The organism is Jejudonia soesokkakensis (assembly GCF_042664795.1).
In the GTDB taxonomy this organism is placed as follows: domain Bacteria; phylum Bacteroidota; class Bacteroidia; order Flavobacteriales; family Flavobacteriaceae; genus Jejudonia; species Jejudonia soesokkakensis.
Genome location: NZ_JBHTBN010000001.1, coordinates 614,636 through 807,657 on the forward strand (window position 1 = coordinate 614,636; position 193,022 = coordinate 807,657).

A 193,022-nucleotide genomic window follows, 5' to 3' on the forward strand; every position below is an offset into this window, starting at 1 on the left:
GATGGTGTAGCAACACAAACGGTTGATCTGAGTTCTTTTTTAGATAATACAGATGATCAAAATATTAGTGGATCGGGTCTTTCGGGCACTACGTTAACTATTGGTATTGAGGGAGGAACTAGTCAGACGGTCGATTTATCGTCGTTAGACGACAGTGGAACCGATGATCAAGCGCTTAGCTTGTCGGGCAATACATTGACTCTTGAAGATGGGGGTTCTGTAAGTCTTTCTTCTTATCTAGACAATACCGACGATCAAAACATTTCTGGATCGGGTCTTTCTGGCACTACGCTAACTATTGGTATTGAGGGTGGAACAAGTGAGACAGTAGATTTATCGTCATTAGTCGACAGTGGAACCGATGATCAAGCGCTTAGCTTGTCGGGCAATACATTGACTCTTGAAGATGGGGGTTCTGTAAACCTTTCTTCTTATCTAGACAATACCGACGATCAGAATATTTCTGGATCGGGTCTTTCGGGTACTACACTAACAATTGGTATTGAAGGGGGTGCCAGCCAGACGGTAGATTTATCATCCTTAAACAATAGCGGAACAGACGACCAGGTGCTGAGCTTATCAGGAAACACGCTAACACTTGAAGATGGCGGAACTGTTGATTTATCAATGTATTTAGATAATACCGATAACCAAATGTTAGCTAACTTTATTTTAACGGGAGATATTTTAGGAATAACTCTTCAAAATGGGGGAACAGCTCAGGTAGATATAGGACCTCTTGTCGATCCTTTGAGAGATGAACTTGAAACTGCTCAAAGTCAACTAGCGGCACTTTCTGCTCAAATGAACGATGTATTAGCGCGACTTGAAGCTATAGAGGACTGTGCATGTGATGGTACGTTGGGGGTTACAGATTTTAATGTGCAGCCAGATCAGCCAGTTTTATTACAAAACATTCCGAATCCTTTTGACAACTCTACAACTATTGGATACTTTATTCCATTTAGATACGAAAGCGCAAATATTATTGTGAGTGCTACCTCGGGAAGGCTTCTTGAGAATTATAAAATTGACAGAATGGGAGAAGGTGAGATTATTGTAGATAAAGAAAGAATGCAAGCTGCTGTTTATTTTTATACACTATATGTTGACGGAAAACGAATCGATACAAAAAGAATGGTGGTAGAATAAAAAAGCTACACCCTGTTATAAACAATACTAGGCCTTCTTATAATCTAAGAAGGCCTTTGTTATAATAAGTCTAAAATTCGTTCCAATGCCATTCCTCTCGAAGCTTTAATTAATAGAGTATTTTCTGAAAGTGTTTCATTTTTGAAAACGTGTTTAAAATCTTCAAATGTTTTGAATTTTTGAATGAAAGGAGCTTGAGTTTTTGTATTAAAAAAATGATCACCTATGAGATAAGCTTTTCTGAAGTTATTTTCAGAAAGAAACCTAACAATAGCTTCATGCTCTTGAGCCACTGTAGTTCCAACCTCAAACATATCGCCAAGAAATAAAACCTTGTTCTGACCAGAGGCTTGCTTAAAATTTTCTAAAGCTGCCATCATGCTTGTTGGATTGGCATTGTAAGCATCCAGAATAATGGTATGTTTTCCTTTTTTAATCAGTTGAGATCGATTGTTAGTAGGAACATAATTTTCTATTGCCTTTTTAATTTTTTCTGAAGGGACTTTAAAGTAGGATCCCATAGCAATTGCAGCAGCAATGTTATGGAAGTTGTAAAGACCTATAAGATTACTTTGAATGGTTTGTCCATCATATTCGACTTTTACCATTTCTGAAGCATCTTTTAATTGAATGTAACAATCGTGCAAATCTGTACCAAAAGTATAACGCTTCAACTTTGCTGAAACTTCTATTTGCTTGGGGTCATTGCCATTTACAAAAGCTAACTTATGATGATCGTTTAAATGCTTGTACAACTCTGATTTGCCTTTAATCACTCCTTCAAGGCTTCCGAACCCTTCCAGATGTGCTTTTCCAAAATTGGTAATGTATCCGTAGTCTGGCATAGCTATTTCACACAAGGTTTCGATTTCTTTTAAATGATTGGCACCCATTTCTACAATACCTATTTCAGTTTCCGAAGTCATTGACAACAAGGTAAGTGGCACTCCAATATGATTGTTAAGGTTTCCAAGGGTGGCTGTAGTTTTAAAATGTTGAGATAAAACTGCGTTGATCAGTTCTTTTGTGGTCGTTTTTCCATTGCTGCCCGTAAGTGCGATGATGGGAATTCCTAACACGGTGCGATGGTATTTTGCTAATTTTTGCAAAAGCGAAAGACTATCGTCACATAGAATAGTCTCTCCTGTGTTGCGATGAAATTTGATATTGTCAATTACTACTTTAGAAGCTCCTTTTTCAAGGGCTTGTTCGGTAAAGCTGTTACCATCAAACGAATCACCTTTTAAGGCAAAAAAAAGGCAATTAGAGGTTATTTTTCTAGTGTCGGTGCAGATTCCTGAGCTATTTATAAAATGCTCGTATAAGGTTTCTATTTTCACAAGTAGGAATGGTTTTTTTGTACATTAAAGATACAAAAAAACCTTCCGAAGCATACACTAAGGAAGGTTTTTAAATAGTTTAATAAATTTAGTTTCTAGGTCTTTTACCTTTTTTAGATTTTGACCCTACACGTGACATTGCGCATCTAAATCCTATATAATCTGTTGCCATATCTTGAGGGAAGAAACGTCTTTGGGCTGGATCTAACCAGTAGTCTCTGTCTCTCCATGAACCTCCTTTGTACACACGAACTTCATTGTCAATTAAGGTTGTTCTCTTATTAGATGTATCAAAATTTCTGTCTAGACCTCCAGTACTATCTGCAGATACTCTATGCCTAGGTGAATTGTACATTCTTTTACCATCTGCTGGATCTCTTTCGTCTCCTTCACCTAAGTCATCGCCACTTCCAAACGATTGGTAATAGCGAGTAGAACGCTTGTCTCCATCTCTATAATCACGGTTATCACTTTCTGAAAACTGTGTTCTTAAATACGTTTCTTTTTCGTCTACAGGAACCTGTAATATCTCACCAGGAAGATTTCTCGCAACAATTTTTCCGTTGCTAAGCGTATCGTAAACAATAGAGTCTGAGGTAACTATTTTAACTTGTCCGTCTTTACCAATTGCATTTTTAGTATATACATTTCCTCTATAGTAGTTAAAATCATTAAACTCGTCATCTACAATAGGTCTGTATACATCGGCAACCCATTCGGCTACATTACCAGCCATATCATATAAACCATAGTCATTCGGTTCATACGACTTTATTTCGGCTGTGATGTCTGCTCCATCATCACTCCATCCAGCAATACCACCATAATCACCATCCCCTTGCTTAAAGTTGGCTAATTGGTCACCACGGCTTCTTCTATCTCCAGAACGAGTATATTGACCGTCCCATGGGTATTTCTTTCTACCGCGTATTACATTATAACTACGAAGACCTACAAGTCCAAGTGCAGCATATTCCCACTCAGCTTCGGTAGGTAGTCTGTATGATGGTAATAATAAACCGTCTTTTCTTTGAACATATAAATTGGTACTATCTTCGTTTCGTTTAAGTAATGATTGTGATGTTTTTCCACCTCTAGTAATAGAGTCTTTTCCTCCATACGTTAAAGTTGGAGCGTTAAGATAGGTATCTGTGCTAAACGTTTCGCCAGCTTCTACTTCATAACGTGCTCCTCTAGTAGTAAACCCTTCTTCTTCAAGAATAAATTCATTAACACGGTCTGATCTCCAGTTGCTGAATTCAACTGCTTGGATCCAGCTAACCCCTACAACAGGATAATTTGCATAGGCGGGATGACGAAGGTAGTTTTCTGTCATTGTTTCATTAAAACCAAGACGGTTTCTCCAAACAAGCGTGTCTGGTAAGGCACCTTCATAAATATTTCTATAATTGTCATTACTAGGAGGGAAAACCTCCTTTATCCAGTCTAGATATTCCATGTACATAAGGTTTGTCACCTCAGTTTCATCCATATAAAATGATTGTACGTGCTGTTGGTTTGGTGTGTTATTCCAATCGTGCATTGGGTCATCCTGTACTCTACCCATGGTAAAGGTTCCTCCTTCAATAAATACCAAGCCAGGACCTGTTTCTTGTTCTTTAGCCTTTGGATTGTATTGAAAACCACCTTCTTTGGCATTCATTTTCCAACCTGTCGCTCTAGAGCTGTCTTTATAGTCTCGCGTATTGTTACAACTAATTAAAAACGTGGAAGCAACTACAAAAGTTAGCAGTCGCATTGTTAGGGTTTTTGTTAAGTTCATAGATTCAATTATGAAAAAATTGGGTTCGCAATATAGTAATTAACGACAAAAATTCAATAATATTTTACTTTTTAATAGTATGTTAGGATTTATACCCTTTTACTACCAAACGTTTGACTAACGTTGTATTTTTGCGTTTAGTACAAATTAACAATGATTATTTAAAGTTTAATTACTCAGGATACTAAGTATATATTTGCTGCGTTTATGCTAATAATGAAAAAAACAATACTATATTTTCTCTTTCTAGTAGTGCCGTGTCTTTTAATGGCGCAATCTAAGAATATTTCTATAGACTGGAGTTCATTTTCTGAAAGCTCTTCCTTTCAGAAGCAAAAAACTACCTTAACAAAACAACAACAGAAAGAAAGGGCTATCAACTCTATAAACTTAATGATTGATGACGAGCGGATTAAGTTTGCAACGCAATGGAAAGACAATATCTTTGCAGAACCTAATTCTCTTGAAGTTTCCAATATTAGATATAGTACATTATCTTCTTCTGAAATATCTAAAATTAACACAAGCTTAGTTCCAGAAACTTTTACCGCAACAATAAAGAGTACGAAAGCACGAGATATTATTTATACGATGATAGAGGCGACTCCTATCATAAAAGCAAACGGTGTGTACAAAAGGGTGCTTTCTTTTAATGTTGTCTATAATCAGTTGCAAAATCGCCCTGTATTTAAGCAGCCTATTACAAATTCTGTTTTAGCGACTCATAATTTTTTTAAATTCAGAATTGATAAAACGGGAGTGCATCGTATTACAAAAGATTTTTTGGAAGATCTTGGAATGAACACAAACAATATCAATCCAGAAAATTTAAAAGTATATGGGCATGGAGGGAAACCCTTACCGCTCTTAAACTCATTAAATACCCAATTTGATTTGCCCGAAACACCTATAAAAATTGTTGGTGGAGAAGATGGTTCTTTTGATAGTGGAGATTTTATAGTGTTCTTTGGTACCAGTACCGAAGGTTATGATGCTGAAAATGATTCTTTTTTAAATCCTTACAGTGATGAGTCCTATTATTATGTGACAGCAGATGGAGGGCCAGGACTTCGTGTTCAACCAATGATAGAACCTTCAGGCAATGCTAATAGAACTTTTACAAGTTTCCATGACACTCAATTTCATGAGGTGGATGAAGAAAGTCCGTCACGACTGGGTAGAAGGTGGTTTGGGAATCGATTTGATATAGAGAATGAACAAAGCTATACATTTGAGTTTCCAAATATTGTAGCTGGTGAGAATATAACGTATCGAATTAAGGTTATTGGTGTTTCAGAAACATCAACGTCGATGGCGTTAGCAATTAATGGGACATCGTTAAACCCAGTAACTTTTACTCCAGTAAGTTCGTCAACGCTTATTAGAGGAAATCAATTTTTTGGACAAATTCCAGCGGCTGGTGAAACAATAAATATTGATTTGAATTACAGTAATGCTGGGAACCCGCAAAGTAATGCCTACATAGATTATATCAGAGTAACTGCACAGCGTGCATTGCAAGGTACTAAAGGACAGTTATTATTCTTGAATGAGGATGCAGCTATTTTTAGTGGAATTGTTGAGTATCAGATTTCTAATGCTGCTCAGTTTACGGAAGTTTGGGATGTAACAGACCCATTTGCAATTACATCAAAACTAAATGAAAATCAAACTGGAATATTTACATTCAAAGCAACCCTAGGAACAGAGCGTACTTATGTAGCAGTCAATCCTGAAGATTACTTTGCTCCAATTGAGATTGCAGCGTCACGGGTGGTAAATCAAAATTTAAAAGGCACTATATTTAATGATAGTTCAGGTAATTTTCAGGATATTGATTACCTAATTATTGCGCCCCCTTTTCTCCTTCAACCTGCATTACGTTTGGCGAATCATCATAGAAACCTAAGCGGACTAAGAGTGAAAGTAGTAACCACCGATAAGATATATGAAGAATTTAGTTCTGGGAAATTAGATATTTCAGGAATTAGAAACTTTGTAAAATATGTTTATGATAATGCATCTTCTTCAGAAAACAGAATAAAATATCTATGTCTCTTTGGAGATACGACTGTAGATTACAGAGATCGACTCTCGAACAATAATAATGCCGTCCCAATTTTTCATACCCTATCAAGTCAAAGTACGGTAAGTTCATTTATGAGCGATGATTTCTTCGGAAACATGGACGATTCAGAAGGAACAATGGATGGAGCCGATAAGCTTGATATCGCTGTAGGAAGAATATTGGCAGATAATGTACAGTTAGGAAATGACCTTGTCAATAAAATTATAAATTATGGAGCAGAAGAAGCCTACGGGAATTGGCGAAATAACTTTGTGTTAATTTCAGATGATGTAGATGAAGAATATGAATATTTGGATTTAGAGGTTACTCTTGATGCCATAGGTGACCAGATAGAAGCAGAAAAGCCTTTTATCAATGTTAAAAAAATACATACCGATGCTTTTCAGCAGGAAACTTCGGCTGGTGGAGATAGATATCCTACGGTTAATGAGCGTATTAAAGATGTAATTGATGTGGGGGCTCTCATCATTACCTATTTTGGCCACGGAGGAGAAGATGGCGTTGCAAAAGAGTTTATTTTTACGAAAGATGATGGGCAAAACCTGCAAAATTCAAAAAGACTTCCATTACTTGTCACCGTTACATGTGAATATACCAAATTTGATAATCCGAGTCGAATTACTGCTGGGGAATTAATATATTGGAACAGAGAAGGTGGGGTTATTTCATTAATTACTACCACAAGGTCAATTACTGTGACACTAGGAGTTCAATTCAATCAAGTATTAGCGCCAGAACTTTTTGGATATGGAACCACAAACTACAATACAGCAGCAGAAGCATTACGTGTTTCAAAAAATAACATTACTGATGTCTTGCGACGTGTCGTGTTTTATGTGGGAGATCCTGCCATGCAGCTAGCATTTCCACAGCCGCAGGTTAGACTCACAACGCTAAATGGACAACCTATAGCAGGCGCTACAGATGTTTTGCAGGCACTTAGTAGAGTAACGTTGGGAGGAGAAGTGCTTGATGCTAATGGTAATTTACAATCGAACTACAATGGTGTTTTGGAAGCAAAAATCTTTGATAAAAAAGTAGATCGTCAAACTTTGGGAAATGATGGAGTAAGAGGTGATGATGGACAGCTTTTAATACTAAACTTTCAAACACTTGGGGAAGGAATATTTAACGGTCAAGCGTCTGTTACAAATGGGTTGTTTGAGTTTGAATTTGTAGTGCCTCGTGATATTCAAATCCCATTGGGAAATGGTAGAGCAAGTTTATATACCAAAAAAGAAGGTGCGTTAGAAGATCAAACAGGGGTCAATTTCGATTTGCGTATCGGTGGGCTTAATGAAAACGCTCCAGAAGACAATCAAGGCCCAGAAATTCAGTTGTTCATGAATGATGAAAGTTTTACTTCTGGAGGTATCACAGATGATTCTCCCATACTTATCGCGAAACTTCAAGATGAAAATGGCTTAAATACAGCTAGTGGTATTGGGCATGATATGATCGCTATTCTTGATGGCGATGAGGCAAATCCTTTTGTAGTGAATGAATATTATCAAGGAGACGTAGATGATTTTACGAAAGGAACCATGAACTTCAAATTTCGAGACCTTGAAGAAGGTCTTCATACACTCACCTTTAAAGCTTGGGATGTATATAACAATTCTTCTACGGCAGAACTACAATTTGTTGTAGCTGGAGATGACGAATTAAAAATTACTAGAGTGCTCAATTATCCAAATCCATTTGTCGATTATACTGAGTTCTGGTTTAACCATAACAGGCCTTTAGAGCCCTTGGAAGTGCAAGTACAAGTCTTTACTGTAACCGGAAAAGTGGTCTGGACTAAAAATCAAATTATTACCAATGAAGGGTTTTTGTCACGCGACATTGTGTGGGATGGAAGAGACGATTTTGGTGATAAAATAGGAAAAGGTGTCTATGTGTATAAGATTACGGTTAAATCTTCGTTAACCAATAAGCGGGTTGAAAAATTTGAAAAACTCGTCATCCTTTAAAAATATAAAATTATATTTGTCAAAATTTTAACCTCATGAAGAAGATTTTTATCTTAATTATTAGTAGTGTTTTTTCTTATAATGCTGTTGCACAAGAAGGTAATGCAGATAATAGAGTAATTACAACGGGTGTTCCTTTTGTATTTATCGCTGCAGATGCACGTTCTGCGGGTATGGGAGATATAGGTGTTGCAAGTTCTGCCGATGCATTTTCACAGCAATGGAATCCTGCAAAATATGCTTTCGCAATATCAAAACAAGGTATTGGGGTGACGTATACTCCATACTTAAGTCAGTTGGTAAACGATATTTTCTTAGGTAACCTAACCTATTATAACCGTATTGACGAGCGTAGTGCTTTTGGGGCGAGTTTACGATATTTTAGCTTAGGTGATATTGAATTAAGAGATACTGCAGAGCAGGAGCCTTTACTTCAAAGCCCAAATGAATTAACTTTTGATGCATCTTACGCACTTCGTTTAGGAGATCGTTTTTCTATGGCGATCACAGGACGTTATTTGCGTTCAGATCTTAAAATACAGGCATCTAATGAAGACGCTTCGGCAGCAAGCACCTTTGCGGTAGACATTTCTGGATATTACCAGAGTGAGGAAATTCCTTTTGATGATTTCGACGGAAGATGGAGAGGTGGCTTTAACATCTCTAACATTGGACCCAAATTTAAATATGACGAATCTGGACAGGAAAATAACCTACCTACCAATTTAGGTCTTGGAGGTGGTTTTGATTTTATACTTGATCAGTATAATAAAGTAGGTGTTACAGCAGAATTTAATAAGCTATTAGTGCCAACACCAAGAGATTTTGACGGGGATGGCGATATTGACCAAGAAGATAACGAAGAATATCAGGATATTAGTTTCTTTTCGGGAATTTTCCAATCTTTTGGAGATGCGCCAGATGGTTTCAGTGAAGAAATAAAAGAGGTAACCTGGGCGCTTGGTTTAGAATATTGGTATCAAGATGTGTTTGCCTTAAGAACTGGATACTTTAATGAAAGTGAAGAAAAAGGATCAAGAAAATTTCTTTCCTTAGGAGCTGGATTTAAATATACAGCCATTAATATTGATATTTCATACCTGTTCTCAACTTCTAGAGTGCGTAGCCCATTAGAAGGTACGCTTCGTTTCGGACTTACATTTAACTTTGGAGACGAGTACAGCGAATACTAAACTTTTGAAAAAACTTACCATTGAAACCGTTTTAGAAGTTTTTGACTCTGTTTCAGAACTTCCTCAAAACATTCAGACATTAATGCATAAGGCGCAGCAAGCTCGTGAAAAGGCTTATGCGCCTTATTCACGCTTTAAAGTAGGAGCCGCACTTCAACTTGAAAATGGAGAAATAGTATTGGGAAATAATCAGGAAAACGCTGCATTTCCTTCTGGTCTATGTGCAGAGCGTACGGCAGTTTTTTATGCTGGTGCAACCTATCCTGGTGTCACTATTTCAAATATAGCATTAACCGTGCGATCTCTTACGCATATCGTCGATACTCCAACACCACCATGTGGCGCTTGCAGGCAAGCATTAGCAGAATATGAAGTAAACCAAAAATCTCCTATGACTATTTACTTTATGGGAGAAACAGGGAAGATCGTAAAGGCAGCTTCAGTAAAGGATTTATTGCCGCTTATTTTTGACAGTACGTTTCTTCATGAATAAAATTTTTAGCCTTCACAAAAAGCTGAAAAATTCTTCTTTCTAAATAAAAGTTCTATTCTTTCATAGAATTTTTTAATATGTTATTTTTGTTATTCGCGAATATTGTAAACTGAAGCTTTCTTCGGTTCAATAATACCTTTAGTTGATGAAGAAAATCACCAAAAAAACATACCTCGACTGGTATGAAAATATGCTCTTTTGGCGCAAATTTGAAGATAAATTAGCACAAGTGTATATCAATCAGAAAGTGCGTGGGTTTTTGCATTTGTACAATGGACAAGAAGCTGTTCTTGCAGGAGCATTACATGCCATGGACTTGACAAAAGATAGAATGATCACCGCGTATCGCAATCACGTACAGCCCATAGGGATGGGCGTAGATCCTAAACGTGTGATGGCAGAGCTCTACGGAAAAGCCACTGGAACCTCTCAAGGTTTAGGTGGATCGATGCATATTTTTTCCAAAGAACATCGCTTTTACGGGGGTCATGGTATCGTTGGAGGTCAAATTCCTTTAGGAGCAGGGATGGCTTTTGGAGATCAGTATCATGGAAATGATGCAGTAACACTTACTTATATGGGTGATGGTGCTGTACGCCAAGGTTCACTTCATGAAACATTTAACCTGGCGATGTTATGGAAACTTCCAGTGGTTTTTTGTTGTGAGAATAATGGATATGCTATGGGTACTTCGGTAGCGAGAACAGCAAACCATACCGATATCTGGAAACTGGGACTTGGCTATGAAATGCCTTGTAAGCCTGTTGACGGTATGAAACCGGAAGTGGTTGCTAAAGAAATGGACGAGGCGATTGCGCGCGCGAGACGTGGTGACGGTCCAACTTTTCTTGAAATCAGAACCTATCGCTACAGAGGACACTCTATGAGTGATGCACAGCATTACAGAACCAAAGAAGAAGTTGCCAAAAAACAAGAAGAAGATCCGATTTCATATGTGTTACACAAAATCTATGAAAAGAAATGGGCCACTGAAGATGAGATCAAAAAAATAGACAAACGCGTTAAAGATCAAGTGAAGGAATGCGAAAAATTCGCTGATGAGTCTCCCTACCCTGACAAGAGTGTGATGTACGACGCAGTTTACGAACAAGAAGATTATCCGTTTTTACCACATAAATTATAAACCATGGCAGAAGTGATTAACATGCCGCGATTGAGCGACACAATGGAAGAAGGAACGGTTGCAACCTGGCTTAAAAAGGTTGGTGATAAAGTGGAAGAAGGAGATATACTTGCCGAAATTGAAACCGATAAGGCAACGATGGAGTTTGAATCATTCCATGACGGAGTTTTATTGCATATTGGAATTGCTGAAGGAGAAACCGCCAAAGTTGATACGTTGCTTGCCATTATTGGTGAGGAAGGAGAAGATATTGCAGCGCTTGTGGAGGGTGGCAGTGCTTCGGAAAGTAAAGCAGACAAAGACAAAGAGCAGAAAACTAAAGAAGACTCTTCAAATGATCAAGATGAAAATGAAGAAGATGAAAATGAAGAAGATGATAAAGCTGAAAGTGAAGATGCTTCCGAAGATACATCTGAAGAAAAAGAAGAGAAAGATTCTTCCTCTAAAGGATCTGAATTGCCAAAAGGTGTAGAGGTCATTACAATGCCTCGCTTAAGCGACACCATGGAAGAAGGAACGGTGGCAAGCTGGCTAAAGAAAGAAGGGGATCCTATTGAAGAAGGAGATATTTTAGCCGAAATTGAAACCGATAAGGCTACCATGGAATTTGAATCGTTCTATAGCGGTACATTATTAAAAATTGGAATTGCTGAAGGGGAAACGGCAAAAGTAGACGCCATGCTCGCTATCGTGGGTCCAAAAGGAACAGATGTTTCTGGAATATCGGGAAAAGCTTCCGAAAAGAAAACGGCAAAAAAAGCTGAAAAACCTTCCGAAGCAAAAGAGGAAAAAAAGGCTTCAGAAAAGAAAGAAACTACTTCCGAAGCTAAAAAGGAAACTAAAAAAGAACCAAAAGCATCTACATCAACTTCTGAAGGTAGAATATTTGCGTCTCCTCTAGCCAAAAAACTAGCCGAAGAAAAAGGGATCAACCTACAACATGTAACTGGGAGTGGTGATCACGGTCGGATTGTAAAAAGCGATATTGAAAATTATCAGCCAGGAGCTGGTGGGCAAGCATACACGCCTGTTGGAACTGAAAGTTTTGAAGAAGTGAAAAATTCGCAAATGCGTAAGACGATTGCAAAACGTCTGGGCGAATCAAAATTCACGGCACCTCATTATTACTTAACCGTAGAGCTGGATATGGATAATGCGATTGCTTCACGTACGGCTATTAATAGCGATCCTGAGGTGAAAATATCCTATAACGATATGATTATTAAAGCCTGCGCTATGGCGTTGCGTAAGCATCCTCAGGTAAATAGCCAATGGACCGCAGAGGCAACTAAAATTGCAAAACATATTCATATTGGAGTAGCCGTAGCAGTAGATGAAGGGTTATTGGTGCCAGTCCTCAAGTTTGCAGACCAGATGAGCTTCTCTCAGATTGGTGCAAATGTAAAAGAGTTGGCTGGAAAAGCGCGTAATAAGAAAATTAGTCCAGACGAAATGCAGGGCAGTACCTTTACAGTCTCTAATTTAGGAATGTTCGGGATCAAAGAATTTACTTCTATCATCAATGCGCCTAATTCTGCAATTTTATCGGTTGGAGCAATTATAGAAAAACCAGTGGTGAAAAACGGTGCCATTGCAGTTGGAAATACGATGACCGTTACTTTGGCATGCGATCATAGAACAGTCGATGGTGCTACAGGAGCAAAATTTTTACAGACAGTACGAACGTATATCGAAAACCCAGTCACGATGTTTGTATGAGTTTAATTATGCTGAACTTGTTTCAGTATCTCACAAATAACTCGCTAAATCCCACAAGTTTCATTTGTTGAAGCTTGTGGGATTTCTGTATCTTTAAATCATGAAAAAGAAAAATATTATTATTACTGGAACCAGCCGTGGAATTGGCTATGAACTTGTTTCACTTTGTACCGATGCAGGTCATAATGTCTTAGCGCTTTCAAGAGATGCAGCGCCTGTTTCGGGTCTTGACATTGATAACTGTGCTTGCTTTTCATGTGATATTACAGACAAGCGTGATGTTGCTAAAGTTTCAGAATTTATTAAAGAAAAATGGAATCATGTAGATGTACTTATTAATAATTCGGGATATCTGGTCAACAAACCTTTCTCAAAATTAAAAATGTCAGATTTTCAGGATTCTTACGAAGTTAATGTATTCGGAGCCGTGGCGATGACACAAGTGGTGTTGCCTTTTATGAAAAAAAGCAGTCATGTAGTAAATATTAGTAGCATGGGTGGCGTTCAAGGAAGTGCAAAATTTCCAGGTCTGGCAGCGTATAGTAGTAGCAAAGGGGCGATTATTACCCTTACTGAAGTACTGGCAGAAGAATACAAAGAAACGGGTCCGTCATTTAATGCGCTCGCATTAGGAGCAGTTCAAACAGAAATGCTTGAAGAAGCTTTTCCTGGATATAAAGCTCCACTGTCTGCAAAAGAAATGGCCAGTTATATAATGGATTTTTCATTGACGGGTCAGAACTATTACAACGGAAAGATCTTGGAAGTATCGGCATCTACGCCTTAATGTATGACAGAAACTCTTTCAAAATACATTCCTACAGCTGCAGTTGAATTAGTTTTTGAGCTTATCAAAACTAATAATGTGCACCTTAAGATCGTGAATGAGCGTGTTACCAGACACGGAGATTATAGAAAACTTACGAATGGACAACATCAAATTACTGTCAATGCAAGTTTAAATCAGTACCGATTTTTAATGACCTTAGTACATGAAATTGCACATTTGGTCGCATTTACAAAATATGGTAGAAACATAAAACCGCATGGCATTGAATGGAAACAGACTTTCACATTATTAATGCTTCCTTTTTTACGCCCTGAAGTTTTCCCTAGTCAGTTACTGCCATTACTGGCGCGTCATTTTAAGAATCCCAAAGCGACCAGTGATACAGACGCTCGCCTGTCGCTCGCTTTAAAACAATTTGATCTGCCCAACGATAAAAACTATATCTTTGAAATACCGCAGGGAGGTACCTTCCGTTTATACAATGGAAAGATCTTTAAGCGTGGAAATAAGCGTGTAAAACGATATGAATGTCTCGAAATAGCAACCGGAAGAATCTATTTGTTTAATCCGAATGCTGAAGTAGAATTTCTGAAATAAAATATGAAAAATAAAAATTACTACGCAGTAATCATGGCTGGTGGAATCGGTTCTCGTTTCTGGCCAGTAAGCACAACAAACCTGCCTAAGCAGTTTCATGATATGCTAGGGACTGGACAAACTTTGTTGCAAAAAACATTTAGTAGAATAGCTAAAGCAATTCCTGCTGAAAATATTTATATCTTAACCAATGAACGGTATCTAGACCTAACACTGGAGCAACTTCCAGACATTACTAAAGACCGTGTTGTTTTAGAACCCGCCATGCGTAATACAGCACCGTGCATTCTAGTAGCTGCACTAAAAATTAAAAAAGAGAACCCTAATGCGTTAATGCTTGTCGCTCCCAGCGACCATTGGATCGAAGAGGAAGAAGCTTTTGCAACAGACTTACAACAGTGCTTTGATGCCTGCCAGCGAGAAGATATGTTAATGACTTTAGGAATAGAACCTACCTTTCCCAATACTGGATATGGTTATATCGAAGCCGAACCAACTTCGGGCTCACCTATAAAGAAAGTAGCACAGTTTCGTGAAAAACCAGACTATGAAACGGCAAAACAATTTATAGCGGAAGGTAATTTTCTCTGGAATGCAGGAATATTTATCTGGAGTGTACAAAGTATCACAACTTCTTTTGAAAAGAACATGCCAGTAATGCACGCGTTGTTTTCTGAAGGTAATCCTGTTTATAATACAGATAGGGAAGCTATGTTTATTTCTGAAAATTATGAAAAAGCCTCAAATATATCCATTGACTACGGAATCATGGAAAAAGCGAGTAATGTATTTGTAAAGAAGGCTTCTTTTGATTGGAATGATTTGGGAACTTGGGGTGCTTTACATGATAAAATGACGAATGATTCGGCTGAAAATGCTTCCGTTAGAGCGATTCCGTATCTTACGGATGCAACAGGGAATATGATTTATTCCGACACAAAAAAATTGATTGTAATTGACGGAATTAACGATTATATCATTGTCGATAAAGAAAATGTGTTACTTTTATTTCCGAAGAAAAAAGAACAGGATATCAAGCAATTGCTAAATGAAGTAGGTTCAAAATTCGGAAAAAAATATACGTAAATGGAAGGTTCAGAAGAACATAAAAAAACAAAAAAAGATATTTCTTTCGAAGAAGCAAAATTTGAGCATACCAAACTCAATGCTTTTGAGAGTATTAAAAAATTTCTATCCGATCTTTTTAATATTCATAACGATACAGATCGTGATGCCACTATTGAAGCAGTAAAAAAGGATATATCTTTTAAAGGTCATAATGCCTGGATTCTTATATTTTCCATTTTTGTGGCCTCTATTGGGTTAAATGTAAGTAGTACTGCTGTGGTGATTGGTGCCATGTTAATCTCACCTTTAATGGGTCCTATTGTAGGTATTGGACTTTCGGTAGCCATTAATGATGTGGACACCATGCGTCGTTCTTTTGTGAACTTGGGCGTGATGGTTTTTTTAAGTGTACTTACTGCGTTTTTGTATTTTACTATTTCACCACTTACTGAAGAAACACCAGAACTCGTTGCAAGAACCTATCCTACCATCCTGGATGTGTTAATCGCTATTTTTGGTGGCCTTGCACTTATTGTCGCAAAAACCAAAAGCGGTACCATTGCCAGCGTTATTTTTGGGGTTGCTATTGCTACAGCTCTTATGCCACCTCTCTGTACAGTAGGTTATGGTTTGGCCGTTGGAAACTTAAATTACGCAACTGGAGCATTGTATTTATTTTCTATCAACGCTGTATTTATAGCATTATCCACATTTATAGTTTCAAAGATATTGCGTTTTCCGTTGGTTCGTTATGCCGATTCAAAACGAAGAAAAAGAATTGCTCAAATAGCTTCTGTAGTGGCAATTATTGTCATGATACCTAGTGTTATTTTATTTCTGAATCTTTTAAAAGAGCAGATATTCACGAATAGAACTAAAGATTTTGTAAAGAATATAGTGCAGTATGAAGGAACCGAAGTTGTAAAATTTTCACAGGATTATAAAGAAAAGAATATACAGATCTATTTAATTGGTCGTATTGTGCCGGAAGCAGAGATAACCGATTGGAAAAATAAATTAAAAGAGGCAGAGGATCTAGAAGATGCTAATCTTATTGTATATCAAGGAGCTGACCAGAGTGGAGAACTTCAACAACGAATTTCTACTAGCTTAAAAACCGAAATATTGGAAGATCTGTATGTAAACAGCGAAGAGCGTTTGCGAGATAAAAATGATCGTATTGCCTTTTTAGAAGATGAAATTGCAAAGCTAAAAATTAGAGATATTCCGTTTTCAGAATTAAGTAAAGAGGTAAAACTGCTTAACAAAGAGCTGGAACAATTTTCGTATTCTAAAAGGGTTTCGACTAACTTTGAAAAAATTGATACAATTCCAGTATTCAATGTAACCTGGTCAAAATCGCTTCGGAACAGAGAAAAAGAGGAGAAAAACAAACAGTTAGCAGAATGGCTTCAATTTAAATTAAAGCTGGACACATTGGTCCTTTCAGAATAAAAACTATCCTTCTTTATTTTGAACCTCACGTATCTTTTTGAACAAGTCTGAAGAATACACAAAGTCGGTTACATCTTCATTGTCTGTTTTAAAAATTTCGGTGCTATCTCCCTGCCATACGAGTTTCCCTTGTTTTAGAAAAACAATATTCTCACCTATCTCCATCACAGAATTCATATCGTGTGTTACTACAATCGTCGTAATATTGTTTTCGTGTGTAATTTCCTGAATTAGGTTGTCAATTACTGTAGCTGTTTTTGGATCCAACCCTGAATTGGGTTCATCACAAAATAAATATTTAGGTTTATTTACAATGGCTCGTGCAATTGACACCCTTTTTTGCATCCCTCCAGAAATTTCGGAAGGATATTTTTTATGCGCACCTTCTAATTGTACTCTTGAAAGTACTTCGTCCACTCGCGCCTGCATTTCTTTTTTTCTCTGTTTGGTAAACATTCGAAGTGGGAACATGACATTTTCTTCAACCGTCATAGAGTCAAATAATGCACCTCCTTGAAACAACATTCCTATTTCTTCACGCAGATCTCTTTGTTGATCTTCATCCATATTTTGGATGGCTTTATCTTCATAGTAAATATATCCTTCTTCGGCTTTAAAAAGACCTAATAAGCATTTCAGAAAAACAGATTTACCACTTCCACTTTGTCCAATGATAAGATTGGTTTTTCCTTTCTCAAAAACTACGTTAAGACCTTTTAAAATGTCTTCACTGCCAAAGCTTTTATGTAAATTTTCTACCTTGATCATTAGCTTAATAAAAGTTGAGTGATGATATAGTTCGCGAGTATAATTAATACACTGGTCCAGACAAATGAATTGGTACTCGCTTTACCCACTTCAAGAGCCCCACCCTTCATAAAATACCCTTGCCAGGAAGGAACCGTCGCTAAGATAAAGGCGAAAACGCAGGTTTTAATAAAAGCATAGACCAAGTGAAATACTTGAAAATCATCCTGTAAACCTGCAATAAAATCAGTAGAAGAGCTAAAACCACCGTACACTCCTGCAACCCAACCTCCCAGTATTCCTAAGAACATAGAAATTCCAATGACCAAAGGGTATAAAGAAAGGGCTACAATTTTAGGAAAAACTAGGTAATTTAAAGAGTTGATTCCCATTACTTCCAAGGCATCAATTTGTTCGGTAACTCTCATGGAGCCTATGCTAGAGGTGATTAATGATCCCACCTTTCCTGCCATAATTATCGACATAAAAGTTGGTGCGAATTCTAATACAATGGATTGTCTGGTGGCAAACCCTATTAACGATTTTGGAATGATAGGATTATTTACATTTAATGCAGTCTGAATCGCGATTACCCCTCCAACGAAAAAGGAGATAAATACAACAATACCTAGGGAACCAATAATTAAATCTTCAATTTCCTTAAAGATGAGTTCCTTGAGTACAGAACCTTTTGTAAAACTGCCAAAAATGCGTTTTATCATTAAAAAATAGGAACCTATATCTCGTATGTATCTCATAGCTTGTAACCTGATGCTAAAGTAACAAAATTTAGGCAGCAATAATGACCCATTGAAGTTTCAATTTTGTTAATTAATGCTAATAAAAAGACATCATTTTAAAGAAAAGCGCTGTATTGTCAAATATTCCATTGAATAAAGTGTCTCCAGGACCTTTTGCGAATACTGGGATTAAGGTGGTAGAGTGATTTCCTGTTGAAAAGGATGGAACGATTTCATTATAATTTCCGTCCTTGGCTGCCAACGTAAAACCACCAGTTTCATGATCTGCAGTAACTATGACGAGTGTATTCCCATTTTTTTCAGCATAATCTAACGCCACACCTATGGTCTTATCAAAGTCAAGTTGTTCTGTTATTAAGTAATCTGCATCATTGCTATGGCCACCCCAATCAATCTGGGAGCCTTCAACCAGTAAGAAGAACCCATCTTCATTTTTTGATAAGTGTTCTATAGCAAGTTTTGTAGCATTAGGTAGAAAGTCTCCGCGTCCTTCTAAAATTTTTGGCATGCCATTTTCGGCCAGTAAAATTGCTTGTTTTTTTTCTGAAAGTAAGGTGGGGAGTTCTTCTGTGTGGAGATCAAACCCATTTGAGATTAGAGATGAAAGTAAATCCTTTTCATCAGTTCGTTTGTTGAAAAATTGTAGTCCGCCCCCAGCAAAAAAGTCAATATCTGAAGCAGGTAACGCTTCGGCAATTTCTTCATACATACTTCTGTAGCGTACATGAGCAAAAAAACTTGCTGGTGTTGCATGAACGATGGATGAGGTAGCTACGAGGCCTGTAGCGATATTTTTTTCTGAAAGTATTTCAACAATAGTTCTAGCTGCCGTGGTATCATTTTTTACACCAATAGCTCCATTGTAGGTTTTTTCACCTGTCGCATAAGCTGTGGCGCTTGCGGCAGAATCTGTAATCGTATCACTGGAAGCCGAAGTTTTAATCAAACCAATTTCTCTAAAACGCTCAAAATTAGTTTTTTCTTTGTTGTAATAAAAGCTCGCTGAAACTTGGCTTAAACCCATGCCATCTCCAATAAGTAGGATTATATTTTTTGGTTTTTCTGAAACAGTTTCAGGTGTAGTACCCCTATTTTCAGTAACGTTGACAGAAATGCATGAAGTGAGGGCAAATGCCGAAATAATAGTAAGAATTTTTAATTTCATAAGTGTGTGCAAAATGTAAAAGTAGTCATAAACTAAGAGTTATAGATTATGAGAATGTTACTAGCTATCCTATTTTTTGTTTAATATTCTTCCAGCGTAGTTTTCTTATAAATGCGCCTTCTTCTTCAGAAACCATAAAAGGAGTTTTAGTATTTTTTGCTCTAAAATACCCTTTCATACTGTCTATAAAATACCTACAACTAGATTTTCTAACCGAAAGTTTTAAAGTGGCTATTAACGTAAGTAGGAACCCATATCGCAATCGGTAAAATGCTTCTCCTTGCTTGTATTTTGAAGCTTTTGTGTAAATTTTCCCAGTAGGTTTTAAATGCCTTACGTGAAGGGAAGGGTCTGTGCAAATTTGCCAACCGTTGTATTGCGCACTAAGTTCATCCACCGTATCCCATCCCATTTCGTTTTTGAGCCCTCTAATGGCTGTAAAGCATTCTTTTCTATATGCTTTTAAAGCTCCCCGAATATGATCTTTATTCGTTAAATTTTCTAGCACCCAATCTCCGTTTTTTTCAATATAACAGAATCCGCCAGCCATCCCACAGGCAGGATTATTTCTAAATATCTTACAAATGGATTCTAAGTAATTTTCTGGAAATATGAGATCGGCATCAAATTTACAGATCACATCGTACTTGTCGTCTAATTTTTCAAGTCCTTTATTAAAAGCTTGAATCACTTTGCTGCCTGGTTCATGTACGGCTTTGGACTGAATCTCAATACTATCAATAAAACTATATTGGGAAGAGAATGAATTTATTAGTTGCTGAGTTGCATCTGTAGAATGGTCATTAACCACCATAATTTTTTTTGGAACTAAAGTTTGATCTGCCAGTGACTGAAGCGTTTTCGAAATATTTTCTTCTTCGTTATGCGCTGGTATGACGATGTAAACATCCATTATATACGTTCTGCGTAGATCAAGTAATATCTAGGAGTAATTCTTCTTAAAATTGGACGGATTCCAATTTTTTTTACGGGATTAGTAAATTTTTCACGTGCTTTTATTTTCCAACCCGCTTTTTCCAGCAACCAATCAAATTGCCAAACTTCAAATTCATGGTAATGACGGTCACGCTCATCGGTCTTACTTTGGTAGGCCGATGCGAACCAAAGTTTTAATGGGACAGATGCAACAAGTTTTTTTGCTTTAATGTCTTTCAGAACATTGAATGGAGAGACTAGATGCTCAAAAATTTCGAAAGCTGTTACCACATCGTAGTCTTCAGAAATAACTGCAGACGTATCAATATCAAGATCTTCCCCTTTGGTATTTGTTACGTTGTAATTGTTTTTTTTAAGAATTTCAGAAAAAGGATTTTCAATACCAAGGTCCAGAATTTTATCTGAAGTAGTGACATGATTTTTTAAAAAATCAAGCGTATGTCTATATCTCTTCTTCGGAATAGTGTGATACATGACTTACACTCTATAAACAATTGCATTAATATTCATACCAGCACCCACACTCGCGAACATGACGATGTCTCCTTCCGAAACACTGTGATTTTCCATTTCTCCAGAATTTACTAGATCATACAGAGTAGGTATAGTGGCAACACTTGAATTACCAAGCTTATTAATGCTCATTGGCATTATATATTCTGGCATTTCCAAATCATATAATTTGTAGAAACGTTTTACAATGGCTTCGTCCATCTTTTCATTTGCTTGATGAATAAAGATTTTCTTTAAGTCTTTGATCGAAGCTCCAGATTCATCCAACGCTAATTTCATAGCATCTGGCACGTTAATAAGTGCAAAATTATAAATCTTACGACCATACATTTTAATGTACCGCCGTCGGTCTGTCATTTCTTGATTATTACTTTCTCCAAAGAAAATAAAATGTGCCTCATAATACGTATGACTTGCTGTTTTATGAGAAAGGATTCCTGATGTTCCTTCTAATTTTTCAACAATAGTTGCGCCAGCTCCATCACTGTAAATCATGGAGTCCCTATCATGTGGATCTACCACTCTCGAAAGTGCTTCAGCACCAATGACAAGACATCGTTTTGCCATTCCGGCATTGATAAATGCATTCGCTTGGATCATTCCTTCCACCCAGCCAGGGCATCCAAAAAGGACATCATAACCCACGCAAAACGGATTTTTGATTTTAAGTAAGTGTTTCACTCTGGCTGCAATACTTGGAACAGTATCGCTTTGTAAATTGCCATGCTTTACATCCCCGTAATTGTGAGCTACAATGATATAATCTAGTGTTTCTTTATCAATCCCCGCATCGTTAATAGCTTTTTGGGCTGCCTGAAATGCAATATCTGAAGTTGTCTGATTTTCTTTAATATAACGCCTTTCAGCAATACCAGTAATTGCTTTAAATTTTTCAATAATCACATCATTTTCATGAGGAAAGGGTGAGCCATCTTCACTAAAAAAATCATGATCTTCAAAATTGGAATTGGCTGCTACTCCGCTGGGGATATAACTTCCTATGCCTGTGATGGTAACTCCCATAATAATAAAATTTTGACTAAAGTAAGTAATTATGTTTTTTTATCGGCACTAAAACTGCCTTAATCCGTATAGAATATGTAATTCCATCAAAATCCTTACTTCATTTAATTAATCAACAATAGAACGCTGTTAAGCTGAAAATTATTCAATTTAATTTAAGCTTCTTCCATATACGATTCGATAGGCTCACACGTACAGATCAAATTTCGGTCGCCATAAGCATCATCCACACGACGAACAGATGGCCAGAATTTATTATCCTTTATGTAATCTAATGGGAATGCTGCTTCTTCTCTTGTATACGGAAAATCCCATGTGTCCTTAGTGAGCATTGCCAAAGTATGCGGAGCATTTTTCAATACATTGTTTTCTGCATTTTTGTCTGTAGCGTCAATTTCTTTTCGAATAGAAATCATAGCATCACAAAAACGATCCAGTTCTTCTTTACTTTCACTTTCGGTAGGCTCAATCATCATGGTCCCTGCTACTGGAAATGATACAGTTGGTGCATGGAAACCGTAGTCCATAAGTCGTTTAGCAATATCGGTCACTTCAATATTTTTTTCTTTGAAAGGACGACAATCAATAATCATTTCATGGGCAGCACGTCCTTTTTCTCCAGTGTAAAGTACCTCGTAATGTCCATGAAGTCTCTCTTTAATGTAATTTGCATTCAGAATTGCATATTCTGTAGATTTTTTTAGTCCGTTTTCTCCTAACATACAGATATATGCGTAACTAATTAAACATGCTAGCGCACTTCCCCAAGGGGCTGCAGAAATTGCTGTAATCGCATTGTCTCCTCCAGTTTCAATTACAGGATTAGAAGGTAAAAATGGCACCAATTGTTCTGCTACACAAATAGGTCCTACACCAGGACCACCTCCACCATGTGGTATGGCAAACGTTTTATGAAGGTTTAAATGACATACATCTGCTCCAATCGCACCTGGATTAGTGAGGGCAACTTGTGCATTCATGTTAGCTCCATCCATATATACTTGTCCGCCGTTTTCATGAATAAGACTTGTTATTTCTTTTATCGCAGACTCGTACACTCCATGTGTAGAGGGATAGGTAACCATTAGTGCTGAAAGATTGTCTTTGTGTTCTTCTGCTTTAGCTCTTAGATCGTCCACATCAATGTTTCCATCTTCGGTTGCCTTAGTCACAACTACTTTCATTCCAGCCATAACCGCGCTAGCAGGATTTGTACCATGTGCTGAAGAAGGGATCAAACAAATATTTCGGTGGTGATCTCCCCGTGATTCATGGTATGCTTTAATCACCATAAGTCCTGCATATTCTCCTTGAGCTCCACTGTTAGGCTGAAGCGATGTTCCTGCAAACCCGGTAATTTCGGTAAGTTGTTCTTCTAATTTTTTAAGCATAAACTGATAGCCACCCGCCTGATCGATAGGAACGAAAGGGTGCATATTACCCCACATGGGATCACTAAGAGGCAGCATTTCTGCAGCAGCATTCAGTTTCATGGTACAAGAACCTAAAGAAATCATAGAATGGTTAAGAGCAAGATCTTTGCGCTCCAGTCGTTTGATGTAACGCATTAATTCGGTTTCACTATGATAGCTGTTAAAGACAGCATTTTGTAAAAACTCAGTTTTTCTAGCTACAGACTTTGGGATGGCATTTCCTTCAATCAATTCTGAAATATAAAAACGATCGGTACTGGCAGCTTCAGCAAAAACTCCAATAATATTATTTAAATCTTTGATAGTAGTGGTTTCATTAATAGAAATAAAAACCGTTTCATCATCTGGATAGTAGAAATTTATTCCTTCAGCTTCTGCTCTAAATTGAATTTTTGAAATGTCTGTTTTGATGGCAATAGTATCAAAATACGTTTCATTGGCTTGATAATATCCTAATTTTTCCAAAGAGTCTGCTAAGGTTGTAGCACTATCATGAACTTTTGAAGCTATATATTCAAGTCCTTCTGGACCATGATAAACAGCATACATACCCGCCATAACGGCTAATAATACTTGTGCTGTACATATGTTTGAGGTCGCTTTGTCCCTTTTAATATGTTGTTCACGAGTCTGGAGTGCCATACGTAACGCTCGATCACCATCGGTATCTTTAGTTACACCAATGATACGACCAGGAATACTTCTCTTATAATCATCTTTGGTTGCAAAATAAGCGGCATGCGGACCTCCATATCCCAGTGGAATTCCAAATCGTTGCGTTGTTCCAACGACAACATCCACTCCGTAATTTCCTGGAGATTCTAATTTTACTAGGCTTAGAATGTCAGCAGCGACGGCCACTTTTATTTGTTGTTCTTTAGCTTTTGCAACAAATTCTCTATAGTCATAAACCCTTCCGCTTTTTCCAGGATATTGTAGGAGGACGCCAAAATAGTCTGAAGAAAACTTAAAATTCTCATGGTTTCCAATTTCTAACTCAATACCAATTGGGATGGCTCGGGTTTGTAATAACGAGAGTGTTTGAGGAAGTACTTCTTCAGAAACAAAAAATTTATTGACCTCATTTTTTTTCTGATCACGCTCCCGAACCGAAAATAGTAACGCCATGGCTTCAGCTGCTGCGGTACTTTCGTCGAGTAAAGATGCATTTGCCAATTCCATCCCAGTAAGGTCTGTCACCATTGTTTGATAATTTAATAAGGCTTCCAAACGGCCCTGAGCTATTTCTGCTTGGTAGGGAGTGTAGGCAGTATACCAACCCGGGTTTTCGAGAATGTTTCGTTGAATTACCGGAGGAGTGATGGCTTGGTGATAGCCTAATCCAATATAAGTTTTAAACACCTGATTTCTTACTGAAAGTTCAGTGATGTGCTCCAAATATTCCTGTTCACTCATCGCAGTGTCAAGATCTAGGTCTTTTTTGAGACGGATGTCATTTGGGATGGTTTCAAAAATAAGTTGTTCCATGGATTCAACCCCTACAGTTTCTAGCATGGCTGCCAAATCTTTTTTCCGAGGACCAATATGTCTGTATGCGAATGAGTCTGTTTTCATAAATACGAACGTTTCTTTTTTTAGCTACTTTATTTTCTTCGGAAAAACTTTCCGTAGAAAGGACTACAAAATTACGGATTACACTGTTAATAAAATAACGTTTAACACTTCTATGAATAGAACTTTTCAACCAAATAAAAAGGTTACTAACAGTTTGCCTATTTTTACATAATGAAGGTGTTTTTAAGGCTTTTAGATTTTTATATTAATAGCAGTATCCATGTTGCTTTAGCAGTGTGTTCACTTTTATTACTCACGTATATTGAGTTTAAAATTCCACTTTCAAAATCTTTGCTGTTTTTTGTTTTCTTCGGAACGATATCCGGATATAATTTTATTAAATATGCAAAGGTTGCAGGGCTGCATCATAGCAGCTTAACAAACTCTCTTAAATCGATTCAAGTATTTTCTGTTATGGCAGGAGTACTGATGTTTTATTTCGCTTTTCAATTATCAATTAGTTCTTTAGCAACAATAGGTATATTAGGAATTTTGACCGTACTATACGCGGTGCCTTTTCTATATAGAAAATCGTTGCGAAATGTACAAGGACTAAAGATTTTTATAGTTGCTTTTGTATGGGCTGGTTTAACGGGTATAGTACCATTTATTGAAGCGAGGGAAACAATTATAATCGATGTTTTAATTATATTTTTACAACGCTTCATCGTTGTTTTGGTGCTTATATTCCCATTTGAAATTAGAGATTTACCTTACGATGCTCTAATCTTAAAAACAGTTGCGCAAAAACTGGGTGTAATTAATGTAAAAAGAATAGGCTATTTTCTTCTAGCGGTACTTATAGGATTGGAGTTCTTAAAAGAAATGGTACATATATCTTTTTTACTCTCTTTGCTCATCATCAGTTTAAGTATAGCTTTTGTGTTGTTTAAATCTAAAACGACTCAATCAAAATACTTTACTATATTTTGGGTAGAAGGCTTGCCAATTCTCTGGTTGGGACTAGTGTTGTTGCTTGATGATTTCTTGATGTAGACGTCTTTTTAAAACCTCTTTGTCGTTTTTAGGCATGGTGGTCACATTCGAATTTTTAAATACACTAGTAAGTTTATTATTGCGTACCGTATATTTTCTACATATTGCACAATAAATGAGGTGAATGTTTAATTTCACTTTTTGCCAAAATGAAGCTTCCCTGTATTGGTTTTTATCACATACTTGCTGAGCTTCATTACAATTTAAAAATACTTTCATTACTTACTTTAACCAGTTTTTTTCGAGACAATCTGCCATTGCTGTTCTAGCTCTATGGATAATGACCCACAGGTTAGACGCAGTGATATTATATTCATTACAAATGGCTTCGGTATCGTAATCTTCTATTGTTTTTAGTTTAAAAATAGCAGCATGGCGCTTGTTTAATGTATCCAAACAATTGTGAATTGCCATCCCTAATTCTTCATTTTCCATAGTATCCTCTGCCGTTTTATCATGCGGATCACTTGCCCGTTCTTCCAGCCAATCCCCTTCAGAGTCTTCACTCTTATAGGTTATTCTTACTTCGGCTTTTCCTTTTTTGGAATTTATTTTTCGGTAGTAGTCAATGATTTTTCTCTTTAAGATAGCGATAAGCCACGTGCGTTCGGTTGCTTCTCCCTTAAAATTGTCCTTAGATTTTAAAGCAGCGAGAAATGTTTCAGAAATTAAATCCTGTGCTATTTCATGATTATTGACGCGAACAATCGTGTAGTTATACAGATAGTCTGAATAACGATCTACCCAATTTTCAGCATCAATTATATGTTTTGACATAGCATTTCAAAAATAGGAAAGTTTTTCATAAGAAAATAGTGTGTATGTCTTAATTGGTGGTAGTAAGCAATCCTGCTCTTTCTAATAAGGCATCAGGGTTAGGTTTTTGACCTCTAAATTTCACATACAACTCCATTGGATCTTGTGTTCCACCTTGAGAAAGTATGAAATCTTTAAATTTTGTTGCTACTTTTTTATTGAATATCCCTTCTTCTTTAAAGTAAGCAAAGGCATCTGCATCAAGAACCTCTGCCCATTTATAGCTGTAATACCCAGCCGAATACCCTCCCTGAAAAATATGAGAAAAAGAAGTACTCATACAGTTTTCTTCTACATTAGGGTACAGTTTTGTATGCGCAAAAACACCTTTTTCAAATGCTTTTACATTGTTGATTTTTGAAGGGTCGCTCCCGTGCCAACTCATATCCAATTGTCCAAAGCTTATTTGACGAACGGTCTGCATACCTTCCAAAAATGTAGCAGACTCTTTAATTTTTTTCACATACTCCATAGGAATGGTCTCGCCAGTTTCATAGTGGGTTGCAAAAAGATCTAAGGTTTCTTTCTCATAACACCAGTTTTCAAGTATCTGGCTGGGCAATTCGACAAAATCCCAATGCACATTTGTGCCGCTTAATCCTTTGTAGGTTGTATTTGCGAGCATGCCATGTAATGCATGTCCAAATTCATGAAACAGTGTAGTAACCTCGGTAAACGTTAATAATGAAGGTTTACTTTGTGTAGGTTTTGTAAAATTACACACGATAGAAATATGAGGTCTGTCATCGATGCCATGAAATTTTTGTTGTGGTTTATAACTGGTCATCCATGCACCTCCTCGTTTTCCGGGTCTGGGATGAAAATCGGCATAAAATATGGCGATAAGTTCGCCATTATTTCCTTTGACTCTATACGCCATTACATCTTTATGGTAAGTGTCAATACTACTATCAAGTTCAAACGTTAAATCGTACAATTTATTTGCAACTGTAAAGACACAAGCAATCACATTTTCAAGTTTAAAGTAGGGTTTTAGTTTCTCGTCATCAAGATCAAAAAGTTTCTGCTTTAATTTTTCTGAATAGTAAGCACTGTCCCATTTTTCGAGCCTTTCAATATTGTCGAGCTGCTTTGCAAATGTTTCTAAATCGTTAAATTCTTTATTTGCGGCTGGTTTTGCTTTTTTTAGTAATTCGTCTAAAAAAGAGAGTACTTTTTTAGGTGTTTCTGCCATACGCTCTTCCAGCACAAAGTGGGCATGACTTTTATACCCTAAAAGCTGCGCTCTTTCATGGCGAAGGTTAGCTATTGCTAACACATTTTGTTCGTTATTGTATTTATTTTGCTGAAAGGCACGTGCTCCAAAAGCGATAGATAATTTTTTACGAAGCGCTCTGTTTTCTGCATAGGTCATAAAGGGAATATAACTTGGATGGTCTAAAGTAATCACCCAGCCATTCTTTCCCTTTTCCTTTGCTTCCATTGCAGCAGCTTCCTTCACTCCCTCGGGTAGTCCGGCCAAATCTGATTCGTTTTGGATATGAAGATGATAGGCATTGGTTTCGGCCAAAACATTTTCACCAAATGTAAGTTTAAGTTTAGAAAGGTCTGAATCAATTTTACGTAGTGTTTTTTTATCAGCTTCTGAAAGATTGGCTCCGTTTCTTGAAAATCCTTTATATTGTTTCTCAAGAAGTGTAGCTTCTTCGGGATTGAGATCTAATGAATCTTTAGAATCATATACCGCCTTAACTTTTTTAAATAACGCTTCATTGAGTAAAAGGTCGTTTCCAAACTCAGTAAGCATTGGAGAGATTTGTTGGGCTAATTTCTGAATGTCTTCATTGGTTTCGGCACTATTCAGATTAAAAAAAATACTGGTAACACGATCTAATTGCAACCCAGTATTTTCTAAAGCTTCAATTGTATTGTGAAAACTAGGAGTTTCCTCGTTATCAATGATAGCTGAAATTTCTTTTTTGGTGTCTGCTATAAGTTTTTTTATCGCTGGAAGATAATGTGTCGTTTTTATTTCTGAAAATGGAGCAGTATCAAATTTTTGTAAAAGGGGATTCATAAATACGTTTATGAGTTTATATCGTTATTTAATTTATTGTGTAAGATTTTGGCCTACTGAGATTGTCCACTGCGAACTGTTTTCGCACCTTCTTCAACTTTAATTTTAAGGCCTTCTTTGTAGGCAAGAATCTTGTCGAGCACACATTTGTCATGCGCTCCTATAATCTGAGCAGCTAGAATTCCTGCATTTTTAGCACCATTAAGCGCGACTGTGGCTACAGGAACCCCTCCAGGCATTTGTAAAATTGAAAGCATACTATCCCAACCATCGATCGAGTTGCTTGATTTTACAGGAACTCCAATAATAGGTAGCGGTGATAACGAGGCAACCATTCCGGGTAGATGAGCTGCACCTCCGGCACCTGCAATAATCACAGTGATGCCTCTGGTATGTGCCTTTTTACTGAAATCAAAAAGCTTATCTGGAGTTCGGTGAGCCGAAACAATATCAACTTCGACCTCAATATCAAATCCTTTTAAAATATCAATGGCATCCTGCATTACAGGCATGTCGCTTGTGCTACCCATTATTATTGCTACTTTTGACATACAGTTGGTTTTAAGCTTTTGTATAAGGCAACGAAGATATGGATTTGCCTTCTACGTTCAAAAAAAATACTGCCAAGCTTACCATAAAATTATAGGCTTATTTAACAAAATATCATGAAGTTACAGACTCAGATTTCAATTTCAAAAGAACGAGCAACAATAGACTATTCTTCTAAGGTGCTTTTAATGGGTTCTTGTTTTACTGAAAATATTGGAGAAAAACTTTCGTATTATAAATTTGATGTACTAGTAAATCCTTTCGGAATTCTATTTCATCCAGTTGCTATAGAAAAAATTATAACAAGGGCTATTAATAGGGATTTCTTTACGGAAGCAGATATTTTCTATCATAACGAGCAATGGCATTGTTTTGAGGTACATTCGGTTTTGGATGCTTCAGACAAGGACGAGTTTTTAAGTGATTTGAACACACGGCTGAAGCAGCTTTCAAATTATATACAGATCGCTTCGCATATTGTTTTTACCTACGGAACAGCCTGGGTGTATCGGGAAATTGCTTCAGATACGATTGTTGCTAATTGTCATAAAATTCCGCAGAAAAAATTCTTAAAAGAATTACTAACAGTTGAAGAAGTTTCAGCAAGTATAGAAAATACAATTGCTTTGTTGAAGTCCGAAAATCCTTCAGTTCAAAGTATACATACTATTTCTCCAGTACGACATTTAAAAGATGGCTTCATAGAAAACACACAAAGCAAAGCACATTTAATTGTAGGCGTTCATGGTGTGATAGAACCACGAAATACTACGTATTACTTTCCGTCGTATGAAATTATGATGGACGAATTACGAGACTACCGCTTTTATAAAGAGGATATGTTACATCCTAATACTACTGCCATCAACTATATCTGGAAAAAATTTAAAGAAGGTTGGGTGGCTTCAGAAACCGAATCGATTCAGAAAGAAATAGAAGCAATACAAACGGGATTGCAACATCGTCCATTTAATCCCGAGAGCCAAGCGCATTTAGAGTTTTTAGAAAGTCTTCAGCGTAAAATAATCACACTTCAAGCAAAATTTCCACATCTAAAATTCTGAAAATAGGGCAACTGCCGTATTGATTGCCGTTGAGTTGTGATGCATCTTTGTGTCATTAATTAACGTATTCTCTTTTGTTGGAGGATTAAAAACTCAACTAATATGAAAAATTTAAAAAGAATAGCACTTACCTTTTTTGTGAGTGTAGCAATGATTGCCTGCAAAAGTGATGATGATGCAGGTAGTGGCGGAAATGCTGGTAACGGAAAAGTTCAGGCAAAAGTAAACGGCTCCGACTTTGAGTCAAATAGAGATTTTACAGTGGCTAATCAGTCAAGTTCAGGAAGCTCTACTACAGTAACTATTCAAGGAAGTGATAACGATGGAAAAGGAATTGTCTTAGTTATAAACGGCTTTGAAGGAGAAGGAAGTTATGATATAGGAGGTAGTAATACAGTATTTGTTGTTGCTACTTATGTGGAGGCAAATGCTAGTAATCCAATGAATTCACAAACTTGGTCGGCTCCTTTTGATAGTACTGTTGCAGGTGAAGTAAACGTAACCAGTGTTACGAGTTCAAAAATTGAAGGAACCTTCAATTTTAATGCGAAAAATAATAATGACAATTCAATGCGAAATATCACAGAAGGTTCATTTAATGTTAACTTTAACTAACAAATCCCAATTAAAAAAATCTCAAGTGTTGAGGTTTTTACGTGGAGCCGGGAGTAGGACGAAAGTCTTGCTTCCGGTTTTTTAGTAAAATTACACAAATCTTTGATTTGTGTAATTTTACTAATCCCAACCGTAGCGTTGGGATCTCATAAAGGGGGCTCTTGTCGCAATAACAACTCTTTGATTTTTCTAATTGTATTAACCCCAACCGTAGAAATGGGATGTCTTCACTATCATTTGACTACTGACTACTGACTACTGACTACTGACTATTAACTACTGACTATTAACTACTGACTACTGACTATTAATATACGTCAATTGCCCTATTGATTTGTCTTTTATGTTATTACATCTTTGAACTAATAATTTAAAACCACGATTATGAAACTTTTAAACACAATTAGACTAGTAGCTTGCTTAGGTATCTTAGCAAGTTTTACTATGACTGCTCAAAAAGCGGAGACACCTGACTTTAGGTATGACACAGGTGCAAAAATCAATGAGATGACACTAACTCAGGGAGGAACCCTTGTGGTAGCAACTAATGATGGATTGGTAGGTATTAAGCCAGGTTCCAACGAATTGCTATTCAATTTTACAGAGTACGGACGAGTGAAGCCAGAGGAATTATCATTTGCGCCTTTTGCACCCTATGTTACAGTATCTCAGGGTGGCATTCTCTCCACAAAAAAATCTGTAATTGATTATATCTCAGGAAAAACATTATTCAGTACAGAAAACAATGGCTGGAAAATGGTCTATAGCTGTGATATCATGATGCCACAAAACAAATTAGTGGTTTCAGGACAACGACGTTCTGAAGAGAAATTTGCATACGACCTTGCTGTTTATGATTTAAATACAGGAAAAGAAGATTACAGATTTCATATTGTAGACCCAGGCAAAGTAACGGTAGGAGGCAGTGGAATGACGCTTACTGGAACACCGCTTATGTTAAAAGAGTATCTTATTCTACCTACCAATAAAGGACTTGTGGCCAAAAAAGCACAAACAGGGGAAACATTATGGGAAAACGACATGAAGGACATCAATTGGATGGTTGCCAGCGAGGATGAAAAAGAGATCTACGGTTTTGAAGGCGTGAATCAAGGTAAAAATACCCGAATTCATAAAGTGGGTGCTAGCGGAGCAGAGCTTTGGAAAGAGGATCATAAGGTGAAAGGAAAAATCGCTAATTTTCAGATATTACCTAACGGTATTGCCGTGGTGAGTAACACCGACGATGGAGGAACCAATAGTATCTTAGCCGCAAAAAATGAATCGAACATTGCTTTTTTAAGCGCAACCAACGGAGAGGATCTTTGGGACAAAGCGCCAAAAACTAAAGGATATGTACAACATTTTTATGTGATGGAAGATGGTATTCTTTTCGGAATATATCAAGGAGGGATTAATAAGATTTCATTCGATGGAAAGACCTTATTTAAAAAGCCACTTAAGACAGGAGAGAACATCTTAACCATGGCCGAAACGGATCAAGGATTAATTTATATTACTTCTGAAGATGCCAATATCGTGAATTTAGATACAGGAGAACAGGTTTGGAGCAAACCTCTCAAATATAAAAGAGCAAATGCAGTTAGTTCTACGTTTGATAAAAAGAATAACCGCTACTTAATTAGTGCCGATGATGAATTATTCGCGATTGATGCTACTTCTGGAGATGTTTCAACACTTGCCGAGTCTAAGTTCGACGGAAAAGAGGATCCAACCCATGTAGAAATTAGAGATGGGGGAATCCTTCTTACAAGTGACCAAAACATGATGCTATTGGATTGGGAAGGTAAACAAGGTTGGCATGAATATTATCAGGCACCTGGTAAAAGTGCATTAGGAGCAATTATTGCGGGAGTTACTGCTGTTGCTGCTGCTACAACTGCGATGGCTGCAGCCAACTCATCGATGCAAAATAGAATTGCAAAATATGATAGCCAGGCAGATAGAGATGCAGAGTTAGCAGGAGGTATGGCTGTTGCGGCTGGAGCTTCTGTAGCTGAAATGCTCAAACGATTTAAAGCCACCGCAGCGACTGCAAATGATCAATTTATTCTTACCAAATTAGATGATGGCGTAGGTCTGGTAAAGCTGAGTAAAGATACAGGGAAAATGAGTAAAGAAATTGTATTGAAGGACAAAAAGCCAGAATACCAAATCGATGAGCGCGGCGGAATTTTATATTACAAAGCCGATAACAATTCAATTTTTGCGTACGATTTAAAAAAATAACTCTAGCCAAGTTAAATTTGTTATAGAAATGAGGAGTGTCTATAACTAAAAAAAACCCCGCAGCAATGTGGGGTTTTTATTTGATCATTTTTTTATACGGAAGAATCGTAGGGTATCCTTTTTTTCTGAAATATTCCATATCCATTTTATCTCCAGTAGCAAGAATGAAATCTCCGCCCCAAGCTCCTAAACTTTTAATCGTATGTGGGTAGTCTGAAAATAATCTAGATTTTACAGTGGGAAGTTGTATGATTTCTGAAACTATAGTCTCGTGATTATTCATAATTTTTTCAAATGAATCCAACGAATAACAAAGTAACAATTTGGAAGTGAGATCTGTTATTTTCTGAATATTTTCTGGGCTAGTTGAAACATTTCGATACCTTTTGATGCCTTCTTTACTATCTTGTTTTTGGTTGAGGTGAATAAACCACAATTGATCGGTAAACCCCCACGGTAGATGCACTGGTGTAACCCTCGGCGGATTTGTTTTCTTAAAAAAAACAGGAATATCGTTTTGAGCCGCTGCGATATCATAACCGCTACCACCAAAACTATTCTCTAATAAGATAAACGCATCAACATTTGCCCATTGCGCAATATTATTGATAAGCGTAGAGGAGGAACCTAACCCCCAGTCTTTCGGAAAATTTAATTTTGTGATAACCTCAAAACCTTCAGAAGCAGTTGCAAAATCAGAGTTTAGTTTTCTAGCTTCAGAAAGAATTGTAGTGAGTGTTGTTGCGATGTTAGAAGGAATAGTGCTTTCAAAATTTTCCAGAGTAAATTCGCCTTTAAACCAAACCCCGTCTTGTTCATCAATACTCTCCCAGCGAATTACCTTTTCAGAAATTGATTTAACTGTTAATGATTGTCCGTAAGAAGTGGGCAATGCCAACGCAGTCGCACCATCCAGCACCAAATATTCACCTGTGATAAGTAGCTTGCCGTTGCTGTAAAAGGTTTGTTCCAAATTTAAGCTCTTAAACTTTCAACAAAATTGACCACTGCACTATGTGAGACGGTATTGTCTTTAAAGTGTGAAACTGCATATTCTTTCTCCTGTTGTGTAGCTTCCAACTGATTTAAAATATTCATTAAATGCATTTTCATATGCCCTTTTTGAATGCCCACAGTGACTAACGATCGAATGGCTGCAAAATTCTGTGCCAAGCCAGCAACAGCAACAATTTTCATTAATTGTTGTGCATTAGGTTTTTGTAAAATTTCGAATGCTAGTTTTGTTAAGGGATGCAAGGATGTCAATCCGCCAACAGTTCCCAACGCTAACGGAAGTTCAATCCAGAACGTAAATGTGTCGTCTTCAATCTTTGCATGAGTTAGGCTGTTGTAAAATCCGTTTTTTGCGGCATAGGCATGAACGCCCGCTTCAACGGCTCTAAAATCATTTCCAGTAGCCAGTACCACTGCATCAATACCATTCATAATTCCTTTGTTGTGAGTAACAGCACGACGTGTTTCGGCTTTAGCGATTTCAATGGCACGCACAAATTTTCTAGCGAAGGTCTTTCCGTCAATATCTTTGTCGTTTAGGTTAGCTATCTTACAGGAAACTTCTGCTCGTACACGACATTCGGGTACATAGTTAGATAGAATGCTCATGACCACTTCCGGAAATGTTTCAGCAATTAAAAATGGGCGATAGTGTTGTGCTTCTGTTTCAAACGTTTTTGCGATGGTTTCCAGACAGCTATTGATAAAGTTGGCGCCCATGGCGTCTAGAGTTTCAAAAGTGCAATGGAGCTGGTAGTACCCATCTAGTGTTTCCGAAGCGATTAAAAGTTCAATGTCTTTGAGTCCGCCACCACGGTTTTGCATATTTTTCTGAATGTCTTCAATACTTGCGAGAAGTTTCGGCTGTACTGAGTCAAAAAAATCTTGTAATATTTCTACCTCGCCGTAAAAATTAAAATGAACTTGTCCGTTCTTCTCTGTGGAAATAACTTCGGCTTTAAATCCGCCACGTGACAACCAAAATTTTGCTGCATTACTTGCTGCGGCTACGACCGAACTTTCCTCGATAACCATAGGAATAGCGTACAAAGTATCATTGATTAGAAAGTTGGGCGCAATCCCAAAAGGAAGGTAGTAATTAGAAAGCGTATTTTCTATAAAGTCGTCGTGTAATTTCTGAAGCCCTGCATCTTCATTCCAATATTTTTGAAGGGTTTTTAATGCCTTCGGATCATTATCCAGATAGGTTTCCAGAAGCCAGTTTATTTTTTCTTCTTTGTTTTTTTTTGAAAATCCTACGACAGCTTGAGTCATTTTTACGCAATTAATACGCAAAGATAGGATTAAAATGGCTGAAAATCTTTCCGAAGAAATTTTTAGAAAACAGAATTGTGAACAATTTCGGGAGCGTATTTAACAGAAAACCTGTTAAAAATTCATTAAAATTTAGTAAACTTGAAGCTTCAAAAACAACAAACATTGAATACTAGAATCCTCACAGCCTTTATTGCGCTCTTTCTTACGGCACTAACGGCAACACAAGCACAGCAAAAAGACATAACCATTGATGATATATACGGCGGCACTTTTCGAACAGAAGGTCTGGATGTATTACGATCTCTAAAGAATGGCAAAGAATATTCGGTTTTAAATTACGATCGTGATGTAAAAGCCTCCATGGTTGATGTATATGAATACAAAACTGGGAATAAGGTAAGAACTCTTCTCAATACAAATGATCTCGATGGGATAGACTATATTATCTCTTATGAATTTAGTGACGATGAGAGTAAATTGTTACTTTCTACACAGCTTCAGCAAGTGTACCGTCGTTCGTCGCTTGGTACTTATTATGTATATGATCTAAAGTCTAAGAAATTGATAAAAGTTTCAGAAAATAAAATTCAGGAACCTACATTCTCACCAGACGGTACTAAAGTAGCTTATGGATTTGATAATAATCTGTATGTTAAAAATCTTTCAGATTTAAGTACAAAACAGATTACTTCAGACGGAAAAAAGAATGCTATTATTAATGGTATCACAGACTGGGTGTACGAAGAAGAATTTGCTTTTGTAAGAGCGTTCGACTGGAATAAAACGGGAGATAAACTGGCGTATGTTCGTTTTGATGAAACCAATGTGCCAGAATTTTCTATGGATATCTACGGAAAAGACCTCTATCAAACACAACAGGTCTTTAAATATCCGAAGGCAGGTGAAGCCAATGCAAATGTATCATTGTTTATTTATGACATGAAAACAGCTTCTACTAGCAAAGTGAATTTAAGTGCATTTGATTCTTATTACATTCCGAGAATTAAATGGACCAATGACCCAAATATATTGAGCGCTCAATTGATGAACAGAAAGCAAAACGAATTAAATTTAGTTTTTGTCAATGCCGATAATAAGATGGTAAGCAGTATTTTAAAAGAAACCGATGCTGCCTATGTTGATGTAACCGACAATCTTACGTTTTTAGCTGATAACAGTTTTATTTGGACAAGTGAAAAAGATGGCTGGAATCATATTTATCATTATGATAAAACCGGAAAGTTAATCAACCAAATTACCAAAGGCGATTGGGAAGTAACCAATTATTATGGCTTTGATCCAAAAACAAACAAGGTGTTTTATCAAAGTTCAGAAAACGGAAGCATCAACAGAGATGTCTATTCTATTAATGCCAACGGAAAAAACAAAACACGCCTAAGTTCAAAAACGGGTTCTAATAGTGCCTCTTTTAGTGCAGACTATTCAAATTACATTGGGACGTTTTCAGACACTGAAACGCCTTACGTATACACATTAAATGACCCTAAAACAGGAAAGCAATTAAGAGAAATCAAAAATAATGAGGCTGTTAAGTCAACTGTAAGCGAATATAAAACATCACCCAAAGAATTTTCAACCATTATGGTTAATGGGAATGAGTTAAATATGTACATGATTAAACCAAAAGACTTTGATCCAAATAAGAAGTATCCATTGTTTATGTATCAATATTCTGGACCAGGCTCTCAACAAGTGGCAAATCGATGGGGTGGTGCTAACGACTACTGGCACCAAATGTTAGCTCAAGAAGGATTTATCATTGCTTGTGTGGATGGACGTGGAACTGGTTTAAAAGGCCGCGACTTTAAAAAGGTGACCCAAAATGAACTTGGAAAATATGAGGTAGAAGACCAGATTGCTGCTGCAAAAAAATTAGGACAACTTCCATATATCGATGCAGACCGAATTGGTATCTGGGGTTGGAGTTATGGCGGATTTATGTCTTCGAATGCTTTATTTCAAGGTGCAGATACTTTCGCTATGGCAATCGCAGTTGCACCAGTATCTAGCTGGAGGTTTTACGACACTATTTACACAGAGCGATATATGGGAACACCTCAAGACAATGCAAATGGCTATGACAGTAATTCTCCTATATCTCATGTGGATAAACTGGAAGGTGATTTTTTATTAGTGCATGGAAGTGCAGACGATAATGTACATGCACAAAATACGATGCGTTTAGTAGAAGCATTAGTTCAAGCTGATAAAGATTTTGATTGGGCATATTATCCAGATAAAAATCACGGAATTTACGGCGGAAAAACCCGTAACCACTTATACAGAAAGATGACAAAATTTATTTATGAGACTTTAGGGGAGCCCGAAGAAACTATGGTGAAAATTAAAAACTAACATTAAAACAACTAGTAACTAAATACACGATTATGGAATTTAAATTTGGAGGTTCAGAAACGAATCAAAGAACAGTACTCGGTCACCCATCGGGATTGTTTGTATTGTTTTTTACAGAAATGTGGGAACGCTTTTCGTATTACGGAATGCGCGCACTCTTGGTACTTTTTTTAGTAGCTTCTATACTCGACGAAGGGTGGGGCTGGGAACGAGCAGATGCATTAGTATTATATGCATGGTACACAGGGTTGGTTTACATTACTCCAATTTTAGGTGGTTTGATAGCCGATAAAATTACAGGGTATCGAAAAGCAGTTGTTATTGGAGCTTTACTTATGACCTTAGGTCATGCATCTATGGCACTTGAGGTGGCTGCAGATGCTTTCTTTTTCCTAGGTCTTGGTTTGTTAATAATTGGTAACGGTATGTTTAAGCCCAACATTTCTTCTATGGTGGGACAGTTATACAAAGGACAAGGAAAAGAAAAGGATGCGGGATATACTATTTTCTATATGGGAATCAATGCAGGAGCATTCTTAGGGATTCTATTATGTGGATATATAGGAGAAAAAGTTGGATGGCACTGGGGCTTTGGTCTTGCTGGTATTTTTATGTTCTTTGGAATGTTACAATTCTATTTTGCTCAAAAAATCTTTGGACGTATAGGTCTTTCTCCACAAGGGACTAAAGATTTTGATGCTATCGAAGAATCGGTAGAAGACACTAAAGAGGATATCGAAGAGGTGATGGATGATGCTAAAAAATCTAAGATAACTCGAGATCGATTGATCGTGATTGGGGTACTAGCATTTTTTACTATTTTCTTCTGGTGGGCATTCGAACAAGCGGGTGGTTCTATGACCATATTCGCAGCAGATTATACCGATAGAGTATTGGTAGATGATGGCGCCATGATATTTAAGATCTTTAATACTTTATTGACCGTCGTCCCTATGTTAATTATTACTTGGGTACTTGCAATGCTTTTTAAACAGACCTTTGCCAAATATTCATTGTCAAACATACTCTTAGGAACCAGTTTCGTGATCATTTGGGGAATTGTAATTTGGATGTTATATAGAGAATTCGTAGCAGATGCTGCAGAAGTTCCAGCATCTTGGTTTGGAATTTTAAACTCCTTCTTTATCATTGCTTTTGCTCCTTTGTTCTCTAAAGTATGGCAAAGTAGGTACAATCCTACTGGACCTGTAAAATTTGCTATTGGCCTCATTTTATTAGGGCTTGGTTTTGGTATCTTGGCTTACGGCTCAATGGCAATTCCTTTAGGAGCTAAAACAGCTTCAGTAAGTATGATATTCTTAATACTAGCCTACTTATTTCACACGTTGGGTGAGCTTTGTGTGTCACCAGTAGGTTTATCGTATGTTAGTAAATTAGCGCCCTTGAAATTGGTAGGCTTAATGTTTGGTGTTTGGTTTGTAGCGAACTTTATTGCAAATTTTGCAGCAGGTATTACAGGAAGTTTTATGGATCCTATCTTAGAAGAAAAAGGATTGACATTCTTCTTTTTAATCTTTACTTTAATACCAATAGGAGCAGGTATTATTATGCTAATTTTAAATAAAACGTTGGTAAGAATGATGCACGGTGTGCGTTAATTTATAATAGAAAACTATAAAAAACGTTTCACTTTGTGGAACGTTTTTTGTTTACTTTAGTATCATGAAGAAACTACTTTTACTATTTACCTTATTGATTTCTGTTGCTGTTTCGGCACAGAAAATTAATTGGATGACCATGAATGAAGCAATTGCTGCTCAACAAAAGGCTCCCAAAAAGATATTTGTTGATGTGTATACCAATTGGTGTGGTCCTTGTAAAATGCTGGATAAAAATACCTTTTCAAACCCAGATGTTGCGGCATATATCAATAAGCATTTTTACGCTGTGAAGTTTAATGGAGAAGGAAACGAGTCAATCACCCTTGGAGATAGAGAGTTTACGAATCCAAATTTTGATCCTGCACGAACACGTACACGAAACAGTCCGCACCAATTTGCTCGTTTTATGGGTGTACGTGCCTATCCAACAATGCTTTTTATAGAAAGTGACGGAAAGCTTATTAATAAAGTAGCAAGTTATCTAACACCTAATCAGCTGGAAGTTTACTTAAAGATGTATGCTTCGGGAGATTACAAAACCATTGACTCTCAGGAAAAATTCAATGAATATTACAAAAATTTTAAACCTACTTTTCAAACTAAATAAATGATGAAAAATCTTATGTTGCTCTTTTTTGTAGCACTTACAGCTTCGATGACTGCCCAGAAAATAAACTGGATGTCGATGGAAGATGCACTCTCAGCACAGAAAAAAGAACCCAAAAAAATCTTTATGGATGCTTATACTACTTGGTGTGGTCCCTGTAAATTACTAGATAAAAATACTTTTAGTAATAAGAATGTTATCAAATATATAAACGATCATTTTTATGCTGTGAAATTTAATGCCGAAGGCACCGAAGAAATCACCTATCAGGATTTTACTTATACGAATCCTAATTATGTTCCTGATAAAAAAGGGAGAAATTCTCAGCATTTGTTTGCCCACGCCCTAAAAGTGAGAGGCTATCCTAGTCTGGTATTTTTTGAAGACAACGGAGATCTTATTCAGGCAATTGCGGGTTATAGAACACCTCAGGAGCTTGAAATCTATCTTAAGATGATCGCTAGTGATGATTACAAGAAAATAACTACTGCTGAAGCTTGGAACGACTATCAGAAAAAATTTAAAGGTACTTTTTAAACAATTTTAATCAATACTATAGGCTCCCTTTGAACCAGTATGGTGAAAAGGGAGTTTTCTTTTTTCACAAGTTTCCCGCCAGCGTTTTATATAGGAGGTGTAATTGTTCCCGTCTGCGATAATATAACTGGGTTGAAGACTATCCAGAACTCGTTCAAGATGGATTTTCGGACTTTGAGTTAAAACCAACCACTCTATAGATTCGGCCTTTGGATACACTGAAAGACTATCGATAATAAGCATTTTTTTATTTCTGAACATGAGCACATTGGGAAACTGTTGCGTAGTAATTCTTTTTATTGCTTCTGAAGTTGCATAGGATGATATAGGATAGGTATCGCTTCGGAAAGTATTCGTATCTGAAATAAATAGCGTAAGCAAATGATTATTCTTATGTCCAATGAGGGTTTGCCTGCTTTTCTGAAAAATCACCAATTCTTCGGAAGCACTTTCAGAAATATCATATAGAATAACACCTAATAATAAAATAAATGAAGCAAAAATAAATGTCCCTCGCCTGAAGCTAGCGTGTTTCCAAAATACTACGATCGTAACCAATACTACATAACTTGCCAGTACTTTATATCCCGAGAAGGGAATGTCTGTAAATAAATAGGAATCTTGATGTGCAACCCATCTAATAAATGTGTTGAGCTGACTAATACACCAATTGAAAGAACGTGCCAGCCAATCAGGTAATACCGCGAAAGCCGCTAAAATAACTACTAATAATCCGCCTCCTAATAGGATTCCCAACACAGGTAGGACGACAAGATTCGTAATAAAAAACAAGCCTGGAAATTGATGAAAATAATACAAGCTAAGCGGTAGGATCCCTAATTGAGCCGCAAGGGTAACGGTAAAAATGCCCCAAAAGAGGCGCAAGAAATAGTTCTTAGGGCTCCAATAACTATTCAGTTTGGGTTGTATCCAAAGAATTGAGAACACAGCCAAATAACTAAGTTGAAACCCTACATGAAACAACCAATTTGGGTTGTAGAGTAACAAAATAAAGAACGAAATAAAGAGCGTGTTAATAGAAGAGGTTTCTCTTTGTAAAGTATTTGCCAAAGCAAACAAAGAAAACATAGTTACAGCTCGGGTCACACTAGGAGACAACCCAGTTACAAACGCGAAGATCCAAAGCAATAGTACGATAAGTACACTTTGAATAATTTTTCCATTCTTAACATAGTGAAATGGTTTTAAAAGAAATAGCAGTATAAAATACAAGATCCCTACGTGAAGTCCAGAGACGGCCAATATATGGATAGCTCCTGCTGCGGCATAATCGGCATAGAGATCTGAATTAATATCCCGACGCTGCCCCAGAACTAAGGCTTGTAAAATGGCGCGTTCATCAAGGGTTAACGGTGTTTTTTTTAGTTTCTGAAGAATGTATTCTCTTGCACGTTCTGCACGACCTCTCAAGGAGGGCGAGCCTTTCGTTTTATGGATGATATAAGCCGATTTTGTTCTAATTTGGTGGTATACCTCCAAAGTTTTCATGTATCTGGAATAATCAAATTGGTTCGGATTTAATGGCTTCGGAATGATTTGAGGTGCTTCAGCAATGAGTAACACATTGTCAATCGATATTTTTTCTGAAAGACTATCTTTTTGAATGTTGAGTAGGAGATTGCCCGAAGAACTTTCAGAATGTACGGCCTCAACCTCAGTGATATATTTATTAGTAAAGCGATCTGGTTTTAGAATTTCAGTGATCTTTAGCTGAAGGATTTGTGGGGAATTTTCAGAAAGGATTGTAGTAAAATGATTGGGTTGCGATGCCGGCAACCGAATGATATAATTACCATATCCTAAAAGAATCATACTACAATAAGTAAGAATTCCGAAGAAAACAGAAGGAAACAACTGATTGCGATTAAGCCTCCAAAAAAAGAACAGTAGGCAGAACAAGCTAAGAAAAATATAGAGAACCAGAGAAAGGGAGCTAGGGAAAACATGAGCTGTTACTATGCCCAATGCAAAACAGATGGCAAAAGATACCATCGTAAAATTGATAAACTTCATGTCAATTCAATTAATTGACTGGGGAGTTTCTATAAAGATACAGTTTTTAAATGACGCGGCGAATCCCTACAAAAGCTTTCTTCCAATAATTTTCGAGCATGGATGAAGTAATCACTCCGCGCGAGGTGGTAGAATGAATAAAGTAGATAATGTCATCTTTAATTTTTGTGACAATGCCTACATGGTTAATTCTGTTTCTGCTGCTAGTCTTAAAGAATACCAGATCTCCTTCTTCGGCTTCAGATAGTTGTATTTCGACGCCTCGTGTAGCCATTTCTCTAGAGATTCTTGGTAAAATTACATTTTCCTGTTGAAAGGCAGTAAATACAAGTCCGCTGCAATCCATCCCTTGATCTGTGGTACCGCCAAATTTGTAAGGAGTACCTTCAAAGGTTTCGGCATTTTTGATGATCTTTTTAAGTAGTTTGGTATTGGTTTCTGCAGTAATGACCTCGTCTGCTTCGGTAGTGGTGACAATGATTATATCATCTTTCTTTTTTTGTTCTACTTTTTTAGTCCTATTGGGAGTTCCTTCTTTAGTAACTACAATGGTTTTAGTTGTTTTTTTTGAACTTCCGCAGGAGGCGATTGCGAAAGCTAAAAGGATAAGTAGGAATGTTTTTTTCATACAATAGTTATTTGTTTTTTTGGGTGCTATCAAAAATGAGCGCTGCTGTCTTTTCACTCGCTCCTTTACCACCTAATTTCTGTTCCAAATCGTAATAGTCTAAAAACAAAGTTGCTCGTTTGTATTCATCAAGAATATTAGTGAGCTCTTCTTTTAAACGTTGAGAATTGAAATCAGATTGTATCAACTCAGTCACAGCAGGTTTATCCAGTATTAAATTTACCAGTGAAATATAATCAAGATTGATAACTCTTTTTGCAATTTGGTACGAAATAGAGCTTCCTTTATAGCAGACTACCTGTGGTACTTTAAAGAGTGCGGTTTCCAGTGTTGCGGTCCCCGAAGTAACCAGAGCAGCATTCGAAATACTTAACAGATCGTAGGTTTTGTTTAATAATAAATGAACATTTTGTTTTTTAATATATGGTGCATAAAATGAAGCCTCCTGGCTTGGAGCCCCAGCAATAACAAACTGATACTCGGGATAGGTGTCAACTACCGAAAGCATCACCGTAAGCATTTTAGAGATTTCCTGTTTCCTACTTCCCGGAAGCAAGGCAATCACAGGTCTGTCGTCCAAATGGTTTTCTTGTTTAAAAATTTCAGGGAGTACTTGTTCGCGTTCGTAAATTGCATCGATTAATGGGTGTCCTACAAAATGAACAGGGAAATTGTGCTTCTTTTCATAAAAATCTTTTTCAAACGGAAGGATTACATACATGTCATCTACATCTCTTTTTATATCCTTAATCCGATTTTCCTTCCATGCCCAGATCTGTGGAGAAATATAATATTGTGTAAGTATTCCTTTCTTCTTTGCCCATTTGGCAATACGAAGATTAAAGCCAGGGTAATCAATAAAAATGATGGCGTCTGGTGTAAAGGCTTCAATGTCTTTTTTACAGAATGAAATATTCTTTAGAATGGTACGCAGATTAAAGAGCACTTCGACAAATCCCATAAAAGCTAGCTCCTTATAATGCTTAACGGGGTTTCCTCCAATTTCCTGCATAAGATCCCCTCCCCAAAACCTGAAAGTGGCTTCAGGATCTTTACGGCGAAGTGCTTTCATCAAATTGGCGCCATGTAAATCGCCAGAAGCTTCTCCTGCTATGATATAATATTTCACCCTATAAATTTATATGATAAAGATACACGAATCCTTGAGGAGTGCACACTCCTTTTTTGCTGAAATATTTTCTGAAAGAATTAATAAAATTTTGAGACCAGAATAAGAATTGCAGCTACGATGGTCGCCAGTATCACCCCACGTGCACGATAGAAGCGCTTCTTCTTCAGCAGTATAAAAAATGCAGCAAGATTTAAAACAGCTCCTAATGCGATAATATTTCCAAAAACGTCCTCTTGTAGCGCTATTGTAATACTTTCTTCTAACGGATGTTTTGAAAATAGCTGAAGGTAGAGAAAACTACCCGTAAAGTTTGCAATGATCCCAACACAGAATCCTATAAAAATATTAAGTGCAATTTTTTTATTCATAGGTTATAACTTCCAAGAGTTAATATCTTTAATAGCATGATGTGCTGTAAGGTCAAACTGAACAGGAACTACCGAAACATAGCCATTTTCCAGCGCCCATTCGTCTGTATCTTCTCCTTTATCTTTATTGATAAATTCACCGGTCAACCAATAGTAGTCTTTCCCTAACGGACTCTTACGTTTGTCGAATGTTTCTTCCCAATGGGCATCTGCCTGCCGACACACTTTAATACCTTTTATGTTACTTTCAGGGAGTTTAGGTATGTTGACGTTAAGCACAACGCCTTTTGGTAATCCCTGTTCCAGACATTGTTCTACCATTAATTTGACGTATTTTTTTGCAGGTTCAAAATCGGCTTCCAAGGAGTAGTCCAATAAAGAAAATCCGATAGAAGGAATTCCAATCGTTCCAGCTTCTACGGCAGCGCTCATGGTGCCACTATAAATTACGTTAATCGAAGAATTGCTACCGTGGTTTATGCCGCTAACGCACAGGTCTGGTTTTCGTTTTAAAATTTCATTGACAGCAAGTTTTACGCAATCTACAGGGGTTCCGCTACAACTATATTCAGTTTGAGGTTCCTCTTCATTTACAGTAACCTTATTGCAATACAATGTGTCATTGATGGTAATAGCATGTCCCATAGCGCTCTGGGGAGCGTCTGGAGCGACGACTACGACATCGCCAATAGTATTCATGACTTCAATCAGCGTACGAATTCCCGGAGCGGTAATTCCATCATCATTCGTTACTAAAATAAGTGGCTTTTTTTTTGACATACTGGTAAATTTTAATGCAAAAATACAGTTTATTACCAGTATTGAAGCATCGTTTTTTTATTTCTGAGAACCAGTAAGTAGTTGTAATAAATTTTTAGTAAGCTCGTCTTATAGGTGTCTAAAGAAAGTGGTGGAATAACTGATACTCAAGCTTCTTTTGTTTAACAAAGATTTAGTATCATTGTTACTGCTTGGCACGGTTTTTTATATAATTTAGACATCTTAAAAATATTTAGAGAGTATGAATGTGATGAAAAAGAATTTAAAAGTATTACTTCTTGCCGTTTTTGTTGCGGCAGCTTCTTGCAGTTTTACCACCAAAAAATTTGATGACCCCGACAAAGACAAACTTTTAATAGACCTGATAACCTATGTTTTAAATCGCGGTCATTACGAACTTGCTACAGTTGATGATACCTTTTCTGCGAGTGTTTATGACAGATTTATCGAGAGTCTAGATCCTCTTAAACGATATTTCTTAGCTTCAGACATTGCTGAATTTGAAAAATACCGACTTGAAATTGACGACCAAATAAAAGCGAAAGACTTAACTTTTTTCGATTTAGTAAACGAACGGCTTGCCGAACGAATGGAGCAGGCAAAGGCAAGGTACCAAGTAGTGCTTGCAGATCCATTTGATTTTACCGTGAAAGAAAAAATCAATGTTGATTATGATAATCTGGCGTATGCCACTTCAGAAAAAGAACTACAAGAACGCTGGAGACAACAATTAAAGTTTTCTACCATATCAAATTATTATGATCTTGTAGAAGAAAAGAAAACCTCAGAAAAAGCAAAAGCCGAAGCTTTAGAAAATGGGGAAACTTATGAGGAAACTGAAAATGCAAAACTCTCTATGACAGAAATGGAGGAGAAGGCCAGAGATCAGGTACGAACCTCTTTAAAAGAATTTTTTGATTTTAATAAAGACCTAAACCGGGAAGATTATTTTGCTATTTTCCTAACCACTTTTGTAGAAGGCTTTGATCCGCATACTAATTATTTCGCACCGCCAGACAGAGATCGTTTCGATTTACGAATGTCTGGAAAGCTCGAGGGAATTGGAGCGCGACTTCAGAAAAAAAACGACTATGTCACTATCGTAGAAGTTATTAGTGGTGGTCCGGCTTGGAGAGGCGAACATTTAAATGTGGGAGATGCGATTTTAAAAGTAAAACAAGAAGATGAAAAAGATCCTGTGAGTATTGTTGGAATGCGTGTAGATGACGCCGTTCAACTTATTAAAGGGCCTAAGGGTACTAAAGTTACTTTGACTATAAAAAGAGTAGATGGATCTATTGAGGATGAGGTGATTACAAGAGATGTTGTAGAATTGGAAGAAACTTTTGCTAAAGCAGTGGTTATAGATAAAGATGAAAGAAAATTCGGATTGATTCATTTGCCTCAGTTTTACTTCGATATGCAGGATTTTGAGAAGAAAAATGCAACAAACGATGTACGAAATGAAATACTTCGCTTAAAAGAAGAAGGCATGGAAGGCTTAGTGCTGGATCTTCGTGATAATGGAGGTGGCTCTTTAAAGACCGCTGTAGATATTGGTGGGCTCTTTATAAAAGAAGGACCTATGGTACAAGTTGCCGGTGCTGGAAATAATAAAGAGGTCTTAAAAGATGTAGATCCTGAAATTGTTTGGGACGGTCCTTTAGTTATTCTAGTAAACGGTCTATCTGCCTCAGCGTCCGAAATTCTGGCAGCTGCGATGCAAGACTATAAGCGTGCCATTATTATTGGTAGTGAACAATCCTATGGAAAGGGTACGGTTCAACGATTATTGGATTTAAACCAGTATGTTCGTCAAAACGATATGGGAGATATGGGAGCTCTAAAGCTTACGACTCAAAAGTTTTATCGAATTAATGGTGGTTCTACACAATTAGAAGGAGTAAAAAGTGATGTAGTGATGCCAGATAGGTATGCGTATATTGACGTTGGAGAAAGAGATTATGATAATCCTTTACCTTATGATAAAATTGCTCCAGCTAACTATAAAATCTGGGACGGATATGTGGATTTTGACAAAGCCATTCAAAATAGCCAGGAGCGTATGGCAAAAAGCGAACAATTAGCGTTGATCGACGAAAATGCAAAGTGGATCAAGGAGCGAAGAGAAGAGCTTGAAGTTACATTGAATCTGGATGAATATATTGATGAAATTGAAGAGCGTAAATCCCAAACCCAGAAGTATAAGGCGATTGATAATTATGACAATAAGCTAAGTCTAAAATCCTTATCAAGTGAAATTGAATTGATGCGTCAGGATACTGTGTTGCGTGAAAAACGCAAAAGATGGCATGAAAATCTAGCGAAGGATATTTATGTGGAAGAAGCAGTCAATGTGCTTGAGGATTTAAAGATCAATAATATTAAAACCGAAAAAGTTGCTAATATTAAGAACTAAGTCTTTTTTCTGAAAGGCTTTCGGTTCAATTAGGCTGTAATTACATATTTTTACAGTGTGAAAAAGGCAACCTCTTTAACAGCTATAGCGCTCCAAAAGTTTAAAAAGAACTTTTGGGGCGTTTTTAGTTTTTGCTTTTTGGTGCTTTGTGTATTCGTCGCGATATTCGCCTATGCCATTGCCCCAGACAATAGCGAAAATGCCAATCAGATGCACTTGTCTGTTCATTCCAAATCTCCGGGATTTACGGTGCCTATGTTAACGATACCTTCAAATGTTGAGGCACAGAATCCTGTTTCGGTTTTTTTCTTCGGAAAGAAAACAACTGCGAGTGAAATTCCAATAGCTTCATTTACAACTTCAGAAAACGGAATTGTAATTACAGAATATTCCGAAGATAGGACTGAAGGGTTAGAAAAAGAATATGAACTATCGCTATTTCCTGAAGCAGCTTCCGTAGCGGAAATCCAAGAAAAATATATTTCAGATAAAAAATTCCTGCTGGGAACAGACAAATATGGTCGTGACCTGTTAAGTAGAATGCTTATAGGAATTCGTATTTCACTTGCTATTGGATTTATAGCGGTGTTTATTTCATTGCTCATTGGAATCACGATGGGAGCCATAGGAGGGTATTATGGTGGAAAAGTAGATGCTGTTATTATGTGGATTATTAATGTAACTTGGTCCATTCCAACCTTACTCCTCGTTATTGCCATCACACTGGCTTTAGGAAAAGGCTTCTGGCAGGTATTTATAGCTGTAGGATTAACAATGTGGGTGGAAGTTGCGCGTGTGGTTCGTGGACAGGTATTGGGTGTTAAAGAGATGCAGTATGTGACCGCAGCAAGAGCTTTGGGATTTAAAGACGCACGAATCATCATACGACATATTTTGCCAAATATTATGGCTCCGGTGATTATTATAAGTGCTGCAAATTTTGCAGGAGCTATTTTAATAGAAAGCGGGTTGAGTTTTTTGGGGATAGGAGCGCAACCGCCTATGCCAAGTTGGGGAGGAATTATTAAAGATCATTACGCATATATTATTTTAGGGAAACCCTATCTCGCAATTATCCCTGGATTGGCAATAATGAGCTTGGTAACTGCTTTTATGTTGATAGGAAATGCATTGCGTGATGCCATGGATGTGAGAAATTAGAAAATAAAATGAGAAAATATCTTTATCCTATTTTAACGATTGCACTCATTGTGGGACTGTATTACGCAGAGCAATATGCAAGTAAACAGACTGAATCCTATCCAGACACTTCCAATCCAACTGTAAAGAGTTCTTCGGAAGAATTCTCTGAAAATTTACTGCCAACCTCTACAACTGGAGTTGTGATTGAGCATGGATATTATACATTGTCATACGTTGAACAACACGAACAAGCAGAGTGGGTTGCTTATCCGTTGCTGAAAGAACATTTATCCCGACAGGAATTTGAACGCCCAGATTTTGTAGAAGACCGAAAAATTGAAAGTAAATCTGCACACTGGCGAAGCTATAAAGGATCTGGATATGATCGTGGGCACTTATGTCCGGCAGGTGATAGGCGGTTTAGTTTTGAAGCGTATCACGAAACATTTCTAACCAGTAATATAAGTCCGCAGAACAATGATTTCAATGGCGGAATCTGGAACAAGTTGGAACAGCAGACCAGAAGATGGGCAAGAAAATATAACGGTGTGTATGTGGTGACTGGAGGAATTTTGAAGGATGGATTGCCAACCATAGGTTTGGAGAGAGTTTCAGTACCTGAGCAGTTTTATAAAATCATCATAGATCATACAAAAGGAAGGTATAAAGCGATTGCTTTTTTAATCCCAAATAGTGAAACGAACGATTCATTTTATGAATATATAACAACGATTGATGCTATTGAAGAAGTTTCTGGTATTGATTTTTTCTCTTCACTCCCAGATTCGGTTGAAGATCAACTAGAAGCGATGCGTGATACAAAAGCCTGGGGAAAATAGAAATTTAATAATGGAGCTTAAGTTACCTATTAATCGTCATCACTTAGACTAAAAAAATCATTTACAGCTTTATTAAAAATCGCTGAAAGTTTTAAAGCTAATACAGTAGAAGGAACATATCTATTGGCTTCAATTGAATTTATAGTCTGTCTGGAAACGCCTATTTTTTTGGCCAATTCTTCTTGTGTTAAGTTAAGAATTGCGCGCTCTACTTTTATTGAATTTTTCATGCACCTCTTTTTTTCATCACTTCAAAGAAGGCGATTTGTATCATAAACATATACAAGAAAATCTGAAAATAGCTCGCTTCAATCTTGGGATTTTCGATATTTAAAAGTAAATCAACCAAATAATCGAGGTACGGATGGATAATAGCATATAAAACTCCCAAAAGAAAAGCTAGTCTGTACGATACCCCTCTAAGGTGGCGTACCATTTCGTCCTCAATTTTTTCTCTAGAAAATGAAACTACTAAAAATCCAATAAGAATTAAATTTCTAAATAGCGTCCTAAACCAATTAGGTTCTTCAAAAAATTTACCAGATAGCACAAGTAGAACAGATACAATAACAATTGCCCAACCTACCTTTTTAAATGAATTATTCATTTGAAAATTTCTTAATTTTTCAAAAGCTTTTTTGTCTGTTTCGCATATTTGTTTTAGTGTCATAAGAAGATTTTTAATGGAAAGTAATTTTTCCTATATGACAAATATACTTTACATTTTGGAAATGACAAAATTTTTATTTTAAATACGAATAGTAAGTTAGCTTATGTAAGAAATGTAGATTGCTTGTCGATGTTTTCAAGTAGTAAGTTGAAACTTTACCCTTACTACTATGAATTTAAAAATTAGGATAACGGCTTCGCACTATTTTTTTGTTTAAAAAGGTACAAAAAAAATAGATTGCTCGCCACCCCCGCTATGTGTAGTAATAATTTGAGGCATCCAACCTTACAAAAATAAATGGGGATTTAGGATAACGGCTTCGCACTATTTTTTTGTTTAAAAAGGTACAAAAAAAGTAGATTGCTCGCCACCCCCGCTATGTGTAGTAATAATTTGAGGCATCCAACCTTACAAATATAAACAGAAGAATGGTAAAGCCCCAGAGGCCTGAGCCTCCATAACTAAAAAAGGGTAATGGAATACCAACAGTAGGAAACAAACCAGTAACCATCCCAACATTCACAAAAAAGTGTAAGAAAATAATTGCAGCTACACTATATCCATATACTCGTGCAAATTGTGTTTTTTGACGTTCGGCCAATACCAATAATCGAATAATTAAAAAAACGAATAAGAGGACAACCACAAGCGCTCCTATAAAACCCCATTCTTCTCCAACGGTACTAAATATGTAATCAGTATGCTGTTCGGGGACAAAGTTACCTTTGGTTTGAGTGCCCTGTGTCCAACCCTTTCCAGTCCAGCCACCACTTCCAATAGCAATTTCACTTTGATTGGTATTGTAACCAATTCCTTTGGAGTCGGTTTCTTTTCCTAATACAATATTAAAACGATCTCTGTGGCGCTGCTCAAAAACATTATTAAAAATATAATTTACTGAAAATGCAAAACCAATACATGCTAGAGAAATGATAATGTATCGAGAGAGTTTAGGCTTCTTTTTTCGGTTATTTAAATAGATTAGCCCTGCTACAAAGAGTACAGCTAGAGCTACCCATAAAAATCCAAAGGCTAGCGTAGACATAAATAAGGCGGCAGCAAAAAAGCCTAACAACAAATACACAAAATGTAAGCCTTCTCTATACAAAGGAAAAATAAATGCAGCATAGATCAATGCACTTCCTGGGTCTGGCTGCGGAATAATAAATAATGCGGGCAAAACTATAATTAAAAAGGCTCTAAGCTGATAATTAAATTCCCTTACATTGGTCTGTATGTCGCTTAAATACTTTGCTAGTGCCAACGCTGTGGCAGCTTTTGCAAATTCACTAGGCTGTAGACCAAAGCTTCCGAAGCTATACCAAGAGGTCGCGCCATTAATGTTTTTTCCTAATACAAACAAACCCAATAGCGATACCAAGGATATGATATAAATCAAACTGGCAAACCGTTCATAGAACTTGGATTCGATGGCAAGTATAAAAATGATAAGAAGTACACTTAATAGTATAAAAAGAAATTGTCGCGTATAAATCTGATTCATATCCCAGAAGTATTCTGAGGTTTCATCAAGAGAGGCTGAGTAAATATTCATCCAACCTATAGCTACCAATGCAACATATAGCAAGATGGTAAGCCAGTCAAATTTTAAGAGTCCTCTACTTTCTGCCATGCTATACGCTAGTCTTTAAATGCTTCTTTCTTTTCATTTAAGAATTTTGCACTAATTTTCTTCCCATCATTAATAGGAAATGGTTTCTGAAGAAGCGGTTTTTCATATTCATCCATTAAACTTCCTTTTAGCACATAGTCTTCCAAATCTTTTCGGGTTACTTCTCCATTAATATATTTGTCAATCATAAGGCTAGCAATTCGTCCTGCCCAACGACCTCCCCAGTATCCGTTTTCTACAAAAACCGCAATAGCGATTTTAGGATTTTCTTTAGGTGCAAAAGCGATAAAAGTTGAATGGTCTGTAAGCTGGACTCGCTTTCCGTCAATCTTCGTATAATTTTCGGCGGTTCCTGTTTTTCCACAGATCTCAATCCCCGGAATTTTTAAATGAGCTGCCGTTCCGTAATTAAATACATCATTCATCCCGTCGACAATAACATCAAAATGTTCTCTATCTATGGTGGTAATGTGTTTTTCTTCATAAATACTCGGAATGGTATCCGAATCCTCAATTTTCTTGATAACGTGTGGTCTGTACCACCAACCACGGTTTGCTATGGTAGCAGTAAAATTTGCCATCTGCATAGGAGTGAGGTTTACTTCACCTTGCCCAATAGCATTTGAGATAGTTGCAGTGGCGTACCATTTGTATTTCGGATAATTGTAATACCTGTTGTAGTAATCTGAGTCTGGAATCAATCCCGGTCGACCACTAGGAAGATCATAACCCATAAACTCTCCTAGTCCAAAACTACTTAAATGTTTGTTCCAATTATCGATCCCTAATTGAGGTGTATCAAATTTTTCAATAGATCGACGATATACCGTACAGAAATATGCATTACAGGAATTCGCAATCCCTCCTTCCATTGCCAAAGGTGTCGCGTGGCTATGACAGCCTAATTTTACACCTCTTCCATACACATAACCATGATTACAGTATATTCTTTCTTTAGTATCAATAACACCTTCCTGAAGACCAATGAGACCTGTTAGTGTCTTAAATGGGGATCCAGGAGGATACTCACCTTGCAGACCACGATCAAAAAGTGGCTTTGCGATGGTGTCGTAAAATAATCTAGTGAAATTACTGGAGCGCTCTCGGCCTACCAGTAGTTCTGGATCATAGTAGGGAGCTGTAACCAATGCTAAAATTTCTCCGGTTTCAGGTTCTATAGCAACGATGCCGCCTCTCTTATTTACAAATAATTCTTCTCCGTATTTTTGAAGTGCTGCATCAATTGTTAACGTAATATCTTTTCCACGTTCAGGCAGGGTGTCAAAAATACCCTCCTTGTACGAACCTATATCACGGTTAAAACGATCTTTTTGAATATACTTTACGCCCTTCACACCCCGAAGCACCTCTTCGTATTGTGCCTCCACTCCCTGCATCCCAATAATTTCACCCATTTGGTAGTAAGGGTTTTTGTCTAAAATGCGTTCATCCACTTCTCGTATGTATCCTAATACATTTGCTGAATGAGCTACCTGATAGTCACGTAGCGATCTTTTCTGAATGTAGAAACCATCATATTTAAACATTTTTTCAGAAAGGTAAGCATACTCTTCTTTTGTTAACTGCGGAATGATAGGCGAAGGAAGCCTAGGAGAATAGACACGGGCTTTTTTAAGTCGGATAGTTAATTCTTCTTTTGAAAGCTTCAGAAGTTTACTGAATTCTAAAGTATCTAGTTCTTTTACTTCTCTCGGAATTACCATTACATCGTAAGAAGGCTGGTTACTAACCAAAAGGTCTCCATTCCGGTCAAAAATATAGCCTCTTTGCGGATAATCATAGATGGTTTTTACGGCATTATTTTCAGAAAGTTGCTGAAATGATGTATCATACACCTGTAAATAGAATAGTCTGCCAGCGAATACAACGCCAGTAACTAAAACCAATCCAAGGAGTAAAAATTTTCTCATAACGATCTAAACCTATCTAATTTTTTCTGCTGAAAAGCATTAATGTACATAAGATCAATACTATGCTAAAGATACCTGAAAATAACGTAGATTTCAGCAAAATTAATATATGCGAGAAGCTAAATATTTCTAAAGAAAACAAAACAATATGATGGAGAAAAACCATCATACTAATATATACTAGGCGTTCACTTAATGGAGTTTTATTTAACTTCACCATATTATACTCATAACTTACGCCAAAAGCAAATTTTAAAAATAATGGTCGTACATAGGCAATTAAAACAGATGCAGCTGCATGTACCCCACCAGAGTCACTAAAGATGTCCACAAAAAGTCCTAAAAGAAAACTTAGAAATATAAGTAAAGCTTTATTTCCACTTAAAGGAAAAATGAGGATAAACACAATGTAGAGGTAGGGATTGATATATCCTAAAAAATTGATCTTATTAAGTAATAAGACCTGCAGAAATAACAATGCAAAGAATCGTACTAGGTTTATAAAAATTTCTTTATTCTGCATCGTCTTCGGCTACGGTTTCTTCAAGTTGCTGTATCTCTACCTTATCGGTGTTTTCAATGATGTAGACATTTTTAAGATTCGTCATGTCATTGAACAGCGCTACATTAATCAAGTAGCTATCGTCTTCTTTTAAGGTGTAATCTTTAACGGTGCCAATTAACACACCCTTTGGGAAAATAGTAGATTTTCCTCCGGTAGTAATGGTATCTCCAATTTGAACAGGAGCCAATCTGGGTATCTGTATAAGTTGCGCTACATTTGGATTTTTAGTGTCCCATTCTAGAAATCCAAAATGTTCTGTTTTTTTTAGTTTGGCGTTTATAGAGCTATTAGTATTTAGTATCGATTGGATGGTCGCATAGTTTTTGGAAACACTGTTTACTACGCCAATAATTCCTTTGGAAGTAATCACGCCCATGTCTAATTTGACACTGTCCTTACTCCCTTTCTTTACTGTAATATTATTTTTTGTTTTTGAATAGTTATTGTTGATTACTTTGGCAGCGACATATCGATATTGTGAGGTAACCTCAGATTCTTCCAGTGAGTCAATCTCTTTTTGGTTGAGGGTAATCTGAAGCAATTTCCGAAGACGAAGATTCTCTTCCAAAAGTTTTTCATTTTCAGTTTTAAGTCCAAAATAACCTGAAATATTATCTGTAAATGAATAAACACCACCCGTAACGTAATTGGACGAACTTACAAATTTGCTTTTATGAAAGGAGTGTGAACGTACTGTTAATACTAAGGCAATACAAAAAAGGAGTAAAAAAAACAGGAAATTCTTATTCCGAATAAAGAAAAATATAATCTGTCGCACGCCTTCTTTCTTTTAAGCCTTATTTGATCAATACGCTTTTGTATTTATTGATGTTTTTTAAACAAATTCCTGTACCTCTAACAACTGCTCTTAAAGGGTCTTCGGCAATATAAACTGGAAGATCTGTTTTTAAAGATAATCGTTTGTCTAGTCCGCGTAACATAGAGCCACCACCAGCTAGATAAATTCCGGTATTGTAGATATCTGCGGCTAATTCTGGCGGAGTTTGAGAAAGCGTTTCCATTACGGCATCTTCAATACGAAGGATAGACTTGTCCAACGCTTTTGCAATTTCCCGATAGGAAGTTTCTACTTGTTTAGGTTTTCCTGTAAGTAGGTCACGTCCTTGTACTGCCATTTCATCTGGTGGAAGTTCAAGGTCTTCGGTCGCAGCACCTATCTGAATTTTAATTTTTTCAGCAGTACGCTCACCTACATACAAGTTGTGCTGGGTACGCATGTAATACACAATATCATTTGTAAAAACGTCTCCTGCGATCTTAACAGACTTATCACATACAATTCCACCTAATGCGATTACAGCAATTTCAGTAGTACCACCACCAATATCCACTACCATATTTCCTTTAGGTTGCATGATATCTACGCCAATACCAATCGCTGCTGCCATGGGCTCATGAATAAGATATACCTCTTTCCCGTTGACACGTTCGGCACTTTCTTTTACAGCGCGCATTTCTACTTCTGTAATCCCACTAGGAATACAAATAACCATACGTAGCGAAGGAGCGATCCATTTGTTTTTTAATGCGGGAATATCTTTGATAAACATGTTTATCATTTTTTCACTGGCATCAAAATCTGCAATAACCCCATCTTTTAATGGGCGAATTGTCTTAATATTTTCATGGGTTTTACCTTGCATCATGGCAGCTTCGCGACCTACAGCAATGATTTTGCCAGTAGTACGATCTCTTGCCACAATAGAAGGAGCGTCTACAACAACTTTGTCATTATGGATGATCAAAGTGTTTGCAGTCCCTAAATCGATGGCTATTTCTTCTGTGAGGAAATCAAAAAATCCCATAATTTATTTTGGTGGTATTATAATTAAACGTAGAGCACAGTGGCTTCCTACAAATGTACTATTTTTTAGTGTTTAAAATGCCTAGTACCTGTAAATACCATGGCTAAATTATTTTCATTGCAATAATCGATACTTAACTGATCTTTAATCGATCCGCCAGGTTGAATAACAGCTTTAATTCCAGCATTATCTGCAATCTCTACACAGTCTGGAAACGGAAAAAATGCATCACTTGCCATCACGGCTCCGTCTAAATCAAATTTAAAGCTGGTAGCTTTCTCAATTGCTTGTCGTAATGCATCCACTCTGGAGGTTTGTCCGGTGCCACTAGCACACAATTGTCTGCCTTTTGCCAAAACGATAGTATTTGATTTGGTATGCTTACAAATTTTTGATGCAAACAACAGGTCTTCTAACTCTGAAGCTGTAGGTTTATTGTTGGTTGCGTAGCTTAATTCTGAAAGGGAATCAGTTTTATGATCTTTTTCTTGAACAAGTACTCCATTTAAGCAAGTTCTTACTGTGCTGTCTGGAAGCTTTGCTTCTTTCTGAACAAGTAAAATCCTGTTCTTTTTTCCTTTTAAAACTTGGAGGGCTGTTTCAGAAAAGGAGGGAGCAATAACCACCTCACAGAACAATTTGTGTATTTCTTCTGCGGTAGCTTGGTCTATTTCAGTATTACAAATTAGAATACCACCAAAAGCCGAAACTGGATCGCCAGCCAACGCTGCATGGTAAGCTTCAAGTACAGAATCTCTTTGGGCAATTCCGCAGGCATTGTTATGTTTAAGGATGGCGAATGTAGGTGCTTCACCTGTAAATTCTCCCATTAAATTCACAGCGGCGTCGACATCTAAAAGATTGTTATAGCTTACTTCTTTGCCATGTAATTTATCAAACATTGCGTCAAAGTTTCCGAAGAAAAACCCTTTTTGGTGCGGATTTTCACCATATCGTAAGACCTTACAATTAGTTTCACTAACTTTTAAAGCTGCAATGCTATGATCGTGATTAAAATAGTTAAAAATCGCTGTATCGTAATGTGAAGAAACATTGAATGATCTAGCTGCAAATTTTTTGCGATCTTCAATCGTAGTTTCGCCATTTTTTTCTGAAAGTAAATCCAATACTTCTCCATAATCTTCCATCGAAGAAACACACAATGTGTCTTTAAAATTTTTAGCAGCAGCTCGTATCAATGAAATTCCTCCAATGTCAATTTTCTCAATAATATCCTGTTCTTCAGCGCCTGAAGCTACTGTTTTTTCAAACGGATACAAATCAACAATAACCAAATCCAACTGCGGAATGTTAAACTGTCCCATTTCGTGTACATCACTCTCATTATCTTGGCGGTTTAATATGCCGCCAAAAACCTTAGGATGTAATGTCTTTACACGACCTCCCAAAATAGATGGATAATCGGTTACATCTTCTACAGGAATTACCCTAATGCCAAGGTCGTTAATGAATTTTTCAGTCCCGCCAGTGGAATAAATAGTGACGCCTAATGCATCTAATTTTTGTACAATAGGAGCCAATCCATCCTTATGGAATACGGATATTAATGCTGCCTGAATCTTTTTTGAGTTGCTCATGGTTGAAAATTAAAGTGCAAAAATACATATTTGACCCTTAAATTTGTAACATAATAAAGCACGATGCGTCATACTTGTCATATGTTTATGAACATTGTAAACCAAAGTTGTCAAAACAAAAATTGATTCAACTAAAACCAATCTATGCTAATCTATTTACGCGTACTAAAGGAAAGTTTTAATTTTGCTGTAAATGCATTAAAAAACAACAAGCTCCGTACATTTCTATCCTTAGTAGGAGTGACTATTGGTATTTTTTCCATCATTGCAGTACTTGCTGCTGTAGATAGTTTAAAAAAAGAAATTGAAGGGAGTATTAGCGGACTCGACAACAGCACGATTATTATCATGCGTTTTAGTTTTGGGCCTACCGAAATTCCACGTTGGAAGTGGCAGCAATTTCCAGATGTAAGTTATGAAGAATACCAGTACATAAAGAAAACAATGCCCAATTTAGAGGCCGCTTCTTTTTCGTTAAATGTTCCACAAGACAATATTAAATACGAAGATAAGTCGGTTTCAAATGTAGAGGTTGCTTCTATTACCCACGAGTATTACGATATCGAAGCATTAAAAATTCAGGAAGGGCGCTTTTTTAATGAATCTGAATCTAATAGCGGAACTCCCGTTATAGTTTTGGGAGACGAAATTGCAAAAAATTTATTTGGACAACCTGCACAAGCAATGGGGAAAAGAGTGCGTCTCTACGGAAGAAAATTTACCGTGGTGGGTGTTCTTGAAAAAGAAGGGCAGGGGCTTTTTGGAGGCTCAAAGGATACTGCAGTATTGATTCCTGTTAATATGGCTCGAAGAATATTTGGAGATAACAACAAAGGGACTTTTCCGCAGATTATTATTAAACCTGAAAAAGGGGTTGATAATGCCGAGTTTATTGCGACTTTAAAACAAAAAATGCGCTTGTCACGAGGTCTCAAGCCAGATGAAACGGATACATTTTTTGTCAATCAGTTAAAAGGACTAACCGATTTTATTGACGACATCACAGGTCAGATGAATGTTATTGGGTTGGTTATTAGCGGATTTTCGTTGTTGGTTGGAGGTTTTGGGATTGCCAATATTATGTTTGTGAGTGTAAAAGAGCGAACTAATTTGATTGGTATTCAAAAATCACTAGGGGCTAAAAATAGATTTATATTGCTTCAGTTTTTATTTGAAGCTGTTATTCTCGCTGTGATTGGAGGATTAATAGGATTGGTACTTGTATTTTTTGTGTCGTTGCTCGCATCACAATTTACAGGCGATTTTGAGTTTGTACTCTCGCCAAAAAATATGTTTATAGGGACAGCTATTAGTGCCGCTATCGGTTTAATATCTGGTATCTTACCAGCAATTTCGGCTTCAAAACTAGACCCGGTTGAAGCGATTCGAACAGGAATGTAAGAGTTGTTAACCGTAACATGAAAAGCTGAAGCTGTTTCAGATGTTATATCAAAAGGGAATTAGTTTAGAGGTGCTAAAATTATTTCAGCATGACTTTTACTCTATTTAGAGTATTGCTGCGACCTGCTCGTTGACCCACTCCAGAAAACGTTCGTCTTCTTCAGAAAAAGGATCAGCCGTATGAGAATCGATATCTATCTGACCAATATTTTTTCCGTCTTTAAATAACGGGATGACAATCTCTGCCTTTACATAGATGCTGCAGGCAATATAATTTGTTTGCGCTTTTACATCGGCAACAACAAAGTTTTTATTGCTTTCGGCTACTTGTCCGCAAATCCCTTTACCAAATGGAATCACGGTATGGTCTGTAGGTTCTCCAGCAAATGCTTTAAGATGCAATGTTCTTTCAGCTTCATTCGCAAAATAAAATCCAACCCAGTCGTAATATCCAATAGAAGTTTGTAACAACTCACATACTTCAGTCATTCGTTGTTCTGCTGTCTCTCTATCGTTAGCTAGTATGGTCGTAACTCTGGGTTTTAATTTATCAAATGGCATAGGGTATATTTTTAAACAAAAGTATTTTAAAACCTTGTAATCGTTACAAAATCAAATCCTGTATTTTTGTTAAAAGTCTTAATTCTCTTTTTTGAAAGAACTCTTTAATAAATACAAGTCTGTACTTCGCTTTGTCGCTATTTTTATTGGAGGCTATTTTCTGTTGTCTATTGCATACGGGTTCTATTTAGATCTTTCAAAAGAAGGTGTTTACTCCCCCGATTTAATTACGCATCTGGTTGCAAAACAAAGTGGAGCATTACTTCAGGGGTTGGGTTATGACGGTGGGGTTAAAGCAATTGCTACAGAACCCGCTATGGTATTATATCTTAATGATACGATTGTGGCTAGGGTAGTTGAAGGTTGTAATGCCGTTAGTATTATTATCTTATTTATTGCTTTTGTTGTATCCTTTTATCAGAAATTTAAAAAGACTTTTTTGTTCATTTTGGCAGGGACTGTATTGATATATAGTGTCAACATAATTCGAATTGCTCTTTTAACAATTGCTCTGTATTCCTATCCAGAATACGAACATATATTGCATGGTGTCTTGTTTCCAGCTATTATCTACGGAATGGTTTTCCTGCTTTGGATTATCTGGGTTCGAATTTTAAAGCCAACTCAAGATGTTTAATGTGAAAAAATTACTTCCAGTAGCTGGCTTATTCTTACTTCTTATAGTTATAAGAATGTATGAAGAAGTGTTGTTTTATGATCCGTTGATTGATTTTTTTAAATCTGAATATGCAACAAAAGCATTACCCGCGTTTGATTTACTGAAACTACTTGGTTTTACAGTACTTCGGTTTTTATTAAATACGTTAATTTCGCTATTAATTATTTGGGTATTATTTCAGAAAAAAGAAATTATAAAACTTTCGGGAGTTCTCTATTTGGTTTTATTTGTTGTTTTGATGCTAGCATTCTATGTGAGTTTGCAAATTTCAGAAGCAGGAAATTATATGCTATTATTCTACATCCGAAGGTTTCTAATTCAACCCTTATTTCTTCTAATATTAGTGCCAGCTTTTTATTTTCAGCTTAAAAAATAGGAGCAAAATCTGTATCTTTACACTTTTAGAAATTCAAATTTTCAACACATGAAAACCTATAAAATTCTTTGTCTTTGTACTTTGTTTGTTGCACTAGTGGCCTGTAAAGAAGATAAAAAAACAACGCCAGAAGTAAAAACGGTAGAGACGAAGCAGGTTGCTGCAACGCATACTTCCGAAGCCATTACGGCAGATTTTAACGATGAAAAACTCAAAGATGTTTTTACTCAGTATGTAGCTTTAAAAACAGCTTTTGTAAATACAGATGCCGCTCAGGCAAGTAAAGAGGCTTCCAATTTGATGACCGCATTTGCCAATATTGGAGTCGAAGATGTTGCCCTTCAAGCAGCTCAAAATATCGTAGAAAGTAATGATGTAGAAGTACAACGCAGTGCTTTTGTCATTGTAACCACCGAAGTTGAAAAAATGTTAGAAGGTGCTATCGCAGAGGGAGTCATTTATAAACAATATTGCCCAATGGCGTTTGATAATACGGGTGCGTTCTGGTTAAGTGAGAGTAAAGAAATTCGGAATCCGTATTTTGGTGATAAAATGCTCAAATGCGGTCGTGTTGCCTCTGAGATCAAATAATTAACATTTTTTTTACGCACTTGGCGTACTTTTTGAATAATTTTGTGACGTGAAACAATTCATTTCCATACTACTATCAATTTTTCTCTTAGCGAGTAGCAGTGGCGTTGCCTATGCGCAACACTATTGTGGTGAGTATAAGATGATAGAAAAATTGACTTTAGGGGAAGAGCATCTTTCTTGTGGTATGGTTCTAGCAGATACAAGCTGCGGAGATGAACATGCCGAAGATCACGATTGTTGTGATAATGAATATACGCAAGTTTCTACCGACGATAACTTTGCAAAAGCCCATTTTGATATCAATTTTGATAGTCCTTTTGTAGCTGCATTTGTTTCGGTTTTTGTACTAAACGTTTCGTTGACAGAAGATGCTTCAGTAACTAGTTACACAGACTATAATCCCCCTCCACTCATAAAGGATATTCCCGTACTTTATGAAACTTTTTTAATTTGATTCATACCTGCGAAAGCAGCTATCTCTGAATAGTAGCTTGATGCGTCAAGCAACATTTTCAATTTTCAAATTAAAATTAATTCAATGAAATTATATCAATTATTAGTTGTGGTTTTCATGCTTTTTATTGCTAAAACTACAATCGCCCAAGGACCTCCTATTACAAGTGATAAGCCCATTATGTTGGGAGGCAATACCTTTATTTTTAAAACCCTTACCGAAATAAGAAATACCAACGAAGGAACGTTTGTTAATGCTCCCTTAATGACTCACTATCTTCCCAGTGCCAATACATTGGTTGCTGTACACCTGCCATATGTAAATTATAATTTTACAGACGAATCGGGTAGAGGAAGTGGAAGTACATTAGGCGATGTCAATATTCTCGGAAAGTATCAATTCTATCGTAAAGATGGTACTGGTAAGACCTTTAGAATGGTAGCAAAAACATTACAAACGCTACCTACAGGTGAGGATCTTGATATTGAAGGAATGAGTACTGGTAATTATTCTGGGTATTACGGAGTTGTCGCCGGTTACGAATCTTTAAAATTAGGAGTTTCCAACGAGATTGGATATCAGTGGGTTCCTGATGGGACTTTAGATATGTTCGTTTACAAACTCGGTTTTGGACTCCCATTATTAAAACCTACCTATCCGGTAAATCAACTAAATTTATATTTTGAATACACCAGTGAATGGGTACATGAGCGAGATGAATATGTATTAAAATATGCTCAAGGGATACAATATGCAAAGGGGAAATGGACTTGGGAAGCAGCCTTGCAATTGCCTTTGGTTCAGGATGCTTCAAACGTAGATAAATTTAATTATGCAGTGTTTTTAGGAACACGATTTATATTATAAACTTTAAAACAAATAAAAATGAAAAATTCAATAATAATAACAATGTTAATAGCGCTTTTCAGTATTACTGGAATGAACGCTCAAATGGATACGTATGAAATTCAAGTAGATGGTCTTGGTTGCCCTTTTTGTGCGTATGGTTTAGAAAAACGATTCAAAGAATTTAAAGGAATCAAAAAAGTAAAGATCGAGATCGAAGGAGGTGACTTCTCATTCGAATATCCAAGTGATAAAGCCTTGAGTATAGAAGATGTGGAAGCAAAAGTAGAAAAGGCAGGATATACACCTATAACCACTAAAATTACCAGAGCAGATGGTTCGGTTGAAACTTCGGGAACTTCGAATGCCATAGCAATGGATCCCTCCAAAATGAAGAATGATGAACTATACATTTTTGGAAACTGTGGTATGTGTGAAGCACGTATCGTGAAAACAGCAAAAGGAGTTACTGGCGTAGGAGCTGCTTCTTGGGATAAAGACACTAAGATGCTAAAAATATCCTACGATCCTGCGACAACTTCTGTAAAGGAAGTGGAAAAAGCAGTTGTAGCCGTAGGTCATGATTCTAAAAACATGAAAACTGCTGCAAGCACTTACGATGGATTGCCAGGCTGCTGCCAGTACGAACGAGTAAATCAATAAATTTTAAAATAAGAATAGCTTCGGCGATACAGTCGAAGCTATTCTTTAACAAATATAAAGATGAAATATACCATACTTTTTATAGCAACTACGCTCATGCTTTTTTCTTGTAAAGAGGAACCTAAAAGCTGGCAACATTCAAAAACAATTTTAGTAGAAGGTGTAAATCCCATTGGGATTGCTCATACCCCAAATGGGATTTGGTTAAGTGATGGAGATCATAATCGTGTCGTTAGGATTGACGAAAATGGAAATGTAGAGGAGAGCATTGATTCGCTAGATCGTCCCATGCATATATCTTCAGATGGCTATGAAATTTCAATTCCGCAGTATGGAAATGATGTGATTTTACGATGGAAAGAAAATATCGTAAAAGAAATGGCTATTGAAGACAGTCTGGACGCCCCAGCTGGCATATGGAGAACTGGAGAGGAAACGGCTATTGCCGATTTTTATAACAACCGGATCCTATATTCAAAAGATAATCTGGAGTGGATTTCCTTCGGAAAGGAAGGAAAGGCAGAAGGGGACTTTTATTATCCAACCGATGTACAAATTACAAAGGATGCTATCTGGGTAGCCGATGCCTACAATAACAGAGTTCAGGTATTTGATAAATCTGGAAACTTTCAGAAAGTAATAGGAGTAGACCAGAAAATGAATGCCGCTACTGGTATTTTTGTTTCTGAAACAGCACTCTTTGTAACCGACTTTGAAAATGATAGAGTTTTGGTATTTGATCATGAAGGAACTCTTTTGCAGGAAATCAAAGAGCATATCGCTAAGCCTACCGATCTAATTTTGATCGACAGCAAATTATATGTGGCCAACTATCGTACCAGTGAACTAAATGTTTTTGAATGGAAAACAGGAGCAGCTATGAATGAAGAAGCTCATTCGCATGAGGATCATGAGCATTAATATGTAGAATATTAATAAAACACCTATGAATTCTTTCTTACGACAATGGGGAGAAGCTGCTTATACATCCATCGGATTCTTCTGGATGGCACTTTGGGCATTTATACTTGGCTATATTATAAGTAGCATGATACAAGTTTTTATAACCGAAAAAACCATGCAGGAAACCATGGGTAAAAATGAAGGGAAAGGTGTTTTGTTGGGTGCCTTTTTTGGGTTTATAAGTAGTTCGTGCAGTTTTGCAGCACTTGCTTCCACAAAATCATTATTTAAAAAAGGAGCTAATTTTGTTTCTTCCATGGCATTTTTATTAGCTTCTACAAACCTTGTTGTTGAGCTGGGAATTATTATTTCTATTTTTCTGGGATGGCAGTTTGTTGTGGGAGAATATGTGGGCGGAGTTCTATTAATTTTAATCACATGGCTACTAATTCGAATCATAAACCCTAAAAAATTAATAGAAAAGGCGCGCAAAAATCTGAAAGATGAGGACAAGGAAACAATGGATTCAGATCGTTCTTGGAAAAAGAAAATTACTTCAGAAAAAGGATGGGCTAAGGTTGCCAAGCAATACAAAATGGAATGGGGTATGGTCTGGAAAGACGTAACCGTTGGATTTACCATCGCAGGGATTGTTGCAGCTTTTGTTCCCGATAGTTTTTTTAGGACCCTGTTTATTAATAGTGGTCAGGGAAGTACCCAATTTTCTTTTCTTGAAGTTTTAGAGCATGTGTTGGTAGGGCCTGTTGCCGCATTTATGACCTTTATAGGTTCTATGGGTAACATTCCTCTGGCTGCCATTTTATTTGGTAAAGGAGTTAGTTTTGCTGGAGTGATGGCATTTATTTTTAGCGATCTAGTCGTGTTTCCGGTTTTACGCATCAATGCGCGTTACTATGGATGGAAAATGTCATTGTTTATACTTTTTCTTTTGTTCACTTCCCTAGTAGGAGCTTCGCTTTTATTACATTATGGTCTTGATTTTTTTAGTATGCTGCCAGAAGCTTCTCAGGTAAATATTATGGATACTGAATTTTTTACCATTAACTATGGATTTTATCTAAATGTATTATTCTTACTATTGTCAGGGTATTTAGTATATCTTGGATTCGTAAAAAAGAAGGAAGTAAAGCACCATATGGGTGCTATGGCTCCCAAAAGTCCCTGGCTTGAGAAACTAATGAAATATGCTGCTTTCGTCTGCTATATATGGCTTGCAGGTGGCATTACGATTAAATATCTTTTATGAAACATACATATAATGTTACAGGAATGACCTGTACTAATTGCATAGCGTCAGTAGAGAGTGCTTTAAATGCAGTTGATGCTGTCCAAAACGCTATTGTAGATCTGGATAAAGGGGAGGTAACTATTACGATGACTTCTCATATCTCTGCGGAAACATTGAAGAAAGCATTACCCGAAAAATACACACTTTCAGAAAAGAAAGAGCAGAACGTGTTTAAAAGTTCAAAAGCTTCAGAAGGGAAGTCAAAGATCAAGCAATTATTTCCGTTATTTTTAATTTTTGCATATTTGGTCGCTGCGACTATTTTGTTACATAATGAAGACAGAAATGTTGCTGAAGCCATGCTCGATTTTATGGGGCTTTTTTATTTTGTTTTCAGCTTTTTTAAATTTCTCGATCTAAAAGGCTTTGCTGCTAGTTTTCAAATGTACGACCCATTGGCAAGTCAATTTTCGCTCTACGGAATCATCTATCCTTTTATCGAATTAGGATTGGGGATTATGTTATTGGCTCGATTTGAAGTAGAAATAGCACTGGCATTAACTATTATTTTTCTTGGATTAACCACCGTCGGAGTTGTGAAGACCTTGTTGAGCAAAAAGAAGATTCAATGTGCTTGTTTAGGAACGACATTAAACCTTCCAATGACTGAAGCTACCTTTATCGAAAACGCCATTATGATTGGAATGGCATTGTTAATGATACTTGGAATTTTTTAGAAGATTTTTTAGTTAAATTATAGCTAAAGGAGTATCACGTATTTATTTTCGTCATACATTTATACTGTTTTAAATAAACAATATATAGTTATGGCAATAAAGTCAAACAGCAAGCCTCAACCAAAAAAAGCACCAGCGAAAGCTCCTGCTAAGAAGGCTCCACAGACTACTCCTAAGAAGAAGTAATTTGTGTTTTGGGACAGGTTTATTATCGAAATAAACCTTCTGAAGTAGCATCTTTAAAAATGCTACTTACGTAAATTGGAAGAATCCAAATGAGAAAACCACCAAAGAACAGGTGGTTTTCTTATTTTTACACTATGATACGTAAGCCTAGAATTTTATTATACATTATCACAGTAGTTGTTTTAATTGCAGCCATTATCTGGGAATACTATATGCAACAATGGTTGTCATATCAGCCACAAGGAGGAGAGGCAGTAGTTAGAACCGATTTATTTGTGATTTGGCCTGTAGTTTTAACTCTTGTTGCTGTTTCTGGCTTCAAATTATTTGTTGAGAATCGTAAATAATTGTTTAGCTGGGGGTTGATAGCTGGGAGTAAAAAAAGCAAAAGCCTTCGTTTCTAACGAAGGCTTTATAATTTATAACTGAATTACTTTAATAGGTGTCAATGGTGATTTGCCATTACATCATGCCTGGCATTCCGCCGCCGCCCATAGGAGGCATTGCAGGCGTATCTTCTTTGATGTCTACCAATGCACATTCGGTCGTTAAGATCATTCCAGCCACAGAAGCTGCATTCTCTAATGCAATTCTAGTTACTTTTTTAGGATCGATAATTCCGGTTTTTAGCATATCAACATAGGTTTCAGATTTTGCGTCGTACCCAAAGTTTTTCTTTCCTTCCTGTACTTTATTGATCACCACAGATCCTTCACCCCCTGCATTTTCTACGATGGTTCTTAATGGAGCTTCAATTGCTTTGGACACAATCTGTATTCCGGTGGTTTCATCCATAGTGTCTGATGTTAGCTTTTCAAGTACTTTTTGAGCTCTTACAAAGGCCACGCCACCACCAGCAACAATACCTTCTTCTACCGCAGCACGGGTTGCATGTAATGCATCATCTACACGATCTTTCTTTTCTTTCATTTCAACTTCACTAGCAGCTCCCACATACAAAACTGCAACACCTCCAGCTAATTTCGCCAGACGTTCCTGTAGTTTTTCCTTGTCATAATCACTTGTCGTAGATTCAATCTGTGCTTTGATCTGTCCCACTCGAGTTTTAATGTTGTTTTTATCACCAGCACCATTTACAATAGTAGTGTTGTCCTTATCGATGGTTACTGTTTCTGCAGTACCTAACATATCAACTGTTGCATTTTCAAGAGTAAATCCTCTCTCTTCAGAAATAACAGTACCACCCGTTAAGATCGCAATATCTTCTAACATTGCTTTTCTTCGGTCACCAAATCCTGGTGCTTTTACCGCAGCAATTTTTAAAGATCCACGAAGTTTATTAACCACCAAAGTAGCTAGTGCTTCTCCGTCAACATCTTCTGCAATAATTAAAAGCGACTTTCCTTGTTGCGCTACAGGCTCCAGGATAGGCATTAAATCTTTCATAGAAGAAATCTTTTTGTCATATAGCATGATCATTGGATTCTCCAGTTCAGTTTGCATTTTTTCACTGTCTGTAACGAAGTATGGAGATAAATATCCTCTGTCAAACTGCATTCCTTCTACCACATCTACATACGTATCTGTTCCTTTGGCTTCTTCAACAGTAATCACACCCTCTTTTCCTACTTTTCCAAAAGCTTTAGCAATTAGATCACCAATTTGCTCATCATTATTTGCAGAAATAGACGCAACTTGTTTTATCTTATCTGAAGAATTTCCAACCTTAGTAGATTGTTTCTCTAGATCTTTGACAATCGCCTCCACGGCTTTATCAATGCCTCTTTTTAAATCCATAGGATTTGCACCTGCAGCAACATTCTTTAAGCCTTCTTTTACGATTGCCTGTGCTAATACAGTCGCTGTTGTGGTTCCATCACCAGCAAGGTCATTGGTTTTGCTAGCAACCTCTTTTACCATTTGAGCACCCATGTTTTCCAGCGCATCTTCCAGTTCGATCTCTTTTGCTACCGAAACTCCATCTTTAGTTACTTGTGGTGCTCCAAAACTTTTACTAATAATTACATTTCGTCCCTTAGGCCCTAAGGTTACTTTTACTGCGTTTGCCAATGCGTCTACACCACGCTTGATCGCGTCACGTGCTTCTACATCAAATTTTATATCTTTTGCCATAATTTTTTCTTTGTGCAAAAAGCTATAGGTTCTATGCCTTATGCTTTAAGCGGTTATTTTAATTTTCTAAAATTATTTATATGATTGCGAGTATATCATCTTCCCGCATGATGAGGTAATCTTTACCTTCATACTTTAATTCGCTTCCAGAATACTTTCCGTAGAGAACAGTGTCACCTACTTTCACAGTCATTTTGTGGTCTTTTTTGCCATTTCCAACCGAGGCTACTTTGCCTTGTTGGGGTTTCTCTTTTGCAGAGTCGGGAACATATAGTCCAGAAGCAGTTTTGGTCTCTGCTGGCTGAGGTTCTACTAGTACTCTGTCTGACAATAATTGAATCTTTAAAGCCATACTATTATTAATTTTTAAGTTCCGTAAAAACGGAATATCGGTTAAACGTTTGTTTTTAATTTCTGAAGTATAGTAGGCAGAAAGTATGCCAGTGCTATATAACTGACAAATTGAAACAAAAAATGCCAGCTTGTGACAAGCTGGCATTTTAAATTTTTTTTCTTAGAGTGATTACTCTCCGCCTTCTACCGAATTATCTGTAGAAACATTATTGTCTGCTGGAGGGATTGCATTTTCAATACTATCACCTTCAAAAAGATCATCGCCTGTAGCAGTATTTCCCATAATTGGAATATTACTCGCTAAAATCAATACCAAAAGCACAGTTGCTAACGTCCAAGTACTTTTGTCAAGGAAATCGGTTGTCTTTTTAACACCTCCTAATTGCTGGGTTCCTCCACCACCGAACGAAGATGACAATCCGCCACCTTTTGGATTTTGTACCATGATTACTACTACCAGCAAAAATGCTACGAAAATGATTAAAACTATAAAGATTGTAAACGTGCTCATTATTCTTCTGTATTTGTCAATTTTTTTATTGCCCGAATTTGGTCTGCAAAGAAACCACTTTTTTCGGGATTTTTCAAAATTAAAATTTTATAGGCAGTAATTGCCTTTTCAAACTTCTTTTGTTGGACATACACCTTCGCTAAAGTCTCTGTCATCAAGGAGTCTGAAGTTTGTGTGTAAGGCTCCGACAGGTCAATTTTTTTTGTTTCTGAAGATTTTTTCTGAAAAGAATCTCGTGGCGGACTAATTTTTGACCCGCTTTCAATAAACTTTTCAATGATATGAAACTTCTCTTCTCTTGCCGAAGGGGTATTTTCTTCTTCGGAAAATGCTTCGGTTTTTTCTGCTCTTTCAATAGGTGTTGCTTTGCTTAACTGAAGCCACTCACTAAACGAATGCGTATCTGTTTTTTTAAATTCTAAAGGTTTGTGTAGAGCCAACGTTTCTTCGGGAGAAGTTTCAGTAGGTGTTACCATTTCATGAACCGATGCTACTTTTCTTTCAAATAGTTTCGGATTTAAAATCGATTCTGCTTTTTTCAATTCGGCTTTTATCTGGTTGTCTACCTCCAAGCTTACCTGCTCCGAAATATTTTCAGAAATAACAGTTAACTCATTTACAGAAGCATCATGTTGCAAAATTGCCTGCGAAATTTGGTGCTGTGCAAAGTTTTCCGAAGTGATATATTCAAAAAGAATATTACGATCGGTAGTGTGTGCTGCCGTTACTTTTAAAGCATCATTGTATAAAAAACTTTGTTGCTTTTTCAAAGCTTTTAATTGTAGGGCGCGTGCACTTTGAAAGTAGGGATATTTTACTACAATTTCAGACAATGCTTGTAGCTCTTCCTGTAATAAAGGTTGTGATTTTGAAAGCAGATATGTATATTTTTCTGTATTCACAGTAGCTACCAGTTTGCGAGAGATTTGTTGAAAATATCCTGAGTAATTCGTTCAAAAATAACAGCGATGGCGCTGTCAAGACTGGAGCCTGTTAGTTGCTGAGCTGCCGGATAATCAAAATAGAAGGAGAAGCTTTGTTCAAAATCCTTTTCCGAATCTGTATTATTAAAAAATCGAACTGCAATAGCAATGGTGAGTCTGTTTTGGGCAGCCGTATTGTTGGAAGTTGCAGTGATTGGTGAAATATAATACTGCGTAATTTCACCTTCATAAACAAGGTCACCAGAGTTGGTTACTAGGTCTAAACTCGTCTGATTTACAATAAGGTCCTGTAAATTCTGCGTGAAGTCCCGTGCAATCCCCGGTTCTACGATGGGCGCATTATTCTCAAATAAATTGACCTGAAACGTCTTTGCTGTTCCTATATCGGCTCCTGTAAAGGAATAAAATTTACATCCCTGTAATGTTACCATAAGTAATAAAAGGATAGCAATAAGTTTTAGATTTTTCAAGACTTTTTTCAGGAATTTATATAGTGGTAAAACTACAAATTATATTGTTTTATCTTTCGGTACAAGGTGCGCTCACTTATGCCTAACTCATCTGCGGCATCTTTGCGTTTCCCATTGTATTTTTCGAGCGATTTTTTAATGAGCTCGAGTTCTTTTTGCTGTAAAGATAAGTTTTCTTCCTCTTCAATTTCTTCGGCAAAATCGTAGCGACTATTTGCTTCGGAAGTTTTCTCAGGAATATTTAGTACTTCTACATCTTCCTGTTTAGGAGTAAGTTCATCTTCTACATATTGCGCTAGTTCTTCTTCATGATCGTGAGATTCTGAATATATTTTTTTGATAAGCGTAGAGTTTTCTTCTCTCACTTTACTTCCGGTACCGTTGTTCATCAACTCTAGAGTCAACTTTTTAAGGTCATTTACATCGCGCTGCATATCAAACAATACTTTGTATAAAATTTCACGTTCACTGCTAAAATCACTTTCACTTTTCTTATTACCAATGACAGCAGGTAGCGTGCTTCCTACATCTTGAAGGTAGTGCCGTAGGGTCTGATAGCTAATTTCTCTATTGGTTTCCAATACTGAAATCTGTTCGGCAATATTTCGTAACTGACGAATGTTTCCGCCCCAGCGATACTGAAGCAAAAGGCTCACCGCATCATCATCCAGTCTAACGGTGGGCATCTTATATTTTTGTGCAAAATCTGAAGCAAACTTTCTAAAAAGCAAATGTATGTCCTCACTTCGCTCACGCAATGGCGGCAATCCGATTTCTACGGTGCTTAAACGATAGTATAAATCCTCTCTAAATTTATCCTTCTGAATGGCCTCGGCCATTTTTACATTGGTGGCTGCTACAATACGAACATCTGTTTTTTGAAGCTTTGAAGATCCTACCTTTAAAAATTCACCGCTTTCCAATACACGTAATAAACGCACCTGAGTAGCGAGCGGTAATTCACCTACTTCATCTAAGAAAATGGTTCCGCCGTCGGCTACCTCAAAGTAACCGCTCCGTGTAGCTGTCGCACCAGTAAAAGCTCCTTTTTCATGTCCAAAAAGTTCACTGTCGATAGTTCCTTCTGGGATGGCTCCACAGTTTACAGCGATATATTTGCCATGTTTTCTGTGTGATAACGCATGAATAATTTTTGGGATACTTTCCTTTCCCACACCACTTTCACCCGTCACCAATACAGAAATATCTGTAGGTGCAACCTGAATCGCTTTTTCTACGGCACGATTGAGTTTAGGATCGTTTCCTATGATGCCAAATCGTTGTTTTGTTGCTTGTACACTTTCCATAATATTTCCCGCGAAGGCGGGAATCTCATTTTAATTATTTTAATGCTCATTTTCTTTTATGCATTTCTCTCGCTACAGTCGTTGGATGCAAGAGAAAACGAACAAAAGAATATCCTATCATTTATGAATCTTTTTCACTTCTAACTACTAATAATATTCGTATGTAAGTTCTCTATATAAAACTCCATCAACCCGAACCTCACCAGAAACTGGTAGGTTATTTTCGTTGTATTCGAACGTTCTTGTTTCCGAAAAGATTACCTCACCAGAATCTGAAATTCTTGAATAGGAGACATAATTTTTTTGTGAGAAAAAATCTTTGAAGACCAAAAGGTTGTTATGTGATCTTGGAAGAGAGAAAAAATGTTCTTTATAGATAGGATATAACGGATTTATCTCCTCATTGTATGTAAATACATCTTCAAAATATGAATTCTGGTCATTGCTAAAATTAATATTTGTGATATTGTTGTTAATATTTGAGAAGAAAATTATTGAAGTATGACCCTCGGCAATACTTTCTTTTTCAATTAGTTTATTTTGTTGGTTATATTTTAGAACTGTATTTATAAGAGGTTCATTTATAACAACTTCACTATTTTGATATTCGAAATTTAGAAAATGCAGCATTTCTCCATCATTATTTATATAATTAATCGTTTCAATAGTGTTGTCATCTGAATACTCATAAACCATTTCATAAAAAAAGTTATCATTAGAATTTCTTTCAATAGTTAATAATTTTCCAGAGTTGTTATAGGTGTAAGCTAAAAGTTCTTCGTAATCTCTATCAAACTCAATCTTTTTTATGCTAGTAATTTTTCCAAAGGTGTCAAATAGGTATGTAGTTTCCGCATCATAATTGGCTCCATTATTATCGATTAAATACGTAGTGGTAAACTTCTTGATGTTTAGTGATTCTCCTTGAGAAGTATCATCGCCATCACTTGAACAACCTAATACAAAGCAAATTGCAAATAAAAATAGTAGTGTTTTTTTCATGATATTTTTATTTAAGATACAAAAAATATTATAGCGCCTCTCCAATTAACGTAGCACTCGTGGAATCCTTAATTTTTACATTTACAAAGTCGCCTATTTTGTGATTTCCTTTTGGAAAAACCGCCACAATATTTTGCTCGGTTCGTCCGCTCCATTCGTTTTCGTTTTTCTTGCTTTCCCGTTCCACCAACACTTCAACTGTTTTGCCTACAAAGGCTTTGGTTCTTTCGGCTCCGTGTGCGCGTTGTGCAGCCACTATTTCAGCAAGACGTCTGCTTTTGGTTGCTTCAGGCACATCATCTTCTAGCTTACGAGCCGCCATCGTTCCAGGTCTTTCAGAATATTTATACATATACCCAAAATTGTACTTTACGTACTCCATTAAGCTTAAAGTATCCTGGTGATCTTCTTCTGTTTCCGTAGGGAATCCAACAATCATATCCTGCGAAATAGAACACTCTGGGATAATGGTTCTTATTTTATCAATAAGGGTAATGTATTCTTCCCGTGTGTGTAAACGGTTCATTTCCTTGAGAATTCGGCTACTTCCACTCTGTACAGGTAAATGTATGTGGTTACAAATATTATCGTACTTCGCCACCATGTGTAAAACTTCTTCGTGCATGTCCTGCGGATTGCTGGTAGAAAACCGAATACGCATCTTGGGTTGTGCTTTTGCTACCAGTTCTAATAACTGCGCGAAATCTGTAGCGGTTGCCTTTTCCATTTCAGTAGCAGATTTAAAATCTTTTTTAAGTCCGCCGCCATACCATAGATAACTATCTACGTTTTGACCCAAAAGGGTAATTTCTTTGTACCCTTTTTCAGCCAGATCTTGAATTTCTTTTAAAATACTCTGCGGATCTCGGCTACGTTCCCGACCTCTGGTAAAAGGAACGACACAAAACGTACACATATTATCGCAACCACGGGTGATACTTACAAGTGCAGTCACGCCATTACTGTCTAAGCGAACGGGTGAAATATCACCATAAGTTTCATCTTTAGATAAGACGACATTGACAGCATCTCGTCCGGCCTCTACTTCTTTTAAAAGATTGGGCAAATCTTTATAAGCATCGGGTCCTACGACCATGTCTACTATTTTTTCTTCTTCCAGAAACTTACTTTTAAGACGCTCTGCCATACAACCTAAAACCCCGACTTTCATATTCGGATTGAGATCGCGTTTTACTGCATTGTATTTTTCAAGACGTTTGCGAACGGTTTGTTCTGCTTTATCGCGTATAGAGCAAGTATTCACAAGAACAAGATCGGCATCTTCCAGCTTGTTGGTCGTGTTATAGCCTTGCTTGGTTAAAATAGAAGCAACGATCTCGCTATCACTAAAATTCATAGCGCAGCCATAACTCTCCATATAGAGCTTTTTAGTGTTTTGCTTTTTTGAATCCAGTTCTAGCGTTGTGCCCTGTATGTTCTCGTCAATTGTTTTCTCCATCCTGAGTACCTTCGTCAATTAATATGCCTTCAATTTTAAAGGAGGACAAAGATACAAACAAATTGAAAATTATGACAAAGTGTCAGAAATGTTTTTCTTAAATTTGTTGAACATAAAAACAACCAAATCATGGAACATGATATCTTTCAGAAAATAGAAAATGCTCCCAAACCCAATTTTGAGAATATATTATCAAAAAGTTTTGACCTTTTTAAGTTGACGTGGAAAGAATGTTTATTCCATGGTCTTATTTCGCTGGCTATTGCGATTCCGTTCATACTCCTTATCTATGCCCCTTTAATGCCTATGTATATTGAAATGATACAGGCGTCTGTAAACGGAGGCTATTATGAACCTTCTTTAGATTTTTCTGTAGGTATGATGGTAGGGTATGCTTTTTTAATCTTGCTCTTTTCAATCTTTATGCAAGTTATTGGGATTGGAGTCGCTTCTCATTTTTATCAGGTATTAAAGAAATACGATACAGGAGCTCCACAAAATCCGGGAGGTTATTTTGTCTACCTAAAGGGTAACTTCGGAAAGATCTTCCTCTTAAGTTTAGCCATGATGGGAATTTCACTTCTTGCATTATTACTTTGCTATCTGCCAATTTTTTATGTGATGGTTCCCTTACAATTAATCACCCCAATTTTTGCGTTTAATAAAAAACGTTCAGTAAGTGACATTATAAAAGCTTCATTCAAGTTAGGAAACAGATTTTGGCTCATTATTTTTGGGTTGGCAATTATCTCTTCGCTAATCGCACAGGTTGGAATTATTGCCTGTTTCGTCGGAATTTTTGTGACTGCCTATTTTGTGCATATCCCCATGTATTATGTCTATAAGGATACGATAGGATTTGATGATGCACTTCAACTAGAAGAAATATAGAAGATCGCTACGTTGAAAGAAATTAATTTTTAATCTGAAAGGCTTTCTGGCAGATTTTAATTTCTTGTATCGCTTCGGAAGCATCTACATAGCCTTTTACTGCAATGCTTTCCTCAGCATCATTAAATTCAAACCATAGCCGAATAATTTCCAGTGCTTTTGGATATTTCGTATTCATTTCGGCAAGACTACTGGCATCTACCGTTCTCAGTTTTTTATTAGCAGGAATGCAAATTACTTTATCGTCGGTTTCACCTTCATCCACCAACCGAAGCATCGCCACAGGAATCGCTTCTATTATAGTTCCTGAAGGTAGTGTTTCAGCAATAAGCATCACATCTATAGGGTCGCCGTCACCGCCAATAGCGGGATCGCTTAAGGTGCTAGGTACAAATCCGTAGTTGGCAGGATAGGGTAAATACGGTTTAATTCTGTCCACTCCTTCCATTTTATCAACCAAAAATTGTTTGGACGTTTTGTGATATTCTATTTTTTTGTTGGTGCCTGCAGGAATTTCAATCACTACATTTATAGTTTCCGAAGTGACAAAAGTAGGTTCATATAAATAGTTTTTTTGCAATTTATGGCACGAAGTCATACTAAAGACTAAGGATAATAAAATAAAAATTCTGAAATACATGAGTTTAAATTGACGTGACAAGGTCGTGATTATACCTGTATTATATGTTAATTCAAGGCTAAATTTAGGGCGGACTATTTTCGGTTTAAAAATTTCGCATACTTTTGTAGCCCAATATTTGGTTCCCCTCTTCTCGGGAATTAAAAAATAAACTGGTAGATATGGCAAAGAATTTAGTGATCGTAGAGTCCCCGGCAAAGGCAAAAACTATAGAGAAATTTCTTGGAAAAGATTTTAAGGTAGCTTCAAGTTTTGGTCATATTGCAGACCTTCCTTCCAAAGAGTTGGGTGTTGATGTAGAGGGTGACTTTACTCCTAAATATATTGTATCAAGTGATAAAAAGGCTCTTGTAAATGATCTCAAGAAGCAAGCAAAAAAAGCAGAGATGGTTTGGTTAGCAAGTGATGAGGATCGCGAGGGAGAAGCTATTGCATGGCACTTAGCCGAAGAATTAGACCTAAAAGATGAAAACACAAAACGAATTGTCTTTCATGAAATTACAAAGTCGGCTATCTTAAAAGCTATTGAGAACCCTAGAAAAATAAATTACGATCTAGTAAATGCTCAGCAAGCAAGGCGCGTGCTGGATAGATTAGTTGGATACGAATTGTCTCCAGTATTATGGAGGAAAGTGAAAGGCGGACTCTCTGCTGGACGTGTACAAAGTGTTGCAGTGCGTTTAATTGTAGAACGTGAACGTGAGATCGAAGGATTTACACCTGTTGCTTCCTACAGAGTGGATGCAGAATTTACAACGACCGATGGCAGTAAGTTTAAGGCAAAATTGCCTAAGAACTTTGAAACTGAAGCAGAGGCGCGGGCATTTCTTCAAAAAAATATAAAAGCAACCTATGATGTAGCAGATCTTACCAAAAAACCTGCAAAGAAATCACCTGCAGCTCCGTTTACAACCTCTACTTTACAACAGGAAGCAGCAAGGAAGTTGTATTTTTCAGTAGGAAAAACCATGACCATTGCGCAACGTTTGTACGAAGCTGGTTTGATTACCTATATGAGAACCGATAGCGTCAATCTCTCGAACGATGCCAAAGCAGCTGCACAAAAGGAAATTGAAACTTCGTACGGAAGCAACTACAGTAAGCCAAGAAACTATAAAGGAAAATCTAAAGGAGCTCAAGAAGCACACGAGGCCATTCGCCCTACCGATATGTCCAAACACGGAATTTCTGGAGACAGAGATCAGGAACGATTATACGATTTAATCTGGAAACGTACGCTGGCATCTCAAATGAGTGATGCACAACTGGAGCGCACCAATGTAAAAATTGGGATACATGCTTCGGAAAAAGTAGCAGAAACATTTACTGCAAACGGTGAAATGATCAAGTTTGACGGTTTTTTAAAAGTATATCTTGAAGGCACAGATTTTGAAGAGGAAGAACAGGACGGAATGTTGCCCAACTTATCAAAAGGAGACAAACTTGACAACGAATACATCACGGCAACCGAACGCTTTACAAGACCGCCCTATCGATTTACGGAAGCTTCTTTGGTGAAACAATTGGAAGAACTTGGCATTGGACGTCCGTCCACCTATGCACCCACCATTTCTACTATTATAAGTCGCAATTATGTTGAAAAGGGAACTATAGAAGGCGTGGAGCGAAACTATCTTCAGTTAACCCTGGAAAACGATTCCTTGAAAGATAAAAAACTTACCGAAACTGTTGGATCCGACAAAGGAAAATTAGTCCCTACAGATATAGGTCTTATTGTAAACGACTTTTTGGTAGAACATTTTTCGTCGATTCTTGATTTTAACTTTACTGCAAAAGTAGAAGAGGATTTTGACGATATCGCCGAAGGAAAAGAGGAATGGAAAAAGATGATGAAGGATTTTTATGCAAAATTCCATCCTAATGTAGAAGATGTACAAGAAAATGCAGATCGGGAAAGCGGCGAGCGTATTCTGGGAGATGATCCTGAAACAGGAAGACCTGTATTGGTTCGGTTAGGAAAATTTGGTCCCATGGCTCAGATAGGAGCTCCAGATGATGAGGAAAAGAAATTTGCGAGCTTACGTCCAGACCAGCAATTACACTTAGTGACCTTCGAAGAAGTGATGGACCTGTTTAAGCTTCCGAAGACATTAGGCGTCTATGACGGCGAAGAAGTAGAGGTGAACAATGGCCGATATGGTCCGTATGTTCGATTAGGAAAAACATTTATCTCAATTCCGAAGGGAATGGATCCCTTGGATGTGGATATGGCATTTGCGAAGGAGTTGATCGAAGAGAAGAAAAAAGCAGACGCACCTATCTATCACTATGAAGATTTACCTGTTCAAAAAGGGAAAGGGAGATTTGGTCCTTTTATCAAGTGGAACGATATGTTCATCAATGTAAACAAGAAGTACGATTTTGATAATTTGAGTGACGAAGATATTGAAGAACTGATTGAAGCTAAAAAGCAAAAAGAAATCGATAAGCTTATTCAAGAATGGCCAGAGGAAGGCATCCGATTAGAAAAAGCACGATGGGGACGCTTTAATTTAATAAAGGGGAAAACCAAAGTAGAGCTTCCAAAAACGACCAAAGCAGATAAAATAACTTTAGAAGAAGCGCAGGATATATTGGCTAAAAAGGCCCCTAAGAAAAAGAAGGCTTCAGCTAAAAAGAAAACCACAAAGAAAAAAGCAACTGCAAAGAAAAAATAGCAATTAGTTTGCAGTCGTAGCTTTTAGTAATAATAACACAACTAATTAACAAAGTACCTTGAACGAATTTCTTTCTCCGGTATCAAAATCAGTACTAGCTCATAAAGAGGTGCTTCCTGCGGGAACGTTGGGAAAGCAGATAGCTTGTCATAAGGAAGCTGGGAATCTTCCCGACTTAAAAGATGTCACGTTTGCCCTCTTTGGAATAAAAGAAAACCGAAACGATATCAATTACATGGGAGCTGAGGTAGGCTTTGATAGTTTCAGAAAAGCTTTTTATTCGTTATATCCTGGAAACTGGTCTCATGCTATTGTGGACCTTGGGGATATAGAAAAAGGAGAGTCTGTTGAAGACACTTATTTCGCAACAAGAACTGTGACCGAAGCATTGCTTCAGAAAAAAATTATCCCTTTGCTATTAGGTGGAAGTCAGGACTTATTGTATTCGCAATATCGTGCCTACGACTCAGTAAAGAAAATGATCAATTTGGCCAATGTAGATACGCGTTTTGATATAGGAGATGCAGACAAACCGGTTCATAGTAAATCCTATGTTGGTAAAATCATTGTAGATACACCTTATAATTTATTTAACTACAGTGTGCTTGGATACCAATCTTTTTTTAATGCCCCTCAAGAAATCGCATTGATGGATAAATTATTTTTTGATGCGTATAGGCTGGGAGAAGTTACAGCAGATATAACGTCGATAGAACCGATATTGCGTGATGCAGATGCGGTGGCTTTAGATAGTACGGCAATAAAAAGTTCAGAAATAAGTTATAAAAATAACGAAAGTCCAAATGGCTTTGATGGAAGAGAAATATGTGCGGTAGCAAGATATGCAGGTATAAGTACTAAAGTAAGCTCTTTTGGCGTTTATGAATTAAATGAAGCCGATACTACCAAAAGTGGTGCAATGTTAATAGCGCAAGTACTTTGGTATTTTATAGAAGGTGTTAATTTTAGAGTGTCTGATGCAGATTTTGATAATGATCATAAGTTTACAACGTATAAGGTACCAGTAGATGATGAGGTCCTTATATTTAAGAAAAGTAATAGCACCGGAAGATGGTGGATAGAATTACCATTTATTTCAAGTGTTAATAATAAATTAAAAAGTAGAACGTTATTACCTTGCACTTATGGCGAATATTTGAGTGCAACACATCAGGAAATTCCTGAAAGGTGGTATAAAGCCCGCCGAAAGAACGAAGTATAAATCTAATAGTAAGAAAAATAGAATTAAGGGTTTTTAAAGAAAATAGTTGTTTTTTAAAGAAAATATAAATAGGTTTACGCCCTTAAATCTCTAGAATTTAACCTAAATCCCTATGAAGAAGCTTATTGCATTAACTGCGATCGTTACCTTTTTGTTCAGTTGTAACTCTGGAGACAGAGGAGAGCTCGTTGGCGCTAAAGGTAAAAAATGGTATCCTGAGAAACCTTATGGAATGACCTTAGTACCTGGCGGATCCTTTATTATGGGTAAAGCCGATGACGATTTTGTGGCTGTTAATGATGCCCCAACTAAAACGGTGACCGTACGTTCATTCTACATGGACGAAACCGAAATTACCAATGCAGAGTACCGCCAGTTCGTTGAATGGGTACGTGACTCTACTGTCCGATTAAAATTAGCAATTCTTGCAGACGAAGTTGGTGCCACTCCCGGAGATGGAGGGATTGGTGATTTTGCCTTTGTAGATCAAGAAGGCGAAGAGATGACTCCATGGGAGCAATACAATTATGATAACTACTACGGAATGGGAGAAGACTTCTATGCCGGCAGAAAAATTAACAGGGATATCGATCTTATTTGGGACACCTCAGAATATCCAGATGAATATTACTCTGAAGTAATGGATACCATGTATATCCCTGCTGAAGAAGCCTATAATGGACAACGTACCATCGATGTTGAAAAACTGAAATTTCAGTATACCTATATGGACATTCAGGCAGCTGCTAGAGACAAATCAAAGCGTAGAAAAGATTTCATTAAAAAAGAAGAGGTAAAAATATATCCAGATACAACCGTTTGGATTAAGGACTTTAACTATTCGTATAATGAGCCAATGCACAACGATTATTTCTGGCACGAAGCGTATGGAGAGTATCCTGTAGTGGGTGTAACCTGGGAGCAGGCAAAAGCATTTTGCGCATGGAGAACCTTATACAAAAATGCGTATCAGAAATCAAGAAGACGTCAGCATGTAAATTCATTCAGGCTTCCAGGGGAGGCAGAGTGGGAATATGCCGCAAGAGGTGGTCTTGAAGGAGCAACGTATCCTTGGGGTGATTACTACGCTAAAAACGACCGTGGTTGTTTCTTAGCAAACTTTAAGCCTTTGCGTGGAGATTATGCAGCAGATCAGGCATTATATACCGTAGAAGCAGATGCTTATGAGCCCAATGATTATAACCTTTATAACATGTCTGGTAATGTAAGTGAGTGGGTGGCTTCCTCATACGATCCAAACTCTTATGAATATTCTTCAACAATGAATCCTAATGTAAACGACAATGATAACTTCCGTAAAGTTGTTCGTGGAGGGTCATGGAAAGATGTAGCATACTTTCTTCAGGTAAGTACTCGTGACTATGAGTATGCAGATTCTGCAAGAAGCTATATTGGTTTTAGAACAGTACAAGACTATATGGGAACAGACGTAGTGCTAAACGATAAGTTTGGTGACGCACGTTAATCGATTCCTTCAACATATTTAAAATAACCTAAATTAAAATTGAACTAAACTAAATTTAAACTATTGTATTATGGCACAATCAAAATCAACCAAGAAATTATTTAACATGGCCTACGGGCTTGGAGCATCCATCGTAATTATTGGAGCTTTATTTAAAATTCTTCACTGGGACTTCGGTTTTCCATTTGATGGAAACACCCTATTAACAGTTGGTCTTGTTACTGAAGCAATTATTTTTGCGATTTCTGCATTCGAACCTGTAGAAGAAGATTTAGACTGGGCATTGGTATATCCTGAATTAGCTGGAGGCGTAACAAAAGGTAAAAAAGAAGCCCCTCAAGACGCAGAAGGTCTTTTATCTAAGAAATTAGATGCAATGCTAAAAGATGCACGTATTGATAGTGAGTTAATGAATAGCCTTAGTACTAGCATCCGTTCTTTTGAAGGTGCTGCGAAAGGAATGGCTCCTACTGCCGACGCTATGAACTCAACTAAGAAATACAGTGAAGAAATGGCATTAGCTGCCGCGCAAATGGAATCATTAAATAGCTTGTATAAAGTACAGGTAGAAAACACAAGCCGTCAAACTGAAGTAAACGAAAGAGTAGCAGAAAATGCTGAGCAATTAAAAGCACAGATGGAACACTTAACTACGAACCTTTCATCACTTAATGGGGTGTACGGCGGAATGTTATCTGCAATGAATAGAAATTAAGATTGTTTTTCAACCAAATTTTAACCACTAAAAAAACTTAAAAATGGCAGGAGGAAAACTATCGGCTAGACAGAAAATGATTAACCTAATGTACTTGGTTTTCATTGCAATGCTAGCATTAAATATGTCCAAAGAAGTCCTATCGGCTTTTGGATTATTAAATAGTAAAATAAGTTCGGCAAATACAGCTACCGAGCAAAGAAACGTAGCGTTTATGGATGGGTTAGCAACAAAAGCTGCTGAACAACCAGAACAGTACGCGGCAGTTGCTGAAAAGGCGCAGAGTGTTTCTGTAGTTTCTGAAGAATTAGATAATTATATTGCTGAAGTAAAAGCAGGTATTCTTGCAGAATATGAAGACAAAACAGAATACGAAGTCATGGACAAAGCAGACTACTTAAATCAAAAGTGGTTTAAAGGAGGGAAAATTTCTCCAGAAGGGCAAGCGTTCATCGATAAAGTAGATGCCTATCGTACAGAAATGTTAAACATATTACCAGCAGATACCTATCCGGACATTCGATCGTCTATTGAATCAAATTTTGCAACTGGCGAAGTGGAAGATAGCGAAGGTGTTAAGAAAACATGGTTATCGTATAACTATGAAGGGTTTCCGGCAATTGCATCGGTTACTAAGTTGACGCAAATGCAAGCTGATATTAAAACGACCAAAAATGAATTATTACAAAAAATGTTAGCGGGGCAACAGGCTTCAGCACTTTCATTTACTCAGTATAATACATTATTGGAGCAGTCTAAATCGGCATACTATTCTGGAGAGCAATTTGATGGCGCTATTGTATTGGGACGTAAAGATCCTAATACCAAACCAAATGAAGTTGAATTAACACTTGACGGTCGTAAACTGACTGAAAGTCAATACACTATTGAAAGTGGTAAAGTAAAATTAAATATTGGAGCGGGAGCACCTGGAGATCATAAAATTGAGGGGAACTTAATTTTCCTTGAGAACGGTGAGCGAACAGAAATTCCTGTCAACTTAGCCTTTGCTACTATTTCTAAACCCAATGCAGCAGTCATTGCAGCAGATAAGATGAATGTAGTATACCGTGGGGTAGACAATCCTATGACGGTTTCTATTCCTGGAATACCAGATAACAAAGTATCTGCTTCAGGTGCTGGATTAAGTAAAGTATCAGGTAGTAAATATGTAATGCGTCCACAAACTGGAAACACGGTTAATATCACAGCAAGTGGTACTTTGCCAGATGGCCAACGTGTGAGTTCTAGTTCTGAGTTCCGTATCAAAGGTATTCCGGCACCTGCTGGAACCATTAGAGGGGAATCTGGAAGAGTCCCAATGCAACGTAACGGTCTTGAAATTTCAAGTGTTGGAGCCGTTTTAGAAGATTTTGATTTTGACCTGGGATTACGTGTTACAGGATTTAGTTTTAAAGTGCCTAACCAACCCACAGTAGTCGTTTCTGGTACCACACTTAATGCACAAGCAAAAAATGCGTTACGTAGTGCCAAGCGTGGTGATGTTGTGTCAATTTTTGACATTAACACTAGCATTACGGGTAGTAATGTGAAACTACGTAAAACAGCTCCTGTATTTATTGAGTTGTCAAACTAGAAAATTAATTTATAAAATATGAATTTTAAAAATGTTGTTTTAACGGTTGTATTTGTAGTTGTTGGAGCATTAAGCGCCCAAGCGCAATTAAATGTTTTAAACGCAAAAACACCAGACGAGATTGGTAAAAAGACGGAAGCACAGATCGCTGCCGACAATGACGAGCCTTTGCCATATGGATATACAGATGAGCGTGATGTCCTTTGGTCTAAGACCGTTTGGGAAATCATCGATCTTGATGAGCGTGTAAACTTTCCATTGTACTATCCTATTGACACCTTTAATATTGGTGAAGAAAGAAGATCTTTATATGATGTATTAATAAAGAACATCAAAAATGGAAATATAGACCAGATCTATGCAGATTCATATTTTGCAAATAAAAGAGAATTAAGTGATATTAGAGCTTCATTAACCTATAGAGATACAACAGATATAGGGATTGATCAATTTAATGCTCAGGGTTATGTAGATCCACAATACATTAGAGAGTTTAATCTGGATGCTGGTGATATCGAAGAGTGGAGAATTCGTGGAATCTGGTATATCGACAAGCGTCAAGGAGAATTAAAGTATCGGTTGTTAGGGATCTGTCCTGTTGCAAGTGAAGCTCGTTCTAAAGCGTTTCCAGATGAAAACATGGATAGTAAGGTTGAATTATTTTGGATTTGGTTTCCAGCCACCCGAAAGGTATTGCACAATGCAAAAGCATTTAACAGAGAGAATACCTCTCAGCCTATTTCTTACGATCATTTGTTAAACTCAAGACGCTTTGATGCTATTGTTTATAAAGAAGACAATGTACAGGGTGACAGAGAAGTGGGGGAGTATATTAACGATAATGCCCTCATGATGCTCTTAGAATCTCAACGTATTAGAGAGCAAGTTCGTAATATTGAAATCGATCTTTGGAACTATTAATGTTCATACCATAATATAATTGCTAAACCCTGAAACTTTTGTTTCGGGGTTTTTTACTTTTGAACCATGCAACAAGTAGAGTATATCGTTGTCGGATTAGGAATCGCAGGAATTAGTTTCTGTGAGCGCTTGTTCGCTGCAAATAAAGCATTTGTAGTCTACGATCCAGGAGTTAACCACTCAACCCTAATTTCTGGTGGCGTCCTTAACCCTGTGGTCTTAAAACGCTTTACAGCGACCTGGAGGGCACAAGAACAGCTGGACGCAGCTATCGCATTTTATAAGTCCCTTTCGGAAACTCTTACCATTCCATTGCTGGAAGCTACAGCTATCCATCGCATTTTTAAAAGCATAGAAGAACAGAACGATTGGATGGTCGCAAGTGATAAAAAGGAGTTGTCTTCCTTCCTTGCTTCTGAAATTTCTAAAAACACAAATACCGCGATCAACGCTCCTTTTGGCTTCGGAAAGGTTCACAATGCCTTTAAAATCAATACATCATTGCTAATCAATGCCTACCGAAAGTATCTGGCAAAAGAGGGGCTGTTGCAAGCTGAAACTTTTGAGTACGAAGCTTTGAAAAGTACCACTGAAGGCTTTCAGTATAAAAATATTCTAGCAAAAAAAATAGTCTTTTCCGAAGGCGCTTCAGTGATTCACAATCCCTATTTCAGAAACGATTTTGTCATTCCAAATAAAGGAGAATACGTACTCATTTACGCGCCTCAGTTACAATCTGATGCTATCCTAAAAGGCGGTATGCATCTTATTCCGCTAGGAAATGATACTTACAAAGTAGGAGCTACCTATGCAAGAGATGAATTTGACACCCATCCTTCCGAAGTAAAAAAACAGCAAATCATCATACAATTGGAAAAAATGATCTCTTGTGAGTATGAGATCGTAGGTCATATAGCGGGTGTACGTCCTACCACCAAGGATCGCAGACCGTTGTTGGGAAGTCTTGCAGCTCATAAAAACATCTATTTCTTTAGCGGACTGGGAACTCGCGGAATTATGGGAGCACCGTGGCTTTCAAAAAAATTGCTAGATTTTTCAGAGCATACTATACCGTTGCCAGAAGAAGTAGCTATTAGCCGATTTTGCTAGACTTTTGATTTATCAAACTTGAAAAACAAGTTGATCCAAATATTTCTGGAAAGTCTTAAGATAATAGGTAGCGCTAAGATTAGGGTTCCTACAATGGCAAGAAAAATTCCCATTTTATCCAGTTTTAAAATAAAATAGGTGATTACGAAAGCAGCTACGGCAAAGGCGATGCCTACTCCATAACTTACATACATAGCACCGTAAAAGAATGACGGTTCAATTTTGAATTTGGTATTGCAATTCGAGCAGCGTTCTGGCATTTGTAAGGTTTCAGAAATTACATACGGATTGGAATTTTTATACATTTTACCTGTCTGGCAAACAGGGCAAGTACTGGTAAAAATACTGTATAATTTTGTTCCTTTCATTTTGAATACCTTTTGGCAAGAAGCTTTTATAACACCTCAAAAATACTCATATTTGCACCAAATTTATACAAGACCCTATAGAATTATCGTATGCTTAATATCCATAATTTATCGGTCTCTTTCCAAGGAGATTATTTGTTTGAAAAGATCACCTTTCAGCTAGGCGCTGGGACTCGTGTAGGGTTAGTAGGTAAAAATGGAGCAGGGAAGTCTACGCTGCTTAAGATCATTGCTGGTGAGCAGGAATATGACGAAGGGCAAATTGCTACCGATAAAGAAATATCCATAGGTTTTTTAAAACAGGATATCGATTTTGTAAAGGGAAGAACGGTACTAGAAGAATCCTATGAGGCTTTTACTTTGATTAAAAAGCTCGAAAAGCAACTGGCAGATATTAACACGGCACTTGCAGAGCGCACCGATTATGAAAGTGAGGGGTATAACCAGCTCATGATAGACCTCAATGATGTGCAACATCAATACGAAATTCATGGGGGGTATAACTACCAAGGAGAGACCGAACGGATTTTACAAGGGTTAGGGTTTGAACGTAAAGATTTTGATATGCCTACCGACACGTTTTCGGGAGGGTGGCGTATGCGAATCGAGTTGGCAAAGTTATTACTTCAAAATAATGATATTCTTTTACTGGATGAGCCTACCAATCACTTAGATATTGAATCGATATTGTGGTTAGAAGAGTTTTTACAGAATTACCCTGGAGCCGTCGTAGTGGTATCACACGATAAAATGTTTTTAGATCATGTAACTAATCGTACCATTGAGATTTCCCTCGGAAAGATTTATGACTACAACAAACCCTACAGTAAATATCTAGTGCAACGACAAGAACTGAGAGAGCAGCAATTGGCTTCGCAAAAGAATCAGCAAAAGCAGATCGATCAGACCGAAAAATTAATCGAAAAATTTAGAGCCAAAGCCAGTAAGGCGACCATGGCGCAATCCCTTATTAAAAAACTGGACAAGATCGATCGTATTGAGGTGGATGAAGATGATAACAGCGTGATGACGCTTCGGTTTCCTGTTTCTATCACGCCAGGAAAGGTCGTCATTGAAGCCGAAGGTGTTTCGAAAAGCTATGATGATAAAAAAGTGCTAAGCAAGGTTGATCTTAGGGTAGATCGTGATAGCAAAATTGCATTTGTAGGTCAGAATGGTCAGGGAAAATCAACCTTGGCTAAGATCATCGTGGGGGATATTGACTATGAAGGTAAAATGGAACTGGGCCATAATGTTCAAATAGGATATTTTGCTCAGAATCAAGCCGATTATCTCGATGGTTCTAAAACTGTGGAGGAAACCATGATCGATGCGGCAGACCATAAATCTCGGCCGAGAGTACGAGATATCTTGGGGTCGTTTTTGTTTAGAGGCGAGGAGGTAGATAAATATGTGCGGGTACTTTCTGGAGGAGAGCGCAATAGATTAGCACTAGCAAAACTTTTGTTACAACCCTTCAATGTATTGGTGATGGATGAGCCAACTAATCACCTTGACATTAAGTCTAAAAACGTATTAAAAGACGCTTTAAAGAATTTTGATGGTACGCTTTTGCTGGTTTCACACGACAGGGATTTTCTACAAGGGCTGAGTAATAAGGTGTATGAATTTAAAGACCGAAAAATCAAGGAGTATTTGGGCGATATCGATTATTTTTTAGAACAGCGGAATCTTCAGAATTTAAGAGAGGCCGAAAAAAGAACCGTAGTGGCTTCCGAAGCAAAAGAAAAGACAAGCGGCGGCAAACAATCGTACGAAAATCAGAAAAAACAAAAATCCCTCACCAACAAGTTGAGTAAAATTGAAGCGAATATTAATAAGTTGGAACGCGAACTAAAAGAGATTGATGTAGAGCTCGCGATCAATTATGATGAGACCATCGCAACTCCTAACTTTTTTGATACCTATCAGGCAAAAAAAGACAAGCTCGCCAAATTGATGGAAGATTGGGAAACGGTAACACTTCGGCTAGAAAAATTATAAGGATCCCCTCGATTTTAGGATAGTTTTAACGCAACCTCATTAGACCATCGCTATTTTTGAAAGTCTAATCTGGAAACCAATCGACTGTGCGTAAAATTATACTCTTTGCTATAGGTGTGCTTATCATCGTAGGTGCTATAGTAGCTGCCCATTTTATTATAAAAGCCAACACCAAGGAAAAACCAAAAGCAGAAAAAGTTGTAAAAACTGTATTTGTAGAGGAAGTGGCTAATAGGACCATTCCAATTGTAATTCCTGCCAATGGGAATCTTGTGGCAAAAAACAGACTAGAATTGTACAGTGAAGTACAAGGAGTATTTCGAAGCAGTGCTCACGATTTTAAGCCTGGTCAAGCATATCGAAAAGGTGAAACCTTACTTAGACTGGATTCTTCGGAATATTATGCCTCTGTGCAGGCTGCGAAAAGTGAGTTTTATAATTTGGTTACTTCTTTAATGCCCGATCTTCGTTTGGATTACCCCGAAGCATTTCCAAAATGGAATAATTATCTCAATAATTTTGATATGAATGGGGCTGTGCCAAGCCTGCCTGAAACAACTTCAGAAAAGGTTGGGTATTTTATTACTGGAAGGGGAGTCAATGCCGCCTATTACAATGTAAAAAATCTGGAACAACGATTAGGAAAATATTCTATTAGAGCTCCTTTTTCTGGAATAGTTACTGAAGCATTGGTAACCAAAGGAACTTTAATTCGGTCGGGTCAAAAATTAGGGGAGTTTATAGATACCTCGGTTTTTGAATTGGAACTTTCTATTGGTAAAAAATTTAGTGACCTACTAGCGATTGGCGAGTCTGTTTTGCTGAAAACCGTCGATACCAATAAAGAATATATGGGGAAGGTGGTACGTGTCAATGGAAGAATTGATCAGGCAACTCAAACCATAAAAGTTTTTGTACAGGTTGAAGGAGAAGATTTGAAAGAGGGGATGTTTTTGGAGGCGCAACTTGAGGCCAGTGAAGAAACGAATGCCATCAATATTCCTAGAAAATTACTGGTAGACCAAGATCAATTATTTATTTTAAAAGATAGTGTCTTGGATGTTATGAAGGTGAATCCTGTTTATTTTTCTACAGATAGTGTTGTTGTAAAGGGGGTGCCAGACGGGACTTTAATCTTATCCAGGCCCATCACGGGTGGATACACTGGCATGCTAGTAAAAGTGGGTAATGAGGAGGAGAAGGTTGACGGAAATTCATCAGCTAAAGGCAGTCAGGAATGAAAAAACTCATCAGTTATTTTATAAAATACCATGTCGCTACCAATGTGCTTATACTGGCGTTTATCATTTTTGGTGTTATTGGTATTTTTCAGTTAAAATCTTCCTTCTTTCCGTTACAAGAGGCAGAAATTATAACAATTTCGGTAGCCTATCCAGGAGCAGCTCCTCAAGAAATTGAAGAAGGAGTCATTTTAAAAATAGAAGATAATTTAAAAGGGCTTATTGGAGTTGAACGGGTTACCTCGGTTTCTAGAGAAAGCGGGGGAAGCATTACGGTTGAAATTGAAAGTGATGAGGACATCAATGATATGCTGGCTGAAGTCAAAAATGCAGTAGATCGCGTGCCTAATTTTCCTACGGGGATGGAGCCATTGGTAGTTGCTAAGCAAGAACAGATACGGCAAACCATCGATTTTGCCATTAGTGGCGATAACATTGAGTTAACGGCGTTAAAACAGATTGGTCGTCAAGTAGAAAATGATCTTCGGGCGATGGAAGGCATCTCTCAAATTACTGTTTCAGGCTATCCCGAAGAAGAAATAGAAATTGCTATACGTGAAAATGACCTCTTAGCCTATAATCTGACATTTACCGAAGTTGCCAATGCAGTAGCTCAGGCCAATATTCTTACAACTGGAGGAAATATTAAAACAGATGCAGAAGATTACTTAATTAGAGCCAGTAACCGATCCTATTATGGAGACGAACTCAATAATTTAGTGGTGCGCTCTCAACAGGATGGAACATTAGTGCTTTTAAAGGATGTTGCCACCGTGAGAGATCGCTTTTCTGAGACTCCCAATGCTTCTTATTTTAATGGCAATGTCGCCGTGAATATTGAAATTACGAATACCAATAGTGAAGACCTTATTTCTGCTGCAGATCAAGTGAATGCCTATATTGAAGAATTCAATGAAAAGTATACGGGTGTTACAATCGATGTGGTTAGTGATTCCTCCATCCGACTTGAACAGCGAACTGCTTTACTGTTAGAAAATGGTGCTGTAGGAATTCTTTTGGTGCTTTTGTTTTTATCCTTCTTTCTGAATACGAGGCTTGCGTTCTGGGTGGCTTTTGGGCTTCCAATCTCCTTTTTAGGGATGTTTATTTTTGCTGATCTTTTTGGGGTGACCATCAATGTATTGTCTTTGTTCGGGATGATTATTGTGATTGGAATACTGGTGGATGACGGTATCGTTATTTCTGAAAATATCTATCAGCATTACGAAAAGGGAAAGCCAAGAATACAGGCTGCAATTGATGGTACTATGGAAGTGTTGCCTCCCATTGTGGCTGCGATCACGACTACCGTTTTGGCTTTTGCTACCTTTCTTTTTCTCGACGGAAGGATAGGTAACTTCTTTGGGGAAGTTTCGGTCATAGTAATTTTAACGTTAGTGGTTTCACTGGTGGAAGCGCTCATCATTCTTCCTGCGCACATAGCTCATTCTAAAGCATTAGTTTCAGAAACTGAAGAAGAGCGTAAAAATAAAAAGGGAATTGCTAAAATCTTTTCAAAATTGCGTGTCTTTAACGAATATGGAGATCGGTTTATGGGCTATTGTCGGGACAATTTATACAGTCCGGTACTCAAATTTGCATTGAAACAACGATTTATCACCTTTTCAATTCTCGCTGCTTTAATGATTTTGACCATAGGGAGTTTAAATGGCGGTATTATAGGCACTGCATTTTTTCCTAGTATTGCCAGTGATAGGGTAAGTATCAACTTGCTAATGCCAGAAGGAACCAATCCCAAGCTAACCGATTCGATTATTACATTGGTAGAAGATGCCGCATGGCGTGTTAACGAGGACTATACTTCAAGGCAAACGGGAAACAAACAAGTAGTAGAAAATATCATCAAACGGGTAGGGCCTGGAAACAATAAAGCTTCTTTGCAAGTCAATTTATTACCTGGGGAGGAACGGGATTTTTCTTCTCCAGACATTACCGCGTCGATACGAAAAGAAGTGGGGCCCATCTTTGGAACCGAGCGTCTTACCTTTGGTTCTGGCGGAAACTTTGGAGGAAGTCCGGTGTCTATTTCGTTATTAGGAAATACTACCGACGAATTGAAAGCGGCAAAAAATGAATTAAGACAAGCATTAGAAGACAATCCGTTGCTGGCAGATGTCACCGATACAGATCCTGAAGGAATTAAAGAGATCAATGTAGTACTCAATGAAACTGCGTATGCGTTGGGGCTCAATCTTCGGGAAGTGATGAGCCAGATACGAGCAGGATTTTTTGGATTACAGGCACAACGTTTTCAAAGAGGACAGGATGAAATACGCGTATGGGTTCGATACGATAAAGAAAATCGCGAATCGATCAACGATCTGGATGATATGCGCATTATCACCCCTAGTGGTGTGCGGGTTCCGTTTAGTGAGATTGCGAGTTATGAAATTAGAAGAGGGGACGAGTCCATTAGCCATTTAAATGGACAACGAGAAATACAGGTAAGTGCAGATATGGAAGACCCAAAAGGCAGCCCGACAGAAATACTGGACGACATTCGTGAAAATGTGATGCCCGATATATTATCCAAATATCCTTCGGTAAGTGCTTTGTATGAAGGGCAAAACAGAGAGGCAAAAAAATTGACAGATTCTGCAAAGACAGTGGTGCCTATTATTATTTTTCTAATATATATTGTAATCGCTTTTACTTTCCGAAGTTATAGTCAGCCGTTATTATTATTAATCATGATCCCTTTTAGCTTTATCGCCGTAGGATGGGGACACTGGTTTCATGACTTTCCTATCAACATCCTGTCTGCCTTAGGAATTATTGCATTGATTGGAATTATGGTCAACGACGGATTGGTACTTATTGGGAAATTCAATTCTTTCTTGAGAGAAGGGATGAAATTTGATGAAGCATTATACGAAGCAGGAAGAGCGCGATTTAGAGCTATTTTTCTAACCTCTATAACGACCATTGCGGGAATTGCACCTTTGTTATTAGAAAAGAGCAGACAAGCCCAGTTTTTAAAGCCTATGGCGATCTCTATTGCCTACGGAATAGGTATTGCGACGGTATTGACTCTTGTGATTTTGCCACTGTTATTGTCCTTTACAAATACGGTAAAAACGAATTCAAAATGGCTAGTTACTGGAAATAAAGTAAGTAGGGAAGAAGTAGAACGCGCTATAAAAGAAGAAAAAGTAGAAAATGAAGAGCATTAAACTAATAATCATCAGCCTGATTTCGATGAGTACGTTATGGTCTCAGGACGCTAATTTTTTATCGAAAGAAGAAGCGATCAAAGAAACCCTTGAAAATAACTTCGGAATTAAAATAGCGAAGAATAGTGTCCTAGTTTCAGATAATAATCAGAATATATTAAACTCTGGGTATTTACCCTCTCTTACTGGAAACGCGGGGGCGAATTATAATATCGAAAATCAAGAGGTAACATTTAATGATGGGACTTCACGATCGATCGATGGTGCCGAAACAACTCGGTACAATGCTTCAATAAACCTTAATTATACATTATTTGATGGTCTGGGGAGATTCTATGACTTTAAGAGATTAAAAGAAGAATACAATCTTACCGAGCTGCAGGCTAGAGAGACTATAGAAACAACGTTATTGCAGTTATTCTCTGTGTACTACGAAGTAGCCAGACTAACCGAAAACGAGGTGGTTTTACAGCAAACCTTTCAGAATACAAAACAGCGATTAACGAGAGCTGAATACAGTTTTGATTATGGACAAGTAAACAAATTGGAGGTATTGAATGCCGAGGTAGACATAGTAACCGACAGTATCAATCTTTTAAATACCCGGCAGGAACTTGCCAATGCCAAACGGGATCTCAATGTTATTACAAACAAAGGGTTAGAACGGATCTTTACAGTAGATACCACCGTTGCATTTACCAATGAATTGCGAATTGAACAATTTATAAGAGAAGCCGATACCACGAATGTACGTTTGCTTCAGGCAGAAAGGAATATAGTCATTGGCGATTATAATTATAAAGCGAGCAAATCTATATTTCTACCAACGATAGGGCTTACAGGATCCTATGGTTGGAATGAAGGGAATTTTCCCAGTACTAGTTTTGCCAGTTCAAATACCTCTACGGGTTTTGCTGCAGGTTTATCATTGACCTGGAGCTTTTTTGATGGGGGCAGCGGCATTACTACGATTAAAAATGCTAAGATCAATTATGCCAATCAAGAGTTGTTTAAAAGTCAGATTGCAAACGAAGTGGAACGGGATATAGCAAATGCCAAAGGAAATTATTTAAATCGGTTAAATGTATATAGACTGCAAGAACAAAATGTAATTACTGCCACTAATAATTACGAGCGTTCTAATGAACGCTATAAACTAGGGCAAATCACTTCTGTAGAGTTACGGCAGGCACAATTAAATTTGTTAAATGCAAAAACGAATAAGAACTTGGCAAAATATGAGGCTAAATTGGCGGAGTTAGAGTTGCTTCAGTTAACGGGTCAATTACTAAATATCGAATTTTAATGGAAGAACATTTTTTTCAGTGTCCGTATTGCTGGGAAGAGATTTCTATGTTATTAGATGTATCGGTTTCGTTTCAGAAATACATTGAAGACTGTGAAGTTTGTTGCAATCCTATTGAAGTTTCAGTAGGGTATGAAGATGGTGTATTGAATTCATTTTCAGCAAATAGCATTGAGCAGTAGATTTTTTTTAGTATCTTTAAGATAACTAATTAATTGGGGCATGCATTCAAGTTTTACTTTTTCTAAAGATACCGTTGGTTTTTTAATTGATGGAAATGTCAATGAAAAGGCCATCAACAAGCTGCAAATTGAAATTCTAGAAAAATTAAAATCCTTTGACAAAATTAATCTCTACCTGGAAGACTCCAATATTGAAAGTTTTACGTTACCAGCCATCGTGAACCAATTAATGTTTAAATTGGAACATGGTGATCGGTTTAGAAAAATTGCCATCGTTACAGATCGTAAATGGATCCATATGTGTGGGAGTATTGAAAATATATTCCTTTCGGGAACCTTAAAGAATTTTGATATTTCGGAACGCTTAAAAGCGATGAACTGGATTAGCTCCTAGCTCTGGTTGCACGTCTAGCTTTTCTTTTTTCAGATCGGGACGCGCTAGTTTCTTTTGTGCTATTTGAACCTCCCGTAAGTGTCGCTTTGAGACCCGATTCGGTGTTAAGCCATAAATAGTTAAAAAACGACTTTGTTTTATTTCTGGTTGCATTTCCACTACCTTCTCTAAAACTGTTTTCTTCATTGTCGCTATCTTTTTTAATAAAAAGATTGGCAATAGCAGAAACAAATCCTTTTTTATCACGACCATTATCTCCCAGTATTGAAACTTTAAAATCATCGTAATTCATCCGCATATCAATCATTGAAGTATTGTTATCGCCACTGATGGTGAAATAGGTTTTGTTGGTCATACCTTCGAGTTTCACTTTTAAGTTTGGTTGTGTAAACTTATTGAGTTCTGCTGCCGCAAGCGACCCAATTTCGGCTTTAAACAGAAACTGATCTGCAGTATTCGTTACATCAAACTCCCAGTTCACATTAAACGGTGTATTTTCCATAAACTCAGCTTTGATATCAATTTGAGTTTTCGTTCCTGAAGGATATGTATTACTAGCATTATAAATAGAAGCAAAAAGATTTGAAAAATTGATCGTACCCCCGCTATTATCTGCCTTTACTCTTTCGGTATAGGTAATAGCGCCATTTTTTATTTCAATTTCATCCACGGTTAAGTCGAAATTAAGATCTCTAAGCATTTTGCTGTACAGCGGTTTTATTTTAGGATCGTCTGCTAGTAGTTTATTTCTATAAATCACTGCCTTTGGATCTTCAAAGAGTATTTGAGGGACGTTTACAAAAAGTCTGTTGTTTTTAAATCCGAAATCTATCTCTGAAGCTGTTAGACTGTTAAAGTCGATATCGAAGTGATCCCTTTCTACGGAAAGTATATTGGACAGTTGTTGTCTGGAATATTTGGTACGAAGATTTATTTTTTGAATCGCTAGTTTTTTGTCTTTTAGCTTCAGATCTCCAACCGAAACATTTTCGTAGGGACTCACTTTCAGAAAAACTGAATCTGTTTCTGCTTCATATTCTGAAAATTCAAGCGGTAACCTTCGTTTTAAGGTTTCAGAAGTAACTAAAATATCGTCAATCTCTATGGTGAGATTTTCAGCATACATAAAAATAGAATCCTTAGTCGCATCGATAATTTTTAATGTGGTGTTGTCAATGCTTAGTTCATCCACAATAACAGGTTTGTATAAACGGATGGGTGCTTTGCGAACCGTATCTGTACTTGTAATAAGCCGGTCTTTATAATAGGTGATGACGGGGCTTTTAAGCTTAATATCTTCTATATGTATTTCTTCATTAAAAAGGTAATCCCAGTAGCTTACTTCTTCGATAATGATCTTATCCAGGGTAATAAAGGTATGTTGCTGATTGTCTTTTTTATTCTGAAAGACTACAGAAGGCTCAAAAATGGTAATCGTACCCCTAAGAACATCGAGATTCATTCGTTTGTAGGATTGAGAAATGTTTGAAGGTAACTGAGTTGCTAAAAAATTTTCTACTTTATTTTTTACAGTATAATTTATATACATGGTGGCAAGAAGGCCTATGATGATGATAGCCCCAATACTACTAATTATCCAGCGAAGTGTTTTTGACATATTCAAATGTACTAAACAAGCAGTTGAGGTAGAAATGTTTGTGATTTTTTGTTAAATATTTTCTACTGCCTTGTGGTAAGAATTAAAAATCATTGTATATTTGCAGTCCACATCGCGGGCTTAGCGCAGATAGCTAACTCGTCGGGATTGAGCCCGAAGCCCTTTAAGATGAAAAAGACATATCGCGGGATAGAGCAGTATCCCGTAACCAGTACGGGACAGGGTACCTACCAGTTTAGTACTAGTTAAGAAAGAAATTGCAAAGTTGAGTATAATCAGCTTTTTAAGATACATCGCGGGATAGAGCAGTAGGTAGCTCGTCGGGCTCATAACCCGAAGGTCACTGGTTCGAGTCCAGTTCCCGCTACAAAGGCTTAAGTGCCATTAACAAACGGTTAGTTCACTACTAACCGTTTTTTTTATGCTTACTCTTAACGAATTTATTATCTTAGAACACAGAAATGAACACGATTTAGAACACAATATCAATTACTCCATCCCAAAAATCTACGATGCTAATGGCGACTTATCAAAGCGTTGGTATGTTTATTTTTCCTATCGAAACCCTATAACAGGAAAATTAACACGTCAAAAAAATGTTTATGGTACTGTCAATAAATTAAAAAATAGAGAGGATAGGCTTACTCTTTTAACAGCTTATCGAAAATGTTTACTTCGACTACTTAAAAAAGGGTATAGTCCTTATGAGGATAACAAAGAACTCCATAAAAACTTAACCAAAGAAAAAACAACTGCCGCAATTGTGACACCAAGCATCGCACATCAAAAAACGATGCAAAGCACTACAAACGCTGAAAATAATACTATATATACGCATGCAACTAGCCAAATTGCAATACCCAAAGTTGCAGATGCTTTTAAAATAGCTCTTGGGCTTAAAAGTCATTCGGTTAGTAAACGAACCTTAGATGATTATACTTCTACGACAAATAATTTTATAAAATGGTTAAAGAAAAACCATAAAGAGGTTGTTTATATAGATCAAATCTCAAAAAAAATTCTTTTAGACTATTTAAACAGCGTTTTGAGCCGAAGTAGCGCGAGAAATAGAAACAACTATCGGATTAATTTAAGTAGTGTTTTTCAGGTTTTAAAGGATAATGATTATGTCAAAGAAAACTATCTAAAAGATATAAGCACTTTGCGATCTATACCTAAAAGAAATAGAGGGTATTTGGAGCAAGAACAAGAAAAGATATTTAGGTATCTTGAAAATCGAGATCCTTTACTTCTCTTGTATATAAAATTTATCTCCTTTGCCTTTTTAAGGCCTGTAGAGGTATGTAGACTTAAAGTTGGGGATATTGATTTAGAAAATAATATAATAAGATTTAAAGCGAAGAATAAACCTTATAAAACGAAGATCCTTCCACAACTTTTAATAGATGCACTTCCTGATCTTTCGATTTATGATAAAGATAGCATATTATTTACACCAGAAGGTTTAGGAATATCATGGGATGCTACAGTTGAAAGTAGACGTGATCATTTTTCAAAGAGATATAAGCAAGTTGTAAAAAATCATTTTGGCTTTGATGAAAATTATGGATTATACAGTTTTAGACATACCTATATCACTAAGGTTTATAAAAACCTAAGACAGAATATGACCCCCTTTGCCGCTAAAAGTAGCCTAATGTTAATTACAGGTCATACCACCATGACTGCCTTAGAAAAATATTTAAGGACAATTGATGCTGAAATGCCAGCGGATTATTCAGATATGCTATAGATATGAGTACTCACGAAAAATTTATCGGATTAATAAGAACACTGGCAACCCCAGCAGTTTTTTACCTGCCGCCTTCACATATTGACGATCAGGTACGAGGTATGTTTGACTTTCCATTAGATACCTATTTAAACAAGTTATTATATGTTACCGGTAAAGGCAAAACTAAATCAATGAAGTTGCCTGCGCATTTACATAAGATTATATCAAAGCGTACCGTTTTGGAAGAAAGCGTTTTTAAAATAGCAGATTTTAAAGATCTTTCGGGCAAAAGAAAATTTAAGTATTTAATTGATCGCTACATGCTTTTTCTAAATGCTATGTGTTTTTATTCTGAAATATTATACCGCGAGTTAAAAGAGCATTTTCCAGATGCGAGTGATAATATCTACTTAACATTTAAAATACAATATCACAATTTTTTAGATCATCGGAAGTCAATTATCGAAGTTTGCAACATCAAAAAACTTAAACCCTTTTCATTAGAAGATTTTGCAATTTTAGGATCTATTGAAAGCCCAATATTTAATAAAAATATATTGCAATATAGCATCAAAGAAATAGATCCTATTTCAAAATCTCAAAATGATAGCCTTATAGATAGTCAAAAAGATTCAATCAATGAAATTGAAGTTGAGAAATACTTATTAGAGACTGTTTTTAATATTAATTAATTTAGAACTCCCTAATAATCATTAGAATATATATGGGCAATTGATGTAGTTACATTTTTTTGATTTATTTGCAACACTTCCAATTGCTATAGATTGATACGATAATAAACGTTATATGAATATTTGTTTGACGTACAATTAGTCTTATTGTTTAGAAAGTTTTTTATTAAGTAAAAGAATTTTAAGCCTTATGGTGAGATACCGAATAGATACCATAAAATATTACTATATATTAATTAAAGGCGACTAACAGTTCTTTATTAAATTAGTTTTGAATTTATATTGACCTTGGTAAATCGAGGATCTGGTAAAATAGTTAGTCGTTCTAAATAATCTACTATTATTGATAGACACCCTAAATCATCAACAACTTTTCCTCTAAGATGATAAATTCCATTTGAACGAATATCATATTTTTCAGCTATAAGAGGAAAATGTACTGTATCAAAAAAAGTTCCTTCTGAATCTATAAAAGTACCAAAGTGCATTAGGCGTTTGTCTTTTGTTGGAGTTCCTTTTGCAGTTACAAGTTTGCCGCATATACTAATTTGTTTATTAATACAATGCTTTAAATTATTTGCAATAAATTTACTTGGCAAAGGCTCTGCCAAAAGATCGAAAGTGGAACATAATGTAAATCCTAACAATTCAAGTTGATCATAAGCATCTATTATTGTTTCAGTATAAAAATTGGGAATTTTAAATGATCTCTTTTTTTCTTTAAATAAAACTAAGTGTTGTTTATCTGAATTAGATTTATCTAGTTTCAAATATGCTTCCCAAAGTAATTTGTGTTTATCAATCCCTGTAAATCTAAACGCATCTATTCTAATTAAAATAAGTAGCTGTTCAATTCCAATTCTAACTCTATCTAGAAAATTATCAAAACATTCAAACTTGCCATAAAGACCTCGCTCATTTAAAATGGCTTGTGAAATTTTAAAATCCAATGCCTTTAGCATTCCTAGCCCTAAGTAAACTGTTTTTTCTTTAATAGAATTTCCATGGTCACTATAATTTATGCAAGGTGGTTCAACGAAACCTCCCTTTGCTTTTATTTCATGAACGTAAGTTTCAATATTGTAAAAACCACCTCCATTATTTAAAACAGCGGTCATAAACTCTAGTGGAAAATATCTTTTTAGATATAAAGATTGATAACTTTCAACTGCATAAGAAGCTGAATGTCCTTTTGCAAACGCATATCCAGCAAAAGCCTTTATTTGCTCCCAAACTTCTATAGTAAGTTCTTTACTATAACCTTTGCTTAAACAATTTGATATAAATTTCTTTTCAACCTGTTCAAATTGCCCTTTTGATTTCACTTTCCCCCTCATACCTCTCCTTAAAATATCAGCTTCAGCCAGTGAAAGTCCAGCAAATTTATGTGCCACTTTTAAAACATCTTCTTGATATACCATTACTCCGTAGGTGTCCTCCATAATATCTAGCAATACAGGATGTGCCTCTTTACGTTTTTCAGGGATTCGATGACGTAGGATAAATTCGTTTTTCATCCCTCCATTTGAAACACCCGGTCGGATGATACTACTAGCAGCTACGAGGTTTAAGTAATTATTTGTTTTTAGCTTAGTCATTAAAGTTCTCATAGCTGGTGATTCTACATAGAAAACTCCCATGCAATCTCCTGTATTCAACAGCTTATTGATTTTAGGATCCTTTTTAAATACTTCAGTATCATCAATATTTATAACCTTCGCATCTGGTTGATTATAGGATATAATCTCTAAAGTGTCTTTTATTTTTGATAGACCACGTTGTGCAAGAATATCGAATTTAAAAATGCCTACCTCTTCAGCAATATTCATATTAAATTGAACGGTCTGAAACCCCTTAGGTGGCATAAAAGTACTTGTGTAATATGAAATTGGCTTTTGAGTTATTATAATTCCTCCTGAATGTACGCTTAGATAATTAGGAAATCCATGTATATAATGCGCATACTTTTCTACTAATTTCAAGTAATCACTACTTGCACTTTTTTTAACTTTGAAGCCCTTAAGATGATGGTCAATTTCATATTTTGGAATGCCGAACACTTTACCTAATTCTCGAATAACAGCACGATATTGAAAGGTTACATAGGTACCCATCAATGCAGTATTTTTAAATCTTCGGAAGATATAATCGGTAATATCATCTCTATCCTTCCAAGAAAAATCAATATCAAAATCTGGAGGACTGCTTCTGTATTCATTGATAAACCTTTCAAAGTAAAGATCTAATTCAATTGGATCAACATTTGTAATTCCAATGATATAAGCTACTACGCTATTTGCACCACTTCCTCGCCCTATGTAGGGATAATTTTTTGATCGGGCATATTCTAAAATGTCATGATTAATGAGGAAATAAGAAACAAAATTCATTTCCTTAATTGCTGCCAATTCTTTCTCTACGCGCTCATAAACCTCAATAGATGGATTTCTATATCGTTCTTTTATTTTGGCATAACACAACTCCTCTAGTTGTTTAGCATCTTCTTGTTTATTCTTACCGTATATAATTTGATTTTGATTGACACGATGTTCTTCAAAGTAAAAATCAACTTGACAACTTTTTAGTATAGTATCAGTATTAAATAACAGTTCAGGATAATCTTGATACATTACTCGTAAAATTTCAGGAGGCAAAAGTATATCATTAGGATCAGCTTGCTCACTTTTAGGTAATTTGCTTAAAAGTGTATTTAAGTCAATTGTTCGAAGTAGTCGATGTGCATTAAAATCTGATTTATTTCTAAACGTGACCGCTTTCTGGATTACAAGATGCTTTTTTAAATCTGCAAATGGAGAAAAAGGTAATCTATTTAGATCCTTTGGAGATATTCCAACAAATTCATTTTCAGAAAAACGATATAAACGTTCCTCCATTGCTTTTTCAAATGGATAAATGATATAACAATTTGGGAGTGATGGTGCAATGGATGAAAACTCACTATGATTATGCAAATGAAAAGTTACATGTTGATTAAGTTCTTGAAAACCTTCATTATTTTTTGCTAATACTATGTATTTCTGATCAATACCGTTTCTAATATCCACACCTACAACAGCATGCATTTTTTTCTCTTGTGCCTCTTTTATAAAATTTAAGCATGCGCTTGTACTATTAATATCTGTTAAAGCCAGCTTAGTTATTCCATTTTGCATTGCTATTTCTAATAAAGTAACTTCAGAAAAAGTACCATAGCGTAGAGAATAATATGAATGACAATTGATATACATATGTTGATAACTTGGATGTCAAAATTAGAATAAAATTAGGAATAATTCCATAATTTTGGAATATATCCTATGAGTAATAAAACAATAATACACTTTGATTTAGATGCCTTTTTTGTGTCCTGTGAAAGAAGGCTTGATAGTTCCTTGAATAATAGACCTGTAATTATTGGCGGTACAGGATCTAGAGGAGTTGTTGCAGCAGCGAGTTACGAAGCAAGAAGATATGGTGTTCATAGTGCTATGAATATGAGTCTTGCCAAACAACTTTGTCCTAAAGCTTTTGTAATTAGAGGAAATGGTGGATTGTATAGTAAAATGTCTAAAGAAGTAACTGATATTCTTTTAGAGGAATTGCCAATTGTTGAAAAAGCGAGTGTAGATGAATTTTATGGGGATCTGACAGGAATGGATAAATTTTTTGGTTGTTATAAATTTTCCAAAGAATTAAGAGCAAAAATTATTCATGAAACTGGATTACCCATTTCATTTGGACTTTCAATAAATAAAACAGTTTCTAAGGTTGCAACAGGTGAGGCTAAACCTAACAATCAAATGAACGTAGCACAAGGTTATGAAAAACGATTTTTAGCGCCTCTATCTATTAAAAAAATACCGATGGTAGGTGACAAAACATTCAAGCAATTTTCCTTATTGGGTATTAGAGAAGTAGGCTTGGTACAGCAAATGCCTATAGAACGAATGATTTCTGTTTTTGGTAAAAATGGTAGAATTATCTGGGAGCGTTGTAATGGAATAGATGATAGTCCAATTAGACCCTTTTATGAGAGAAAATCTATATCAAGTGAGCGTACTTATGGAAAAGATACTTTTGATCAGGATATAATTTATACAACACTTTCAGCCATGGCTGAAAATCTTTCATTTCAATTACGAAGGGGAAACAAATTAACTTCTGTAGTTACAGTTAAAATACGATACTCTGATTTTCAGACTTATTCTAAACAACTTAAAATTAAGCATACTTCAGCAGATCATATTTTAATACCTACAGTTATAGAATTATTCAAAAAATTATATGATCGCAGAGTACTTGTAAGATTAATTGGTGTTCGTTTTTCTGGACTTACTGAAGGTCACTATCAAATTGACATGTTTGAAAACACAAATAAAACAGTTAATTTATATAAAGCAATGGACCTTATTCGAAATAAATATGGAGATCATCTAGTAAGAAGAGCTAATACACTTGGAGAAGGATCTCGCACCATTGGGAATCAAGGAAATCCCTTTGATGGTCGACCTCCCATTTTATTGGCCCACAGACATCGATAAAAATTAATTTAATGAATAGCTTTAGTAAAAATTTATACTTTTTCTGCTTTTAAATTTACATCATATGGATAAGCGAAATGTTTTAAATCTAAACCATTTAACCAATCATTTCTATCCTTTTCTTTAATAATGATAGGCATTCGTTTTTTATTATTATGAATCTCTGCCATTAATTCATTAGCATCAGTTGTTGCGATTGTATAGGAAGTTACTTTCTCATTTGTTTCTGGGTTGGTCCAATCACTGTAAAACCCAGCAAATCCAAATATTTGTTGATCCTCGGGCATTATTAAATATTTCTGTTTCTCTTTCCCTTTTGGATCAATCCATTGCCATTCATAATATCCATCTGCCAGTATTAGGCATCTATTTTTCACAACACTTCTGTAAGCTGGTTTTTCATTGGCAGTTTCTATTCTGGCATTGAGAGTCATTTTTTTTATCTGATCATTCTTTGCCCAAAATGGTATTAACCCCCAATTAGCAAAGTTAATATGACCTCTGTCCTCGTCTAATATGACTGGATTAGGGCTAAATGAAAATCCATTAATTTCTAATTGAGGATTGTAATTTTTTGGCTTTACAAAAGTGGCATTAAAGGAATTTTCAATTTTTGAAAGTTCAGAATTTAGTTTTGTACGATAGCACATATCCAGTGTTTTTAAAGGTTAAAATTCTAAAGTCAATATCTATTATTTTTAAAATAATTGTAAATTTCACTATATAAATTTATATAAAGAAGAGCAGATAAAGATTGAGATAATCGTAGGAACTTTAGATTCCGTCAACATTGGAAATCACTGCTCTTTTAATTTTTACTCAATTATTTTTTTGAATTGATATTAAAAGTTTTCAACTAAAATTGCAATGAATAAAATTAAAGTTATTGTTGGTATTGATATCTCCAAAAATGTTTTTGACACTTATAGCCTAAATAAAGGTCATTATCAATATACAAATAATATCTCAGGGTTTAGATTATTTAAAAAATCATTAAGCAAAGCACATTGGTGTATTATGGAAGCTACTTCTTGTTACCATTATCAGCTAGCTTGTTTTCTTTCAAAAAAAGGTGTAAATGTTTCAGTTGTAAATCCTTTAATTATTAAGCGTTTTATTCAGATGAAATTGAATAGAATTAAAACTGATAAAAGTGATGCTGAAATGATTTTTCAGTACGGTATTCAACAGCCTTTAGAATTGTGGCATCCAAATCCAGCATATATTGAACAATGTAAAATGATTCAAACAGTCATTCAGCTTTATTTTAAACAAACAACATCTATCAAAAATAAAATTCACGCTTTACAAAGTAGAGGTCATATACATGGAAAAATGGTACGTTCACTGAAGCGTCAATTAAAAATGGTTCTTAAAGAGATCGAATTTTTAGAAATCGAATCAGAAAAACTCATAGAAATCCATCAAAAAAATCTATATACCTCAATTCAAACTATACCTGGAATTGGAAGAAAAACAGCGTTACTACTAATTATTTCAACTAACGGTTTTAAAGACTTTACTAATGCAAAACAGGTATCATCGTATTTTGGATTTGCGCCGAACGAAAGAACCTCAGGAAGCAGTGTTAGAGGAAGATCAAGAATAAGTAAGGCGGGTAACCCCATTGTTCGGAATCATTTATTCCTATGTAGTTTTACTGCAAGTGAAAATAACCCTCAGTGTAAAGCCTTATATGACAGAATTGTTAAAAAAGGAAAAAGCAAAAAATTAGCTCTAGTTGCTGTATGTAATAAATTAATTAAGCAATCTTTTGCTATTGCTAAGTCAGGTATTCCGTATGACATGAATTATAGTACTAAGTTGCAAAAACAATAAATCTATAACCGTTGTTATGTCACGTTTATCAATTACGTTTCCTTTTTTGCAACTAAGCTATTTGCTTTATTCAGAATACAAGAAAACTTGCCGTGATTCTCAAATGCTATTTGTTTAGCAGCAAACTTCTTGGCTCCAAAAAGTATGAATTTATTTTTTCAGGAGTAGCGCAGAGAGAAAATTCAGAAATGTGTCGTAACGGTCTAGTGTATGATTTCGTTGCGTGTTTAAGCACTAAATTTAGCAAATAAATCACAGATAGAAAGTCCGCGAGGACTTTCGTAAGTAGGCTCTAACTAGCAATGAATTATACACATTGTTGCCAGTAGTATTTTATTCTTTCATAAGTTTATTCAAGTTTTGAATCAGCTTGTCATCGTGTCTTGCATAAATCAAAATTTGGTTCTTTGGTTGTATTCCTGGCTCATTAGAATAATAATAAAAGCTAATTGAATATTTATCTCCGCCAATATGATTTATTTCATATGGACGATAATTCTTTTCGGCATTTTCAATTTTCCATTTTTTTGATACAATTTCTTTTTTATAAGTATCGTAAACTAAAAAGTCAGAAGTTGTTTCAAAAATGAAAACAGTATTCCACTTTCTTTGTATATCATAAATACTGTTAAGTGATGTAACTAATTCCTCTTTATTATTTTTCTTGAAAACGATGTTGTATTTATTATTCTGCCAATAGTATGTAATTCCAGATTTAAAATCTTTTTCAGGTCTATATATTTTTGTCTTTTTTATCTCTCTAATTACTTCAGTTTCTTTGCTAGCTAGAATGTCAATTGATTTATTTGTGTCAATCGAGTTAATTATCCAATCGCAGTAATTTTCGTTATACTCAATTTTTGTTTGTTCCTTTTTTATTGTTTTCCAATTGTTTATCGAATACTCAAGCATTTTTAGAGTATTGACAATATCAAATTCACTACTTACTTGACGGACAACAATTCCTTTTTTACTTAAAAGAGGTTTACCTTTTCTCGCTCCATCGTAGTTATATTTAATAGTTCCATTGTCAAAACTTAAAAAATAAATTGGTTCAGCGGTTCCAACATAGTAATGATTGAAGTCTAAAAGTATTGGTTCGTTGTAATTTAGTTTTTTAGCTAATAATTCCGCCAATTCTCCAATTATTTGAACCTTTTTAATTTCTTCATATTGGTAACCTGTTTTTATTCGAGTTTTAACATTACCAGATTCAGTCACAACCCAAAAATCTTGATGAGCAGAAACTGTCATTGAAGTAAGCAACAATATTAGTAAAAATGCTATGCTCTTGGTTTTTTTCATATTACTGGCAACGGTCTAGTATAAGAATAGTAGCGGATTTTTACGCACTAACTTTTCGGTTAAAAGCAGACCTTTATTATATTAACTTACTATATTTTAGCGATTAAAACGCTATTATTTTTATACATTGTTGGCAATAGTATTTTAGCGAACTCTTTCTATTCTAACCATTTGTTCAAATTTTTCCATATCAGAATTTGGATCAAATTGTGTTTTTATTTCGTGCAGATAAGAAACTTCATTTCCTTTTAATTTCATTTCTTGTTGCGCAAAGTCAATTCTATTCCTTCTTATATCAAATAAAGATTTTGCTATGTCTTTCCATTTAAATTTAACAGTATTTTCTAAAATCTCTAATGGTGCTTTTATAAATAATTCTAATGGTGTAGTTGAATATTTGAGTTTATGATATTTCAAATGTTGCTCATATTCATTTAGTGCATATTCAATTTGTTCTAATGCTTCTTTAGGATTAATATTTGGTTTAATTAAATCCTTAACAAATTTCCTGAATTTAATAAACTTATAAGTTGTATCTGGGTCTCTTCTAAAGTCAAGTATTTGCTCGAAGCTTGTTAAGTTAGAAGGTACAGGAATCTTTTTTAAAATTACATTCATAACTGATTCAGATGATGAAGTAAATGTAAATCTTCGTTTATTGTTGTTATTTCTAACAGAAGTACTTATGGATTCTTTATCGTATATATTATCGCTATATGCGACTCTCAACTGATGGATAATTTCAAAAAAATTATTTAAGTTTTTATCAATTGGCTCCATACCTTCTATTTCTGCACTATCTCCATAGGTTTTGACAGGTATTTTATTTTCTCCAATTACAAAAAGTTTTCCGTCATCTGATACAAAATCCTCTGTTCTAGATTTAAAGTCTTCAATAATATTGTCAACGTCCTTAATTCTATTGTCTAATTCATCTTTTTCTTTATTAAATAAAATTAGACCTTCATTATATTTTTTTATTAATGCAATTTTTTTTGGGTTTTTATCTTTTTTCAAAGCTTCCATCAAATCTTTTGATGAAGTAAATGTGATAAAACCTTCTTTTATCAAGTAATCATAATTTGCTTTGTAATATGCGAAAACTTGCTCTCCTTTCTTTCCGTCTAGAAATCTCTTTTGGTAATATAATTGTTTCAAAAATATATTAAACAAGACAGGGTCAACAGAGATTTCATCAAATAGAAGCAAATCCCTTTTTATATGATAGAGATTTAATCCATCATCGAAACTTAAAGGTTTAATTGCAATGTGTTTCATATATTATTGCCAACGTCTCTGGTTATGATTTCGGTGGGGATTGGCAGCTTTGCATTGGCGCGTGATTATCTCGCCAAAGGCGAGGGGAAGCGCAGCCCATTTTTTGGCTGTGCGTGCGTTTCGGAAGCGCAATGGCAAGCTGTGTGTCGAAATCCAGTCAGATTAGTTTTAAAGTTTAAATATAATATTAATTATCAAGCTATGAATTCAGCCCCACTGAATTATAACCGTTGTTGGCAACAGTATAGTATTAGTTAGAATCATGATTTTTCCAAATTTCTTTTCTTCGCTTGTACAGATGTTCTTCGATATCTAAAATATAATTCGCATGATTTGAAGCTCCGATAAAATCGGGAAATAATGTGAGATTATTGATGTTCATATTATTTAGTGAGGCAAGAGAATCATTTTTTATTGAATCATCAAAGACAATTTTAAAAACCTGAACACCTTTTGAAGAGGATTTAACCTCCTTAATAACTTCTTCAAAAGCTTTTTCAACAGGTATTCTAATGAAAAGCCCTTGTTGACTAACTAGTCTAGGGTTATCATGAGAAATTGGTTTTACAAGTTCGAATTGGTTCTTATTTTCTCCTAATGCTATTTTAATATCATTAATGAAATTTTCAGAAAATGCCCAAAGGCATCTATTTCCTGAATTAGAATGTCCTTGAAGGGCAAAAAATAAAGCCACATATGGAGATTCTGATAAATCAAGAAGTGGTGTATATAGACCAAAATGTTGTCCAATTGCCAAAACTTCATTTTCAGAAATCTTATTTAATTTTAATTTGCTTCTACCTCTTAGATTCTGCTTAAAATTTATAATATGTTCCTTAACTAATTTATTCACGTCTTTTTCTAACATTTTTTTATTGACTGCACGAGTTAAAGTGCTTTCTAAATTCCAATTAGCATCTGCATGCCCTCTAAAGCAAAACCTATTAAAGAAAGTAAACGTGTCATCAATAAATTTTGATAACTCATCCCAGGAATTAAAATGCTTCTTATGAATTTTAGTCATAGTTAATATTGTTGCCAACGGTCTCGGCTATGAGTAGTTGCGTGGGTTAGCACTTAACTTTGCAAGTACACACCAAACTGAAAATCCGCGAGGATTTTCAGAAGTAGGCGAGAACAAGCAATTACTTATAGCCAATGTTGTAAGCCGTTTTTATTTTATTTTTATTTTGTCTAATAAGTTCTTAAGTCTTTCAAGAAGTTCATCATATAATACAAATTCAATGTCCTTTAAACTTTCTCGAAGATTCTTAAAATGATTCCGTTTAATTTTTGTGTTAAGTTCTTTTGTTGAGCCTGCTACAATTATTACTCTTGGATTAATAATATTAACATCAATTCCTTCCTCACTTTCTGTTTCAGTTTGTTCCTTAATTGCTGTAGTATAACTCGAAGCATTTTCTTTTGATTTTTGCAAATAGTCAGTTGCTTGTGCAATTACCATAGAAACATCTTTTGTCCAATACCAAGTTTTATGACTTTTGTCGTATTGAATTAAAGGTGTGTTATTTTTTTTAAGTTCATAGAAATCAATATATCCGTAAATGTCAACCAATACTAAATCAGGATACTTTGTTATTCCTGTAGCTATGTTTTTATAGTTGATTTTGTGTGCATATCTTGTGTCAAATAGTGTAATGTATTCATCAAAGAATTTTTGCCAAGTACTTTCAGGTGGATTTTCTTTTAGTAATGTTTCGTATTTTAAAATAATCTCTTGTAATGTTAGAATTTGAGCATTCTTTTGAAGTCCAAATGACATTCTTTTTACTAAATCTGCTCTTTTGTATTTTTTTGCAGCATCTACATAAAATTCGCCAATTTTTTCAATATCATCTGCTGTTAATTGGTCAATCAACTTTTGATTTAGATTTCTTAAAATCAGCTTTTTATTATTGTTAGTTTCTTTGTGGTCAAATGCAAGTTCTGGAAATGCACCAACCAAAAAATTTTTAATTAATATTCTTTTTGTGTCATTGCAAGCTCTTTGTTCTTGATTTGTGCTTGATAAAAGGTCTTCAAGTTCTTGAACATTTAAAACAAGTGCTTTTCCTTTTCGTTTTGAAGCAGAAGTATCATTTATTATTAATGAATTAATTCGAGAATCCTCAAACTGATATTTAAAAAAGTTATTTAAGGTATTGTCACTAAATCCATAGCCAAAACCACTAAAGAAGGCAGGAATTTCGTCAAAGCCTTCAAATTTTATTTTTTTTATTGTCGCTCCATCAAATTCAAAAATGTATTCGTTTCCTTTCTTTTCATAAATCTTGACAAAATCTTTCTTTTCGTCCTCTTTATGTTGTCTGTAAATAATTTTTTTATCTCCTTGAATTTCCTCAAAAAGCAATAGTTTTTTAGTTTCTTGAATTTGATTTTTCATCTATTGTTCTTGGTTTGGTCAAATGGCTTACAACGTCTCTGGTTATGATTTCGGTGGGGATTGACAGCTTTGCGTTGGCGCGTGATTATCTCGCCAAAGGCGAGGGGAAGCGCAGCCCGTTTCACGGCTGTGCGTGTGTTTCGGAGCGATGGCAAGCTGTTTATCGAAATCCAGTCAGATTAGTTTTAATGTTTAAATATAAGATTAATTATCAAGCTATGAATTCAGCCCCACTGAATTATAACCAATGTTGTAGGTAGTTTTACATGTTCTCATTTATTAGTTTTAATTCTTCATTTAGATCAAAGCTTTCATTTTTTTTAATTTTCAGTTTATGAGTTAGATTAAAATCGAAATCGAAACTTTCTCTAATTTCTTCAAATTCACTAAAAATGTTTTGTGATATTTTCAAACATATATTATAAAAAAGAGTTTTTTCTTCAATTGTATCTGGAATATTGTATTCTATTATTTGTTTAGAACTTAAAATTGATTTTTTTTTGACATCAAAGTTGTGTGCTGCAACTTGATTTCTATAATCATATAAGTCTTTCCATTTTTGAATTCTTTGCAGCCCGTATTTGTTTTTCAATCTCACATTTTTTATTCTTTCGGAATATTCAGTTCCTATATAACTAGGATTGAATTTTTTGTATTCATCCAAAAACGAACAAAATTGAATTATTGAATATTCAGATATAGATGCAATAATGAGATTTGGATATTCAAACTTCTCTAAAAAATTATCTGAAAATTTAATCTTTCTCAATTCACTTTGGTTCTCAATTGTTTCCTGTAAAGTATAAACTGAAACTTTTATTCGAGTTATTAAAAATGCAAGTGAGTATAAATTAGCTTTTAAGTTTGTCATTAATATTTTTGAGTATTCTGCGAAAATTACCTACAACGTCTCTGGTTATGATTTCGGTGGGGATTGACAGCTTTGCGTTGGCGCGCGATTAACTCGCCTTTGGCGAGGGGAAGCGCAGCCTGTTTTACGGCTGTGCGTGCGTTTCGGAGCAATGGCAAGCTGTTTTTCGAAATCCAGTCAGATTAGTTTTAAAGTTTAAATATAAGATTAATTATCAAGCTATGAATTCAGCCCCGCTGAATTATAACCGTTGTTGTAAGTAGTTTTTCTTCTCGTTACTATTTCGGTTAATTTATTAAGTTTTGTTTGATCAATTTTTTTCCAATCTGTTTTATTAAATTCCAACGTATTGAACTTTTTCAAACTCCGATAAAGTGGTAAAATAATTGACTCAAAATCTCCAATCAATTCATAAATTACCTTTCGATTTTTTGCTATTCCGCTACTATTTGAAATAATCATATTAATTTTTTTTCCGCTTTGTTTTAGTTCAAAGTAATAACTATCAGGTTCCATATTCCAGCATATTTCCGATTCGATTCCATTCAGTGCTAAAATCAGAGCTTCGCAAAGTTTGTCTGTTGGATTTTCGGGAATATTTGAAGCATAAAATTCTAAATTAAAATCATTAGAAATTAGTTTAATCGGAAGCCATCCATTTTCTGGATTTCCTAAATTGAGTTCTATTTTTCTTAGTTTGGTCAAATTACTTACAACGTCTACGGTTATGATTTCGGTGGGGATGGACAGCTTAGCGTTGGCGTGCGATTAACTCGCCTTTGGCGAGGGGAAGCGCAGCTTATTTTTTGGCTGTGCGTGCGTTTCGGAGCAATGGCAAGCTGTATATCGAAATCCAGTCAGATTAGTTTTAAAGTTTAAATATAAGCTTAATTATCAAGCTATGAATTCAGCCCCGCTGAATTATTAACCGTTGTTGGTAATAGTTATTTCAGTTGAGTTTTGTGTTAATTTCCAATCCTTCAAGAAATTCAGTTTTCTTTTTATTCCATTCATTGTTTTTTAAATAGGTAGTTGACCAAATGTAAAATTCTGTTCCGTTTAAAAGCATTCGGCTTGTCATTAGCAATTCTCCATCTCTCATTGAAGTTTTTATTTCGCGACCTTCTAATCCATCAATTTCGAAACTATTTGATATTACCACTTCTCCAGAGACCATTTCAGCACCTTGTTTTTCTGCGTTATCATAAAAAACTTTTAGGGATGGTTTGATTTTCTCTAAATCTTCCTTTCTGTAATTTGAATAAATAACTGCGAAAGCCATTCTCTCAGTTTTATTCTCAAAGTATGCTCTGTTTAAATCCATTTGACCAAACATATTATTTTGAACTGTATGGTTTTCGGTAGGTTTCTCTTGGAAATCAATTGAAAAACTAAAATTCTCTGGAGTGTAGATATATTTCTCGGTCAATTTTTTATTTACTTGTCCTTTACAAGAAATTAAACTTAAAATTAAAATTGAATAAATCAGTTTCTTCATAATTATTACCAACGGTCTTGTGTATGATTTCGTTGCGTGTTTCAACAACTAATTTAGCAAATACAAACCGAATAGAAAATCCGCGAATATTTTCGTAAGTAGGCGAGTACTAGCAATGAATTATACACGTTGTTACCCAACGTTATTTTACTGGATTTTCCTTTGTCGACCATCTATATCCAATTCCAGGTTCTCTTTGCCAATACTTACTATGGAATTGTTTCATAGATGCTTTAAATTGTCCTAAAATCAGTATTGAATCGCTGTTAGAAGGCAAAGACTCATCATCAAGAAGGTCTAGAAATTCAACTGTCGGTTCATTTTTAAGTATGTCCTTTACTTGCTCTAAAACTCTATTGACACTTTTTACTTTGAACTTGTTAAGTGGTTCGTCTGGCTTTTTCTTGGAAAATTCTTTCATTTCTAGATAAATAGATTCTATCAATTTATCGAGCATCTCAAATTTTTCAATTTCTGCTTCAGTTGGTAAATGTTTCTTTTTCGCCATTTATTTTATGTTTAATTTTTTAGGTTTGATAGTTTTAATACTTGAAGCTTCTCCGTCAACTATCCAAAACCAACCGTGTTCATAATCTTTTGTAGTAATATTATCACTTCTTAATTTTTCTAGACAATTAAGATATTGCTCGAAAATCATAGTTACATCACTATTAGTAGGTAAATCGTCATCATCAAAACTATCAAAACCTTGTAACGGTTTATAATCTTCTGTCAATAAATCGTTTGCATCAATTAAAAGTTGATTAATGAATTTTAATTTGAATTTATTTACTGCGTCATTAGGACTTTTTCGGGATAACAAACCTATCTCTTTATAAATTCCATCAATTTGACTTTGTATTTTTTCAAATTTAAATACTTCTGTTTCAGTCATAATTTAATTTTATGAAGGGCAAGCCCTTGTAAATTCGATATATTTTTTCTTGATAACCTCAATAGGATATCTCTGTTTACTATTAAATACTTGTGTCATCATTTTTAAATCAGAATCATCTAAAATTAAAATACATTTTCTATGTGCAGACCATAAATCAATTACATTTCTAACGACTTTTTTAGGTGGTGGATTCCTTGTTATAATTATTCCAAAACGACCAAATTGTTCTTTTAAATACCTATTTAATTGAAGAATGTGCTCTTGTTTTACTTCTTTAACATTCTTTAGTTCCATCACGATTTGTTTACAATCGTAAGTATCATATATTTCCTTAAGAAAATCGACAGTACAATTATTGTAAAAAATTAAATCTCTAATTTGAACACCTGACTCGGTTCGACTTTGTTCTTTGGCAAAATCAAGATGTGGATATACTAAAGATGCCAAGAGTTGACAAGCATTATCTTCAAATTTTATATCTGCATTATTTGTTTTTCCTGTTGGAAGTTTGGCAATAGTTGACATTTTTCTTTTTGCAGATGTTACTGGTATCTGATTAAAAAGAGGGTCATTTTTACAGTTTTCAAACTGTTTTTCTTTTATTTCTGTATATGTTTTTACTACATCGTAATTAGAACGATTAAATGCTAAAAGTTTTACCTTATCAGGTAATTCTTGACCATCAACATATAAATTCTTTATGTAATAATTTTTGAAATAATCATCTGTGTTAATCCAAGGAATGAATCGCAACCATCTTTTTGGAACAAGTAAGATTGGTGATTTTGTAATTGGATTTACTGGAAGATAAGTTTCTTCCTCAATAAATTTATTTGCTTTAGAATCATAAAGATTAGTAAGCTGTACTTTTTCAATTGGTATTTTATATTTTTCGCATTGCTCAATTGTATAATCAACAAGAAAAGATTGAATATAATTACAAGCTATATCACTTACTCTATCTTTTGAAAAATTGTCTACAAGCAATTGAGTTTCTTCAAAATGAATAAATCCAGATTTTGAAATTTGTGGAATTGAATTAAATAGATTCGTAATCTTAGACGCCAATTTAGCTCCAATCCTTTTGCCAGTTTTAGTTTTAGAATTTCCAAATCCCACTTCATTACATTCCGATGCACGAATTATTAAATCAATAGCATCTTTTTCATTTCCTTTATTCACTAAATAGCCTAAATGATTGAAACTATTCGTTATTGAAAGATGCAAAGAATTGTCTTGCATTGATGGCGATTTCCATAATAGAAAAGGGTCAACATATAAAGGAATGTCCTCATCTAAAAAGGGAATAGCAAAATCGACCTCTTCTTGAGTGATAGGTATATTATGAAAATCAGTCAGTCTTGGTCGTATAATACTCATTTAGTTTTTAATGTTGGGTAACGGGTTTGGGTATGAGTAGTGCGGGAGGGAACTGTACTTGCCCTCTGTCTAGCATATAGCCAAATCTTGTGTTTTTTGTTTTTAAATTTTTTTACATCAAAAGCCAAATCAGAAGATTTGGCGGTCATCCCAAATATACCGAAACTTTCGATTAAACTAGAACACCCGTATTACTTATACCCGTTGTTCTACACAGTTTTTATTCGCTCACTTTCTCAACATTATTCCCTTCGCTTGAAGGTATACAACAATTACGAAAAAAACGCACAAAAATGGAATGCCTAAAAAAGTAACGAGTAAAGGCGGAAAAAACCAAAATAACCCACTCAATGCTAATAGGATTATAATCCAAGATCTGGCCCCAATTTCAGCAGCAAGAAATATATTTGATAGAACGCTAATAATTCCCAGTCCCCAGGCAATATGGAAGAAATAAACATATTCACCCGTAGAAGAATCAAATACAAAATTAAGTATTAAAAATATGTGACTTAGCGTAAAACTCGCTAGTCCTATAATTTGGGTTTTACTCATTTAAGTATTCTAAAATTTTCGACGTTTCTAAATTTGAAAGCTTAAACTGGTGAATATAGTCGTAATCATATTCCGTATTTATCGCTTTTGCATGTTCATCATTATTTTCGAGTAGTTTGTTTTCGTTTAGAACGTAATCAATAAAATATTCATTCGATGGATATTCCTCTCTTTGGACAATACCTTTAAGACTAGGACCAACCATATTTTTATAAAGTTTATGACAAGCTGCGCAGTTGGCCTTAAATAGATATTTTCCATCTTGTGCATTCTCAGATAAGTTCAACTCCGTACCACAAATTGGTTGTGGAATTTCGGTTGCACAGACCAATTCATTCTGTTTAGATTGGTTATAAACTAACGCCGCAATTCCAATTGTCGAAATGAGGAATATTGATGTAAGAAAGATTATTTTATTTACTGCAATTTTCATTTATTAGCAATGTTTTCAAAATTGTGTAGAACGGCTCCGTATATGAAAAGTAGCGCTGAAAATAAGCTGTTACTTTTCGGTTAAACACAAGCCAACTTTTTAAATTTTACTATTTATTTTTTTTATTGTAAATCGTCAAATTTAAAAATTTGTCGACTTTCCGAAAGCGCCCAAGCATTAGTGTTATCAAGGACTTGCGCTATTTTTTATATACATTGTTGCCACACGTTTTTATTCCCAATAATTTTCATAAACTCCGTGAACAAAATCTTCAACTATTTCAACATTCTGTCCGATTAAATCAGCAACTCCATCTAAAAGAAATGAGATGCGAATGAAAGAATCTTTTAAATTGTTCAAGTTGACATATTCCAATTTTTGAGTTTTATTTCCTTCTTTATCTACTGGATATCTAAATGCCATTGATATAGGGTCAAAATAGGACATTTCTTTGATTAATTCATCAGCAGCTTGGAATTGAGCGTCATTTGGATTTTGTCCAATTGCAGCATATTCTGCTTTAAATTCGCCCCATAAAAGCTTTATATCGTGATGTTTTGGAAAATCTCGTTTTTGATTTTTGCAAAAAATCAAACCTTGTGTAAGTTCTTTTAATCTTAGTTCTAGATAATGACGAATCAAAAAAATTATAGGATAAATATGGTAGTCTCTTAATTTACTATCAGCTAGAGATTGGTCAATTAAATTGAGTGCAGCTGTTTGATAACAATCCGCATAATTTCCAAATTCTTGAAATGATTTATTCATCCAAGATATTTCTTCCTTATCTCCTTCTTCAATAAAAAATTTCTGACCTTCTTCTGGGTACCTTATTTCTTCGTCTAGTAAAATCATCTTAATTATAATTGGTTTCTAGTAAGAAAGCTTAAAACATTTTGATACATTAATTCAACTTGCGTAATGTCATATTCATCATATTTCCCGTGCGCCGCACTATTACGAATGTCAAATTGAGCAGTAATTGTTTTCAAATCAAATTTGCTGTAAATATTAGCTTTTGCTAAAGAGTTGTTCAACCTATCCGCGCTCAAAGGAACTATTTTGTTTCCTTTTGTCATTGTGGTTTCTATTTTGTTTGCACTGCATAATTGTCTGAGGTGTTCTTCTAGTACACTTCCAATTACTACGGCTGCTGGGTCTTTATACCCTTGCTCAATAAGATGCTCCGCCATTTCCATAAAATCTGAAAATATTTCCGATGTTATAATACCTTTTAAAGAAGATAACCAACCATTTTCAATCTCAGATTTTATATTTTGGATAATTGAAATTCCAACTTCTATTTCTGAGGCGTAATTATCTTCAACTTCTTTTTTGAAACTTAAATAATAAGGATGCTTATCTCCATATAGATGTAAAATGAATGATAAACTTCCGGTTCTAAAACTTTGCATTTGAGCATAATCAACTTGTAAAGTTTGGTAGTCATTAGGATAAGAACTAGCTAAACAATTATCGGCAATTTCCATTAGATTGCTAATTCTCTCTAAAAGTTTTTGGTTGTAGTCCATATTTTTTTCAAATGTGTGGCAACGGTCTTGTATATGGCTCGTAGCGTGCAAATTAGCGATAACTGTTCGGTTAAGCACGAGCCGAATTTTTACATTTTTCTTATTAATTTTTTTCTCAATAAGCCAAATTTAAAAATTTGGCGACTTTCTAAATTTGCCTTAACTTCGATTAAGCAACTGACCAGCTATGAGCTATATACGTTGTTGCCATTAGTTTTTTTCCGTTCTTATTGCGGTATTATATATAACATTAAATTCTTTTCCATATTCATTTTCAGTTTTCAAATCCGCACGAATAGTATTGAAATCAGATGTTAAAATCTTTTCATATTTATATCCGCCTTTTATGTTTTTTAGTGTGTCTGGATTTATTAACACTCGTCCGTTATCATAATTGGTGCTATCAAATTTTATAGCCCAAGACTTTTCGTTTAAATTATATCCGACGAATACAATTTCGCCCGTAATTTTTGAATTCAGTTTATATTTGTTTTTATACGATGGAATATCACGAACTGAAATACTATCAAATACATATTTGGTATTAATATCCGCCACAATTTTCCGTAAACTATCATTTTCCGCTTTCAGATTTTCCAATTTAGCGATTATATTTTCGCCTTGATTTATATCTGTACAGCTAAATGTAATTAAGGTTATAAAAACAAATATTATCGTTTTCGTCATTTTTTTTTAAATTAATGGCAACGTCTCTGGTTATGATTTCGGTGGGGATTGACAGCGTTGCGTTGGCGCGTGATTATCTCGCCGTAGGCGAGGGGAAGCACATCCAATTTTTTGACTGTGCGTGCGTTTCGGAAGCGTAATGGCAAGCTGTGTGTCGAAGTCCAGTCAGATTAGTTTTAAAGTTTAAATATAAGATTAATTATTCAAGGTATGAATTCAGCCCCGCTGAATTATAACCGTTGTTGTGCTTTCGTTATTTATTTATTTCAGTTATTATTAAATCAATAATTTTATTGGTTTTTTCTCTTACACCAGTTGATTGTTCATTCGTATAAGAAGTATAACTAATTAGTTGTAAAAGGTAGTCTTCAAAATCAGGATGATATAACATATTCGTAAAATCAGAATTTTGAACTAAATTTTTCATCGTATCATAATCCTTTATTTTGCCCATAGTAATTTTTGCCCTTAATTCTTTGTCGTCTAAAAGTACCATCATCATTCTTCCTATTTGGTAATTTTCTATTAGAAATGGAATCAAGCGATTTTCGGTAAGTTCAAGAATAACTTGCTCTTCTTCACTTAACTCACTTAAAAAACTTGAATAGGCAGATATATAATTACGTAATTCTTCATTCGTCAGAATGTAAAGTTTTCCTGAATTAATAAGTTCATTACTAACGCTAAGTTCAGGGTCAAACGTTGGTCTTATTGAAATCCTAAATAAATGGGAATCAACCGAATCAACTTTTATTTCTGTGTTATTACTTTTTCTATATTCCAATAACTTAAAACAAGAATTTAAGGTTTCATTTCTCAAGTCAATCTTTTCATTTATTTGATTAAGGTTACTTTTATATTCTTTTATCAATTGAGAAAGAATTTGTTTTTCTTGTTTCCTGTCTTGTTTATTTTGATTCCAAGTATTGATTTGAAGTGCAATCAAAATTCCAATAACCACAAGAATTATTTCGCCAATCGCGTACAACAGATATTTACTGAATTTGTTTTCAATCAGCAATCTTTTTCTAATTTTTCTAAAGAATTTTATCATTGGTTAGATATTAGTTTCTTTAAAGGTATGATATAATTTTAATTGGAAGACTAAATAATGAAGCACAACGTCTCCGGTTATGATTTCGGTGGGGATGGACAGCGTTGCGTTGGCGCGTGATTAACTCGCCAAAGGCGAGGGGAAGCGCAGCCTGTTTTTTGGCTGTGCGTGCGTTTCGGAGCAATGGCAAGCTGTGTGTCGAAATCCAGTCAGATTAGTTTTAAAGTTAAATATAGTATTTTTTATCAAGCTATGATTTCAGCCCCACTGAATTATGAACCGTTGTTACCTGCTGGCTTTTTCCGATTATTATTTCTTCCAATAACAATCGAAAATAGAATTCCTAAAACCCAATAGAAAAAAAATATTAAATATCCGTGTTCTAAAATCATTTCATTAGAATCACTTTCATTGAATATCTCAAACAGCACACCAATATTTAAGGAAAGAAATGGTATGACCACTCCAAACAATAATAAATTTAAGAAGCAGCCTTTCTTCCAATTGAATTCTCTATTCCAATACTTTATCGATAGAAAAAATACAAATGCAATAATTATGTAATCAAAGTATCCTAGTATCATTTTTTAGCTTGCAGGTAACGTCTCTGGTTATGATTTCGGTGGGGATTGGCAGCTTTGCGTTGGCGCGTGATTATCTCGCGTTAGCGAGGGGAAGCGCAGCCTGTTTTTTGGCTGTGCGTGAGTTTCGGAAGCCTGGCAAGCTGTTTGTCGAAATACTTTCAGATTAGTTTAATTGTTTAAATATAAGATTATTTATTAAGCTATGATTTCAGCCCCACTGAATTATAACCGTTGTTGCCCACAGTATTTTAATCAACTACATTAACTTGAAAATCAGCTGGAATTATATATTCAATTCCGTCAAGATTCATAACTACTTCGAGCTTAACTCTATTCTCATCAACATTTTCGGGTTTAAACTCAAACTTAAATTCGCTTAGTATTTGATCTCTTAAAATCAATTCTCTTTTTTCATAGTTTTCACCAGATAATCTGTAAACATCATATTCTGGAACATAATTTTTATATCCGAAATCAACATTGATAATGTTTGTTTTATTCGCCTCGACGTGATCTTTATCTAGGTTGGCTATCAAAAAAAAAGAAGATATGTCTTTATCTTGCAATATTAGGATCGAATCTACCAATTTTGAGTTCAACTCGTTTAATTCTGAGACTGATTTTTCCAAATCAGTTATTCTGTCATTTTCGCAAGAAAAAAACGAAAATGCTATAATTATAAAAGTGAGTGTTTTTTTCATATTGTGGGCAACGTCTCCGGTTATGATTTCGGTGGGGATGGACAGCGTTGCGGTGGCTTGCGATTAACTCGCCCTTGGCGAGGGGAAGCGCAGCCTATTTTTTGGCTGTGCGTGCGTTTCGGAGCAATGGCAAGCTGTGTGTCGAAATCCAGTCAGATTAGTTTTAAGGTTTAAATATAAGATTAATTATCAAGCTATGAATTCAGCCCCACTGAATTATAACCGTTGTTGTAATACGTTATTAATTATTGAATATTAATGTTACGCCCAGCATAATTATCATGAAAATAAAAGCCCATGAACTCACCAAAACTTTCCATTCGAAAATATTGTGATCTTTCATTTTAAACGACTCCTTTTTATCAATTTTATAAATCAAATATGAAATACCTAAAACCAAACAAAAAACACCTACATAAAATGGATATTCAGCTATCACATGATTAAATTTTTCTTTCATTTAATTTGTATTCATTTCTAAGGTTTTCAAAAGTTAAATATTCAGTTTAATTTGATCTTGAATTTAAATGAATTTGTAAAGCAAAATTTTATCAAATCATTCAGATTTATCAGATTATTGAAAAATTTTCTAGTAATGTATTACAACGTCTCTGGTTATGATTTCGGTGGGGATTGGCAGCTTAGCGTTGGCGCGTGATTAACTCGCCTTTGGCGAGGGGAAGCGCAGCCCGTTTTACGGCTGTGCGTGCGTTTCGGAGTAAGGCAAGCTGTGTTTCGAAATACTTTCAGATTGGTTTTAATGTTAAATATAGTATTTTTTATCAAGCTATGATTTCAGCCCCACTGAATTATAACCGTTGTTGTGGGCAGTTTTATTTTCGCGCCTGTTCTATTGGTATAGGCTCCCAACTTTTATAGTGAGTAGACATATCGCCCTCGCCAAAGTAAAATACCGTGAACAAAGTATCATTTTTCTTTCTTGGATTTTCTATACCGACTGTTGACTTAAATTTTGGCGAGTAGAAAGTAATCGTTGTGTCGCCTCTTTGTTTATTAATCTTAACCTTAAAGTTTTCATTTTGATGCCTTAATGTAAAGTCATTTTTGTCCAAATAGAAGTAGTAATCACTATCACTCCATTTGTCTTTCCATCTGCCTCTCAACAAATAAGACAATGAGTTCTCAATTGGTATATATCTATTTCCATTTAGCAATATTAAATTTTCATTTTCGCTGTATGACAATAGAAATGATTGCTCATTCACTTGAATTTTATAATCAGTATCTTCCTTTTTTACTGAATAGGTTTTTCCATTCATTGTTGCAGAGTAATTGTCTTCAAATTTTTCTAAAAGAATGGCGTCCGCTTCTGTTTGAGCATTTATCCACAGACCTTCAAAAGATTTATCCTCGTTTTTGCAAGAAAACAAGATTGAAAAACAAATAATTACTGATAAATAAGGGATTTTTTTCATATTAAAACAATTTATTAAAAATTAGTAAATGAGAGGATTTATTTTTTTCGATATCTGAACTTTTCGAAATCTCTAATTTCTGAAATTTCAGCACATCTTTTTTCAAACATTTCTATTGTTTTTGCATCTACTTTTCCAGTAACAGGTATATTCTGTAATTTTTGAAATTTTTTGAGCGCATCGAAAAATTGTTCATTAGCATTTGAGCATTCATTTCCTGGCGTATCACAACCCTTACCTGTTTTATTCACAACACTTTCTTGATATGTATTTAGAATAGTTTTTGAATACAAGACTTCAACTTTATCATCGCCAAGCTCAAAATAACCGAATTTCATATTGCAAGAAGTCGGTACACTCCATTCTTCAAGTGTTGCCCAAGCACCACCACCGTCTTTAGTTCTTTCGTTGATACGAAAATCAGTAACTATCTGCCCCTTTTTCATAGTTTTACCCTGCTGAAAACCCATTTGTAAACCATATTCATTATCGGTCAATTCTGTAACTATCCTAGCGTTTCCAATGTATTGGTTTCTGTCTGGTCCAATTACCTTATTTGTAAGTGAATTAATTTTAGGTTCATATACACTTGCCCAAATTGTCGATTTGCTCCCTTTATCGAAATATTTTTTAAACTCGTCACTAATATAGTTAATGGGTGAGTTGCATTTAAATGAGATATCCATTTTACTATTTCCATTAACTAATTTGTAAAGAGATAATTCTGAACGATTTGTGTAGGTTTTAGAATACCTATCGACAACAATATATTCTAAATTTGGGCTTTGCCAAAATCTATCTATTGGATAACCTCTTTCCCATTTCATTAATTCAGCACCGTAACTTGTTAGTTTTCCTTGTATTTTAATACTACTGCCACTGCTTGTTTGGTACAAATAAAAATTTGGATGACTTGGATATTCATTCAAATATCTTTTAAATGCGATTTGTTTTGATTTATCGTCCAAAACTTTAAGTTGTAAATCATTCAAATCAAAATAGTAGTATTCTTTAGGTATTAGCTTGCCATTTTTTAGTCTTTGATTTCTATAAGCAATTATTTTTTCTGGTTCATACCATAAAAATCCTTGACTTCTATACCATTTCGTGTTAGCATTTGGTGTACTGCTTAAAGGATAGACCTTATTTTGTTTTCTATCATAAATTTTCTGGTCGTAGAAAATTCTATTGTTGTCAGATGAAACAGCGTGAAGGTTTGTTCCAGACAAAGTTTTTTTAATGCTACCTGACCTCAAATCAGCAATTACAATCTGATTTCTTCTTGAGGATTTATCGTGTTTGGCATATACAATTTCATCATTATCTAAAAAAAGAACTTTCCAATCAATATTAGGTTCAGTTTCAATATCCAGCACTCTGATTTTCTCAAGCTTAATGTTATATGAATGAGCTTTATTAAAGTCGTTTTGGGCAAAGACTGTACTTAAAGTTGAAAGGAATATTAAAGTAAAGAATTTGTAGATATTTATTTTCATTTGACAATGGTTTTATTATGCCTACTCCATAATTCAGTTGGCTTTTCAGCTTGTTCCCAACGTTTGTTAAAAGTCTGTAATTCAATTCAAATCAGTTTAGGGTTTTCCATAATCCAATCATCTTGATTTGCAATTCAATTATCGTTTATTTTGATTTGTATGAAAAGAAATCGTGAAAATCGACCAATTTTTAATGAAAATCACGATGCCTAAATTGCCCACAACGTCTGCGTATATGAATAGTTGCAGGTTACAGAGCTAATGGTTTCAGTTGTATAATCAATTCTCTTAAATACAGTGAATATCGAATTAAAACATACCTGCAATTATTTATCATGCGCTGTTCTGCGCAGTAATTTAGTTCATTTATTCAAATGAACAAAATTCGTAGTCACGATGACGGAATATAGCACTATACGCAGACACTGCTTGGTTTTTATATTTTATGTTTTTTATCCTCTTGATAAAAAACCTGTCAAATAGAAAATGGAAACATCAAAAAACAGCTAATTCATGAATAACGACCACTATTCTGATTATTTTAAACCCCCCGGCTTGATTTTATAAAATCAATCCGCTAAATTTATGCAAGCTTTTTAAACGTTCCCAACGTTCTGAGAGTAAAACTCTCAACGATGCTAAGCGAAAAAGCTCTCAATATAACTGATTAAAATCAGTCATATCCATAATCAGAAGGTCGTTTTTTTCAGCTTAAGGTTTTCTATAAGTTTCCAACAACAGTTCTGCGTTCCGCTCCGTAATCGTTATTGCGTAGAACGTCTCTGGTTATGATTTCGGTGGGGATGGACAGCTTTGCGTTGGCGCGTGATTATCTCGCCAAAGGCGAGGGGAAGCACAGCCTGTTTTTTGGCTGTGCGTGTGTTTCGGAAGCGCAATGGCAAGCTGTTTACCCGTTTCTTTCGGATATGAAGATAGTCAAATTTGTAAGAAAAACAATTCATTTAACCATCAGCCCCACTGAATTATAACCGTTGTTGTAGGTAGTTTTTATCCTTTATTTTCATATAAATACCATTCTGTCAATGTCAGATTAGATATCAATAATTTTTCTCCGATGTATAATTGTACAATTCCGCTTTTCTTTCCTTTTTCCGTAATAATATTCCAGTTCAGATTTGAATCAAATTCCAGAAAGTCGTGTTCATTAAATCGGTTTTCGCTGTTGCTTTTCCACCATCCGTTTCGAATTGAGTTGTTAGAAATCAAAATGATGATTTGATTAATCACAACGATTAAAACCAAAACCTTTAAACATTTAAATAATTTTTTCATTCAGATTTTGGTAATTCAATTCCAATTATTTCCGCCTCTCCAATTTTATTAGGTCCTTCGTGAATCCACCATTTTCTTCCGATATCCATATATTCATCAATAGGTTGTCTCGATAAAAATCGGACTAAAACTTCTTTAGTTTCTCCAGGCATAATCCATTCTTGCTGGTCAAATTGAATATCTCCCATATATGCATATTTGAATTGTCCATTTGTTTGGTATTCAAAAACGTGGTTTGGTCTGTATCCGCTTTTTATCCCAGTTTTTCTTCCGCCATTTTCTTTCGAAATGATTTTTAATTTTGCTTTAACGTGAATCAATTCAGGCGTTTCGTCAAGATCAAAATCAGTAATGCTATAATCAGTATATTTTCCGAAAGCGTGAGTGTCAAAAACTTTTCCATAGCCTAAATTCAGCCATCTTTTATAAATCAATTTTCCATTGAAATACAAGTAAAGTTCATTGTCGTCTTTTATTTCCTTTCGTATTATCACAGTTCGTTTAAATTACCTACAACGTCTTCGGTTATGATTTCGGTGGGGATTGACAGCGTTGCGTTGGCGCGTGATTATCTCGCCAAAGGCGAGGGGAAGCGCAGCCTGTTTTTTGGCTGTGCGTGCGTTTCGGAAGCGCAATGGCGAGCTGTTTGTCGAAGTCCAGTCAGATTAGTTTAATTGTTTAAATATAAGATAAATTATCAAGTTATGAATTCAGCCCCGCTGAATTATAACCGTTGTTGTGGCTAGTTTTTTTTCTTAATATTTTTACTATTCTATTATACATTATTTCCGACAAACTCCAATTGTACCCATCAAAATCGACTGTGTTTGTATATTGAACAATTACAGCATCTATGTCTTTGTGATATTTGGCAATTGTTTGATAACCAGGAATTAGACCTGTATGTTCATATTTGTAAAGTGAGGTGTAAATTTCTTGCTCTTCTTTATTTTTAAAAACAGAACCATCATTTAGTGCTCGGATAAATTTACCTAAATCTTCTGCTGTTGCCAGCATAAGATTATTGTTATCTGTTTTTAAGTCGTTTTCATAGCCAACATAATAACCGCTCATTACATCATCTAAATCAACATCTTTAATAGAACCAAATGTGTTATTAAGATGCAAAGGGTCTAGAATGTTTGCTTTAATGTATTGAAATTTACTTTCTCCTGTAACCTTTTTAATAAGTTTCGTGAGTAATAAATAATTTGTGTTACTGTATTCAAATTCTGCATTAGGTTCAAAGTGGGCTGGTAAATCTAGCACCAATTCAAGTCTTTCTTTATCGTTTTGTTTTGGGTGAGCCCAATAACTATTAATTCTTGTGAAATCTGGAATTCCACTTCGATGCTGAACCATCATTCTTACCGTAATTTTATTGGCATTATCAATGCGTTCTTCTAATTCTGGGAAGTAATCGGCAAGTGTTTTGTCTAAAGATAAGCGTTTGTCAGTCACCAATTTAGTAATAGCAAGAGCCGTATATAGTTTGCTAACACTAGCAATTTTGAACAATGATTTTGGGTCGGCAGGTACTTTATTTTCTCTGTTTTTGTAGCCTGAAGTAAAAAATTCTGATTGATTTCCTGTTTTGTTTACACAAACAATAATTCCATCAAATCCGTAATCCGCAGCTTTATCAACTTGTTCCTGAACTGAGTTTGGAAGTGGCTTTACCCAAGCGGATACAATAGGCCACGGAACAAAATACAATGAAATTATTGTTCCCAAGAACAATAAAATTCTAATTATTTGTTTTGATTTTTTTTTAGTCATTTTATTTTCTGCACGCTGTTGTTTTCAAATTAGCCACAACGGTTTTGTATATGGCTCGTAGCGTGTAAATTAGCGATTAATTTTCGGTTGGGCACAAGCCATATTTTTAAATTTTACTATTTATTTTTTTACTGAAAATCGTCAAATTTAAAAATTTGGCGACATTCCAAATATGCCTTAACTTCGATTAAGCAACTACCAAGCTATGAGCTATATACGTTGTTGCCACACGTTTTTTAGTCGGGTGTTACTTCTTGAGCGTGAACTCTAATTCTATCTTGATAACTCAATAAATCCTTCGATTCGTAAAACTCCTTTAATTCATCAAATGTAAGCCATCTCGAACCCAACATTTGTTCAACATATAGTTCATCAAAAATTTTATAACTAACGGCTTTACCTTTTACATTTTTTGACGTTAACGATTTTTCTGTTTCTTTAATCTTTAAAACTTCACATATCGGTACGTGAATTCCTGTACTCACTAATTTACTATCCGCTGAAGCTATATAAGACGTTGGTCTTAAAAATGCCGAGCAATATGGAAATCGATAACCACCAGTTGTTTTTTTACCTTCGTAATTAGAACAATAACCTGACTTACAAAGATTTTTGTCTAATTTTTCAAATTGAGCTCCAATGTTACCGCTTGATAAATTTAGACTTTTAGTATTCCAAGTTTTGTACTGAAGTACTAAAAATCTCGCTTGATTTGTTTTAAGGTTAAATTGCTCGTAAATTAAATCTGCTCCAATTATATGCTCTGGCTTATCTGGATGAAGTAGCCTTAATCTCAAAACTTTTCCATTCGGAAGTTTGAAATCTTTAAACTCTTCGTTTTCATATAACGTTTCTGAAATTTTAAATGAAGGTCTTTCCGCTAAATAGAAATCCGCATTTAGAATTTTATGTTCTGAAACTTTTCTCGGTTGAAAATATTCGAGTGCATTTTTGTAGTCAAAAATCCGTTTGTTTAAAAATCTTTTTGATTTGTCTTTTTCTACTATTTCCTCTAATTCTGCAAGTTCTTCCTCAATTAAATCTGTTGGATTGACTTCCTTTTCTTTTGTTGATTTTGCAAGTGCTTTTTCTTTGAAATATTTTACCCAATCACTTTCATTTTTTCGTGCGAGAAGCGTTGTAACTTCTTCATAAAGTTCAGGATTTAGGTCATTTATTAAATCCAAAGTTTGTTCGTATGTTATTGGCTGGTGAGTTCTTTTAGCAAGACTAACAGCCTCTCGAACAGCGTTTACTGCTTGATAGGCATTATTCCGTCGTTCGTCTTCGTTATATTCTTCGTCACTAAAATAACTCATAGGCGATGGTTTTTTTTAAATGTGTGGCAACTCGTTATATAAGTACTAAAAGTACTGTTAATATATTTTACCTTTCCGTATAAGAGAACTTTTAAGTTCTGTTTATATTTTTAGAAAAGCAAAGATTATTACCAAACTTACTAAGTTTTTTCTAAATTGCGTTTTTAAATAGTATTAATCTAGTGAACACAAACTGAACACGATTTTGAACACTAAGCCAATATAGAGGGTTCATTAGTTCTTAAAAGCCTTATAAATAAAGGAATTTGAAGAACTCATAACCCGAAGGTCACTGGTTCGAGTCCAGTTCCCGCTACTAAATAACTCCCCACCTAGGGGAGTTTTTTATGGAAGAATATTTGGTCTACATTTTAGCTTCGGACCGTACAGATAAACTTTACAAAGGCTATACTTCCGATCTTATATCTCGATTTGCTTCGCACAATGAAATGGGCATAAAGGGCTGGACAATGAGATACCGTCCTTGGCGAGTGGTTTTTGTCAGGTTTTTTAGTTCTAAGAGAGCCGCGATAGAATTTGAAAAGTTTTTAAAAACTGGAAAGGGGAGGGAGTGGATAAAGAAGAATAATATTGTTTGAAAGCAGGGGCTCATATCGGCCGCGGCCGACACTGGTTCGAGTCCAGTTCCCGCTACTAAATAACTCCCCACCTAGGGGAGTTTTTTATGGAAGAATATTTGGTCTACATTTTAGCTTCGGACCGTACAGATAAACTTTACAAAGGCTATACTTCCGATCTTATATCTCGATTTGCTTCGCACAATGAAATGGGCATAAAGGGCTGGACAATGAGATACCGTCCTTGGCGAGTGGTTTTTGTCAGGTTTTTTAGTTCTAAGAGAGCCGCGATAGAATTTGAAAAGTTTTTAAAAACTGGAAAGGGGAGGGAGTGGATAAAGAAGAATAATATTGTTTGAAAGCAGGGGCTCATATCGGCCGCGGCCGACACTGGTTCGAGTCCAGTTCCCGCTACTAAAAAAACCAGTTGCTTCGCAGCTGGTTTTTTGTTTTTATGATATTTGAGGTTGGTTTAAATAGTCCAGCCTTCCTCTCCCTTTAATCGTGGGAGGCAGGATGGATTTTGAAGCAAGCTTCAAATCGCAATTAAAGATTGGCGGTCAGAGAATAGCCTGCCCTAAATCTCGAAGCTAGTCATCGCCTATTCTGATACAAAGGGATGTGTTACGAGTTGAATTAAAGAATAATGTAAGTATTTTTTAGAAATAGAGAACAAATATAGTTGTCCATTTAGCACATGATTTGCAAAGGTGGCTAATGTATAATCTTCGCTTTAAAAATTTCTGAGTCTAGAAAATCATTTAATTTCTTTTCTAGGGTTGCTTTTTCCTTTTTGACTTTATTAAATTTGTTTCTCATTTCATGAAAATAATCAGTTAGATCACTAGGAAGTTCTTTTTCAATGGCTTTATCGATCATAGCATCTCTTATATCAAGGTACTCTTGATAGGCTTTTTGTCTTGCATTTTCTCGTTTTGCCTTTGCTTTTGCCATATCTATTGTTTTCTTAGGCTCTTTTTCTTTGGATGCGGCTTTTTCCTCCTTGTTAAAATCATCTTCTATTTGCTCAAATATGGCGTTTGTATCCTCCCAAGCTTCCGACAAATTCTTATGAAATTCTGGATGCGAGTCCTCATATTCCATAACTGCCTGATTGTAATCTGCTTTGGCTTCATTATATTCTTTTTCCCATTTCTGTAGTTTTTTGATGATTTCTTCTATACGATCCATATTTCTATTTTATTGGTGAGAGAAAAAAATTAACTAAAGTATTTATAATCAAATATATATAAAATATTTTATGTAGAAAAAAGTATTTAATAGGGTTGTTTGCTTACCACTGAATCCCCAATGCTGCGTTCTGCTGTAATCATCTAAGCTGGAGCACAACGCTTTTAATTTCACTTTCAGATTAAAAGGGATTCTTTAAATTTTTTTCTAAAATTCACGTCTTACATTTCACTTTTCACGAAATCAAAACCATACACTCCCATACACTATCCATGGAGTATCTATGGAGTATCTATGGAGTATCTATGGAGTAGCTATAAGTGAATAAAGTTACGTTTTAAAAGAACGATGAATTTTTCTATTCTTGTCCTTTATTTTGCTTGTCCAAAATAAACGACGAAACAAAAAGACACCTTTTCAGAGGAATTTTGCCTTGTGCTGTCGCACATGTCAAACCGAAACCAAAACTCTGCGTCCATCCGTAAACGGCTGAACTGAATCTCAGAGCTTTTGGTTCCATATTCTGATGAAAAGGGTTGCTTTACATTATGGGTTGAGGAAGTGTTGGTCCTTTTTAGAAAATATTTGCCATTAGACAATAGTAAGCCTCTTACTTTTCACATTTCACGTCTCACAATCATTACACACCATCAACTATCAACCATCAACTACAAAACCATACACTATCCATGGAGTATCTATGGAGTATCTATGGAGTATCTATGGAGTATCTATGGAGTAGCTATAAGTGAAGAAAGTTACGTTTTAAAAGAACGATGAATTTTTCTATTCTTGTCCTTTATTTTGCTTGTCCAAAATAAACGACGAAACAAAAAGACACCTTTTCAGAGGAATTTTGCCTTGTGCTGTCGCACATGCCAAACCGAAACCAAAACTCTGCGTCCATCCGTAAACGGCTGAACTGAATCTCAGAGCTTTTGGTTCCATATTCTGATGAAAAGGGTTGCTTTACATTATGGGTTGAGGAATTGTTGGTCCTTTTTAGAAAATATTTGCCATTAGACAATAGTAAGCCTCTTACTTTTCACATTTCACGTCTCACAATCATTACACACCATCAACTATCAACCATCAACTACAAAACCATACACTATGCATACACTCCCCATACACTATCTATGGAGTATCTATGGACTAGCTTTAAATGAATAAGGAGTATTTTTTAAATTAATTAAACATCTAAAACTGTAACAAATTCTCCAATAACTTTTAAACTACTTATTTCATCTTCTGTTAATACTATATTCTTAAAAGTTGGATCAAAAGATAATGGTTTTAAAATTATAGATTGATGATGCCAACTATCTTCTGATATAATTTTTTCACTATGATATGATTTTACAGTATAGCCAGAGCCAAAGTCTGAGTCTTGAATATTATAATGTTCAACTAGAACAATTTTGCCTTCACGAGTACCTCCAGGGTCTTTTTTAAATAGGCACCAAGAACCATTTTGAATTTTTTTATTCATAGATTCACCAATAACTTGACAAACAAAATAATCTTCTCTAGCTACAATATTAATTGGTAATTCAATCCACTTATAATTTTCATAATCTCTTCGAATCTGTAAGTCACTAAATTTACCTGCTGCTGCATAGATATCTAAGAGAGGAACTGAATTAATATATGGTTTGACGTCCGAAAAGGGTAAAATTCTTAATTTACTACTTATTTTGTATGAGGTAATATGTTCTTTAAAATATTCTCGTAGATTCTTGTCACAAGCATAGATGTAAGCACCTCGAATGCCTCTATACATTATTGTTTTGTAAATGTTGATGATAAACTCTTTTAGATACTCAATGTCGTCTATTCCTCTTTTGCCGTTCTTGTCAAAGTATTTTGATTTATCTATTTCAATTTGATTGGTAAATTTGTTAAAGGAGATTTCTTCTCCAAAAATAACCCCTGTATAATTCAAGTCATAACCTTGAGTTGTATGAATACAACCAACCTCTTTAAATGCATTTTCTGAATTTATCCAATCCTTATCAGTTTTATTCCATTGCAATTTAACTCCATCAATTTCAATATCAATTGCATCAAGGTTTGGTTTTGGTTTTTTCTTAGGATCAGATAGCCACGGCCATGAATAACCTGCAACTAATCTACATAGACCATATTCTGTCTCTTTAATTGATAGTTGTTCATACATGTCCTTCATTGAATCAAATACAACTAGGTCATAATTTTCGGGAGAGTAAAAACTTTTAGTATCACGATTAATGTTTAACAAGTCATCTACAAAAGTGATATAGTCATTTCCTCCCTTTGACCGCATTTGCGATCGAAGTTCTATCTCAATTGTGTTTTTTTGATGTATTAGCTTCTCAAAATTAAAAGATGGAATGTCCGAAGGTTTAACAGATTGAGCAGGATCATAGAAAAAAATTTGATTTTTACTATTTGCAATTATCCAATCTAACTCAGTGCCAGAATTGTCTAAACCTAATTTTTGATTATTTTTTTTGAATACACCCATCCAACCAATGTTTTTATATTGTCTTAAACGATGAGCTTCATCAACTATCAACAAGTCGTAATTTTTTTTGAATGTGTCAGAGGGACTAATTATCATTGATGACTTTAAGTCTGGTATTTTTCTAAATACATTTTGTAAAGTTTTTCGTAAGGAACTCATTGCTACAACGAACCCAATTTTTGCCTTAGGATATTTCTCTTTATATGCTCTGATTAAATTAATTTCTTGAATTTCATTATCACTAAAATCATCCATATTTGTATCAGAAACATCCGAGCCAAGAAGTTTTATTAAATAGGTCGCAAGAATAGTTTTTCCGGTTCCAGCACTTCCTTTAATGAATATTTGATTTGATTCACTTCTTGTTAAAGCCTCAATAATTTCTAAAACAGAATTGTATTGATCTTCATTAAGAGACTTGTATGGAGAATATTTGAAAAGTTCTGAGTTTTCAATCTCTTCAAGTGATTTACTTACTATTTTACTTTCAATTAATTTACCCCAAATATTTTTGAAAAGATCCTTATAAAGGTCTTGCTGATAGTAATTATGATTAATTAAACCATGATTTCCATTTTGTAATTCATAAGTTCCTTCTGAAGATATGTATTGAATTAATTTAGATTCAATATCAAGAGTTGCAGACTTATTAAATTTATCAGAACCAATTATTGATATTTGATTAAAGACATTCGCCTTTTTTGGATTAGCTAAATGATTTTTTATTCTATTTGAAAAATTTGTTGACTCTCCAACATAAGCCACTCTTTTGGTTTCGTTTTGAATAAAATATACCAATGGCCATTGGTTTTTTACCCAAGGATTATTGTTTATTTTATGAAGTGAGTTTTTATCAAAATTGTAACGCTTTGAAACCTCTACAGATAATTCAAAGTTGGGAATCATAAATTAGTATACTTTTTCGCAGAGCCTTTTGATTTCTGAATAGGATATTTTTCTCCATTCATTTTAATTTTATGAAGTATTATTTCTTTTACATTAAAATCATATTTTTCAGCTAAAAGGAAAGCGTAAGCAAATACATCTGCTAATTCTTCTTTTATTGCTTCTTTATTAGCTTCCTCAGGTTTCTTCCATAAAAATTCTTCAAGTAATTCGCTTGATTCAATATTTATAGCTAAAGCTAAGTCTTTTGGATTATGAAACTGCTCCCAATCACGCTCATTTCTGAATGCTATCAATTTGTCTATAATTATTGTAATATCGTTCATTAATTGTATTTCTAAGTTTTTATTATCTAATGAAACACAATTCTCAAACTGTTTTTGAATAAGTAAGCAGTTTTGCTAACTGATAGTCGCATTTTTCTGAAAAATGTATTCCGAAATTCTTTCAGTTTAAAAATAGATAAAATTCTTTTCTTTTTATGTCTAGTTTTTAATTGAGTTTTATTCTTAAAAAAAAGAAATCGAAAATAATTTAATTATCAACTACCTAGGTTATTAATATTTAATCCTATCTCTCAGACTCTTCATTATTAGGATTTAATTTATTTGAATAATAGTAAAGATCATCTTAGGTAGGTTCATACCCATCTTTAAATCCATTTGGCATAATGAAATTATTTAAATGATTTCTACTATTTTCTGGAGTTCTACTCTTCCATGTTATAATATTTTATCAATCCTCATACCCGCACAGTGTTCTTCCTATATTCTTTGCTTCCGTCAATGTTACCTTATAAGTACTTGTTGAACAATTTGAAAGTCCGCGACAGTCTTTTTTATAATGGTACTTTTTGCTGTATTTTCCTTTGCAGATATAGACGTTGGTTTCGACCGTAATAAATGCAGTGCTCACACTGAACACCAAAAATAAAAAGGTGGTGCTAAAAAATAATCTATAGAACTTCTGGGGAGTTAGCATGATGTGGTTTTTAATTTTTAAAAGTAAATATCAATAAAATAAAATTAAGTATTATTTTTTTCGCCATTCCCAAGGTGGTATCGGATTTTTGTCAATCCATAATCCAAGTTTATTTTTTCTGGCATATTCCTCTAATTGATCCAGTGAAGGATCTTTGGAATATTTTAAAAAGTGCCAAGCAAATCCATTTTTCACTAGCGCTTCATTTAAAGTTAAAAAATCATCATAGTATACGATCGCAATTGATCTACCATAGCGATCTTTACTTATGATGTCAAGGCATATGTTTTTACCAACAATAGCGTCAGAAGTAAACTGTTTTGCAAGTTTTGAGAATGGTTGTTTTTTTTCAGGACAGTCAATACTTGCAATTCTTATACGATGAACAATAGAATCTTGCGTTAATAATTTGAAAGTGTCTCCATCTGTGATGGAAACAACTTTACCGTAGATTGATTGACCATAACAAAATGAGCTTCCAATTAAAAAGATTAGAAAAAATGAATAAAAAGATCTCGATAGCATTTGTTTCAAAGTATCTAATTTTGCAAGATAAATTCTTGAATAACTTTATCCATGTTGGAAGGGATGTCATTAGTTTTAATTTCAGAATACCTTATATCCATATCCTCAAGCCAATTAGACCAAAATTTTCTAAGCACCTCTTCTTCGTATGTATTTTTTTTATCGGGATTTAAACCCAGGACTAGCACATCCAGATTTTGTAAATTCTGTGAGGCTGGAATAAAACCAAAGCCTTTTTGTTTGAATTCTGATTCCCATTTCTCATCGTTTAAGCCCCATGACCGAATATCTTGTGGTCTGAGGTAAGAGGTTTTGTTGTCATTTTTTCTTTTATTATCAATATGAAACATATAACCGTCAGTTAATATAATTAGAATATTCCTATGATCATCCTCTATGCAATAATCCTTCAACTTTGATTTGAAAAAATTCCAAGTATCGGAACCAACATAATTGCCATCTGAAATCGCCAATTCATAAATTTGTTTTGGTTTTTCCGTATACGCTTTTTGGATTTCGTCAAATAATTCAAGCGTCACGTTTTGTCTGGTGATATCAAATTTTAATTCTTGTGAGATTTTATTTATTTTCTGGTTTTTAGGCTCAGGGTCGAAGTATAAAGCTATCTTGTCATTCATTTTTCTAACTTTTTTTTGCTTCAAATGGGTAGTAAATGCTGTTATAACAGAATTGATATACCCTATATCTCTGAGGTAGTTTTGCATGGCTTCGTTTGGATACTTTATGGTGTCAATTCGGTCAGAGAGGTCTAAAAGGATGCTGATATTTAGATTTGTTTCATCTTTTATATTATCAATTTGTACTGTATTTTTTTTCAATTCTTTTTTATCATCATTATCGTTTTTACACGCACAAGCGAGGATTGTAAGAATGATGATATATATAAAACTATTCTTCATGTTAATTTTTGTTGGTGAAAATCAAATTTTGATAGTCCATTTCATTTAAATCCATATCTTTTAAATGGTTGTCGGCAATTGTCTGGCATCTGTTCCTTAATTCATCTTTTTCTTTCGTGGGTAATGCTATTTCAGCATTTATAGCCTGAAACCAACCCTCTTTATATTGATAGTGATAATGTAAATATTGCTTAATTGGAAATATGAATCCATCGATACGTCCTTGTATTTCATTAATCCTTCCCTGGAGTGATGCCAAATCTCTTTTGATTTCGTCTTGAGTATTTTTAAGTAACTCAATTGAGTTACTTAAATTTTTTATTTCCTCTTTTCGAGCATTAATAAACGCCCTAATTTTATCAACATTTTCATGCTCTTTCATCACAAAATCAAATACTAGTCCCCAGATAATATACACCACAAATCCGGCAAATATGATTCCCCAGAAGTTGACACTTTGTACAGCATCTTCGGGTGTGAATTGTTGTCCGACTAATGCTTCATATAGAAATATTTTTCTTTCGATTAAGTAAGCTAGGATAACATCAAAAATGAATGTTAGAATTAAAAGAACTGCTAATTTTATTATTGCTTTCCAGCCTTTAATCTTTTGGAACATATGAATTAAATATCCTAAACCCATAAACACAAAAGGAATTGTGCCAACAAATAGTGCTTCTAGCCACCCATCTCTTGTTGCTTTACCAAGCGCATCAGCATCAAAAATTGCTGCGGTTAGGCTTGAAGTTTCAAAATCTTTAAAAAAGGCTGAATAGGATGCAGAAATATAGAACACAAAAAGATAGATGGTAATAGGCAGTAATAGAAATAATCCTATATAGAATTGGGCCTTAGGTCTTTTGTCAGCATCAATACCATATTTGTTTGGATTTTCTCTTACATCAATCATTTCGAATCGCTTACTTTCAATCCTATCAAGTTGTTTTTGCTCTTTCTCTTCAGCTATTTGAACAGCTGTTTCTCTTTTCTTAATTTCTGATTTAACCCGTTCTTTATCTTCTATGTAAGGCTTTTTTAATTCGTCCTGTTCATTTTTTTGCCGTCTACACTGGTCTTCATAGCTATTGTATAAATTTTTTAGACAAACACCAAACGTGATATCATTTCCTGAAGCTTTAACTGAGGCCCCATATCCACTTTGAAAATATGTAATTCTAATTTTTTCATTGTCGATAGAGGTGTCTGTAATTTCCGATTGAGACACTGCTTTTTTAAGTGTAAATAGTTTTTTAATATTTTCCATTTAATCAGAATTTATAAGTTTTAATAGCTCCTCTTTGGGTTTGTTTTCTTTAGCCGCAGACAATAAAAAATCAGTTAACTCAACTATATTATCTTCTAGGAATTCGAATTTTTTACAATATTTTTTTAGAGTATTATATTCATCTTCTGTGACCTTACCATCTACCCATATCATTCGTGCTAAATCATAGAGAAATTCAATTCTTTGGTTTAATGATTGCGGAATGGAGGATGAGTAGTTGTTAGGACTTAACAAAAGTTCATTTAATTGTTCTTGAGAAACACCTCGTTGTTCAGCAAATTCATATAGCATTTTCATTTCTAAAACATCAAAGTCTTCGTCCGATAATGCAATTTGATAGAGCCTTAAAAAATGAGATTTTAGTTCCGTTGATATTTGTTTATGACTCATATTTTACTTTATTTATTAAAAATCTTATCTCTTTGAAGCGAGTCACTTTCATCGCTCGATTCTTGATTTTGATTCTCCTTTTGTTTTGAGATATTGATTCCTATAATTATGAAGCAAATAGCAGATATAATATCCAAAGGAATCCAAATTGATTTTTCTTTTAGGTAAATCGGAAGAAAAGGATTAAATATAATTGCAATTAAGAGAAATGTTATAAACCAGTATGTTTTCCCCATATTACTTATTCCTACGAACAATGCACCTAGGAATATTACAACTCTTAAAATGTTATAATATCCAATTGGTAATGGTAGAATTGCAATTATCAACATAATTGCACATAAAATTGAAATCCATTTTATGCTTTTCATATTTATGTTGTGTGACATGTATTTGAGCAATAATAGCACCCATTTACTTTGGAATAATGCCTTTTGGCTTCACTTACTGCCAATTTACAACTTGAAAACTCACCTAGTTGAATTCGATTATCGGGCTTCGGGCAAAAGGTGCAATCCTCTCTATGTACTTCATGATCCCCGTTTGATTGCGTGTTTTTATTTACATAATATCGTGCCATAATAAAGTTTTATAATTTACTTTATCAAACCTACATCCTTGTTTAATCAAATCCTTACGGAAATCCGTAACACAATAAGAAAAGCACCATTGCTGGTGCCTTTCTCTACTTCCCCAAGTCGTCAACACAACGTGTTAACGTTACTACAATAGTAAAAAAAGGGTAGAGGTATTTTTTGAGGAAAACCGTATGTTGTAAAATTTATAGTAATCCAAGATCCTTTACGATGCTTACCAAATGGATGGCGTTGTTTGCCTTAAACTGAATCCGTAAGGCGTTGAGACGCTTTTCTACCGAACTTAAACTCGAAGGATTGACATTTTGGTCTTTAAAATACTGACTGATTTCTTGTTGGGATAACCCAAAGGACAACTGCTTTAGCAGTTCAATATCATAATCTTTTATTTCAAGGCTTTTAGGTTTTGATAGCGCTCCTGCCACTTGTGGAGAAACATACAATTCATTGTTATAGACCTTCTCTATGGCTTTTCTAAGCTCCACAGAGCCATTTCGATCTTTTAATACATAGGCGTTTATAGTGTGCTTTTTTATCAGTGATCTTACTTTCTGTAGTTGATCTTTCATCGAATATACGACGATGCGCAATGCTGGATGTTCAGTTCTTATAGTAGCTATTAATTCTTCACCAGACGCGATTTTACAATCCCGATGGTCTTTTTTAAAGGATAAATCGGTAATTAATAAATCAAATGGATCACCTTCCAAATTGCTCTTTTTAAGTTTTAACCAGGCCTCATCGCAATATTGTGCACTTACAACTTCTTCGGCATTCATGGAGGTTACCATGGCTGAAACTCCTCTATTTACATCGTCGTGATCGTCTACTACTAATACTTTTTGAAACATACTACATACTAATTCTGGCTTTAAAGCCTTTATGGGGTTCTGATTCAAAACTAATTTTTCCTTTTATAGAATTTATACGGTTTTCCGTATTGGATAGTCCAGTGCCTTTAACCAGAGTGCATCCCATGCCATTATCTGAATACTTGATATGTATTTTTTTTCTATTTATTTCAAAAGCTATATAAACAATTGTGGCCTTACTATGCTTTTTCATATTGATGAGTAGCTCTTGTAGTACTTTATAAATGGTTTTTCTTTTTAATGCTGAAGTTTTGTTCCAATCGATTTCTGAACTTGCTTTTAAAATAATATTGGTTTCTGAATTCTGAAAATGCAAAAGCAGTTCTTCCAGCTCTTTTCTGAAAGGTCTGTTACTCTCCAGAAGCGCATGTTCCTTCGAAATGTTTCTTGTTTTGTGGTAAATCTGTTCTAGTTCGTCAATGAGTTTTTCATCTGTGTTGGATTGCAGTTGAAGCTTCGTCATACACTGAAAAACATCATTTGCAACTTCATCATGCACCTTTTTTGAAATTCTGGACTCGGTTTCATATACTTGTTGTAATGCCTTTTTTTTGTGTCGTATGCGCTGGATGATATATAGAAATAAAATACTTAGAAGTAACAGCAATGCAACTCCAATCACAATAAGTAGTATAGTCTTACGATTTGCACTTACCACCTCACTCTTCTGCAATTGTTTTTCCTTTTCAGTAAACAGGGATACATACGTATTAAAATTGCTTCGTTGTAATTCTTGTTCACTACGAAGGCTGTCTTTTATAGTGATATACTCAGGTGCTACTTTGGTTTCCCCAAGACGAATGTTTAAGTCTAAAGCACTTTCGATATGTTGTAGGTTATTTGTTGATTGAGCTACGTCCAGCGCTCTTGAGGCGAAGCTTAGCGCCTGTATGGTATCTCCTTTTAACGCATGGTATTCTGACAAATGTTCGAGACTGGTTTGGATCCCCGAATTGTAATTTAATCTTTCTCGAATGGTAAGTGCTTGTTCTAATTTTAGAAGCGCATCGGGTGTCCCTATAACAGATTCGACAACACCTAAGTTATCCAAAGAGCGTGCTATTTGGATACTGTCGTTGGTTTTAATACTCGTCGTATATGCTAGTCGAAATTGCTCTAATGCTTGCGGATAGGCTTTCTTTTCTTGAAAGACATATCCCATATTATTTTGAATATAGCTAAGCTGAGAGGGTTTTTTAGCTACAGAAGCAGCAAGTTCGTAGAACGAAAGCGCTTGATTATAATTTTTTCTTTTGCGGTAGATCATACCAAGATGATTATACGCTCCAAGAGTATATTCTGTAGTTACATCATCAGACTCTAGGGTATTCAGGATCTCTAATGCTTCTGTGTTGAGCAGTTCACTTTCGTCAAGATACCCTAATTTTCGCTGAATTTCTGCGAGTTGTCGTAGGGCATAGACAAGGGTTAGTGGCTCTTTATTTTTAAGTCCACTCGCCTTATAGTCTGAATAAAATCGGTAAGCGTTTGCCAAGTCATTTTTTTCAATAGGCTTTATAATCCGCTGGTTATAGTAGGCAAGGCTGTCGGTTTTCGTTTGTGCGACCAAGGAACCAGATACAGCAATTTGCACGATAGCGTATAACAAAATGAGGGACGAAAAATACTGGTTTTTCATCCCTCTAAAGTACTAACAAATTATTGGTTTTTCATCATCCATCAACACCATCATCTCCAGGGGGTGGTGGAGGCGGAGGGGGTGGAATGTTCCCTTCTTCGTCACAGCATGCGACAGGAGTTGAGGTTCCTACAAGGGTTTCCGGAGTGCAAGAGAAAATTCCTGCATTGAGGAAAACCGTACAAATTATCATCACTATTTTCTTCATTTTGAATTGTTATTAAGGATCGGACATAGGAATGGCCGACCAAGATTGATACTCAGTTATAGGTTGCAGCGCTTGGCTGCATAGAAAAAAATGGAGACGTCTCTCCGGTGAGAAGTATGGAGTGAAACAGTCAGATAGATTTGATTACTTCTCATGGATCATTTCCATCCAACCTTGCAACTCCGTTACAATTATTAAGACCTTATTCCTGTAAGGATAGGGCGTTCAACAATTATGGAACAAATAAAAGAGGTTTTAAAAAAAATGAGTTGGGAAATAGTAGGGAAGTACTTGTGAGGATATTGGGAACTTTGTTCACAAGGGTTTTCAAAAAGAAATTGTAATTTTCAGTCGGTATGAATAAGAAACGAAATCAGGATAAATTATTAGAAGCCGTTTTTAAAAAAGCACAATCTGAGGATGCTCCAGATTCAGCTAATGGAATAGCTACCCACATACATCGCGCGTTAGAAACATCATGTACGCAGCCAATAAGTGTTGATGCAATTCGTGGATATTTTACGAAATTTAAAAAGGAAGAAGATTTTAATATTTCACAAGTGGCTAAAGATCAATTTGCCATGTATGTAGGTAAAACTGATTTTAAAGATTTCCTGAATAAGGATACCAGGAAGGTCATAAACAAGAAACGATACCAATTTTTAATTACTGTATTGATACTTGTAATCGCATTTTTTATGTACGATAGTACACGTAAAAAATGTATGATTTGGGATACGAACCGATATGTAAAAATTCATTGTGAAGAAGCAAATGCAAAGCCTATAAATCGAATGTTATTAAATAATTTTAAAAAGTTGAATCCTGAATGTAGCTCTAGTTTCTTTTTTGATGCTTCGGGAGCCCCAAAAGTGTGGTATTATAAAAAAGGGAAAGGAGATTTAGATTTATACAGCATGCCTGGGATACATCCCGTTAATGGAAAAACTTTAAATGATATTACACTATATATGATTAAAGCGCATCTTTGTGACAGTTTAAAGTGAAACTTTTGTGGGTTGAGATTACATAAAAAACCGTCACAGTTTAAATGTGACGGTTTTTTCTGGGCTCAAACAAATTAATTTTTACATCCATATTTACTACAAGAAATATTTTCAGTAGTATTTGACCAATGACTTGAATGCAAGTTCGTGTCTGTACCACATCCAGTGGTGCCTCCTTTTTGTCCTTTGTGGATTTCATTTGTTGGTATATGTTTAACTGCCATAATGAATTGTATTTAGAATGTTAATGTCTGTAATTATTTTCAAATTACTTTACGGATATCCTCAGTTACACAAAAAATAAAACCCTAATATTAAGTCTCTATGTGTTTAATCCTATTAGAGTTAGTCGTCACCTACTTGTGCATACGATTTGGAATACGTTTTTCGATTTTAAGCGGAAGGATGGCCTCGGAAAGTCCTGTAAATAAAGGGGTTTAATTTTTACATGTTTATGTTCAGATCTACTATTCTTTTATAATGCTTTACGCTGTGAATGTGCTATTTAAAAAAAAACAGGGAAAAAGTAAAACAGCAAGTATATATAGGCTAGGCCTTCGATACCTCAATAGTATTCTACTTCTTCTAAAGTCAGGTTTATAAATAAAGACGGAAACCACCCCCTTGACGTTAAATAAAAACTGCACAACAGCAAACCCGTAGCTTATTTTAAAAACATATAAGTGTCAATTAATTAGTGAGTGTCAAATAATAAGCGTAGGTTTGCCTCACAATAAAATCACCTATCAAGTTTTAAGGTAGTATATAGTATAATTAGTCTTACGAGTTTTTCTCTTCTTTCCAATTTTATTTTTACAATTACTTTTTCAATAGTGTTTTTAAGTTAATGAATTGCCTATGCAATTTTATTATAATTCTTTAGTATGCTTTTCTTACCTAGGATGTTTTTATTGGAAAAAATAATTAATAATTTAAAATTAAGTAAAAATGCAAGAAGGAACAGTAAAGTTTTTTAACAACTCAAAAGGATTCGGATTTATTAAATCATCAGAAACAGGCGAAGATATTTTCGTACACAATTCTGGTTTAACAGATGATATTAGAGAAGATGATAAAGTTCAGTATAACACTGAACAAGGAAGAAAAGGATTAAACGCTATTAACGTTGTAGTTGTAGACTAAATCTAATTACTCGTTACTTCTTATGGGGTAACGCTGTATATAAAAAGACCGTTCTACTAGAACGGTCTTTTTTTGTTTAACCTACAGTGACTGGTCTCGTTTCAATTGGATACCTTTAAAAGGTAGAGGTTTTCCGTGTTTTTCAACTGTGTTGTATGCAGTACTATCATTATCTGAGATGCTCCTGCATTGTTTAGTATTGTACGTGCATTTTAAATTAACATTCTACTTTTTATACAGAACTATTAATGTTTTGGCCAATAGGTCTTTGGTAGATAAATTTCCATTAGATACAACCTCTATACTACAAGAATTGAACGAACGGTTATATAGTGAATAGCTATGACTAAGTTTTAGTTCTTCGACCTCCCTTTATTAGTTTTTTCTCTAGATACCTCTTTTTCGTTACTAGCCATTGCGGTACATACTCCTTCTTCGATTTTGCACACGAAATTGACGGAGTTATTAGTTTTACGGGTCCAATCTGAGTCAGTTGAAGTCGAACCATCATTCCAAGTCCATGTAATTTTTAAATTACAGTCTCCGTCGGGACAATCAGTTGTTGGTATAATACATTCACCATCTACTACTGGTATTGTGGTCGTTTTACCACCACAACTTTTAGTAACAGTTATATCTTGTAAACTTACTTTTCCAGCACCTCCGCCGGTACCACGTACCATAGCTCCTTCGGTAGTATTTACCGTATTTGATACGGGTTTAGTAAGACTAGGTGTGCTCTTATCTATTTCCGATCTTATAGTGAGTGGTTTGTGTTGCCTTTTCCCTGTTGGCAATCCACTTGCCGCATCTCTTGGACTTATCACTTCAGTTACCGAATTATCTGTAGAACTAACACTAAATTCTGATTTTGCCTTGTAATAATCATATCCTTTTTTACTCGAGGCATTAGTAGCTCTAATGTCATTTGAATTCTTTACATTGGTTTCAAATACTACTGAAAATCCAGTATCTGTAGGGCTAATTACGCACCTAACATTTTTTTCTGATTCATAACCTACTGATTTTGAAGATGCCTCTTGTGCAGTTAGCTGAGTTGAGGTACATGTAATAGCTACTAGGGCTATTGTAATGATTTTTGTTTTCATAATTTCTATTGTTTAGATATTGTATTTTAGATAGTATGTGTACTTAAGTTCAAAAAGCGTTGCCAATAACCCCAGCACTAATACATTTCAATTGTATTCTATTTAAAATTGCTTATGAAAAGTAATTTTTTTTAAATAATTTTAATTAACCTTTACGTCTTTATCATGTTGATTTAAAGCGTATTAAATGTAATGATATTTTGCGAATTACAGCTATTTTATGAAAACTATTTTTGCCAGAAATAAGATCGTAGCAATTTATGAGGAAACGAATTTGTAATATTTGGTTAGGAATTTGGTTTTGCAGATGTTGGTAACTCTTGAATTACTATGTTTTGAGACAAGTTCTTGGTATGTAAACAATTACCTTCCAAATTTATAATATTCCAAAAATGGATGTGGAATCCCTTTTAGACTGGCGCCTATCGCTTGCATTCCCATGACGCTAAATGTAATGCCATTCCCTCCAAACCCTAAGACATAATGTTCATTTATTGTTGGATCTGGTTTGCCCATATAGGGTAATCCGTCTTTTGTTTCGCCAAATGTTCCTGCCCATGAATAGTCTGCTACAAAGGCAAGTTCTGGAAATATAACCTTACAACTTTTAGTGAGTGCTTTTTCTTTTTTTTCGAGAAGTGCGTCCCGAAGCTTTGCATTCTTGAACTTCTCGTCACCTCCACCCATGATGATCCGTCCTTCAGGCGTATTTCTAAAATATAAATACGGTTTTGAAGTATCCCAGAAAATATGTTTTTTAAACGCAAGTGGAATGGTTGTCAATGCTTCAGAAGCAAGGGCATAGGTGCTTTTTAAATCCACGATATCTTCCTTAAGCGTTTTGACACTTTCGTAGCCTGTGCAATGTAACACATGGCTAGCTGTAATTGAATTTCCGCGATTTGTTAGAAGGTGTAGGGTATCCTCTTGCTGTTTGATCTCAGTTACTTCGGTCCTGTCATAGATTTGTAACCCCTGATCTACGCAAACTTGTAATAGGTCCTGGGTAAATCTATACGGATCCATACAGGCACCCGATGCAGACACGATACCTGCACGCCCTTTTTTAATTCCGAGGTCCTGTAATTGTTCGGCTTCTAGCCAAGACACTTTAAATCCATGTTCTTTTCGTGCATTATATTCTTTTTGGAGAACGGCTATATCTTTCTTATGGGTGGTGAAATAGACACTTTTTTTACGTTCAAAATCACAGTCACTTTTAATTTTTTTAACCAGTTTTTCGAGTGTGAAGATTGCCTTTTCACATTCCTTATAGCTGGAAACAGCGAGGGTTAGTCCTACTTGATCAATAAGCTCATGTAAGGCAACATCTATTTCATACTGAAGCATGGCAGTACTGGCAGCACTGCTGCCATTAAAAACATCCCGGCGATCTAGCATAACTACGGTATAATTTTCTTGTAGCAACTGGTAAGCTATTAGTGCTCCGGTAATGCCTGCTCCAAGAATGACAACTTCGGTTTTTAGATCTTCTTTTAAGGAAGGATAGCTTGTATCCATCGCATTTTTTATCAGCCAGAAAGGTTCGTTTGTTCGGATATCCATGATTTTTATTTTAATTAAAAATACTTCAAGACACTGCTAGCTGATACTTATGTTGGGGAAACATTAACCAATTGGCATAATGTATTATTTCTTACATAACTTCGGAAAGCTATGTTGGTTTTTTTATACCTAACAGGTCCGAACGGGTATTATCTTCTTGTTTTTAGTGATTTACCTACAATGGCTGAAAAGAAAATACCTTAATTTTTAAACTTACCTAAGATAGGTAAGGGTGCTTCTTATTCAAAAAAAATCTCTTTCAGAAAAAACTTTTGAAAGAGAGATGTTCTCTGTGATAGCCTATTAGGCTGCAAGAAATGCCTCACAAGCTCTTATGCATTCGTCACACGCTTTGGCGCAAGCCTTACAGTGATCATGGTCGTGTCCTTCGCAAGTGGCTTTGCAGTCTTTACAAACACTGATGCAATAACGTACAAGCCCTTCTACGTTTTTATATTTGGTATGTAATATTTGGGAAAGACTTGAACATACTTCTGCACATACATGATCTGTGCGAATACAGGTTGCCATATGCTGTACATTGGGTTCGTCAAGGCATGCATCTGCACAATGATTGCATGCGTTTATACAATTTCCGAGGATCGATATTAATTGTTCTCTTTTCATTTTTACTGTTTTTAAATGTATAAATACCACAGTTAAAATAATTTCGTCTTTATTTTTTTGTGGAAAGTATTCTAATGTACAAAACCAAAGCCTCATTGGGATGAGGTTTAACGATTTCTAAAGGGAATTATAACAGAAGATTAATAAATAGTAATTTGCTTAGGAAGGATTATTTAAATACGCCTTCTCTACCTGTGTTAGTTAGATTGAAAAGATCCTCGTGTGATACACAAAATACTAAAGTTTATGTTTTGTGTATTTATATCTTCTGAAAGCGATGGATAACTTTTTTTTAGGGCGTTTTTAATCAGCCAAAAAGGTTCATTAGATCGGATGTCCATAGGGTTGTCAGTTGTCAGTTGTCAGTTGTCAGTTGTCGGTTGTCGGTTGTCGGTTGTGGGTTGTCATTTACTAGTTTTCTGCGTAACTAATCCGCTCTCGAATGCCTCCACTAGCGCGATGAATGATCACATCTGCCTTATGCCGTTTTGCAATAATTTTGGCTTTGTTAATTGCGGTGCTTTGTTTCCTATGTTTTGAGGTAATACGCTTGTTCCCTTCGCGACGTACCGCCCAATCATCTTTATAAGGCACGACATGTTGATGCCAAGTTCTTTTTAGTTTCCTTTTTCCAAAACTTTGTAGAAAGGTTTCTATGAGTTCCCGAATGGCATCTGCAATCGTATACTTTTTTGGCATAACTTCTAGGGTCTTACATGAATACACAGAAAACGTCGTGTCTCTTTCTAAATATCTATTTTAAAATACGTTTTCCGGTAGTTACAAATGAAATTCCCTGTTGGCCATAGGTATTGATCATGACCGCTTCAAAAATAGGTTCGTTGGTTCCCTTTTTTGTTTTCCAGTCAAATACAAAATTAGCGCCAGTTCCGCCTTCTTTATCAATACCATCTATAACAATTTGTACAGTTTCCATGGGATTTATAAAAATGGTTTTGTCAAAATACGTGCGTATAGGCTCCCCATGGGTATTGTAATACACAGCCTTGTCTATAAAGAGTTGTTCGTTCAGATTGGGATTGTGAAGACTTACTGTGACCGTTAAATCACTTTGTTCTTCATCATTTCGCATATAGATTTGAGAATAAATGGATAAAAAAGTACTTCCTGTTTCCAACGAATCTGAAACGGTCGTTTTTACCGTTCGTTTATCCCAGTTTACAGGATCTGTGGAGCTTAACTCGCGAGGTTGAATACAGGAAATGCAAAGAAGCGTAGGTAAGGCTATAAAAATGAAATATTTCATATGGTTATTTTGATAGGTATAGGTTCTTAAAATATTATTTTTAAAAATACAAATTCATACGAAAAGGATTCCTATATTCATGTTAAATCGCATTGTACTAGCTATTTCTACGATGAAATAAAAAGGTCGGAATTTCTCCCGACCTTCTCTAAAGAATTACAAAACTAGTAATTCTTACCGCTTTTATTTATAGTTATGCTAAAGCAACTTTTACCGACAATGGTGTTTGAATAATAGATTCTTTATTTAAAATTAGCTGGTTCACGATAGTTTTCCAGTTTTCAGCAATATCAAGCTCACCATTGACAGGCAGACTATCGTCCTCATTATAAAGGTCAATAAGCTCTATTTCATCAGATTGGATTTTTGTAAACCGTAAACTAATGGTATCTACGATATCTTCAAATCCTTTTTCTTTTTTTACACGTGTTGTAGTTTTAGCAACCTCACAGATTCTTACTTGTGTAAGATCAATTTTTTTGGAGGTTTCAACACCTTCCGCTTTTTTGAAAAAATAAAGTGTTTTTTTAATTTCATCTAGCCCTAATATAAAGGTAGTATGCTCAATGTGTTTCGACATAGAGCCCTTGTCTTGTTCAATAAGAGATCTTAATCCCTTCAAAAGTGTTTTAGATTGACTCGTTGTATTGAAGCCAATTAATAAAATGGGTACTATAATAAGTGTAAAAAGTACCACGGTGATAATGATCATTCCTGATTCCATTTTTTTATAATTTTTAAAGTAAATTTTAATATGTGAGGGTATGGCTCCTTTAGAGCTATACAGTATGAAAAGTTCACAATATTATTTACCAATGGGAATGAAACGGGAAAATACGTTCTTTTATAGTCGCTACCGTAACAGCTGGATCATTTGTAGCTGTTAATTGCTGAAGCCTTGTGGCCGCAATGCCGTGTTGCGCTACAATTCTTACTTTGTAATGGGAAGAATCTTTAAACGTGACAGGAGTTCCTTCTGAATCGCTAATCGATACTGAATTTTCTCCGGGAGTATCAATAAAAAATAACACCTTTTGATGCGCTGAAAGGGACTGCAGATTTTCTTGCAATTCAGCGTTTTCAGAAGAAATAACCGCTATAGTATAGGCACTTGCAGAAAATCCTGCAAGAAGCACCACCAACGAAAAACACACTATATTCTGAAGCTTTTTCAATCTATCAAATTTATACCCTAAAAAAATCATTTGCAATCTGGAGTTCAACTCTCCATCTGACTCTGAGTTTGTAATTTTTTTCTCCAAAACTCATTAGCAAATTGTATGCCGATTCGTTTCAGAAATAAAATAAAATAAAGCCAGAAGCTGTTCTCTCAAAATACGGCAACTGTCGTATTGTCTTTTCTGTAGTATGGTGCTAAGTTTCGGTATGATTAAAAACCTACTGTTTCCAAACAAATACAACATCCTGGTCTGGGCAAACACCCTATTTTTATTAGTCCTATTGCTCTCAGGCTACGCAAGTGCTATCACGATTGTTCTGGCCTATTTTATGGAAACCATTATTATCGGGCTCTTTCATATACTAAAACTTTGGATTGTTGTTAAAAAAGGAAAGCCGGGTGATCCCACAAAGAATGATGGTATGTCAGGGATGGGGGTAATTCCTTTTTTTATCGTTCACTACGGAATGTTTGTCGCCATTCAATCTATTTTTGTCTTCTCATTTTTTGCCCACGATTTTCCTGAAATTAAAGAGGCTTTTCATTTAATTGACAATTATACATTCGCGTTACAACTTGATGGCATGCATGCCATTATTGCTTCTCTAGTCGTTACCAATCTGGGCTATTTTTACACAAATTTTCTCGCTACGGAAAAATACAAGGAATATACGCCAGCGCAATTATTTTTTAAACCCTACGTGCGCATTTTTATTCAGCAATTTGCGGTGATATTGGCAGGATTTTTCTTTATCATTCTTTCGCAAGGGATTGCAGCAGCTATCTTACTTCTTATTATACGACTGCCAGTAGATCTTATCATGGTCGGGATTCATAAAGACTCTAAACCTTTTGAAGCCTACGTAAAAAAACATTCTACCACATACAATCAGTATCTAGAAACCAAAAAGAAATACCAAGAATTTTCAGAATAAAATTTTTTAAAGGAGTTGCACAGTTTTCAGTTTAAAATACAATATATTGTCAACAATCCGTTTTATATTAAAATCCCAAATAGTATTACTATGAAAAAGTTACTCCTACTAGTATTGATTTCTGTTGGTATACCATCGTGTTCAAATTTAGATGATGCAGGTCAAATACATTTAGATTTTGAAGAGAGTTTATCAATGCGAATTACCTTAGAAGAAATGAGAAATCAATTTCCTGACAAAGGTTTTTTTAGAAATGCTGCCGATTTATGCTTTAACTTTGAGTATCCTATAAATGTGGGTTATAATGATGGAAATGAAGTTACCGTTAATGATTTTGATTCCCTTTTAGAGTTGCTGCTTCAGGAAACGGTAGCAAGTCACATAACTACAGTCGCTTTCCCATTTAATGTCATTCTTGCAGACAGTACAACCCAGACGATTACCAATGAATCAGAATTTCAAATGTTGATAGATGATTGCGGGTACGATTTTATTACAGTTGCAGATGTAATGGCAGTTGTTGATGAATGTTTTACCGTAAATTATCCCATAACATTAGTTGTAAATGATGAAGAACAGACATTTACTTCTCAGCAAGAAATAGAAGATTATTTTGCAAATAATACTTCAAACATAGTAAGTGTAACCTTCACTTACCCTTTGTCTGTTACCTTGGTGAATGATACAGATCCTACTATTATTTCAGATAATTTTGAATTGATACACCTTATCACTACTACTTGTGCAATTGACTAGCACTTGTTGTATATAATTTTGTAAAGACCTCTATTAGAGGTCTTTTTTTGGATATCTTAAAATAAGGCAATTGCCCTATGGTGTTGTAACGGATTGATGTATAGTTTTATAACTAACTTTAAACAACACTACTCATGAAAAAAACAATACTACTTATCGCAGCTGCCTTTTTAATGTTGGCGTGTGATGGTTACGGAGAGAAAGTAACCTACGACGGTACCGAAGTATATTATAAGGATGCAGCTCTTAAAACAAAAGCCGAAGCAACCGGAGCTTATTTGCAAGAGATGGGATTTACAGATGGAAGTTCAAAATCGGTACAGATAACAAAAGATTCAATTTATAACTTTAGAATGGTCGTACAGGAAGGTATGGCGCAAGACTCTACAAGAGATGTAAATTTTATGGCGCTAGGTTTTTTATTGTCAAAAGATGTCTTTGATGGAGAAAACATTCACTTCGATCTGTGTGATAACACTTTTGAAACGATACGTACCATCCCCATAGAAGGATTTAATACAGAAACAGACTAACCTAAAATACGATGGGATTTATAGCAACTGGTTTCGCTGTAGCCATTGGTGCGGTTCTCGTTTTCGTGCTCTTTGAATGGTTACGATTCAAAGCTATACTTACAAATGAGAGTGTATCGATCGTCTACTATATTGTTGGATTGCTCCTTGGCTTAATGGGTTTGTTCTTTAGCTGGATCTGGGTATATTATGGAGTCCTTTTTTATTCGGTGCCAGCTCTTATAGTCAGTGGCATTTATACCTTGCGAGCTAGTGTGATTTTTAAACGTCCTTTATTTTTAAAATTAAATATGGCGGTAATTATTATTTCAGTATCTATTTCTATTATTACTTTTTTTATCTATTTATAATGAAAACTATTCTTATTACATGGTTGTGCTTCGCATGGTCAACAACAGTCTTTAGTCAGTATACTATTAACATGGAAGTAGCCCCTTTAAATACAGTTCCAAACAAATATACTGCCAATCAGATGGGGTATGTGGGTGCTCCCAAAAGGGTCGAAAAGACCTCATACGGTCAGACGTTCGTGTATCATTTTCATAAAGATGGTAGGTTGCAAAGTATCGAATCGCCTTTTTATGTAAAACCAAGTGAATATGTCTATGATTCTGAAAATAGGCTAATTAAAAACATCACCTATTCAAAAAACGGTGCCTCTGTGAGTTTGTTTACAACCAACGATCAAGGTTTTTTATGGACCGATGATATTACAGATGCATCGTATAAAAGATATTTTGAATACAATGATAGCGGATTGCTTTGTAAAGTTTCAGAACCAGAAGGCTTATTTACCGAATATGAATACGACTCACTGGGGAGAGTGATAAAAGAAATTGGAAACGACTATGTTAATACCTATGAGTATTCGAAAGATCGAGGGTTTTTAAAAGTGACCAAGACTTCAAAGAGTAAAGACTACGAGAGCGCTCATAATTATTATTATAACAAACAAGGAGTCAACGTTGGAAATGACAAGCCTGGAAAGCCTCTCGACCTTCCACAATCGCTGGTGGAGGTAGATGCTACTGGCAATGTAACTAAAATAACGTTAGGCTACGGAAGTGTTCTTGAAGAAGCAAAGTTCACCTATTATTAAGGATGGGTAAAGGCTTTTTTTCCTGAAAACAATAGGTCATGACAAATTTATGTGGGGGCTTAATAGCATTCAGAAAAGCTTTAGTTACAAGAAGATTGAATAAATTTAGTATTTTAGTTTCAACGTAACTGACCCACCATGAGATTCTTACTACTAAGCGCACTACTACTGTGCTTCACTGAAGTTTATGCGCAATCTGCTCAAAAAAAAATTGACAGTTTACTGCAGGTAGCTGAAACCAGTACCGATTCGACGAGACTTCGCATTTATAATAAAGTTAGTTTCTATTATATTTTTAACGATCCGCCAGCTGCAAAAAACCTTTTGCAAAAGGGAATTCAAGATGCTCAAGAAACCGATATCCCTTTTTCTGAAGCTGAACTTACAAACACCTTGGGGATTTATTTTGACGTTTCTGGGAAACAAGACTCTGCCAAATATTATTTTGAAAAGGCTTTAAACATTAGCAAAAGACACGATTTTAAAATTATCACTGTGATGATTGTCAATAACCTAGGAATGTTTAATTGGAACAAAGGAAATTATCAAGAAGCATTGGCGTATTTTTTTAGTGCGTTAGAAATGAATAAAACCAATACTACAGATGAAGGAAATGGGACGTATCTTAACAATATAGGGTTGATCTATCAAGAAATGGCAGATTATGACAAAGCCCTTGAGTATCATAATCAAGCGCTGGAGATACGAAGAAGGCATCAAAAATTAAGTGCCATTCCAGCCTCCTTAAACAACATTGGAATTTGTCACCTTCAGAAAAATGAACTTGAAAAGGCTGAAACTTTTTTTAAAGAGGCCATCAGTACAGCCCAAGAAGCGAACGAAAATGGGAAGTACTATGATGCGCTGGTCAATCTTTCTAATCTGTATGTAAAACAAAAAAAATATGAAAAAGCCATTCCGGGCTATGAAAAAGCGATTGCTGGAAGAGATCAAAATAATATAGACAGAAATGCCAACGTCACGCCCATTGCCAATTTAATTTTGGCGTATATAAGTTTAAAAAATACCGAAAGAGCAGAGGAATACATACTGAAAGGAGAAGCGCTACTGGATGAGTTTCCAGACACTCGTAATGCTTCGGTACTTTTTTATAGAAATGCTTCGGAAGCCTTTTTTTTAACCGGTAATACAGCCAAAGGAAGTGAATATTTAGACAAAGCCATTACGCTAAGTGAAGAAATCTATTCTGCCGAAAATGCCGAGGCGATCGCCAATCTGGAAACAAAATTTAACGTAGCCGAAAAAGAAGCAGATTTAGCCACCACTCGAGCAAATCTCGCAGAAACCGAACTGAAAGTAAAGCAAAGAAATACGATGATTTATGGGGCGTTAGGATTGGCACTCATCTTGGGTTTATTGGGGTATTTGTTTTACAATCAGCAGAAATTAAAAAACCGACAGTTGGTTAAAGAGGGAGAGTTACAATCGGCCTTGGCTCAAATTGAAACTCAAAATAAACTACAAGAACAACGGCTTCGCATCTCTAGAGACCTTCATGATAACATTGGTTCGCAGCTTACTTTTATTATTTCCAGTATTGATTCGTTACAATATGGGTTGGCTGGATCAGCGCCAAAAACTGTTGAAAAACTATCGGGAATTTCAGCCTTTACTTCGGAAACTATTTATGAACTAAGAGACACTATTTGGGCGATGAATAAAGATGACATTTCGTTTGAAGACCTTCAAACGCGTATTTCAAACTTTATTAAAAAAGCGAATACGGCTTCAGAAGGAGTTGAGTTTGATTTTAAAATTGCGGAAGCAATTTCCAAAGCACATACGTTTACCTCAGTCGAAGGTATGAATATCTATCGTATCATTCAGGAGGCAGTCAATAACGCCTTAAAACATTCCGAAGCTACTACAATAGAAGTGCTTATTTCAGAAAACGAATCGACCTTTATTATCGAAATTAAAGACAATGGGAAGGGTTTTACTCCAGATGAGGTGGCAATGGGCAATGGGCTTGGCTCCATAAAGAAAAGAGCGAAGGAAATAGGAGGGGAACTAGTGATACTTTCCGAAGAAAAAAAGGGCACTAATGTAATCGTGAAATTTTAAAACAAGTAGTATACTAAATAAGATGAATAAGGTAGTTAGAATTTTAATAACAACGTATTTACTACTCATTGTTGGAGTAGTAGGCGCACAGGATAAAAAAACGGTCGATAGCTTGCAGAAGCTTGTAGCTAAAAAGGAGACACCTGTTCTAAAAGCGGGAGGGCTTCTAGGTTTTGTAGATTATTATTTTGAAAGAGATAAAGATTCGGCGAGCTATTATTTAGAAGAAGCCATACAATATACTAAGGAAAACCAATTAGAAAAAAAGCTGTCATTGGCTCTTTTAAAAAAGGCACAGTTGTTTATAGTGAAAGGGAAATATGATTCTTCAGAATTCTATTATAACCGAGTTTGGGATCAATTGGAAACAACTTATGATTATGATTTGTACACCAAATATTATGGAGATTACGGAGTGTTACATTTTTACAAAGGAGACTTTAAAGGGGCGCTCACAAATTTTGAAAAGGCAACAGATCTTGCTGAGAAAGAAAAAAATGAAGTAGATCAATTACGATTTCTAAACAACAAGGCATTGGCCATGTCGTACCTTGGAGAGGCAGAAGCATCGATTTTAGTACATGAACGAGCTATTAAACTAGCCGAAAAGTTACAAGATTCTGCAGCATTAGGTAAATCCTTTAATAATTTGGGACTCATTTATGAAGATATGAAGGAGTATGAAAAAGCGCTGGAATATTATCAAAATGCCTTAATTATTAAAGAAAATGTGAGCAGCAACGTTGATATCATAAACAGTCTTTATAATGTGTCGAGTATGTACAAGGAAATTGGAGAGAAAAACAATGACACTTTGTTATACGCAAAAGCTGAGAAAGGGTATTATGATGTCTTAAAACTAAGTGAGGAAGCCAATTACGGGAAAGTAAAACTCTTTGCAAATACTGGGCTTGCACAATTGGCAACAGTACGTGGCAAATACCAAAAAGCGATAGATATTTACGAAGAGGTGATTGCTTTGGCCGAAAAGGATAATGACCAACAAACATTAAGGGTCAACTATCTTAATGTGGGGGTCAATTATTTACTTCTAAATAATTTAGCGAAAGCCGAAACGTATTTACTAAAAGCAAAGCCTTTAATTGAAGAAGCTGAAAATCCTTCGGACCAAGCAAAGCTTTATAAAAATCTGGCATCGCTATATACCGACAAGGGTGAATTTAAAGTAGCCAACCAGTATCTTTTACAACAATTTGAACTCGAAAAATCAATGTCTAGTGATGCGCTTCAGGATAAAATATCAGATTTTGAAGTAAAATATGAAACCGAAAAAAAAGAAGCTGCATTGGCAACCACTCGAGCCAATCTGGCCGAAAGAGAACTGGAAGTACGACAAAAAAACATGCTTATTTTTGGAGCTTTGGGGCTTGCGCTTATATTAGGATTGTTAGGATACCTGTTTTATAATCAGCAGAAACTAAAAAACCGACAACTAATAAAAGAAGGAGAATTAAAAACAGCTTTGGCAAAAATTGAAACACAAAACCGATTGCAAGAACAGCGACTTCGAATTTCAAGAGACTTACATGATAATATTGGGGCACAACTCACTTTTATTATTTCGAGTCTCGATAACCTGAAGTTTGGTTTTACCGATATGAGCACAAAACTTTCAGAAAAACTGACTGGGATAAGTGAATTTACCAATCAGACAATCTATGAACTCCGCGACACCATTTGGGCGATGAATAAAGAGAATATTACTCTGGAAGACCTTCAGATTCGTATTTCTAACTTTATCGAGAAGGCGAAGATCGCTTCAGACAAAACACATTTTAATTTTAAGATTGCTGAAGGTGTTAACACTCATAAAGTACTGACTTCTGTAGAAGGGATGAATGTGTATCGTATTATTCAGGAAGCTGTAAATAATGCTCTTAAATATTCCGAAGCTACCAAAATAACAGTTTTTATTGCTGAAGAAAATGGGGTGTTAACTATCAAAATAACCGATAACGGGAAAGGCTTTGATCACGCTACTGTGGAAAAAGGAAATGGGTTTAATACCATTCAGAAACGTGCTAAAGATCTAAAGGGAAAGGCGTCCATTTTATCTACCCCGGGAGAAGGAACCGTGGTATCACTTTCAATTTAAAAATAGGGCAGTTGCCCTATGGCTTAGGTTAGTGATGTACGCTATTTTTAGACATTCATATTGAATCTATTTATGTCTATTGATGTATTTATTATACTAACCGTTGTAGGGGTTGTAGTTACAGCATGTTTTGTTTTTTATGTTCAGAATAGGAAACTTAAAATGAACCATGGGATTGCAGTAACATTTCTGAAAAAACATATTTTAAAGCATCGTTCCGAAGTGCGTTTTAGACAAAAAAATCTGGACACGTATGATTTTTTAGAATACAATCTGTCACAAGCGCTTGTTGTACAAAACGATATAAATTGTAACTTTAACTAAAACGAACTACCATGGGTCTTAAAATTGCTATTGTTGACGATAACTCTTTTTTAATTAGTGCAGTAAAAGAGAAGCTTTCTTTTTTTGAAGATATCGCGGTAAAGCACACCTCACTAAACGGAAGTGAGCTTTTAACCAAGCTTGAAGACAATCACAATCTAGACCTTATCTTAATGGACATTGAAATGCCTGTTCTTAACGGCATTGAAACGACCCAAATGGTTAAACAAAAATACCCACACATCAAAATTATCATGCTTACGGCTTTCGATAATGATGAGCATATTTTTAATGCGATTAAAGCTGGAGCAGATGGGTATCTTCTAAAAGAGATAAATCCTAAGGATCTGTATGATGGCATTCAGGAAACCTTAAATGGAGGTGCTGCAATGAATCCGTCGATTGCGCTTAAAACTCTTAAATTGCTTCGTAATCCTATTGATATTCAAAATCCGAAAGACCAGGAAGAAATAAGCCTATCTAAAAGAGAAGTTGAGGTTTTAGAACAGTTGAGCAAAGGATTAAGCTATACGGTAATTGCAGATAATTTAATTCTTTCTCCTTCTACCGTTCGTAAGCATATTGAAAATATCTATAAAAAATTACAAGTACATAGTAAGATCGAAGCAGTTCAAAAAGCAAAAAATCACAATATCATTTAGGTTCTTCCAATAAGAGATCGTTTTCTTCGTTAACAATACACTAAGAAATCCCTGTTAAAGGGTACTAAAATGTGATATTCCTATTATAATTTTGGATATCATTGGTGCATAATCTAAAAATCTAGCTAAAAATGAAAAAACTTGCATTCCTAATCTTATCAGTACTATTTATCTCTTGTGGCGGAAACGACGATGATGGCGGTCAAAACATCAACGAACCTACAACCGCAGGATTGGCATTTGCTGTCAGTGAAAATAATTTTTCGACAACCTATAACAACATTCGTACGACCTTACAATCCAACTCAAGTATCTCCATTGTAGCCGAAGTAAACCATAGGACAAATGCTTCTGCGGTAGGAGAAGATTTAAGGGATACCAGAGTTATCTATTTCGGAAATCCTACCTTGGGAACTCCTATCATGCAAGCAAATCAGTTAGCTGGTTTGGATTTGCCTCAAAAGATATTAGTATATACAGATCGAGATAATAATGTTTTTGCGGGATATAACAGTACTTCGTATTTGTCTGCTCGATACAATGTTGGAAACGCTCCAACGCTACAACAAGTGAATACTGCACTCTCTACTATTGTGGCGGGAGCTACCAGTGCTACTGTTTCAGAAAATAATAGCAACGTTACGTTTAGACAGGGAACAATCACTATTGTGAGTCAGAATAACTTTTTAGACACGTACAACAACCTACGCAATTCGATTTCAGACAATCCAGATCTGTCAATTGTAGCAGAACTGGATCATCAAGCAAATGCACAGTCTGTAGGCTTATCATTAAATCCTACACGTGTGATTATCTTCGGAAACGCAAACTTAGGAACCCCTTTAATGCAAAGTGCCCAAACAACAGCATTAGACTTGCCACAAAAAATGTTGGTATGGCAAGAAGCAGATGGTACCGTTAATATTTCCTATAATGATCCAGAATATTTAGCCCAGAGACACGGAGTTTCTGGAAATACAGAAGTCATTGCAACAATTAGCAGTGCCTTGGCTGGATTAGCTGTTGATGCTTCCAACTAATTTTTAAATAATTCCGGAATTTTACGAATGGGATTCGCTTTTTCATAAGCGTATCCCATTTTTAGTAACTCTAATTCACTAAACGGAAGCCCAATAAACGTCAATGCAATGGGCTCGCCATTTTCCTTATACCCCATAGGTAGCGCAAGGCAAGGGCGTAACCCTACAGCTGCATAGCCAGAATGGTAGTTATTGATTGACAGTATTGCATCAAGATCGTGTGCTTGCATAGGCTCATCAAAAAATTGTGCACCATTTTTTAATAAGGTAGCTCTTAATTGCTGAAAGTCTTCTGTAGAGGTTGAATCTGCCACAATTTCATCAAAAATTCCCTGATTGTAAGGCATATAGCCAAGACTGTCTTTTTGGTTGAATGCCATCACATCCTGTATGCTTTTTACTGAAACAGTTTCTGAAGCATATTCTTCTAAGTATAACGGCAAATCTTCCAGCATTTCTACATCCAGCAAAGTGCCAAATCCTTCTAACGCAATCTCTGGCGCATCGTATGTTACAATAACGGCTCCCTCATCTTCCAATCTTTTAATGGTTGCCGAATAGATCGAATCTTCCAGCAGACCATTCATTACCCCTAAACGCTTCCCTTTTAGAGTGCCTTCTTTTACCGAAGCAATATAGTTTTCACTTTTCTCTTTTGAAGCAGAATCCGTAGGATCCAGTCCTGCCATTGCATCTAGAAGAATGGCAGTGTCTATGGTATTCTTGGTCATAGGACCAGAGGTATCCAGCGTGTGAGAAATAGGAATGATTCCACTTCGACTTAACACACCAACGGTTGGTTTTAAGCCTACCAAGGAATTCTGACTGGTTGGCGAAATAATAGAACCCGCCGTTTCAGTTCCAACAGCAGCAACGGCATAGTTAGCTGCCACAGATGTGCCACTTCCTGCACTACTACCACCAGTTTCAAATTGTTTTCTTCCGTAGGGATTTAAAGTTTGTCCTCCTACGGCACTATATCCCAAAGGGCACCGATTACAGAAGTAATAAGCCCATTCACTTAGATTTACCTTTCCAAGGATGAGGGCGCCATTTTTCTTTAACTGAGATACAATAAAAGCATCTTTAGTAGGAGCATTTTCCTGCAGTGCCATCGCTCCAGCAGTGGTCTTCATATTGGAAGTACTAATATTATCTTTTAATAAAATGGGCATCCCATAAATTTCATGATTTTTGGTTGCTTTGTTGGTGTCTTTTAAACGTGCTTCTTCCAGAACATCTGGGTTTAAAGCCATAATGGTATAAAGGCTCGTTTTAGGGTCTAGCTCATAGGTGTAAATACGTTTCAGATAAAATAAAGTAAGCTCCTCATAGGTGAACTTATTAGCAGCTATGGCTTGCTGAATGCTGGGGATATCCTTTTCAAGAATCAAGGGAGCTATTTCATCATAGCGCTCCTGCGGAAAATCGGTTACTTCCCAGTACAACTCCGAAAATATGGCATTACGATCTGTAAACTTAGATTGCAATAGTTTGTAGCGTAATCTTCTATTCTCAATGCTGTCATTTTCTTTTACTTCTGAGGTTTCATCATAAGCCATCCACAGCGTAGGAACTTCTCGAGGAGTTTCAGGCTTTTCCTGACAAGAAATAAAAGAGAAGCAGATAATTAGCATGGCAAAAAGTGAATAGAGAGTTGGTTTCATGGTAGGATATTTTTTATAAATGTAAAAAAAGTTCCTTTAGTTTCTGAGAATTTTCAGCTAATTGAAGAAAAGTGTTGTAATTTTAAGGATTAATCAACTTAAATCCTTTCAGAAATGAAACATCCCTTTAAAACCCTTTTGGCTGTACTCTTATTATTTCCAGCCATCACTATTTCACAATCAACAGACGCTGTGGTCGAAGCCATAGTAAAAGAAGCGAATGAAAATTCGCAACTAGAACCTTTGGCGCACCAGTTAATGGACCAGGTAGGGCCCAGATTGGTAGGAACTCCACAAATGAAAAATGCAGCAGATTGGGCGGTAGAAAAATTTGAATCATGGGGCATAGATGCCAAAATCGAAAATTATGGAGAGTGGAGAGGATGGGAACGTGGTATTACCCATATTGATATGATTTCGCCAAGGGTGCAAAGTTTGAAAGGAACACAACTTGCCTGGAATCCCAGTACAGGCTCAAAAGGTGTAACGGCAGGAGTCATTACTATGCCTACTTTTAAAGATGCAGCAGATTTTACGAAATGGGTACCGAATGTCAAAGGTAAGTTCGTATTGATCTCTATGAACCAACCTACAGGTCGGCCAGATTATAATTGGGAAGAGTTTGCTACGGAAGAATCCTTCACTAAAATGAAAGAAGAACGTGATGCACAAACTGAAGAATGGCGTGCTAATTTAGAACGCACAGGCTATAATAGCAGGACCATTATTGCTGAATTAGAAAAAGCTGGTGCTGCGGGAATTGTGGCTTCCAACTGGTCGAGAGGCTTTGGTGTAAATAAAATATTTAGTGCCAGAACCGAAAAAATACCCACAGTTGACCTTGAACTGGAAGACTACGGAATGGTATACCGTCTTGCTGAAAGTGGGCAAAACCCTCAAATAAAAGTGGTAGCAGAATCAAAAGATCTGGGAATGGTACCTACTTTTAATACCCTAGCAGAAATTAAAGGAACCGAAAAGCCTGAAGAATATATAGTGCTTTCTGCTCATTTTGACTCATGGGATGGAGGAACAGGCGCTACCGATAATGGAACAGGTGCTTTAGTGATGATGGAAGCAGCACGCTTACTTAAAAAGGCCTATCCAAACCCAAAACGTACGATTATTGTTGGATTATGGGGAAGTGAAGAGCAGGGACTCAATGGTTCACGTGCCTATGTAGAAGATCACCCCGAAATGATTCCGAATATACAAGCGGTGTTTAATCAAGATAATGGAACAGGAAGAGTGGTTCGACTTTCAGGGGGCGGATTTCTACAATCGTACGATTATCTAGGTCGCTGGCTGAATGCAGTGCCAGAAAAGATTTCAGATCATATTGAAACTTCATTCCCTGGCACACCCGCAAGAGGGGGTTCAGATTATGCAAGTTTTCAGGCAGTGGGCGTTCCTGCATTCAGTTTAAGCTCATTGAACTGGTCGTACTGGGATTATACATGGCATACCAATAGAGATACTTATGATAAGATTATTTTTGATGACGTTCGAAATAATGCCATATTAACGGCAGTGCTAACATATATGGCTAGTGAAGATCCTGAAAGAGCTTCAGGAGAGAAAATAAAAATGCCATTAGACAGAAGAACCGGAGAACCAAGAGAATGGCCTTCGCCAAGATCTCCTGAACGCAAAGGAGGAATGTAATTTTAAAATAAAAAAAGCCAGGCATTGCCTGGCTTTTTTTTATTAAACTAAGTTGTTTTATAAGCTAAACGCTTTTTTAACAGCATCTACATGATCCAGTTTCTCCCAAGTAAAAAGTTCAACTTCCTTTTCGATCGTTCCATTATACGGACTTTCAAATTTCTTTGTCACTATTTGAGGCGTACGTCCCATATGTCCGTAGGCAGCTGTCTCCAGGTAGATCGGATTGCGAAGCTTTAACCTGCTTTCAATGGCAGCTGGTCGCATGTCAAAGATGGTAGCTACTTTTGTTGCAATGGCTCCATCGGTGAGATCGACATGTGAGGTTCCATAAGTATTAACAAAAATAGAGGTGGGTTCTACAACACCAATCGCATAGGATACTTGTACCAATACCTCGTCTGCAACTCCGGCAGCAACAAGGTTCTTTGCAATATGTCTTGAGGCATAGGCCGCACTTCTATCTACTTTGCTCGGGTCTTTTCCGCTAAAGGCTCCACCACCATGTGCTCCTTTACCACCGTAGGTATCTACAATTATTTTTCTACCTGTTAATCCGGAATCCCCATGTGGTCCTCCAATGACAAATTTCCCTGTCGGATTGATATGATAGGTAATTGCATCATTAAATAAATCCTGAACGTGTTGAGGGAATTGAGCCTTCACTCTCGGAATTAAAATCTCAATAATGTCTTTCTTGATTTTAGCTAACATTACTTCGTCTGCATCAAAATCGTCATGCTGTGTAGAAACAACAATAGCCACAATTTTTTGAGGTACATTATCATCACTGTATTCAATGGTTACCTGACTTTTGGAGTCGGGTCTCAGATAAGGAATTTCTTTTCCTTCTCTTCGCAAAGCGGCAAGTTCAATTAAAATCCTATGAGAGATGTCCAATGCTAGGGGCATATAATTTTCAGTTTCTTTTGTGGCATACCCAAACATCATCCCTTGATCTCCTGCACCCTGTTCTTCTTTACTGGCTCTGTCAACCCCCTGATTAATATCTTGAGATTGTTCGTGTATAAGTGAAATAACACCACAGGAATCACCACTAAACTGGTAAGCTCCTTTGGTATATCCAATATTGTTAATTACAGTTCGTGCGATGGTTTGAACATCAAGATAGGTATCACTTTTAACTTCTCCTGCAAGTACTACTTGTCCTGTAGTTACTAAAGTTTCACAAGCTACTTTTGACTCTGGGTCAAAAGCTAAAAAATTATCTAATAAAGCATCACTAATTTGATCTGCTACTTTGTCTGGGTGCCCTTCAGAAACACTTTCTGAAGTAAATAAATACGCCATAAATGGGTTTAATAAATTAATAAATACGGGTAGATTTGACGGTAGCGTCGAAGGGAGTTTACACTGCCTTTAGCATTTTATTCCCAACGCAATTGGGAGTTTTTATAGGTTCCCATGCTGGAAGAGGTTGCAATCAGTCAAATCTATCCTCTTTAACGATGCAAATGTACAGATTAATTTAAAATTAAAAATATTCTAATTAATTAAAATTTTGAGTTGTTTATAATTTGTAAATTTAAAACCAAAATACTTGCCCATGAAAGTGAAACTCAAACGAATCAATGAAAATTTCCTGTTGGAAGCTAGTGGGAAAAATGACACCCCAGTTTATATCGATAATTCTTCCGAAGAGAACCCAAAAGGAGCCAGTCCTATGGAACTACTGCTAATGGGAGTAGGAGGTTGCAGTGCCATCGATGTAATCTCTATTTTAAAAAAGCAACGCCAAGAAATTACTGCTTACGATGTGGAAGTTACAGGAGAACGTCACGTAGAAAAGGAAGCCAAGGTGTTTACTGCAATGCACGTCATTATTTATTTGGAGGGTCAAATCACTCCCGAAAAAGCAATTCGGGCTGCTGCGCTTAGTTTCGATAAATATTGTTCTGTTTCATTAACGTTAGCGCCTTCGGTGGCAATTACCCATGAAATCATAGTAAACGGAATACACCTACCTCAATCTTAATTTATATAAGTTAATCCGAAGTTCATGCTCTCCAGAAAAACGAAATACGGAATTAAAGCACTTACTTTTTTGGCAAGAAGAGAGACCAATGCACCCGTTAGCATTGCCGTCATTGCAACCTCTGAACATATTCCCCAGAAATTTTTAGAAAGTATTTTATTGACTTTAAAAAACGCGAAACTGTTGGAATCGAAAAAAGGAAAAGGCGGAGGCTATTCCTTAATGAGAACCCCCCAATTTATTAATATTTCGGAAGTATATCGTATCCTTGAAGGTCCTATCGCGATGGTGCCTTGTGTAAGTCTTAACTTTTATAAACCTTGTGACGATTGCCCAGATGAAAAAGCTTGCAGCGTCCATAAACTCATGATACAGGCTCGTGATAAAACACTGGAAATTTTTGACAAAACAACACTAGCCGATTTAATTAGCTAAAATTTTCACCATTCTTTTTGTCAAAGTCAAATTTATCCTATTACTTTGCGTCAGTTCATGCATATAATGATAGTTATCAAGAAAGGCGGAGGGATTAGACCCTATGAAGCCTTAGCAACCCTTTCGCCAGAAAGAAGGTGCTACATTCTATTCGGTTTTTACCGAAATAGATAACAACCCAAAAGTGTAACCTTTCCCTTTTCTTGATACTTATTTTTTTAGCGATCCCAGACAAATGTCTGGACCGGGCTATTCGCTGTATCTTTTTATTTGTCACCCTGAGCGTGTCTAAGGGATTGTTTTTTAAACACAAATAAAAAGGATGCCGCTGCTATCCCTATCGCAGGCTTTAGAACTAAGCTATAAGGGCACCCCAAAAGTGTTTCCTGTAGCTATTTGTTTAATTTTAAAAGATACCCGTTTGTACGGCACAATATGAGAAATAAACTTTACGACGCATTGCGACATCGCATCCTCGTACTTGACGGCGCTATGGGGACCATGCTACAACGCTATCATTTTTCTGAAGAAGACTTTAGAGGAGATCGTTTTGCAACCCATCCGCTTTCTGTAAAAGGAAACAATGACCTGCTTTCGTTAACCCAACCAAACGCCATCGCCGAAGTCCATAAAAAATATTTTGAAGCCGGAGCAGATATTGTAGAAACCAATACCTTTTCCAGTACGACCATAGCAATGGCAGATTATAAAATGGAAGACCTGGTCTATGAACTCAATTTTGAAAGTGCTAAAATTGCCAAAGAGGTGGCGACCGAATTCACAAAAAAGGAACCTCATAAGCCGCGATTTGTTGCAGGTGCGATAGGACCTACCAACAAGACGGCAAGTATGTCGCCCGATGTTAATGACCCTGGTTTTAGAGCTATTTCTTTCGATCAATTACGTATTGCCTACAAACAACAGGTAGAAGCTTTGATTGATGGCGGAGTTGATATTTTATTAGTAGAAACGGTCTTTGATACCTTAAATGCAAAAGCGGCCCTGTTTGCCATTGAAGAAGTTAAAGACGAACGAAATATTGATATTCCGGTCATGGTTAGCGGAACTATTACAGATGCTTCAGGTAGGACCTTATCTGGTCAAACAGCCGAGGCGTTTTTAATTTCAATTTCGCATGTTGACCTGCTAAGTGTAGGGTTTAATTGCGCGTTGGGAGCAAAACAATTAACTCCTCATTTGGAAGTAATAGCCAACCGTGCCTCAATGGCAATTTCGGCTTACCCAAATGCAGGATTGCCCAATGCCTTTGGCGAATATGATGAATCGGCAAATCAGATGGCTGCACAAATTAAAGAGTATCTAGATAAAAAACTAGTCAATATTATTGGAGGTTGCTGCGGCACCACTCCCGAACATATTAAAGCGATTTCAGCATTGATAAAAGAATATCAGCCACGTGAAATCCCGCAATTAAAAGTAGTTTCGATATGATTCCAAGCCGAAAAGAAGTAATAGATGCGTATTACCGCGTACAACCCTACGTCCATAATACGCCAGTATTAAAATCGTCTTATTTAAATTCTCTTTCAGGAACCGAGGTATATTTTAAATGTGAGAACTTTCAGAAAATGGGTGCGTTTAAAATGCGGGGTGCCATCAATGCCATTTTACAACTTTCCGAAGCACAAAAAGAAGCTGGAGTGGTCACACATTCTTCGGGAAATTTTGCACAGGCAGTTTCCTTAGCAGCACAGAAAGTGGGAGTGAAAGCTCATATTGTCATGCCTTCCAACGCTCCTTCGGTAAAACAGGAAGCGGTCAAAGGATACGGAGGCTTGATTACAATTTCTGAACCAACATTAGCAGCAAGAGAAGCAGCCGCCGCAACCATTGAAAAGGAAACAGGCGCTACTTTTTTGCATCCCTCTAACAATAAAGAGGTGATATTGGGTAATTCGACTGCTGCATATGAATTACTACATAGCCATCCAGAGATAGAAATTATTCTAACTCCCGTAGGTGGGGGCGGATTAGTAGCCGGAACAGCGTTAGCTGCTCATTATATTGGGAACAACTGTAAGGTCGTTGGTGGGGAACCTTTTGCAGTGGATGATGCTTACCGTTCCCTTCAATCTGGGAAAATTGAAATTAACGAAACCACAAATACCGTTGCCGACGGGTTGCGAACTAATCTTGGAGCTATTAATTTTCCCATTATTAAAGAATTGGTTTCAGAAATTATACGCGTAGAGGAAGAAGAGATCATAGCCGCTATGCGACTTATCTGGGAACGAATGAAAATTATTATCGAACCGTCTTGTGCAGTACCGTTTGCAGCTGTTTTGAAAGAAAAACAAAAATTTAAGCATAAAAAAATAGGGATAATCCTCTCTGGAGGAAACGTGGATGTGAAAAAGCTTCCGTTTTAATTAAAGTGTCACCCTGAACTTTTCGAAGGGTTTTATATGGATAAAGAATCAAAAAAATACCTAAAACTAAGTGGTCTCGAACCGTTAGTCATTACGCCAGAAAGCAATTTCATCAACGTGGGGGAACGTACGAATGTAGCAGGCTCAAAAAAGTTTTTACGTTTGATCAAAGAACGAAACTTTGAAGAAGCATTGTCTGTCGCTCGTGACCAAGTGGAGAATGGCGCCCAGATCATCGATATCAATATGGATGATGGACTCATAGACGGCAAGGAGGCAATGGTAAAGTTTCTACATCTTGTAATGGCAGAACCCGATATTGCGCGAGTTCCAATTATGATTGATAGTTCAAAATGGGAGATTATCGAAGCTGGACTTCAGGTGGTGCAGGGAAAATGTGTGGTGAATTCTATTAGTTTAAAAGAAGGCGAAGCGCAGTTTATTCAGCAGGCAACATTGATCAGAAGGTATGGTGCTGCAGTGATTATCATGGCATTTGATGAAACGGGTCAAGCAGATAATTACGAGCGTAGAATTGAAATTGCAAAGCGATCGTATGATATTTTAGTGCAGCAAGTGAACTTACCTCCCGAAGATATTATTTTTGATCTTAATATCTTTCCTGTAGCAACTGGCATGGATGAGCATCGTAAAAATGCGGTGGATTTTATAGAAGCGACACGATGGGTACGAGAAAATTTGCCGCATTGCAGTGTGAGTGGCGGGGTGAGTAATGTGTCGTTTAGTTTCCGCGGAAATAATACCGTTCGAGAAGCCATGCATTCTGTGTTTTTATACCACGCCATTCAGGCGGGAATGAATATAGGAATTGTAAATCCTACCATGCTTGAAGTCTATGATGATATTCCAAAAGACCTATTAGATCATGTCGAAGATGTGATGTTAGATCGGCGGGAAGATGCCACGGAGCGATTACTAGATTTTGCTGAAACTGTAAAGGGTACTTTAAAGGAAAGTGCCATTGATCTATCATGGAGAGAGGAAAACTTACAAAGCAGAATTACAAGAGCTTTGGTAAAAGGGATTGACCAGTATATTATTGAAGATATTGAAGCTGCTCGTCAAAGTGTATCAAAGCCTATTGAAGTAATTGAAGGGCATCTCATGATTGGAATGAACGTCGTGGGCGATTTGTTTGGGAGCGGAAAAATGTTTTTACCGCAAGTGGTAAAATCGGCCAGAGTGATGAAAAAAGCGGTGGCATATCTGCTTCCGTATATTGAAGAAGAAAAATTAAAAAATCCTGTTGAGGATGAAAAAAGCAATGCAGGTAAAGTGTTAATGGCTACCGTAAAAGGCGATGTACATGATATTGGTAAAAATATTGTGTCGGTAGTATTAGCTTGTAATAATTATGAAATCATTGATCTGGGCGTCATGGTACCACCCGAAAACATCATTGCCGAGGCAAAAAAGCATCAGGTGGATGTGATCGGGTTAAGCGGTTTAATTACCCCTTCACTAGATGAGATGGTGTTTTTAGCAAAAGAGATGGAGCGGCAAGATTTTAAGGTGCCCTTGTTAATTGGGGGAGCCACAACCAGCAAGGCACATACAGCAGTAAAGATCGACCCCGAATACCAACATGCTGTGGTGCATGTATTAGATGCGTCAAGAGCTGTGACGGTGGTGGGTGATTTGCTTCAAAAAGAGCGCTCTTTTGCATTTAAAAAGGAATTGAAATTGGAGTATGAATCCTTCCGAAGGAATTTTCTGAAACGGCAAAAAATCAAAGAATACATTTCTATTGAAGCTGCCAGAAATAATAAGTTTGCTATTGACTGGAAACATACTGAAATTATCAAACCGAAAAAACTTGGAGTTCAGGTAATATCTAATTTTGACCTCGAGCTGTTACGCTCTTATATTGATTGGACTCCGTTCTTTAGAAGTTGGGAGTTACATGGAAGGTATCCTGATATTTTAAAAGATGAAGTAGTAGGCGCTCAGGCAACCGAACTTTTTAAAGATGCACAGCACTTATTAGAACGGATTAATTCTGAAAATTTACTACAAGCAAAAGCTGTTTTTGGTTTATTTGAAGCCAACACAATACAGGACGATGATATAGCAATAGTTCAACCTGAGAATTTTAAACCGGAAACAAAGATATTTAGAACGTTACGCCAACAATCTAAAAAAGCTTCTGGGAAACCTAATATAGCCTTATCTGATTTTATTGCGCCTAAAGACACTGGAATACAAGATTATATAGGTTGTTTTTGTGTGACTACAGGATTTGGAGCCGATGAGTTGGCGGCAGCGTTTAGAGCCGACAATGATGATTATAATTCGATTATGGTAAAGGCATTGGCAGATCGTCTGGCGGAAGCGTTTGCAGAATACCTGCATCAAAAAGTACGTAAGGAGGATTGGGGCTATGCAATTTCTGAAAGGTTATCGAATGACGAATTGATTAAAGAACAATACAAAGGAATTCGACCTGCACCCGGATATCCAGCCTGTCCAGACCATCTGGAAAAAGAAACGATCTGGGAAGTGTTAAACGTAAAAGAAAGTATAGGAGTAGCACTTACTGAAAGTCTAGCCATGTGGCCGGCTGCTTCGGTTTCGGGATATTATTTTGGTAATCCGGAAGCGCGGTATTTTGGGTTAGGAAAAATTAAGGAGGATCAGGTAACCGATTTTGCCCAACGCAAAGGAATTACGATTGAAAAAGCAACCAAGTGGTTGCAACCAAACATTGCCGATTAGTGCGTTAGGAACATGCCTGTCTGCCAAAGTCAAGACAGGCTTGTAGCAGCGAAAGCCCGATCTAGACCGAATGAAATGAGTGGCCTGGTAATGCCATAAAAATTAGAATAATTAAATGAGATCCCCGCCTTTGTGGGGAAGTACTATGAAAGTAACAGAGCATATACAAAACGGAAAAGGAAAAACACAATTCTCGTTTGAAATTCTACCTCCTTTAAAAGGGGAGAATATCCATTCGATATTTAAAAATATTGATCCGTTGATGGAATTTAAACCACCTTATATCAACGTCACATATCACAGAGAAGAATATGTGTACAATGAGATGCCTAATGGGTTGCTTGAAAAACGGGTTGTACGAAAACGCCCTGGAACAGTGGGGATTTGTGCTGCGATACAAAACAAGTATGATGTGGATGCGGTACCTCATATCTTATGTGGCGGATTTACAAAAGAAGAAACCGAAGATTTTTTAATTGATATTGGATTTTTGGAAATTGATAATGTGATGGCACTTCGGGGTGATGCTGTTAAAAGTGAAACCTATTTTAAGCCTGAAAAAAAAGGACACAGTTATGCCTGTGATTTAGTTTCTCAAATCAATGACCTTAATAAAGGAAGGTATCTGGATAAAGAATTACAAAATTCGACTCCAACCAATTTTTGTATTGGGGTAGCGGCCTATCCCGAAAAACATATGGAATCCCCTAATATAGAAAGTGACATTCATTTTTTGAAAAAGAAGATTTCAAACGGAGCTCAGTATATTGTTACTCAGATGTTTTTTGATAATGAGAAATATTTCAAGTTTGTCGAGAAATGTAGAAATGAAGGGATCACCATTCCAATTATACCAGGAATAAAACCAATTTCTATCCACAAACATCTCAATGTTGTACCCCATCGTTTTCATGTGGATTTGCCCGAAGCTTTAATAAAAGAGGTGCTCAAATGTAAAGATAATAGTCAGGTTCGAGAAGTGGGCATTGAATGGAGTATCCAGCAAAGCAAAGAATTGGTAGCTGCGGGAGCCCCCTTTATTCATTATTACTCTATGGGTAAAAGCAGTAATATCAAGGCGATAGCTTCGGAGGTGTTTTAGATAAATTTTTCGGTAAAAAAAGAAGGTTGTATATAGGTGGTTTCGTGTATATTTACGCTTCTTAAATTATGATGAAGCAATTCTTATTTTTAATATTCTTAGGAACTTTTGGTATTAGCATGTTCGGCCAGCAAAAAGAGGTGAAGCCCTTTTCGCTGGAAGCCAATTATTTTACGGGATCCATATTAGAACACAATCCAGATATTGCTCATCTTATTACAGAACTGCCGCGTGGTTTTATACTAGCTTATAATAGAAAAACCTACGGTTTTAATGAGTGGGAAGCTCGCTATCGTTATCCCGACTGGGGATTTACTTTTGCCTATCAGGATATGGTTAATCCAATTCTTGGCGAGAATTACTCTTTGTATGGCCACTTTACCTGGTATTATTTTCAAAGGCATTTTAGTATTACGGTGGGGCAAGGGATTGCCTATACTACCAATCCTTATGATCCTGAAACGAATTTTAAGAACAATGCCTACGGAAGCGATCTTTTAAGTTCCACGTATTTGCGTTTCAATTTAGTAAAAGAAAATCTGTTCAAGGGCTTTGGTGTCAATCTGGGAGCAGGAGTCATTCACTACAGTAATGCTAATTTTAAAGCACCTAATAACAGCACCAATACATTCTTTTTTAATGTAGGAACCAGCTATCAATTTGATGCAGAAAATTTCCCTACCAGAATTTCGACAGGAGGCTGGAGAAGTTCAAATTACGCTGAGCCGTATAAAATTAACGTAGCTTTTATGAGTGGTGTCAATGAGGCGGATGTCAATGGTTTAGGACAATACCCTTTTTATACTCTTTCAGTTTTTGCAGACAAACGGATTAATTACAAAAGCACCTTTCAGTTTGGGGTAGATGTCTATTTTTCTCAGTTTTTGATAGAATTGATTAAATTTAGACGCAAAGCATTTCCCGAAGATGGATTGAAAAAAGATATAGATTATAGAAGAGTAGGGGTTTTTATAGGGCACGAACTTCGCTTTAATAGAGTAGCTTTCGTATCACAGGTAGGGTATTACACCTATTGGCCCTATGAGTTTGAAAACCGTATTTACAATAGGCTTGGGTTGAAACGCTACTTTTTTGATGACAGGTTTTTTGCATCAGTAACTGTTAAAGCGCATTATGCAAAAGCCGAAGCAGTGGAATTTGGAATTGGGTACCGTTTTAAAGTTATAGAATGAAAAATTTAATTTACATAGTAATTCTGATCTTATTTTTTGGATGTGATTCTGAAAACGCACCCGATTGTTTTCAAGCTTCAGGGGATATCATACAGGAATCATTTGAAGATCTAGATCCATTTAATAAAATTTTGGTTTTTAATCGTGTAAAATTATATGTTTCTCAAGGTGATACACCTTCAGTAATCGTAGAAACAGGAGAAAACTTACTTAATGAAATTATAGTAAGGGTAGAAGACAGTATTTTAAAAGTAAGCAATAGAAACAGCTGCAACTATGTGAGAGAATATGGGATTACTAAGGTTTTTGTTACTGCCCCAGATATAAATAGAATTCAGAATAGTTCTGGACTTGCAGTAGAAGATCTTGGTACCTTACGATTTGATAAATTGGTGCTGGTTTCAGAAGATCCAGAATTACTCGATGAATTGCATTCCGACGGGGATTTTATTATGGATGAACTTGATGTAAATATCATTCAGATTCGTTCGAATGGGCTTTCTAATTTTTTTCTGAAAGGAAGAGCTAACAGTGGAAATTTTAATGCTGCAGATAGTGATATTCGTATCGAAGCCGGTGAGCTTGAAATACAGAGCCTAACATTTTTCCACCGAAGTACCAATAAAATGATTGTAAATCCGCAACAATCTTTACGAGGTCGTATTGTAAGTCTAGGGGATGTAATTTCTAAAAACCGACCTCCTATTGTAGAAGTAGAAGAGGTCAATCAGGGCCGACTTATTTTTGAGTAGTTAACTCGATGAATACCTTTTCAAGAGTTGTATTTTTTTGGTGTAGCTGAAGAATCTTTAAGCCGCTATCATGAGCAAAATCAAACACCGAGCTTCGCATATCTTCTGCGGTAGTAAAATAAATGTGATAGACAAATCCCACGGTATTTTCTACCTTCAAAACATTGGGTAATTGCTCCAAGGCTACTTCTTCTACACGGTAGTCAAATTCAACTTCAACGATTTGTTGTTTAGAATCTTTTAACTCGCTCATTTGCTTGTCAAGAACTATCTTCCCTTTATTAATGATAATGACACGATCGCAAATAGCTTCAACTTCCTGCATAATGTGTGTAGAAAGCAACACGGTCTTTCCTTTTTGTTTTCCTACACTTTTAATAAGCGCTCTAATTTCAATTAACTGATTAGGATCGAGACCTGTGGTGGGCTCGTCTAGAATTAAAACATCTGGATTATGCAATAATGCATTCGCTAGTCCTACACGCTGTCTGTACCCTTTTGAAAGTTCCCCTATTTTTTTATGAGCTTCAGGAGTTAATCCCGTTTGAACAATCACCTCTTCAATGGCAGATTTTTCTGAGTTATAGACTCCAGAGTTAAATGCGAGATATTCTCGAACATACATATCAAGGTACAATGGATTATTTTCAGGAAGATAGCCTACAGATTTTTTTACTGAAAGCGCATCAGTTGTCACCGAAAAATTATTGACCATAGCATTCCCTTCCGAAGCATTAATATAGGTAGTCAAAATTTTCATCATGGTGGACTTTCCAGCGCCATTAGGGCCTAAAAATCCAACAATTTCTCCTTTTTTTATCGAAAATGAAACTGAGTCCAACGCAGTTTGTGTCCCGTATTGTTTGGTAATATTTTGAACTAGTATACTCATAGAATTTTAAGGTATCACAAAACTACATAATTTTATAGGCAACTATTATAGAATTTTAGCTGAAAGATTTTTAGAGTCTTATTTTATTACCTACTTTAGCACCAATGAAAATCAAGAAGCTAAATACACATTCTCAAATAGGGTGGCAACATACTAAAAACTGTTGCTAGACGAGATTATTGTATGCTACATATTTTAAAAGAGTCTCGTATGGGACTCTTTTTTATTGAACTATAGTTATGGAGAATAAAAAAGAATTAAGAAGTTGGTTAGACGCTTTTGGACTTGATCATCCCTTAGTAATTGCCGGACCTTGCAGTGCAGAAACAGAAGAGCAGGTTTTAAAAATTGCACATCAGTTAAAGGATACAGATACGACAGTACTTCGTGCTGGAATTTGGAAACCAAGAACACGCCCGGGTAATTTTGAAGGGGTAGGTGCTTTGGGTTTAAAGTGGTTGCAAAAAGCTAAAGAGGAAACAGGTTTATTGACCACGACCGAAGTTGCTAATGCAAATCATGTAGATCTAGCATTACAGCATGATATTGATATTTTATGGGTTGGTGCACGTACCACCGTATCTCCTTTTATCGTTCAAGAAATTGCAGATGCGTTAAAAGGCACAGACAAAACTGTACTGATTAAAAATCCTGTAAATCCAGATCTTGCTTTATGGCTGGGAGCTGTCGAGCGCTTTTATACAGCAGATGTAAAAAACTTAGGGGTCATTCATAGAGGGTTTTCTACTTATGAAAAAACTAAATACCGTAATAATCCGGAGTGGCAAATTCCTATAGATTTAAAAAATAAATTTCCTGATCTGCCCCTTATTTTAGATCCGTCGCACATCGCAGGACGCAGAGATATCATTTTCGATCTTTGTCAAACTGCACTAGATCTAAACTATGATGGTTTAATGGTTGAAACTCATTACGATCCAGACAATGCATGGAGTGATGCTGCACAACAAATAACACCAGCTAGATTGGACCAGATGACTGTAGATCTTCGTATTAGAAAAAAAGATACAGAGGCTATGGAATTTAAAAACATGCTGAATACGTTGCGCACACAGATTGATGTGGTAGATGATAAAATTGTAGAATTGATGGGTAAGCGTATGAAAATTGCCGATGAGATTGGCGTTATAAAGAAAGAAAACAATGTAGCAATTCTTCAAAACAAGCGATGGAATGAAATCTTAGGTAGAATGATACAGGATGGAGAGTTACATAACCTAAGTGAAGAATTTATGTTGAAGATTTATAAAGCGATTCACCAAGAATCAATTAATCATCAAAAAAAGATTATCAATGGATAATTTTCAAAAACAATTAAATAGGGTGTCTTTTGCATTAATTTTCAGAACTTTGTAGTGAATGAAAGGAACTGTTTATAAATCTACGGGAAGCTGGTATACTGTGAAAGCAGAAAACGGAACTTTTTATGAATGCAGGCTAAAGGGAAGGTTTCGGTTAGGCGAAATTAAAAGTACCAATCCTGTAGCAGTAGGAGATAAAGTAGGTTTTGAAATAGAAACAAAGGGAGATGAAACTGTTGGAATTATTTCAAGTATTGAGGAACGTGAAAACTATATTATTAGAAAATCTGTAAACCTCTCCAAACAGACTCATATCATTGCCGCGAATGTAGATCTTGCTTTTTTGCTAGTCACACTTAATAATCCGCCCACGTTTACCGCATTTATTGACCGTTTTTTAGTGACTGCGGAAGCGTATGAAATAGAAGCCATATTACTTTTTAACAAAGTAGATACCTATTCTGAAGACGAATTATTGGAAATCAAATTTCTTGCAGCTTTGTATCGAAACATAGGGTATACCTGTATTGGAATTTCGGCTGAAACAGGTAAGAATTTAGAGAAGGTAAAACAGTTAATGACCGAAAAAACGGCTATGTTTTCGGGTCACAGTGGTGTAGGAAAGTCTACGCTTGTAAATGCGCTTGAACCTGGATTGGATTTAAAAACTTCTAAAATCTCACAACAACATCTACAGGGGCAGCACACCACAACTTTTGCCGAAATGTTCGACCTTTCTTTTGACGCTCAAATTATTGACACTCCTGGGATTAGAGGATTCGGTTTGGTTGAAATGGAAAAAGAAGAAGTAGGAGATTATTTCCCAGAATTCTTTAAACTGAAAGGACACTGTAAGTTTAATAACTGTTTACATATTGAAGAGCCACAATGCGCTGTGAAGGAGGCGTTAGAAAATGAAGAGATTGCTTGGTCTCGTTATAAAAGTTACCTTCAAATTTTAGAAGGAGAAGAAGAACAGTATCGAAAAGACATTCACACAAATTCATGAAAGTAGTATTACAACGAGTTAAAAAAGCTTCAGTTACAGTTGAAGATAAAATTATAGGAGCCATTGATCATGGTTTTTTGATTCTCCTAGGCATCGAACATGAAGATACCGAAGAAGACATTGAATGGCTAACCGGAAAAATTGCACGACTTCGTGTCTTTGCAGATGAAAAGGATGCGATGAATAACTCAATACAGGATGTAAATGGAGATTGTCTGGTTGTGAGTCAGTTTACCCTACACGCTTCCACAAAAAAAGGGAACAGGCCTTCATTTATCAAAGCAGCGCGACCTGAAATAGCCATTCCCTTATATGAAGCTTTCGTAAAACAACTGGAACAGGAAACCGGAAAACGAGTCCAGACAGGAGAATTTGGGGCTATGATGGATGTTTCCCTTATTAATGATGGTCCTGTAACAATTGTAATAAATTCAAAAAAAAAGGAATAAAGCATCCTGATTTTTTTATATTGTTCGTCCAAATTATACTATGAAATTTTCTTTTTTTATCTTTTTACTCTTCTCCACTGTATTTGTTATTCAAGGTCAGGAGAAATATAGTATCCTATCTATTCCTACTCAATTTACTAAAAATGCAAATAGTGTTGTTATCCATAAGAAGGTAGGCATAAATGTTTCAGAAGATAAGCTGGAAATCCAAACAGAACGGGCAACGACCGTTTTAAACGAAAGGGGTGACAGAAATGTTTCTGCTATTGCTTATTACGATGAGACTAGAACAATTGAAAAGATTGAAGCCTATGTTTACGACGCATTAGGAAACGAAGTGGAACATTTTAAAAAAAACGATTTTAGGGATATAAGTGTGGCTGATGGGTTCTCTATTTTTAATGATAACAGAGCACTATATCTGGAATATACACCGACCTCATATCCCTATACGATTGTATTTAAATCTATAGTAGAAACAGGTGATACGGCCTTTATTATGCCGTGGTTTCCAATAGATAGATATGCTGAAAGCGTACTCTATAGTGAACAAACAATAACATTTGACCCATCAAATAAAGTACGGTATAAAAAGGAACATATTGATGGATTCGAAATAAAAATAACAGAAACTGAAGAAACACTCCGTTTTGTTGCAGAAAATATAAAGGCATTTCGATATGAAGAGTTATCGCCCGCATTTACTACATTTTGTCCAAAAGTATATTTTGGTTTAGATACTTTTTCTTTGCAGGGAGTGCCGGGCTATGGTAAAAACTGGAGTGAATTTGGTCAATGGATGTATAGCAGTCTTTTGTCAGATGTTAGTGAATTACCAGAAGGAACAAAACAAGAAATTAGAAATTTAGTAGCTTCTGAAACTACAGATGAAGGTAAGGCAAGAAAAATATACCAATATGTACAGGATAAGGTAAGGTATATTAGCGTACAAGTTGGTATTGGTGGTTGGAAACCAATGTTGGCTACAGAGGTAGATAATTTAAGTTATGGAGATTGTAAAGCGCTTACTAATTATACCAAAGCATTATTGGAAGTGGTGGGAGTGACTTCCTATTATACGGTATTGTACGCAGGAGATGATGAAAGAGACATAATGAGTGATTTTTCTTCTATGCAGGGAAATCATGTTATTTTAGGAATTCCAACTGAAGACGAGATAACCTGGTTAGAATGTACCAGTCAAGATACTCCTTATGGCTATTTAGGCAACTTTACAGATGATAGGGATGTAGTTATTATTACTCCTCAAGGAGGTAAGGTAGTACATACGAAAACATATACCCAACAAGAAAATGTTCAAGCCAATACAGGAAATATCATCATAGGCAATGATGGTAGTGCTACAGCGTCGCTAACATCTGTTTCAGAAGGTTTACAATACGATGGAAAATATGCGCTTGAAAAATTAAAAAAAGAGGAATTACTGGACGTCTATAAAAATAGGTGGGGTAATTTAAATGGACTTTCTGTTGAAAGTATTATACTTAAAAATAACAAGGAAGATATTCAATTTACAGAAGAGGTTAAACTTAAAATTCCATCAATTACAAGCAAGGTAGGCAATGAAATGCTTTTAGAATTAAATAGTTTTAACCAAGCTTCTTATATTCCACCGAGAATTACAGATAGAAAGCAAAAGCTTGCTTTAGAAATGGCATATACAGATATCGACGAAGTAACCATTACATTGCCAAAAAATTTAAACTTTGACTCCTTGCCTGAAAACAAACTTCTTGAAACAAAGTTTGGTCGCTATTCTATAGAAGTTGAATCTCTTGATAACAATACAATACAATTTAAAAGAAAACTTTATATGAACAAGGGTACTTTTGCCCCAGAAGACTATAAAGAGTATAGATCTTTTAGAAGAGCTATAGCAAAGCAAGACAAGTTAAAAATCTTAATTAAACCAATTGAATAATGAACAGTACCCAGCAACAAATCGTAAAATTTTCAGTAATTATTTTTATTTTTTTTAATGCTCAATTTGTAGTTAGTCAGGATTATAGATTTGGTAAAGTTTCCAAAGAAGAATTACTTCAAAAAGAACACCCTGAAGACAACGAAGCAGATGCAGCAATTCTGTATCGAGAAGTATCTACAAGTTTTGACTACTCGCAGGATAACGGATTTTACCTTGTCACAGATGTTTTCGAACGCATTAAAATTTATAACAAAGAGGGTTTTGATTGGGGTACGAAAAAAGTAAATTTGAAAAGTGGAAACGGTTCAAGAGAAAAAATTTCAGGATTAAAAGGCAACACTTATTTTCTTGAAGGTGATAAAATAGAAGATGAAAAGCTAAGAAATGATGGGATTTTCGATGTTGAAGTTCACGAATATCTTGAGCAGACTAAATTTACAATGCCAAACTTAAAAGAAGGGTGTGTCATAGAGTATAAATATACTGTTAGGTCTCCATACATTGGAAATGTAGACACTTATAGGCTTCAAGAAAAAATCCCGCTTGATAAAGTTGAGGTTCGATTTGCTGCACCAGAATATCTAAACTATAAAACCCATAGATCAGGTTGGTTGCCGTTTAGAATTGATCAAGAAATAAAACAACGTAATTTAACTTTAAGAACTAAGAAAGAAATAACACAAGTTAGAACAAGCTTAGGTCAAGGAATAATTGAAACTCAAAAAGTAGAATTTAAGGACAATGTTTCAATAATCAATCTTGAGGATGTTCCTGCGATGAAAAAGGAGGCGTATATTGGAAATATAGATAATTATGCAGCTGCTATTAAATTTGAGCTGGCTTACACAAAGTTTCCTGGTGCATCACCCGAGAGTTATGCGACCACTTGGGAAGCAGTTTCAAAATCGATATATGATTCATCCTCATTTGGAGAAGAACTTAAAAGATCAAATTATTTTGAAGATGATATCGATGCAATAGTAAAAACAGCATCAAGTACTGAAGAAAAAATGAATCTTGTTTTCGAATATGTTAAATCGAAGATGACATGGAATGATTACTTTGGATATTACGCGAGCGAAGGCTTAAAAAATGCTTACAAACAAGGAACGGGAAATATTGCAGATATAAATTTAATGCTCGTCGCAATGCTTAGACATGTAGGGTTGAATGCAAACCCTGTACTTATAAGCTCCAAAGCTAATGGAATTCCATTGTTTCCTAGTCGCAACGGTTTTAATTATGTAATTGCAGCTGTTGAAGAGAACAATGAAATTCACCTTTTAGATGCGACAAATAAAAAAGGGGAAATAGATATTCTTGAAACTGAAATTTTAAACTGGCAAGGAAGAATCCTTAGAGATGATAATAGTTCAGACTGGGTTCCATTATATCCAAGTGCTCCTGCAACCGAAAGCGCTCTCGTTACAATTGATATAAACGATGATTTAACACTTGATGGTAGTATCAAATCTAGATACACTGGCCACTATGCATTATCTAAACGCTTCTCTTACTCAAATATTTCTGAAGAGGATCAAAGAAAAAAACTGGAAAAAGATAAAGGCGAAGTAGAGTTTTCAAATATTAAATTCGAAAATCTTGAAACAATAAATCAGCCCGTAACATTAAACTATGACTTTACATCTTACGACGCTGTTGAAGAAATAGGCGGTAAAATATACGTGTCTCCTTTGTCATTTTTAGCTGTAAAAGAAACACCCTTTAAATCTGAAACAAGAAACTATCCAATAGATTTTAGCCATCCCCTAAAAGATAGATATCTTTTTACGATAAACCTTCCCGAAGGCTATAAAGTGGAAACTCTACCAGAAAGCGTAGCTTTTTCATTAGGAGAAGAATCTGGTGAATTTAGATACGCTGTCACTAATAACAATAATACATTAAAGATTTCTATGGAATTATCTATAAATCAGCCGTATATTGGAGCTGAAGCCTATGGAGGTCTTAAAAAGTTTTTTGAATTATTAGTTGAAAAACAAAACGAAAAAGTAGTACTTGTCAAAGCATAGATGGAACTTAAAAACGCACAAAAAATAGTTGATACCTGGATTAAAAAACACGGGGTTCGCTACTTTAACGAACTTACCAATATGGCACAACTCACCGAGGAAGTTGGTGAAGTTGCACGCATCATAGCCCGAAGATACGGGGAGCAGAGTGAAAAAGAAAGTGACAAAAATAAAGACCTGGGAGAAGAGCTAGCCGATGTAATTTTTGTAGTCTTATGTCTGGCTAATCAAACAGGGGTTGACCTTCAAGAAGCTTTTGACGAAAAAATGAAGCTTAAAACAAAACGGGATTACGACCGCCATCATAATAATGATAAACTTAAATAATGTTTAAGCGGGTTATTACACATAAGGGTTTTTTAAAATCAGTTTTTATACTGGGACTTATCTACGCTATCATCCTACTTTTCTTACAATGGGCTATGTTTGGATTTTCAACAGCGCTTTTTTCTGAAGGGATCTCACCCTTATTTATCATTACCTTGCTTGGAGCGGGATTGTTTTGCGGATTTATGGTTAGCTTCGGAAAATTCTGGGGCAAACTCAAAAGAGAGGACTATAAAAACCAATGAGTTCGCTTCAGCTTTCATATCAAAAACCGAGAAATCTACTTTCAGAAATAAATATCACAGGCTCCAAAAGTGAATCAAACCGATTGTTAATTTTACAGGCATTGTTTCCTCAACTTAAGATTAATAACTGTTCCAAAAGTGACGATTCGGAAGTGATGAAAGAAGCGCTTCAAAAATCAAAAGGAAGTATAGATATTCATCACGCTGGCACAGCCATGCGATTTTTAACTGCCTTTTTTGCTGTAAAAGAGGAAGCAGAAGTTATTTTAACCGGAAGTGAACGGATGCAGCAAAGACCTATAGGTATCTTAGTTGATGCCTTAAGAATTTTGGGAGCCGACATTCAATATGTGAAAGAAGAAGGTTTTCCTCCCTTAAGAATTAACGGTAAAACAATTTTAAAATCTGAAGTTGAAATTGATGCTAATGTAAGCAGTCAGTACATTTCTGCTTTGCTGCTTATAGCACCCTCATTACAAAATGGTCTTACGATTAATCTTAAAGGGAAAACAACTTCAAAACCCTACTTACAAATGACGGTGGATCTCCTGTCTCAGATAGGGGTTAAGGCTAAGTTTCATGCGAATAGTATATGGGTTGCTACTGCTCAAAAAATTGATACACAAACCATAACTGTAGAATCTGACTGGAGTTCGGCTTCTTATTTTTATAGTATTGTTGCGTTGAGCAGCCAACTATCAGTAAAACTTATAAGTTATAAGGCTGAAAGTTTACAGGGCGATTCGGCCTTAGTTACGATTTATAAAAAACTGGGTGTACAAACTGAGTTTATGGCTGCTGAAAATTCAATCATTCTCTCAAAATCGAACAAAACATTATCAAATAATTCATTATTGCTGGACCTCTCAGATACACCAGATATTGCACAGACCATTGCTGTAACGTGTTTTGGCTTAGGTTTAAGCTGTAAACTTTTGGGATTACATACGTTAAAAATTAAGGAAACAGATCGTTTAATAGCTTTAAAAACCGAATTGGAAAAGCTAGGGGCTTCAGTTAGTGTAACTGAAGAGACATTACAATTGAAGGCTTCAGAAACAACTAAAAACTTTCAGAATACAGCCATAGACACCTACAGCGATCATCGTATGGCTATGGCCTTTGCGCCTCTGGCAATATGTGATCGAATAGTTATCAACGAAGCAGAGGTGGTGTCAAAATCCTTCCCTGATTTCTGGAAATCGATACAAGAAGTAGGGATATTTTCAGAAATTAAATAATAAATCCCTATTTACTTGACAACCCCTATGCTGAGGTTGTATATTTGCAACTTTTTACCACTAAATTGTACCAACTATGGGAATGAAACTTTCAAATTTTAATTTTGATTTACCTGAAGAACTTTTAGCCGAATATCCAGCTCCTAATCGTGATGAAGCTCGTTTAATGGTCTTAAACCGTAAAGAGCAAACTATTGAACACAAGATGTTTAAAGACATGATCGATTACTTTGATGAAGATGATGTGATGGTTTTAAACAATACAAAGGTGTTTCCAGCGAGATTGTTTGGTAACAAAGAAAAAACAGGTGCTAGAATTGAAGTATTTTTATTACGAGAGTTAAATCCGGAAACACGCCTTTGGGATGTGTTGGTCGATCCTGCACGAAAAATAAGAATTGGAAATAAACTTTATTTTGGGGACGATGAAACACTCGTGGCCGAAGTTATTGACAACACGACATCGCGAGGGAGAACACTTCGTTTTCTTTTTGATGGCTCTTATGAAGAATTTAGAAATAAGCTCACAGAACTTGGGGAAACGCCACTTCCAAAATATATCAAACGAGAAGTAGAGCCAGAAGATGCAGAGAGGTATCAAACTATTTTTGCAAAGACTGAAGGTGCGGTTGCTGCACCTACTGCGGGCTTACACTTTTCTAAGCATCTATTAAAACGTCTTGAAATTAAAGGAATTGACTTTGCCGAGGTTACACTTCATGTTGGTTTGGGTACTTTTAGTCCGGTGGAGGTAGAAGATTTATCAAAACACAAAATGGATTCGGAAGAAATGAGTATTGATCAGGAAGCTGCTCAGATTATTAATTCTGGGTTAAAAAATAAGCGTCGTATCTGTGCTGTTGGAACTACTGCTATGAGGGCATTAGAAAGTTCAGTTTCTTCAAGCCATACCTTGAATGCTTATACGGGATGGACCAATAAATTTATTTTTCCGCCATATGATTTTAGTATAGCCAATTCAATGATCACCAATTTTCATACCCCAAAATCAACGCTCTTGATGATGGTTTCTGCATTTGCAGGACACGATTTTATTAAAAAAGCATACGCTGAAGCGGTTAAGGAAAAATATCGTTTCTACACCTATGGGGATGCTATGTTAATTATTTAGTCTCACTATATTTTAATATCACAAAAAATCCTGTTTTTAACGAATGTTAAACAGGATTTTTTGGGTTATAACGATTTGGTTTTCAAATGTCAGAATAATAAACTATCTTAGTTATCCTTTTGTCTGACAAAGGTTTTGTATTATGAAGAGAACACTACTTTTCTTTATTCTTATGGTACCCTTTCAATTTTCTTTTTCACAAGAAAACGGTAGAGAATTGCCTTATTCTTGGGAATACGATGTAAGAAGTACTGTTGAAACTGTTCGATTACCCGTTTTAGATTTAGCTTCTGTGATTGCCGAAGATGAGATAAATGACAGAGATAAAAGTCAGCCATGGCGCTATGGGATTACCAGACCTTTAACGCTTGATGTTCTAAACACAGGGACCTGGACCGATTTACCTAATGGAGCTCGTTTGTGGCAAATAGCGATCAATTCGCCAAGTGCTATAAATATTAGTGTGAATTATGACAATTTCTTTCTTCCTGAAGGAGCAAGACTCCATATGTATAATATTGATCGATCTGATATATCTAAAACGTACACCAAAAATGAAAATCGGGAGAATAACCTATTGGGTTCCTGGTTTATTGAAGGGGAAACGATTATTATTGAATATTATGAGCCTGACACCGTTCAGGAAGTAGTTCAATTAAAAATAGGAAGTATAATTCATGGCTACCGTTTAGGACAATTACAGGATTATATCAATGGAGAAGGTCGTGGACTTAACGATTCTGGAGATTGTAATTACGATGTTAACTGTCCAATTGGTTCTGATTTTGACGAAAAAAAGGAGATACTTAAAAAAACGGTTGCCCTATTAAATTTAGGAAATGGATACCTTTGTTCCGCTTCTTTAATTAATAATACAAGAGAAGATAAAACACCTTATTTATTGACTGCAAACCACTGCCTAGAAGGTAGTGATCCTGCTTTTTGGTCTATCCGTTTAAATTGGACAAGTCCAAACCCTGTTTGTGGAACAGGAGACGATAGTACAGATGTAGAAACCAATTTTACCATGAGTGGTGCTATTTTACGTGCCAGTAATTCTCTAAGTGATTTTGCTTTGGTAGAACTTAGCAATTCGATACCCTCTTCATGGGATGTAGCATTTGCTGGATGGGATAGAACTGACGACCTGCCTCTTTATGAAGTAGGTATTCATCATCCACAAGGAGATATTATGAAGGTTTCAAGAGATGATTCCGGTGCAGTTCATCAAAATGCAAATGGCAGGGAAGTTTGGCTCATCGGGGGAGTGAGTGTTGGATCAGGTAATGGCTGGGAAATTGGAACCACTGAAAGTGGCTCATCGGGATCACCTTTATTTAATCAGAATGGAAGAATAATAGGACAATTGTATGCAGGACAATCGTATTGTGAGGGTAATCAGAATAATAATGACTTTGATATCTACGGAAGATTTGCTGTTTCATGGGATAGTGGTGACACTCCAGAAACGAGACTAATGGATTGGCTTGATCCTCTTGAAACTGGTGCAAACCTTACAGATACGTTACAAAACCTTCTAAACGTTCCTGATATTGAAACAATAGGTGCTCTCGACATTTATCCAAATCCTGCTGCCAGTTTTATTACTATCGAAAATTTTCGATATCCAGACTTGTCATATTCATTTTATAATGTGGTAGGTCAAAGACTAATGTCAGGATCCATATCCAATTCTTATAATGTGTTGGATATTCAATCATTATCTGCTGGGGTTTATTTTCTTCATATTGTAGACAATGAAAGCAGTCAAGCTATTACTAAAAAAATTATTGTTGAGCGTTAATTTTTTCTTCTGAAGCTCTTTTTTACTAATTCCACTTTTTTTCATGCCATAATGGTTAATTTTGTAGCGAAATGAAAGCTATAAAAAAAGATATACGTGCCCTTACAAAAGAAGAGTTAAGACGTTTTTTTGAAAGTATTGGTGAGCAGCCATTTAGAGGGAATCAGGTGTATGAGTGGTTATGGAGTAAAGGGACCCATAGCTTTGAGGATATGACTAATATCTCAAAGGGAATCCGAATGCATCTTGAAGAAAATTTTGTCATAAACCATATTGAAGTAGATGACATTCAGAAAAGTAACGATGGGACCATTAAAAATGCTGTAAAACTTCATGATGGATTGATTGTTGAATCAGTTTTAATTCCAACAAAAAAAAGAACTACAGCTTGTGTTTCTTCTCAGGTAGGGTGTAGTTTGGACTGTAAGTTTTGTGCTACAGCGCGTTTAAAGAGAATGCGAAATTTAAACCCTGATGAAATATATGATCAAGTAGTTGCTATTGATAAGGAGAGTAGATTGTATCATAACATACCTTTATCCAATATTGTTTTTATGGGTATGGGAGAACCTCTAATGAACTATAAAAATGTACTAGCTTCTATTGAAAAGATTACTTCGGAAGAAGGGTTGGGAATGTCTCCTAAACGAATTACGCTATCAACTTCTGGTGTTCCAAAGATGATTAAAAAACTGGCAGACGATGAGGTGAAGTTTAATCTTGCTGTTTCATTACATTCTGCAATTCAGGAAACCAGAGAACAAATCATGCCGTTTGCCAAAAGTTTTACACTTGATGATTTACGTGAATCTTTAGAATACTGGTATGAGAAAACACAAAGACGTATTACCTATGAATATGTAGTTTGGAATGGAATTAATGATTCTTTAGAAGATATAGCGGCACTAGTTCAGTTTTGTAAATACGTACCTTGTAAGGTAAATATTATTGAATATAATCCTATTGATGATGGTCAGTTTCAGCAGGCAGAAACTTTAGTGATAAATGAATATATAGATGCCCTAGAAAAAAATAAGATTCCTGTCACCGTGAGAAGAAGTCGGGGTAAAGATATCGATGCTGCTTGCGGGCAGTTGGCAAATAAGAAATAAAAAAGGAGGGTATTAATAATACCCTCCTCCTTTATAAAAGCTGTACTTTAAATGTACGCTTATTTTATTGCAATTTTGAATGATTTAACCTGACCTTCAATAGTTACACGAGCGATATACACGCCGCTGTTAAGAGATGCTAAGTTTATAGTTTCATTTGTGTTAGATAAATCACTTGTGATTATCACTTTACCTAATACGTCATAAACTGAAACGTTAGACATAGGAGTATTTGCGCTTAGGCTTAAATTTCTATTGGCATCTACAAAGTGAGAAAACCCTTCAAAAGCGTTGTCATCTACACCTGCAACTGGAATAACTCCAGCAAGAATTGGTGTGTTTGGAGTAGCTTCAAAAGCATAATCAAGGACATTAACTTCACTACTTGTTGGTGCTCCTAATTGAACCCAACCATAATGAGTGTTGCCATCAACTAAGAATTGAATTCCAACATATCCTGGAATTGGATCGCCTTGATTTCCACAAAATTGACTTCCATTAAAACCTCCATCTGCACATAAGTCTCCAAAACTATTGAAAGCTCCAGAAGATCCAATAACAGCACTATAAGAAAGATTAGATGCGTAATAAAAACCAGAATTAGAAGCTGCGATAACACCATTTGAACCAGCAGCAACTTGTGCTAATGGATACCCTGGGTCACTAGTTACTACAATTGAAACGTCTGTCACAGAATCCCCATTGAAATCAATATCAAGTGTAGAAGGAAGCATCCCATTATAATCTGGATCTAGATCAGTGTAGATAACTTGTCCACTTGCATCTGCAACTCCTGCAATCGCTAATGAAAGCGCGCCATACTTTGCAAGATTTTTTGAAAATTCATTTTTTGTAATTTTTTTCATATTTGTTAGGTATTACTTGTTGACTTTTGTTTTTTTACAAAAAAAACCAACAATTAGTTAAAATTATAGAGTAAATATAATTTTTTTTTGTGAATTAAAAAAATTTTGAAAATAGATACTTAAATGAAAACCAATAAAAAACAAACTATAGACTTTACAAATATCCCTTTGGATAGTTCTTTAGGACACTTGGCCTATGGTGATCAGGCTTTCAAAGCTTGGAGAGAATTAAAGAATAAGCAACGTGAAATAGAAAACAATGAACAAAAATAAAACGATATTAATTGGTTGGGACGCTGCAGACTGGAAAGTAATAGGTCCTCTCATAGCTAAAGGTCATATGCCTTCTTTAAAAAAATTGATTAATGAAGGTGTTTATGGTAATATGAGTACTATGAATCCTCCTTACAGCCCAATGTTGTGGAGTTCTGTAGCTACAGGAAAAACACCAGATAAGCATGGAATTTTAGGATTTGTAGAAGTTACTCCAAATCAAAAAGCCCTACGTCCAGTTACAGCTAATTCGAGAAAATCCAGAGCTATTTGGAACATTCTTCATAATCAAGGATGTAAGAGTAATTTAGTAGGATGGTGGCCAACATTTCCAGCAGAGCCAATCAATGGAGTTGTTGTCACAGATAAGTTCCAGAAAGTCAAGACTGATCCTAAAAAGGAAAGTCCCATCGTAAAGGGTACAATACATCCAGAAGATTTTGTTCAAAAATTAGGGAATTTTCGAATGTTTCCATGGGAGGTAACAAAAGAACATATTCTTCCATTTATTCCAAATGCTGCAAAAATAGACCAGACAGCAAAAACAAACCACCTCATTTCTTTTGCTAAAATTTTATCACAAAATGTTTCTATTCAAAATGCAACAACTTATTTGATAAGAGAAACTGAGTGGGATTTTATGGGTGTTTATTTTGATTTAATAGATCACTTGTGTCACGCTTTTATGAAGTACCATCCTCCAAAAATGAAGAATATTTCGGAAGATCAATATGATATGTATAAGGACGTTGTCAATGGAGCTTATCGTTTTCAGGATATGATGTTGGGTAGGGTGATGGAAATGATTGATGATGATACTACTATTATTGTTATGTCGGATCATGGATTCGAATCTGGAGATAAGCGAATTTTTAAAATGCCAAAAGTTGCAGCGGCCCCTGCATTAGATCATAGACAATTTGGAATTTTTGTAGCAAGAGGGCCTAACATAAAGAAAAATGAAAAAATCTTTGGAATGAACCTTATTGATGTAGCCCCAACGATACTTCATCATTATGGCTTGCCAATTGGAAAAGATATGGACGGTAAAGTAATACTTGATATATTTAAAGAAACTCATACTCCAAAAATGATTGAAAGTTGGGATTCTATTGATGGTGATTTTGCAGAGCTAAGTGACGAAAAAGAGGTTGACCCATTATCTGATGAAGAAACAATGGAGCAGCTAATTGAACTGGGATACATAGAGAAACCAGACGAGAAAAAGGAAACCGCTATTCTTAAAACAAAATGTGAATTAAAACATAATCTTGCTAGAGTTTATCTAGGAAAAAAAGATTATGAAAATGCTAAAGTGTTATTGCTTGAACTTACACAAGAGGAAGACCCAATAGATTTAGGCCCTTATTATGTAGATCTGGTTAAGACGCTTCTGAAAATGGATAATTTTGACGAAGCAGAGAAGTACATGAAAAAATTTAAATCTATAAAAACTGAAGTTAAATTTAATACTCATTTTCTAGAGTCAGATATCTTATTAGGGCAGGGAAAAATAGTGAAGGCTTTAAAAGTCCTGTTAGATATCCCTCAGAACAATAGGTTTAGCCCAGAGTTATCATATAAGATAGGAAATATACATTATATTAATAGAGAATTTGATAAAGCTAAAAAATGTTTTGAAGCTTCGATAGAAGCACTACAGGATAATCCAAAATATCACAAGTCTCTTGCTCAAACATTCTATATGTTAGGAAATTATGAGGAAAGTGCAGAGCATGCTCTTATAGCAATAGATCTTGTTAAATATTTCCCTTCTGCTCATTATATTTTAGGTCAAGCTCTTGAAAAACTAGGTGATATAGAAAATGCAAAATTAGCATATGAAACTGCTGCAAGATTAACTCCAAAAAAATATCACATTGCAGAAAAAGCAGTTGAGAATGTAATTGAAAAAATGGAACTTGATTTTGATTTAATTAATAAATCAAACTTTAAGTACAGAGAGAATCAAATTGTTATAGTTTCTGGTCTCCCAAGATCGGGCACATCCTTAATGATGCAGATGCTTGATAAAGGAGGTCTTAAAACTTTAATTGATGGAAAAAGAGAGGCAGATGAGTCAAATCCAAAAGGTTATTATGAATATGAACCTGTGATGACAATTCATAAAGATAATTCTTGGCTTGATAAAGCCCAGAATAAAGTAGTAAAGATTGTTGCTCCTTTATTAAGACACATTAAGAAACAGTACAGGTACAAAATTATTTTTATGAAAAGAGATTTGCATGAAGTAATACAATCACAACGTAAAATGACTGGAAAAGATACAGATATTTTACCTGTCAAACTTTATAATGCATACGTGGATCAATTAAAAAAAGTTGAAGCATGGAAAGAAAGAGAGCCGGGAGTTGAACTTATTTATGTTGACTATGTGGATATGATTAATAACCCAAAACCTGTTGTAGACACAATAGAATCTTTTATTGGGAAAGATCTTGAAAAAGATTTAATGGCCTCCTGTATTGATAAATCATTACATAGAAATAAAGTGAACAATTAAATAATTAAATTACAAAAATGGAGTGGAATAAAAACTACTCCTTTTTTTATCCAAAGCTTTCTAAAGCTATTTGATGTATTTTTGAAATAGTTATGAAAACTGTGTCCAAAATAAAGGCTCCCATTGAATACGAAATGGAACTTTTTGAAAAAAAGTTCCTTATCTCCATGTCTTCAAAGGTTTCGTTGCTCAATCGTATTACGCATTATGTGGTAAATCGCAAGGGAAAACAAATGCGTCCTATGTTTGTTTTTCTAATTGCCAAAATGGTGAATAATGGAGAGCTTAACGATCGTACATATAGAGGTGCTTCTGTTATCGAATTGATTCATACCGCTACATTAGTGCATGATGACGTAGTTGATGACAGCAATCGCAGGCGTGGTTTTTTCAGTATTAATGCCCTTTGGAAAAATAAAATTGCAGTACTCGTGGGAGATTATCTATTGTCTAAAGGGCTTTTATTGTCCATTGATAATAATGATTTTGATCTGCTGAAAATTATATCGGTAGCCGTTCGTGAGATGAGCGAAGGAGAATTACTCCAGATTGAAAAAGCAAGAAAATTAGATATTACCGAAGACGTTTACTTCGAAATTATCCGTCAAAAGACAGCCACACTCATTGCAGCCTGCTGTGCCATGGGGGCTCAATCTGTAAATGCACCTGCAACCGAAGTAGAAAAAATGCGAAAGTTTGGTGAACTCATAGGCATGGCATTTCAGATTAAAGATGACCTTTTTGATTATGGTGAAACTCAGATTGGGAAGCCTACAGGGATCGATATCAAAGAACAAAAGATGACTCTTCCGCTCATTCATACCCTCAATAATGCTTCGGAAAAAGAAAAACGCTGGCTCATAAATTCAGTAAAAAATCATAATAAAGATAAAAAACGGGTCAAGGAAGTTATTGAATTTGTGAAATCCTCTGGCGGATTAGATTATGCTTCAGCACGAATGAAAGACTACCAACAAGAAGCGCTTCAAATTTTATCTCAGTATCCCGAATCTACTTTTAAATCTTCACTCGAGCTCATGGTTAACTATGTCATTGACAGGAAAAAGTAAGAAGGAACCAGTTTGTAGTCTCCATAAACAATTGTCAAGAATATGATTTTTACTGTCAATTGCGCCTGAACACAAAAAACTTTTTTAACCTCCAGGCAACCTTTTTTAAATCATTCTCGTCTTTATAAATAGAAACCATCGCGAAGCGTATAATGAAAATTATCTCGTTACATAAAAACTACACAAAGCTTATTGCAAAGGCAAGCAAGGGTAATAGAAGAGCACAACATGATCTGTTTGAGCTCTTTTCTCCAAAAATGCTAAGTGTTTGTAGGCAGTATGTAAAAGATGTTGATTTGGCTGAAGAGGTCATGCTAACAGGATTTTTAAAAGTATTTACACATCTTAAAAGTTATAAGGCTGAAGGAAGTTTTGAAGGTTGGATACGTAGAATTATGGTAAATGAATCGATTTCAGAGCTTCGGAAAAGTAAAAAATTACAGTTTAATGATGCTGCCGAAATTGAAAATTCGATAGAACATGTGGCCTATATAGAAACTGAAATGGAGGTAGCTGAAATCCAAAAGATCATCGACAGGCTACCGGAAGGATATAAAACCGTATTTGTGTTGTACGCTGTAGAAGGGTATAAACACAGCGAAATAGCCGAATTATTACAAATAAGCGAAGGCACTTCAAAATCACAATTATCTAAGGCACGCAAATTATTACAAAGCGAAGTCAAAAAAAATATAAGTTATGGCACCCATTAAATTAGAAGAACACATCCGCGAAAAATTACAGGAACGCGAGATCCAACCGTCACAGACGGCCTGGTCAAAACTGGAAGGTCAGTTAGGAGAAAGTGATCGAAAAAGCCCTTTTCTTTGGTACGCGATTGCAGCAAGTTTTATTGGAATTATAATCGTGGCCTCTTTTGTTTTTACAAAGGACAAATCGGCCACCGATTTTGTAATTGAAAATACAACTGAAAAAATAGATGCTGAAAAACCTTCAGAAATAATAAAAAATAAAAATGTAGAGAAGCGTATGACCACTATTCCTTCTGAAAATCTTGCGGTAGAACCTATAGATAAGAAAAAGGAAGAAACACTCGCGACTCAAAAGGTTATCAAAGAAAAACAAATTTTTCAGCAAAAAGAAACACCAAAACAACCTATAGCCATCGCTGAAACTAAAAATGAAGAAAAAGCTTTAGAGGTCAAAGAAGTGAATTCAGTTTTTATAAATGACAAGCTTATTGAAAAATCAAAAGTAGAGGAAGTAGTTGCTCAGATCAACTCTATTCAGAAAACAAATAATACAGTCACTACACAAGAAATTGACGCCTTGTTATTAAATGCCCAGCGTGAATTACAAACTCAGCGAATTCTAAATAATTCTAAAGTTGATGCAGCAGCTCTCTTAGAAGATATCGAGTTCGAAATGGAACGAAGCTTTAGAGATAAAGTGTTTGATGCCTTGGGGCAAGGTTTTAATAAAGTGAGAACTGCTGTTTCAGACCGAAATAATTAATCAATAATAAACAGAGTACCAAGTTAAAATTCATCAATCTGCTTCACATCAAGAAGCACTAAAAACCGAACATTATGAAAAAATCTATCTTTTACTTACTACTGGCAAGCATGCTAGTTTCTGTGCCAAAAATCACTGCTCAAGAAGAGAATCCTAAATCTAAAATAGAACTGCTACGTGCTTCAAAAGAGGTTATTATTGCCGAAGAGAAAGAAGCACTTAAAAAGGAGGTCGAAGCTATTATGGCTCGACAGGAAGCTAATGAGATTACCAAAGAAGTAGCAGATGCATTAAAGAAAGAAGCTGCTGAACGAAGAGCTTTAAATATCGAAAACCGCTTAGCTATAATTGATAATAAAATTGCTTTATTCGAGCGTAACGGTGAAGATTCGAGCGAAAATAAGGTGTCTATTTTTAGTGATGGAAAAACAATTGATATCCAGCTAGGAGCGCCAAAAGAACGTGAATATGACCTTAGAACTACAAGCGATCTAGTTTTTGCAGTAGGATTTAATAATGTTATCACCAAAGGAGAAAGTCTGGACGATAGCGATTTCAAAATAGGAGGGAGCCGTTTTGCAGAGTTAGGCTGGGCTTGGAAAACCAGAGTGTTTAAAGAAAGCAACTGGTTACGTGTTAAGTATGGTTTCTCCTTCCAGTTTAATGGTTTGAAACCAACAGACAACAGGTACTACGTTGAAAATGGCGATCAAACAATCTTAGAAGAATATCCATTGGACCTTAAAAAATCGAAATTCAGACAAGATAATCTGGTGTTTCCACTTCACTTCGAGTTTGGACCTTCAGAAAAAATAGAAAAGGAAGATTATTTTAGATACAATACCCATAATAAATTAAAATTTGGAATTGGAGGCTATGCCGGATTTAATTTAAGTTCACGTCAAAAGTTAAAATTTAAAGAAGACGGAGAAGAGGTAAAGTTAAAGCTTAAAGACGATTATAACACCAATAACTTTATCTATGGTGTAAGTGCATATCTTGGTTGGAGAGGGACAGCACTGTATGCGAAATATGATCTCAATCCGATCTTTAAAGACAATCCTATCGAGCAGCGCAATATCTCCCTCGGACTCCGATTTGACATGGACTAATTTTCATCAATCAATTATTTAGTAGCCAAAGCCTTTGAGAAATCAGGGGCTTTTTTGTTGATAACAACTAAGCTTATTAAATGGCTTTCTAAACATAATTTTTAATCTTTGAATACTGAATACTGAATACTGAATACTGAATACTGAATACTGAATACTGAATACTGAATACTGAATACTGAATACTGAATACTGAATACTGAATACTGAATACTGAATACTGAATACTGAATACTGAATACT

The 193,022-nt window shown here is 35.7% G+C and carries 179 protein-coding genes, 1 tRNA gene and 1 riboswitch (1 of these 181 cut by a window edge); of the genes, 93 read left to right on the forward strand and 87 right to left on the reverse strand.

Going from position 1 to position 193,022, the window contains the following annotated elements; all coding sequences use genetic code 11:
• On the forward strand, positions 1-1,152 hold the 3' portion of the coding sequence (locus ACFQO1_RS02800; protein ID WP_380216449.1) for an autotransporter outer membrane beta-barrel domain-containing protein. 1,065 nt of this gene lie to the left of the window's left edge; only the last 1,152 of its 2,217 coding nucleotides appear in the window; its start codon lies beyond the left edge, outside the window; the stop codon is at positions 1,150-1,152.
• Between the two features lie 59 nt (positions 1,153-1,211).
• On the opposite strand, the gene ACFQO1_RS02805 is transcribed toward ACFQO1_RS02800, so the two are convergent.
• Both ACFQO1_RS02805 and gldJ read right to left on the reverse strand, forming a co-directional pair.
• Positions 1,212-2,492, reverse strand: coding sequence for a UDP-N-acetylmuramoyl-tripeptide--D-alanyl-D-alanine ligase (locus ACFQO1_RS02805; RefSeq protein WP_380216450.1), 1,281 nt, complete (start codon positions 2,490-2,492; stop codon positions 1,212-1,214).
• A gap of 88 nt (positions 2,493-2,580) precedes the next feature.
• Entirely contained in the window at positions 2,581-4,251 is a 1,671-nt protein-coding gene (gene gldJ, locus ACFQO1_RS02810; protein WP_380216451.1) for a gliding motility lipoprotein GldJ, read from the reverse strand.
• Positions 4,252-4,491: 240 nt separating this feature from the next.
• On the opposite strand from gldJ, the gene porU reads away from it, so the two are divergent.
• The 9 genes from porU (at position 4,492) to ACFQO1_RS02855 (ending at position 16,796) form a co-directional block, all read left to right on the forward strand.
• A complete protein-coding gene (porU, locus tag ACFQO1_RS02815; protein WP_380216452.1) occupies positions 4,492-8,337 on the forward strand; it encodes a type IX secretion system sortase PorU in 3,846 nt (1,281 codons plus the stop codon).
• Positions 8,338-8,372: 35 nt separating this feature from the next.
• The gene (gene porV / locus ACFQO1_RS02820; protein WP_380216453.1) at positions 8,373-9,530 is read left to right on the forward strand and encodes a type IX secretion system outer membrane channel protein PorV; all 1,158 of its coding nucleotides are present in this window, start codon (positions 8,373-8,375) and stop codon (positions 9,528-9,530) included.
• 4 nt (positions 9,531-9,534) lie between these two features.
• Positions 9,535-10,023, forward strand: a complete 489-nt coding sequence (gene cdd, locus ACFQO1_RS02825; RefSeq protein ID WP_380216454.1) for a cytidine deaminase — start codon at positions 9,535-9,537, stop codon at positions 10,021-10,023.
• Positions 10,024-10,168: 145 nt separating this feature from the next.
• On the forward strand, positions 10,169-11,167 hold the full coding sequence (pdhA, locus tag ACFQO1_RS02830) for a pyruvate dehydrogenase (acetyl-transferring) E1 component subunit alpha (protein ID WP_380216455.1): 999 nt from the start codon (positions 10,169-10,171) through the stop codon (positions 11,165-11,167).
• Between the two features lie 3 nt (positions 11,168-11,170).
• Entirely contained in the window at positions 11,171-12,886 is a 1,716-nt protein-coding gene (locus ACFQO1_RS02835) for a pyruvate dehydrogenase complex dihydrolipoamide acetyltransferase (RefSeq protein ID WP_380216456.1), read from the forward strand.
• Positions 12,887-12,986: 100 nt separating this feature from the next.
• Complete coding sequence (locus tag ACFQO1_RS02840) at positions 12,987-13,673, forward strand: SDR family NAD(P)-dependent oxidoreductase (protein WP_380216457.1); 687 nt, start codon at positions 12,987-12,989, stop codon at positions 13,671-13,673.
• A 3-nt stretch (positions 13,674-13,676) separates the two neighbouring features.
• Positions 13,677-14,273, forward strand: a complete 597-nt coding sequence (locus ACFQO1_RS02845) for a SprT-like domain-containing protein (protein WP_380216458.1) — start codon at positions 13,677-13,679, stop codon at positions 14,271-14,273.
• A gap of 3 nt (positions 14,274-14,276) precedes the next feature.
• Entirely contained in the window at positions 14,277-15,359 is a 1,083-nt protein-coding gene (locus ACFQO1_RS02850) for a mannose-1-phosphate guanylyltransferase (RefSeq protein WP_380216459.1), read from the forward strand.
• Complete coding sequence (locus ACFQO1_RS02855) at positions 15,360-16,796, forward strand: DUF389 domain-containing protein (RefSeq protein ID WP_380216460.1); 1,437 nt, start codon at positions 15,360-15,362, stop codon at positions 16,794-16,796.
• Positions 16,797-16,799: 3 nt separating this feature from the next.
• Here ACFQO1_RS02855 and ACFQO1_RS02860 read toward each other — a convergent pair whose 3' ends face one another.
• The 7 genes from ACFQO1_RS02860 to gcvP form a co-directional block, all read right to left on the reverse strand.
• The gene (locus ACFQO1_RS02860; RefSeq protein WP_380216461.1) at positions 16,800-17,564 is read right to left on the reverse strand and encodes an ABC transporter ATP-binding protein; all 765 of its coding nucleotides are present in this window, start codon (positions 17,562-17,564) and stop codon (positions 16,800-16,802) included.
• Complete coding sequence (locus tag ACFQO1_RS02865; RefSeq protein ID WP_380216462.1) at positions 17,564-18,301, reverse strand: MlaE family ABC transporter permease; 738 nt, start codon at positions 18,299-18,301, stop codon at positions 17,564-17,566. Before ACFQO1_RS02865 ends, ACFQO1_RS02860 begins: the two co-directional genes overlap by 1 nt.
• Positions 18,302-18,380: 79 nt before the next feature.
• A complete protein-coding gene (locus ACFQO1_RS02870; RefSeq protein ID WP_380216463.1) occupies positions 18,381-19,469 on the reverse strand; it encodes an alkaline phosphatase in 1,089 nt (362 codons plus the stop codon).
• 64 nt (positions 19,470-19,533) lie between these two features.
• Positions 19,534-20,382: a glycosyltransferase family 2 protein gene (locus ACFQO1_RS02875; RefSeq protein ID WP_380216464.1), complete on the reverse strand. Its 849-nt coding sequence runs from the start codon at positions 20,380-20,382 to the stop codon at positions 19,534-19,536.
• On the reverse strand, positions 20,382-20,900 hold the full coding sequence (locus ACFQO1_RS02880) for a class I SAM-dependent methyltransferase (RefSeq protein WP_380216465.1): 519 nt from the start codon (positions 20,898-20,900) through the stop codon (positions 20,382-20,384). Before ACFQO1_RS02880 ends, ACFQO1_RS02875 begins: the two co-directional genes overlap by 1 nt.
• A gap of 3 nt (positions 20,901-20,903) precedes the next feature.
• The gene (locus ACFQO1_RS02885; protein ID WP_380216466.1) at positions 20,904-21,962 is read right to left on the reverse strand and encodes a 3-oxoacyl-ACP synthase III family protein; all 1,059 of its coding nucleotides are present in this window, start codon (positions 21,960-21,962) and stop codon (positions 20,904-20,906) included.
• Between the two features lie 155 nt (positions 21,963-22,117).
• Positions 22,118-24,970, reverse strand: a complete 2,853-nt coding sequence (gene gcvP, locus ACFQO1_RS02890; protein ID WP_380216467.1) for an aminomethyl-transferring glycine dehydrogenase — start codon at positions 24,968-24,970, stop codon at positions 22,118-22,120.
• Positions 24,971-25,141: 171 nt separating this feature from the next.
• On the opposite strand from gcvP, the gene ACFQO1_RS02895 reads away from it, so the two are divergent.
• Entirely contained in the window at positions 25,142-25,966 is an 825-nt protein-coding gene (locus ACFQO1_RS02895; RefSeq protein WP_380216468.1) for a UbiA prenyltransferase family protein, read from the forward strand.
• Here the strand turns inward: ACFQO1_RS02895 and ACFQO1_RS02900 are convergent.
• Genes ACFQO1_RS02900 through purE form a run of 4 tightly spaced genes read right to left on the reverse strand, consistent with a single transcriptional unit; the run spans position 25,934 to position 29,371 of the window.
• Entirely contained in the window at positions 25,934-26,185 is a 252-nt protein-coding gene (locus ACFQO1_RS02900; protein ID WP_380216469.1) for a hypothetical protein, read from the reverse strand. The genes ACFQO1_RS02895 and ACFQO1_RS02900 overlap by 33 nt on opposite strands.
• A gap of 3 nt (positions 26,186-26,188) precedes the next feature.
• Positions 26,189-26,743: a sigma-70 family RNA polymerase sigma factor gene (locus ACFQO1_RS02905; RefSeq protein ID WP_380216470.1), complete on the reverse strand. Its 555-nt coding sequence runs from the start codon at positions 26,741-26,743 to the stop codon at positions 26,189-26,191.
• A 49-nt stretch (positions 26,744-26,792) separates the two neighbouring features.
• The gene (locus ACFQO1_RS02910; RefSeq protein ID WP_380216471.1) at positions 26,793-28,820 is read right to left on the reverse strand and encodes a M3 family metallopeptidase; all 2,028 of its coding nucleotides are present in this window, start codon (positions 28,818-28,820) and stop codon (positions 26,793-26,795) included.
• 53 nt (positions 28,821-28,873) lie between these two features.
• Positions 28,874-29,371 carry a 5-(carboxyamino)imidazole ribonucleotide mutase gene (gene purE, locus ACFQO1_RS02915; protein WP_380216472.1) on the reverse strand — a complete coding sequence of 166 codons (498 nt, stop codon included), beginning with the start codon at positions 29,369-29,371 and terminating at the stop codon, positions 28,874-28,876.
• 114 nt (positions 29,372-29,485) lie between these two features.
• Between purE and ACFQO1_RS02920 the strand changes: the two genes are divergently transcribed.
• From ACFQO1_RS02920 to ACFQO1_RS02930, 3 genes are all read left to right on the forward strand, one after another.
• Complete coding sequence (locus tag ACFQO1_RS02920; RefSeq protein WP_380216473.1) at positions 29,486-30,433, forward strand: GSCFA domain-containing protein; 948 nt, start codon at positions 29,486-29,488, stop codon at positions 30,431-30,433.
• Between the two features lie 102 nt (positions 30,434-30,535).
• Positions 30,536-31,048, forward strand: coding sequence for a DUF6252 domain-containing protein (locus ACFQO1_RS02925; protein WP_380216474.1), 513 nt, complete (start codon positions 30,536-30,538; stop codon positions 31,046-31,048).
• Between the two features lie 384 nt (positions 31,049-31,432).
• Positions 31,433-33,298 carry an outer membrane protein assembly factor BamB family protein gene (locus tag ACFQO1_RS02930; protein ID WP_380216475.1) on the forward strand — a complete coding sequence of 622 codons (1,866 nt, stop codon included), beginning with the start codon at positions 31,433-31,435 and terminating at the stop codon, positions 33,296-33,298.
• Positions 33,299-33,374: 76 nt separating this feature from the next.
• Here ACFQO1_RS02930 and ACFQO1_RS02935 read toward each other — a convergent pair whose 3' ends face one another.
• Both ACFQO1_RS02935 and ACFQO1_RS02940 read right to left on the reverse strand, forming a co-directional pair.
• On the reverse strand, positions 33,375-34,271 hold the full coding sequence (locus tag ACFQO1_RS02935; RefSeq protein ID WP_380216476.1) for a GYDIA family GHMP kinase: 897 nt from the start codon (positions 34,269-34,271) through the stop codon (positions 33,375-33,377).
• Positions 34,272-34,273: 2 nt separating this feature from the next.
• Complete coding sequence (locus tag ACFQO1_RS02940; protein ID WP_380216477.1) at positions 34,274-35,587, reverse strand: hydroxymethylglutaryl-CoA reductase, degradative; 1,314 nt, start codon at positions 35,585-35,587, stop codon at positions 34,274-34,276.
• Between the two features lie 165 nt (positions 35,588-35,752).
• Here ACFQO1_RS02940 and ACFQO1_RS02945 point away from each other — a divergent pair, with 165 nt between their 5' ends.
• The 4 genes from ACFQO1_RS02945 to ACFQO1_RS02960 all read left to right on the forward strand — a co-directional run bounded on the left by ACFQO1_RS02945 (position 35,753) and on the right by ACFQO1_RS02960 (position 40,732).
• Positions 35,753-37,966, forward strand: coding sequence for a S9 family peptidase (locus ACFQO1_RS02945; protein WP_380216478.1), 2,214 nt, complete (start codon positions 35,753-35,755; stop codon positions 37,964-37,966).
• Between the two features lie 32 nt (positions 37,967-37,998).
• Positions 37,999-39,585 carry a peptide MFS transporter gene (locus ACFQO1_RS02950; RefSeq protein ID WP_380216479.1) on the forward strand — a complete coding sequence of 529 codons (1,587 nt, stop codon included), beginning with the start codon at positions 37,999-38,001 and terminating at the stop codon, positions 39,583-39,585.
• Between the two features lie 64 nt (positions 39,586-39,649).
• Positions 39,650-40,195, forward strand: a complete 546-nt coding sequence (locus tag ACFQO1_RS02955) for a thioredoxin family protein (protein WP_380216480.1) — start codon at positions 39,650-39,652, stop codon at positions 40,193-40,195.
• Positions 40,196-40,732: a thioredoxin family protein gene (locus ACFQO1_RS02960; RefSeq protein WP_380216481.1), complete on the forward strand. Its 537-nt coding sequence runs from the start codon at positions 40,196-40,198 to the stop codon at positions 40,730-40,732. It abuts the gene before it with no gap.
• 6 nt (positions 40,733-40,738) lie between these two features.
• Here ACFQO1_RS02960 and ACFQO1_RS02965 read toward each other — a convergent pair whose 3' ends face one another.
• The 5 genes from ACFQO1_RS02965 to surE form a co-directional block, all read right to left on the reverse strand.
• Entirely contained in the window at positions 40,739-42,766 is a 2,028-nt protein-coding gene (locus ACFQO1_RS02965; RefSeq protein ID WP_380216482.1) for a ComEC/Rec2 family competence protein, read from the reverse strand.
• 46 nt (positions 42,767-42,812) lie between these two features.
• Complete coding sequence (locus ACFQO1_RS02970) at positions 42,813-43,394, reverse strand: C40 family peptidase (protein WP_380216483.1); 582 nt, start codon at positions 43,392-43,394, stop codon at positions 42,813-42,815.
• Positions 43,395-43,401: 7 nt separating this feature from the next.
• A complete protein-coding gene (lpxB, locus tag ACFQO1_RS02975; protein ID WP_380216484.1) occupies positions 43,402-44,523 on the reverse strand; it encodes a lipid-A-disaccharide synthase in 1,122 nt (373 codons plus the stop codon).
• Positions 44,524-44,603: 80 nt separating this feature from the next.
• The gene (locus ACFQO1_RS02980; protein ID WP_380216485.1) at positions 44,604-44,894 is read right to left on the reverse strand and encodes a hypothetical protein; all 291 of its coding nucleotides are present in this window, start codon (positions 44,892-44,894) and stop codon (positions 44,604-44,606) included.
• A gap of 3 nt (positions 44,895-44,897) precedes the next feature.
• The gene (surE, locus tag ACFQO1_RS02985; RefSeq protein ID WP_380216486.1) at positions 44,898-45,674 is read right to left on the reverse strand and encodes a 5'/3'-nucleotidase SurE; all 777 of its coding nucleotides are present in this window, start codon (positions 45,672-45,674) and stop codon (positions 44,898-44,900) included.
• 250 nt (positions 45,675-45,924) lie between these two features.
• On the opposite strand from surE, the gene ACFQO1_RS02990 reads away from it, so the two are divergent.
• From ACFQO1_RS02990 to ACFQO1_RS03000, 3 genes are read left to right on the forward strand one after another with little or no spacing between them, the layout of a single operon-like run.
• Entirely contained in the window at positions 45,925-48,093 is a 2,169-nt protein-coding gene (locus tag ACFQO1_RS02990; RefSeq protein ID WP_380216487.1) for a carboxy terminal-processing peptidase, read from the forward strand.
• A 57-nt stretch (positions 48,094-48,150) separates the two neighbouring features.
• Entirely contained in the window at positions 48,151-49,254 is a 1,104-nt protein-coding gene (locus tag ACFQO1_RS02995) for an ABC transporter permease (protein WP_380216488.1), read from the forward strand.
• Between the two features lie 8 nt (positions 49,255-49,262).
• Positions 49,263-50,075, forward strand: a complete 813-nt coding sequence (locus ACFQO1_RS03000; protein ID WP_380216489.1) for a DNA/RNA non-specific endonuclease — start codon at positions 49,263-49,265, stop codon at positions 50,073-50,075.
• A gap of 29 nt (positions 50,076-50,104) precedes the next feature.
• On the opposite strand, the gene ACFQO1_RS03005 is transcribed toward ACFQO1_RS03000, so the two are convergent.
• From ACFQO1_RS03005 to purH, 8 genes are all read right to left on the reverse strand, one after another.
• Positions 50,105-50,305, reverse strand: coding sequence for a helix-turn-helix transcriptional regulator (locus tag ACFQO1_RS03005; RefSeq protein WP_380216490.1), 201 nt, complete (start codon positions 50,303-50,305; stop codon positions 50,105-50,107).
• Positions 50,302-50,745 carry a hypothetical protein gene (locus tag ACFQO1_RS03010; protein ID WP_380216491.1) on the reverse strand — a complete coding sequence of 148 codons (444 nt, stop codon included), beginning with the start codon at positions 50,743-50,745 and terminating at the stop codon, positions 50,302-50,304. Before ACFQO1_RS03010 ends, ACFQO1_RS03005 begins: the two co-directional genes overlap by 4 nt.
• Positions 50,746-51,121: 376 nt before the next feature.
• Positions 51,122-52,378, reverse strand: coding sequence for a rod shape-determining protein RodA (gene rodA / locus ACFQO1_RS03015; protein ID WP_380216492.1), 1,257 nt, complete (start codon positions 52,376-52,378; stop codon positions 51,122-51,124).
• Between the two features lie 8 nt (positions 52,379-52,386).
• Positions 52,387-54,309 (reverse strand): penicillin-binding protein 2, encoded by a 1,923-nt coding sequence (gene mrdA, locus ACFQO1_RS03020; protein ID WP_380216493.1) that lies wholly within the window; start codon positions 54,307-54,309, stop codon positions 52,387-52,389.
• Between the two features lie 16 nt (positions 54,310-54,325).
• The gene (locus ACFQO1_RS03025) at positions 54,326-54,832 is read right to left on the reverse strand and encodes a rod shape-determining protein MreD (protein WP_380216494.1); all 507 of its coding nucleotides are present in this window, start codon (positions 54,830-54,832) and stop codon (positions 54,326-54,328) included.
• On the reverse strand, positions 54,822-55,652 hold the full coding sequence (gene mreC / locus ACFQO1_RS03030; RefSeq protein ID WP_380216495.1) for a rod shape-determining protein MreC: 831 nt from the start codon (positions 55,650-55,652) through the stop codon (positions 54,822-54,824). Before mreC ends, ACFQO1_RS03025 begins: the two co-directional genes overlap by 11 nt.
• A gap of 19 nt (positions 55,653-55,671) precedes the next feature.
• Complete coding sequence (locus ACFQO1_RS03035) at positions 55,672-56,700, reverse strand: rod shape-determining protein (RefSeq protein WP_380216496.1); 1,029 nt, start codon at positions 56,698-56,700, stop codon at positions 55,672-55,674.
• A 65-nt stretch (positions 56,701-56,765) separates the two neighbouring features.
• Positions 56,766-58,298, reverse strand: coding sequence for a bifunctional phosphoribosylaminoimidazolecarboxamide formyltransferase/IMP cyclohydrolase (purH, locus tag ACFQO1_RS03040; RefSeq protein WP_380216497.1), 1,533 nt, complete (start codon positions 58,296-58,298; stop codon positions 56,766-56,768).
• Positions 58,299-58,442: 144 nt separating this feature from the next.
• On the opposite strand from purH, the gene ACFQO1_RS03045 reads away from it, so the two are divergent.
• Positions 58,443-59,699, forward strand: coding sequence for an ABC transporter permease (locus ACFQO1_RS03045; RefSeq protein WP_380216498.1), 1,257 nt, complete (start codon positions 58,443-58,445; stop codon positions 59,697-59,699).
• A gap of 105 nt (positions 59,700-59,804) precedes the next feature.
• On the opposite strand, the gene ACFQO1_RS03050 is transcribed toward ACFQO1_RS03045, so the two are convergent.
• Positions 59,805-60,260 carry a GAF domain-containing protein gene (locus ACFQO1_RS03050; protein ID WP_380216499.1) on the reverse strand — a complete coding sequence of 152 codons (456 nt, stop codon included), beginning with the start codon at positions 60,258-60,260 and terminating at the stop codon, positions 59,805-59,807.
• 91 nt (positions 60,261-60,351) lie between these two features.
• On the opposite strand from ACFQO1_RS03050, the gene xrtF reads away from it, so the two are divergent.
• The 10 genes from xrtF to ACFQO1_RS03100 all read left to right on the forward strand — a co-directional run bounded on the left by xrtF (position 60,352) and on the right by ACFQO1_RS03100 (position 67,294).
• Positions 60,352-60,897 (forward strand): exosortase family protein XrtF, encoded by a 546-nt coding sequence (gene xrtF, locus ACFQO1_RS03055; RefSeq protein WP_380216500.1) that lies wholly within the window; start codon positions 60,352-60,354, stop codon positions 60,895-60,897.
• Positions 60,890-61,315, forward strand: coding sequence for an exosortase F system-associated membrane protein (locus ACFQO1_RS03060; protein WP_417448710.1), 426 nt, complete (start codon positions 60,890-60,892; stop codon positions 61,313-61,315). The genes xrtF and ACFQO1_RS03060 overlap by 8 nt, the downstream gene beginning before the upstream one ends.
• Before the next feature lie 48 nt (positions 61,316-61,363).
• Positions 61,364-61,906, forward strand: a complete 543-nt coding sequence (locus ACFQO1_RS03065) for a DUF3347 domain-containing protein (RefSeq protein ID WP_380216502.1) — start codon at positions 61,364-61,366, stop codon at positions 61,904-61,906.
• A 49-nt stretch (positions 61,907-61,955) separates the two neighbouring features.
• The gene (locus ACFQO1_RS03070; RefSeq protein WP_380216503.1) at positions 61,956-62,363 is read left to right on the forward strand and encodes an HYC_CC_PP family protein; all 408 of its coding nucleotides are present in this window, start codon (positions 61,956-61,958) and stop codon (positions 62,361-62,363) included.
• Between the two features lie 84 nt (positions 62,364-62,447).
• On the forward strand, positions 62,448-63,230 hold the full coding sequence (locus tag ACFQO1_RS03075; RefSeq protein ID WP_380216504.1) for a hypothetical protein: 783 nt from the start codon (positions 62,448-62,450) through the stop codon (positions 63,228-63,230).
• 18 nt (positions 63,231-63,248) lie between these two features.
• Entirely contained in the window at positions 63,249-63,872 is a 624-nt protein-coding gene (locus ACFQO1_RS03080; protein ID WP_380216505.1) for a heavy-metal-associated domain-containing protein, read from the forward strand.
• Between the two features lie 60 nt (positions 63,873-63,932).
• On the forward strand, positions 63,933-64,793 hold the full coding sequence (locus ACFQO1_RS03085; RefSeq protein WP_380216506.1) for an NHL repeat-containing protein: 861 nt from the start codon (positions 63,933-63,935) through the stop codon (positions 64,791-64,793).
• Between the two features lie 25 nt (positions 64,794-64,818).
• Positions 64,819-66,042 (forward strand): permease, encoded by a 1,224-nt coding sequence (locus tag ACFQO1_RS03090; protein WP_380216507.1) that lies wholly within the window; start codon positions 64,819-64,821, stop codon positions 66,040-66,042.
• Positions 66,039-66,761, forward strand: coding sequence for a heavy-metal-associated domain-containing protein (locus ACFQO1_RS03095; protein WP_380216508.1), 723 nt, complete (start codon positions 66,039-66,041; stop codon positions 66,759-66,761). Before ACFQO1_RS03090 ends, ACFQO1_RS03095 begins: the two co-directional genes overlap by 4 nt.
• Positions 66,762-67,036: 275 nt before the next feature.
• Positions 67,037-67,294 (forward strand): hypothetical protein, encoded by a 258-nt coding sequence (locus ACFQO1_RS03100; protein ID WP_380216509.1) that lies wholly within the window; start codon positions 67,037-67,039, stop codon positions 67,292-67,294.
• A 115-nt stretch (positions 67,295-67,409) separates the two neighbouring features.
• On the opposite strand, the gene groL is transcribed toward ACFQO1_RS03100, so the two are convergent.
• The 8 genes from groL to miaB form a co-directional block, all read right to left on the reverse strand.
• A complete protein-coding gene (gene groL / locus ACFQO1_RS03105) occupies positions 67,410-69,041 on the reverse strand; it encodes a chaperonin GroEL (RefSeq protein WP_380216510.1) in 1,632 nt (543 codons plus the stop codon).
• A 76-nt stretch (positions 69,042-69,117) separates the two neighbouring features.
• Entirely contained in the window at positions 69,118-69,393 is a 276-nt protein-coding gene (locus tag ACFQO1_RS03110; protein WP_380216800.1) for a co-chaperone GroES, read from the reverse strand.
• 171 nt (positions 69,394-69,564) lie between these two features.
• The gene (gene secG, locus ACFQO1_RS03115; RefSeq protein WP_380216511.1) at positions 69,565-69,906 is read right to left on the reverse strand and encodes a preprotein translocase subunit SecG; all 342 of its coding nucleotides are present in this window, start codon (positions 69,904-69,906) and stop codon (positions 69,565-69,567) included.
• A complete protein-coding gene (locus ACFQO1_RS03120; RefSeq protein WP_380216512.1) occupies positions 69,906-70,808 on the reverse strand; it encodes a hypothetical protein in 903 nt (300 codons plus the stop codon). Before ACFQO1_RS03120 ends, secG begins: the two co-directional genes overlap by 1 nt.
• Positions 70,809-70,813: 5 nt before the next feature.
• On the reverse strand, positions 70,814-71,320 hold the full coding sequence (locus ACFQO1_RS03125; protein ID WP_380216513.1) for an LptE family protein: 507 nt from the start codon (positions 71,318-71,320) through the stop codon (positions 70,814-70,816).
• A 32-nt stretch (positions 71,321-71,352) separates the two neighbouring features.
• Positions 71,353-72,627, reverse strand: coding sequence for a sigma-54 interaction domain-containing protein (locus ACFQO1_RS03130; RefSeq protein WP_380216514.1), 1,275 nt, complete (start codon positions 72,625-72,627; stop codon positions 71,353-71,355).
• A 147-nt stretch (positions 72,628-72,774) separates the two neighbouring features.
• On the reverse strand, positions 72,775-73,629 hold the full coding sequence (locus ACFQO1_RS03135; RefSeq protein ID WP_380216515.1) for a hypothetical protein: 855 nt from the start codon (positions 73,627-73,629) through the stop codon (positions 72,775-72,777).
• A gap of 28 nt (positions 73,630-73,657) precedes the next feature.
• Positions 73,658-75,088 carry a tRNA (N6-isopentenyl adenosine(37)-C2)-methylthiotransferase MiaB gene (gene miaB, locus ACFQO1_RS03140; protein ID WP_380216516.1) on the reverse strand — a complete coding sequence of 477 codons (1,431 nt, stop codon included), beginning with the start codon at positions 75,086-75,088 and terminating at the stop codon, positions 73,658-73,660.
• A 129-nt stretch (positions 75,089-75,217) separates the two neighbouring features.
• Here miaB and ACFQO1_RS03145 point away from each other — a divergent pair, with 129 nt between their 5' ends.
• Positions 75,218-75,979 carry a hypothetical protein gene (locus ACFQO1_RS03145; protein ID WP_380216517.1) on the forward strand — a complete coding sequence of 254 codons (762 nt, stop codon included), beginning with the start codon at positions 75,218-75,220 and terminating at the stop codon, positions 75,977-75,979.
• A gap of 22 nt (positions 75,980-76,001) precedes the next feature.
• On the opposite strand, the gene ACFQO1_RS03150 is transcribed toward ACFQO1_RS03145, so the two are convergent.
• Positions 76,002-76,559: an inorganic diphosphatase gene (locus tag ACFQO1_RS03150; protein WP_380216518.1), complete on the reverse strand. Its 558-nt coding sequence runs from the start codon at positions 76,557-76,559 to the stop codon at positions 76,002-76,004.
• A gap of 221 nt (positions 76,560-76,780) precedes the next feature.
• Here ACFQO1_RS03150 and topA point away from each other — a divergent pair, with 221 nt between their 5' ends.
• The 7 genes from topA to ACFQO1_RS03185 all read left to right on the forward strand — a co-directional run bounded on the left by topA (position 76,781) and on the right by ACFQO1_RS03185 (position 86,348).
• Complete coding sequence (gene topA, locus ACFQO1_RS03155) at positions 76,781-79,297, forward strand: type I DNA topoisomerase (protein WP_380216519.1); 2,517 nt, start codon at positions 76,781-76,783, stop codon at positions 79,295-79,297.
• Positions 79,298-79,355: 58 nt separating this feature from the next.
• Positions 79,356-80,519 (forward strand): formimidoylglutamase, encoded by a 1,164-nt coding sequence (locus tag ACFQO1_RS03160; RefSeq protein WP_380216520.1) that lies wholly within the window; start codon positions 79,356-79,358, stop codon positions 80,517-80,519.
• A gap of 112 nt (positions 80,520-80,631) precedes the next feature.
• Positions 80,632-82,005 carry a T9SS ring complex lipoprotein PorK/GldK gene (gene porK, locus ACFQO1_RS03165; protein WP_380216521.1) on the forward strand — a complete coding sequence of 458 codons (1,374 nt, stop codon included), beginning with the start codon at positions 80,632-80,634 and terminating at the stop codon, positions 82,003-82,005.
• Positions 82,006-82,075: 70 nt separating this feature from the next.
• A complete protein-coding gene (porL, locus tag ACFQO1_RS03170; RefSeq protein WP_380216522.1) occupies positions 82,076-82,720 on the forward strand; it encodes a type IX secretion system motor protein PorL/GldL in 645 nt (214 codons plus the stop codon).
• 43 nt (positions 82,721-82,763) lie between these two features.
• Positions 82,764-84,317, forward strand: coding sequence for a type IX secretion system motor protein PorM/GldM (porM, locus tag ACFQO1_RS03175; RefSeq protein ID WP_380216523.1), 1,554 nt, complete (start codon positions 82,764-82,766; stop codon positions 84,315-84,317).
• Between the two features lie 18 nt (positions 84,318-84,335).
• On the forward strand, positions 84,336-85,238 hold the full coding sequence (gene porN, locus ACFQO1_RS03180) for a type IX secretion system ring subunit PorN/GldN (protein WP_380216524.1): 903 nt from the start codon (positions 84,336-84,338) through the stop codon (positions 85,236-85,238).
• A 66-nt stretch (positions 85,239-85,304) separates the two neighbouring features.
• Complete coding sequence (locus tag ACFQO1_RS03185) at positions 85,305-86,348, forward strand: NAD(P)/FAD-dependent oxidoreductase (protein WP_380216525.1); 1,044 nt, start codon at positions 85,305-85,307, stop codon at positions 86,346-86,348.
• On the opposite strand, the gene ACFQO1_RS03190 is transcribed toward ACFQO1_RS03185, so the two are convergent.
• Positions 86,345-86,716, reverse strand: coding sequence for a DUF983 domain-containing protein (locus ACFQO1_RS03190; RefSeq protein WP_380216526.1), 372 nt, complete (start codon positions 86,714-86,716; stop codon positions 86,345-86,347). The two genes, ACFQO1_RS03185 and ACFQO1_RS03190, sit on opposite strands and share 4 nt — an antisense overlap.
• A gap of 90 nt (positions 86,717-86,806) precedes the next feature.
• On the opposite strand from ACFQO1_RS03190, the gene ACFQO1_RS03195 reads away from it, so the two are divergent.
• The 6 genes from ACFQO1_RS03195 to ACFQO1_RS03220 all read left to right on the forward strand — a co-directional run bounded on the left by ACFQO1_RS03195 (position 86,807) and on the right by ACFQO1_RS03220 (position 95,037).
• Positions 86,807-88,720, forward strand: a complete 1,914-nt coding sequence (locus tag ACFQO1_RS03195; RefSeq protein WP_380216527.1) for an ABC-F family ATP-binding cassette domain-containing protein — start codon at positions 86,807-86,809, stop codon at positions 88,718-88,720.
• 86 nt (positions 88,721-88,806) lie between these two features.
• Positions 88,807-89,961 carry an efflux RND transporter periplasmic adaptor subunit gene (locus ACFQO1_RS03200; protein ID WP_380216528.1) on the forward strand — a complete coding sequence of 385 codons (1,155 nt, stop codon included), beginning with the start codon at positions 88,807-88,809 and terminating at the stop codon, positions 89,959-89,961.
• Positions 89,958-93,155: an efflux RND transporter permease subunit gene (locus ACFQO1_RS03205; RefSeq protein WP_380216529.1), complete on the forward strand. Its 3,198-nt coding sequence runs from the start codon at positions 89,958-89,960 to the stop codon at positions 93,153-93,155. Before ACFQO1_RS03200 ends, ACFQO1_RS03205 begins: the two co-directional genes overlap by 4 nt.
• 25 nt (positions 93,156-93,180) lie before the next feature.
• Positions 93,181-94,461 carry a TolC family protein gene (locus ACFQO1_RS03210; RefSeq protein ID WP_380216530.1) on the forward strand — a complete coding sequence of 427 codons (1,281 nt, stop codon included), beginning with the start codon at positions 93,181-93,183 and terminating at the stop codon, positions 94,459-94,461.
• Entirely contained in the window at positions 94,461-94,643 is a 183-nt protein-coding gene (locus ACFQO1_RS03215; protein ID WP_380216531.1) for a CPXCG motif-containing cysteine-rich protein, read from the forward strand. Before ACFQO1_RS03210 ends, ACFQO1_RS03215 begins: the two co-directional genes overlap by 1 nt.
• A gap of 40 nt (positions 94,644-94,683) precedes the next feature.
• Complete coding sequence (locus ACFQO1_RS03220) at positions 94,684-95,037, forward strand: SpoIIAA family protein (RefSeq protein ID WP_380216532.1); 354 nt, start codon at positions 94,684-94,686, stop codon at positions 95,035-95,037.
• Here the strand turns inward: ACFQO1_RS03220 and ACFQO1_RS03225 are convergent.
• On the reverse strand, positions 95,027-96,655 hold the full coding sequence (locus ACFQO1_RS03225) for an AsmA family protein (protein WP_380216533.1): 1,629 nt from the start codon (positions 96,653-96,655) through the stop codon (positions 95,027-95,029). The two genes, ACFQO1_RS03220 and ACFQO1_RS03225, sit on opposite strands and share 11 nt — an antisense overlap.
• Before the next feature lie 294 nt (positions 96,656-96,949).
• On the opposite strand from ACFQO1_RS03225, the gene ACFQO1_RS03230 reads away from it, so the two are divergent.
• The 3 genes from ACFQO1_RS03230 (at position 96,950) to ACFQO1_RS03240 (ending at position 99,082) form a co-directional block, all read left to right on the forward strand.
• Positions 96,950-97,022 (forward strand) — tRNA-Met (locus tag ACFQO1_RS03230).
• Positions 97,023-97,076: 54 nt separating this feature from the next.
• Positions 97,077-98,408: a tyrosine-type recombinase/integrase gene (locus ACFQO1_RS03235; protein ID WP_380216534.1), complete on the forward strand. Its 1,332-nt coding sequence runs from the start codon at positions 97,077-97,079 to the stop codon at positions 98,406-98,408.
• A gap of 2 nt (positions 98,409-98,410) precedes the next feature.
• A complete protein-coding gene (locus ACFQO1_RS03240) occupies positions 98,411-99,082 on the forward strand; it encodes a hypothetical protein (RefSeq protein ID WP_380216535.1) in 672 nt (223 codons plus the stop codon).
• Positions 99,083-99,342: 260 nt separating this feature from the next.
• Here ACFQO1_RS03240 and ACFQO1_RS03245 read toward each other — a convergent pair whose 3' ends face one another.
• Positions 99,343-102,330, reverse strand: coding sequence for a DNA polymerase III subunit alpha (locus tag ACFQO1_RS03245; RefSeq protein WP_380216536.1), 2,988 nt, complete (start codon positions 102,328-102,330; stop codon positions 99,343-99,345).
• A 69-nt stretch (positions 102,331-102,399) separates the two neighbouring features.
• Here ACFQO1_RS03245 and dinB point away from each other — a divergent pair, with 69 nt between their 5' ends.
• Positions 102,400-103,623, forward strand: coding sequence for a DNA polymerase IV (gene dinB / locus ACFQO1_RS03250; protein ID WP_380216537.1), 1,224 nt, complete (start codon positions 102,400-102,402; stop codon positions 103,621-103,623).
• Positions 103,624-103,655: 32 nt separating this feature from the next.
• Here dinB and ACFQO1_RS03255 read toward each other — a convergent pair whose 3' ends face one another.
• Complete coding sequence (locus ACFQO1_RS03255; RefSeq protein ID WP_380216538.1) at positions 103,656-104,273, reverse strand: SOS response-associated peptidase; 618 nt, start codon at positions 104,271-104,273, stop codon at positions 103,656-103,658.
• A 217-nt stretch (positions 104,274-104,490) separates the two neighbouring features.
• Between ACFQO1_RS03255 and ACFQO1_RS03260 the strand changes: the two genes are divergently transcribed.
• On the forward strand, positions 104,491-105,462 hold the full coding sequence (locus ACFQO1_RS03260) for an IS110 family RNA-guided transposase (protein ID WP_380216539.1): 972 nt from the start codon (positions 104,491-104,493) through the stop codon (positions 105,460-105,462).
• Between the two features lie 333 nt (positions 105,463-105,795).
• On the opposite strand, the gene ACFQO1_RS03265 is transcribed toward ACFQO1_RS03260, so the two are convergent.
• From ACFQO1_RS03265 to ACFQO1_RS03355, 19 genes are all read right to left on the reverse strand, one after another.
• Complete coding sequence (locus tag ACFQO1_RS03265; RefSeq protein ID WP_380216540.1) at positions 105,796-106,767, reverse strand: hypothetical protein; 972 nt, start codon at positions 106,765-106,767, stop codon at positions 105,796-105,798.
• A gap of 144 nt (positions 106,768-106,911) precedes the next feature.
• A complete protein-coding gene (locus ACFQO1_RS03270) occupies positions 106,912-108,045 on the reverse strand; it encodes a hypothetical protein (protein ID WP_380216541.1) in 1,134 nt (377 codons plus the stop codon).
• Positions 108,046-108,295: 250 nt separating this feature from the next.
• Positions 108,296-109,069, reverse strand: a complete 774-nt coding sequence (locus tag ACFQO1_RS03275) for an FRG domain-containing protein (RefSeq protein WP_380216542.1) — start codon at positions 109,067-109,069, stop codon at positions 108,296-108,298.
• A 150-nt stretch (positions 109,070-109,219) separates the two neighbouring features.
• Complete coding sequence (locus ACFQO1_RS03280; RefSeq protein WP_380216543.1) at positions 109,220-110,449, reverse strand: Shedu immune nuclease family protein; 1,230 nt, start codon at positions 110,447-110,449, stop codon at positions 109,220-109,222.
• A 262-nt stretch (positions 110,450-110,711) separates the two neighbouring features.
• Entirely contained in the window at positions 110,712-111,320 is a 609-nt protein-coding gene (locus tag ACFQO1_RS03285; protein WP_380216544.1) for a hypothetical protein, read from the reverse strand.
• Positions 111,321-111,539: 219 nt separating this feature from the next.
• Complete coding sequence (locus ACFQO1_RS03290; protein ID WP_380216545.1) at positions 111,540-112,025, reverse strand: hypothetical protein; 486 nt, start codon at positions 112,023-112,025, stop codon at positions 111,540-111,542.
• 244 nt (positions 112,026-112,269) lie between these two features.
• On the reverse strand, positions 112,270-112,818 hold the full coding sequence (locus ACFQO1_RS03295) for a hypothetical protein (protein ID WP_380216546.1): 549 nt from the start codon (positions 112,816-112,818) through the stop codon (positions 112,270-112,272).
• A 142-nt stretch (positions 112,819-112,960) separates the two neighbouring features.
• Positions 112,961-113,326 carry a hypothetical protein gene (locus tag ACFQO1_RS03300; protein ID WP_380216547.1) on the reverse strand — a complete coding sequence of 122 codons (366 nt, stop codon included), beginning with the start codon at positions 113,324-113,326 and terminating at the stop codon, positions 112,961-112,963.
• Positions 113,327-113,713 carry a hypothetical protein gene (locus ACFQO1_RS03305; RefSeq protein ID WP_380216548.1) on the reverse strand — a complete coding sequence of 129 codons (387 nt, stop codon included), beginning with the start codon at positions 113,711-113,713 and terminating at the stop codon, positions 113,327-113,329. It abuts the gene before it with no gap.
• Between the two features lie 9 nt (positions 113,714-113,722).
• Complete coding sequence (locus ACFQO1_RS03310) at positions 113,723-115,096, reverse strand: GxxExxY protein (protein WP_380216549.1); 1,374 nt, start codon at positions 115,094-115,096, stop codon at positions 113,723-113,725.
• A 547-nt stretch (positions 115,097-115,643) separates the two neighbouring features.
• Entirely contained in the window at positions 115,644-116,084 is a 441-nt protein-coding gene (locus tag ACFQO1_RS03315; RefSeq protein WP_380216550.1) for a c-type cytochrome, read from the reverse strand.
• A gap of 231 nt (positions 116,085-116,315) precedes the next feature.
• Positions 116,316-116,939 carry a hypothetical protein gene (locus ACFQO1_RS03320; RefSeq protein WP_380216551.1) on the reverse strand — a complete coding sequence of 208 codons (624 nt, stop codon included), beginning with the start codon at positions 116,937-116,939 and terminating at the stop codon, positions 116,316-116,318.
• A gap of 5 nt (positions 116,940-116,944) precedes the next feature.
• A complete protein-coding gene (locus tag ACFQO1_RS03325) occupies positions 116,945-117,616 on the reverse strand; it encodes a hypothetical protein (RefSeq protein ID WP_380216552.1) in 672 nt (223 codons plus the stop codon).
• 210 nt (positions 117,617-117,826) lie between these two features.
• Positions 117,827-118,303, reverse strand: a complete 477-nt coding sequence (locus ACFQO1_RS03330) for a hypothetical protein (RefSeq protein ID WP_380216553.1) — start codon at positions 118,301-118,303, stop codon at positions 117,827-117,829.
• Between the two features lie 253 nt (positions 118,304-118,556).
• The gene (locus ACFQO1_RS03335) at positions 118,557-119,357 is read right to left on the reverse strand and encodes a DUF6090 family protein (protein WP_380216554.1); all 801 of its coding nucleotides are present in this window, start codon (positions 119,355-119,357) and stop codon (positions 118,557-118,559) included.
• 272 nt (positions 119,358-119,629) lie between these two features.
• Entirely contained in the window at positions 119,630-119,941 is a 312-nt protein-coding gene (locus tag ACFQO1_RS03340; RefSeq protein WP_380216555.1) for a hypothetical protein, read from the reverse strand.
• Positions 119,942-120,189: 248 nt separating this feature from the next.
• Positions 120,190-120,642 (reverse strand): hypothetical protein, encoded by a 453-nt coding sequence (locus tag ACFQO1_RS03345; RefSeq protein ID WP_380216556.1) that lies wholly within the window; start codon positions 120,640-120,642, stop codon positions 120,190-120,192.
• 833 nt (positions 120,643-121,475) lie between these two features.
• Positions 121,476-122,078, reverse strand: coding sequence for a hypothetical protein (locus ACFQO1_RS03350; RefSeq protein ID WP_380216557.1), 603 nt, complete (start codon positions 122,076-122,078; stop codon positions 121,476-121,478).
• 38 nt (positions 122,079-122,116) lie between these two features.
• Entirely contained in the window at positions 122,117-123,574 is a 1,458-nt protein-coding gene (locus ACFQO1_RS03355) for a peptidoglycan-binding domain-containing protein (RefSeq protein WP_380216558.1), read from the reverse strand.
• A 788-nt stretch (positions 123,575-124,362) separates the two neighbouring features.
• Between ACFQO1_RS03355 and ACFQO1_RS03360 the strand changes: the two genes are divergently transcribed.
• Entirely contained in the window at positions 124,363-124,563 is a 201-nt protein-coding gene (locus tag ACFQO1_RS03360) for a hypothetical protein (RefSeq protein WP_380216559.1), read from the forward strand.
• Positions 124,564-124,582: 19 nt separating this feature from the next.
• Here the strand turns inward: ACFQO1_RS03360 and ACFQO1_RS03365 are convergent, their stop codons facing one another.
• The 4 genes from ACFQO1_RS03365 to ACFQO1_RS03380 form a co-directional block, all read right to left on the reverse strand.
• Positions 124,583-124,867 carry a hypothetical protein gene (locus tag ACFQO1_RS03365; RefSeq protein ID WP_380216560.1) on the reverse strand — a complete coding sequence of 95 codons (285 nt, stop codon included), beginning with the start codon at positions 124,865-124,867 and terminating at the stop codon, positions 124,583-124,585.
• Positions 124,864-125,361 (reverse strand): EF-Tu C-terminal domain-related protein, encoded by a 498-nt coding sequence (locus ACFQO1_RS03370; protein ID WP_380216561.1) that lies wholly within the window; start codon positions 125,359-125,361, stop codon positions 124,864-124,866. The genes ACFQO1_RS03365 and ACFQO1_RS03370 overlap by 4 nt, the downstream gene beginning before the upstream one ends.
• A gap of 208 nt (positions 125,362-125,569) precedes the next feature.
• Positions 125,570-126,646 (reverse strand): serine hydrolase domain-containing protein, encoded by a 1,077-nt coding sequence (locus ACFQO1_RS03375; RefSeq protein ID WP_380216562.1) that lies wholly within the window; start codon positions 126,644-126,646, stop codon positions 125,570-125,572.
• Between the two features lie 236 nt (positions 126,647-126,882).
• Complete coding sequence (locus ACFQO1_RS03380; RefSeq protein ID WP_380216563.1) at positions 126,883-127,965, reverse strand: hypothetical protein; 1,083 nt, start codon at positions 127,963-127,965, stop codon at positions 126,883-126,885.
• A 347-nt stretch (positions 127,966-128,312) separates the two neighbouring features.
• Between ACFQO1_RS03380 and ACFQO1_RS03385 the strand changes: the two genes are divergently transcribed.
• Positions 128,313-128,564 (forward strand): GIY-YIG nuclease family protein, encoded by a 252-nt coding sequence (locus ACFQO1_RS03385; RefSeq protein WP_380216564.1) that lies wholly within the window; start codon positions 128,313-128,315, stop codon positions 128,562-128,564.
• A gap of 86 nt (positions 128,565-128,650) precedes the next feature.
• Positions 128,651-128,902, forward strand: a complete 252-nt coding sequence (locus tag ACFQO1_RS03390) for a GIY-YIG nuclease family protein (RefSeq protein WP_380216564.1) — start codon at positions 128,651-128,653, stop codon at positions 128,900-128,902.
• 355 nt (positions 128,903-129,257) lie between these two features.
• Here ACFQO1_RS03390 and ACFQO1_RS03395 read toward each other — a convergent pair whose 3' ends face one another.
• The gene (locus tag ACFQO1_RS03395) at positions 129,258-129,734 is read right to left on the reverse strand and encodes a hypothetical protein (protein WP_380216565.1); all 477 of its coding nucleotides are present in this window, start codon (positions 129,732-129,734) and stop codon (positions 129,258-129,260) included.
• Positions 129,735-130,244: 510 nt separating this feature from the next.
• Between ACFQO1_RS03395 and ACFQO1_RS03400 the strand changes: the two genes are divergently transcribed.
• Complete coding sequence (locus ACFQO1_RS03400) at positions 130,245-130,514, forward strand: hypothetical protein (RefSeq protein ID WP_380216566.1); 270 nt, start codon at positions 130,245-130,247, stop codon at positions 130,512-130,514.
• A gap of 412 nt (positions 130,515-130,926) precedes the next feature.
• On the opposite strand, the gene ACFQO1_RS03405 is transcribed toward ACFQO1_RS03400, so the two are convergent.
• From ACFQO1_RS03405 to ACFQO1_RS03450, 10 genes are all read right to left on the reverse strand, one after another.
• Positions 130,927-133,146, reverse strand: a complete 2,220-nt coding sequence (locus ACFQO1_RS03405) for a DNA/RNA helicase domain-containing protein (RefSeq protein WP_380216567.1) — start codon at positions 133,144-133,146, stop codon at positions 130,927-130,929.
• On the reverse strand, positions 133,143-133,472 hold the full coding sequence (locus ACFQO1_RS03410; RefSeq protein WP_380216568.1) for a nucleotide pyrophosphohydrolase: 330 nt from the start codon (positions 133,470-133,472) through the stop codon (positions 133,143-133,145). The genes ACFQO1_RS03405 and ACFQO1_RS03410 overlap by 4 nt, the downstream gene beginning before the upstream one ends.
• A 706-nt stretch (positions 133,473-134,178) precedes the next feature.
• Positions 134,179-134,652 carry a thermonuclease family protein gene (locus tag ACFQO1_RS03415; protein ID WP_380216801.1) on the reverse strand — a complete coding sequence of 158 codons (474 nt, stop codon included), beginning with the start codon at positions 134,650-134,652 and terminating at the stop codon, positions 134,179-134,181.
• 14 nt (positions 134,653-134,666) lie between these two features.
• On the reverse strand, positions 134,667-135,572 hold the full coding sequence (locus ACFQO1_RS03420; RefSeq protein ID WP_380216569.1) for a hypothetical protein: 906 nt from the start codon (positions 135,570-135,572) through the stop codon (positions 134,667-134,669).
• Position 135,573: 1 nt separating this feature from the next.
• A complete protein-coding gene (locus ACFQO1_RS03425; protein ID WP_380216570.1) occupies positions 135,574-136,836 on the reverse strand; it encodes an ABC transporter permease in 1,263 nt (420 codons plus the stop codon).
• Positions 136,837-137,247 carry a hypothetical protein gene (locus tag ACFQO1_RS03430; RefSeq protein ID WP_380216571.1) on the reverse strand — a complete coding sequence of 137 codons (411 nt, stop codon included), beginning with the start codon at positions 137,245-137,247 and terminating at the stop codon, positions 136,837-136,839. It lies immediately after the preceding gene.
• Between the two features lie 8 nt (positions 137,248-137,255).
• Positions 137,256-137,618 carry a DUF6804 family protein gene (locus tag ACFQO1_RS03435; protein WP_380216572.1) on the reverse strand — a complete coding sequence of 121 codons (363 nt, stop codon included), beginning with the start codon at positions 137,616-137,618 and terminating at the stop codon, positions 137,256-137,258.
• A gap of 410 nt (positions 137,619-138,028) precedes the next feature.
• Positions 138,029-138,694, reverse strand: a complete 666-nt coding sequence (locus ACFQO1_RS03440) for a response regulator (protein ID WP_380216573.1) — start codon at positions 138,692-138,694, stop codon at positions 138,029-138,031.
• Position 138,695: 1 nt separating this feature from the next.
• Positions 138,696-140,354, reverse strand: coding sequence for a tetratricopeptide repeat-containing sensor histidine kinase (locus ACFQO1_RS03445; RefSeq protein WP_380216574.1), 1,659 nt, complete (start codon positions 140,352-140,354; stop codon positions 138,696-138,698).
• A gap of 34 nt (positions 140,355-140,388) precedes the next feature.
• On the reverse strand, positions 140,389-140,562 hold the full coding sequence (locus tag ACFQO1_RS03450) for a hypothetical protein (protein WP_380216575.1): 174 nt from the start codon (positions 140,560-140,562) through the stop codon (positions 140,389-140,391).
• A 356-nt stretch (positions 140,563-140,918) separates the two neighbouring features.
• Between ACFQO1_RS03450 and ACFQO1_RS03455 the strand changes: the two genes are divergently transcribed.
• Together ACFQO1_RS03455 and ACFQO1_RS03460 are read left to right on the forward strand one after the other, a co-directional pair.
• On the forward strand, positions 140,919-141,569 hold the full coding sequence (locus tag ACFQO1_RS03455) for a hypothetical protein (protein WP_380216576.1): 651 nt from the start codon (positions 140,919-140,921) through the stop codon (positions 141,567-141,569).
• Positions 141,570-142,517: 948 nt separating this feature from the next.
• On the forward strand, positions 142,518-142,712 hold the full coding sequence (locus ACFQO1_RS03460; RefSeq protein ID WP_380216577.1) for a cold-shock protein: 195 nt from the start codon (positions 142,518-142,520) through the stop codon (positions 142,710-142,712).
• A 353-nt stretch (positions 142,713-143,065) separates the two neighbouring features.
• Here the strand turns inward: ACFQO1_RS03460 and ACFQO1_RS03465 are convergent, their stop codons facing one another.
• The 7 genes from ACFQO1_RS03465 to ACFQO1_RS03495 all read right to left on the reverse strand — a co-directional run bounded on the left by ACFQO1_RS03465 (position 143,066) and on the right by ACFQO1_RS03495 (position 148,456).
• A complete protein-coding gene (locus ACFQO1_RS03465) occupies positions 143,066-143,821 on the reverse strand; it encodes an Hcp family type VI secretion system effector (protein WP_380216578.1) in 756 nt (251 codons plus the stop codon).
• 363 nt (positions 143,822-144,184) lie between these two features.
• Complete coding sequence (locus tag ACFQO1_RS03470) at positions 144,185-145,387, reverse strand: NAD(P)/FAD-dependent oxidoreductase (protein WP_380216579.1); 1,203 nt, start codon at positions 145,385-145,387, stop codon at positions 144,185-144,187.
• 303 nt (positions 145,388-145,690) lie between these two features.
• A complete protein-coding gene (locus ACFQO1_RS03475) occupies positions 145,691-146,110 on the reverse strand; it encodes a four-helix bundle copper-binding protein (RefSeq protein WP_380216580.1) in 420 nt (139 codons plus the stop codon).
• Positions 146,111-146,425: 315 nt separating this feature from the next.
• On the reverse strand, positions 146,426-146,713 hold the full coding sequence (locus tag ACFQO1_RS03480; RefSeq protein ID WP_380216581.1) for a DUF2188 domain-containing protein: 288 nt from the start codon (positions 146,711-146,713) through the stop codon (positions 146,426-146,428).
• A gap of 55 nt (positions 146,714-146,768) precedes the next feature.
• Positions 146,769-147,281: a DUF3124 domain-containing protein gene (locus ACFQO1_RS03485; protein ID WP_380216582.1), complete on the reverse strand. Its 513-nt coding sequence runs from the start codon at positions 147,279-147,281 to the stop codon at positions 146,769-146,771.
• A gap of 193 nt (positions 147,282-147,474) precedes the next feature.
• Positions 147,475-148,005: a hypothetical protein gene (locus ACFQO1_RS03490; RefSeq protein ID WP_380216583.1), complete on the reverse strand. Its 531-nt coding sequence runs from the start codon at positions 148,003-148,005 to the stop codon at positions 147,475-147,477.
• Positions 148,006-148,090: 85 nt separating this feature from the next.
• The gene (locus ACFQO1_RS03495; protein WP_380216584.1) at positions 148,091-148,456 is read right to left on the reverse strand and encodes a hypothetical protein; all 366 of its coding nucleotides are present in this window, start codon (positions 148,454-148,456) and stop codon (positions 148,091-148,093) included.
• 211 nt (positions 148,457-148,667) lie between these two features.
• Between ACFQO1_RS03495 and ACFQO1_RS03500 the strand changes: the two genes are divergently transcribed.
• From ACFQO1_RS03500 to ACFQO1_RS03545, 10 genes are all read left to right on the forward strand, one after another.
• The gene (locus ACFQO1_RS03500; RefSeq protein WP_380216585.1) at positions 148,668-149,396 is read left to right on the forward strand and encodes a DUF6498-containing protein; all 729 of its coding nucleotides are present in this window, start codon (positions 148,668-148,670) and stop codon (positions 149,394-149,396) included.
• 90 nt (positions 149,397-149,486) lie between these two features.
• Complete coding sequence (locus ACFQO1_RS03505; RefSeq protein WP_380216586.1) at positions 149,487-150,152, forward strand: hypothetical protein; 666 nt, start codon at positions 149,487-149,489, stop codon at positions 150,150-150,152.
• Between the two features lie 134 nt (positions 150,153-150,286).
• Positions 150,287-150,685, forward strand: coding sequence for a hypothetical protein (locus ACFQO1_RS03510; RefSeq protein ID WP_380216587.1), 399 nt, complete (start codon positions 150,287-150,289; stop codon positions 150,683-150,685).
• 11 nt (positions 150,686-150,696) lie between these two features.
• Complete coding sequence (locus ACFQO1_RS03515; protein ID WP_380216588.1) at positions 150,697-151,035, forward strand: hypothetical protein; 339 nt, start codon at positions 150,697-150,699, stop codon at positions 151,033-151,035.
• Positions 151,035-151,784, forward strand: a complete 750-nt coding sequence (locus tag ACFQO1_RS03520; protein ID WP_380216589.1) for a hypothetical protein — start codon at positions 151,035-151,037, stop codon at positions 151,782-151,784. Before ACFQO1_RS03515 ends, ACFQO1_RS03520 begins: the two co-directional genes overlap by 1 nt.
• 138 nt (positions 151,785-151,922) lie before the next feature.
• Positions 151,923-153,869, forward strand: a complete 1,947-nt coding sequence (locus tag ACFQO1_RS03525) for a tetratricopeptide repeat-containing sensor histidine kinase (protein WP_380216590.1) — start codon at positions 151,923-151,925, stop codon at positions 153,867-153,869.
• 22 nt (positions 153,870-153,891) lie between these two features.
• On the forward strand, positions 153,892-155,985 hold the full coding sequence (locus tag ACFQO1_RS03530) for a tetratricopeptide repeat-containing sensor histidine kinase (protein WP_380216591.1): 2,094 nt from the start codon (positions 153,892-153,894) through the stop codon (positions 155,983-155,985).
• Positions 155,986-156,057: 72 nt separating this feature from the next.
• Entirely contained in the window at positions 156,058-156,309 is a 252-nt protein-coding gene (locus ACFQO1_RS03535; protein WP_380216592.1) for a hypothetical protein, read from the forward strand.
• Between the two features lie 11 nt (positions 156,310-156,320).
• Complete coding sequence (locus tag ACFQO1_RS03540) at positions 156,321-156,971, forward strand: response regulator (RefSeq protein WP_380216593.1); 651 nt, start codon at positions 156,321-156,323, stop codon at positions 156,969-156,971.
• A 131-nt stretch (positions 156,972-157,102) separates the two neighbouring features.
• A complete protein-coding gene (locus ACFQO1_RS03545; protein WP_380216594.1) occupies positions 157,103-158,011 on the forward strand; it encodes a DUF302 domain-containing protein in 909 nt (302 codons plus the stop codon).
• On the opposite strand, the gene ACFQO1_RS03550 is transcribed toward ACFQO1_RS03545, so the two are convergent.
• Positions 158,008-159,678 (reverse strand): amidase family protein, encoded by a 1,671-nt coding sequence (locus ACFQO1_RS03550; RefSeq protein WP_380216595.1) that lies wholly within the window; start codon positions 159,676-159,678, stop codon positions 158,008-158,010. The two genes, ACFQO1_RS03545 and ACFQO1_RS03550, sit on opposite strands and share 4 nt — an antisense overlap.
• A gap of 114 nt (positions 159,679-159,792) precedes the next feature.
• Here ACFQO1_RS03550 and ACFQO1_RS03555 point away from each other — a divergent pair, with 114 nt between their 5' ends.
• Positions 159,793-161,343 carry a M20/M25/M40 family metallo-hydrolase gene (locus ACFQO1_RS03555; RefSeq protein WP_380216596.1) on the forward strand — a complete coding sequence of 517 codons (1,551 nt, stop codon included), beginning with the start codon at positions 159,793-159,795 and terminating at the stop codon, positions 161,341-161,343.
• Between the two features lie 57 nt (positions 161,344-161,400).
• Here ACFQO1_RS03555 and metK read toward each other — a convergent pair whose 3' ends face one another.
• Complete coding sequence (metK, locus tag ACFQO1_RS03560; RefSeq protein ID WP_380216597.1) at positions 161,401-162,654, reverse strand: methionine adenosyltransferase; 1,254 nt, start codon at positions 162,652-162,654, stop codon at positions 161,401-161,403.
• A gap of 256 nt (positions 162,655-162,910) precedes the next feature.
• Between metK and ACFQO1_RS03565 the strand changes: the two genes are divergently transcribed.
• From ACFQO1_RS03565 to ACFQO1_RS03600, 8 genes are all read left to right on the forward strand, one after another.
• A complete protein-coding gene (locus tag ACFQO1_RS03565; RefSeq protein WP_380216598.1) occupies positions 162,911-163,339 on the forward strand; it encodes an OsmC family protein in 429 nt (142 codons plus the stop codon).
• Positions 163,340-163,363: 24 nt separating this feature from the next.
• Complete coding sequence (locus ACFQO1_RS03570; RefSeq protein ID WP_380216599.1) at positions 163,364-163,774, forward strand: RrF2 family transcriptional regulator; 411 nt, start codon at positions 163,364-163,366, stop codon at positions 163,772-163,774.
• 70 nt (positions 163,775-163,844) lie between these two features.
• Positions 163,845-163,951, forward strand: a riboswitch (SAM riboswitch).
• Between the two features lie 258 nt (positions 163,952-164,209).
• A complete protein-coding gene (locus tag ACFQO1_RS03575; protein WP_380216600.1) occupies positions 164,210-165,226 on the forward strand; it encodes a homocysteine S-methyltransferase family protein in 1,017 nt (338 codons plus the stop codon).
• Positions 165,223-166,164, forward strand: a complete 942-nt coding sequence (locus tag ACFQO1_RS03580; protein WP_380216601.1) for a pyridoxal-phosphate dependent enzyme — start codon at positions 165,223-165,225, stop codon at positions 166,162-166,164. The genes ACFQO1_RS03575 and ACFQO1_RS03580 overlap by 4 nt, the downstream gene beginning before the upstream one ends.
• Before the next feature lie 36 nt (positions 166,165-166,200).
• Complete coding sequence (gene metH / locus ACFQO1_RS03585; protein ID WP_380216602.1) at positions 166,201-168,900, forward strand: methionine synthase; 2,700 nt, start codon at positions 166,201-166,203, stop codon at positions 168,898-168,900.
• Positions 168,901-169,045: 145 nt separating this feature from the next.
• Complete coding sequence (gene metF / locus ACFQO1_RS03590) at positions 169,046-170,002, forward strand: methylenetetrahydrofolate reductase [NAD(P)H] (protein ID WP_380216603.1); 957 nt, start codon at positions 169,046-169,048, stop codon at positions 170,000-170,002.
• A 68-nt stretch (positions 170,003-170,070) separates the two neighbouring features.
• The gene (locus ACFQO1_RS03595) at positions 170,071-171,195 is read left to right on the forward strand and encodes an acyloxyacyl hydrolase (RefSeq protein ID WP_380216604.1); all 1,125 of its coding nucleotides are present in this window, start codon (positions 170,071-170,073) and stop codon (positions 171,193-171,195) included.
• Positions 171,192-171,947, forward strand: a complete 756-nt coding sequence (locus ACFQO1_RS03600) for a head GIN domain-containing protein (RefSeq protein WP_380216605.1) — start codon at positions 171,192-171,194, stop codon at positions 171,945-171,947. The genes ACFQO1_RS03595 and ACFQO1_RS03600 overlap by 4 nt, the downstream gene beginning before the upstream one ends.
• On the opposite strand, the gene gldA is transcribed toward ACFQO1_RS03600, so the two are convergent.
• On the reverse strand, positions 171,934-172,839 hold the full coding sequence (gldA, locus tag ACFQO1_RS03605) for a gliding motility-associated ABC transporter ATP-binding subunit GldA (RefSeq protein ID WP_380216606.1): 906 nt from the start codon (positions 172,837-172,839) through the stop codon (positions 171,934-171,936). The genes ACFQO1_RS03600 and gldA overlap by 14 nt on opposite strands.
• A 239-nt stretch (positions 172,840-173,078) precedes the next feature.
• Between gldA and ACFQO1_RS03610 the strand changes: the two genes are divergently transcribed.
• The 11 genes from ACFQO1_RS03610 (at position 173,079) to rlmN (ending at position 185,458) form a co-directional block, all read left to right on the forward strand.
• Positions 173,079-174,161 carry a chorismate mutase gene (locus tag ACFQO1_RS03610; RefSeq protein ID WP_380216607.1) on the forward strand — a complete coding sequence of 361 codons (1,083 nt, stop codon included), beginning with the start codon at positions 173,079-173,081 and terminating at the stop codon, positions 174,159-174,161.
• Between the two features lie 58 nt (positions 174,162-174,219).
• Positions 174,220-175,170, forward strand: a complete 951-nt coding sequence (rsgA, locus tag ACFQO1_RS03615; protein ID WP_380216608.1) for a ribosome small subunit-dependent GTPase A — start codon at positions 174,220-174,222, stop codon at positions 175,168-175,170.
• Entirely contained in the window at positions 175,167-175,619 is a 453-nt protein-coding gene (gene dtd / locus ACFQO1_RS03620; protein WP_380216609.1) for a D-aminoacyl-tRNA deacylase, read from the forward strand. The genes rsgA and dtd overlap by 4 nt, the downstream gene beginning before the upstream one ends.
• A 40-nt stretch (positions 175,620-175,659) precedes the next feature.
• A complete protein-coding gene (locus ACFQO1_RS03625) occupies positions 175,660-177,561 on the forward strand; it encodes a DUF3857 domain-containing protein (RefSeq protein ID WP_380216610.1) in 1,902 nt (633 codons plus the stop codon).
• A complete protein-coding gene (locus ACFQO1_RS03630) occupies positions 177,561-179,597 on the forward strand; it encodes a transglutaminase domain-containing protein (protein ID WP_380216611.1) in 2,037 nt (678 codons plus the stop codon). Before ACFQO1_RS03625 ends, ACFQO1_RS03630 begins: the two co-directional genes overlap by 1 nt.
• Positions 179,598-179,924, forward strand: a complete 327-nt coding sequence (locus tag ACFQO1_RS03635) for a nucleotide pyrophosphohydrolase (protein WP_380216612.1) — start codon at positions 179,598-179,600, stop codon at positions 179,922-179,924.
• Positions 179,924-180,169 carry a hypothetical protein gene (locus ACFQO1_RS03640; protein ID WP_380216613.1) on the forward strand — a complete coding sequence of 82 codons (246 nt, stop codon included), beginning with the start codon at positions 179,924-179,926 and terminating at the stop codon, positions 180,167-180,169. Before ACFQO1_RS03635 ends, ACFQO1_RS03640 begins: the two co-directional genes overlap by 1 nt.
• Positions 180,166-181,410 (forward strand): 3-phosphoshikimate 1-carboxyvinyltransferase, encoded by a 1,245-nt coding sequence (locus tag ACFQO1_RS03645; RefSeq protein WP_380216614.1) that lies wholly within the window; start codon positions 180,166-180,168, stop codon positions 181,408-181,410. The genes ACFQO1_RS03640 and ACFQO1_RS03645 overlap by 4 nt, the downstream gene beginning before the upstream one ends.
• Before the next feature lie 82 nt (positions 181,411-181,492).
• Positions 181,493-182,542: a tRNA preQ1(34) S-adenosylmethionine ribosyltransferase-isomerase QueA gene (queA, locus tag ACFQO1_RS03650; protein WP_380216615.1), complete on the forward strand. Its 1,050-nt coding sequence runs from the start codon at positions 181,493-181,495 to the stop codon at positions 182,540-182,542.
• A 142-nt stretch (positions 182,543-182,684) separates the two neighbouring features.
• Complete coding sequence (locus ACFQO1_RS03655) at positions 182,685-184,346, forward strand: T9SS type A sorting domain-containing protein (protein WP_380216616.1); 1,662 nt, start codon at positions 182,685-182,687, stop codon at positions 184,344-184,346.
• Between the two features lie 71 nt (positions 184,347-184,417).
• Positions 184,418-185,458, forward strand: coding sequence for a dual-specificity RNA methyltransferase RlmN (gene rlmN, locus ACFQO1_RS03660; RefSeq protein WP_380216617.1), 1,041 nt, complete (start codon positions 184,418-184,420; stop codon positions 185,456-185,458).
• Positions 185,459-185,517: 59 nt separating this feature from the next.
• On the opposite strand, the gene ACFQO1_RS03665 is transcribed toward rlmN, so the two are convergent.
• On the reverse strand, positions 185,518-186,324 hold the full coding sequence (locus ACFQO1_RS03665) for a T9SS type A sorting domain-containing protein (RefSeq protein ID WP_380216618.1): 807 nt from the start codon (positions 186,322-186,324) through the stop codon (positions 185,518-185,520).
• Positions 186,325-186,447: 123 nt separating this feature from the next.
• Here ACFQO1_RS03665 and ACFQO1_RS03670 point away from each other — a divergent pair, with 123 nt between their 5' ends.
• The 6 genes from ACFQO1_RS03670 (at position 186,448) to ACFQO1_RS03695 (ending at position 192,779) form a co-directional block, all read left to right on the forward strand.
• A complete protein-coding gene (locus tag ACFQO1_RS03670; protein ID WP_380216619.1) occupies positions 186,448-186,597 on the forward strand; it encodes a hypothetical protein in 150 nt (49 codons plus the stop codon).
• Entirely contained in the window at positions 186,584-189,121 is a 2,538-nt protein-coding gene (locus ACFQO1_RS03675) for an alkaline phosphatase family protein (protein WP_380216620.1), read from the forward strand. The genes ACFQO1_RS03670 and ACFQO1_RS03675 overlap by 14 nt, the downstream gene beginning before the upstream one ends.
• Positions 189,122-189,213: 92 nt before the next feature.
• Positions 189,214-190,191: a polyprenyl synthetase family protein gene (locus ACFQO1_RS03680; protein WP_380216621.1), complete on the forward strand. Its 978-nt coding sequence runs from the start codon at positions 189,214-189,216 to the stop codon at positions 190,189-190,191.
• A gap of 152 nt (positions 190,192-190,343) precedes the next feature.
• Positions 190,344-190,904, forward strand: a complete 561-nt coding sequence (locus ACFQO1_RS03685) for an RNA polymerase sigma factor (RefSeq protein WP_380216622.1) — start codon at positions 190,344-190,346, stop codon at positions 190,902-190,904.
• On the forward strand, positions 190,891-191,667 hold the full coding sequence (locus ACFQO1_RS03690) for a hypothetical protein (RefSeq protein ID WP_380216623.1): 777 nt from the start codon (positions 190,891-190,893) through the stop codon (positions 191,665-191,667). Before ACFQO1_RS03685 ends, ACFQO1_RS03690 begins: the two co-directional genes overlap by 14 nt.
• Positions 191,668-191,741: 74 nt before the next feature.
• Positions 191,742-192,779, forward strand: coding sequence for a hypothetical protein (locus ACFQO1_RS03695; protein ID WP_380216624.1), 1,038 nt, complete (start codon positions 191,742-191,744; stop codon positions 192,777-192,779).
• The last annotated feature ends 243 nt before the right edge of the window (positions 192,780-193,022 follow it).

What these genes read in the sequence shown, in the direction of transcription:
- gldJ (WP_380216451.1), bottom strand. Translation starts at nt 4,251, where the DNA reads ATGCGACTGCTAACTTTTGTAGTTGCTTCCACGTTTTTAATTAGTTGT.
- porU (WP_380216452.1), top strand. Translation starts at nt 4,492, where the DNA reads ATGAAAAAAACAATACTATATTTTCTCTTTCTAGTAGTGCCGTGTCTT.
- porV (WP_380216453.1), top strand. Translation starts at nt 8,373, where the DNA reads ATGAAGAAGATTTTTATCTTAATTATTAGTAGTGTTTTTTCTTATAAT.
- pdhA (WP_380216455.1), top strand. Translation starts at nt 10,169, where the DNA reads ATGAAGAAAATCACCAAAAAAACATACCTCGACTGGTATGAAAATATG.
- ACFQO1_RS02835 (WP_380216456.1), top strand. Translation starts at nt 11,171, where the DNA reads ATGGCAGAAGTGATTAACATGCCGCGATTGAGCGACACAATGGAAGAA.
- ACFQO1_RS02840 (WP_380216457.1), top strand. Translation starts at nt 12,987, where the DNA reads ATGAAAAAGAAAAATATTATTATTACTGGAACCAGCCGTGGAATTGGC.
- ACFQO1_RS02845 (WP_380216458.1), top strand. Translation starts at nt 13,677, where the DNA reads ATGACAGAAACTCTTTCAAAATACATTCCTACAGCTGCAGTTGAATTA.
- ACFQO1_RS02850 (WP_380216459.1), top strand. Translation starts at nt 14,277, where the DNA reads ATGAAAAATAAAAATTACTACGCAGTAATCATGGCTGGTGGAATCGGT.
- ACFQO1_RS02855 (WP_380216460.1), top strand. Translation starts at nt 15,360, where the DNA reads ATGGAAGGTTCAGAAGAACATAAAAAAACAAAAAAAGATATTTCTTTC.
- ACFQO1_RS02860 (WP_380216461.1), bottom strand. Translation starts at nt 17,564, where the DNA reads ATGATCAAGGTAGAAAATTTACATAAAAGCTTTGGCAGTGAAGACATT.
- ACFQO1_RS02865 (WP_380216462.1), bottom strand. Translation starts at nt 18,301, where the DNA reads ATGAGATACATACGAGATATAGGTTCCTATTTTTTAATGATAAAACGC.
- ACFQO1_RS02870 (WP_380216463.1), bottom strand. Translation starts at nt 19,469, where the DNA reads ATGAAATTAAAAATTCTTACTATTATTTCGGCATTTGCCCTCACTTCA.
- ACFQO1_RS02875 (WP_380216464.1), bottom strand. Translation starts at nt 20,382, where the DNA reads ATGGATGTTTACATCGTCATACCAGCGCATAACGAAGAAGAAAATATT.
- ACFQO1_RS02880 (WP_380216465.1), bottom strand. Translation starts at nt 20,900, where the DNA reads ATGTATCACACTATTCCGAAGAAGAGATATAGACATACGCTTGATTTT.
- ACFQO1_RS02885 (WP_380216466.1), bottom strand. Translation starts at nt 21,962, where the DNA reads ATGGGAGTTACCATCACAGGCATAGGAAGTTATATCCCCAGCGGAGTA.
- gcvP (WP_380216467.1), bottom strand. Translation starts at nt 24,970, where the DNA reads ATGAAAACAGACTCATTCGCATACAGACATATTGGTCCTCGGAAAAAA.
- ACFQO1_RS02895 (WP_380216468.1), top strand. Translation starts at nt 25,142, where the DNA reads ATGAAGGTGTTTTTAAGGCTTTTAGATTTTTATATTAATAGCAGTATC.
- ACFQO1_RS02900 (WP_380216469.1), bottom strand. Translation starts at nt 26,185, where the DNA reads ATGAAAGTATTTTTAAATTGTAATGAAGCTCAGCAAGTATGTGATAAA.
- ACFQO1_RS02905 (WP_380216470.1), bottom strand. Translation starts at nt 26,743, where the DNA reads ATGTCAAAACATATAATTGATGCTGAAAATTGGGTAGATCGTTATTCA.
- ACFQO1_RS02910 (WP_380216471.1), bottom strand. Translation starts at nt 28,820, where the DNA reads ATGAATCCCCTTTTACAAAAATTTGATACTGCTCCATTTTCAGAAATA.
- purE (WP_380216472.1), bottom strand. Translation starts at nt 29,371, where the DNA reads ATGTCAAAAGTAGCAATAATAATGGGTAGCACAAGCGACATGCCTGTA.
- ACFQO1_RS02920 (WP_380216473.1), top strand. Translation starts at nt 29,486, where the DNA reads ATGAAGTTACAGACTCAGATTTCAATTTCAAAAGAACGAGCAACAATA.
- ACFQO1_RS02925 (WP_380216474.1), top strand. Translation starts at nt 30,536, where the DNA reads ATGAAAAATTTAAAAAGAATAGCACTTACCTTTTTTGTGAGTGTAGCA.
- ACFQO1_RS02930 (WP_380216475.1), top strand. Translation starts at nt 31,433, where the DNA reads ATGAAACTTTTAAACACAATTAGACTAGTAGCTTGCTTAGGTATCTTA.
- ACFQO1_RS02940 (WP_380216477.1), bottom strand. Translation starts at nt 35,587, where the DNA reads ATGACTCAAGCTGTCGTAGGATTTTCAAAAAAAAACAAAGAAGAAAAA.
- ACFQO1_RS02950 (WP_380216479.1), top strand. Translation starts at nt 37,999, where the DNA reads ATGGAATTTAAATTTGGAGGTTCAGAAACGAATCAAAGAACAGTACTC.
- ACFQO1_RS02955 (WP_380216480.1), top strand. Translation starts at nt 39,650, where the DNA reads ATGAAGAAACTACTTTTACTATTTACCTTATTGATTTCTGTTGCTGTT.
- ACFQO1_RS02960 (WP_380216481.1), top strand. Translation starts at nt 40,196, where the DNA reads ATGATGAAAAATCTTATGTTGCTCTTTTTTGTAGCACTTACAGCTTCG.
- ACFQO1_RS02965 (WP_380216482.1), bottom strand. Translation starts at nt 42,766, where the DNA reads ATGAAGTTTATCAATTTTACGATGGTATCTTTTGCCATCTGTTTTGCA.
- ACFQO1_RS02970 (WP_380216483.1), bottom strand. Translation starts at nt 43,394, where the DNA reads ATGAAAAAAACATTCCTACTTATCCTTTTAGCTTTCGCAATCGCCTCC.
- ACFQO1_RS02980 (WP_380216485.1), bottom strand. Translation starts at nt 44,894, where the DNA reads ATGAATAAAAAAATTGCACTTAATATTTTTATAGGATTCTGTGTTGGG.
- surE (WP_380216486.1), bottom strand. Translation starts at nt 45,674, where the DNA reads ATGTCAAAAAAAAAGCCACTTATTTTAGTAACGAATGATGATGGAATT.
- ACFQO1_RS02990 (WP_380216487.1), top strand. Translation starts at nt 45,925, where the DNA reads ATGAAAAAGAATTTAAAAGTATTACTTCTTGCCGTTTTTGTTGCGGCA.
- ACFQO1_RS03000 (WP_380216489.1), top strand. Translation starts at nt 49,263, where the DNA reads ATGAGAAAATATCTTTATCCTATTTTAACGATTGCACTCATTGTGGGA.
- ACFQO1_RS03005 (WP_380216490.1), bottom strand. Translation starts at nt 50,305, where the DNA reads ATGAAAAATTCAATAAAAGTAGAGCGCGCAATTCTTAACTTAACACAA.
- ACFQO1_RS03010 (WP_380216491.1), bottom strand. Translation starts at nt 50,745, where the DNA reads ATGACACTAAAACAAATATGCGAAACAGACAAAAAAGCTTTTGAAAAA.
- rodA (WP_380216492.1), bottom strand. Translation starts at nt 52,378, where the DNA reads ATGGCAGAAAGTAGAGGACTCTTAAAATTTGACTGGCTTACCATCTTG.
- mrdA (WP_380216493.1), bottom strand. Translation starts at nt 54,309, where the DNA reads ATGAGAAAATTTTTACTCCTTGGATTGGTTTTAGTTACTGGCGTTGTA.
- ACFQO1_RS03025 (WP_380216494.1), bottom strand. Translation starts at nt 54,832, where the DNA reads ATGCAGAATAAAGAAATTTTTATAAACCTAGTACGATTCTTTGCATTG.
- ACFQO1_RS03035 (WP_380216496.1), bottom strand. Translation starts at nt 56,700, where the DNA reads ATGGGATTTTTTGATTTCCTCACAGAAGAAATAGCCATCGATTTAGGG.
- purH (WP_380216497.1), bottom strand. Translation starts at nt 58,298, where the DNA reads ATGAGCAACTCAAAAAAGATTCAGGCAGCATTAATATCCGTATTCCAT.
- ACFQO1_RS03045 (WP_380216498.1), top strand. Translation starts at nt 58,443, where the DNA reads ATGCTAATCTATTTACGCGTACTAAAGGAAAGTTTTAATTTTGCTGTA.
- ACFQO1_RS03050 (WP_380216499.1), bottom strand. Translation starts at nt 60,260, where the DNA reads ATGCCATTTGATAAATTAAAACCCAGAGTTACGACCATACTAGCTAAC.
- ACFQO1_RS03060 (WP_417448710.1), top strand. Translation starts at nt 60,890, where the DNA reads ATGTTTAATGTGAAAAAATTACTTCCAGTAGCTGGCTTATTCTTACTT.
- ACFQO1_RS03065 (WP_380216502.1), top strand. Translation starts at nt 61,364, where the DNA reads ATGAAAACCTATAAAATTCTTTGTCTTTGTACTTTGTTTGTTGCACTA.
- ACFQO1_RS03075 (WP_380216504.1), top strand. Translation starts at nt 62,448, where the DNA reads ATGAAATTATATCAATTATTAGTTGTGGTTTTCATGCTTTTTATTGCT.
- ACFQO1_RS03080 (WP_380216505.1), top strand. Translation starts at nt 63,249, where the DNA reads ATGAAAAATTCAATAATAATAACAATGTTAATAGCGCTTTTCAGTATT.
- ACFQO1_RS03085 (WP_380216506.1), top strand. Translation starts at nt 63,933, where the DNA reads ATGAAATATACCATACTTTTTATAGCAACTACGCTCATGCTTTTTTCT.
- ACFQO1_RS03090 (WP_380216507.1), top strand. Translation starts at nt 64,819, where the DNA reads ATGAATTCTTTCTTACGACAATGGGGAGAAGCTGCTTATACATCCATC.
- ACFQO1_RS03095 (WP_380216508.1), top strand. Translation starts at nt 66,039, where the DNA reads ATGAAACATACATATAATGTTACAGGAATGACCTGTACTAATTGCATA.
- ACFQO1_RS03100 (WP_380216509.1), top strand. Translation starts at nt 67,037, where the DNA reads ATGAGAAAACCACCAAAGAACAGGTGGTTTTCTTATTTTTACACTATG.
- groL (WP_380216510.1), bottom strand. Translation starts at nt 69,041, where the DNA reads ATGGCAAAAGATATAAAATTTGATGTAGAAGCACGTGACGCGATCAAG.
- ACFQO1_RS03110 (WP_380216800.1), bottom strand. Translation starts at nt 69,393, where the DNA reads ATGGCTTTAAAGATTCAATTATTGTCAGACAGAGTACTAGTAGAACCT.
- secG (WP_380216511.1), bottom strand. Translation starts at nt 69,906, where the DNA reads ATGAGCACGTTTACAATCTTTATAGTTTTAATCATTTTCGTAGCATTT.
- ACFQO1_RS03130 (WP_380216514.1), bottom strand. Translation starts at nt 72,627, where the DNA reads ATGGAAAGTGTACAAGCAACAAAACAACGATTTGGCATCATAGGAAAC.
- ACFQO1_RS03135 (WP_380216515.1), bottom strand. Translation starts at nt 73,629, where the DNA reads ATGAAAAAAACACTACTATTTTTATTTGCAATTTGCTTTGTATTAGGT.
- miaB (WP_380216516.1), bottom strand. Translation starts at nt 75,088, where the DNA reads ATGGAGAAAACAATTGACGAGAACATACAGGGCACAACGCTAGAACTG.
- ACFQO1_RS03145 (WP_380216517.1), top strand. Translation starts at nt 75,218, where the DNA reads ATGGAACATGATATCTTTCAGAAAATAGAAAATGCTCCCAAACCCAAT.
- topA (WP_380216519.1), top strand. Translation starts at nt 76,781, where the DNA reads ATGGCAAAGAATTTAGTGATCGTAGAGTCCCCGGCAAAGGCAAAAACT.
- porK (WP_380216521.1), top strand. Translation starts at nt 80,632, where the DNA reads ATGAAGAAGCTTATTGCATTAACTGCGATCGTTACCTTTTTGTTCAGT.
- porL (WP_380216522.1), top strand. Translation starts at nt 82,076, where the DNA reads ATGGCACAATCAAAATCAACCAAGAAATTATTTAACATGGCCTACGGG.
- porM (WP_380216523.1), top strand. Translation starts at nt 82,764, where the DNA reads ATGGCAGGAGGAAAACTATCGGCTAGACAGAAAATGATTAACCTAATG.
- porN (WP_380216524.1), top strand. Translation starts at nt 84,336, where the DNA reads ATGAATTTTAAAAATGTTGTTTTAACGGTTGTATTTGTAGTTGTTGGA.
- ACFQO1_RS03185 (WP_380216525.1), top strand. Translation starts at nt 85,305, where the DNA reads ATGCAACAAGTAGAGTATATCGTTGTCGGATTAGGAATCGCAGGAATT.
- ACFQO1_RS03190 (WP_380216526.1), bottom strand. Translation starts at nt 86,716, where the DNA reads ATGAAAGGAACAAAATTATACAGTATTTTTACCAGTACTTGCCCTGTT.
- ACFQO1_RS03195 (WP_380216527.1), top strand. Translation starts at nt 86,807, where the DNA reads ATGCTTAATATCCATAATTTATCGGTCTCTTTCCAAGGAGATTATTTG.
- ACFQO1_RS03205 (WP_380216529.1), top strand. Translation starts at nt 89,958, where the DNA reads ATGAAAAAACTCATCAGTTATTTTATAAAATACCATGTCGCTACCAAT.
- ACFQO1_RS03210 (WP_380216530.1), top strand. Translation starts at nt 93,181, where the DNA reads ATGAGTACGTTATGGTCTCAGGACGCTAATTTTTTATCGAAAGAAGAA.
- ACFQO1_RS03215 (WP_380216531.1), top strand. Translation starts at nt 94,461, where the DNA reads ATGGAAGAACATTTTTTTCAGTGTCCGTATTGCTGGGAAGAGATTTCT.
- ACFQO1_RS03220 (WP_380216532.1), top strand. Translation starts at nt 94,684, where the DNA reads ATGCATTCAAGTTTTACTTTTTCTAAAGATACCGTTGGTTTTTTAATT.
- ACFQO1_RS03225 (WP_380216533.1), bottom strand. Translation starts at nt 96,655, where the DNA reads ATGTCAAAAACACTTCGCTGGATAATTAGTAGTATTGGGGCTATCATC.
- ACFQO1_RS03235 (WP_380216534.1), top strand. Translation starts at nt 97,077, where the DNA reads ATGCTTACTCTTAACGAATTTATTATCTTAGAACACAGAAATGAACAC.
- ACFQO1_RS03240 (WP_380216535.1), top strand. Translation starts at nt 98,411, where the DNA reads ATGAGTACTCACGAAAAATTTATCGGATTAATAAGAACACTGGCAACC.
- ACFQO1_RS03245 (WP_380216536.1), bottom strand. Translation starts at nt 102,330, where the DNA reads ATGTATATCAATTGTCATTCATATTATTCTCTACGCTATGGTACTTTT.
- dinB (WP_380216537.1), top strand. Translation starts at nt 102,400, where the DNA reads ATGAGTAATAAAACAATAATACACTTTGATTTAGATGCCTTTTTTGTG.
- ACFQO1_RS03255 (WP_380216538.1), bottom strand. Translation starts at nt 104,273, where the DNA reads ATGTGCTATCGTACAAAACTAAATTCTGAACTTTCAAAAATTGAAAAT.
- ACFQO1_RS03260 (WP_380216539.1), top strand. Translation starts at nt 104,491, where the DNA reads ATGAATAAAATTAAAGTTATTGTTGGTATTGATATCTCCAAAAATGTT.
- ACFQO1_RS03265 (WP_380216540.1), bottom strand. Translation starts at nt 106,767, where the DNA reads ATGAAAAAAACCAAGAGCATAGCATTTTTACTAATATTGTTGCTTACT.
- ACFQO1_RS03270 (WP_380216541.1), bottom strand. Translation starts at nt 108,045, where the DNA reads ATGAAACACATTGCAATTAAACCTTTAAGTTTCGATGATGGATTAAAT.
- ACFQO1_RS03275 (WP_380216542.1), bottom strand. Translation starts at nt 109,069, where the DNA reads ATGACTAAAATTCATAAGAAGCATTTTAATTCCTGGGATGAGTTATCA.
- ACFQO1_RS03280 (WP_380216543.1), bottom strand. Translation starts at nt 110,449, where the DNA reads ATGAAAAATCAAATTCAAGAAACTAAAAAACTATTGCTTTTTGAGGAA.
- ACFQO1_RS03285 (WP_380216544.1), bottom strand. Translation starts at nt 111,320, where the DNA reads ATGACAAACTTAAAAGCTAATTTATACTCACTTGCATTTTTAATAACT.
- ACFQO1_RS03295 (WP_380216546.1), bottom strand. Translation starts at nt 112,818, where the DNA reads ATGAAGAAACTGATTTATTCAATTTTAATTTTAAGTTTAATTTCTTGT.
- ACFQO1_RS03300 (WP_380216547.1), bottom strand. Translation starts at nt 113,326, where the DNA reads ATGGCGAAAAAGAAACATTTACCAACTGAAGCAGAAATTGAAAAATTT.
- ACFQO1_RS03305 (WP_380216548.1), bottom strand. Translation starts at nt 113,713, where the DNA reads ATGACTGAAACAGAAGTATTTAAATTTGAAAAAATACAAAGTCAAATT.
- ACFQO1_RS03310 (WP_380216549.1), bottom strand. Translation starts at nt 115,096, where the DNA reads ATGAGTATTATACGACCAAGACTGACTGATTTTCATAATATACCTATC.
- ACFQO1_RS03315 (WP_380216550.1), bottom strand. Translation starts at nt 116,084, where the DNA reads ATGAAAATTGCAGTAAATAAAATAATCTTTCTTACATCAATATTCCTC.
- ACFQO1_RS03320 (WP_380216551.1), bottom strand. Translation starts at nt 116,939, where the DNA reads ATGATTTTACTAGACGAAGAAATAAGGTACCCAGAAGAAGGTCAGAAA.
- ACFQO1_RS03325 (WP_380216552.1), bottom strand. Translation starts at nt 117,616, where the DNA reads ATGGACTACAACCAAAAACTTTTAGAGAGAATTAGCAATCTAATGGAA.
- ACFQO1_RS03330 (WP_380216553.1), bottom strand. Translation starts at nt 118,303, where the DNA reads ATGACGAAAACGATAATATTTGTTTTTATAACCTTAATTACATTTAGC.
- ACFQO1_RS03335 (WP_380216554.1), bottom strand. Translation starts at nt 119,357, where the DNA reads ATGATAAAATTCTTTAGAAAAATTAGAAAAAGATTGCTGATTGAAAAC.
- ACFQO1_RS03340 (WP_380216555.1), bottom strand. Translation starts at nt 119,941, where the DNA reads ATGATACTAGGATACTTTGATTACATAATTATTGCATTTGTATTTTTT.
- ACFQO1_RS03345 (WP_380216556.1), bottom strand. Translation starts at nt 120,642, where the DNA reads ATGAAAAAAACACTCACTTTTATAATTATAGCATTTTCGTTTTTTTCT.
- ACFQO1_RS03350 (WP_380216557.1), bottom strand. Translation starts at nt 122,078, where the DNA reads ATGAAAAAAATCCCTTATTTATCAGTAATTATTTGTTTTTCAATCTTG.
- ACFQO1_RS03355 (WP_380216558.1), bottom strand. Translation starts at nt 123,574, where the DNA reads ATGAAAATAAATATCTACAAATTCTTTACTTTAATATTCCTTTCAACT.
- ACFQO1_RS03360 (WP_380216559.1), top strand. Translation starts at nt 124,363, where the DNA reads ATGATTTCGGTGGGGATGGACAGCTTTGCGTTGGCGCGTGATTATCTC.
- ACFQO1_RS03365 (WP_380216560.1), bottom strand. Translation starts at nt 124,867, where the DNA reads ATGAAAAAATTATTTAAATGTTTAAAGGTTTTGGTTTTAATCGTTGTG.
- ACFQO1_RS03375 (WP_380216562.1), bottom strand. Translation starts at nt 126,646, where the DNA reads ATGACTAAAAAAAAATCAAAACAAATAATTAGAATTTTATTGTTCTTG.
- ACFQO1_RS03380 (WP_380216563.1), bottom strand. Translation starts at nt 127,965, where the DNA reads ATGAGTTATTTTAGTGACGAAGAATATAACGAAGACGAACGACGGAAT.
- ACFQO1_RS03385 (WP_380216564.1), top strand. Translation starts at nt 128,313, where the DNA reads ATGGAAGAATATTTGGTCTACATTTTAGCTTCGGACCGTACAGATAAA.
- ACFQO1_RS03390 (WP_380216564.1), top strand. Translation starts at nt 128,651, where the DNA reads ATGGAAGAATATTTGGTCTACATTTTAGCTTCGGACCGTACAGATAAA.
- ACFQO1_RS03395 (WP_380216565.1), bottom strand. Translation starts at nt 129,734, where the DNA reads ATGGATCGTATAGAAGAAATCATCAAAAAACTACAGAAATGGGAAAAA.
- ACFQO1_RS03405 (WP_380216567.1), bottom strand. Translation starts at nt 133,146, where the DNA reads ATGATTCCCAACTTTGAATTATCTGTAGAGGTTTCAAAGCGTTACAAT.
- ACFQO1_RS03410 (WP_380216568.1), bottom strand. Translation starts at nt 133,472, where the DNA reads ATGAACGATATTACAATAATTATAGACAAATTGATAGCATTCAGAAAT.
- ACFQO1_RS03415 (WP_380216801.1), bottom strand. Translation starts at nt 134,652, where the DNA reads ATGCTATCGAGATCTTTTTATTCATTTTTTCTAATCTTTTTAATTGGA.
- ACFQO1_RS03420 (WP_380216569.1), bottom strand. Translation starts at nt 135,572, where the DNA reads ATGAAGAATAGTTTTATATATATCATCATTCTTACAATCCTCGCTTGT.
- ACFQO1_RS03425 (WP_380216570.1), bottom strand. Translation starts at nt 136,836, where the DNA reads ATGGAAAATATTAAAAAACTATTTACACTTAAAAAAGCAGTGTCTCAA.
- ACFQO1_RS03430 (WP_380216571.1), bottom strand. Translation starts at nt 137,247, where the DNA reads ATGAGTCATAAACAAATATCAACGGAACTAAAATCTCATTTTTTAAGG.
- ACFQO1_RS03435 (WP_380216572.1), bottom strand. Translation starts at nt 137,618, where the DNA reads ATGAAAAGCATAAAATGGATTTCAATTTTATGTGCAATTATGTTGATA.
- ACFQO1_RS03440 (WP_380216573.1), bottom strand. Translation starts at nt 138,694, where the DNA reads ATGTTTCAAAAAGTATTAGTAGTAGACGATCACGACGATGTAAATAGA.
- ACFQO1_RS03445 (WP_380216574.1), bottom strand. Translation starts at nt 140,354, where the DNA reads ATGAAAAACCAGTATTTTTCGTCCCTCATTTTGTTATACGCTATCGTG.
- ACFQO1_RS03450 (WP_380216575.1), bottom strand. Translation starts at nt 140,562, where the DNA reads ATGAAGAAAATAGTGATGATAATTTGTACGGTTTTCCTCAATGCAGGA.
- ACFQO1_RS03455 (WP_380216576.1), top strand. Translation starts at nt 140,919, where the DNA reads ATGAATAAGAAACGAAATCAGGATAAATTATTAGAAGCCGTTTTTAAA.
- ACFQO1_RS03460 (WP_380216577.1), top strand. Translation starts at nt 142,518, where the DNA reads ATGCAAGAAGGAACAGTAAAGTTTTTTAACAACTCAAAAGGATTCGGA.
- ACFQO1_RS03465 (WP_380216578.1), bottom strand. Translation starts at nt 143,821, where the DNA reads ATGAAAACAAAAATCATTACAATAGCCCTAGTAGCTATTACATGTACC.
- ACFQO1_RS03470 (WP_380216579.1), bottom strand. Translation starts at nt 145,387, where the DNA reads ATGGATATCCGAACAAACGAACCTTTCTGGCTGATAAAAAATGCGATG.
- ACFQO1_RS03475 (WP_380216580.1), bottom strand. Translation starts at nt 146,110, where the DNA reads ATGAGGCTTTGGTTTTGTACATTAGAATACTTTCCACAAAAAAATAAA.
- ACFQO1_RS03480 (WP_380216581.1), bottom strand. Translation starts at nt 146,713, where the DNA reads ATGCCAAAAAAGTATACGATTGCAGATGCCATTCGGGAACTCATAGAA.
- ACFQO1_RS03485 (WP_380216582.1), bottom strand. Translation starts at nt 147,281, where the DNA reads ATGAAATATTTCATTTTTATAGCCTTACCTACGCTTCTTTGCATTTCC.
- ACFQO1_RS03490 (WP_380216583.1), bottom strand. Translation starts at nt 148,005, where the DNA reads ATGGAATCAGGAATGATCATTATCACCGTGGTACTTTTTACACTTATT.
- ACFQO1_RS03500 (WP_380216585.1), top strand. Translation starts at nt 148,668, where the DNA reads ATGATTAAAAACCTACTGTTTCCAAACAAATACAACATCCTGGTCTGG.
- ACFQO1_RS03505 (WP_380216586.1), top strand. Translation starts at nt 149,487, where the DNA reads ATGAAAAAGTTACTCCTACTAGTATTGATTTCTGTTGGTATACCATCG.
- ACFQO1_RS03510 (WP_380216587.1), top strand. Translation starts at nt 150,287, where the DNA reads ATGAAAAAAACAATACTACTTATCGCAGCTGCCTTTTTAATGTTGGCG.
- ACFQO1_RS03515 (WP_380216588.1), top strand. Translation starts at nt 150,697, where the DNA reads ATGGGATTTATAGCAACTGGTTTCGCTGTAGCCATTGGTGCGGTTCTC.
- ACFQO1_RS03520 (WP_380216589.1), top strand. Translation starts at nt 151,035, where the DNA reads ATGAAAACTATTCTTATTACATGGTTGTGCTTCGCATGGTCAACAACA.
- ACFQO1_RS03525 (WP_380216590.1), top strand. Translation starts at nt 151,923, where the DNA reads ATGAGATTCTTACTACTAAGCGCACTACTACTGTGCTTCACTGAAGTT.
- ACFQO1_RS03530 (WP_380216591.1), top strand. Translation starts at nt 153,892, where the DNA reads ATGAATAAGGTAGTTAGAATTTTAATAACAACGTATTTACTACTCATT.
- ACFQO1_RS03535 (WP_380216592.1), top strand. Translation starts at nt 156,058, where the DNA reads ATGTCTATTGATGTATTTATTATACTAACCGTTGTAGGGGTTGTAGTT.
- ACFQO1_RS03540 (WP_380216593.1), top strand. Translation starts at nt 156,321, where the DNA reads ATGGGTCTTAAAATTGCTATTGTTGACGATAACTCTTTTTTAATTAGT.
- ACFQO1_RS03545 (WP_380216594.1), top strand. Translation starts at nt 157,103, where the DNA reads ATGAAAAAACTTGCATTCCTAATCTTATCAGTACTATTTATCTCTTGT.
- ACFQO1_RS03550 (WP_380216595.1), bottom strand. Translation starts at nt 159,678, where the DNA reads ATGAAACCAACTCTCTATTCACTTTTTGCCATGCTAATTATCTGCTTC.
- ACFQO1_RS03555 (WP_380216596.1), top strand. Translation starts at nt 159,793, where the DNA reads ATGAAACATCCCTTTAAAACCCTTTTGGCTGTACTCTTATTATTTCCA.
- metK (WP_380216597.1), bottom strand. Translation starts at nt 162,654, where the DNA reads ATGGCGTATTTATTTACTTCAGAAAGTGTTTCTGAAGGGCACCCAGAC.
- ACFQO1_RS03565 (WP_380216598.1), top strand. Translation starts at nt 162,911, where the DNA reads ATGAAAGTGAAACTCAAACGAATCAATGAAAATTTCCTGTTGGAAGCT.
- ACFQO1_RS03570 (WP_380216599.1), top strand. Translation starts at nt 163,364, where the DNA reads ATGCTCTCCAGAAAAACGAAATACGGAATTAAAGCACTTACTTTTTTG.
- ACFQO1_RS03575 (WP_380216600.1), top strand. Translation starts at nt 164,210, where the DNA reads ATGAGAAATAAACTTTACGACGCATTGCGACATCGCATCCTCGTACTT.
- ACFQO1_RS03580 (WP_380216601.1), top strand. Translation starts at nt 165,223, where the DNA reads ATGATTCCAAGCCGAAAAGAAGTAATAGATGCGTATTACCGCGTACAA.
- metH (WP_380216602.1), top strand. Translation starts at nt 166,201, where the DNA reads ATGGATAAAGAATCAAAAAAATACCTAAAACTAAGTGGTCTCGAACCG.
- metF (WP_380216603.1), top strand. Translation starts at nt 169,046, where the DNA reads ATGAAAGTAACAGAGCATATACAAAACGGAAAAGGAAAAACACAATTC.
- ACFQO1_RS03595 (WP_380216604.1), top strand. Translation starts at nt 170,071, where the DNA reads ATGATGAAGCAATTCTTATTTTTAATATTCTTAGGAACTTTTGGTATT.
- ACFQO1_RS03600 (WP_380216605.1), top strand. Translation starts at nt 171,192, where the DNA reads ATGAAAAATTTAATTTACATAGTAATTCTGATCTTATTTTTTGGATGT.
- gldA (WP_380216606.1), bottom strand. Translation starts at nt 172,839, where the DNA reads ATGAGTATACTAGTTCAAAATATTACCAAACAATACGGGACACAAACT.
- ACFQO1_RS03610 (WP_380216607.1), top strand. Translation starts at nt 173,079, where the DNA reads ATGGAGAATAAAAAAGAATTAAGAAGTTGGTTAGACGCTTTTGGACTT.
- rsgA (WP_380216608.1), top strand. Translation starts at nt 174,220, where the DNA reads ATGAAAGGAACTGTTTATAAATCTACGGGAAGCTGGTATACTGTGAAA.
- dtd (WP_380216609.1), top strand. Translation starts at nt 175,167, where the DNA reads ATGAAAGTAGTATTACAACGAGTTAAAAAAGCTTCAGTTACAGTTGAA.
- ACFQO1_RS03625 (WP_380216610.1), top strand. Translation starts at nt 175,660, where the DNA reads ATGAAATTTTCTTTTTTTATCTTTTTACTCTTCTCCACTGTATTTGTT.
- ACFQO1_RS03630 (WP_380216611.1), top strand. Translation starts at nt 177,561, where the DNA reads ATGAACAGTACCCAGCAACAAATCGTAAAATTTTCAGTAATTATTTTT.
- ACFQO1_RS03635 (WP_380216612.1), top strand. Translation starts at nt 179,598, where the DNA reads ATGGAACTTAAAAACGCACAAAAAATAGTTGATACCTGGATTAAAAAA.
- ACFQO1_RS03640 (WP_380216613.1), top strand. Translation starts at nt 179,924, where the DNA reads ATGTTTAAGCGGGTTATTACACATAAGGGTTTTTTAAAATCAGTTTTT.
- ACFQO1_RS03645 (WP_380216614.1), top strand. Translation starts at nt 180,166, where the DNA reads ATGAGTTCGCTTCAGCTTTCATATCAAAAACCGAGAAATCTACTTTCA.
- queA (WP_380216615.1), top strand. Translation starts at nt 181,493, where the DNA reads ATGAAACTTTCAAATTTTAATTTTGATTTACCTGAAGAACTTTTAGCC.
- ACFQO1_RS03655 (WP_380216616.1), top strand. Translation starts at nt 182,685, where the DNA reads ATGAAGAGAACACTACTTTTCTTTATTCTTATGGTACCCTTTCAATTT.
- rlmN (WP_380216617.1), top strand. Translation starts at nt 184,418, where the DNA reads ATGAAAGCTATAAAAAAAGATATACGTGCCCTTACAAAAGAAGAGTTA.
- ACFQO1_RS03665 (WP_380216618.1), bottom strand. Translation starts at nt 186,324, where the DNA reads ATGAAAAAAATTACAAAAAATGAATTTTCAAAAAATCTTGCAAAGTAT.
- ACFQO1_RS03670 (WP_380216619.1), top strand. Translation starts at nt 186,448, where the DNA reads ATGAAAACCAATAAAAAACAAACTATAGACTTTACAAATATCCCTTTG.
- ACFQO1_RS03675 (WP_380216620.1), top strand. Translation starts at nt 186,584, where the DNA reads ATGAACAAAAATAAAACGATATTAATTGGTTGGGACGCTGCAGACTGG.
- ACFQO1_RS03680 (WP_380216621.1), top strand. Translation starts at nt 189,214, where the DNA reads ATGAAAACTGTGTCCAAAATAAAGGCTCCCATTGAATACGAAATGGAA.
- ACFQO1_RS03685 (WP_380216622.1), top strand. Translation starts at nt 190,344, where the DNA reads ATGAAAATTATCTCGTTACATAAAAACTACACAAAGCTTATTGCAAAG.
- ACFQO1_RS03690 (WP_380216623.1), top strand. Translation starts at nt 190,891, where the DNA reads ATGGCACCCATTAAATTAGAAGAACACATCCGCGAAAAATTACAGGAA.
- ACFQO1_RS03695 (WP_380216624.1), top strand. Translation starts at nt 191,742, where the DNA reads ATGAAAAAATCTATCTTTTACTTACTACTGGCAAGCATGCTAGTTTCT.